Here is a 209,739-nt window from a genome sequence, read left to right as displayed (position 1 = left end):
TAGGTCTATCGGATCTAAACTGGATACACCCCTGTTCAGCGGGACTCTCGACCGAGGGCAACGACATGAACCGCAGTGATGTACTGATCATTGGCGCCGGTCCCACAGGACTGGTCCTCGCGCTTTGGCTCAGCAAGCTTGGCATCCGGGTACGCATCCTCGACAAGACCAGCGCACCCGGCACCACGTCTCGCGCCCTGGCGGTTCAGGCTCGTACGCTGGAGTTGTACCGCCAGCTCGACCTCAGCCAAGCCGTGGTGCAGAACGGCCACAAAGTACCGGCAGTCAATCTGTGGGTCAAAGGCGAACCCGTGGCGCGGTTACCGTTCGAGGACATCGGCAAGGACCTGACCCCCTACTCGTTCCTGGAAATGTTCCCGCAGGACCAGCATGAGCGATTGTTGATCGAACGGCTGGAGCAGTTAGGCGTGGTGGTCGAGCGCGACACCGAGCTGATCGGTTTCAGCGAGCATGGCGGTAGCATCACCGCACAGCTGCTCCTGCCCGACGGGCAGGAACATACCTGTCAGACCTGCTACCTGGCGGGTTGTGACGGCGCTCGTTCTACCGTGCGCAAGGCACTCGACATCGGCTTTCCCGGCGGGACCTACCAGCAAGTGTTTTATGTCGCCGACGTCGAAGCCTCAGGTCCGGCGCTCAATGGTGAACTGCATGTGGATCTGGATGAAGCCGACTTTCTGGCGGTTTTTCCGCTGGCCGGCGAAGGCCGTGCACGATTGATCGGAACGGTGCGCGATGAACGCGCGGAACAGGCTGAAACCCTCAAATTTGAAGACATCAGTAGCCGAGCCATCGATCACTTGAAAGTTCAGGTACGCAAGGTCAACTGGTTTTCGACCTACCGGGTCCATCACCGGGTAGCAGACACCTTCCGCTTCGGGCGTGCCTTTTTGCTCGGTGACGCCGCCCATGTGCACAGCCCCGCCGGCGGCCAGGGCATGAACACCGGTATTGGCGATGCGATCAACCTCGCCTGGAAACTCGCCGCCGTTCTTAATGGAGCAGCCAACGACAAATTGCTCGACAGTTATGAAGTCGAACGCATGGCCTTTGCCCGGCGACTGGTGGCAACCACCGACCGGGTGTTCAATTTCGTCTCCGCCGAAGGCGCAATGGCCGACGTGATACGCACCCGCATTGCACCGTTCCTGCTGCCAAAAATGGTCTCCTTTGAATTGGCGCGCGAGTATCTGTTTCGTACGGTGTCGCAAATCACCCTGAATTATCGCGGGATGCCTCTGAGCGAAGGCCACGCGGGCCATGTTTTCGGCGGTGACCGCTTGCCTTGGGCACATGACCGCGAGACCGATAATTTCGACAGTCTGACAAGCCTCAACTGGCAGGTTCACGTGTACGGCGACACCAGCGAAGAAATGCTTGCCTGGTGCGCCGAGCATCACCTGGCGCTGCACGTTTTCGACTGGCATCCGACCCACGAAGCCGTCGGGCTGGCGCGCAATGGCTTCTATCTATTAAGGCCCGACAGTTATGTGGCCGTCGCCGACCTGTCCGCCGACCCGAAAGTCATCGAGCGTTACTTCCGGGACCACGGGATCAAACCGTTCCTCTGGTAACAACGGCACGCTCGGCGGCTTAGATTCCGCTCAACGCCAGGTCCATCGCAAAGTAGGTGAAGATCAGGTCCGCGCCCGCCCGCTTGATCGCCCCCAGGCTCTCGCGCACTACGCGGTCCTCATCGATCGCACCGGCGGCGGCACCGAACTTGATCATCGCGTATTCGCCACTCACCTGATAAGCCGCCAACGGCAAACGCGACGCTTCGCGGATATCACGAATGATGTCCAGATACGCACCGGCCGGCTTGACCATCAGCGCATCGGCGCCTTCCTGCTCATCGAGCAACGATTCGCGCACCGCCTCACGGCGGTTCATCGGGTTCATCTGGTAACTTTTACGATCGCCTTTGAGCGCACTGCCGCCGGCTTCACGGAACGGACCGTAGAGTGCCGAGGCAAACTTGGTCGAATAGGCCATGATCGACGTCTGGCTGAAGCCGGCTTCGTCGAGCGCCCGGCGAATAGCCTGGACCTGCCCGTCCATTGCCGCTGAAGGCGCAATCACGTCCGCCCCGGCCCGTGCAGCGGCGACGGCTTGCTTGCCGAGGTTGATCAGGGTCTTGTCGTTATCGACTTCCCCCGCATGCATCACCCCACAATGACCATGATCGGTGTACTCGCAAAAACAGGTGTCGGACATCACGATCATCTCCGGCACCGCGTCCTTGCAGATTCGCGCCATGCGCGACACCAGACCGTTTTCATTCCAGGTGTCGCTGCCGCTGCCATCCAAGTGATGGGAGACCCCGAACGTCATCACCGACTTGATACCCGCCCGCGCATAGCGCTCGATTTCGCCTGCCAGCTTCGACTCTGGAATCCGCCGCACGCCAGGCATGCTGGTAATCGGCACGAAATCGTCGATTTCTTCTTCGACAAAGATCGGCAGCACCAGGTCATTAAGGGTGAACTCGGTTTCCTGAAACAGGCTGCGCAACTGCGGATTACGGCGCAAACGGCGTGGACGGGCTTCGGGGAATTGGCTGGACATGGGGTTTCCTGACAGGAGGCCAACGGCCTGGACAAGACAAAAGTCATAAAGGAAAGAAGCTTATGCCCCTCTCCCCCATCAACACAAACGTAAGTTGCGGAACAATTTGTTTCCGATTCGGTAACAGTTTGGCGGCGAGCAACGGTTAAAAAACTCGCCAGCGTTACAGATTCAAGCTGCCGTCGATACAGGTCACGACCGAGCCGCCGATCCAGATGTCAGGACCGATCCGTTCGACCTGAATTCTCCCGGCGCGGCCCATGGTCAGGCCCTGGCTGACCACGTAAGCATCCGGTGCAAACCCCTCGGCCAACAACCATTGGGCAACGCCGGCATTCAAGCTGCCGGTGGCCGGATCTTCGGGCATGCCGTCCCCGGAAATGAACGCGCGCACCTCAAACTGGGCCTCGTCGCCATCACGTTCAGGGTGCCACGGCGCAATGACGCCGACCGCCAGCCCGAGCATCTGCGAATGGTCGGGCTGCAACGCCAGCACTTGCTCACGCTCAGCGAGCATCACGGCCAACCAGCCAGCACCGTTATCAACCCATTGAGCCCGAATAATCGCGCCGGCTTCCAGGCCGAGCCCAAGGCGCACCCGCTCCACCAGTGCCGCGTCCAGCGGGCCGGACTTGAGCAACGGTGGCGCGAGGAACGCAAGGTCGGTGCCACGGCGGCGGATGCGCACCAGGCCAACGCCACACTCCTGAATGATTTCCTCCCCCTTTGGAATGCCGCCCGCCTCCAGCCAGGCATGACAACTGCCCAGGGTCGGATGACCAGCAAATGGCAGTTCCTGCAAGGTGGTGAAGATTCGGACCCGATAATCAGCCCGCGAATCGCCTGGTTCCAGCAAGAAAGTGGTTTCGCTGAGGTTGGTCCAGGTCGCAAACGCCGCCATGCGTTCGTCACTCAGCTCGTCGGCACCCAAGACCACGGCCAACGGGTTGCCCTTCAATGCAATACGGCTGAAGACGTCTACTTGTTTAAAGTCAAATCGAGGCATTGCTCTTCCTTAAGCGTAATTACATCTAGGGATGTGGCATTGTTTGCCGTTATTTGGGAATTTCCAGCCCGCGAATCACTGCCGGCCGCGCCAGGAAGCGATCCAGCACGCGCAATACATTCGGGAAATTGTTGATCCCGACCAGGTCCCCTGCTTCATAGAAACCGATCAGATTGCGTACCCACGGGAACGTCGCGATATCGGCAATGGTGTAACGCTCGCCCATGATCCAGTCGCGGCCTTCCAGGCGGCCGTCGAGCACTTTCAGCAAACGCTTGCTCTCGTCGACGTAACGATCACGCGGGCGCTTGTCCTCGTACTCCTTGCCGGCAAATCTATGAAAAAAGCCCAGTTGGCCAAACATCGGTCCGATGCCGCCCATCTGGAACATCAACCACTGAATTGTCTCGTAACGTGCGGCCGACTCCTGCGCCAGCAGTTGCCCGCTTTTGTCGGCGAGGTAGATCAGAATCGCCCCGGACTCGAACAACGCCAGTGGCTGATCACCTGGCCCGTGGGGGTCCAGGATCGCCGGAATCTTGTTGTTCGGGTTCAGCGACAAAAATGCTGGGGACAGCTGATCATTGGTGTCGAAACCCACCCGGTGCGGCTCGTAAGGCAAACCGGTTTCTTCGAGCATGATCGAGACTTTGACGCCGTTGGGTGTCGGCAACGAATAGAGCTGTATCCACTCGGGAAACTGCGCAGGCCATTTTTCGGTGATCGGGAATGCAGACAACTCGGTCATGGTGAACATCCAGTGACAATTGAATGGCAGACGGTGGGCCTTGGTCACAGCACAAGTCAGGCCTTTACGGCGGCTAGATTATAGGAACGGTGCTGGCCGGCGCAGGCTAAATCAGAAACATTCTGTCAATAACCTTCGTGCCAGCCAGCCCGGTCCTGCAGATAGAGTAACGCACGCCGATTCGAATCGAACCAAAGGGCGCCAGTGGACTCCAACGCTGCCCTTGCGTTAGACGAATCGACCCCACGACATGAAAAGCACTTGAAGCCGCGCGCTCCCAATGTGATGTTTTGTCAGCCTTAAACGAATGCGCTGAAGAATAATAACTTAATGAAAAAGCACCTTAACCTTGTTAAAAACCTGAAACCACGCACCTTGGTGTTCTGTGCGGCCTTGCTCATGGCCTGCGCCCTGTTCCTGGCGCTGGAAGCCCGTGAGAACCGCGCCCAACAGGCTGACGGCACCCAGACCCTGGTGTTTTTACGTCACGCAGAAAAACCCGCCGCAGGTCTAGGCCAGCTGAACTGCCAGGGTCTGAACCGTGCGATCAAACTGGCAGAGCTACTGCCAGAGAAGTTCGGCAAGGCCAATTATGTGTTTGCTGCCAATCCGACGCGCAACGTCGTGGAAGGCGAGTTCGACAACTCCTACAGCTACCTCCGACCGCTGCTGACAATCAGCCCCACCGCGATCAAACTCGGGCTGCCGGTAAACATCGAGTTTTCGGCCAACGACATCAGCGAACTGGCAGGCGAGTTGGTTCACGACAAGTACCACAACTCGATCATCTACACGGCCTGGTCCCACGGCTATCTGCCGGAGTTGATCAACAAGGTGGCTAAAGAGGCCACCGGTGAAAAACGCCGCCTTCTCGACGATTGGCCATCCAACGATTTCGACTCGCTGTACGTACTGACTCTGACCTGGCACAACGGCAAGGTCACCTTGCTCAGCCATAGCTACAAACAAGGGCTGAGCAATGGCCCGCAGACGTGTCCGACATAACGCATCGGCTTGTACCCACCGTTATCCGAGCCTCTGGACTAGACTGCACTGGAGTATGATGCCCCACTGTCCTTATTGTCCGGAGCCTCTGTATGTCCAACTCCTTAGCGGTCCCCAACCGGGGCCTGGCGCTCTGGTGGAAACCCGCCCTGTTCCTGCTGGTTGCCTGTATCGGCCTCTACTACGTCAAGTGGTCGCCCTACTACCTCAAGGCATTCGTGGCTGCCGACAGCCACAGCATCGGCGCCTCCATCCTCAACGATGAACAAACCTCACCGCTCGCCGCTGCACTGGTGTACGCCAAGGTGTACTTCCTGGCGATCTGGAAAGCGGCCGTACTGGCGGTGATCCTGGGTTCGCTGCTGCAGGTATTGATTCCGCGAGACTGGCTGCTGCGCTTGTTCGGCCGTGCCGGTTTTGCTTCGACCTTGCGCGGCGGTTTGTTCGCCTTGCCAGGCATGATGTGCACCTGCTGCGCCGCGCCCGTGGTGTCCGGCATGCGCCGTCAGAACGTCTCGGTGGGGGCGGCGTTGGCGTTCTGGATTGCCAACCCGGTACTCAACCCGGCAACGCTGGTGTTCATGGGTTTCGTACTCGGCTGGGGCTTTACCGCACTGCGGCTGGTGGCGGGAATTGTGCTGGTGCTGGGTGTTTCGTTGGTCGCCCAACGCATCTCGCGACCCGATTACATGCCGGAGGCGGCGCTGGAAGCGGTGGCCGAAGCGACCCGCACAACCGATGCACAACCCTTTCTGAGCCGCTGGGCGCGGACCTTGTGGCAACTGTTCTGGACCACTATTCCGATCTACGTGCTGGCAGTACTGATTCTGGGCGCCGCCCGGGTCTGGCTGTTCCCGCACGTTGACGGCGCGATGGCCAACAGCTTGCTATGGCTGATACCGCTGGCCATCGTCGGCACACTGTTCATGATCCCCACCGCCGCGGAAATCCCCATCGTGCAAACCATGATGACCCTGGGTTTGGGCACCGCACCGGCCGTGGCGCTACTCATGACCTTGCCGAGCATCAGCCTGCCTTCGCTGCTGATGCTGCGCAAGGATTTCGATACCCGGGTGCTGGTGACCGTGGCTGTGCTGACCATGCTGGTTGGCGTGATCTGCGGGCTGATCGGCGCATTGGTGCTCTAAAGGGGATTGCAGGCGCTGGTTAACCAGCGCCCGCGTCTCGATCTTAACGGTTACCGCGCTCACGCAAGTACTCAAGCACCGCAGCCTCCTCGCCCACAAACTCGATTCGGGCACCTTTCTTCTCGCGCTGGAAGGCATACATCGGGTCGTAATACTCGTTCAACAAGCCTTCGATCCAGCCACGGTGCAAGTCCACTGCACCGCTGCGTGCCTGCTCGGCCAACGCGGCCTCCATCAGATCGAACATCCGCTGATGACGCTCGCCACCCAGGCGCTTGCTGATGTTGTTGAGGCTTGCCAGCAAACGCTCGGAAAACTGTGCGACCCCCTCGTCGCCATGTACAGCGATGAATTCCGCGCAGAGGTTCACCACGTAATCGCGCAGAATCCGCTCGACCCGGTCCTGCAGGCTGTCTTCGAGCCAGACCATCGGAAACCGTTGCATGCCCTGATACAGCGGCAGCGGCAAGGCACAACTGCCAACCATACGGCTTTCATCTTCGAGCACGAATTGTTCAATGCCACGGGCACGCTTTTTCAGCACGTCCACCGCCAGGCGGTTCTCGAAGTCGATGTTAGCGGGCTGACCGGTCGCACGCTTGCCAAAGCTGGAACCACGATGATTGGCATAACCTTCAAGGTCCAGACCATTGCTCAAACGGGTGAGAACATCGGTTTTGCCGGTGCCGGTCATGCCGCCGAGCAAGACGAAGTCGCACTGCTCGACCGCCTGGTCGACCGTTTCCAGCAGGAAAGTCCGCATCGCCTTGTAGCCGCCACCGACACGAGGGTAGTCGATGCCTGCCTCGTCCTTGAGCCATTGCTGGACGATCTGCGAACGTAAACCGCCGCGAAAGCAATACAGGTAACCGTCGGGATTGGCCCGGGCAAAATCAGCCCAGGCCTGGATGCGCGCCGCCTTGATCTCGCCCGAGACCAACTGATGCCCGAGCACAATGGCGGCCTGCTGACCGTGCTGTTTGTAGCAAGTGCCGACCCGCTGGCGCTCATTGTCCGTCATCAGCGGCAGGTTGATCACCCCCGGGAACGAACCCTTGGTGAACTCGACTGGCGCGCGGACATCCATCATCGGCCGGTCGTTGAGGAAGATGTCGCGGTAATCAGTGAAATCGATAAGCATCAAATCACCTCTACCGCGTTGCTCTGTCGCTCAACCAGTTCACCGATCGGCGTCAGGTTCAGGCCCAGTTCAGCGGCAACAGCGAGAAACTGCCCGTTGCCCTCGGGTGTCACGGCAACCAGCAAACCACCGCTGGTCTGTGGATCGCACAGCACGCGCTTGTGCAGTTCCTGTATGCGTCCAACCTTATTGGCGTAGCTGTCGAAATTACGCAGAGTACCGCCCGGCACACAGCCTTGATCGAGGTAGTACTCGACGCCCGGCAGACGTGGCACGCGGTCGTAATCAATACGCGCGGTCACACCGCTGCCATCGGCCATTTCCACCAGATGCCCCAGCAATCCGAAACCGGTGACGTCGGTCATTGCCGTCACGCCGTCGAGCTTGCCGAAACGGCTACCGGGTTTGTTCAGTGTGCACATCCAGTCACGGGCCAGGCCGACGTCGCTGGCGCGCAGTTTGCCCTTCTTTTCGGCGGTGGTGAGGATGCCGATGCCCAAGGGTTTGGTGAGGTACAGCAAGCAACCGGCGGTAGCAGTGTCGTTGCGCTTCATGTGGCGCTTTTGCACCAGCCCGGTGACCGCCAGGCCGAAGATCGGCTCCGGCGCATCGATCGAATGCCCGCCGGCCAATGGGATACCCGCCTCATCGCAGATCGAACGGCCGCCGCGAATCACTTCCCGGGCAATCTCTGGCGCCAGCACGTTGACCGGCCAGCCAAGGATCGCGATCGCCATCAACGGATCGCCGCCCATCGCGTAGATATCGCTGATGGCATTGGTGGCGGCGATGCGACCGAAATCGAACGGATCATCGACAATCGGCATAAAGAAGTCGGTGGTCGACACCACGCCACGCTCATCGTCGATGGCATACACCGCCGCATCGTCGCGCGATGCATTACCCACCCAGAGTTTTGGGTCGAGATTCTGCGCGCCGCTACCGGCCAGAATCACCTCCAGCACCTGAGGTGAAATCTTGCAGCCACAACCTGCGCCGTGGCTGTACTGGGTCAGGCGAATCGGCTCGCTCATGGGGGCACCTCTGGAATTCAAGTTCAACAATTCTAACAGAGCACGACGCAAGCGCTGACAAAGCCTGCCCCGCTTTCGAGCAAACACGCTTTACAGTGGCCTGGGCACCGACATCGACACCCATTCGCGGATCAACCTGTCGGCCAACTTCTACAGGCGTTATCCGTGGGAGAACTACGGCGCCAGCAATGATTACTCGTAGGACGGTTATCGTGCCCAGCTGAAGTACATCGTGCCCATCGACCGCTTCAGCAATGGCGCGTTACTGACTTACATCGGCTTCACCAACTTCGACTTTGGGGCGGTAGAAGCCCCGATCGCGCCGAAGTCTGGACCCGTTTGTTAACGGCCAACCAAGGCGTTTACTGCACGACTCAGCAGGAAGACAGCTCGACGTATGAAGCGCTGCTGCGCGCCAGCCGTGAAGGCCTGGCGGATATCCAGCGCCTGGCGGTGGTGCGCGCCGGTTCCCACTTCGACCGTCCTTATCCGGGTTACAGCGAAGTCGACAACCTGCTCAAGTACACCGATCAGGGCGGTTTTGTGCCGGCCCTGGAAAACCTCTTCCGCGCCGGCAACCCGCTGGTGCAGGAGATTCTGAAAAACTGGTCGGCGTGGGAGAACGGTGTGCCTGAGGTGTAAATCTGCGTTGTCTTGGATGACATCGATCGCGGGCAAGCCACGCTCCCACAGGTATTGCGTAGATCTTGTGGGCGCGTGGCTTGCCCGCGATCGGCTGCGCAGCAGTCGCAAAAGCCACCAACACCGTTTTACTGGTTGATCAAGGCAACAAAATCACCTTGTCGCCGCTGCCCTGATTCACCTCGGCATAACGCTCAAGCCCCTCGGCCAGTGGCGACTCCACCAGCCCTTCCGGCAGTGGCAACAACCCGTCATCGAAGAACCGACCAAACTGCTCAAGCATCGCCGCGCAGGCTTCGACGCCGTACAACAACGAGTTGATCCCGACCACCGAACCGCCACGGCGATACAGCGCCAGCGCCGGCAGCTGTACCAGGCCGTCGACCGGTGCGGCGATGATTGCGATGCGGCCAAAGGTCGCCAACGCCGCTACCGCCGCTGGCAGCCAAAAACCGGTGGTGTCGAAAATCACGTCGGCACCGCCCGTGAAAATCGCATTGACCTGAGCGCTGAGCGCTTCCGGAGTTTCCAGTAGGATCGTGTTAAAGCCCTGGGCCTGCAAGGCCTTGACCTGCTCGGGACGTCGCGCCGCCGCTAACACCTGGGCACTGCGAATTTTTCCCAGCGCCAGCGCCGCGCTACCCACCGCGCCACCACCGATCACCAGTAATCGGGTTTGCGCGGTCACCAGGCTGCGTTCCAGCGCATCCCATGCCGTGGTGTATGGCACGCCAAGGCTGGCCGCCTGGGCAAAGCTCAAATGCGTCGGTTTGAGGGCGACGCCCTTGGCGGGCAGCTTCACGTATTGCGCATGGGAGCCATCGGCGAAAAAACCCAACTCGCGGCCCGTGCCCCAGACTTCCTGACCGATCAGCGCCTGCGGCCCTTCAATCACCACGCCGGCGAAGTCGCGGCCAGGAATCCGTGGCAGCGTGGTGTAGGGAAAACGTCCGAGCACGTTCTTCACGTCGCTGGGATTCAGGCCCGCAGCCTTGATCTGCACCAACACCTCGTTGGCGCCCGGAACCGGGGTCGGAACCTCAACGTAACGCAGGGCCGACAGATCACCGGTTTTATCGAATTGCAGTGCTTTCATGGGAATTTCCATCTGACAAATGAAGGGATTTCAGGAGATCCAGCCAGCGACCATCTGCCGCCCCATCGGCCACAGTTGTTCGCCGGCCAACATGCCCAGCAACCCCACCAACGCAATGGCCGGTGGCGCGGGCGAACGAAAATCCAGCGCGCCGTAGAGCAGGCCGACGCCAAGACCAATAGCCAGTGAAATGAGGTAGTTCATGCTGAACTCCGTGTAATTGGGGATACACAGAGTCTAGAGAATGGTCGCCAAAGCGATCGGCCAAGTACTTCAGGATTTCGGCCAAATGCCCTGCTACGGAGCTGAACTGAAATCGCCTTCGCGGGCGAATTGCGAGGGTGGAACACCCAGTTCGCGGCGAAACATGTCGCTGAAGCTGCTCGGCGAATAGCCCAGTTCACGGGCGATGGTGCTGACCGGCACGCCCTGGATCAGCTCGGCGACTGCGATCGCCAATTGCACCTGACGCCGCCACTCGGCAAAGCCCATGCCCAACCCATCCTTGAACAACCGCGCCAGGGTGCGCACGCTGGCGCCGGCATTTTCCGCATGCTGCTCAAAGGGGATGTCCAGCGACGGTGCGGCCATGACCGCCTGACAGAGATTGACCAGCCGCCGCTCGGCGTTGTCCGGCATGGGAATCTTCAACAGCGAACGTTTCGCCCGTTTCAGCTCCAGCAAGGCCAACCTCACCAGCGCCTCGTAGTAATCCGCCGGCCCACTGTCACCCTGCGCCACCAACCCGAGAATCAACTCGCGCAGTAAACCGCCGACCTCGATCACCTGAACGCTGCTGTCCAGCGTCGCGGCCAACGCGGGGCGCAGGTAGATATTGCGCATCTGCAGGTCCGAGACCACACGAATCCCGTGCACCACCCCCGGTGGCAACCAGACCGCGCGTTGCGGCGGCACGACCAATGCTTCAGCGGGTGTCTCGACCCACATCACCCCGCTCATCGCATACAGCAACTGACCCCAGACATGCTCGTGCGGCTCTATATACAAACCACGCGGATAGGTGCGCGCCAACGGCTGCACCGGCACATCGGTGTCGCTGAGATCAGGCGGAGCGGCAAGGGCCATGGGCGGGATCGTGAAAAAGGGAGAAGGCCTCATGGTAACGAGGCACCGCGATTGCCGCCAGTTGACACACCCGCTCAACGTGGAGCACAAACGGCTCCACGTTCAGGCAGAAGTTTTCAGCCGTGAGCCCCCTTGGCGCATTGGCAACCCGCCGAGGTGCAGGCTTCGCCGTGTTCATGATGCTTGGCGCAACCCTCGCAGCAATAATGTTTACCGTGGCGGACGATAGAGTGCTCACCCAGTTTACAGTTGCAGTTGGGGCAGGCGCAGGTCGTTGCTTTCATCTAACTGACTCCATGCGTGTGGTCGTCCAGAGGCGGCACCAGTGCCGCGCCTGAAGCAATGACCGCACATTGAAAACCGGTTCCGATGACGTGACAGGCGGCCCTCGCTCACCCTTTAGGGTAGACGATGCACTCGCGACCATGACCGGCGATTGCGATCTGCGTGCCCAAGCCTGAAATGGCGTAACAAAACACGGGGCTAACGCCTGAAGTGACGATCGGGGCAACCAACCCGCAGCCACGCTAGCCGGCGAACGCCCAACTGATCGTGCCGGACGAGGATCTTCGCCCCCATGCTCGCGGCTCACATGACCTCACGTCGCCTCTCGTGCCCTGATTCGAGATCGCGCTGGAGTGACCAAGGTTGGCCGTGGGATGATCGCCGCCACTGCGCGATCACCCCGGAGAGTTTGCATGTCGTTGAGTAAGAAAGCCGTTGTCCTGATCCTGGCAGCGGTCACCAGTTTCGCTGCCGTGAGCGTTTATGCTGCCAAGCAACCGGCCGCGAAAACCGCACCCGCGCAAAAAATCTCGGCGCTGGGCGGGAAGTTCGCTTTCACCTTGCCCCAGGGCTTTATCGCCAACCCACTGCCTGGTGGTGATGCCGCCAAGGGCACCGCTGGCGCAACGGGCACCATGTACACCAATCAGGCGAGCAAAACCGTACTGATCATTGCTGAAAATACCTTGCCCAATGGCCTGAACGTCAAAGACAACGACGCTGCGTTTCTGGACGAGTCAGTGTCCGGTTTCGCCACTCAGCAACGCGAAGCCTTGCCAGACTTCAACAAGCAAAGCGAGAAAAGTCTGACCGTCAAAGGCCTGGGCCTGCGCCAGATCGACAGCACCGCCACCCAGGGCGGCGGTCTGACGCTCGACACCAGCCTGCTGGCCGGCTCTGGCACGCGCATGATGCTGATCCAGATCATCTCCCGCGCCGACGACAAGGCCGGGCATGCGGCACTGGTCAAACAGATCCTTGGCGATAAATAAGCCTTCAGGCTACTGATTGACCCGCAGCAACCAGGCGTTCAAATCACGCATTTCGGTCGCACTGATGGTGTGGCCGATGCCCGGATAGGCATGAAATTCAGGCGTGAGCGCAATGCTCTGCAACAGGCTGTTAGCCTCGCTGCCGTCGCTGTAGGGCAGTTTCAGATCGGCCGTCCCGTGACCGATGAAAATCGCCAACGGCTCAAGCGCCTTGTCAGCCTTGAGCTGCGACCTCAACACTGGCAAAACCTTGCCGCTCAACGCCGCAATCCCGCGCACCGTCTCGGGATGACGCAAGGCAACTTCATACGACATGATCGCGCCCTGGCTGAACCCCACCAGAAACACCTTGTCGGTCTCGGTGTGATACTTCTTCGCCGCCTGTGCCACGAAATCGACAATCAGCGCGCTGCTGCTATTCAGGTCATCGGTATCACCGTCATAAGCGCCTTCGCCCTTCTTGCGAAACCACTGATAACTGTCCGCCTCCACCGCCTGCGGCGCCCGCACCGACAGGTACGTGTACTGCGTCGGCAGCTCATCCTTGATGTCGAACAGGTCCTCTTCGTTACTGCCAGAACCATGGAGAAAGATCACCAACGGCTGATGGCGCGAGTCAGGGTTGGAATGCTCAAGGTACGGCAACGGCAAGTCATCGTTGAGCGCCGCATGGGCAACGGAAGACACCATCAACATCAACACAGCAAAAAAACGGAACATGGACCTTCCCTCGAATACGGCAAATTCGCGCCAGAGCCTAACACCTCAGATTTGGGCGCCATCATAGCGCCCGATTGAAGTGTCCAAAATCATTAGGCCAGTTCAGGCTCGCTCCCACAGTGGATTGGTGTACATCTGCGGGAGATGGGCCGGCTGTCAGGCTGACATCGTGAGCAAGCTCGGCTCCCACAGGAGATGAGGCGGCCAGACCAGACTCAATCGTTGACCAGTTTCCCAACCCGAATCGCTTCCCGCCCCGCCACCTTCGCCTGCCAGATTCCCGGCTGCGTATACCGCCCGCGATCCAGCGCAAACAACACCCCGCTGGTCCCGGCACACACCACCGTCACCCGATCACTCAACGGATCGACCACCTCAAACAACGCATCGCCCTTCTCGACCCACTCCCCCGCCTCACGCAGAAAACTCACCACCCCGTGATGCGGGGCAAACAGATACTCCGTCCCCTCGAGCGGCATCCCCTCACAGCACTCGCCCGGCGCTTGCGGCCACTGCCCGGCAATAAAACCCTGCTCTGCCAGAAACCCGAGAATCGCCTCGCAATTGGCTTGAGCCTGATCAACCCGTGTGTCGCCCATGCTCCCCAGCTCCAGCGTCGTCGCCAGGTTGGCTGGCGGAATCGCCGCCTCTGGAAATGCCTTGGCCAACCGCAACCACGGCGACGAACAGGACTCATCGAACGAACTGCCACCGGAGTCTTCGCACAACAACGCCACACCGGCCTTCAACCGCGCCGCCAGAGACTGCCACCGCGGCCAGTGTTGCGGCAGCGCATAAAGATGGATAGCCGCCTCGAAATCGCAATGCAGATCCAGGGTGATCTCAGCCTCACAGGCATGCCGCAGCAGCAACCGGTGCAGGGCTTCCAGCTGTGAAACCGGGGCCGGCAACCGGTCGAGGACCTGACCCATTGTCTGACGGATCAATGCGATGTTGGTCTCGGCGTCGTTGCCCAACTGCGAACCGATCAACTCCCCCACCGGGCCGCTGAGTTCGTAGAACGCCCGGTTGAAATTCTTCCCGCTGCCCAGCTCGAAACGGCCCATGTGGGCACTTTGCAGATGCTGGTCCAGGCCGATCGGGTTGGCCACCGGCACCAGTTCGATAACGCCGTTGAGCTGGCCCTGGGCTTCGAGTGCGGTGAGACGCTTCTTCAGCTCCCAGGCCGTGCGCATGCCCGGCAGTTCATCGGCGTGCAGGCTGGCCTGAATGTAGACCTTGCGCGAACCCGCGCCAAAACGAAACACACTGAGGCTACGCTCGGTACCGAGGTGGCTCCAGGGCAGTTGATGGTCGATACGTTGCATGGCAGGCTCCTGTGTTGAGCTTCGTAAGAGCTGCCGACGGCTGCGATGTATTGATCTGAAAAGATCGCAGCCTGTGGCAACACCTACAGAAATGTGTCAGTCAGAGTAAATCGAAAATTGAATAAAAAAGGTGGCCACCGCGTCAACGATAGCCACCTTTTTGAACGGTGAAATTACTTGCCGTAAACGTCGAACTTGAAGTACTTGTCCTGCACTTGCTTGTACTTGCCGTTGGCGCGGATTTCGTTGATGGCGGTGTTGAATTTGTCCGCCAGCTCTTTATCGCCTTTGCGCACGGCAATACCGGCACCACCGCCGAAGTACTTGGCGTCTTCGTATTCCGGGCCAACGAACGCGAAGCCTTTGCCGGCGTCGGTTTTCAGGAAGCCGTCGTCGAGGTTGACCGAGTCAGCCAGCATCGCGTCGAGGCGGCCGGAGGTCATGTCCAGGTTGGCTTCCTGCTGGGAGCCGTAGCGCACCAGGTTAATCCCGGCCGGCACCAGCACTTCAGTGGCGAAGCGGTCGTGGGTACTGGCGCGCAGCACACCGACTTTCTTGCCCTTGAGTTCGGTCAGCGGGTCCTTGATGGCGCTACCTTCCTTCATCACGAAACGTGCCGGGGTGTGGTAGTACTTGATCGTGAAGTCGACGTTCTTCATGCGGTCGTCGGTGATGGTCATGGACGACAGGATCGCGTCGATTTTCTTGACCTTGAGTGCCGGGATCAGGCCGTCGAATTCTTGCTCGACCCAGGTACATTTGACCTTCATCTGCTCACACAGCGCATCGCCGATGTCCACGTCAAAGCCGCTGAGTTTGCCTTCAGGTGTCTTGAACGAGAACGGTGGGTAGCCGGCTTCGATCCCCAGACGGATCGGTTTGGCATCTTCGGCTACGGCCGACAGGGACAATACGGACAGTGCCAGAGCACCGAACATCACTAGCTTCTTCATTTATAACTCCTGTGTGCGGAGACTCTTATTGGCAGCATTCGATTAGTAGCTTGTGGCTGGTAAAAATCGAAGTGGCCGGCAGTCTAGAGTTGCACTCAGGATGCAAATTGTGTTGATGCGACAAATAGTTATAAAAAATAAGCCAAGGTGTTTCCCGCAGTAATAGCCTGCGCCAACGCGGTGCAACAGCCTTCAGAAACGCCTGGCTTTCAGTCAAGATGCCGCACGTTCCGACGGAAAAAACCGACCATCCCCCCTCCGCCACCAGAGAGCCACGCCATGCCCGAGCAATCGACCTCGTTGAACCTGATCCAGCATCACCCCGCCGAAGGGCCGGGCGCTATCGATGACTGGGCCGAGTCCCGCGGGCTGACGCTGAAGGTGTTTCGCGCGGACCTTGGCCAGCTCCCGCCCGCAGGCGCTGCGCCGGTGATCATTCTGGGCGGGCCTTACGAGGCCAGCGCAGGTCCGCAGTGGCTGGCAGAAGAGCGTAAGTGGCTGGCGGCAAGCATCGCACAGGGTGCACCGGTGTTCGCCATTTGCCTGGGCGCGCAATTGCTGGCCCTGAGCCTGGGCGGAAATGTGCGGCGGATGGCCCGGACCGAAACCGGCTGGACCACGGTTACGTTCGCCGATGGGCGCGCACTGAACGTATTGGAATGGCATGAGGATGCAATTGATCTGCCGCCAGACGCCCGCTTGCTGGCCAGCAGCGTCCAGTGTGAGCAGCAGATGTACGCCGTCAGCTCGACCCGCGTGGGATTGCAGTTTCATCCGGAATGGAACGCCGAGTCGGTCGCACTGCTCAACGCCCACTTCGGCGAAGAATCCCCGCTGCCCCGCGATCAGAACGACAACGCCGCTTACCGCCTGGTGTTCGACTGGTTGCAGGCGACGCTGGATGAGTGGCACGCAGCCACGCCCAGGGCCTAGCAATCCCCCCTGTGGCGAGGGAGCTTGCTCCCGCTCGGCTGCGAAGCAGTCGTAAACCTGTCAGTGCGTTCTCTCGGGATAAACGCATCAACTTTATTGCGACCGCTTCGCGATCGAGCGGGAGCAAGCTCCCTCGCCACAAGAGCTGACTCGACCACGTGTCGTGATCAGCACTCGCAACCGATTGCCGCACTGGCCGGCCGTTCAACCGCGCGGCTCAGTTCAAAGCCTTCATCCAGCCATCCGGTTACTCCGCCGATCATTTCCTTGACCGGGTATTCCAGCGCCGCGAGCTTCACCGCAGCCTTGTTCGCGCCGTTGCAGTGCGGACCGGCGCAATACACCACGAACAGCGTGTTTTTCGGGTAAGCCGCCAGTACCTCGGCGCTGATCAAGCGCCCAGGAATGTTGATCGCACCCGGCACATGACCGCGCTCGAAAGCCAGTGACCCCCGCACATCCACCAAAACGAAGTCCACATCACCGGCCTGTTGGCTGCCAAAGACGTCGGAACAGTCGGTTTCAAAGGTCAGGCGATTGCTGAAATGCATCAGGGCAACGGCGGATGGGGCGGCAGGAATGTCGCGAACCAGACTGGTCATGGGGTGCTCTCCAAAGCGTGTGTAGGCGTGAGAGGACTGTATCCAACTCGCCGATACCACTACAGTGGCGCACAAGACACTCACTGGGAATTTTCCGCCAAATGCACACCGAACCCGGATTAGTTGCGATTCTGGCCTACGACGGTCTCTGCACCTTCGAGTTCGGGATTGCCGTGGAGATCTTCGGGCTGGCGCGGCCGGAGTTCAACTTTGCCTGGTACCAACACCGGATCGTCGGCGTCGATCAGGGACCGATGCACGCCATGGGCGGCATTCAGGTTTTGGCCGACGGAGGCATGGAGCTGCTGGACACCGCACGAACCATCATCATTCCCGGCTGGCGCAGCCGCAGTGAGCCGGTGCCGCAAGCGCTACTTTGCGCTTTGCGCCAAGCCCACGCCCGAGGTGCGCGGCTGCTGTCGATCTGTTCCGGGGTGTTTGTACTCGCGGCCACGGGGTTGCTCGACGGGCTGAGCGCGACGACTCACTGGCGTTATACCGAGGAACTGGCCGAGCGCTTCCCTAACATTCTGGTCGACCCCGACGTGCTGTACGTCGACGCGGGCCAGGTGATTACCTCCGCCGGCAGCGCCGCCGGCATTGACGCGTGCCTGCACCTGGTGGCGCGGGACTTCGGCACCCAGGTCGCCAACTCGGTGGCACGCCGCTTGGTCATGTCGCCGCAACGTACCGGCGGCCAGGCGCAGTTCATTCCCGCCCCCGTCAGCCGCACACCCCGCAGCGATTTGTCACTCGTCATGCAATGGGCCCGCGAACGCCTGCATGAACCGCTGGGCGTACGCGAACTGGCGAGCCAGGCGGCCATGAGCGAGCGAACGTTTTTACGGCGATTCAGCGAAGCCACCGGTGCCTCACCCAAATCCTGGCTGCAACAACAACGACTGGCACGCGCCCGGGAACTGCTGGAAAGCAGCGCCCACAACACCGAGTCCATCGCGCTGCAATGTGGTTACCGTTCGGTGGAGAGTTTCCGCGTGGCGTTCCGCAGCGTGGTCGGGCTGCCGCCGTCGGTGTATCGGGAGCGGTTTGGCCGCGAGGTGAAAGCGCTGTCGATGTGAGGGATGATTGCCAATGCACTCACCCGTAAACGCAGCAGCACTGTGTTTACGGGTGAGGTACAGCGCCGGGACTTAGTGCCCGCTGTGCAGCATTTCATTCGGCACGTATTTGCCGATTTCAAACTTGCCGATCGCTGCGCGATGCACTTCGTCGGGGCCGTCGGCCAGACGCAACGTACGTTGCATGGCGTACATGTAGGCCAGCGGGAAATCGTTGGAGACACCCGCGCCACCGTGGATCTGAATCGCCCGGTCGATGACCTTCAAGGCCACGTTCGGCGCCACCACCTTGATCTGGGCGATTTCGCTTTTCGCCACTTTGTTGCCCACGGTGTCCATCATGTAGGCGGCTTTGAGAGTCAGCAGCCGCGCCATGTCGATTTCCATCCGCGAGTCAGCGATCTTGTCGATATTGCCGCCCAAGCGTGCCAGCGGTTTGCCGAAGGCGGTGCGGTTGATCGAGCGCTTGCACATCAATTCCAGTGCCCGCTCCGCCATGCCGATCGAGCGCATGCAGTGGTGAATCCGGCCTGGGCCAAGGCGCCCCTGGGCGATTTCAAATCCACGACCCTCACCCAGCAGCACGTTCTCATAAGGTACGCGGACGTTCTCGAACAGCACTTCAGCGTGACCGTGAGGCGCGTCGTCGTAACCGAACACGGGCAGCGGACGAACAATCTTCACGCCAGGAGCATCCACCGGCACCAGGATCATCGAGTGCTGCTGGTGACGCGGTGCGTCTGGATTGCTCAGGCCCATGAAAATCAGGATTTTGCAGCGTGGATCGCATGCGCCGGAGGTCCACCACTTCTTGCCGTTGATCACCCACTCGTCACCATCACGCACCGCACGGGCAGCCATGTTGGTGGCGTCGGAGGACGCCACGTCCGGCTCGGTCATGGCGAACGCCGAACGGATCTCGCCGCGCAGCAGCGGCTCCAGCCAGCGTTGCTTTTGCTCTTCATTGGCGTAGCGCACCAACACTTCCATGTTGCCGGTGTCCGGCGCCGAACAGTTGAACGGCTCAGGCCCGAGCAAGGAGCGGCCCATGATTTCCGCCAATGGCGCGTATTCCAGGTTGGTCAGACCGGCGCCCAGTTCGGACTCCGGCAAAAACAGGTTCCACAAGCCTTCAGCCTTGGCCTTGTTTTTCAGCTCCTCCATGATCGCCGTCGGCTGCCAGCGATCGCCTTCGGCGACCTGGCGTTCGAACACCGCTTCGGCTGGATAAACGTAAGCATCCATGAACGCAGTCACGCGTTCACGCAGTTCCTGGACCTTGGGGGAATAGGCGAAATCCATGGGCAGCTACCTTTTTTGACGAGGTGTTGAAGACGTTGTTGAGGTCATGAATCGATGCTAGATCAGCGCTGATAATTTACCTAGCCTATTCTCGGCGTGTATTAACATTCATCACCGATATATGATCGACTGATCGAGCCCTCCTGCCCCTATAACAAGAGCCAGAGCAAAACGCCATGAATCTAAGCAAGGTCGACCTCAACCTTTTCATTGTCTTTGACGCGATCTACACTGAAGCCAACCTGACCCGCGCCGGGCAGATTGTCGGCATTACCCAGCCTGCGGTGTCGAACGCTCTGGCCCGTCTGCGCGAGACCTTCAACGACCCGTTATTCGTGCGTACCGCGCAGGGCATGGTGCCTACGCCCATGGCGCAGAACATCATCGGCCCGGTACGCAACGCGCTGTCGCTGCTGCGCGTATCGGTGCAGGAAAGCCGGATTTTCAACCCGTTGCAGGCGGTCAAGACCTACCGCATCAGCATGACCGACCTCACCGAGGCAGTGATCCTGCCGCCGCTGTTCCAGCGCCTGCGGCGTCTGGCGCCGACGGTGATCATCGAGAGTTTTCTGTCCAAACGCCGCGAGACCACCAAGGAACTCGCCGCTGGCCGCCTGGACTTTGCCGTCGATGCACCGCTCAACACCGACCCGCAAGTGCGCCACGTCAAGTTGATGGAAGACCGTTATGTGTGCGCCATGCGCAAGGGTCATCCGATGGCGAGCAAGGAAAAATTCAGCCTCGACGACTACTTGTCACTGACCCATATACACATTTCCAGCCGCCGCAGCGGCCTGGGTCATGTCGACCTGGCCTTGGGCAAAATGGGCATCCAGCGCAAGATCGCCCTGCGCTCGCAGCATTACCTGATGGCCTCCCAGGTGTTGCAGCAAACCGACATGGTGATGACCGTGCCCGAGCGTTTTGCCCGGCGTCATGACCTGCACGCCTTCTATCTGCCGGTCAATGATGTGCCGCCGGTGGAGACCCACCTCTACTGGCATGAAAGCACCGACCAGGACCCGGCCAACCGCTGGATGCGCGAGCAGATGATCGAGTTGTGCCAGCAAGTGACGGCGCATGAGAAGAAGCTCGACAAGCAATTGGCTTGAGGAAGGTTAAAAGATCGCAGGCTGCTTGACGTTCACGTCAACCTGACATTAGCTTAGCGCCATGACCTTCTTGCGAGTGCGCCCATGAGCAGCCAGACCTACAGCATTTCCGACCTCGCACGCGAGCTCGACATCACCACCCGCGCCATCCGCTTTTACGAAGAGCAAGGCCTGCTCAGCCCCGAGCGTCGCGGCCAGGAACGTATCTACTCGCCACGGGACAAGGTCAGCCTGAAGCTGATCCTGCGTGGCAAGCGCATCGGTTTTTCCCTGGCCGAATGCCGCGAACTGATCGAACTCTACGACCCCACCAGCGGCAATCAGAAACAGCTGCACAGCATGCTGGCGAAAATCACCGAACGCCGTGAACAGCTTGAGCAGCAACTGCTGGACATCGAGCAGATGAAACTGGAACTCGACACCGCCGAAGAACGCTGTGTCCAGGCGCTGGAACAGACGATCAAGAACCAGCAGACGGTTTAGCAAGTCTACGCAATCCACTGTGGGAGCGAGCTCCCACAAGGTTCTCTGAACATTCAAACAATCACAACAGGTCCATTGCCATGTCCCTCCCCACCCACGTACGCCTGATCGAAGTCGGTCCACGCGATGGCTTGCAGAACGAAGCACAACCTATCAGCGTTGCGGACAAGGTGCAGTTGGTCGATGCACTCAGCGCCGCCGGCCTTGGCTATATAGAAGTCGGCAGTTTCGTATCGCCCAAATGGGTACCGCAAATGGCCGGCTCGGCCGAGGTGTTCGCGCAGATCCAACGCAAGCCCGGGGTAACCTACGGCGCACTGGCGCCGAACCTGCGCGGGTTCGAAGACGCGATTGCCGCCGGAGTCAAGGAAGTCGCGGTATTCGCTGCCGCGTCCGAAGCCTTCTCGCAACGCAACATCAATTGCTCGATCAGCGAAAGCCTGGCGCGCTTCGTGCCGATCATGGACGCCGCCCGGCAACACGGGGTCAGCGTGCGCGGTTACGTGTCCTGTGTACTCGGCTGCCCTTACGAGGGGGACGTGGCGCCTGAGCAAGTCGCCATGGTTGCACGCGAGCTGTACGCCATGGGCTGTTACGAAGTCTCCCTCGGCGACACCATCGGCACCGGCACAGCTGGCGCGACACGCAAGATGTTCGACGTGGTTTCAGCCGACGTGCCGCGGGACAAACTGGCCGGGCATTTCCACGACACCTACGGTCAGGCCATGGCCAACATCTACGCCAGCCTGCTGGAAGGGATCGCGGTGTTCGACAGTTCCATCGCCGGCCTGGGCGGCTGCCCATACGCCAAGGGCGCCAGCGGTAACGTTGCCACCGAAGATGTGCTGTACCTGCTCAATGGGCTCGGCATCGAGACCGGCGTCGACCTGGAAAAACTGATTCTGGCCGGCCAGCAGATCTGCAACGTCCTCGGCCGCCCCACCGGTTCACGCGTGGCCAAAGCCCGTAGCGCGAAGTGATGTGTCGGGGGTGTTACCGCCTCCTCAACAAAACGAGTAACACGGAAACAACCTGACTGAATTTTTATGAACGATTTGTCCTGCAAAAATTCTAAGTTATTGTTTTTAAATGATTTTAAAAAGTTGGCATGGCTTCTGCTATCTCTATGGCATAACAAGAATAAAAAGCAGCAAACCTAATAAAAATAAGACGTAACGACTCTGACATAACAAAAACAACACGGCAGAGACGCAGCTAACAGATTTTTTTGGAGAAGGTGTGCTTTTCAGGGTGCTGCTTGCAGTAACCCGCAACCGGGCAGAGAACAATAAAACTACCTTCAGGTAGCTCCCGAACTGGTTGGATCGCTTGGCGAAAAAGCAGATCAGCGCTCAAAAAAATACGTTTGCTCTTGACCCCGGATGGGGGTCGCCCAAAACAGCGGTAAAGGGTCACGGTTGCCAAAAACAACAACAGACCGCCCCTTAATAATAAAAAAAGAGCAGGCAACGACAAATTAAAGGGGAGCTTCGGCTCCCCTTTGTGCTGTCTGGCGTTCAGGTTTTGGCCGCGCCTCCTGTGGGAGCGAGCTTGCTCCCACAGGATTGTCGTTAGCGTTTATTGGCTTTCAGCTCTTCGATACTGATCTCGCGCATCCGGAATTTCTGGATCTTGCCGGTCACGGTCATCGGAAATTCCTCGACGAACTTGAAGTAACGCGGTGTCTTGAAGTGCGCGATGCGCTCCTTGCACCAGGTTTGCAGCGCCTGCTCGCTCACGCTATGGCCCGGATGGAACTTGATCCAGGCAACGATCTCCTCACCGTACTTCTCGCATGGAATGCCGATGATCTGCACATCAGCTACCGCCGGATGGGTGAAGAAAAACTCTTCCAGCTCTCGCGGGTAAATATTCTCGCCACCGCGAATGATCATGTCCTTGTTGCGCCCAGCGATGCGGACGTAACCCTCTTCGTTCATGGTCGCCAGATCGCCGGTGTGCATCCAGCCGGCCTGATCGATCGCCTCAGCCGTGCCTTGCGGGTTGTTCCAGTAACCGAGCATCACGCTGTAACCGCGGGTGCACAGCTCACCAATGGTCCCACGGGGCACTAGATTGCCCGCCTCATCGATGATTTTGCTTTCCAGCTGCGGCTGGGTGCGGCCGACCGTGGTGACGCGCAGTTCCAGGTCGTCTGACGGACCGGTCTGTAACGATACCGGACTGGTTTCCGTCATACCGTAGGCAATCTGCACTTCGCTCATGTGCATCTCGCTGATGACCCGGCGCATGACTTCAATCGGGCACGTTGCCCCGGCCATGATCCCGGTACGCAGCGTCGACAGGTCGAACTCTGCACGGCGCGGTTGATCGAGCAGGGCGATGAACATGGTCGGCACACCGTACAACGCAGTGGCTTTCTCTTGCGCAACAGTGGTCAACGTCAGCAACGGGTCGAAAGCGTCGTTGGGGTAAATCATGGTGCTGCCATGAGTAACGCAACCCAAATTGCCCATGACCATACCGAAGCAGTGATACAGCGGCACCGGGATCACCAGGCGATCATTGGCGGTCAACCCGAGGCTTTCGCCAACCATGTAACCGTTGTTGAGGATGTTGTAGTGACTGAGGGTCGCGCCCTTGGGGAAACCCGTGGTGCCCGAGGTGTATTGAATGTTCACTGCCTGGTCGAAATGCAGGCTGTTTTGCCGTGCCTTGAGCTGTTCAACCGGCACCCCGGCGCCAAGATCCGCCAGTTGCGACCACGGCAAAAAGCCTGATGGCGGTTGCGCGTCGAGGCTGATCACGCCGCGTAAATCCGGCAGGCGCTCAGAGTGCAAACGACCAATGGATTGCTCGGCCAGTTCCGGTGCCAGGCCTTGCAGCATGGCGTGGTAATCGGACGTCTTGAATGAACCGGCACACACCAGCCATTGGCAGCCGGACTGCTTCAGCACGTACTCAAGTTCGGAACTGCGATAGGCCGGATTGATGTTGACCAGAATCACTCCAATCTTCGCGCTGGCAAACTGGCTGATGCACCACTGCGCACAGTTTGGCGCCCAGATGCCGAGACGGTCCCCCGTCTGTAAACCCAGCGCCAGTAATGCTCTGGCGTGTAAATCGACCGCCTCGGCCAATTGCGCCCAGCTGTAGCGAAGTTGCTGATGACGTACCACCAATGCGTCACCCTGGGGGTATTTCGCGACGGTGTTATCAAACGCTTGGCCAATGGTCATCGCCAGCAAGGCTTTGTCCTGTGAACCACGGCTGTAGCTGTGCTGTGGGGGAGCACTGTGTTGATCCATGACGACCCCTATTGTCTTTTTTAGTGGGTGAGACGGTTGAACCTTTACCAGTGACAGGCTTAGCTGTTCCTACGCAAACGGTTCGTTTTTCAACCTCGAAACTGCCTCTACTCTCGCTCAAGTTGACGTTAACGTAAAGTGTGATTGACAGCCATTCGTCACAGGCTTACGTTAACGTAAAGGTGACAGTCGATTCGGCGCGCTGTGCAGGCCGATTCTCCATTTATAAAAACAAGCTTGAAGGTGCCCCATGAGCTATCCGACCCTGAACTTCGCCCTCGGCGAAACCATCGACATGCTGCGTGACCAGGTCCGCTCCTTTGTCAGCAAAGAGATCGCCCCGCGCGCAGCACAGATCGATATCGATAACCTGTTCCCGGCTGACTTGTGGCGTAAATTCGGCGACATGGGGTTGCTGGGGATTACCGTTCCAGAAGAATACGGCGGCGCCGGCCTGGGCTATCTGGCGCACGTGGTGGCCATGGAAGAAATCAGCCGTGGCTCGGCCTCCGTCGCCCTTTCCTACGGCGCGCATTCCAATCTCTGCGTCAACCAGATCAACCGCAACGGCACCCACGAACAGAAAGCCAACTATCTGCCAAAGCTGATCAGCGGCGAGCACATCGGCGCCCTCGCCATGAGCGAACCGAACGCCGGCTCCGACGTGGTTTCGATGAAACTGCGCGCCGACAAACGTGGCGACCACTATGTGCTCAACGGCAGCAAAACCTGGATCACCAACGGCCCGGACGCCAACACTTACGTGATCTACGCCAAGACCGACCTGGATAAAGGCCCGCATGGGATCACCGCATTTATCGTCGAACGCGACTGGAAAGGTTTCAGCCGCAGCAACAAATTCGACAAGCTCGGCATGCGCGGTTCGAACACCTGCGAGCTGTTCTTCGATGACGTTGAAGTCCCGGAAGAAAACATCCTGGGCGTGCTCAACGGTGGCGTGAAAGTGCTGATGAGCGGCCTCGACTATGAGCGCGTGGTGCTCTCCGGCGGGCCAACCGGGATCATGCAGGCCTGCATGGACCTTATCGTCCCGTACATCCACGACCGTAAACAGTTCGGCCAAAGCATCGGCGAATTCCAGCTGATCCAGGGCAAGGTCGCCGACATGTACACCCAACTCAATGCCAGCCGCGCCTACCTGTATACGGTGGCCCAAGCTTGCGAGCGCGGCGAAACCACCCGCAAGGACGCTGCCGGCGTGATCCTCTACAGCGCCGAACGCGCCACGCAAATGGCCCTCGACGCGATCCAGATTCTGGGCGGCAACGGCTACATCAACGAATTCCCGGCAGGCCGCTTGCTGCGTGACGCCAAGCTGTATGAAATCGGCGCGGGCACCAGCGAGATCCGTCGCATGCTGATCGGCCGCGAACTCTTCAACGAAACCCGCTAACGGAGCTGTCCATGGCAATCCTGCACACCCAGCTCAACCCCCGTTCGGCGGAGTTCGCGGCCAACAGCGCGGCGATGCTTGCACAAGTCGACGCGCTGCACACCCTGCTCGCCCAGGTCCAGCAAGGCGGCGGTGCCAAAGCCCAGGAACGGCATACCTCACGCGGTAAACTGCTGCCCCGTGAGCGGATCAATCGCCTGCTCGACCCTGGTTCGCCCTTTCTGGAAATCAGCCAACTGGCCGCTTACGAGGTCTATGGCGAAGATGTCCCCGCCGCCGGAGTGATCGCCGGCATCGGCCGGGTCGAAGGCGTAGAGTGCATGATCGTCGCCAACGACGCGACCGTGAAAGGCGGCTCGTACTACCCGCTGACGGTGAAAAAACACCTGCGCGCCCAGACCATCGCCCAACAGAATCGCCTGCCGTGCATCTACCTGGTGGACTCCGGCGGCGCCAACCTGCCGCGTCAGGATGAAGTGTTCCCTGACCGTGAGCACTTCGGACGGATCTTCTTCAACCAGGCCAACATGAGCGCCATGGGCATCCCGCAGATCGCTGTGGTCATGGGCTCCTGCACTGCCGGTGGCGCCTATGTGCCGGCCATGGCCGATGAAGCGATCATGGTCCGTCAGCAGGCGACGATTTTCCTTGCCGGCCCACCGCTGGTGAAAGCTGCGACCGGTGAAGTGGTCAGTGCCGAAGACCTGGGCGGTGCCGATGTGCACTGCAAGATTTCCGGTGTCGCCGACCACTATGCCGACAGCGACGAACACGCGTTGGCGCTAGCTCGGCGCAGCGTTGCCAATCTCAACTGGCGCAAGCTTGGGGAGTTGCAGCAACGCACGCCGATCGCCCCGCTGTTTGCCGCCGATGAGTTGTACGGCGTAGTGCCGGCCGACGCCAAGCAGCCGTTCGATGTGCGTGAAGTCATCGCACGCCTGGTCGACGGCTCAGTGTTTGATGAGTTCAAAGCGCTGTTTGGTACGACGCTGGTCTGTGGTTTCGCGCACCTGCACGGCTACCCGATCGCAATTCTCGCCAACAACGGCATCCTTTTCGCCGAAGCCGCGCAGAAAGGCGCGCACTTCATCGAACTGGCCTGCCAGCGCGGGATTCCCTTGCTGTTCCTGCAGAACATCACCGGGTTCATGGTCGGTCAGAAATACGAAGCCGGCGGCATTGCCAAGCACGGCGCAAAACTGGTAACCGCCGTGGCCTGCGCCAAGGTGCCGAAATTCACCGTGATCATCGGCGGCAGCTTTGGGGCCGGCAACTATGGCATGTGTGGACGGGCCTACGATCCACGGTTCCTGTGGATGTGGCCAAACGCGCGAATCGGCGTGATGGGCGCCGAGCAAGCTGCGGGCGTGCTGGTGCAGGTCAAGCGCGAACAGGCGGAACGCAGCGGTCATCCTTTCTCCGACGCTCAAGAAGCCGAGATCAAACAACCGATTCTCGATCAGTACGAAGAACAGGGCCACCCCTACTACTCCAGCGCCCGGTTGTGGGACGACGGCGTCATTGACCCGGCGCAAACCCGCGACGTACTGGCCCTGGCCTTGTCCGCATCGCTGAATGCACCTATCGAACCGAGCCGCTTCGGCGTGTTCCGGATGTGATCTGGAGAAAACCATGAGCGACTTCAATACCCTGGAACTGCTGACCGACCCGCGTGGTTTCGCCACGCTGTGGCTGAGTCGCGAGGCGAAAAACAACGCCTTCAACGCCGAAATGATCCGCGAACTGATCCTCGCGCTGGACAAGGTCCAGAGCAACCCGAGCCTGCGTTTTCTGCTGGTGCGCGGGCGTGGCAAGCATTTCAGCGCTGGCGCCGACCTGGCCTGGATGCAGCAATCGGCCGAACTCGATTACCACACCAACCTTGACGATGCCCGCGAGCTGGCTGAGTTGATGTACAACCTGGCCAAGCTGAAAATCCCGACGCTGGCGGTAGTCCAGGGTGCGGCCTATGGCGGCGCATTGGGCTTGATCAGTTGCTGTGACATGGCGATTGGTGCCGATGACGCGCAATTCTGCCTGTCGGAAGTGCGCATCGGCCTGGCGCCGGCGGTGATCAGCCCTTTCGTTGTGCAAGCCATCGGCGAACGGGCCGCACGCCGTTATGCACTGACTGCTGAACGTTTCAGTGGTCAACGTGCTCAAGAAATCGGCCTGCTCAGCGAAAGCTATCCGGCCAGCGAACTGGAGTCGCAGGTCGAACAGTGGATCAACAATCTGTTGCTCAACAGCCCACACGCCATGCGCTCAAGCAAAGAGCTGCTGCGTGAAGTCGGCAACGGTGCCCTGAACCCGGCGTTGCGCCGCTACTGTGAAAACGCGATCGCCCGCATTCGCGTCAGCCCCGAAGGTCAGGAAGGCTTGCGAGCGTTCCTGCAGAAACGTCCGCCAAGTTGGCAGCCCGAATCCACTACCAAGGAGCTGCGTTGATGAGCGCCCCTGTTCTCACCACCTTGCTGGTGGCCAACCGTGGCGAAATTGCCTGCCGAGTGATGCGCACCGCCAAGGCGCTGGGCCTGACCACCGTGGCCGTGCACAGCGCCACCGATCGTGATGCGCGGCACAGTCGCGAAGCCGATATCCGCGTCGATCTGGGTGGCAGCAAAGCGGCTGACAGCTACCTGCAAATCGACAAACTGCTCGCTGCCGCCAAGGCCAGCGGCGCTCAGGCGATTCACCCGGGTTATGGCTTTCTCTCGGAGAACGCCGGATTCGCGCGTGCAATTGAAGCCGCCGGTTTGATTTTCCTCGGCCCACCCGCTTCGGCCATTGACGCCATGGGCAGCAAATCCGCTGCCAAAGCCTTGATGGAAACCGCAGGCGTACCGTTGGTGCCGGGTTATCACGGTGAGGCCCAGAACCTGGAAACCTTCCGCGATGCCGCCGAGCGCATCGGCTATCCGGTGCTGCTCAAGGCGACTGCCGGCGGTGGCGGTAAAGGCATGAAAGTGGTCGAGGACGTCAGCCAACTGGCCGAAGCCCTGGCCTCGGCGCAGCGTGAAGCCCAATCTTCGTTTGGCGATTCGCGGATGCTGGTGGAAAAATACCTGCTCAAACCACGGCATGTGGAAATCCAGGTCTTTGCTGATCAGCATGGTAACTGCCTGTACCTCAACGAACGTGATTGCTCGATTCAACGTCGTCACCAGAAGGTCGTCGAAGAGGCGCCGGCGCCCGGCCTGAGCGCGGAACTGCGCAAAGCCATGGGTGAAGCGGCAGTCCGCGCGGCGCAAGCGATCGGTTACGTCGGCGCAGGCACCGTGGAGTTTCTGCTGGATTCACGCGGTGAGTTCTTCTTCATGGAGATGAACACACGCCTGCAGGTCGAGCACCCGGTCACGGAAGCCATCACCGGTCTCGACCTGGTGGCGTGGCAGATTCGCGTCGCCCAAGGCGAGCCGCTGCCCATGACTCAGGCACAGGTGCCGTTGCTCGGCCATGCAATTGAAGTGCGTTTGTATGCCGAAGACCCAAGCAATGACTTCTTGCCGGCCACCGGACACCTGACGCTGTACCGCGAGCCAGCCGCGGGGCCGGGTCGGCGCGTCGACAGCGGTGTCGAGGAAGGCGACAGCATTTCGCCGTTCTATGATCCGATGCTCGGCAAGCTCATCGCCTGGGGCGAGGACCGCGAACAGGCACGTCTGAGGCTGCTGAGCATGCTTGACGAGTTCGCCATTGGCGGGCTGAAGACCAATATCAGTTTTCTGCGCCGAATCATCGGACACCCGGCCTTCGCAGCGGCTGAGCTCGACACCGGATTCATCCCACGTTATCAGGAACAATTGCTGCCAGCGCCAAACGAACTCAGCGACGAATTCTGGCAAGTCGCTGCTCAAGCCTTTGCGCAAAACCAGGCACACCACGTACGCGCTGATGACCCGGGTTCGCCATGGGCCGTTGGCAGCGGTTTCCGTGCCGGGTTGCCGGCAGAAACCACGCTGCACTTGAGCTGCGAAGACCAGGACCGGGCAATCACCCTGGCACCGGCCGGCACCCGTAACGCCGAGCTCAACGGTGAGCAATTGCTGGTCGAGCATCACGGCGTGCGCCGCCAGCATCGCGCCATCCGTCATGGTGAAACCCTGTACCTGCAATGGGAAGGTGAGCTGCGCGGCATCAAGTCTTACGACCCTATCGCCGCGGTGGAAGCCAGCCATAGTCATCAGGGCGGCCTGACCGCGCCAATGAATGGCAGCATCGTTCGTGTATTGGTAGCGCCAGGGCAGGCGGTCGAAGCCGGTGCGCAACTGGTGGTGCTGGAAGCCATGAAAATGGAACACAGCATTCGTGCGCCCCATGCAGGCGTGGTCAAAGCCTTGTATTGCCAGGAAGGCGAGATGGTCAACGAAGGCAGCGCGCTGGTAGAGCTGGAATAATCGCGGTCTGATGACAGGTCCTACGCCGTAGGACCTGTCTGACTAGAACTTGGCAGTTGCCTGCACCACTACACCAATAATTTGGCACTCATCGGTAAACAGGGCTTTCGGGTAAGTCGGGTTCAGCGGCACGAGATACCGTTGACCGCCCTCTTCGATCAACTTGCGGAACGTCGCTTCGGCGCTGTCCGACCATTGCGCGATCACCAGTTTGCCGGGCACGGCTTCAACCGCCGGGTCGACCAGAATCAGCATGTCTTGCGCAATACTGATACCGCTCGGTGCGGTCATCGCATCGCCGACCACGACCAGCCAGAACGCCGGGCCTTGGGCGTGATAATCCGATAACTCGTGACGTCCCTTGGCATAAGCAGCCGGCGCAGCCTCTCGCACCTCACTGAGACCATGCCAGTCACTGACCGGGTAGCGGAAGTACGGGTTGTACTTTTGCGCCAGCGACACTTCGTAATCGCCCTCTTGCGGCTCGTCATTCGCAAGCTCGGGTTCCCTGATCACCAGGGCGACTTCGAGAAACCCCAGTCCCAATTCCCGAAGCACCCGGTTCATATCCTCGAGGCTGGGCTGGCGACGCTTGTTCAGCCAATGGCCGACGCCGCCCTGAGACATTGCGAGACGCTCTGCGAGCTTTTCCTGAGTGATTTTGAGTTCACTCATCTTGGCCTTGACCAACTCAATCCATTTATCCATGGGCGGAACAATACTTCGTGTAGTCGGACCCTCAACACACACATTGTAGTATTTAATTTCTGGTCATAAATACATATTGTACTAGTATTCGGATTATTCAATCGCCCCACCCACGGAGCATTACCCACCATGGACATCACCCGCAAAGACACGGCCGAACAAGAAATCGACACGAACTTCACCTCGCTCAAAGGCTGTGCAGCAGCCCAACGCGCCCTGGATTATTACTTGAAACCAACTGTTTCAGAATTCGAAGTCGCAGAACGATTCTTCGATGTAAACCGTAACATCAGCAGCGAAGAAGCTCTGGTCCACGCATCGGACTTGCTGCGCTGTGCGGCCGCGACCGCTTACGAGTCAGCAGACAACCTGCATGGCGCAAGCCGCGATCTGGCATTTTCAGTGGTACACATGATCGACATGGCCAAGGCCATGGTGGACAGGTCTTTGGACGGTGACCAGAAAGATTGAACAGGAAAAAACGATTAGATAACGCTGCGATTTGAGTCAACCCGCAGACGTTTGGGGACGCCACAGGAAAATTTTCCAATGAGGCGGGTGAAAACATTTGACTTGCAAATGATAATGATTATTATTGCATGCAGCTGGTCGCGAGATCAGTCGATAGACCAAGAGACCTTAGGTCGGACTCCTGGAATATCTCCTCATCAGGCTAATCACGGTTTTTGACCCGGCTTTTTGCCGGGTCTTTTTTTGCCAGTTATTCTGGCTATGGCTTCAGGCTAATGAAGTCGGGTGCTGCTGAATTCGATGGCGCGGATGATATCAAAAGAACATCTTTTTGCAATAAACCGCTCAAGCACGGGCTTGAGGCCGCCAAAAGCAGCACTTGAGAATAAATCTCATAAACACTAAGCTGCGGCTGCGTCAAGGACGACGCCCCCTGTTTATCCCCTCCGCAAATTGCCCTCGGTTTTCACCCCCTAGCGTGTAAAGTAACAGCCATAAAAATCATACTCAGGAATAGATTATGACCGTGGCTCACCGCTCCTTTGAGATCACCGCCAACTTCGACAGCGGCAACATCGAGGTGCTGGACCTCAGCAATCCGTTACAGGCCTTGCTGGCCATCAAACCCGATACCCGCAGTCAGCATTTCCAGTGGTTTCACTTCAAGGCCAGTGGTCTGCACGTCGGCCAGGAACATTGGTTTCGACTGAACAACGCCAGTAAATCCTCCTATCACAAGGCATGGGACGGTTACCAGGCGGTGGCCTCGTATGACCACGTCAACTGGTTCCGTGTGCCGACGATATTTGAAGGCGACTGCCTGCGCTTCAGCCTCGAAGCCACCGAGACTCACGCCTGGTTCGCCTACTTTGAACCGTACAGCCGCGGACGCCACGATTGGCTGATCGACCAAGCGTTGAGCAAGGCTGGCACCGAACTGCTGGCCACCGGCAAAAGCGTCGAAGGTCGTGATATTCAATTGTTGCGCAAAGGCAGCGGCGCCGAGGGCCAGCGCAAGGTCTGGATCATCGCCCAGCAGCATCCCGGCGAACACATGGCCGAGTGGTTCATGGAGGGTGTCATCGAACGTCTGCAACAGCACAATGATCCTGAGTTGAACAAACTGCTGGCCAGTGCCGATTTGTACCTGGTGCCGAACATGAACCCGGACGGCGCCTTCCATGGTCACTTGCGGACCAACGCGATGGGCAAAGACCTCAACCGCGCCTGGCAGAGCGCAAGCCAGGACACCAGCCCGGAAGTACTTTTCGCTCAACAGCAAATGGAAAAGTACGGCGTCGACCTGTTCCTCGATATCCATGGCGATGAAGAAATCCCCTACGTCTTCACTGCTGGCTGCGAAGGCAACCCGGGCTACACGCCGCGAATCGCAGAGCTCGAAGAGCACTTTCGCAGTCATTTGAAACGCTTGACCCGCGACTTCCAGACCACCCACGGCTACACCCGCGACCTCCCCGGCAAGGCCAACATGACCCTGGCCTGCAACAGCGTTGGCGAGAAATTCGATTGCCTGTCGTTGACGCTGGAAATGCCATTCAAGGACAACAACGACGCACCGAATGCACTCACCGGCTGGTCGGGCAAGCGTTCGATGCAGTTGGGCAAGGATGTGTTGTCGACGATTGCAGAGATGGTCGGCACCCTGCGTTGATGCCTCAAAATGGCTGCATGCCGGTACGACGTGCAGCCATTTTTCACTCGACGGCGCTGTTCCATGGCTGGGTGCAGGGGGCAATGCCGTGGCGTTGGTGTATAGGCTGCTGACGCTGAAAAGCGGCGCACCTGAGCGATGCGCCGTGTCAGCCGATCAGCGATCCTTGCCGTGCAACATGCTTTGCAACACCCCATCACGACGCACCCAGCCATGGAACAACGCCGCTGCCAGGTGCGACAGAACGGTCAGAAACAGCACGTACGCCAGATACCCGTGGGCCGTACGCAGGAAGGCGAACAGCAGCGCATTCGCCGGCACAATCGAGGGTAACTGCCACGAACTGCCGAGCATCACCGGATCCCCGGCTGCCGACATCATCGCCCAGCCCAGCAACGGCAAGATCAGCATCAACGCGTAAAGCAGCCCATGCGATGCCTTGGCCGCCAATGCCTGCCAGCCCGGCAAGTCTGCCGGCAGCGGCGGCTGGCGAGTCGAGAAGCGTACAAACAGACGCACGATCACCAACAGCAAAATCGCAATACCCAAAGGTTTGTGCAGATGGATCAGCCATTCATGGCGTTCGGAGACTGACGCGACCATGCCGGCACCGATAAACAACATGGCGATGATCATCACGGCCATCAGCCAATGCAGCAGCCGCGCCAGCGGAGTGAAATGATGAGGGTACGCGCTCATTGTGGCGACTCCTGTTTGGCAGTGGGTAACTGGTCGACCTGAGCGGTACGACGCAGGTAAGAACGGGCATAAGCCGCCGAACGTGCGGCCAGCAACGGGTCCTCGGAACCCTCGATACCGCTCGGCAAGACCAACGGGTCGTAATTGATGTCGCGGCATTCGCCATCGTTTTGCGCCTGGGCGCTTTCCAGCACCAACGTTCCGGCGTTCAGGACCTTGCGCTCACCCAGCCAGGCCTTGCTGGCGTCGTTGGTCGGGTCAGCAGCCGTGGCCAGCGTGATATTCAGCTGCCAACGCAGCGGCCCGCTCTTCAAGCGCTGGAGCAGATCCTTTTCAAGAAAGTCCGCACCTTCAGGGGCACTGGCGCCGACCGCATCTCGCGCCACGGGGACCACGCTCCAGCGCACCGCCTGACGCTGACCCGCGGCGTTGACCAGATAAAAAGCGTTGATGCCGTTGTAGGTCTCGGTCACGTAACTGGCCGACGGCTTGGCTGTCTTGACCCATTGCAGGAAAGGCGCGGTTTCCGGGTGTGTGGCAAAAAATGCCGGGGCCCTCGCAGGATTGGGTTTGCCGGTAGCCGGATCAGGTGTCTGGGCCTGTTGTAACTGATAGAAGGCTTCAGGTGTGCCCACCGGGAACACCGGCATGCTGTTCATTCCCGTGCGCCATTGCTGACCGTTGGCCTGCTTAAAGCGCAACGCCAGGCTGCGGATCGGCACGCTGCTGTCCGGCGCGTAAGGATTGCCACTAGGCAACGCGAACCGCCCGACAACCGGCGTTCGCGCCGCGCTGAAGACCTGGGCGGTTGAATACGGGAGCGCCTCGCTGGTGCTTTCAAAATACCCGGCCACGCACACACCCTTGGCGTGATTGCGCCGAAAGCCCGGGTGTACGCCATTGTTTTTCTCCAACACGTCGACCAACGCTCTTGGTGTCAGACGCTGCGGGTCAAACGTGCCATTGACGTAGGCAAAGGCCCCGGCCAGTGCGGCGACTACCGCGCCGATACCGGCCAGGCGCAAGGCTATGCTCGCGCGGCTCAGGGGGATTTTGTCAGGCCGTGGCGGCGGTGAACGATCAACCATGTGAACATCTCCAGGGCCGTGGGCCACCGGTGGAAAGGATCAATCAGACGAAGCCCGCTGAGGTTTATTCCATGACCCGATATTTATTTTTCCAATGCTGGAATAACCTCCACTGCCGGGCGTCTTCCTGATCCAAAGCGTAATGACTAGCCAGCATTCCATGAACGATCTTGACGAACCGTTACGTGAACTCATCCCCAGACTACGGCGCTTTGCCGTGTCGCTGACGCGCAATCCCAGCAACGCTGACGATCTGGTGCAGTCGTGCCTGGAGCGGGCGCTGTCGGGTTGGGGTGACAAACGCCCGGACGGCGACGTGCGCGCCTGGCTGTTTTCGATTCTGTATCGACAGTTTCTCGACGCCCATCGACGCTCAAGGCGCTATGCGCGAATGCTTGAGTTCTTCACCGGTCGCGACGACGCCCAGCCCTCGGTCGAGCGCACGGTGTTGGCGCAATCGACGCTGCAAGCCTTCGATAAACTGACCACCGAGCAACGCGCGCTGTTGCTCTGGGTCTCGGTGGAAGGCTTGAGTTACAAGGAGGTCGCCGAGATTCTCGACGTTCCTACCGGCACCGTGATGTCTCGCCTGTCCCGCGCTCGCCAGGCCTTGCGCCAGCTCAGCGACGGCGAAATTACCAGCCCCTCTTTGCGGATACTCAAATGATCAGCATGCCCCCAAGCGTCAGTGACCTGCACGCCTACGTCGACCATCAACTCGACGACGCGGACCGGCGACTGGTGGAAACCTACCTGGCGGCCACTCCGCACGTTGCCGAGCAGGTTCAGGCCTGGCAACAGGACGCCCAACAACTGCGCGCTGCCTTGAGCGGCGCCTTGCAGCAACCGCCCAACCCGAACCTCGACCCCAGCGTGATTCGCCAGCGTCTGAAACGACAGTCCCGCCGCCACTTGGCCAGCGCCGCCGTGTTGCTGATCGCGGTCAGCGTCGGTGGCCTGGGCGGCTGGCAAGCACGGGAAATGACCATGGTTGGCGCAGCACTGCCGATGACCGATGCGATGCAGGCGTACCGGATGTTCGCCCAGCAAGGCATCCTGCAGGCTGATTACACGGTCACCGATGACGGCGATATGCAGGGCTGGCTCGACCGTTATTTTTCCCGGGTCGATCGCTTGCCAAACCTCGCCAACTCGGGGTTCAAACCGGTCAGCGGACGGTTGCTGAGCACCGAACAGGGCCCCGCAGCGATGGTGATGTATGAAGACCAGAGCGGCCGCAAGATCAGTTTTTACGTCCGCCCGCCTGGCCCGAAGAATTACCTGCTGCCGCGCGGCAGTCGTAGCGACGGTGAGTTGCAGGCCGAGTACTGGTCGGGGCCCGGTTACAACTACGCGATGGTCAGCGAAGCCCGGGATCCGGCGACGCAGATGCTCAAGCAGGAGCTGAGATTCTAATGCTCACATCGAATCAGGCCGACTGCACAGTGATTTTCAAAGGCAAAAAGCTCTACCAACCGCCTGTTTTTGTCGAACCACTCTGACTTTCATCGACACAGATGGAAGGAAAACTCACCGTCTGGTTAAAATTGCACCGCCATCGCTCGGGGGGAGCAGGCATAAAGACCATCGGGGGACAACACTTGGCTATCCCGCCAGATCGCTCACGACTCAAACCACGTTGGCCGGTCCTGCACAGGCTCCTTGGCAAGTCCCTGGTCACTCCTGAAAACAATGGCGAAAGCGCTCAAATGATCCACGACTACTTTCGCCACAAGGCTCATGCTCAGGGCTATACCCTCAGCCACAGCCAGCAACGGGTGATCGAGTGCATGGCCCAGTTGGCGAACGCCCTGCTGGCCAGTCGTGCCCCTGCACAGGCACCTCAAAGCCTCTACCTGCACGGCGCCGTCGGCCGTGGCAAGAGCTGGCTGCTCGATGGCTTTTTCCAGGCCTTGCCCGTGGCCGAAAAACAACGCCTGCACTTCCATGACTTTTTTGCGCAACTGCATCAGGGCATGTTCCTCCATCAAGCCCACACCGATGCGCTGGCAAGCACCCTGGATGAACGGCTCAAAGACTGTCGGGTGCTGTGTTTCGACGAGTTTCACGTGCATGACATCGGTGACGCGATGCTCATCGCACGCTTGTTCAAAGCGCTATTCCAGCGCGGCATCCTGCTATTGCTCACGTCCAACTACCCGCCTCAGGGCTTGTTGCCAAACCCGCTCTACCATGCACGCTTCAAACCGGTCATCGACCTGATCCATGCGCATATGCGGGTCATGGAAGTCGGCGGCCCTCACGATTATCGCAGTCAGGTGCGAACCCATACGCAGCAGGTATTTACCCAGGGTGAATACCGATGGCCGACCACGACCTCGCAACGCCAGGCCTTGAAGCTGCCAAAACCGGACACTTCGGCCCTCGTCTTGCCGGTCGGCACTCGCCAGCTACAGGCGCTGCATTGCGAGGATCGAACCATCGCCTTCACCTTCAACGACCTGTGCGAACAACCTACGGCTGTGATGGACTACCTGGAACTGTGCCGACGTTTCGACACCTGGATCATCGACGCACTGCCAGATCTGGCGGACTGCTCGATTGCGACCCAACAGCGCTTCATCAACCTGATCGACGTGCTTTACGACCAGGACAAGCGCCTGATCCTGCTCGGCGAACGGCCGTTGCGTGAACACCTGGGCGGTGACGCCATCGACCTGGCGCGTACCCGCAGTCGCCTGGGGCAACTGGTGGACGTCGGACCAGCGCTATAAAGCGTCCAGCACAGCGGATTTTGCCGTTATCATGGCGGCGTTTTTTGTGGGCGACTTGCCGTTCTCTTCTCATTGGTTGGATGTGTTCATGCATACCCTTGCACAACTGCGGGCCGGCGCGCTTGCAGGGCTCAAACGTCTGGATCTGTCGTGTGGCCTGACCGAGTTCCCCCGGGAAATCTTCGACCTGGCCGATACGCTGGAGGTGCTCAACCTCAGCGGCAATGCCTTGAGCAGCTTGCCGGATGACCTGCATCGCCTGACGCATCTGCGCGTGCTGTTTTGCTCGGACAATCAGTTCCGCGAGCTGCCGACCTGCCTCGGTCAATGCGCGCAACTGACGATGATCGGCTTCAAGGCCAACCGCCTTGAGCGAGTCCCGGCCGCCTCACTGCCGCCACTGCTGCGCTGGCTGATCCTGACCGACAACTGCATCAGCGAATTGCCGAGCGAATTGGGCGAACGGCCACACCTGCAAAAACTGATGCTGGCCGGCAACCACCTGCAAAGCCTGCCCGCAAGCCTGAGCCAGTGTCATCAGCTGGAGCTGCTCCGCATCGCCGCCAACCGCATGACCGAGTTACCGCAATGGCTGCTGACATTGCCCGGGCTGGCCTGGCTGGCGTACGCCGGCAACCCGCTGGAAACCGAGGCCGATGCCGCCGCGCTCGAAGCCACGGCGAACATTCCCTGGTCGCAGCTGCACCTGCAGCAACAACTGGGCGAAGGCGCTTCCGGGGTAATTCACCAGGCCGTGTGGGAGCAACCATCGCAGCCTGAGCGCAAGGTTGCGGTGAAACTCTACAAGGGGCACATGACCAGCGACGGCTCACCGTTGCATGAGATGAATGCCTGCATCACAGCCGGTATTCATCCCAACCTGATCAAAGTCGAGGGCCGGATCGTCGGGCATCCGCAGGCGCAGGCCGGGCTGGTCATGCACTTGATCGAGCCGAGCTATCGCAATCTGGCGGCGCTGCCGAGCCTGGCGTCTTGCAGCCGTGATGTGTACGCAGAGGACACGCGCTTCAGTGCAACGGTGGCGCTACGGATCGCCAGCGGCATTGCCTCGGCGGCTGCGCACCTGCATCAGCAGGGCATCACCCACGGCGACCTGTACGGCCACAATACGCTGTGGAATGAGCACGGCGATTGCCTGTTGGGCGACTTTGGCGCAGCGTCCTTCCACGCCACCTCTGACACGCTGGAGACGCGCGCGCTGCAACGCATCGAAGTGCGGGCCTTCGGGATTCTGTTGGGTGAGCTGCTGGAGCGGATCGATTCAGGCTTGAGCGTTGAACGCCGTGAGCGCTTGCTGGACTTGCAGAGCCGCTGCTGTCAGCCGGAAGTGCTGGCGCGCCCGGGATTCAGCAAGATCGTGCAAGAGTTGGCCGCCTGTAACTCAAATCACTAACGGCACATACAAAACCGGTGGCGAGGGAGCTTGCTCCCGTTCGGATGCGCAGCAGCAGCCGCTGTTGTTGGGACGGCTTCGCCGTCCAGCGGGAGCAAGCTCCCTCGCCACAGGTCAGGTCACAAATTAACCCGCTAACCCGACAAACATGTCCTGCACGTCGTCATGGTTATCGAGGCCTTCGAGGAAGGCTTCGACTTCTTCCATTTGTGCGTCGGTCAGGCCGCTGACCGGGTTCTTCGGCTTGTAGCCGAGCTTCGCCGACAACACGGTAAAACCCTGCTCAGGCAGGGCTTTCTGCACGGAGTCCAGATCGGTGGCTTCGGTGATAAACAGGGTCGCGCCGTCTTCGCCCGGCTCGAAATCCTGTGCACCGGCTTCGATAGCAGCCATTTCCGGATCGGCATCCGGACTGTCCGGGGATGCCTCGATCATGCCCACGTGGTCGAAATCCCAGGCCACAGAGCCGGAAGCCCCCAACTGACCTTTACGGAACGCTACGCGGATTTCTGCCACGGTACGGTTGATGTTGTCAGTCACGCATTCAACGATCAGCGGCACCTGATGCGGGGCGAAACCTTCGTAGGTCACGCGGTGGTACTGCACGGTTTCGCCGAGCTGGCCTGAGCCTTTCTTGATTGCACGCTCCAGAGTTTCACGCGGCATCGAGGCTTTTTTCGCCTGTTCGACCACCAGACGCAGGTGCGCGTTGGTGCTGATATCAGCGCCGTTACGTGCAGCAATAGTGATTTCCTTCACCAGTTTGCCGAAGATCTTGCCCTTGGCGTTGGCAGCCGCTTCTTTGTGTTTAACTTTCCACTGTGCGCCCATTACTCACTCTCTTGATCTGTGGCGCCGAGACATCTATTGGCCGACGCTTTGCGCAAGTTTATACGGCAAAAAGTTGGCAATCGACCAAAAAGTGTTGTGAGCGATCGACATATTCACAACATGTTGTAGGGCTTTTCTGAAAAGCAGGTTTACGGTGACTATTGAGCGCCGGTGTTTCGTAACCTCTGTGTCCCGTACCTCATGGCAGAAGAGTGTTTGATGTACATCGACATGGAAAGTCCCTTCATCCTGACGCTCACCGAGCTCGCCTTGAGCTTTCAGGTCCAACAGTTCAGCGGACGTGAAGCCCTCAATCAGGTCTATCGATTCGACATCGATATGCGCGGCCCGCAGCCGGCGTTGAGTCTGGATCTGCTGTTGCATCAACCGGCATTCCTCAGCCTGAGCCCTACTACCGGCATCCACGGCATCATCCACAGCGCCGGTTTGCAATACTGCGGTGCGCAGCAGATCGGCTACAGCCTGAACCTGGCCCCCCGCCTGCTTGCGCTGGAGCAGCAGCGCGGTCGAAGGGTGTTCCAGCAGTTGAGTGTGCCCGATCTCTTGCGCCAGTTGCTGGCCGAGCATCGACTGCCGCCCGACAGCTACCGCTTCGAGTTACCGAACGGTGAATATCCGCCGCGCCCGTTTTGCCTCCAGTACGATGAAACCGATCTGAACCTGCTGCAACGGCTGTGCGAAGAGGAAGGCATCCACTATCACTTCGAACATCAACACGACCGGCACGTGCTGGTGTTCGCCGATGACAGCGACAGCTTTGCCCAGCGGCCGGTCGAGAGCACTTTTCACCCCACTGCACTGGATGCCGAACAGCCGCGGATCAGCCAGCTCTTTCAATGCCATAGCCGGCCGACTACAGGGCCGCAAACCACCTTTGCGCAGCACGCCAGCACTGACCGCGCGCCCCTCGCACCAGACGCCTGTGCCAACCAGCCCTGCCTCGACAGCCTGCACCCAACGGGTCGAATCGACCCGGCGCAAGTCCGTCGTAACCAGCTCGGTCGCCGCGAACTCGAACGTCTGCGCAGCCTGCATCGTCTGGTTCAGGGCCACAGTACACTGCCCGACCTGCTCAGCGGCCGGCTGCTGCAAGTCACCGGGCATCCCGTCCCGGCGTTCAACGATCAATGGTTGCTAAGCGAAGTGCTGCACCAGGGCAAACCGCCTGGCACCGACACTGTGTTGCCGAAGGCGGCGGTTTATCGCAATCAATTCAAGGCCATCCCCTGGTCAACCGAGTTCCGCCCGCCCCTCAAACATTCCAGGCCGTGTATCAGCGGTTACCAGATGGCTCGGGTCCTCGGCCCGGCAGGAATGCCGCCGCACCTCGACGAACACGGGCGAATCAACATCTGTCTGTGGCCTGATGCGCCATCCGACAGGCAAGGCTCCTCAGGCATCTGGTTGCCGATCGCCCATATGGGGACAGGACGCCCGACCTTGCCACTGGCTGGCAGCGAGGTGCACGTGAGTTTCCTCGACGGCGATCCTGATCGACCGCTGCTTTGCGCAGGTTTCATTGGCCTACAACCGAGCGAACCGCAACCGAGGGTAGCCGCTGAACAAAAGGCATCGCCGACGGGCTGGGGCGGCGAGATCTACTTGTTCGAGCGACCTTGCGCCACCACCGAACGCCTGGCCGACACCACGTGGTACATCGTGCGCATGCCGCGTCCCGGGCTCAAGGAACTGGGGAGCCTCAACCGTGACGATGTGCTGATGACCGGAAAAAGCCAGGCACTGGGCAACCTGTCGCTGACGATAGAACAGAAACAGCGCCTGGCCAGCGAGTTCGCCCGTACTCCCGAACAACTCTGCCTGCTGTATCCAGGGCAATGCGTGGCGCTGGCCGATTATTTCCAGCAACACTGGAACAACGAACAGCGCCTGAGCTTCATCGACCACGCTACCCCCCCCAGCACTCAGCGCCAACCGCGTGAAGCGCGTCTGCTGTTCGACTGGCTGGTAAACGGCCCGGACGCCACTCGCTAGGGTGCACGAGAGCCTCCCCCGAGATGTTCGCCCCCCGTAGCGGCTGCCGAAGGCTGCGTTCGGCAGCTGCTTGTATGTTGCACCGACATCAACAAGCGCCTGGCCAACGGCGAGATGCCACACAGCAGCTGATTACTGCGCCAAATGCAAAAAGAAAAGCGCCAGCCCCTGCACCGGGGCTGGCGCTTTTTTTACCCAATAGTCTGTCGCAGAGCGCTCGATGAGGCACGCAGCCTGATCTGACTCAGGCAAAACCTCGCAAACAGGATTACAGTTAACCCACTCCGTCATACAAGAGCGGGGGGCTCCAGACCTGATAAGCGAGGAAAAACCGTATGCCCTGGAAGAATTCCGAATCACGCTACAGCACCGTATCAATCATGCTGCACTGGTTGATGCTGGTACTGTTGGCGCTGGTTTACGCGAGTATCGAACTGCGGGGGATGTTTCCCAGGGGCAGTGGCGGCCGAGCCCTGATTACGGAAACGCACTACATGCTCGGCCTGACCGTGTTCGCACTGGTCTGGTTACGGCTGTTCGCCCGCAGCCTGGGACGCGCTCCGCAAATCTTCCCGGCATCACCCCCATGGCAAACGGTACTCGCCCGGCTGATGCACTGGGCGCTGTATATTTTCATGATTGCAACGCCGATTCTCGGTTGGCTGGTCACCAGCGCCAACGACCATCAGGTGATGTTCTACGGCATCGACCTGCCGTTGCTGATCGGGGAAGACAAACCACTGGCCAAGCAGATCAAGGGCTGGCATGAACTGGCGGGCACCCTCGGCTATTGGCTGATCGGCCTGCATGCCGTGGCTGGGCTGTATCACCATTACGTGGTGCGCGATAACACCCTGCTGCGGATGATGCCCAAGCGCGTCAGCCCTGACTGAGTGACATAAACCCCCGACGGCCCTGCAAGCCGCCGGTGTGCACGAAAATCAAGCGTGTGCCGCAGGCAAAATATCCGACATCGACCTGTTGCTTGAGTGCCCATAGCGCTTTACCGGTGTACAGCGGCTCCAGCGGGATACCGCTGGCCTGCTCACAGCGTTCGATAAATTCCAGCAACGGCGAGTCGACTTTGGCGAAGCCGCCGCCACTGCCGTCGAACAGCTCATATCCCCCGCCCGGCAAGCCGCATTCGTCGAGAATTGCCTCGATCTGCTGCGCCACGCCATGATCATCGGGCACCGCCAGCACGCCATACACCGGATGCCTCCCCGCCTCGGCCAGCACCAGCCCGGCCAGCGTGGTGCCGGTTCCGCAGGCCAGCCACCAGCCATCATGGTCATTCCAGCCCAACTCGTTCAGCTGTACGCTGACCTGCGTCAGCAACTGTCCACAGCCACGCGCACCCAGTACACCGCCGCCGCCTTCGGGGACCGGATGCAGATGCGGGTATTGCACTTGCCATGGCTGCCAGAAACCCGGCTCGTGGCGCGCACGATAACCACCGTAACCCAACCAGTGCAGTTGCATGCCAAAAGCCTGTAAATCCTGAACGGTCGGGGTATCTTGCGGATGCCCGCGCAGCAGGCCGACGGTAGGAAAGCCAAAGCGTTTACCCGCTGCCGCCAGCGCATGCAGATGATTGGACCAGGCACCGCCCAGACTCATCACACCTTCGGCACCGGCCTCGCGGGCCACCCTTAGATGATCAATGAGCTTGAACCACTTGTTACCGGAGATCAGCGGGTCGATCCGGTCCAGACGCAGGATTGCCACCTCGATACCGGCGATGGCGAGCCAGTCGAGATGAAGACGTTCAAGCGGGGCATTGGGCAGCCAGTCGCTGAGAGGAGAAAGCATTGATGCCCGCTCTTTGGGAAAGAGCCGGCATCTTAGCAGCAGACAGAACGCGCGCCCGTGACCGATCGTTGTCATGCTCCGCGTCACAAGTGGCCGGTAACCACCGGAGGGGGAGCTTGCCCCCCTTTTTATGGCCTGTTGTTCAAGCCAGCGCCTTGAGGACGGCATCGATCTGCTGCAACACCTCGGCCTCGCCCCGCTCCCCCCAATACAACGTGATCATTTGCTTGTCGGCCTCAACCTTGTAGACGTTGGCTGGCAACTTTCGGAAATGAATCAGCACCGACTCATCCTGACAAATCTCTCGCCATTGATTGACCCACACGCCTGGCGAACTTTGCCAATAAATCCAGCACGCCGGTTTATTACCCCGTCGCGGACGATGGTATTGCGCACACGGGCTGGGCGGCGCTGGCTCCAGCCAATGCGGCCACTCCTGCGGTGCCAGCTGCATGGCCAGGCCAATACGCCGCGCCTCCATGCGCAAGGCCATCTGCCCCCCCTGTTTACGCGAAGGCCGCAACCATGCCAACGGGCTCAGCACCACCGCGAGGATTGACACCACTATCCAGACCGTCATATCTGTACTCCCGATTCTTGATGGGCAGATTGATCCCTGTCAGAACCAATCCGCGTGAAACCAGCCATACTTACCGTTATCGCAATCCTCAGGAGGAGCACCTCATGCCCTACCACCATATTCTGGTCGCTGTAGATCTAACCGAAGAGTGCGATCCTGTGATTCACCGTGCTCGCGAGTTATCGGTCAGCAACGGTGCCAAATTGTCCCTGGTTCATATTGTCGAACCGATGGCCATGGCCTTTGGTGGTGACGTGCCGATGGACCTGTCGCAATTGCAGCAACAGCAATTCGACCAGGCCAAGGAGCGCCTTGAGCGCCTGATCAACAAATATCCTGAACTTTCCAAAGAATACAGCCACCTGACCTATGGCCAACCGCGCCAGGAAATCCATCATATGGCCAAGGAACAGGAGTGCGACCTGATCGTCGTGGGCAGTCATGGCCGCCACGGCCTCGCACTGCTGCTGGGCTCCACCGCCAATGACGTGCTGCATGGTGCCCCTTGCGATGTCCTGGCAGTGCGCCTGATCAAAAGCTAAAGCCCGTACCCCTGTGGGAGCGAGCCTGCTCGCGATGGCGGCTTGTCAGTCAACATTGATTTCGACCGACAGGGCCTCATCGCGAGCAGGCTCGCTCCCACAATGAATCTATTTCGGTCTGTAGATCGCATTGCATATGAAAAGCCCGAGGTTCAGCGATGAACGTCGGGCTTTTTTACATCAGCAACGGATCATTCAGGCATCCAGCTCGGCCCAGCGCTCGACCAATACGTCGAGTTCCGCTTGCAGTTGCTCAAGCTGCGCAATGACCTTGGCGGTTTCGGCAGCAGGACGCTGATAGAAACCGGCATCGGCCATTTCGGTTTGCACCGCGGCGATCTGCTGCTCCTTGGCATCGATATCGCCCGGCAGCGCTTCCAGCTCACGCTGCAGCTTGTAGCTGAGCTTTTTCTTGGCCACTGGCGCTTCTTGAGCCGCCACTGGCGCAGGCGCTGCGGTGACGACCGCAGAGTTCAGGTCTGCCTTGCCGGACTTGCTCTCGGTCACGCCCAACAGCCGCGGCGAGCCGCCCTGACGCAGCCAGTCCTGATAACCACCGACGTATTCGCGAACCTTGCCTTCACCTTCGAAGACCAGGGTGCTGGTGACCACGTTATCGAGGAATGCCCGGTCGTGGCTGACCATCAGCACAGTGCCGTTGAAGGTCAGCAAGACCTCTTCGAGCAGCTCGAGGGTTTCCACGTCGAGGTCGTTGGTCGGTTCGTCGAGTACCAGCAGGTTAGCCGGCTTGCTGAACAACTTGGCCAGCAACAGACGTGCACGCTCACCACCCGACAATGCCTTGACCGGCGTGCGGGCACGCTGCGGGCTGAACAGGAAGTCGCCGAGATAGCTCAATACGTGACGGCTCTGACCGTCGATATCGATAAAGTCGCGACCTTCGGCGACGTTGTCGATCACGGTCTTTTCCAGATCCAGCTGATGGCGCAGCTGGTCGAAATAGGCCACATCAATGCGAGTGCCCTCTTCAACCGTACCGCTGGTCGGCTGCAAACCGCTGAGCATCAACTTCAGCAAAGTGGTTTTGCCGGTACCGTTGGCGCCCAGCAGACCGATACGGTCGCCGCGCTGCAGGACCATGGAGAAATCCTTGATCAGGAACGGGCCATCCGGGTGGGCAAAGCTGACGTTCTCGAGGACCATCACCTGCTTGCCGGACTTGTCAGCCGTATCCAGCTGAATGTTGGCCTTGCCGGTGCGCTCACGACGCTCGCTACGCTCGACGCGCAGAGCCTTGAGGGCGCGAACACGGCCTTCGTTACGGGTGCGGCGAGCCTTGATGCCCTGGCGGATCCAGACTTCTTCCTGGGCCAGCTTCTTGTCGAACAACGCGTTGGCGGTTTCTTCAGCGGCCAGCGTGGCTTCCTTGTGAACGAGGAAGCTGGCGTAGTCGCCGTTCCAGTCGATCAGGCCGCCGCGATCCAGTTCCAGGATGCGGGTGGCCAGGTTTTGCAGGAAAGAACGGTCGTGCGTGATGAACAGCACGGCGCCCTGGAAATCCTTCAAGGCCTCTTCGAGCCAGGCGATGGCACCGATGTCCAGGTGGTTGGTCGGTTCGTCGAGCAGCAGCAGATCCGGTTCGGAAACCAGGGCCTGCGCCAGCAGGACACGACGACGCCAGCCACCGGACAATTCGGCAAGCGTTTTGTCAGCCGGCAATTGCAGGCGGCTCAGGGTGCTGTCGACCAATTGCTGCAAACGCCAGCCATCGCGAGCTTCGAGGTCGTGCTGGACGTGCATCAGCTTGTCCAGATCAGCGTCGGTCACGATGTTCTGGCTCAGGTGGTGGTACTGCGCGAGCAATTCGCCCACACCGTCCAGACCTTCGGCAACCACGTCGAACACTGTCCGCTCGTCGGCCACCGGCAATTCTTGCGGCAATTCGCCAATCTTGAGGCCGGGTGCGCGCCAGACGGAGCCGTCATCAGGCTTCTGATCGCCCTTGACCAGCTTCATCATGCTGGATTTGCCAGTGCCGTTGCGGCCGATGATGCACACCCGCTCACCACGGGCGATCTGCCAGGACACCTTGTCCAACAACGGCATAGCGCCGAAAGCAAGGGACACATCGCTGAATTTGAGCAGGGTCATGAGCTTCTCCAAAAACCGGGCGCGCATTCTACCTGACTTGCGACGTCAGAAGGCCGGCATTTTCAAGTCGAACAGCCTCCGGCACAACAATTGTTACGAACTCGTGCCGACGAGCCGGCAAAGCTTTCACCGGTTGTTGGCAAAAGGCTAAGCTATAAATAATCAGTGCTGGCATTTGCAGGCACTTGTCGTGTTTTTTCTGCCCGGATGTCTCATGCGCAGTCGCCTTTTCAGTTTTTTATCGTGTTTGCTTCTTTCTGCCGCTGCCGTTCAATCCGCCCAGGCGGTGGACCTGTCCACCCAACGCCAATATTACGACGAAGCCAAGCGCGCCTTGGCCAAAGGTGATACCGGCCCGTATTTTCGCTACAGCCAGGAGCTGAGCGATTACCCGCTGGAGCCGTATCTGGCCTATGACGAGCTGACGGCGCGCCTGAAAACCGCAAGCAACGATGAAATCGAAAGATTCCTTGCCGAGCACGGCGACCTGCCGCAAGCCAACTGGATGAAATTGCGCTGGTTGCGCTGGCTGGCTGAGCGGGGTGACTGGTCAACCTTCGTCAAATACTACGATCCCAAGCTCAATTTCACCGAACTGGACTGCCTCAATGCGCAATACCAGATCGGTCATAACCTCAAGTCCGAAGGTTACGCCAACGCTGACAAACTCTGGCTGACCGGCAAATCCCAGCCTGAAGCCTGCGACTCGTTGTTTGCGCAATGGGCCGCCGAGGGCCAACTGACCGAACAGAAACGCTGGGAACGCCTCAAACTCGCCGCTCATGCACGCAACTATGCGCTGGCCAACAGTTTGATCAACAACATGACCACTCTGGCATCGCGTGGGCGCTTATTGGTTGACGTCGCGCAAAGACCTGAAATGCTCGACCAGCCTTCGCGCTTTACCCCGGCCGATGAAGCCATGTCCGACATTGTCAGCCTTGGTCTGCGCCGCTTCGCGCGCCAGGATCCAGACCGGGCGATGGCCCTGCTCGACAGTTATGCCGCCAGCATGCACTTTTCCAGCGAAGAAAAAGTCGCTATCGCCCGTGAAATCGGCCTGACCCTGGCCCGTCGCTTCGACAGCCGCGCCCTCAACGTGATGACCAAATACGACCCGGATCTGCGCGACAACACCGTATCCGAATGGCGCTTGCGCTTGCTGTTGCGCCTGGCACGTTGGGACGATGCCTATCAGTTGACCCGCCGCCTGCCACAGGATCTGGCCCTTACCAATCGCTGGCGCTACTGGAAGGCCCGCAGCCTGGAGCTGGCCCAGCCGCAAAACCCGGAAGCGCAAACCCTGTACAAGAGCCTGGCCCGTGAGCGTGACTTCTATGGATTCCTTGCCGCCGACCGCTCGCAATCACCTTATTCGCTGACCAACAAACCGCTGATGTTGAGCCCGGCGCTGATCAACAAGGTTCGCAATACGCCGGGCATACGTCGGGCGCTGGAATTCCTTGCCCGCGGGCAGATCGTTGACGGGCGCCGCGAGTGGTATAACGTCAGCCGTCACTTCAGCCGTGACGAAATGGTTGCCCAGGCAAAACTGGCGTACGACCTGAAATGGTATTTCCCGGCGATCCGCACCATCAGTCAGGCGCAGTACTGGGATGACCTGGACATTCGTTTCCCGATGGCCCACCGCGATACCCTGGTACGTGAAGCCAAGGTCCGCGGCCTGCATTCGAGCTGGGTATTCGCCATTACCCGCCAGGAAAGCGCCTTCATGGACGACGCCCGCTCCGGCGTCGGCGCCAGCGGCCTGATGCAGTTGATGCCCGGCACCGCCAGGGAAACCGCGCGCAAGTTCAGTATTCCGCTGGCCTCGCCGCAGCAAGTGCTGGAACCGGACAAAAACATCCAGCTCGGCGCGGCCTACCTGAGTCAGGTCCACAGCCAGTTCAACGGCAACCGTGTCCTCGCCACCGCAGCCTACAACGCCGGCCCCGGCCGTGTTCGCCAGTGGCTAAGCGGTGCCAACCACCTGAGCTTCGATGTCTGGGTGGAAAGCATTCCGTTCGACGAAACCCGCCAGTACGTACAGAACGTGCTGTCTTACTCGGTGATCTACGGCCAGAAACTCAACTCGCCGCAGCCGCTGGTGGATTGGCAGGAGCGGTATTTCGACGATCAATAACCGGGTTACGTAGGGGCTGGCGAAGCCTGCGATCTTTTAATCTTGCTTTGAGACCCCAACAAAAAATGCCCGCATCGATTGATGTGGGCATTTTTATTGCCGCCAAAAAACGTCCAAACACGACCCGAACCTTTGGCAGCGCCTATCGGCCGAACTGTCTGGCAACCTGCTGACCGTGTGTGGTCAGTCGGTACCGCTGAGCAGGGCTATTGGGTGAGTCGGGATCAGTCATTTCAATCCACCCGGCAGCAAGCGAGGGTTTGAGATAGTTGGCCCGGAAGGTCGCTTTGTGGGACAGCCCCACCTCTGCCATCAGCTCATTGACCTTGAGTGGAGAGCTGCCATCAAGCACACGCAACAATCGCGCTACTTGGTCGGTTACTTGGTCGGTTACTTGGTCGGTCAGAGGCGAACTTCGGACCGCTTCTTCGAGCGCTACGCTCAACGCCTGCAACATGAACTCGACAAATGGTGTCGCTTCAGCCAGTTGATCAGCCGCCGACAACGCCGCGTAATAGTCATCCTGTTGCGCCCGAATCACCGCTTCAACCGGCAGATAAGCCAGTACCGGTCGCCAACGACTGAGTATCGCGGTTTGCCAGAGACGGCCCATGCGTCCATTGCCATCGGCAAACGGGTGAATGAATTCGAACTCATAATGAAATACACAACTGATAATCAGCGGATGCCAATCAGAGCCTGCGAGCCACGCCAGTAAGTCATCAATCAAATGTGCAACGCGGCTCGGCGGTGGGGCCATGTGAACCAATTGGTCACCGCGATAAATGCCAACCCCGGCCCGGCGAAACTGTCCGGCATCATCAATCAAGCCATGCATCAATAGCGAATGAGCTTGCAGCAAATCAGCCCGCGTACTCGGCTGCCATTGCGGCATGGCTTCATAAGCTGCGAAAGCATTGCGAACTTCCTGGATTTCCCTGGGCAAACCCAGTACTCGCTCACCCGCCAGAACGGCGGTGACCTGCTCCACACTCAGGGTATTGTTCTCGATCGCCAACGAGGCCTGAATCGTACGAATCCGGTTGCCACGACGCAGCTGTGGCGTTTGCCGGGAGTCGTCCACAGCTGAAAGCCGACCAATTTGCTCGCTGATCTCGGCGATCAACGTCAGCATTTTGGCCGTCAGTGTCAACGGTGGCTGGTAACGACTCATTTTCTGTCCTGGCCTGTAACAAAGGTCGACATAGTGCCCGAATGCAAGGCCATACAGCACCTCCAATTTGCCTGGTCATTCTGCCCCGAAAAGATCGCCGTCTTCGGCGACGCCTACAAACTGCAACGCTGCCAGCCGCGCATACAGCGCATTGCTGGCGATCAGTTCATGGTGTGTACCCACCGCTACCAGTTTTCCCTGGTCCATCACTGCGATCCGGTCGGCGTTCTTTACCGTGGCCAGGCGATGGGCGATGACCAGCGTGGTGCGGTTTTTCATCAGGCTGGGCAGCGCTTGCTGGATCAGGTGTTCACTTTGCGCATCAAGGGCACTGGTGGCTTCGTCCAGCAGCAGGATCGGTGCATCCACCAATAACGCCCGGGCGATGGCCAGGCGCTGACGCTGACCGCCGGAGAGTCCGAGGCCGCCGTCGCCCAGATGCGTCTGGTAGCCATTGGGCATTTTTTCGATGAAATCGTGAGCGTAGGCAATCTTCGCCGCTTCCTGGACCTGGGCCAGGGTCGCCGAGGGTTTTCCATAGCGGATGTTCTCTTCGATGCTGCCGAAGAACAGCGCCGGGTTTTGCGACACCAGCGCGAAACACCGGCGCAAATCCATAGGATCAAGTTGGGTCAACGGCACGCCGTCGAGCAGGATGCGGCCCGCTATCGGATCGTAAAAGCGCAACAGCAGGTCATAAACCGTCGACTTGCCGGCCCCCGAAGGTCCGACCAGCGCGAGGGTTTCGCCGGCCTTGATGGTGAGGCTCAAACCATCGATAGCGTAGCTTTCGGGCCGCGACGGGTAGGAAAAGCGCAGATCTTCGAGCAGCAAATCGCCACGTACTCGATCAGGCAATGTCACTTGCCCCGAGACCGGTGGCTGGATGATGTTTTCCGAGCGCAGCAACTCGGCAATTCGCTCAGCCGCGCCGGCCGCCCGCTGCAGCTCGCCAATCACTTCGCTCAAAGTGCCAAAGGCACTGCCGACGATCAGGCTGTAGAACACGAAGGCCGCCAGCTCACCCGCGGAAATGCGACCGGCGATCACATCCATGCCGCCGACCCACAGCATCACCGCAACCGCCCCCAGCACCAGCATGATCACCAGGGTAATCAGCCAGGCGCGCTGGACGATACGTTTGCGTGCGGTGTCGAACGCCTCTTCCACGGTGACGGCGAAGCGTTGTTCGTCCTGCACCTGATGGTTATAGGCCTGCACGGTTTTGATCTGGCCGAGGGACTCCGACACATAGCTGCCGATGTCGGCAATGCGATCCTGGCTCAAGCGTGACAGGCGGCGAACCCGGCGGCCGAAGATCAGAATCGGGGCGATCACCAACGGCAGCGTCACCACCACAATACTGGTGAGTTTCGGGTTGGTGATAAACAGCAGCACGACTCCGCCAATGACCATCAGCAAATTGCGCAGAAACAGCGACAGCGACGAGCCGATCACCGATTGCAGCAGCGTGGTATCGGCCGTCAGGCGCGACTGGATCTCGGAACTGCGGTTGTTCTCGTAAAACCCCGGGTGCAGGTAAATCAAATGATTGAACACCTGTTGACGGATATCGGCCACGCAACGCTCACCGATCCACGACACCAGGTAAAAACGCATGAAAGTGCCGATCGCAAGGCCCAACACCAGCAACATGAACACGCCGATGGACTGGTTGAGCAACTGCGGTGACTGGGTCATGAAGCCCTGGTCCACCAGCAGGCGAATGCCCTGCCCCATGGACAAGGTAATACCGGCAGTGACGATCAGCGCCAGCAAGGCACCGAGCGCCTGCCAACGGTAAGGTGCAACAAAACGACTGGCCAGGCGAATCGCGCGGCGGTGACGGGCAGACAGCATCAGGATCATCCGAAAGCGCAAACTGAAAGAATCAACCCGGCCAAGCCTACACCGGTCAATCCGCCGCAACGCTGTAAATCTCAATGAGTCAGGTTAAATATGACCACTGACAATAGAGCCTAGATGTTATCGGTCTAAAGTCCGGCTAGAAGTCCGGGGTTATTTCTGATGGACTGGTAGTGCCGCCTTGTCCCCTGTAGGGAGTTGTCACAGCTTGGTCATTTGGTGGCTCTACAGTAAACGCACAACCTGATGAGGAGACAGGCCATGTCCTTGCAAAACAGCAGCGATGACAAGATTCAAGTGATCCGCACCCGGCCAGACCAGTCTCTGGGGTGCTCCATCATTGACGCTCAAGGGCGCGAAGTACCGATCACTGAAGATATGATCCAGAGTGCGTGCCGCGAACTGGAACAACGGTTGGTCAAGCCTGCCAAGCAAGATTGATACATAGCCTTACGTCTTCCTACCCGGCCCCTTGGCCGGGTTTTTTATTACCCGTTCGAGAGTAATGCCGTCTGTCAGGGCCTCATCGCGAGCAAGCTCCCACAGTGGATTTTCGGTGTTTACAAAACCCTGTGGGAGCGAGCCTGCTCGCGATGAGGTCGACTCGGTCCCTAGATAGCCACCGCCCCCAGCGCCGCCACCATTTGCCGCAATGCCGGCGACTCACCCTCAATGCGCACCTTCAGCCCGTCAATCTCACGCCGTTCAGGGTAATGCTTGCGCAGCAAGTCAAACGCCGTGCGCTGCTCGGCACCGCTGACCACCAGGCTGCGGCGGAAATCCGCGTCATCGCGGCGCGGGTCGTACACGCCACGGCAGACCATCGCCAAGGCCCAGGCCGGATCACAGCTGGCGTTCAAATGGACTTGCGCCAGCCACGGTGCCGGCAACAGCTCATCAAGGGAGACCTGGGCCGGTTGCCCGAGGAACTGGCAAAACGCCTGATAGATCTGCGCAGTGCCGCGCTGCTTGCCGTCAAGGCTGTAACCGGCGATATGCGGGGTGGCGATCACACACAGCTCGGCCAAGCCAATATCGACGCTCGGCTCGCCTTCCCACACGTCCAGCACCGCTTGCAGATCTTCGCGCGCCAGCAGCACTTCACGCAGCGCGGTATTGTCCACCACCGGACCACGGCTGGCGTTGATCAACCAGGCGCCGGGCTTGAGCTGGTTCAAACGGTTTTCGTCAAACAGGTGCCAGGTCGAATGCTCGGCGTTGTTGCTCAACGGGGTGTGCAAACTGATAACGTCGCATTGCCCGATGATCTGCTCCAGGCTGACGAAATCGCCGCCTTCGACCGCCTGACGCGGTGGATCGCAGACCAGCACCTTCCAGCCCAGACCTTGCAGAACCTTGACCAGCCGACCACCGACTTCACCGGCACCGACTACCCCGTAAGTGCGCTCGGCCAGATCGACGCCTTCGATTTCGGCCAGGGTCAGCAGGCTGCCCAACACGTAGTCGACCACGCCACGGGCATTGCAACCCGGCGCGCTGGACCAGGTGATGCCGGCCTGCTGAAAGTAGTCCAGATCCAGGTGATCCGTACCAATGGTGCAGGTGCCGACAAACCGCACGTTGCTGCCTTCGAGCAAGTCGCGGTCGACGTTGGTCACCGAACGCACCAGCAGCACATCGGCTGCCTTGACAGTGGCACGGTCGATGGAGCGTCCCGGTACGCGGCGTATTTCACCGAAACCTTCAAAGAACGAATCGAGCAGCGGGATATTTTCGTCGGCAACAATCAGCATGGCAGGCTCCTTTGGCGGATCGGCAGTGTAGGCGTAGATGAAGGTGATGAGCCAGCAGACAATGCACTACTTGTGGCGAGGGAGCTTGCTCCCGCTGGACTGCGTAGCAGTCCCATTTTTAGGGCCGCTTCGCGCCCCAGCGGGAGCAAGCTCCCTCGCCACAGGGATGTCGAAACGTCCGGCAACCGATTACAAATCCCTAACACAGGAATTTTCCTGACTGTGGCGTCAATGCGTAGAATGCGCCGCCTTGCGCATCAAACCTCTTTGGACGCTCCGCCTGTGAATTCCGTAACTGACAGCCTCGTCGCTACTTCCCTCAACCGCCCGGCCCGGGTTCGCCTGGAGCTTAAAAGCCTGCTTGGCCTGGCGCTGCCGATCATGATCGCGCAACTGGCAACCACTGCCATGGGCTTTGTCGATGCGGTGATGGCCGGCCGGGTCAGCCCACGGGATTTGGCGGCGGTCGCACTGGGTAATTCGATCTGGATTCCGATCTACCTGCTGATGACCGGGGTTCTGCTGGCCACCACCCCCAAGATCGCCCAACGCTTTGGCGCAAAGCAGCACGAAGAGATTGCGCCTCTGGCACGCCAGGCCTTGTGGCTGGCACTCTGTGTCGGACTGATGGGCAGTGGCCTGCTGCTTGGCGCCGAGCCGATCCTTCACTGGATGAAAGTCGACCCGCAGTTGATTGAGCCGAGCATGGGCTACTTGCACGGTATCGCCTTCGGCTTTCCCGGCATTGCCTTCTACTACGTACTGCGCTGCTACAGCGATGCCATGGGTCGCACCCGACCAAGCATGGTCATTGGCTTGAGCGGTCTATTGCTGAACATTCCGGTGAACTACGCGCTGATCTATGGCCATTTCGGCCTGCCGGCCCTCGGCGGCGTCGGTTGCGGCTGGGCCAGCGGCATCGTCATGTGGTTCATGGCGCTGAGCATGGCCGGCTGGACCCGCTGGGCGCCCTTCTATGCCCCTACGCGTGTGCTGGTGCGTTTCGATCGTCCACAGTGGGCGGTGATCAAACGTCTGGTCGGCATCGGCCTGCCAATCGGTATCGCGGTATTTGCCGAGTCCAGCATCTTTGCGGTCATCGCCCTGCTGATCGGCAGCCTCGGATCGACTGTCGTGGCCGGACACCAGATCGCCCTGAACATCAGCTCGCTGCTGTTCATGATTCCTTACTCCCTGGGGATGGCGGTCACCGTGCGGGTGGGTCAGGCGCTGGGGACCGGCAACCCGTATCAGGCAAGCTTCGCGGCGAAAGTCGGCCTGGGCGCGGCACTGGTGTTTGCCGCATTCTCGGCGAGCCTGATTCTGTTCATGCGCGAACCCATTGCCTCGATTTACACCGCCGACAAGACCGTTATCCAGATTGCCTCGATGCTGATCGTCTATGCCGCGCTGTACCAGTTTTCCGATGCCATCCAAGTGATCTGTGCCGGCGCCCTGCGCGGTTATCAGGACACCCGGGTGACGATGATCCTGACGTTGTTCGCCTATTGGGGGATCGGCCTGCCGGTGGGGTACGTACTGGGGTTGACCGACTGGTTCGGCCCGGCCAGCGGCCCGAGCGGGCTGTGGGAAGGTCTGATTGCGGGCCTGAGCTGTGCGGCGCTGATGCTGTCGATCCGCCTGACGCGCAGTGCACGCAAGCGGATCCGCATCAGTCGGGCAGTGAGTTAAGCGACGGTAAAAAGAAGGCCTGCAAACGCAGGCCTTTTTTTCGGGTCCGTTAATCGGACTTCTTGCGAATCCAGTACAGATAAGTCCCGGCATCTTCATGCTGTCCAACCAGTTCATGGTCCAGAAACACGCAGAACTTGGGAATGTCGCGACGGGTCGACGGGTCGGTGGCAATCACCTTGAGCAGACCGCCAGGCACCAGGTCACGAATATGCTGGTGCAGCATCATTACCGGCTCCGGGCAATTGAGGCCGGTGGCGTCGAGGGTGCCGTCTACCGGCGCATTAATCATTTCACTCATGATCCACTCCTGAAACTGGCCAGCATTGTCGCGCAATGTCGGCTCACTTAACAGATCGTACAACGCGTAACTGTGGTGAGGGAGCTTGCTCCCGCTCGGCGGCGAAGCCGTCGTAAAACCTGTGCACCCGGTGTTCGTGCTGCTACTGGGGCGCTGGTTTCAGGGCTGCTTCGCAGCCCAGCGGGAGCAAGCTCCCTCGCCACACAACCCCCCGCGGATAGAAATCAGCGGGTTTTCGGTTTCTTTACGTCGTGCCGGCGCAAATGGCAGGTCACTTCTTCGCGGTCGTGGTACAGCTGTTTGCAGCCGATATCGACCCGAATGCCACGCGCCTCGAAGCCTTCTGCAATGCGCTCAAGCAAGCGCTTAACTTCGGCATAACGTTGCTTCATCGGCAGCTTCAGGTTGACCACCGCCTCGCGGCAATGCCCCTCGCCAATCCACTCTTCCAGCATCGCCGCGTTGCGCGCCGGCTTCTCGACGATGTCGCAGACCATCCAGTCCACCGGTTGCCTGGGCTTGAAGGTAAAACCGTCCGCCATCAAGTGCTGAACCAGCCCGGTGTCCATCAGGCTTTCAGCCATCGGGCCGTTATCGATAGCCGTCACCAGCATGCCGCGATTGACCAGTTGCCAGGTCCAGCCGCCCGGTGCGGCGCCGAGGTCGACGCCGGTCATGTCGCTGTGCAGACGTTCATCCCACTGATCACGCGGGATGAAGTGGTGCCATGCCTCTTCCAGCTTCAGGGTCGAACGGCTGGGCGCTTCACGCGGGAACTTCAGGCGCGGAATGCCCATCGGCCACATCGCCGAGTTGTTGGCCTCGGCCAGGCCGACGAACACTTCACGGCCGCTTTTGAAGGTCAGCAGCAAACGCGGCTTGCTGGCGTCGTCCACCAGCTTGCCGGCCCCGGTCAGCGCCTTGCGCAGCGGGCCTTCGAATTTCTTGCAGAAGTTCGACAGCTCTTTGCCGTCGTTGGTATCGACCACTTCCAGCCACAGGCTGCCGCACGTCGGGAAGCTCGCCAGATGGGCGAGGATCACGCTGATGCGGTCGGTTTCCGGCAGATCGATGAAAATACCGCGCGCCCATTGGCGCGGAAAAATCAGCTCGGCGAAACGCTGCCCGCGCATCAGGCGCTCGGCGCCGTCTTCTTCGGTGCAGACAAACTCGGCGCAGGCGCTGGCGGCTTTGGCCTTGGCATAACCGGCCACGTTCAGCCGCGCGGCGTGTTCGGAAATCTCGGAACAGACTTCGCCTTCGAAGCCCGGTCGGCAATGCATAAAGAGGGTGTTCATTATTACTCCTGGGCAGATGGCGAGACATTCAACCACTGCGCGATGCCCAGACTTGCGTTGAAGCAAAGCCTGTCACGAAAACCGGCGCATGATAGCCGAGTTCGCAACGCCGGACTTGTCCATAGCGTCCGGTTATTAGCCTTAATGTCCAAACAGGGCTAGGTTAAGAACTCTGTCTGTCCCGCCAGTCCGTAGCCGTGCGGACCAAAAGGAGTCATTTCAATGCCGTCCCTCGATAGTCTGAAGACCCTTAAAACGCTGAAAGTAGACGACAAGACCTACCATTACTTTAGCCTGCCGGAAGCCGCAAAATCCTTGGGCGATCTCGACAAGCTGCCGATGTCACTCAAAGTCCTGCTGGAAAACCTGCTGCGCTGGGAAGACGAAAAAACCGTCACCGGCGCCGACCTCAAGGCCCTCGCCGCCTGGCTCAAAGAACGGCGCAGCGACCGGGAAATCCAGTACCGCCCCGCGCGCGTGTTGATGCAGGATTTCACCGGCGTACCAGCGGTGGTCGACCTCGCGGCCATGCGCGCCGCCATGGCCAAGGCCGGTGGCGATCCGCAGCGAATCAATCCGCTGTCGCCGGTGGACCTGGTGATCGACCACTCGGTGATGGTCGACAAATTCGCCAGCAGCACGGCCTTCACCCAGAACGTCGACATCGAGATGCAGCGTAATGGCGAGCGTTACGCCTTTCTGCGCTGGGGCCAGAGCGCCTTCGACAACTTCAGCGTCGTACCGCCGGGCACCGGCATCTGTCACCAGGTCAACCTGGAATACCTTGGCCGCACGGTGTGGACCAAGGATGAGGACGGCCGCACCTATGCCTTCCCGGATACGCTGGTCGGCACCGATTCCCACACCACCATGATCAACGGCCTCGGTGTACTCGGCTGGGGGGTTGGCGGCATCGAAGCGGAAGCAGCGATGCTCGGCCAACCGGTGTCGATGCTGATCCCGGAAGTGATCGGTTTCAAACTCACCGGCAAACTCAAGGAAGGCATCACCGCCACCGACCTGGTGCTGACCGTCACCCAGATGCTGCGCAAGAAAGGCGTGGTCGGAAAATTCGTCGAATTTTATGGCGACGGCCTCGCCGAGTTGCCGTTGGCGGATCGCGCGACCATCGCCAACATGGCCCCGGAATACGGCGCCACCTGCGGTTTTTTCCCAGTGGATGAGGTGACACTGGAGTACCTGCGCCTGTCCGGTCGGCCCACCGCCGTGGTGAAACTGGTCGAGGCCTACTGCAAAACCCAGGGCCTGTGGCGTCTGCCCGGTCAAGAACCGGTGTTCACTGACAGCCTGGCGCTGGACATGAGCAGCGTCGAAGCCAGCCTCGCCGGCCCCAAACGCCCGCAGGACCGGGTGTCGCTACCGAATGTCGCCCAGGCTTTCACTGACTTCCTCGGTTTGCAAGTCAAGCCCGCCCGCCCCACCAGCAAGGACGAAGGCCGCCTCGAAAGCGAAGGTGGTGGTGGCGTTGCCGTCGGCAATGCCGATCTCGTGAGCGAAGCGGATTACGAGTACGAGGGCCAGACGTATCGACTGAAAAACGGAGCCGTGGTGATTGCCGCCATCACCTCGTGCACCAACACCTCCAACCCGAGCGTGATGATGGCTGCCGGGCTGGTGGCCAAAAAAGCCGTGGAGAAAGGACTCAAGCGCAAACCGTGGGTGAAAAGTTCTCTGGCGCCGGGTTCCAAAGTGGTCACCGACTACTACAAGGCCGCCGGCCTGACCCAATACCTCGATCAACTGGGCTTTTCTCTGGTCGGCTACGGCTGCACCACCTGCATCGGCAACTCCGGGCCGTTGCTGGAACCGATTGAAAAAGCCATCCAGAGCTCCGACCTGGCTGTCGCCTCGGTGCTGTCCGGCAACCGTAACTTCGAAGGTCGCGTGCACCCACTGGTGAAAACCAACTGGCTGGCCTCACCGCCGCTGGTCGTCGCGTATGCCTTGGCCGGCAGCGTGCGCATGGACATCAGCAGCGAATCGCTGGGTGAAGGCAAGGATGGCAAGCCGGTGTACCTGCGGGACATTTGGCCAAGCAGCAAGGAAATCGCCGACGCCGTGGCGCAGGTCGACACCGCGATGTTCCATAAGGAATACGCCGAGGTGTTTGCCGGGGACGCGCAGTGGCAAGCCATCGAAGTCCCGAAAGCGGCGACCTACGTCTGGCAGAAGGATTCCACCTACATCCAGCATCCGCCATTCTTCGATGACATTTCCGGCCCCCTGCCGGTGATTCAGGACATCAGCGGTGCACGCGTACTGGCGCTGCTCGGCGATTCGGTGACCACCGACCATATCTCCCCCGCCGGCAACATCAAGGCCGATAGCCCGGCCGGACGTTACCTGCGTGAACAAGGTGTGGAACCGCGAGACTTCAACTCTTACGGCTCACGTCGCGGCAACCATGAAGTAATGATGCGCGGCACGTTTGCCAACATCCGCATTCGCAACGAAATGCTCGGTGGCGAAGAAGGCGGCAACACGCTCTACATTCCGACCGGGGAGAAACTGGCGATCTACGACGCCGCCATGCGCTATCAAGCGGCGGGAACCCCGCTGGTGGTGATTGCGGGTCAGGAATACGGCACCGGTTCAAGCCGTGACTGGGCGGCCAAGGGCACCAACCTGCTGGGCGTCAAAGCAGTGATTGCCGAGAGCTTCGAACGGATTCACCGTTCCAACCTGGTGGGCATGGGCGTGCTGCCGCTGCAATTCAAGCTCGACCAGAACCGCAAGAGCCTGAACCTGACCGGCAAGGAGACCCTCGACATTCAAGGGCTGACGGGCGTCGAGCTGACGCCGCGAATGAACCTGACGCTGGTAATCACCCGCGAGGACGGCAGCAACGAGAAGGTGGACGTGTTGTGCCGGATCGACACGCTGAACGAAGTGGAATACTTCAAGGCAGGAGGGATCCTGCATTATGTGTTGCGGCAGTTGATTGCTTCATAATGTCGCACTGACAAAAACACCGCCTTTGGGCGGTGTTTTTGTTTGCTTTGAGAACGTCCCTTTAATCGCACCGCTCCCACAGTGGATCACGTCACACTGCAAAATCCCGGAAACAAGGACTTCACATGATTGCTCTGCCATGGCTCTACCTGGCACTCCTCTCCATCGGCTACGCACTGGCCCTGATCTTCAGCCAACTCGGCTGGCTGGCGGCCATTTCCGTCGGGTTGTTAGTGTTTGCCGGTTTTGCCGTTCGCCAACCACAGATCGAGGTCGGCCGCGTCCTGGGTCACGGCCTGTTCGTTTTCCTGGCGGTAGCGCTGGCAATGCACTGGCTTCCCGGTTTCTACAACGGTCGCGGTATCGGCCCGGAACGCTTCAGCGCTGATGCCATGCCGTTTTCCATGTACCTGAATCTGGACAAACCACTGATTGGCTTCTGGCTGTTGCTGATGTGCCCGTGGATTGTCAGACGCCGCTCCCTGCGCCTCTCACTTTGCGCCACCGCCGCGGCACTGACCTTTAGCGTGCTGACCGCTCTTGGTGGCGCGCTGCTGCTGGGCATGATCAGTTGGGCGCCGAAGTGGCCCGATCAAGGCTGGCTCTGGGTACTGAACAACCTGCTGCTGGTGACGCTGGTCGAGGAGGCGCTGTTTCGCGGTTACATTCAGGGCGGCTTGAGTCGCTGTCTGCAACACCTGCGCTACGGCGAACACCTCGCCCTGCTTGGCGCCACGTTGTTGTTCGGTCTGGCACACCTCGGCGCTGGCTGGCAATGGGTGCTGCTGGCGAGCCTTGCCGGAGTCGGTTACGGGCTGGCGTACCGTTTCGGTGGGCTGGGGGCCGCCATCGCCACGCACTTTGGTTTGAATCTGCTGCACTTTGGTCTTTTTACTTACCCGATGCTGGCGGGTTGAAGATCAACGAATGTGCGCCAGCGCTGAATATTGAAAAATAATTTCAATTTATTCCTGGCACTGCCGATACCCTCTCAAAGCCTTGCGGATTGATAATAACCATGCGTAATAACCAGCCCATTACACAACGCGAACGGACCTTCCCGGCTCAGCAACGGTTGATCTCAACGACCGATGCCAAAGGCGTGATCACCTACTGCAACGACGCCTTCGTCGAAATCAGCGGGTTTTCTCGTGAGGAACTGATCCGTGCACCGCACAACCTGGTCCGTCACCCCGACGTTCCGTCTGCGGTCTTCGCGCACATGTGGAGCACATTGAAACAAGGCTTGCCATGGATGGGCATTGTCAAGAATCGCTGCAAGACCGGTGACCACTACTGGGTTAACGCCTATGTCACACCAGTGTTCGACGGCAATCAGGTGGTCGGCTACGAGTCGGTGCGGGTCAAGCCCACCGCCGAACAGATCCGCCGCGCCGAAGCGCTCTACCAACGTATCAATCAGGGCAAGTCGGCTATTCCCCAGACAGACAAGTGGCTGCCGGTGCTACAGGACTGGTTACCGTTCATTCTGATCAGCCAGATGAGCTTCATGATCGGCGCCACGCTTAACTCGCAGTGGGGTTTTGCGCTGGCCGCCGGATTGTCCGTGCCGCTCGGCCTGCTGGGTTTAAGCTGGCAACAGCGTGGCCTCAAGCGCTTGCTGCGCCTGGCCGAGCAGACCACGTCCGACCCGCTGATTGCGCAGATGTACACCGACAGCCGCGGCGCTCAAGCGCGCCTGGAAATGTCGATCCTCAGCCAGGAAGCCCGTCTGAAAACCTGCCTGACTCGCCTGCAAGACACCGCCGAGCACCTGACCGAGCAAGCTCGACAGTCCGACACCCTGGCGCACAAAAGCTCGACGGGCCTGGAACGCCAGCGCGTCGAGACTGAACAAGTGGCGACCGCCGTCAACCAGATGGCCGCCACCACCCAGGAAGTCGCCAGCCACGTGCAACGCACCGCTGACGCTACCCAGGAAGCCAATCGCCTGACCGGTCGTGGTCGTGACATCGCCGGTGAAACCCGTGATGCGATCCAGCGCCTGTCGGTGGTGGTCGGCGAAACCGGTCTGACCGTGACCCAACTGGCCAAGGACAGCGACGAAATCGGCGGCGTGGTCGACGTGATCAAAGGCATCGCCGACCAGACCAACCTGCTGGCCTTGAACGCGGCCATCGAAGCGGCTCGTGCCGGCGAGATGGGTCGTGGCTTTGCGGTGGTTGCCGACGAAGTAAGGCAACTGGCGCAACGCACCAGTGAATCGACCGGGCAGATCCACGCCCTGATCGCCAAGCTCCAGCAGACCGCCGGCACCGCGGTGCAAACCATGGAAGCGGGTCACCGTCAGGCTGAAGAAGGCGTGGCGCGGGTTCTGGAAGCCGACCAGGCACTGGTGGGTATCAGCGAAGCAGTGGCCAACATCACCGACATGACCACGCAAATCGCTGCTGCGACCGAAGAGCAAAGTGCGGTAGCCGAAGAGATCAGCCGCAACATCAGCACCATTGCGCAACTGGCTGACCAGACCTCGGAACAGGCACAGAACTCGGCGCTGCTGAGTGAAGAGCTGACGCGTACAGCGAGTACCCAGTACTCGTTGGTGGAGCGGTTTAACCGCTGATCGTTGCTGGCAAATACAAAAACCCGGGAGGTGATGCTTCCGGGTTTTTTATTGCCAGTTTGAAACTGATGTCGTCTCTCAGGCCCTCATCGCGAGCAGGCTCGCTCCCACAGGGATTTGTGCATCACCACAATCCATTGTGGGAGCGAGCCTGCTCGCGATGAGGCCGCAACTGCCACCATCATTATCAGAGAAGTAACTCAGCAACCTTCTGCGCCGCAGCCGCCAAATGCTGCTCATGAGTAAACCCGGACGCCTTCAACGGCTTCAAATCATGATCGCCAGCCGCTAGCCAAAACACCTCGATACTCGGCGACAGCACGTAACCCTCGACCGCCTCACGATCCCCCAACGCATCCCGCTCACCCTGCACAATCAACGTCGGTGTCTTGAGCCCGGCCAGATGCTCGACTCGCGGCTTCTCGGGTTTGCCTACCGCGTAAAACGGATACCCCAGACACACCAGCGCATCCGCGCCCAACTCATCGGCCAGCAAACTGGCCATGCGCCCGCCCATGGACTTGCCGCCGATGGCCAGACGCCCAGTGACATGGCGTCGCACCACCGCATAGACCTCACGCCAGCACTCCAACAGTTTCGGTGCCGGATTCGGTGGCCGCTTACCGCCATCGACACGTCGTTGCGCCATGTAGGGAAACTCGAAGCGCAGTACGTTGACGCCTTGATCGGCAAGGCGTGCAGCCATGTCGTTCATCCAGTCGCTGTCCATGGGCGCACCTGCGCCATGAGCCAGGATCAATGTCGCCGATGCCGGCGCGACAGCGGCATCCCACAGCCATCCGCGATCCTGCACGCACTGCGCCCATTGATCCCCGTCAATACTGGCCTTGTGCTGTTTGTCCATGCTTGCCTCGCTTTTAATCTGCCTATAACTCCAGGCGAAGGGAGCGTCATCGCCTAGCGCGGATGCTTTCACTTCGGCTGAACCGTGGATGGGGAACCATGAACACTTCTTTAAGTACCGCCTATAACTACAAGGTGGTCCGCCAATTCGCCATTATGACGGTGGTGTGGGGCATCGTCGGCATGGGGCTCGGGGTTTTTCTCGCGGCTCAATTGGTCTGGCCCGAACTCAACTTCAATTTGCCCTGGACCAGCTTCGGCCGTTTGCGCCCGCTGCACACCAACGCGGTGATCTTCGCGTTCGGCGGCTGCGCCCTGTTCGCCAGCTCCTTCTATTCGGTGCAACGTACCTGCCAGACGCAGCTGTTCGCGCCGAAAATCGCCGCATTCTGCTTCTGGGGCTGGCAGTTGGTCATTGTCCTGACCGCCATCAGCCTGCCGCTGGGCTACACCACTTCCAAGGAATACGCCGAGCTGGAATGGCCGATCGCCATTTTGATCGCCATCGTCTGGGTCGCCTACGGCGTCGTTTTCTTCGGCACGGTGATGAAGCGCAAGACCAAGCACATCTACGTCGGTAACTGGTTCTTCGGTGCGTTCATCATCACCGTGGCCATCCTGCATATCGTCAACCACGCCTCCCTGCCGGTGAGCTGGGCCAAGTCCTACTCGGCCTACGGCGGTGCGACGGATGCCATGGTGCAGTGGTGGTACGGGCACAACGCGGTAGGTTTTTTCCTCACCGCAGGCTTCCTCGGGATGATGTATTACTTCGTGCCGAAACAGGCTGAACGCCCGGTGTATTCGTATCGCCTGTCGATCGTGCACTTCTGGGCACTGATCACCCTGTACATCTGGGCCGGCCCGCACCACCTGCACTACACCGCCCTGCCGGACTGGGCGCAGTCGCTGGGCATGGTGATGTCGCTGATCCTGCTGGCACCGAGCTGGGGCGGGATGATCAACGGCATGATGACGCTCTCGGGCGCCTGGCATAAGTTACGCAGCGACCCGATCCTGCGCTTTCTGGTCGTGTCGCTGGCGTTCTACGGCATGTCGACCTTCGAAGGGCCGATGATGGCGATCAAAACGGTCAACGCCCTCTCCCACTACACCGACTGGACCATCGGCCACGTACACGCCGGCGCACTCGGCTGGGTGGCGATGATCTCGATCGGCGCGCTGTACCACATGATCCCGAAAATCTTCGGCCGCACGCAGATGTACAGCCTCGGCCTGATCAACGCGCATTTCTGGCTCGCCACCATCGGCACCGTGCTCTACATCGCCTCGATGTGGGTCAACGGCATCGCCCAGGGCCTGATGTGGCGCGCGGTCAATGAAGACGGCACGCTGACCTACTCCTTCGTCGAAACCCTGGTGGCCAGCCACCCAGGCTACATCGTGCGGCTGGTGGGCGGCGCGATCTTCTTCAGCGGCATGCTGCTGATGGCTTACAACACCTGGCGCACCGTGCGTGCCGCACAGCCAGCCGAAGTCGCCGCCGCGGCGCAGATGGCCTGAGGAGTCCGCCATGAAACACGAAACGATTGAGAAAAACGTCGGCCTGCTGTTGCTGCTGATGGTCTTCGCGGTGAGCATCGGCGGTCTGACCCAGATCGTCCCGCTGTTCTTCCAGGACGTCACCAACAAGCCGGTCGAAGGCATGAAGCCATACACCGCACTGCAGCTCGAAGGTCGCGACATCTACATCCGCGAAGGCTGCGTCGGTTGCCACTCACAGATGATTCGTCCGTTCCGCGCCGAGACCGAGCGCTACGGCCACTACTCGGTGGCCGGTGAAAGCGTCTGGGATCACCCGTTCCTGTGGGGCTCCAAGCGCACCGGCCCGGACCTGGCCCGGGTCGGCGGTCGCTACTCGGAAGACTGGCACCGCGCGCACTTGTACAACCCGCGCAACGTGGTGCCGGAGTCGAAGATGCCCGCCTACCCATGGTTGGTGGCCAACGCGCTGGACAGCAGCCACACCGAAACCAAGTTGCGGACCATGCGCACCCTCGGCGTTCCGTACACCGACGAAGACATTGCAGGCAGCGTCGAAACGCTCAAGGGCAAGACCGAAATGGATGCGCTGGTCGCCTATCTGCAAGTGCTCGGCACTGCAATCAAGAGCAAGAGGTGAGCCATGCCCATGTCTTTTATAGAGAGCGAAATGAGTACCGGAATGATCCGCGGCCTGGGCACCGTCGTCGTCTTCATAGCCTTTGTCGGCCTGACACTGTGGGTGTTCAACAGCAAACGCGGCCCGGAATTCGCCGAGGCGCGCTTGCTGCCCTTTGCCGATGAACCGCAACCCGACGACACCCATAGCCAAGCGACGGCAACAACAAGGAGTACCCAGCCATGACGACCTTTTGGAGTACGTGGATCTGCGTACTGACCATTGGCAGCCTGATCGGCCTGACGTGGCTACTGATCGGCACCCGCAAGGGCGAAACCAAGGGCAGCGTCGACCAGACCATGGGCCACAGCTTCGACGGCATCGAGGAGTACGACAATCCGTTGCCGCAGTGGTGGTTCATGCTGTTCGCTGGGACCCTGGTGTTTGCCGTCGGTTACCTGATCCTCTATCCGGGCCTGGGCAACTGGAAAGGCATTCTGCCGGGTTACGAGGAAGGCTGGACCGGCGCCCACGAATGGGAAAAGGAAATGGCCAAGGCCGACGCCAAATTCGGGCCAATCTTCGCCAAATTCGCGGCCATGCCCGGGGAAGAAGTCGCCAAAGACCCACAAGCGCTGAAAATGGGCGGACGCCTGTTTGCCTCCAACTGCGCGGTCTGCCACGGCTCGGATGCCAAGGGCGCGTTTGGTTTCCCCAACCTCACCGACGACATCTGGCGTTGGGGCGGCAGTGCCGAAACCATCAAGACCACGATCATGGGCGGACGCATGGCGGCCATGCCGGCCTGGGGTGAAGTACTGGGCGAGACCGGGGTGAAAAACGTCGCAGCGTATGTACGTCACGAGCTCGCCGGCCTGCCGCTGCCAGCCGACAGCGGCGTCGACCTGCAAGCCGGACAGCAAACGTTCAGCACCACTTGCGTAGCGTGTCACGGTGCAAAAGGTCAGGGCACGGAACTGATGGGGGCACCCAATCTGACGCAACCGACAGGCTTCATCTACGGCACCAGCCTGACGCAGCTGCAACAGACCATCCGCCATGGTCGCCAGGGTCAGATGCCGGCGCAGCACGAACTGCTCGGCAACGACAAGGTGCAACTGCTGGCCGCGTATGTGTACAGCTTGTCTCACAGCCCCGGCGCCGATCATTTGCAGGCTGAAAGCAAAACCGAATAAATCGTCACCACCCGACTGCTGCATTCACCCGAATGCGGCAGTTCCCTGTTCCTTTGCGACGCATTGTCGCACCCTCCATGGGTCTGCCTTTCGGTTCGGTGGATTCGCGTCTACGCTTGCTTCGAAGCGGACTGGCAACAGCCGGTCAAAGGTCAACCGTACACGATGCGTTCAACGAATCTGTTCGATGACAGGCCGCAAAGGCTGGTAGATACCGGCTGTCGTGCAAATTGCCGTCTGTCACCTGCTCGCCTCGCTTGAACACGCCCCGTTACAACTGACCCGACCTCCTCGCCTTTTTCGTCCGCCGAGACATTTTGCCCATGGGCAATTTTGTCCCTACGCGGAGCATGGAAAGGCCGCAGAATCAGCTTTTGAAAGCATTGACACGGGTCATGGCGCGTTGCAATGACCCCCCGCTTTCTCCATACTTGCGACCGATTTTTATCCCTAATAAAACACCTAAACCGTGGAACCTTAGAATGAGCACAGCAATCAGTCCGACTGCTTATAACTATAAGGTAGTCCGCCAGTTCGCCATCATGACGGTGGTCTGGGGGATCCTTGGCATGGGGCTCGGGGTCTTCATCGCCTCACAGCTCGTATGGCCAGAACTTAACTTTGGCCTGCCGTGGACGACGTTTGGACGCCTACGCCCGTTGCACACCAACCTGGTGATTTTCGCCTTCGGTGGTTGTGCACTGTTTGCCACTTCCTATTACGTCGTGCAGCGAACCTGCCAAACGCGACTGATTTCCGACAGCATGGCCGCCTTCCACTTCTGGGGATGGCAGGCTGTCATCGTTGGCGCGATCGTTACCTTGCCGCTGGGTTACACCACCACCAAGGAATACGCGGAACTGGAATGGCCTCTGGCTATCCTGCTGGCTATCGTCTGGGTCACCTATGGCCTGGTGTTCTTCGGCACCATCGTCAAGCGCAAGACCAAGCACATCTACGTCGGTAACTGGTTCTACGGCGCCTTCATCATCGTTACGGCGATGCTGCACATCGTCAACCACGCGTCCTTGCCGGTCAGCTTTTTCAAGTCCTACTCGGCGTACGCCGGTGCGACTGACGCCATGATCCAGTGGTGGTACGGCCACAACGCGGTCGGTTTCTTCCTGACTACCGGCTTTCTGGGGATGATGTACTACTTCGTGCCGAAACAGGCCGAGCGTCCGATCTACTCGTATCGCCTGTCGATCGTGCACTTCTGGGCACTGATCACCCTGTACATCTGGGCTGGCCCGCACCACCTGCACTACACCGCACTGCCGGACTGGGCTCAGTCGCTGGGCATGGCGATGTCGATCATCCTGCTGGCGCCAAGCTGGGGCGGCATGATCAACGGCATGATGACCCTCTCGGGCGCCTGGCATAAGCTGCGGACCGACCCGATCCTGCGTTTCCTGGTCGTGTCCCTGGCGTTCTATGGCATGTCGACCTTCGAAGGCCCGATGATGGCCATCAAGACCGTCAACTCGCTGTCTCACTACACCGACTGGACCATCGGCCACGTACACGCCGGCGCCTTGGGCTGGGTGGCAATGATTTCGATCGGTGCGCTGTACCACATGATCCCGAAAGTCTTCGGTCGTCCGCAGATGCACAGCATTGGCCTGATCAACACGCACTTCTGGCTCGCGACCATCGGTACCGTGCTCTACATCGCTTCGATGTGGGTCAACGGCATCACCCAGGGTCTGATGTGGCGTGCAATCAACGACGACGGCACCCTCACCTACTCCTTCGTCGAAGCGTTGCAAGCCAGCCACCCTGGCTTCATCGTTCGCGCCCTTGGCGGTGCGTTCTTTGCCAGCGGCATGCTGTTCATGGCTTACAACGTGTTCCGTACCGTTCGCGCCTCGAACCCGGCTGAAGCTGAAGCCGCCGCTCAGATCGCTGTAGTTGGAGCTCACTGATGAAGCATGAAGTAGTCGAGAAGAATATCGGCCTGCTGGCCTTCTTCATGGTCATCGCCGTCAGCATCGGCGGCCTGACCCAGATCGTCCCCCTGTTTTTTCAGGACGTGACCAACAAGCCGGTTGAAGGCATGAAGCCACGCCCGGCGCTGGAACTTGAAGGCCGTGACATTTTCATCGCCAACGGTTGTGTCGGCTGCCACTCGCAGATGATCCGTCCGTTCCGCGCTGAAACCGAACGTTATGGCCACTACTCGGTAGCCGGTGAAAGCGTTTGGGACCACCCGTTCCTGTGGGGCTCCAAGCGTACCGGTCCGGACCTGGCCCGCGTAGGCGGTCGTTATTCCGATGACTGGCAGCGTGCGCACTTGTACAACCCGCGCAACGTGGTGCCTGAGTCGAAAATGCCGGCTTACCCGTTCCTCGTGGAAAACAAGCTCGACGGCAAGGACACCGCGAAGAAAATGGAAGTCTTGCGCACCCTCGGCGTTCCTTACACTGACGAAGACATCGCCGGTGCAAAAGATGCCGTGAAGGGCAAAACCGAAATGGACGCGCTGGTGGCCTATCTGCAAGGCCTGGGCACTATCATCAAAAGCAAACGGTGATCTGGATGGATATCGGGATGATTCGTGGCCTGGGCACCGTTGTCGTGATGGTTGCCTTTATCGGTCTGGCGCTGTGGGTGTTCAGCCCCAAGCGCAAGTCGGAGTTTGAAGACGCGACCTTGCTGCCTTTCGCGGATGATCCCGAAGCCATCAAGCACGTCGAGCAAGCTTCTAGGAGTAACAAAGAATGACTACGTTCTGGAGTCTGTATGTCACAGTCCTCAGTCTGGGTACCATCTTCGCCCTGACCTGGCTGCTGCTGTCGACCCGCAAGGGCCAGCGCGCCGAGCAGACGGATGAGACGGTTGGCCACGCCTTCGACGGGATCGAGGAATACGACAACCCGTTGCCGAAATGGTGGTTCATGCTGTTTGTCGGCACCATCATCTTCGCCTTGGGCTACCTGGTGCTGTACCCGGGCCTGGGCAACTGGAAAGGCCTGCTGCCGGGTTACGGCTACCTCGACAACGAGAAGCAGACCGCGTTCGCCAACGGCCAGTCCGGCTGGACCGGCGTTCACGAGTGGGAAAAGGAAATGGCCAAATCGGACGCCAAGTTCGGTCCGATTTTCGCCAAATTCGCGGCCATGCCAATTGAAGAAGTTGCCAAGGACCCACAAGCCCTGAAGATGGGCGGCCGTCTGTTTGCCTCCAACTGCTCGGTTTGCCACGGCTCCGACGCCAAAGGCGCTTACGGCTTCCCGAACCTGACCGACGAAGACTGGCGTTGGGGTGGCGAGCCACAAACCATCAAGACCACCATCATGGGCGGCCGTCACGCGATGATGCCAGCCTGGGGTGAAGTGATCGGCGAGCAAGGCGTCAGCGACGTAGCCTCGTTCGTGCTGACCAACCTCGATGGCCGCAAGCTGCCGGAAGGCGCCAAGGCCGACCCGGTTGCCGGCCAGAAGATTTTCGCCGCCAACTGCGTGGCTTGCCACGGTCCGGAAGGTAAAGGCACCCCAGCCATGGGAGCACCTAACCTGACCCACCCGGCAGCGTTCATCTACGGTTCGAGCTTCGCTCAACTGCAGCAGACCATCCGTTACGGCCGTCAGGGCCAGATGCCTGCGCAAGAACAGCTGCAAGGCAACGACAAGGTTCACCTGCTGGCCGCTTACGTCTACAGCCTGTCTCACGGTGAGAAGGCTGCGAACGCCGAGTAAGGCAAACGCGTGATCGCACTAAAAAACGGCCCCGCCAGTGATCTGGCGGGGCCGTTTTCATTTCCGTCCCTGATTTGCTTACTTCAAGACCGGGATGACCTTATCGACCTTTCGGCTTGGCCAGTTACTGTTGCGGACAACGCTGACTGCCAGAGACTGCCAGTCAGCGGTAAAACTGGCAATCAGATAAGTTTGTTGGGAGGCAGAGCCGCTTAGAAAGACCGGCACATCACCAAAGTACTGTGGCTTGCCCCAATCAAAGTAAGTCCCCGCGCCCCAGTGATCATGCCCACCAAAGACCGCCGTTACCTTGTATTTCTCGACCATCTGTTTAAATCTCGAAATCTGCTCGTCGCTGCCGTCCCACTGATAAACCTTGTGCATATTCAGAATAATGATTTTGCCCTCCTCTCTCGCCCTCTTTAAATCCCGCTCCAGCCAGTCAAGCGCAGGCGTAAATTCAAAGGCTGTTGGAGAAAGCGGAATACCGGAAGAGAAACTCACGGTATAGGTCGGCTCATTATTCAATTGAACCATATGCACATCACCGACATTTTTCGAGTAAGCGAGGCTGCCATAATAGACAATCCCCAAGCCTGAACTTCTTGCCGCCAGATCCATGGAATCGATTTTTCCCCAGTAGCGATCCTTGAGCTCGTTGACACTGCCAGCCGCACAGCTATTCAGGAAACAGTCGTCCACGTTATTGGCATAGTCATGATTACCCAGCCCGTAATCATATAGCCCCTCCAGTTTATTCTCGAAAACCGATTTCATGTATGAACGTTCGCCACCATGACCAAAGGCTGTGATATCACCGTTAATCATCACCGGTATGCGGGATGCCCCGCCATTCAGTTTCCTGAAACTTGAAATATCGGAGTACTGCAACTCTATCAGCTCTTTTGAGCGAGCCTCTTTGTTGGGGTCCGAAAGATTATCATCCGTGAGATCAGTCCAGGGGTATTGCGAATCCGATACAAACACCATATGACGCGGCGTCTCTGCCGATGAGGCGCCATAGACCACAGGAACAACCAACGCCAGTGCAAGACACACCAGCCACACACACTCTTTATATAAAGTCATAGAAATCCATTTCCATCGATATTTAACAGCCACTCCATAGCGGCAAGTGCAAAATATATCGCCCACTGACAATTAACAAACGACCAGCCTCTGCAGATCAATAGTAGATATGTCCAATACTTCCTGACACTCGCGCATTTCAAAACACTCACTAAAAAATGTTCTATATAGTCCAGCGCAAGTGAACGTCAGACAGTGGAAGGCGAGGGATGAGGGACTCGGACTGGGCGCGCCCCTTGCGGGCGCGCGGTTGTATCCCTGGCCGGACGGACAGCTATACTCAACAAGTCAATTGATCTGCATCACGATTTGTTACATTTGCTACACCATCTACGAATTTTCACCAACGCGACCAAAGGTCGCACCCTTGAACTAGAGCGACAGGCGTATCATTGCGCCACTGCAACAACCCTTTTTGACCGCGGTCGGCACGTACTGACCGGGGCATTTTTCCACTGCCGTGGGATGCAATCATGAGCAACCAGATTCCGGTACACGACGTCACCCCACCCTCCAAGAACGCAAATAATAGCGTCGACCTCTACGCCTCTCGGGAAAAAATCTACACCCGCGCCTTCACCGGACTGTTCCGCAGCCTGCGAATGGTCGGCGGTGCCGTGTTGTTTCTGCTGTATTTCGGCACGGTCTGGCTCAATTGGGGCGGTCACCAGGCGGTCTGGTGGAACCTGCCCGAGCGTAAATTCTTTATCTTCGGTGCGACCTTCTGGCCACAGGACTTCATCCTGCTGTCCGGTCTGCTGATCATCAGCGCCTTCGGCCTGTTCTTCATTACCGTGTACGCCGGACGCGTCTGGTGCGGCTATACCTGCCCGCAGAGTGTCTGGACCTGGATTTTCATGTGGTGCGAGAAGGTCACCGAGGGCGACCGCAATCAGCGCATCAAGCTCGACAAGGCACCGATGAGTGCCAACAAGTTCTTGCGCAAGTTCAGCAAACACAGCCTGTGGCTGTTGATCGGCTTCGTCACCGGCATGACCTTCGTCGGCTACTTCTCGCCGATTCGAGAACTGACGATCGATTTCTTCATGGGCCAGGCCGATGGCTGGTCGTATTTCTGGGTCGGTTTCTTCACCCTCGCCACTTACGGCAATGCCGGCTGGTTGCGCGAACAGGTGTGCATCTACATGTGCCCTTACGCACGCTTCCAGAGCGTGATGTTTGACAAGGACACGCTGATCGTCTCCTACGACCCGCGCCGTGGCGAAGCCCGCGGTCCGCGCAAAAAAGGTATCGACTACAAGGCTCAGGGCCTGGGCGACTGCATCGACTGCACCATGTGCGTTCAGGTGTGCCCGACCGGTATCGACATCCGTGACGGCTTGCAGATCGAATGCATCGGTTGCGCTGCCTGCATCGACGCCTGCGACAGCATCATGGACAAAATGGACTACCCGCGCGGCCTGATCAGCTACACCACCGAGCACAACCTGTCCGGGCAAAAAACCCATAAACTGCGTCCGCGCCTGATCGGTTACGCGCTGGTGTTGCTGGCCATGATCAGCTTGCTGATCACCGCGTTCTTCATGCGTTCGCTGGTCGGCTTCGATGTCAGCAAGGACCGTGTGTTGTACCGCGAAAACGCCGAAGGCCGGATCGAGAACGTCTATAGCCTCAAAGTCATGAACAAGGACCAGCGCGACCACACCTACGTGCTGGAAGCCTCCGGGCTGCCGGATCTCAAGCTGCAAGGCAAGCGCGAGATCAAGGTAGCTGCTGGCGAAATCTTCAGCATGCCGGTCGAGCTGTCGAGTGCGCCGGAACAACTGCCGTCCAGCACCAACGAGGTGAAGTTCACCCTCAAGGATGCCGACGACAACAACGTCCACGTTGAAGCCAAGAGCCGATTCATCGGCCCACAAATTCGTTGAGAGAAGTCATCATGCCTGCAGCAACCGCCACCAGCCCTTGGTACAAGCACCTCTGGCCATGGATCATCATCGGGATTCTGACCTGTTCGGTGACCCTGACCCTGTCCATGGTGACCATTGCCGTCAAAAACCCGGACAACCTGGTCAACGACAACTACTACGAGGCGGGCAAAGGCATCAACCGTTCGCTGGACCGCGAGTTGCTGGCCCAGACCCTGCTGTTGCGCGCCAACGTGCATCTGGATGAGGTGACCGGTGAAGTCGACGTGCGCCTGACCGGCAACAGCACGCCTGCGACCCTGGAACTGAACCTGATCTCGCCGACCCAGCCGGAAAAAGACCGCAAGATCACCCTGACCCGCAGCGCAACCGAGCCAGGTCGTTATATCGGTCAGCTGACCGACAAGATCGAAGGCCGGCGCTTCGTCGAGCTACTGGGCAGCCAGGACAATCATGTGTGGCGAATGTTCGAAGAAGAACAAATCGGCCACGACAAGCATTTGCTGCTCGGTGACGAACCGCTGCAAGGCGCGGAAGACCTGAAGCAGTAAAGAGCCAGCGCTTCGCGAGCAGGCTCGCTCCCACAGTGACCTCTGGCGTACACAACTCTTGTGCATGACATTGATCAAATGTGGGAGTGAGCCTGCTCGCGATGAGGCCCTCCCGGACGATATAGACCTTATCGCATGACCACTCCACTCCCCTGCTACCACTGCGCCCTGCCCGTTCCCTCCGGCAGCCGGTTTACCGCCGTCATCCTCGGCGAAACCCGCGAGCTCTGCTGTCCGGGTTGCCAGGCCGTGGCCGAGGCGATTGTCGCGGGCGGGCTGGAGCACTATTACAGCCATCGCAGTGAGGTTTCGGCCAACCCTGAAGCCCTGCCGGTGCAACTGGTGGACGAACTGGCGCTGTATGACCGCGCCGACGTGCAACAACCGTTTGTCCGCCACGAAGGCGGCCTCGCCGAAACCACCTTGCTGATGGAAGGTATCAGCTGCGCGGCCTGCGGCTGGTTGATCGAGAAACACCTGCGCAGCCTGCCGGCCGTGGCCGAGGCGCGACTGAACCTGTCCAACCATCGCCTGCACGTGAGCTGGTCCGACAGCCAGTTGCCATTGAGCCAGGTGCTCAGCGAACTGCGCCACATCGGTTACGCCGCCCACCCCTACCAGGCCGACCAAGCCTGCGAACAACTGGCCAGCGAAAACCGCCTGGCCCTGCGCCAACTGGGCGTCGCCGGCTTGCTGTGGTTCCAGGCAATGATGGCGACCATGGCCACCTGGCCGGAATTCAACATCGACCTCAGCCCCGAGCTGCACACCATCTTGCGCTGGGTCGCTCTGTTCCTGACTACACCGATTGTGTTCTACAGCTGCGCACCATTCTTCAAAGGTGCGATGCGTGACCTGCGCACCCGCCACCTGACCATGGACGTTTCCGTTTCGCTGGCCATCGGCGGCGCCTACCTTGCCGGGATCTGGACCTCGATCACCGGAGTCGGCGAGCTGTATTTCGACGCAGTCGGGATGTTTGCGCTGTTTCTGTTGGCGGGCCGCTATCTGGAACGCCGCGCCCGTGAACGCACCGCCGCCGCCACCGCGCAATTGGTGAACCTGCTGCCCGCGTCGTGCCTGCGTCTGAGCGCGGACGGCCAGAGCGAGCGCATCCTGCTCAGCGAGTTGCGTCTCGGCGACCATGTTTTGGTACATCCCGGCGCCATCCTCCCGGCCGACGGCAAGATCCTCGATGGCCAGTCGAGCATCGATGAATCGCTGCTGACTGGCGAGTACCTGCCGCAACCTCGGACACTCGGCGATGCGGTGACAGCCGGCACCCTGAATGTCGAGGGCGCGCTGACCGTCGAAGTGCTCGCGCTGGGTCAGGACACTCGCCTCTCGGCCATCGTCCGCCTGCTGGATCGCGCTCAGGCCGAGAAGCCGCGCCTGGCACAAATCGCCGACCGCGCTGCGCAGTGGTTCCTGCTGTTATCACTGATTGCCGCCGCGGCCATTGGTTTGCTCTGGTGGGAGCTGGACGCGTCCCGTGCGTTCTGGATCGTACTGGCGATGCTGGTCGCGACCTGCCCTTGCGCCCTGTCGCTGGCCACGCCGACCGCGCTCACCGCCGCCACCGGCACCTTGCACACACTCGGCCTGCTGCTGACCCGCGGCCACGTGCTGGAAGGTCTGAATCAAATCGACACGGTGATTTTCGACAAAACCGGCACGCTCACCGAAGGTCGCCTGGCCTTACGTTCGATTCGAGCACTGGGCGCACTCGACAGCGATCAGTGCCTGGGCCTCGCCGCCGCCCTGGAAAACCGTTCTGAACACCCGATTGCCCGCGCCTTTGGCCGAGCGCCGCTGGCCGCCGAAGAAGTCTTCAGCACCCCGGGATTGGGCCTTGAGGGCCTGGTTGGCGAACAGCGCCTGCGCATCGGTCAACCGGCGTTTGTCTGCGAACTCAGCGGCTGCGCTGTGCCGGCAATCCCGGATGAAGCCGGCCAATGGCTGTTGCTTGGCGACAGCCATGGCGCACTGGCCTGGTTCGTGCTCGATGACCGTCTGCGCAACGATGCACCTGCGCTACTCGCGGCGTGCAAAGCACGCGGTTGGCGCACGTTGCTGCTGTCCGGCGACAGCTCGCCGATGGTCGCCAGTGTCGCCGCCGATTTGGGTATCGACGAGTTCCAGGGCGGCTTGCGCCCGGATGACAAGCTGCAGGTGCTCAAGCAGTTGCACCAGCAAGGTCGCAAGGTGTTGATGCTCGGTGACGGGGTCAACGACGTGCCGGTGCTGGCCGCCGCCGACATCAGCGTGGCCATGGGCTCGGCCACCGATCTGGCGAAAACCAGTGCCGACGCGGTGCTCCTGTCCAATCGTCTCGACGCCTTGGTGCAAGCCTTCAGCCTGGCCCGGCGTACACGTCGGGTAATCATCGAGAACCTGTTGTGGGCCGGGCTGTACAATGGCCTCATGTTGCCGTTCGCCGCCCTCGGCTGGATCACTCCGGTTTGGGCTGCGGTCGGCATGTCGATCAGTTCGTTGACCGTGGTGCTGAATGCACTTCGCCTGACTCGCATGCCGAGCCAGCCAAGCGCCAGTGCCACGCCAGTCACCCGCCCGCTACCGGCTTGATCCGGTCAGGCATGGAGTCCAGATGCCAGCTCTTTATGTGATGATCCCGGCAGCGCTGCTGATCGTCGCCATCGCCATTTACATTTTCTTCTGGGCGGTCGACAGCGGTCAGTACGACGACCTCGACGGTCCGGCCCACAGTATCCTGTTCGACGACCAGGACCCGAGCCATCAGGCAGCAGTCGACGAAGCCAGCGGTCACGCACCGACCGATCCGGCCAAGCCGAGCGACAAGGCCCCGCCTCATGCTTGAGTTGGCGCCACTGCTGGTTTCTGCGGTGATCCTTGGCCTGCTCGGCGGCGGGCATTGTCTGGGCATGTGTGGCGGGTTGATGGGCGCGTTGACCCTGGCGATTCCCAAGGAACAACGCAGCCGGCGCTTTCGCCTGTTGCTGGCGTACAACCTCGGACGGATTCTTAGCTACGCCACCGCCGGTCTGCTGATCGGCCTGGCGGGATGGGCGGTGGCCAACAGCCCGGCAGCGATGTTCATGCGGATCCTCGCCGGCTTGCTGCTGATCGCCATGGGCTTGTATCTGGCGGGCTGGTGGAGCGGCCTGACCCGCATCGAAAGCCTGGGACGCGGCCTGTGGCGCTACATACAGCCAGTTGCCAACCGTTTGCTGCCGGTATCGAGCCTGCCGCGCGCGTTGCTGCTTGGCGCACTCTGGGGCTGGCTGCCGTGCGGTTTGGTCTACAGCACGCTGTTGTGGTCTGCCAGCCAGGGCAATGCCATCGACAGCGCGTTGTTGATGCTCGCGTTTGGCCTAGGCACCTGGCCGGTGCTGCTCGCGACTGGTCTTGCCGCCGAGCGGGTCACCGCGCTCTTGCGCAAACGCAGCGTGCGCATGACCGGCGGTTTGCTGGTAATCCTGTTTGGCCTCTGGACCTTGCCGGGGCCGCATCAGCATTGGTTGATGGGGCACTAAAACTGTGGCGAGGGGGCTTGTCGGAACGCCGCACCGCCCCGTTTGGCTGCGCAGCAGTCGCAAGATCATAGGCAGGATACGGTTGCAGATTTTGGGGGCGCTTCGCAGCCCAGAGAGGGCAAGCCCTCTCGCCACAAGCCAGCTACCCTTGATGCAAATCAAGATGCCCCAACGCCGCCCCCCCTAGACTCGCCAACACTGCCAGCCTATCCGGGGGAATGCCCGCATGCTCGACGCCATTCGTTGGGACACAGATCTGATCCGCCGTTACGACCTGGCGGGACCACGCTACACCTCGTACCCGACCGCGGTGCAATTCAACAGCCAGGTCGGCACTTTCGACCTGTTTCATGCCCTGCGCGAAAGCCGCAGGGCCCTGCGCCCGCTGTCGCTGTATGTGCACGTGCCGTTTTGCGCAAACATCTGCTACTACTGCGCCTGCAACAAAGTCATCACCAAGGACCGCGGCCGCGCCCTGCCTTACCTGCAGCGCCTGGAACAGGAAATCCAGCTGATCGCCTGTCACCTGGACCCGAACCAGAAAGTCGAGCAACTGCATTTCGGCGGCGGCACCCCGACCTTTCTCAGCCATGACGAACTGCGCCAGTTGATGGCGCAACTGCGCAAGCATTTCAACCTGCTGGACGATGACTCCGGTGATTACGGCATCGAGATCGACCCACGGGAAGCCGACTGGTCAACCATGGGCCTGCTGCGCGAACTGGGTTTCAACCGGGTCAGCATCGGCCTGCAAGACCTTGACCCTGCCGTACAGCGTGCGGTCAATCGCCTGCAAAGCCTGGAAGAAACCCGTGCGGTGATCGAGGCGGCGCGTACCTTGCAGTTTCGCTCGATCAACATCGACCTGATCTACGGCCTGCCCAAGCAAACCGCCGAGAGCTTCGCCCGCACCGTGGACGAAGTCATCAACCTGCAACCGGATCGGCTCTCAGTGTTCAACTACGCGCACCTGCCCGAACGTTTCATGCCACAACGGCGAATCAACAGCAGCGACCTGCCGGCCCCCGCCGAAAAGCTCAACATGCTTCAGCGCACCATCGAGCAACTGACCGCCGCCGGTTATCGCTACATCGGCATGGACCATTTCGCCCTGCCGGATGATGAACTGGCCATCGCTCAGGAAGAGTCGACGCTGCAACGCAACTTCCAGGGTTACACCACCCACGGTCATTGCGACCTGATCGGCCTTGGCGTGTCGGCCATCAGCCAGATCGGTGATTTGTACTGCCAGAACAGCAGCGATCTGAATGAGTACCAAAACACCCTGGCCAGCGCACAACCGGGCACCAGTCGTGGATTGCTGTGCAACCAGGACGACCGCCTGCGGCGAGCCGTGATTCAGCAATTGATCTGCACGTTCAGCCTGGCATTCGCCCAGATCGAGCAGGCGTTCAACATTGATTTTCGCGGCTACTTCAGCGAGCTCTGGCCGCAATTGCAGGCCATGGCCGAGGATGGCCTGATCGAACTCGACAGCGAAAAAATCGTGGTCCTGCCGGCCGGGCGGTTGTTGGTCCGTTCGGTGTGCATGGTCTTCGATGCGTATCTGGAACAACAGAATCGCCAGCGTTTCTCTCGGGTGATTTAAGACACCGCAGACTGGCCTCCAGGTCATTGTGTGAGTTACCCTTACATCTTATGTGTGCTTTCCCACAAGGATCTAAGAAATGTCCGAGCCAGTTAAACTGCGCGCTCACAGCCAGGCACATTGCAAGGATTGCAGCCTGGCCCCCCTCTGCCTGCCACTTTCTCTGAATCTGGAAGACATGGAAGCGCTGGACGATATCGTCAAACGTGGTCGCCCGCTGAAAAAAGGCGAGTTTCTGTTTCGTCAGAGCGACCAGTTCGATTCCGTTTTTGCAGTACGCTCCGGCGCGTTGAAAACCTTCAGCCTAAGCGATGGCGGCGAAGAACAGATCACCGGCTTCCACCTGCCGAGCGAACTGGTCGGCTTGTCGGGCATGGACACCGAGAGCCACCCGGTTTCGGCCCAGGCGCTGGAAACCACCTCGGTCTGCGAAATCCCCTTCGAACGCCTCGATGAACTGGCCCTGCAACTGCCGCAATTGCGCCGCCAATTGATGCGCGTGATGAGCCGCGAGATTCGTGACGATCAGCAGATGATGCTGCTGCTCTCGAAGAAAACCGCTGACGAGCGCATCGCCACGTTCCTGGTCAACCTGTCGGCCCGTTTCCGCGCACGCGGATTCTCTGCCAACCAGTTCCGCCTGAGCATGTCGCGCAACGAAATCGGCAACTACCTGGGCCTCGCAGTGGAAACTGTGTCCCGGGTATTCACGCGCTTCCAGCAAAACGAGCTGATTGCCGCCGAAGGCAAGGAAGTGCACATCATCGACCCGATCCAGCTATGTGCGCTGGCCGGTGGCTCGGTCGAAGGCTGACATTGTGATTGCGGCTGAGCGAACCTGCCCAGCCGCAGTTATACTTCGCCGTTTGTAGCCTGCCAGGACACCTCGACGATGGTCATCGACTCCTTCGACATCAAATCCCTGATCCGCCCCGTGATCGATTTTCCAAAGCCGGGCGTGATCTTTCGCGACATCACCCCACTGTTCCAGTCCCCGAAGGCCCTGCGCCTGGTGATGGACAGTTTCGCGCACCGCTACGTCGAGACTGACTTCACGCACATCGGCGCCATGGATGCGCGCGGCTTCCTGATCGGCTCGATCCTCGCCTATCAGTTGAACAAGCCACTGGTGCTGTTCCGCAAGCAAGGCAAACTGCCGGCTGACGTGCTGTCCGAGGGGTATCAGACCGAGTACGGCGAAGCTTTTCTTGAAGTTCACGCCGACAGCCTCTGCGAAGGCGACTCGGTGCTGATCTTCGATGACCTGATTGCCACTGGCGGCACGCTGATCGCTGCGGCCAACCTGGTTCGGCGCATGGGCGCGCGGGTGTTCGAAGCTGCGGCAATTATCGACCTGCCGGAACTGGGCGGCTCCCAGCGGCTGGAAGACATGGGCATCCCGACGTTCTGCCTGACGCAGTTTTCGCTGAGCGAAAGATAAGTCGGCGTCGTCACCGCCTCATTCAAAGCCCCATCTGCTTGCTGATGATTTCATTCATCACTTCCCGCGTGCCGCCGCCAATAGACAGGATCCGGCTGTCGCGGTACAGCCGCTCCACCAGGCTTTCACGCATGTAACCCAGCCCACCAAGAATCTGCACCGCGTCACTGGTGATGCGATCGGCAGTGTCGGTGGCAACATTCTTGGCCATGGAAATTTCCTTGATCACGCTCTGCCCCGCTGCCATTTTCGCGGCCTGGCGATAGGTGAATTCCCGCGAGACTTCCAGCGCCGTGGCCATCTCCGCCAAGCGATGCCTGAGCACCTGAAACTTGCCAATCGGCTTGCCGAACGCTTCGCGCTGCCGAGCCCATTTCAGGCTTTCTTCCAGCGCCAGTTGCGCAGTCATGTTGGCCATCAACGCCAGCGCCAGGCGCTCGTTTTGAAAGTTGCCCATGATGCAGGCAAAGCCCATGTTCTCGACGCCGATCAGGTTGCCCACCGGCACACGGCAATCATCGAAAAACAGCTCGGCGGTATCCGACGCCCACCAGCCCATTTTTTTCAGCTGACGACCGACAGTGAATCCTGGCGTGCCCTTCTCGATCAGCAGCAGGCTGATGCCGCCAAAACCCGGCTCACCGGTACGCACCGCGACGGTATGGAAATCCGCACGAACACCGCTGGTGATAAAGGTTTTACTGCCACTGACCCGGTAGTAGTCCCCATCGCGCACGGCGCGGGTTTGCAGGTTGGCCACATCGGAGCCGCCGCTGGGCTCGGTAACCGCCAGCGCGCTGATTTTTTCGCCGCAAAGGACTTGCGGCACCACTCGGTCACGTACCTCGGGCCTGGCCCATTTGAGGATTGGCGGCAGACCGATGTCCAGCGAGCCCAGCCCCGCCACCAGCCCGCCAGAACCACAGCGCATCAGTTCTTCAGTGGCGGCGATCTTGGCGAACAGGTCGCCTTCGTGGCTGCCACCCAGCGCTTCGGGATAGCCAATCCCGAGAATCCCCGCAGCGCCGGCCTTGAGGTAGAGTTCACGAGGAAAGCTCTCGGCCTCCTCCCACTGATCGATGTCCGGAAGAATCTCGCGCTCGACGAAACGTCGCACGCTGTCGCGGACCAACTGATGGCCGGGGTCGAAGTATTCCTGAAAGGCAGGCATCGGCGAGCTCCACTGAAGGTTCAGCGAACTTACCGAGCGCTTGCTTGGTTTTCAAGATGTCCGAAACTTTCATGTGGCGAGGGAGCTTGCTCCCGCTGGGTTGCGAAGCGACCCTAAATTCAGCCACCGCAAGTATTCGGATGTAACGCGATTGCCGGATTACGACCGCTTCGCGGCCGAACGGGAGCAAGCTCCCTCGCCACAGTTACAACACGATTGGCTTACGCCCCGCGAAGGAGTGGGCCAATGTCCCGCCATCCACCAGCTCCAGCTCGCCACCCAACGGCACACCATGAGCAATGCGCGAGGCGATCAGGCCTTTATTGCTGAGCAACTGGGCGATGTAGTGCGCTGTCGCTTCACCTTCAACCGTCGGGTTGGTCGCCAGGATGACTTCAGTGAGCGCACCCGACTCTTCGATCCGCGCCAGCAATTGCGGAATACCGATGGCTTCCGGCCCCAGGCCGTCGAGTGGCGACAAATGTCCCTTGAGCACGAAGTAGCGACCGCGAAACCCGGTCTGCTCCACGGCATAGACATCCATCGGGCCTTCGACCACGCACAGCAAGGTGTCATCGCGGCGAGGGTCCGCGCACTGCGGGCACAGATCGTCTTCGGTCAGTGTGCGGCACAGTCGGCAATGGCCGACCCCTTCCATGGCCTGACTCAAGGCCAGCGCCAGCCGCGAGCCACCGCTGCGATCACGCTCGAGCAGTTGCAACGCCATGCGCTGGGCGGTTTTCTGACCAACACCTGGCAAGATGCGCAAGGCGTCGATCAGTTGGCGAATCAAAGGGCTGAAGCTCATGGGGGAAACGTCCGACAAAACAACGAGACGCGGTTTATACCCGCGCCTCTGGCCAGCGTCAAATACTCATCTGTGGCGATGTTTTTGCTTTCACTGTGGCGAGGGGGCAAGCCCCCTCGCCACAAAAACGAACGGTGTGTCGTATTAACAAAAATGCCAGGCTGAGTGCCTGGCATTTTTGTAGACCATCCGACGCGTCAGCGAATCAGAATGGCAGTTTCATGCCCGGCGGCAGTTGCATGCCTGCGGTCATGCCGGACATTTTGTCCTGGCTGTTGGCTTCGATCTTGCGAACGGCGTCATTGACGGCGGCGGCGAACACGGCCTCCAGCATCTCCTTGTCGTCTTCGCTCAGGCCTTCTACCAGGCTTGGATCGATGGTCACGCGCTTGACGTCGTGACGACCGGTCATCACCACGGTGACCATATCGCCACCGGCTTTACCGGTGACTTCGGCGTTGGCCAGCTCTTCCTGCATCTTGGCCATCTTTTCCTGCATCTGCTGCGCCTGCTTCATCAGGCCGGCCATGCCACCTTTCATCATGGGAATCACCTCAAAAGTACTTGGATCAAAACAGCGCCCGGCCCAATGGGCCGAACACCTTCAGTTATTAGCCCTGGCTGACCAGAGCCTCGACAGGTTCAATAGTATCGTTACGGATCACCGCGCCGAACTGTTGCATCATTTGCTGGATGAACGGATCGCCGTGAATCGAATCCTCTGCCTCGCGCTGGCGGTCGGCACGTCGACGCGAAGCCGCCTGGGCCGGGGTTTCCTGCTCCGGCTTGATCAGCTCGATGCTCACCGTCAGGGTGCGCTGGTGATACTGGTTCAGCGCATCGTTCAGCCGGCGTTGTTGAGTCGCATTGAACAGCGCGCTGTGGGCCGGGTCCAGGTGCAGCAGCCAGTGGTCGCCATCGACGGCGATCAGCGTGCAGTTGGCGGCGATGCTGCCGGTCATGCCGGAAATCGGCAATTTCGGGAACAGCTCCAGCCATTGCAACGCCAGACCGGTGGCCGGCATCGCGGCAGGTTCAGGTTCGGGGGCCGGCGCAGGTTCTGCGGCGTGCTCACTGGCCAGCTCATCGAGATAACTATAGGCCGAATCCATGTCCGGCTCGATGTAGTCCTCGTCCAGCGGCGGCTCGTCATCCAGGTCCATGCCCGGCGTGGCGGCGTCGACTTCAGCTACCGACGGCTCGGGAATCGGCGCTGCCGCCCACTCAGGCGCATCGGGTACAACGCTGTCCGGAGTCGGTGTCGGCATTGGCGTCAGGTCAGGCTGCTCGGCAGTCGTCTCCAGCACCGGCTCGATGGCCGGTTGCTGCACGATCTCAGGCTCTACCGGATCGTTCCAGGGCAAGTCGACAACCTCTTCGACGATGACCACAGGTTCAGCGACCACCTCGACCACCGGCGCGGGTGCAACCACCTCGGCAACCGGTTGAACCGGCACCGCAGCGACAGGTGAAGCGGCAACGGGAGCAGGCGCGACTACCGGCGCAACACGCGGTGCGCCAGCCACGGAGTGTGCGGAATCAACTGTGGCCTGGCTGATCCCCACTGGCTTTAGCGGCTGCCTCGGCGCGTCTGCAGTGTCTGCCGGCCGGAACGCGAGCATTCGCAGCAAGACCATTTCGAACCCACCGCGCGGGTCCGGCGCCAGAGGCAAATCGCGGCGGCCAATCAAGCCCATCTGGTAATAGAACTGCACGTCTTCGGCCGGCAAGGCCTGAGCCAGTGCCAACACCCGGTCACGGTCGCCATGACCGTTATCGACGCCTTCAGGCAAGGCCTGGGCAATCGCGACGCGGTGCAGCACGTTAAGAATTTCCGACAGCACGCCATTCCAGTCCGGGCCCTGCTCGGCCAGATGCCGCACCGCTTCGAGCAACCCCTTGGCGTCGCCATCGAGCAGTGCGTGCAGGACATCGTAGACCTGACCGTGATCGAGGGTGCCGAGCATCGCCCGTACATCGGCCGCCATGACCTTGCCTTCGCCGAAGGCAATGGCCTGGTCGGTGAGGCTCATGGCATCGCGCATCGAACCATCGGCAGCACGGCCCAACAACCACAGTGCATCGTCTTCGAACGGCACATTCTCGACGCTCAGCACGTGGGTCAAATGCTCGACCACACGCTCCGGCGTCATGTTTTTCAGCGAGAACTGCAGGCACCGCGACAGAATCGTTGCAGGAAGTTTCTGCGGATCGGTGGTCGCCAGGATGAACTTGACGTAGGGCGGCGGCTCTTCGAGGGTTTTCAACAGCGCATTGAAGGAATGGCTGGAGAGCATGTGCACTTCGTCGATCAGGTAGACCTTGAAGCGCCCACGGCTCGGCGCGTACTGCACGTTGTCGAGCAGCTCACGCGTGTCCTCGACCTTGGTCCGGCTCGCGGCGTCGATCTCGATCAGGTCGACAAAGCGCCCTTCATCGATTTCACGGCACACCGAGCACTCGCCACACGGCGTCGACGTGATACCTGTCTCACAGTTCAGACATTTGGCAATGATCCGCGCGATGGTGGTCTTGCCCACACCCCGGGTGCCGGTAAAAAGATAGGCGTGGTGCAGCCGCTGACTGTCCAAGGCATTGATCAGAGCCTTGAGCACATGGGTCTGGCCGACCATTTCGCGGAACGAGCGCGGACGCCATTTACGTGCAAGAACCTGATAACTCATCGAAAACCGTCGCAACTGGGAAGCGGAAGCGGGTAATGCTAGCGGAGCAAGGGCAAAATTGCATCCGGTGTGCTCGGCTAATCTGGCTAAGCTGGTCTTTGGGGGCGTTTTAATCGGCTCCTGCCGGTATTTTTGCTGGAGAGTTTATGCGTTCAGCCTTGGGGGCTTTGCTGTTGATCAGCGTCAGCGCTACTGGCGCGCCTGCACCCTTGCGCTTTGCGATCACCGACAGCTGGGCGATGCCCATGGTGCAAATCGAGCACGGCCGACCGACCCAGGGCATTCTGTACGACGTGATGCTTAGCCTGGCCACACAACTGGGTCTGCCGGCCGAGTTTCATGTGCTGGCCCGCGCGCGCGTGCAAAGTGCCATGGAGCACGGGGAAATCGACATCCGCTGCTACGCGGCGCAATCCTGGTTGCCGAATCAGTCCGGGGACTATCTCTGGAGCGTTCCGTTGTGGTTTCAGCGCGACGTGTTGGTCGCTGCGCAAAGCGCTCCTGCCTCGGTCATCCCCGCCAGCCTTTCTGCGCAGCCAATCGGCACCGTACTCGGCTACAGCTACCCAACCCTGCAACCACTGTTCGACAGCGGCCAACTCAAACGCGACGATGCACGCAACCAGGAACACGTGCTGAAAAAACTGGCGGCCGGCCGTAACCACTACGCCGTCAGCAATCAATGGGCCCTGGACTGGTTCAACCTGCAACTGTTGCCCGACCGGCCATTGCGGACAGTCACGGTGTTGCAGGAACAAAACGTCGGTTGTTATGTGCGTAACGACCCAAAACTGCCGGTCCAGTTGATTCTGCGAACGCTGCTCAAGATGAAAATGTCCGGGGAAATCGACGACATCATCAGGCTCTACACCGGAACCAACGAACCGACCCAGACCGCTCAGTAAGCCTCAGACCGCCCGCTCCAGTGCCTGCCACCGGGTCGGAGCGACGAAGGCCTCGACCCAACCCGGCACTTCACTGGCCGGCATCGGCCGTGCAATGAAGTAGCCCTGCGCAACCTCGCAGCCCAGGCGCAACAGCATCTCGCCATGCTCGACGCTTTCCAGGCCCTCGGCAATCACCTCTCGCCCGAACGCCCGGGCAAGATCGATCACCGCGGTGGTCAGCGCCAGATCATCGCGATCATGCAACATGTCGCGCACAAATGACTTATCGATCTTGATGGTTTGCGTGTGCAGGCGCTTGAGGTAACTCAGCGACGAATAACCCGTGCCAAAATTTCCCAGAGAGAACCTCACGCCCAGCGTCTGACAGGCTTGCAGGCAGGTGCTGACGTGCTGAATATTCTCGATCGCCACCGACTCGACAATCTCCAGGTCTAGCAACTGGGGCGCAACCCAGGCGTGCCGTTCAAGCACGCTCTTGAGCCGATCAAAAAAATCCGCCCGCTGAAAATGCCGGGCAGCAATGTTGACGCTGACCGGCCAGCGTTGTCCGTCCTTTTGCCACCGCGACAACTGCGCCAGAACCTGCTCCATTACCCACTCGCCAATATCGACGATCAGGTCCGTCTCCTCTACAAACGGCAGAAACTCCCTGGGCGGCACCAGGCCGTTTTGCGGATGCTCCCAGCGCAGCAATGCCTCAAAACCAACCACCGCACCGCAGCGCATATTGACCTTGGGCTGAAAATGCAGGCACAGCTCATCGTTGAGCAAGGCCTGACGCACCCGCGCAACCGTCTGGTGAGTCGCCTTGACCTCATGGTCGCGCACCACATCAAACAGGTGAAAACGGTTACGCCCGCTCTGCTTGGCCACGTACATTGCCTGATCGGCGTGGCGCAACAGGGTTTGCGCATCTTCGCTGTCGACCGGGAACAGCGTGACGCCGATACTCGCAAAGACATTGATGTCCTTGCCCAGAATCGAATACGGCGCAGAGATCGCCTCCAGCACTCGATGCAGCGCCGCGCGCAATTTCGTCATATCGCGCACAAACCGCAAGATCAGCACGAACTCGTCCCCGGCCAGCCGCGCCACCACATCCTCGCCACGAACGATGGTGCGCAGACGCTTGGCCACTTCAATCAGCAACAAATCGCCGCTGGCGTGACCATAGCCGTCATTGACCGCCTTGAAGCCGTCGAGGTCGAGCATGCACACCGCCAACGGCACGTTCTCGACGCGGGAATAATCCAGGGCCTGCTCAAGCAAGTCGGAGAGATACGCCCGATTGGGCAGACCGGTCAAGACGTCATGGCCAACCCGCCATTGCAGTGAGTGCAGCAACTGACGCTTTTCGCTGATATCGAAGCAAATCGACAGATACCGCTGGACCCGTCCGGTCGATTCGTCCAGCACTGGCACCATGGTGCTGTCGACCCAGTACAGGCTGCCGTCCTTGGCCCGGTTGCAGATTTCGCCCTTCCAGACTTTGCCCAAGGCAACGGTACGCCACATCGTTGTGAAGAAATCGTCAGGATGCAGACCTGAATTGAGGATGCCGTGGTTGGCCCCTAGCAACTCCTCGCGACTGTGGCCAGACACCGAGCATAACAAATCGTTGACATAGGTAATGCGCCCCGCCAGGTCCGTCTCGGAGAAAATGGCGGCTGCATCTACAGCCCTGCGGTACTTCTCATCCATGAGTCCGGCTCACTGTGGCTAGCGGTTGTACCGCTCGACCAGCGCACAACGCCCGGAAGAGATGTTTTGAAAGATGCGGCACTGCGCAAAGGATCGCAGCGCGAGATGCTGCCTGGGCAACATCCTTGCAATAGAGCGGGTTGGCAAATTCAGATGCACGTTAAAACTCCATGAACAGCTTTTGATGGCCCCCGAACAGACGACTATCAACTACCTTGTACAAACACGTCAGAAACGCTGACTCCGGTACATCAGCGTCGCCTCTGCACACCCTGCGAGGTAACACAATGCCGGCTGTCTCACATTGCCTGGACTTATGAAGCCAGGTCACCAAATGCCTGTACGAAAGACGGATTCTACGAAATACATCACATTTTGCAAATTTAGGCGACGGATCATGCGGTTGTCCAGTGCAAAAATCTATTGTTAATTTCTTGATTCTAAATCGGAATTGAGCGATGCAAATTTCAAGTTTGGGTCCAGCCATAAGGCGCTATCGCAAGGTGGCAGGGCTTACTCAGGCTGAACTCGGTGAAAAAACCGGTTTTGACCCCAAAACCATCAGCCGCTTCGAAACTGGCACCTATACCCCCAGCACAGCCCGACCGTCCAGGCTTGAGCCATCAATGCCAACGACATCGGAGTCGCCATGAACGCCCAACATTACCTGCTGCTGTACGTCGACAGCCCCGCCACCAGCGCCAACTTCTACAGCCGCCTGCTGGACAAGCCACCGGTTGAACTGCAACCGACCTTTGCACTGTTCATTCTCGATTCGGGGCTAAAGCTTGGGCTGTGGTCCAGACACACCGTTGAACCTGCAGCTGAAGCGGCGGGTGGTGGTGGTGAACTGGGATTCTCGGTGGCCGACAAAGAGACGGTCGACACGCTGTACGCCGTATGGACCGAACAAGGGCTGCGCATCGCCCAAGAGCCGATTGAACTGGATTTCGGCTACACCTTCGTGGCGCTCGATCCTGACGGGCATCGGTTGCGGGTATTTGCGCTTTCGGAATGACAGCGAGGTTATTTTGGACGAAACAAGGCATCGATCAGGAAAGATCAATGAGATAGAAATTCTGGTTTTTTTTGAGGATCACAAGCCTTGCGAATGAAGGCCTGGCGTTAAGGTGGCGACCCCACCAGCCACACCCCGGCACACAATGTTCCCGCTGTGGCTGCTTCCTTCCGGATCTGACCAGGTTCACGGGTAATCGTTGCGGGGGGACCGATGGGGTCACCATAACGACGCTCACCTGACGGCGAGCCGCGCCATTGTACCTATCTGAGACGAAGTTACAACCGTTCGTACAGATTAAAAAATATGAGCCGGGTCAAGGACATGCGCTGGCCTTGAAAAGATCGCAGCCTTCGGCAGCTCCTACAGGGGATGACATTTACATGTAGGAGCTGCCGAAGGCTGCGACCTTGCCGACTTCAGGCAGTAATGCCGTGCCCGGCCAAAAACGCCACGAACGCCTCTTCGTCCAGCACCTTCAACCCCAGCTCATTGGCCTTGACCAATTTGGAGCCGGCGCCAGGCCCCGCCACCACGCAGTAGGTCTTGGCCGACACCGAACCCGCCACCTTGGCGCCGAGGCTTTCGAGCTTGTCCTTGGCGACGTCACGACTCATCAGCTCCAGAGCACCGGTGAGCACCCAGGTCTGACCTGCCAACGGCAGGCCTTCGACGACTTTCTTCTCGCTATGCCAGTGCATGCCGAAGTCGCGCAACTGCTGTTCGGCATCCAGCGCCAGTTGACGGTTCTGTTCGATGGCGAAGAATTCACGAACGGCGTTGGCCTGCTTCTCCGGCAGCGCTTGACGCATGTCCAGCCAGTCGGCGCTGATGATCGCTTCCAGCGAACCGAACTTGTCAGCCAGCTTCTGCGCCCCGCCCGGCCCGACCGAGGGAATGTTCAGCTTGTCGATCATCCCGCCCAGCGTGGTACTGGCGGCAAACTCGGCGCCCAATTCGCCCTGATCCTGAATCTCCAGGCCATGCTTGAGCAGCTCTTCGATCACCTTCCGGTTGTGCGCGTCCTCGAAGAAGCTATGAATCTCGTAGGCGACCTCCAGCCCGACATCCGGCAAGTACGTCAGCACTTGCGGCAATGCCTGCTGAATCCGCGCAAGCGATGCCAGCGAGCGCGCCAGGACCTTGGCCGTCTCTTCGCCGACATCCGGAATTCCGAGGGCGTAGATGAAGCGCGCCAACCCCGGTTTCTTGCTGTCGGCAATCGCGCTGAGCAAGTTCTTGCTCGACAGCTCGGCGAAACCTTCCAGGTCGACGATCTGCTCGAAACTCAAGGCGTACAAATCCGCCGGCGAGCTCACCAGCCCTTCATCCACCAACTGCTCGACACTCTTCTCGCCCAGGCCTTCGATGTCCATGGCCCGGCGCGAAACGAAATGGATGATCGCCTGTTTGAGCTGGGCCCCACAGGCCAGACGCCCGACGCAGCGATACACCGCCCCTTCGCTGACCGTTTCACGACCCTTGCTGCGCTTGACCAACTGCGTGCGCTCGACATGCGAACCACAGACCGGGCAGCACTCGGGAATCTGCACGGGACGGGCGTTTTCCGGGCGACGCTCGGTAACCACTTGCACCACTTGCGGGATCACGTCGCCGGCGCGGCGAATGATCACCGTATCGCCGATCATCAAGCCCAAACGCGCGACTTCATCCATGTTGTGCAATGTCGCGTTGGACACGGTCACACCCGCTACTTTCACTGGTTTCAACCGTGCGACCGGAGTGACCGCACCGGTTCGGCCAACCTGGAATTCCACGTCGAGCAACTCGGTGAGTTCTTCCATCGCCGGAAATTTGTGGGCAATCGCCCAGCGCGGCTCGCGAGCACGGAAGCCCAGTTCACGCTGCGAGGCGAGGCTGTTGACCTTGAACACCACACCATCGATTTCATAAGGCAGCGCATTACGGCGCTCGCCGATATCGCGGTAGTAATCCAGGCATTCGTCGATACCCTTGGCCAGTTTCAACTCGTGACTGACCGGCATGCCCCATTGCTTGAGTTGTTGCAGATTGCCGATGTGCGTGTCGGCAATCTCGGCCGAGACCTGGCCGAGACCGTAGCAGCAAAACTCCAGTGGGCGACTGGCGGTAATCTTCGAATCCAGCTGACGCAAGCTGCCTGCCGCGGCGTTGCGCGGGTTGGCGAAGGTTTTGCCGCCGACTTCCAGTTGCGTGGCGTTAAGGCGATCGAAACCGGCCTTGGACATATACACTTCGCCGCGCACTTCCAGGGTCGCCGGCCAGCCGCTGCCCTGCAGCTTGAGCGGAATGTTGCGCACGGTGCGCACGTTGACGCTGATGTCTTCACCGGTGGTGCCGTCGCCTCGAGTAGCGCCGCGCACCAGCATGCCGTCCTGATACAGCAAGCTGACTGCCAGGCCATCGAGCTTCGGTTCGCAGCTGTACTCCACCTCGGCGCCACCGCCAAACAAATCGCCTGCCGGCAAATCCAGACCTTCGGTGACCCGGCGATCGAACTCGCGCATGTCGTTTTCTTCGAAGGCGTTGCCGAGACTGAGCATCGGCACTTCGTGCTGCACTTGAGTAAACGCGGCAAGCGCTGCACCGCCAACCCGCTGGGTCGGTGAGTCGACAGTGACCAGCTCGGGGTTTGCCGTTTCCAGCGCCTTGAGCTCATGGAACAGCCGATCGTATTCGGCGTCCGGAATACTCGGCTCGTCGAGGACGTAGTAACGATAGTTGTGCTGATCCAGCTCAGCGCGCAGCTCTAGAATGCGTTTTTCAACGGCGGTCATGGGTGCTCTCTCATAAAGCAAAAGAGCAGCCGAGGCTGCTCAATCTTCAAAATACGATAGCGTAAAGGTGCGGACTCTGTGGCGAGGGAGCTTGCTCCCGCTCGGCGGCGAAGCCGTCGCAAAACAGGTAAATGCGGTGCATCTGAATAAACGAGGTTGCCTGAACAGGGCCGCTTCGCAGCCCAACGGGGCAAGCCCCCTCACCACAATTGGCTCTCTAGTCATAGAGAGCTTGGCCATTCGACATCAGCGCTTCTGGGTCAGGGCGCGACGCTCGAACTCGACGATGCGTTGACGGTAGTGCTCGATGGTCTGAGCGGTCAGCACGCTGCGCTGATCGTCCTTCAGTTCGCCATTGAGCTCCTGAGACAGTTTGCGGGCAGCCGCGACCATCACGTCGAAGGCCTGCTTAGGGTGACGCGGGCCTGGCAAGCCAAGGAAGAAGCTGACGGCCGGGGTGCTGAACAGATCGATATCGTCCAGATCGAACACGCCAGGCTTGACCGCGTTGGCCATGGAGAACAGCACTTCGCCGTTGCCGGCCATGCTTTCGTGACGATGGAAGATATCCATCTCGCCAAAACGCAAACCGCTTTCCAGAATGTTCTGCAGCAGGGCCGGGCCTTTGAAACCACCCGGGTCACGGCAGATCACGCTGATGACCAGTACTTCTTCTGCCTGCGGTTGTTCTTTATTGACTGCAGTGCTCGACGATTTGGTTTCATCCGGAAAATCATCACGGCTGCTGAAACTCGGGCCGCCATCCAGGTCCAGATTCAAATTCAGGTCACCCTGGGATGGCTCGCCACCACGCTTGCCGCGCTTGGAGCCCGATTCACGCGGCTCACGGGCAGGCATGCTGACTGACGGCAAGTCATGCTCGTCGAGTTGCGGTTCTTTATGGGTATCCAGTACGCGTGGCGGGCCCAGCAGTTCGGCACCACTGTCCTCGTCCGGCAGATTGGACAGGCTTCGGTCCAGGCGAAATTTCAGCTTGCCCTTGCCGCCGCGCATGCGCCGCCAGCCATCAAAAAGAATACCGGCAATGACAATAATGCCGATGACGATCAGCCACTCGCGCAGACCGATTTCCATGTAATCCCGTGCCTCTATAAAAAATGCTGAAAAATAAGGGGTTTACAAGCTGCAAACCGCTTTAAAACGTGGCGCCAACTCTATGTTCTGAATGGCGTTTTGCCCACGCATACGAAAAATTGACATTAAACTAGCACGACCAAAGATAACTTTACACCGTCAGTCACAATGGCTTCAGCCATTATGTCGATTGGCCAGCAATCTCTGCGGGTAAAAATCCCTGCTTCCCGCAAATATCCGGCCTATGCGCCATGACTCAGGCGTCCACCATTGCCATCGCCTCCTCGACATCCACGGCTACCAGACGCGAACAACCAGGCTCGTGCATCGTGACCCCCATCAATTGGTCGGCCATTTCCATGGCGATCTTGTTGTGGGTGATATAGATGAACTGCACTGTTTGCGACATCTCTTTGACCAATCGGGCATAGCGTCCAACGTTAGCGTCATCCAGCGGTGCGTCAACTTCGTCGAGCATGCAAAACGGTGCCGGGTTCAGCTTGAAGATCGCAAATACCAATGCCAATGCCGTCAGGGCTTTCTCACCGCCGGACAGCAAATGGATGGTGCTGTTCTTCTTCCCGGGCGGACGCGCCATGATCGTTACCCCTGTATCGAGTAGATCTTCGCCCGTCAGTTCCAAATAAGCGCTGCCTCCACCGAAAACTTTTGGGAAAAGAGCCTGCAATCCACCGTTAATCTGATCAAAGGTATCTTTGAAGCGATTGCGGGTTTCCTTGTCGATCTTGCGAATGACGTTTTCCAGGGTGTCGAGCGCTTCCACCAGGTCAGCGTCCTGAGCATCCAGATAACGCTTGCGCTCGGACTGCTGCTGGTACTCGTCGATGGCCGCGAGGTTGATCGCCCCCAGTCGCGCAATTCGCGCAGCAATGCGCTCGAGTTCTTCTTCAGCTTCTTTTTCGTTCGCTTCAGCCACCAGAGTGGCGAGCACCCCGTGCAAGTCATAGCCGTCTTCGAGCAATTGATCCTGCAAGGTTTTGCGGCGCACGGTCAGGGCCTGCCATTCCATGCGTTGCTGTTCAAGTTGACCACGGATCAGCTGCGATTGCTGCTCGGCCTGGCTGCGGCGTTTCTCGGCGTCGCGCAATTCACGGTCGGCATCTTCCAGGGCGATCTGCGCGGTTCTGAGTTCTTCGTCGACGCTCATGCGTTTGTCGAGCAGCTCCTCAAGCTTGAGCCGCAACTCTTCCAGCGGCGCTTCGCCCTCCTCCAGATTAAGGCTGAGCTGCTCGCGCTTTTCCGTCAGGCGCTCGGACTGCAATTCCAGCCGTTCCAGCGCCTGACGGGTTGAGTCGTGTTGCGCCTTGAGCGAGCCAAGACGCACCGCCAATTGGTGCGCATGGTCTTTATGTTGACGGGCCTCCTGCCGCACTCGATCCAGGCGTTCGCGCAAGCTGTCGCGCTGCGCCAGCAGCAATTCGCGCTGCTCGGTGTCGAGCGCCATGCTGTCGAGGGCTTCCTGCAATTGCAGGCGCGACTCGCCAACCTGTTCATGTTCCAGCGCACGCTGCTCCGCCAGTTCACCGAGCTCTTCGTCGAGCCGCGTGCGACGCAATGTCAGTTGTTCGGCCTTGGCCTTACCGGCCGACAGTTGAGCTTTCAATTCACCTTGCTGGCGCGCTTCGTCTTGCAGCAAACGGCGCAGGTGTTCGCGGCCATTCTCTTGCTGGCGCTGCTGGGCGCGCAGGTTTTGCAAGGTGGTTTCCAGCGTCTCGACGGTGGCTTCACGCTCTTCGCGCTCAAGCCCCAGACGCTGGATTTCCTGCCCGCGCGCCAACATGCCGCTCTCGGCCTCACTGGCGCGGCGCACCCGCAAAAAGTGCCGCCCGACCCAGTAGCCATCAAGGCTGATCAGGCTTTCGCCGACCGACAACTGGCCACGCAGCGACAGCGCTTGCTCAAGACTCTCCACCGGCTTGACCTGTCCCAGCCACGGCGACAGATCGATCTGCGCCTCAACCTTGTCGAGCAGGCTGCCGGGGATCCGCACACCGTCGATGGCCGGGCTGAGCAAGCGCAGATCGCCTTGGGCAAAGCCGGACAGATCGAAGCCCGCGAAGTCATCGACCAGCACTGCTTGCAGGTCGGCACCGAGCACGGTTTCCACCGCCAGCTCCCAACCCGCTTCAACTTTCAAGCCTTCAGCCAGACGCGGACGCTCGGCCAGATGTTGTTCGCGCAACCACTCGGCGGCGCCGGTGCCCGGATTGAGCGCCGCTTGCTGCAACGCCTCCAGCGAGGCCAGGCGTCCGTTGAGCCGTTGCAAGTCGCCCTGCGCCTGCTGCTGGTTTTGCAGCGCCAGTTGCAGCTCCTGACGCAACTGCTCAAGCCGCTCGACCTGCGCTTCTTCGCTGGCCTGCAAATCGTCGAGGGTTGCCTCGCTGGCGGCGAGTTGTTCGTTGAGATCAAGGATCGCCGCGTCTTCCGGGTCTGCCGACAACAGGTCGCGCTCTTCGGCCAAGCGACGTTGACGCTCGGCCAGGCGTTCCATGCTGGTTTCCAGCTGCTGGATGCGCGACTGCTGGACTTCGGCCTGACGCCGTGGCTCGGCCGATCGCAGGTTGAAACTGTCCCACTGCTCCTGCCAGCCGTGCATGGTGGTTTCGGATTCTTCCAGCGCGGCGGCAGCCTCTTCAGCGGCGGCGCTGGTGACTTCCTGCTCGGGCGTGAGCATGTCCAGTTCTTCGCCGAGGGTTGCCAGCAAGGTGCGGTCGTGGCCCAGGTGCGACTCGGTTTCCAGGCGCGAACGCTCGGCCTCCTTGAGGTCGTCCTGCAACTGACGCAACCGCTGCTGACCGTGTTGAATGCTTTGCTCGACCCGGGCGATGTCGCCGCCGACCGAATAGAAGCGTCCCTGCACCAGATTGAAGCGCTCAGACAGGTCGTGATGACCATCGCGCAGCCGTTCGATGCTCGCATCGGCATTGCGCTGTTCAGCGACCAGGGCTTCAAAACTGATTTCCTGGTTGCCGATGATTGCTTCGCGCTGGCCGACCTGTTCGTTCAATGCCTGCCAGCGTAGCGCCGACAGTTGAGCCTTGAGCTGACGCTCTTGGGCCTTGTATTCCTGATACTTCTCGGCGGCCTGGGCCTGACGATGCAGGCGTTCGAGCTGACGTTCCAGCTCATCACGCAGGTCGGTCAGGCGCGCGAGGTTTTCATGGGTGCGACGGATGCGGTTTTCGGTCTCGCGCCGGCGCTCCTTGTACTTGGAGATCCCCGCTGCTTCTTCGATGAAGTTGCGCAGGTCTTCGGGCTTGGACTCGATCAGCTTGGAGATCATCCCCTGTTCGATGATCGAGTAGCTGCGCGGGCCCAGGCCGGTACCGAGAAAAATGTCGGTGATATCGCGGCGACGGCATTTGGTGCCGTTGAGGTAATAAGTGGTCTGGCTGTCGCGGGTGACTTTGCGGCGAATGGAGATTTCCGCGTAAGCCGCGTATTCGCCGATCAGTGTGCCGTCGGAGTTATCGAACACCAGTTCGATGCTCGCCTGACTTACCGGTTTGCGACTGGTAGAGCCGTTGAAGATGACGTCGGTCATCGACTCGCCGCGCAAGTTCTTGGCCGAGCTCTCGCCCATCACCCAGCGTACGGCGTCGATGATGTTCGACTTGCCGCAACCATTGGGCCCGACCACCGCCGCCATGTTACTGGGGAAGTTTACCGTGGTCGGGTCGACGAAGGATTTGAACCCCGCCAGTTTGATGCACTTGAGCCGCACGCTCAGACAACCGGCAAGGCAGACAGCACCAGATCGCAACTGCGCCGGGCATAAGCCGAGAGCACGACGCGAATCTCTGGCAGATCACGAGCCAGCACGGCCGCGAGCAAGCGTTCGAACAGTTCGAGGAACTCGCTCATCTCGGCCTTGCGCTGTTCCAGGGCGAGAAAATACGCACGGCTCATGGCCGGTTGCAGGTTCTCGACGGTTTCCTGCAAATACGGGTTATTGGCGAACGGGTACGCCGCGCGCATCACGTTGAAGCTGTCTTCGACAAAAGCGCGGATGTCCTGACGCTCGTAACTGGCGCTCAGACGCTGCTGGATGTGCAGGAACGGCGCCATGTCGGCCTGGACCTGCCAGCCACTGGCCACCGAATTACCGAGCAGGATGTACAGCTCGCTCATCAGCGTGCACAGGCTCTGCACCTTGTGTGCGGTGAGTTCGGTCACATGAGCACCACGACGCGGCAGGATGGCGATCAGGTGCCGGCGCTCGAGAATCCGCAAGGCTTCGCGAACCGAGCCGCGGCTGACATTGAGGGCCAGCGTGACCTTTTGTTCCTGGATGCGCTCTCCCGGCTTGAGGTCGCCGTGAATGATGCGTTCGGCGAGGTGGTGAGCGATTTGCTCGGCGAGGCTGTCCGGCGCCTTGAACGTCATGGTTGTCCTTCAAACTCTTCGATCTGCACAAGCGGCGCAGTGTAGCGCACTTGCTGGGTGATGGCGCAGGGCCCCGCCAGCGGAATTTGGCACGATTCAAGCAAAAGCGAGGTATCCCGAGAGGGTCAATAATGAAAGAAGTCGCTGTTGATCGGCAAAAACGAATTTCCTGACCTTTAAGTCAGAAAATCATTGACCGAAAAGTCAGACCTGCTAAATTCAGGTTCGTCGGTTAACAACAATAATGAGTCTGCGAGGCCTTCCGTGATCCAGTTTTTACTTAACCAGGAACTCCGTAGCGAGCACGCCCTGGACCCGAATCTGACCGTGCTGAACTATCTGCGCGAACATTTGGGCAAACCCGGCACCAAAGAAGGTTGCGCCAGCGGTGACTGTGGCGCGTGTACGGTGGTAGTCGGTGAATTGCAGACCGACGACTCTGGCCGCGAACACATTCGCTATCGCAGCCTCAACTCGTGCCTGACGTTTGTGTCGTCGCTGCACGGCAAACAACTGATCAGCGTCGAAGACCTCAAGCATCAGGGCCAATTGCACAGCGTGCAAAAAGCCATGGTCGAGTGCCACGGTTCACAGTGCGGCTTCTGCACACCGGGCTTCGTCATGTCGCTGTTCGCCCTGCAGAAAAACAGCGATCACGCCGATTCCCATAAGGCCCACGAAGCCCTCGCCGGCAACCTCTGCCGCTGCACCGGCTACCGGCCGATCCTCGCCGCCGCCGAACAAGTGTGCTGCGCCAAACAGCCTGACCAGTTCGATGCTCGCGAAGCCGAAACCATCGCTCGCCTGAAAGCCATTGCGCCGACCGACACCGGCGAGCTGAACAGCGGTGACAAACGCTGCCTGGTGCCGCTGATCGTCGCCGATCTGGCCGACCTCTACGACGCTTATCCGCAAGCCAAACTGTTGGCCGGCGGTACCGACCTGGCGCTGGAAGTGACCCAGTTCCACCGCACGCTGCCGGTGATGATCTACGTCGGTAACGTCGCAGAAATGAAGCGCATCGAGCGCTTTGACGATCGCCTGGAAATCGGCGCCGCCAGCGCCCTCTCCGACTGCTACGACGCCCTCCAGGCCGAGTACCCGGACTTCGGCGAATTGCTGCAACGTTTCGCCTCCTTGCAAATCCGCAATCAGGGCACCCTCGGCGGCAACATCGGTAACGCCTCGCCGATTGGTGACTCGCCTCCGCTGCTAATCGCTTTGGGCGCGCAGATCGTGCTGTGCAAAGGCGAAACCCGTCGCACCCTGGCACTGGAAGACTATTTCATCGATTACCGGGTCACTGCGCGCCAGGAAAGCGAGTTCATCGAGAAGATCATCGTGCCGCGTGCCAGCGCTGAACAATTGTTCCGTGCCTACAAGGTTTCCAAGCGTCTGGACGATGACATTTCCGCGGTCTGCGCAGCATTCAACCTGCGCATCGAAAACGGCGTGGTTGCCGACGCCCGCGTCGCGTTCGGCGGCATGGCCGCGACACCGAAACGCGCGAAAAGCTGCGAAGCCGCGCTGCGCGGAGCGCCCTGGAACAACACAACAGTGGAGCGTGCCTGCGCCGCCCTTGCGCAAGACTTCACGCCGCTCTCGGACTTCCGTGCGAGCAAGGAATACCGCCTGCTCAGCGCGCAGAACCTGCTGCGTAAATACTTCATCGAACTGCAAACACCGCACATCGAGACTCGGGTGACCGCTTATGTCTAACCATCACAAAGTCGAGAAGACCCAAGCCGAACTGGCCGAACTGTTTGCCAAGGACCTGACCACCGGTGTCGGTCGCAGCGTCAAGCACGACAGCGCCGACAAACACGTGTCCGGTGAAGCACAGTACATCGACGACCGGCTGGAATTCCCGAATCAACTGCACGTTTACGCGCGGCTCTCGGACCGCGCCCACGCGAAAATCATCAGCATCGACACCAAACCTTGCTATGCCTTTGAAGGCGTGCGCATCGCCATTACCCACAAAGACGTGCCGGGCCTGAAAGACATCGGTCCATTGTTGCCGGGCGACCCATTGCTGGCCATCGACGACGTGCAATTCGTCGGTCAAGTGGTGCTGGCGGTGGCCGCGAAGGACCTGGAAACCGCACGCAAAGCGGCCATGGCCGCGATCATCGAATACGAAGATCTGGAGCCGGTGCTCGACGTGGTCGAAGCCCTGCGCAAGCGCCATTTCGTGCTGGATAGCCACACCCACAAGCGCGGCGATTCGGCCACTGCGCTGGCGACCGCCGAGCACCGGATTCAAGGCACGCTGCACATCGGCGGCCAGGAACACTTCTATCTGGAAACCCAGATCTCTTCGGTGATGCCGACTGAAGATGGCGGCATGATCGTCTACTGCTCGACCCAGAACCCCACCGAAGTGCAGAAACTGGTGGCGGAAGTGCTCGACGTCTCGATGAACAAAATCGTTGTCGACATGCGCCGCATGGGTGGCGGTTTTGGCGGCAAGGAAACCCAGGCCGCCAGCCCGGCCTGCCTCTGCGCGGTGATCGCGCACTTGACCGGGCAGCCGACCAAAATGCGTCTGCCACGGGTCGAAGACATGCTGATGACCGGCAAACGTCACCCGTTCTACATTGAATACGATGTGGGCTTCGACGACGCCGGGCGCCTGCACGGCATCCAGCTGGAGCTGGCCGGCAACTGCGGTTGTTCACCGGACCTGTCGGCGTCGATCGTCGACCGGGCGATGTTCCACTCGGACAACTCGTACTACCTGGGCGACGCGACCATCAACGGTCACCGCTGCAAGACCAACACCGCATCGAACACCGCCTATCGCGGCTTTGGCGGCCCGCAAGGAATGGTCGCCATCGAAGAAGTGATGGACGCCATTGCCCGTCATCTGGCTCTCGATCCGCTGGCGGTGCGCAAGGCCAACTACTACGGCAAGACCGAGCGCAACGTCACCCACTACTATCAGACCGTCGAGCACAACATGCTCGAGGAAATCACCGCCGAGCTGGAAGAAAGCAGCCAGTACACCGAACGCCGCGAAGCGATCCGGCGCTATAACGCCAACAGCCCGATCCTGAAAAAAGGCCTGGCGCTGACCCCGGTTAAATTCGGTATTTCCTTCACCGCCAGCTTCCTCAACCAGGCCGGTGCGCTGATTCACGTCTACACCGACGGCAGCATTCATCTGAACCACGGCGGCACCGAAATGGGCCAGGGCTTGAACGTCAAAGTTGCGCAAGTCGTGGCCGAAGTGTTCCAGGTTGAAATCGACCGTGTGCAGATCACCGCGACCAATACCGACAAGGTGCCGAACACCTCGCCGACCGCCGCGTCCAGCGGTGCCGACCTGAACGGTAAAGCTGCGCAAAACGCCGCCGAAATCATCAAGCAACGCCTGGTGGAATTTGCCGCGCGCAAGTATGCGGTCAGCGAAGAAGACGTGGAATTTCACAACGGCCACGTGCGGGTTCGCGATCAGATCCTGACCTTCGAAGAACTGATCCAGCAGGCGTATTTCGCCCAGGTGTCGCTGTCCAGCACCGGCTTCTACAAGACCCCGAAAATCTACTACGACCGTAGCCAGGCACGCGGTCGGCCGTTCTACTACTACGCGTTTGGCGCAGCCTGCGCCGAGGTGATCGTCGACACCCTGACCGGCGAATACAAAATGCTCCGTACCGACATTCTGCATGACGTCGGCGCCTCGCTGAACCCGGCCATCGACATGGGCCAGGTCGAAGGTGGCTTCATCCAGGGCATGGGCTGGCTGACCATGGAAGAGCTGGTCTGGAATGCCAAGGGCAAACTGATGACCAACGGCCCGGCCAGCTACAAGATCCCGGCGGTCGCCGACATGCCGCTGGATTTGCGGGTCAAGCTGGTGGAAAACCGCAAGAACCCGGAAGACACGGTGTTCCATTCCAAGGCCGTGGGCGAACCACCGTTCATGCTCGGCATCGCCGCCTGGTGCGCGATCAAGGATGCAGTGGCGAGCCTGGGCGATTACCGGCATCAGCCAAAAATCGACGCACCGGCCACACCGGAGCGGGTGTTGTGGGGCTGTGAGCAGATGCGCCAGTTGAAGACGGTGAAAGCCGCGGAAGCCGAGACCGAGCTGGCTTCGCTGTAAAGACCGCGGAGCGGCCAATCGCGAGCAGGCTCGCTCCCACAAGGATTGCGCTGTACCTGTGGGAGCGAGCCTGCTCGCGATGAGGCCCGAACAGACAACAGAAATGTTGAGGTGAACATGTACAACTGGATCGACGCCCTCGCCGACTTGCAAACCCGGGGTGAACCCTGCGTGTTGGTGACCATCATCGAAGAGCTCGGCTCGACGCCGCGCAATGCCGGTTCGAAGATGGTCGTCAGCGCCGCACAGGCGTTCGACACCATCGGTGGCGGGCATCTGGAATACAAGGCGATGCAGGTCGCCCGGGAAATGCTTGCCAGTGGCAAACAGGATACTCATCTGGAGCGTTTCACCCTCGGCGCCAGCCTCGGCCAGTGCTGCGGTGGCGTCACCGTGTTGCTGTTCGAACCCATGGGCCAGGTGCAAGCACAGATCGCCGTGTTCGGTGCCGGCCACGTCGGTCGGGCGCTGGTGCCGTTGCTGGCCAGCCTGCCCTGCCGGGTGCGCTGGATCGATTCGCGGGAGGCCGAGTTCCCCGAACAGATCCCCCACGGCGTGCGTAAAATCGTCGCCGAAGAACCGGTGGACGAAATCGATGACTTGCCCGCTGGTAGTTACTGCATCGTCATGACCCACAATCACCAGCTCGACCTGGAGCTCACCGCGGCGATCCTCAAGCGCAATGACTTCGCCTACTTCGGCCTGATCGGCTCGAAGACCAAACGGGTGAAGTTCGAACACCGCCTGCGCGAGCGCGGTTTCGACAACGCCGTGCTGCAACGCATGCGCTGCCCGATGGGCCTGGGCGAGGTCAAAGGCAAATTGCCGGTGGAAATCGCCATCTCCATCGCCGGCGAAATCATCGCCACCTATAACGCGAATTTCGGCCAGCACAGCGCGAAAGCCGAACCTATTGCCAAACTGCTGCCCACCTCGCGCCGCAGTCATGCTTCGAACTAAAAAGCCATGAACCGAGAACGAAAATGCCTTTGACTCGCAAAGCCTACCGTGCCGCCATTCTGCACAGCATCGCCGACCCAGCCGTGGTGGGTATCGAAGCCTCCTACGAGTATTTCGAAGACGGCTTGCTGGTGACTGAAAACGGCCAGATCAGCGCCATCGGCCCTGCCTGCGAACTGCTCGCCAGCCTGCCTGCCGACATTCAAGTCACCCATTACCAGGATGCGCTGATCACGCCGGGCTTCATCGATACGCACATCCACCTGCCGCAAACCGGCATGGTCGGCGCTTACGGCGAACAACTGCTGGACTGGCTCAACACCTACACTTTCCCGTGCGAAAGCCAATTCGCCGACAAGGCCCACGCCGAAGAAGTCGCCGGCATCTTCATCAAGGAACTGCTGCGCAACGGCACCACCACCGCACTGGTGTTCGGCAGCGTGCATCCGCAATCGGTGGATTCGTTCTTCGAAGCCGCACGGACGCTCGACCTGCGGATGATCGCCGGCAAGGTGATGATGGACCGCAACGCCCCGGACTACCTGACCGACACCGCCGAATCCAGCTATATCGAAAGCAAGGCACTGATCGAACGCTGGCACGGCAAGGGTCGTCTGCACTACGCGGTGACGCCGCGCTTTGCACCGACCAGCACCCCGGAACAACTGACCCTCGCCGGCCAGTTGCTCAGCGAATACCCCGACCTGTACATGCAGACCCACATCAGTGAAAACCTGCAGGAAGTTCAATGGGTCAAGGAACTGTTCCCGGAGCGCAAGGGCTACCTGGACGTCTACGACCACTACAAATTGCTCGGCGAACGCTCGGTATTCGCGCACGGCGTACACCTGTGCGATGACGAATGCGCGCGCCTTGCCGAAACCGGTTCGGCGATCGCCTTCTGCCCGACCTCGAACTTCTTCCTAGGCAGTGGTCTGTTCAACCTGCCGATGGCCGAAAAGCACAACCTGAACGTCGGCCTGGGTACTGACGTGGGTGGCGGCACGAGTTTCTCGCTGCTGCAAACCCTGAACGAAGCCTACAAAGTCATGCAACTGCAAGGCGCCCGTCTGAGCCCATTCAAATCGCTGTACCTGGCAACCCTTGGCGGTGCCCGCGCACTGCGCCTGGAAGACAAGATCGGCACCCTGCAACCGGGCACCGACGCCGACTTCCTGGTGCTGGACTACAACGCCACGCCGCTGCTCGGCTATCGCTTGAAACAGGCCAAAAGCATCGCCGAGACGTTGTTTGTGCTGATGACATTGGGGGATGACCGGACTGTTCTGCAGACGTATGCGGCGGGGAATCTGGTTCACCAGCGTTAAGCCTTTCAGAAACAAAAAATCCCCCGCAATCGTTGGTTGCGGGGGATTTTTTTATCGCCTGTCAGACCGCGGTCTATCAATGCTTGGCGGTTGGCCGCCCCGGCTTTTTGGTCTGCAACAAGTGCGAGAACACCGCGTGCAAATCGTCCGAAGCGCTTTCTTCGTCGAGGTTGAGCTTGCTGTCGATGTGGTCCATGTGATGCATCATCAGGTTCACCGCCAGCTCGGCATCGCGGGCCTCGATGGCATCGATCAACTGAGTGTGTTCATCATAGGAACAGTGCGAGCGGTTACCGCTTTCATACTGGGCGATGATCAACGAAGTCTGCGACACCAGGCTGCGCTGGAAGCTGATCAACGGGGTGTTCTTCGCCGCCTCGGCCAGCTTCAGGTGGAACTCGCCAGACAGACGAATACCGGCACCACGGTCGCCACGGGAGAAGCTGTCGCGCTCGTCGTTGACCATTTGCCGCAGCTCGGCAATCTGTTCAGCGGTCGCGTGTACGACTGCAAGTTCAGTGATCGCCTTCTCAACCAGACGCCGCGCCATGAATACCTGACGGGCCTCTTCGACACTCGGGCTGGCAACCACGGCGCCACGGTTGGGACGCAACAGCACCACACCTTCGTGGGCCAGACGCGACAACGCACGGCGAATGATGGTGCGACTGACCCCGAAAATCTCTCCCAGCGCCTCTTCGCTCAATTTTGTACCGGGCGCCAGGCGCTGTTCGAGGATGGCCTCGAAGATATGCGCATAAACGATATCGTCCTGGGTTCCGCTGCGGCCGGCTTTACCTGCTCGCGGTTGTTTCTTGAGGGGCTGCAACTGTTCGTTCATGGGCACTCGAGTCGGGAGAACTGCGGCGAATTGACTGTGACTGTAATACGGCACAGTAGGTCGCTGGCAAGTATTGCGTAAAAAACACAGCACATTGTACACAACCGGCGGTGGCAACACGACTGTACGGCCATATACGCCCCCGGCTGTATTGCAACACCCCGTCACGTTTGAGTTTAGGCTTGAACACCTGGCCCGTGGCGAGGGAGCTTGCTCCCGCTGGACTGCGCAGCAGTCCTGAAACCTGCCGATTCGTTTATTCAGTAACCTTACTCGCACATTACGACCGCTGCGCGGCCGAGCGGGAGCAAGCTCCCTCGCCACACTGGTCGCTGCGAACTTTATTCGTATACCAAGAACAAGGAACACCGCGCCATGACCGACGCCACTCACGTGCAACTTCGCCCACTGGCCGACACTTCACCTTCGGCTATCGTCGCCGGGTTCATCGCCATGATGACCGGCTACACCAGCTCACTGGTGCTGATGTTCCAGGCCGGCCAGGCGGCGGGCCTGACCAGCGGGCAAATTTCGTCGTGGATCTGGGCGATTTCGATTGGCATGGCGGTGTGCTCGATCGGTTTGTCCTTGCGTTATCGCACACCGATCACTATTGCCTGGTCGACGCCCGGTGCGGCGCTGCTGATCACCAGCCTGTCGGGCGTGACCTACGGCGAGGCGATTGGCGCCTACATCACTTGCGCCGTGCTCGTCACCCTTTGCGGCATGACCGGCAGCTTCGAACGCCTGGTCAAACGCATTCCTGCGTCACTGGCGGCGGCGTTGCTGGCGGGGATTCTGTTCAAGATCGGCAGCGAAATTTTCGTCGCCGCCCAGCACCGCACGGGCCTGGTACTGGGGATGTTTTTCACCTATCTGGTGGTCAAGCGCCTGTCGCCGCGTTATGCGGTGCTGGCGGCCCTCCTGATCGGCACGGCACTGTCCGGCGTCATGGGCCTGCTGGATTTCAGCAGTTTTCATCTTGAAGTGGCCACCCCGGTCTGGACCACCCCGCACTTCTCCCTTGCGGCGACCATCAGCATCGGTATTCCATTGTTCGTGGTGGCCATGACCTCGCAGAACATGCCTGGCATCGCCGTATTACGCGCCGACGGCTACAACGTGCCGGCCTCGCCGCTGATTACCACCACCGGCATCGCTTCACTGTTGCTGGCGCCATTCGGCTCCCACGGGATCAACCTTGCAGCGATCAGTGCAGCGATCTGCACCGGGCCGCACGCCCATGAAGACCGTAACAAGCGTTACACCGCAGCCGTCTGGTGCGGGATTTTCTACGGGATAGCCGGGGTCTTTGGCGCAACCCTCGCGGCGCTGTTCGCCGCCTTGCCGAAGGAGCTGGTGCTGTCGATTGCCGCGTTGGCGCTATTCGGCTCGATCATCAACGGCCTGAGCATCGCCATGAGCGAAGTAAAGGAACGTGAAGCGGCATTGATCACCTTTATGGTCACTGCGTCGGGGTTGACACTGTTTTCCATCGGTTCGGCGTTTTGGGGGATTGTGGCGGGCGTGGTGACGCTGATGATTCTGAACTGGCGCAAGGCCTGAAACGCGGGATTTTGTTACACAAACAAATCGGCGGCCCTCAGGCCGCCGATTCAGAACATCAGGCTACCGGATTGATCGGCTTTTCCGGGTACCAAACGTCCAGCAACGGGCTGACTTCTACGCTGGTCAGCTCGGTGCGGGCTTTCAGCCAGGCTTCAACGGCGGTGCGTTGTTCTGCGCTGACCGAGCCACGTTTTTGCAGGCAAACCAGACCGTAGTCGTCGCCGCCAACGTAGCCGAGGCCGTTAGCTTCCATGGCTTCTTTCAGAAACGCGTCGAGGAAAGCGTCAACAGCCTCGTCAGCCAGATCTTCTTTGAAATCCAGGTTCAGTTCGAAACCCAGCTCTTGAAATTCATCGACGCAGAGTTTTTTGCGCAGACGCTGGGAACGGTTAGTCGCCATTGGAACAATCCTCAAAAGTAATAACGGGCGGCACTTTAGCAGTTTAAGCCGTTGTTTGCCCGATTCTCTGGCGGCTTGCGCCTACCGTCGGTAAAAAAATAGCGGATTCGTTCCTCTGCGTACGGCACAAGCCGCTACTCCTTGGGGCATAATGCCGACACTTTCGCGACCACCGAGGGAATTTATTCTCATGCCCTCATCTTTTCCCCCTCGGCTGTAGGGTTTTATTTCAGATGATCAAATCTTTGCGTCCATTGCTTCTCGCCAGCCTGCTTGTGCCACTGGCCTTCCCTGTTTCCGCTGCCCCGACCAACACCACCCTGCCACCCAGCGTTGAAAAAGCGCTCAAAGCCAGCAAGCTGCAGGACAATGCCCTGTCACTGGTGATGATTCCGCTCAACGGCCCGGGCACACCGACAGTCTTCAACGCTGACGTTTCGGTCAATCCGGCCTCGACCATGAAACTGGTCACCACCTACGCCGCGCTGGAAATGCTTGGCCCGAACCACCAGTGGAAAACCGAGTTCTACACCGACGGCACCCTCAATGGCGGCATCCTGCACGGCAACCTGTACCTCAAGGGCGGCGGCGACCCAAAGCTGAACATGGAAAAACTCTGGTTGCTGATGCGTGACCTGCGGGCCAATGGCGTGCAGCAAGTCACCGGTGACCTGGTGCTGGACCGCAGTTTCTTCGTCCAGCCGCAATTGCCGGAGTTCAATGACGACGGCAAAAACGAAAACAAGCCGTTCCTGGTCAAGCCCGACGCGCTGATGGTCAACCTCAAGGCCCTGCGCTTTGTGGCTCGCAACGATTCGGGCAAGGTTCTGGTGTCGGTCGAACCACCGATCGCCAGCATTCGCATCGACAACCAGGTCAAAGCGCTCAGCGGCAAACAGTGTTCCGGGGGCGTGCGCTACAACCCGGTGACCCAGGCCGACGGCAGCGTGAGCGTGACCGTTGCAGGCCAGTTGGCCGACGGTTGCAGCTCGCAGACTTACCTTTCGCTGCTCGATCATGCGACCTACACCGCTGGCGCCGTGCGGGCGATCTGGCAGGAACTGGGTGGCAGCATCCAGGGCAAGGATCGTCTGGCCGCCGTACCGAAGGATGCCAAGGTACTGGCCCGGGCGTTCTCGCCGGACCTGGCGGAAATTATCCGCGACATCAACAAATACAGTAACAACACCATGGCTCAGCAGCTGTTCCTCAGCCTGGGCGCGAAATACCGCACCGACGCCGATGCCGACGATGCAAAAGCCGCACAACGCGTGGTCCGTCAGTGGCTGGCGAAGAAAGGCATCACCGCACCGCACCTGGTGATGGAGAACGGTTCCGGTCTGTCTCGCGCCGAACGGGTCAGCGCCCGTGAGATGGCGAGCATGCTGCAAGCCGCCTGGAGAAGCCCGTACTCGGCCGAGTTCGTCAGTTCGCTGCCGATCAGCGGCATGGACGGCACCATGCGCAAACGCCTCAAGACCACCGCAATGCGCGGTGAAGCACACGTCAAGACCGGCACCCTGAACACCGTGCGCGCTATCGCCGGTTTCAGCCGCGACAGCAACGGCAACACCTGGGCAGTGGTCGCGATCCTCAACGACCCGGCGCCTTTTGGTGCACATACAGTGCTCGATCAGGTGCTGCTGGACCTGTACCGCCAGCCGAAACTGGCAACAGCCGAGTCGGCGCTTTAAGCCTCACTTAAACACTGCGCAACTGTGGCGAGGGAGCTTGCTCCCGCCCGGTCGGTCCGCGCTCGGGCGCAGCAGCCGCAAAATCAACAAATCGGATACATCTGACCCAACACAATCATCGCCTTCAGGGTCGCTTCGCGCCCCAGCGGGAGCAAGCTCCCTCGCCACACAAACCTAAACCGGCTTACGCCAGCTCCACCTCAACCCGATCCCGCCCGGCCTGCTTCGCCGCATAAACCCCCGAGTCAGCGCGCAGCAGCAAGGCATCAGCCCCCTCCCCGGAACGCCAACTGGCGATACCAAAGCTGGCAGTCACCGTGCCCAGGCCGTCGATCGGCGTATTGCGCAAGCTCTGCCATAACTCGACGGCCAATGTATGGGCATGCTGCCCATTGGTGTCCGGACACAGCACCATGAACTCCTCGCCTCCCAGGCGACAGAACACATCGGTGCGCCGCAAACGATGGCGGATGCGCTGACAGATCGCCTGCAACACCCGATCGCCGGCCGCGTGGCCGTACACATCATTGATACGCTTGAAGTGATCGATATCCAGCATGATCACCGCCAATTCGCCGATACCTCGCTCGACCCGGGCCATTTCCATGGTCAGCCGCTCCTGGAAATAGCGTCGATTGTGAATGCCGGTCAGCGAGTCAGTCACTGACAAGGCGCGCAGCTCTTCCTCGACCCGTTTGAGGTCGGAAATATCCGAAATGTAGCCGTGCCACAACACCCCGCCGCCGGGCAACTCTTCCGGTGTTGCCTCACCGCGCACCCAACGCAGGCCACGGACGGGCAACTGCACGCGGTACTCTTCGCGCCATGGGCTGAGCTTTAACGAAGAGACCCGGATCGAGGCACGCACCCGAGCGACGTCCTGCGGATGAATCCGCTCGAAAATCGCCTCGGCGTTCTGTAGAAGCGTGTCCGGATCGATCTCGTAAATATCGCGAATGCCATCACTGGCATAGATCACACTGAAGCGCCCGTCTGCCGCCATCTTGAACTGATAAATGCCGCCCGGCACATGAGCGCTGAGTTTCTTGAGCAGCAAATCGCGCGCCGCCAACGCTTCATGCACGCGCTTGCGCTCGGTAATGTCGATGCAGATCGCCAGATTCCCGACCCACAGCCCCTGCTCATCAAGCACGGCAGTGGCGAGCATGTTCACCGTCAGATGGCTGCCGTCCTGGCGCACCAAGGTCCATTCACGCGCTTGATGCCCACCCGTTTCGCCACCTTCCATCAGCATCGCCTGACAGCTCGGCACCGGTTTGCAGTAACGCTGACTGAGTTCCACGGCCCGCGCTTCCAGCTCAGCGGGCAGATGCAGGCTTTCCAGGGTCGCCTGTCCCAACACATCGTCACTGCGATAGCCGAGCATGTGCTCGGCACCGGCATTGAAGGTGGTGATCACACCGCGCAGGTTGGTGGCGATCACCGCCACTTGGGTCGCTGCGTCCAGCACCCCGCGCAACTGCCCATGAGCGCCGCTCAACTCCTGTTCTCGCAGGCGCAACTCGCGGGTGCGCTGCTCGACCAGCGCCAGCGCTCGTTGCCGTTGACTGACCAGAATGTAGAGCAAGGCACTGAGCAGTACGCTCAACAGCGCCCCCATCACGATCAGGCTGGCAACCGCCGAATGAGTGGCATGTTCAAACACCGCACTGGTGCGAATATCGAGGTCGTAGACATGATCTCCCAGTCGCAGCATCGAGCTGTAATGCAACGGCTGGTTCGCTACCGGGTTGGTAGATTCGTAGAGCGCTTGCGCCTGACCGTCCTTCGCCCGACCGCGAATCTGCACCACAAGGTTGTCCTGACTGGGCAACGGAAAACCATCGGCTACCAATTGACGCATGCTGATCACTGCCAGCACGTAACCAAGGGGCGCAGCGTTTTGAGCAGACGCTGCGGTATCGCGCAAAACCGGCTCGACCAGCAGTACGCCACGGGCATATTCAGGATCGACACCGAGCAGCAGCGTGGGCTCGGACACCGCCATTGCGTTGAGGGTGCGGGCCCTTTGCAGGGTTGCCCGACGTATCGGTTCCGAGAGCAAATCAAAACCCAGCGGCGTGGTTTTTGTGCCAAGTACCTGGCTGTACGACACCGGCGCGTATTCATCACGCTCGGCGGCAGGTTGCAATGTGGCAGAAGGTGTCAGATCGCGGATGGAAAACCCTGCGCTACCTTGCTCGCGCACCCGTTGCTCGAACGCGGAACGCTCACTGCGGGCAACCAGCGGTGCCCAAGCGTAGGCCTGAGTCCTGTGCAACAGTGCTTTGGTAAAGCCGTCGAACTCTTCACGGGAAACCGACTCGGAGTTGACGAAGAAACGCCGCAGGCTATCAAGGCGCTGTTCCTGATCGTCGAAACGCTCGGCGATCCGGCTCTTGCGTTCGTTGACCAGCATTTGGAAACGCTGCGCCATCTGCTGATGGTGCGCATTGAAGCTGGCCCAGGCGAGCAGCCCCGTCAGTACGCCACCAGCCAGCAACACCAGCAGCGCAATGAGCCAGGCCGAAACATCTTCACTGATCAAGCCCAGGATCTTGGGTCGTACGGCGTGCAACGGCATAAACAAAACTCAAAACGCCGGCGTGCTTTGGCGTCACCTTGGCTTTGTGTGAAGTTATAGCTATCAGCCATTAGATTAGCCAGCGCAAAAACACCACAGAACCTCGAAAAATCAAGGCTCTGTGGATCCAATCAGGCCTCAGCGCGCCATGATTTTCCAGGCGCGATGGATCTTGCCGTTACGGGCAAAGTCCGGGTCGATGGTTTGTGCGGTGATCTCCTCGACGGCATAACGCGCCGTGAGGTTTTCTTCAAGCTGGAACTTGCGGAAGTTGTTGGAGAAATACAACACGCCACCCGGCGCCAGACGGGCCATGGCCAGGTCCAGCAGCTGCACATGGTCCCGCTGCACGTCGAAGATCCCTTCCATGCGCTTGGAGTTGGAGAAGGTCGGCGGATCGATAAAGATCATGTCGAACTCGTCACGGCTGGCTTCCAGCCAGGCCATCACGTCGCCTTGCTCCAGACGGTTCTTGTCGGAGAAACCGTTCAGCGACAGGTTGCGACGCGCCCAATCCAGGTAGGTTTTCGACAGGTCGACGCTGGTGGTGCTGCGTGCGCCGCCCTTGGCTGCATGAACGCTGGCCGTCGCGGTGTAGCAATACAGGTTGAGGAAGCGCTTGCCGGCGGCCTCTTTCTGAATCCGCAGACGCATTGGACGGTGATCCAGGAACAGGCCGGTGTCGAGGTAATCGGTCAGGTTGACCAGCAACTTCACGCCGCCTTCGTTCACCTCGGTGAACTTGCCCTGCGCGCTCTGGCGCTCGTACTGCTTGGTGCCGCTCTGACGCTCGCGACGCTTGACGACCACCCGGCTCTTGTCAATGTTCAAGGCCTGCGGAATGGCCGCCAGCGCATCGAACATACGCGCCGAAGCTTTTTCCGGATCGATCGACTTCGGTGCGGCGTATTCCTGAACGTGAACCCAGTCGTGGTACAGGTCGATGGCCATGGAGTATTCCGGCATGTCGGCATCGTACACACGGTAGCAATCGACACCTTCACGCTTGACCCATTTGCCCAAGGCCTTGAGGTTTTTTTGCAGGCGGTTGGCAAACATCTGCCCGCCTTCGCTCAGACGTGGCTGCTCGACAACGGGAGCCGGCGCCGGTACAGGTTTGATCGGGTTGCCGTTCTTGTTGTACTGACGCTCTTGCGGCTCGGCCGGCGACTGATCGTAAGCCGCCTGCTCACGTTCGGCCTGACGCTGCTCCGGGGTACGACGCTCCCCAGTGACGAACTGGTCGGGCAATACTTTGATCAGCAGCAACTTGCACGGCAAGGCGCCGTTCCAGAACGAATACTGTTTGTGGCTGCGAATCCCCATGCGCTTGCCCAGGTCCGGTGCGCCGGTGAACACCGCCGCTTCCCAGTTCAGGCAGGCCTGACGCAGACGCTCGCCGAGGTTCTGGTAGAGATAGAGCAAGCTCGCCTCGTCGCCCAGACGCTCGCCGTACGGAGGGTTGCAGATCACCAGGCCTTTCTGGTTCTGGTCTGGACGCGGCTCGAAGGTTGCGACTTCACCCTGGTAGATCTTGATCCACTCACTCAGGCCTGCGCGCTCGACGTTATTGCGGCCCGGTTGAATCAGCCGTGGGTCGGCTTCGTATCCGCGAATCCACAGCGGTGGCTTGGCCAGACCGGCAGCGGCGCGGGCGACGGCTTCTTCGTGAAGTTTTTTCCACAGCGCCGGCACGTGACCGAGCCAGGCGGTGAAGCCCCACTGCTCGCGACGCAGGTTCGGCGCCATGTCGGCGGCGATCATCGCGGCTTCGACGAGGAACGTACCGACACCGCACATCGGGTCAGCCAGAGCGCCGCCTTCAGCGGCAATGCGCGGCCAGCCAGAACGAATCAGAATCGCCGCCGCGAGGTTTTCCTTCAGCGGCGCTGCACCTTGCTGCAAACGGTAACCGCGCTGGTGCAGGCTGTGGCCGGACAGGTCGAGGGACAGGATTGCTTCGCCACGGTCCAGACGCAGGTGAATGCGCAGGTCCGGGTTGAGTTTGTCGATGGACGGACGTTCACCCGACGGGGTGCGCAGTTTGTCGACGATGGCGTCTTTCACTTTCAGGGCGCCGAAGTGCGTGTTGTCGATGCCCGAGCCGTGACCGCTGAATTCGACGGCCAGGGTGCCGTCATTGAGCATGTGGTCTTGCCACTCGATATCCAGCACGCCGTGGTACAGGTCTTCGGCATCCTTCATCGGGAAACGCTTGAGCACCAGCAGCACCCGGTTAGCCAGACGCGACCACAGGCACAGGCGATAAGCCGTTTCCATGTCGGCCATGCCGCGCACAGCCGACGTGTGCTCACGCGCTTCCTCAAGGCCAAGCCCGACGGCTTCCTCGATCAGCAGGCCTTCGAGGCCCTTGGGGCAAGTGAGGAAGAGTTCGTAACGATCCGACATGGGAGTTCCAGGGCCTTTAGCAATAAGTGAACGGACAACGCATTGACCGCTCGGTTTTCAATCAAGCGCTTTTCTTGAAGAGCGCTCGCGTGGCACGAAAGTGTGCCGCCCCACCCAAGGGTCTGTTGACGTTTGGTGACGACCGCGAGGGATGCCCACGTGGTGCAGGGCAAGGCGCGAGGAACGTAGTCTGGTTGTTCCAAACAAGTTCCGAGCAACGCAGCCCTGCGCCACGTGGGCATCCGTCCCTTCGGGTTGCGCGCCAACGTGCGCGAGGCTGCGTTGCGGGATTTACCAAGGGAACAACCATTGGCGGCATCCCGCGCCTTGCCTCGCACACGTTGGCATCGCAACGCGGCTCGTCACCAAACGTCAACAGACCCTAGCCACTCAGCCAACCAACCGGTTGAATGAGCTTAGATGCCCGGGCAGATAAAAAATTCTGCGCAACAAAATGTCATAACTCGACCCTTCGTCGAATAGTACCCGAATGCAACGGGCGGACATTTTCACTCAATCATCAGCCTCATCATCCAGTGAAAGGCCGATCATAGCGAGCTTTGGTCAATGAACACGGGGATTACATCGTGTTACTTATGGCCTTAACATCATTATCGTTACGTCCTTATGACAAAACGATCATTCCCTCGATGTGACGCATTGGTTAGAACTCAATACAGGTTGACGCCGCAACGACGTCAACACCTTGGCTCGTGACGCCGGCAGCGAGCCACCAACGGCAGAAATTTTTCTGCCTGACCTCGATCGAGGTCGACGCGACAAATACAGTCAACAAGTGAGGGAAACACCCTATGAGAAGACTTAAGCGTGATCCGTTGGAAAGAGCATTTTTGCGCGGATATCAATATGGCGTTGGTGGAAAATCCCGTGAGCTTTGCCCCTTTACTCTACCGTCGGTACGCCAAGCCTGGATCAACGGCTGGCGAGAAGGACGTGGCGACAACTGGGACGGTATGACCGGCACTGCGGGAATCCATAGACTCAACGAACTTCACGCCGTCGGCTAAAACAGGGCACACACTCCGACACGAAAATCTGAACAGGTAACGACTTAACCACGCACGTCCTCTCCGGACGGCGGGCTTCGGCCCAAGGGCTCCTTCGAGGAGCCCTTTTTTATGCCTTCAAACAACCCAAAACCGACCATGAAATACTGTGTGGCGAGGGAGCTTGCTCCCGCTGGGCTGCGAAGCGGCCCCTATCCACACACCGCGTTATTCCTGATGCACCGCATTTGCTGATTTTAGGGCCGCTTCGCGCCCCAGCGGGAGCAAGCTCCCTCGCCACAAATGCCCTCACCACACGGGTTGGGGTTATCTCAAGGCGGCGATGGCATCCACCGATTCGCGAATCAGCGCCGGGCCTTTGTAAATGAAGCCCGAATACAGCTGCACCAGACTGGCGCCCGCAGCGATTTTCTCAGCCGCGTGCTTGCCTTCGGTAATACCGCCCACCGCGATGATCGGCAAACGCCCGGCCAGCTCGGCCGCCAGCACCTTGACCGTGTGAGTGCTTTTGTCGCGCACCGGAGCGCCGGACAATCCGCCCGCCTCGTCACCGTATTCCATGCCTTCGACGCCTACGCGGCTCAGGGTGGTGTTGGTCGCAATCACTGCGTCCATCCCGGTGTCGATCAACGCTTGCGCCACTTGAACGGTTTCTTCGTCAGTCATGTCCGGTGCAATCTTGATCGCCAGCGGTACACGCTTGCCGTGGCGTTGAGCCAGGTCTTCCTGACGCTGACGCAAGGCTTCGAGCAGTTGCTTGAGCGAATCACCAAACTGCAGGCTGCGCAGGCCCGGAGTGTTCGGCGAGCTGACGTTGACCGTCACGTAACTGGCGCGGGCGTAGACCTTGTCCAGGCAGATCAGGTAGTCGTCGACCGCACGCTCAACCGGCGTGTCGAAGTTCTTGCCGATGTTGATCCCCAGCACGCCCTTGTATTTGGCAGCCGCCACGCGCGCCAGCAGATGATCGACGCCGAGGTTGTTGAACCCCATGCGGTTGATGATCGCCTCGGCTTGCGGCAAGCGGAAAATCCGCGGCTTTGGATTGCCCGGTTGCGGACGCGGGGTGACGGTGCCGATTTCAACGAAACCGAATCCCAACTGCGCAAACCCGTCGATGGCCGCCCCGTTCTTGTCCAGACCGGCCGCCAGACCCACCGGGTTCGGAAAATCCAGGCCCATGACATTCACGGGCAACTGCGCCGGCGCCTTGCACAGCAAGCCATTGAGACCCAAACGCCCGCCTGCGCCGATCAGGTCCAGGGACAAATCGTGGGAGGTTTCCGGGGAAAGTTTGAACAACAGCTGACGGGCCAGGGTATACATGGGCGGGTTTGACTCTGGGCTACGAAAAGTGGCGGCGATTATAGCCGGGGTTGACCGAGACAGGCGACCTCTTTGCCTTGGCTCAAGGAACCGCAGTCTCCTGCAGCTCGTAGAGGTTATCGGTGCGCTTGGCACTGCCAAAGATGAGCGGAAAGTAAATAATCATCGCCATCAGGGCCAGGCAACCGCTCATGACATGGCCCTGATAACCTTCCTCGATCTCGGAATGACTCAGCAAAGACGCTACCGCGCCCGTCACCAAAGCGATGGCGTACCCCACCGAAAGACGCATTGCGCCGATATCGAATAGCGCATCCAGCAGTTGTTTTGGGGTCGGTCGCTGAACACTGGCGCGCACCTCCAAAACCATTTGCTGCAACGCTTGCGGGTCAGAAAATACCGAGTCCATCCCCGGGGAGGGAGATAGCATGTGCGAACTCTTGCAAAAAATGCCGACGAGGTCGTCCACGACAACGCCTAAGCCAGTCAATAGCCCCTGGATGGCGTCAGCGCCCAGACTGTAACCGAGTTCTGCAGCTGCTCGGGCCGCGCCGCTCAACGGCGTCAGTTGCCCCAGCTCCGCCAGTAAAAACTGAGCCACACCATAGACAGCGGTCGCTACTCCGGTGGTCGCGGCGGTGGCAGGATTCGCGTTGTCATGCAATGGAATGAAGACGTTGGCCAAGCCTCTGGCCAGCGTATAAATCGACCCGCCGACCACCGCCGGCAGTAACCGTTGAGACGCGCCAGTGAGATGCGCCGCGATCAGAGCCCCCATCGTAATACTGGCCATGCAAACACGCCCCAGACGCGACGCTGGATTAGCGGTCCCGTCACACTCATTTCGAATGGCCCCTACCAAGGTTAGCGCCGGGCCGATCATTGATATCGCGACCACTGCCCATGCGCGGGAGGCCTCAGGTGAATCGCCTTCGCGCAGAGCGTGCTCGACGTTGTAAGCGACGACCTGGCGCAGCACCACCGTCAATGCAACGATCAACCCCGTGCGTCCAGCGATATTCAGCAGATTGAGCCCAGGCTCTTTGGCACCCTCAAGCCAATCCATGCCCGCCTGGAGCAGGATGTGCATTCGGCTTTCACGGGTTTGCTCGGTATCTGCTGCATTCAACTCGGTGACCCGATTAAAAAAATCCTCGTTGATAGATTCCTCGGGTAACTGCCCATGCTCAACAAAATCGCTGGCACGCCCCACCACAACTCGGTCAGTTTCGCCGAGTTGCGTATAACGCTCCTCCACCTGAATGGTGACCTCGCGTTCCATTCGCGCCATCGCCGTTCTGATTTGCCTGTCGGTTCCAAGTGTTCCTACTCGGAAACCCGTTGAACAAAGCGCTGAGGGATCAGCCGTCAAGGAAGAGCTGCGTTCAGTCGCACTACCAGCGGGCGACGTTGAAGTGGGGTTGCCCGCAAGCGTAATAACTCTTCCAGCCGTTCCAGCAATGGGTAAAACCATCCGTGTTTCTCCTTATTGTTATTAAACGTCCGACAGTCTTTTTCAAGTTCGCCTTACCACTCACTCTTTTCCCACGCATCGTCATCCATCGTCGCGAATACCTTCTGCATAAAGCCCATGACGAAGATGCTCATGTTGAACGCCAAGCCATAGGCGCCCCTGATTTCCTTGAAGAGCAGCGAGCCCTCCAGCTTCTCTTCCTTCAAACGCACCAACACCTGAAGTGTCACGGCCATTAACGCCTTGGTAGTCGGATACGCCGAGGTCACGCCATCGGCACTGCGTAACGAACGGATAAATTCGTAGATAACATTTTCGCCCCCCCCTCCATGGCCAACAGTTGTTGATAGAGCCAGTCGAACTCAGGGTCCGGACGCTGGTTGCCGGGCAACTCCTGACGGGCCCCTAGCAGACGCGACTCCAGTGACTGGATCGTTGACGTGGTTTCGGGTTGGTGCGCGCCGACCATGGTTTCAATTTTCATGGCGCATCTCGCCAAAGCTCTGACACAGATCTCGGAGCCGTTGCATCGAGACCTGATCGAGCGTTCGAACCGACTCGGGCAACCGAGCCAGACAGGACAATAATTTGGGCTCCAGTTGCTGACCGCTTGCCTCGATATCGAACTCGAGCAACTGGTCAGCCAGGCGAAACACGTAACGCTCCTGCGGTTGAAAATCGAGGGACAACGTGCCGGGCCAGAACGCCTGCAAGCGTTGGCGCAGTTCATTGCCCCGTGGCTTGCAACGCATCGGCAGCAGCACCTGCAACACTGCGTCGGCGTGGCCCGATTGCTCCGCCAGCCAACGCTCGAGCATTTCATCCAGCCATTCGCCGCGATTCAACAAGTCGCCCAGCAACTGTCGAGCAGCCTGCGCGAGGTCTTTGCGCAATTGCAGCCCCAGCGCCTGCGATTCCAGCAAACCGCTCGCCAGACTTTCCGCCGCGCGCACCACGCCCTCGGCATAACCTTCTTGAAAAGCCTGGGCGCGGACATCTTTGGCGTCACGTTGAGCCTGGTCGACACACTCACGGGCCCAACGCTGGGCCTGATGCTGTAGTGAGTGACGCTGACGCGCCGCGACGATGTCTTCGCGGCAGATGCGCGCATCACTCGACGCGGGCATATCAGTCAGGGTTCGGATGGAGTCGAGCATGCTGCACCGCCAAAAAGAGAAGAGCCGTATCGGGTTCTGCCACCGGCCACTGCCTGTGCAGGTCGACGACCTGTGGAGAAAATTGCAATGACAGCCGCTCGAGCAACAGCGTTGGAATGTGTTCGGACCAGCCACACAGCGCATGGAAACCGGCCGCTTCGACCTGTTGCATCGGCGCCGATGCCAGGTCGACCGGCAGGCCAGCGCGAGAGCCCACGCTGCAACTGGCGAACTTGCGTAACGAGGCGGGCAATTGCTGCAATGCCCCGCCTCGCGCCAGCTGGGGGAAAAGCCGCCACGCGCCCAACAGCGCGGCGATGTAGGGCAATTGACGCCACTGCCGAACCCACAGATCGGCCACGGCAGTCTGCGGCGCCATTGGCCATGGACCTTGCAGCTCCAGGCCCTCGAGCAGGATTCGATTGAGCGCGCGTCGTGCGTCAGGTCCCTCGAAACCCACGGGTATGTGCAGACGCTCAGCGTGCACATAGTCCAGCGGCTCGGCGAGAATCCACCGCAAGCGCTCAGCGCACGACGTCACGTTGGCCCTCGCCCCATTGTCGATACCCGAACGCTGCGCCACCCGCCAACAGCAATGCCGTCAACGAGGCTAACCCCCATAGCCAGTTCGACTGACCGTGCACCGCGACCGCCGACGGCGCGACATGTTGTGTGGGCGAGCGTCGTGACAGGACCACTGAAATATTTTCGTACTCGACCGCCGCAAAACTGTTCTTCAAAAAACGCTTGATGTCGGTGATCAGCAACTGCGGTTCGATGTCCCGTTCGTGAACCGCCACGGCCGACAGGTGAATCGGCGCCGCCTTGCGCCCACCCTCCCCGGCATCCAGGTCATAACTGACATGCACCCGCGCCGACACCACCCCTTCCAGCACGCCCAACGATTGTTCGATCCGCTGTTCCAGCGCCGAGTACAGCCGGGCCTTTTCGGCTCTGGGCGATGCCACCAGCGTATCGCTGGGGAACATCTCGGCCACTTGCAACCGTGGCCGTGAGGGCAATGAATAGAGATTGAGCAAATCGACGGCGGCCGAAAAATCGATCTGATTGATTTTCACCGAATACCCGGTTTTGCCGGCGTCGACTTTTGTCGCCGTAATATTGTTTCGCAATAGAACCGAGAGCACCTCGTTTGCCTGCTGCTGATCCAGTCCTTCGAGCAGGCTTGGTTGACGACAACCCAACAGCACCACGCACAGCAGCATCAGCAGCGCGCTGGCTTTCATGAAGCGCGCAGCAGGGTTTCGGCCGTGCCCACGGCTTTACGCACCAGGACGTTCAGCAGGTTTATATCCACGTTGTATTGCCCGACCCGCTCCTGCAATTGGGTCAAGACTTCGGGGCTTGTGATATCGGGGCTCTGCAACAGTTGATTGATCGCCGACACTTCCTGTCCGCTGTTGACTGCCGAACCGGCGAAGGCTTCGATCAATCGGCTCTCGAGGGAAACGATCGGGCTTTCCTGGGAACTGCGTAATTCAGCGAACGCTGTTTGCTGGACGTTCGAATGGAGAATGCTTTGAGGAGACATGCGGTGCACTCATGGAAATGGCCATCGTCAGGCAACGACGGCCGGTTGAAAGTGAAGGAATCAGCGAGCGGCCTGGATGATCGCCATGTCGATATCCTTGAAACCCTTGATCGTGTTGGTCTGGGCGTTGCGGAATACCGTGTAGGACGAGAATGCGGTCTGGTAAGCGGCTAACTTTCCCGGATCCGATGCATCGCCCTTGAGATCCTCAAGGGCCTTATCCAAGGCTATCTTGAGGTTTACAGCCCCGAGCTCAAACGCTGCAGCTTGCTGACCGAGGAAGTCGTCGGGGAAAGTAATCGGGATACCAATACCAGACATGAGTCACCTTTATAGTTGTGTTGGAAAATGCCAAGACGACGAGGTCATCTTGATGTAGCCCAGCGGGCCGGTTTGAAATGACTTGCCCTTGAGCGAGTCGTCCTTGAGGTCGATAGCGAAGTGCACGTAACGATCACCCCATTGCCGGTAAAACCCGTCGATGTAGTGACGCGCCGCGGCCAATTCGGAATCGCGCAAGTTGCCTTCAACGGCAAACGTGACACTGTGGTCGTGGTCGACCCGGCTGAATCCCAGCGCAAGACGTTGCAAGCCCTCCTGCGCCAGAGTGGCCAGAAGCGTGTCGTTCTGCACCTGCACCGTCACATCCCGGGCATAGGGCGTCGCCTCGAGCAAGGCATTGACCAGCCTCGTTTGCATCGACGGCGTAAGCACATTGCGCTGAGCGCTGATCAGCAGCCGTGGCACCGAAGGGTCCTTGAGATCCAGTGAATGCCAGGCCAGTTGCGGGTCATGGTCGACCAATAATTGCTCGAGCCGACGACGTTCCTGATCCTTCACCAGGACCTTGCCGGTCAACAGGTTGTTGCGCATCAGCACCTGTCGGCTCCAGCCGGCATCCCGTTCGGAAGACACCAACACGTAAATGCTCTGGTCTCGACCATTCACCACCTCGACCTCGGCGCTGACGCCGGTGATCAAGGCACGCACATCGGTTTCGGGAGTCGGCTCGGGCAGCGACCAGACGCCGACCGAGGCCACCAACACACTCAACGCCAATCCACCGCCGAACCATTTGGCGGGGGTGTTTCGTGTCCATGGACGACGGGTTGCCACCAGTGAGGGTGGGCGCTGCATACCCAGGCTTTCCGGTGCCCAATCCTGGTCATGCGAACGCAAGACAATCTGCAAATCGCCAATGTGTTCGCGACGTTGAAACAGGCAATGGCGAGTCTCTGTCGGCTCGTCGAGCAGTCGCACGGTCACGCCACCCGGCACCGCCTCTTCCAGCAGCACTTCGAAATTGCATCCGCCGTGGTCCAGCGGAACGAAGATCGCATCCGGTGGCACACTGACCGGGCAAGTCGATTTCCCCAGCACATCTACGGGCGCCACAATGAACAACGTTCGGGGCTCATTGAGAGGGAACTCGCAACCTTGCAGCGGGCCATTGAGGATCCGCAGGACGCAGGGTTGTAGAGGTGGGGCCGACAGGTCTGTCACCGATCACGCTCCAGGCAGTGAATGAGCGCCCATGGTAGAAACTTCACCCTGGAGGTTCCTGATTGAATTCTGCAGATCTGGAGCGAAGACGATCAGAATCAGCTCTTCGGCCTTGCAAGGACGCCGGCGCGACGCCACTGCCAGTCAATGCCTGGTAACGCTTCCAGACCTTGTGTGCATAGCGAAGACGGGCCGTTTGCCGATCAGGCGCATTCCCGGCGTTGTAGGCACCTACCGCTGTCCAGTTGTAGCCATACAGCGAAACAAAACCGGCCAGCACTGAAGCGCCGACTTCAACCGACAGACAAGGCTCATCCAATAGCCGCTGCTCGGTAATGCCCTGGGCACGCAAACGAGGCAGATGAAAGCTGTTGATCTGCATCAACCCGATATCGCGAGAGCCATCGGTGTTGTAGTTCATCGCGTCCGCCCGCAGCGCCGACTCCACCTCGGCGATGGCCTGAAGCAGTTCGGGTTCCAGCGCGTGCAGCTGCCCGGCCCGCACCCAACAAAAGGCTTGCGCCTGACCTGCTCCAAGACACGCAAACAGCAATAGCCACGAAACCTTGGTCATGCCAAACGCCGCCCCTTGTCGAACGGCGGCACGCTGAGCCCCCGCACATCCCGCATCGGTGTATGACGCTGCAACGATCGCCACAGAGGAGAAACCATGGGGCCGTCCGGCCCCCCAAACCAACGCGGCGACGGTACATCAGCCATGGATGGAGGACGCGCTGAACGTAGCCAATTTGTATACTGATTGCGGGCGATCAGCGGATTGACACCGAACAGCACATTCCAGGCCGCCAGACCTTGTTCACCGATCGCGCTTTCACTCACGCCGGCTTGCTCGAGTTCATGCCAGGCTGCCGCGTGCTGGCCGAAGTAGGCCAGCACCACGGCATGCAAAATCAGCAGCAACGGATGCCCCGACGCACCTTGCTGCAACGTTTGACGCGCCATCAGCGCGGCGTCCTGGGGGTTACCGGTCAGAGCGATGCGTACCCGCAGGATTTGCGCCCGCACACAACCCGGCTCATGACGTAAACACTTCTCGATGCTTTGAGCCGCTTGCTCGTTACGTCGCCAATACCAGTGATGCCAGGCATGAAAGTAATGCACATCGGCCTGATCGGACGCTAACAGGCAGCGTCGAAAAATCACCTGAGCCGCTTCCTCGCAACCACGCAGACCGGTGAGCAAGGCCAGGCGCGTCAACGCCGGAATACTGCAAGGGTCCAGCAATAGTGCTTTGGAGATGGCGGCATCCGCCTCATCAATAGCGCGCCCCTGCTCACAGAGCCCGAGCATCGCCTGCCCCAGCCAGGCATCAGCCAAACCGCACCAGGGAGGTGAATAGCCGCTTGCCAATTGCAGGCACTGTCCAAATTGCACCAGCGCGTCACGCAGACTTTGCGGGGTATGCCATTGCACGCTGCACACGCCATTCAGGTAGGCCACCGCAGCCGGGTAGGACGAACAGGAATTTCCAGTGGAACGAACCCCTGGAAGACGCTGCGCGATCAGGCACGCCAGCTCGGCGAGCGACTGCTCCAAATCACTGCCATCCAGCATTTGCCCATGAATCAGCGTGTGATCGCTGCCACGAATCAGCTCGATCGACCATTGCAACTGCTCGCCTTGATGAAGAAAGCGCCCGCTCACGTAGTAATCCGGCGCCAACTTTTCCACCAGACGCCGGGCATCAACGGGAAGGTCGAAGGCCGCCATTAACCCGCTGGGAACAAAACGCACAGCCGCACCGAACGCCGTCGTCAACCGGCGGATCATCGAGTCCTGTAGGTCCAGAGCCTCGGATTCACTCGTCCCGCGAAAAGGCAGAACGGCCAGCGACGGCACTGCGACGGGCTCCTCGCAAGGAGCATCGAGCGCAACCGCCGGACAGGTAAATCGATAACCCTGACCGTACACCGTGGCAATGAAGCCCTTGTTGTCCTTGAGCAGCTTGCGCAGTGCGTAAATACAACGAGTCAACGATTCCTCGGCGGCGTCGGTATCGGGCCAAACCGTGTCCAGCAGCTGGTCTTTGCTGATCACTGAGCCCGCCGAAGCGAGCAGCAGCCGCAGCACGTGCAACTCTTTGGGTGGAACGTGTATTCCTTTACCGTCTCGCATCAGCGTTCCATCGCTTTGCAGTAGCCATTGGTCAAAAACGAACGACCCGATTGGCGATTGATCAGTTGCACTGTCCATACTCGAAAACATCTCTATAGAAAGGTACTGAAACGCGATCAAGCCGTTTTTGAGACGGCTTGAAGATGACAAGCGTCGGGACTATAGAAAGTTGAGCGGGACTATTCCGTAGGGCATCAACATCCATATAACAATGATATTTCGCCACATCGCGTAGGATTTTTTACCTATCATCCCCCTACACCCTAAAAAAGGCCTCACGCTAACTAGGTTCTGTACGAAATCCCTTGAAATGCTTAGATGTGTAAAATCGTCGCCATCAACGGCAGGAGCCCCTGATGGCAAAGCGACACGAACTCAGCGACTCATCCTGGGAAATGATCAAGGACCGAATCGCCCAGGATCAGAAAACTGGATGTCCACGAAACGACGACCGACTGATGCTCAACGGCATCCTATGGGTGCTGTGTTCAGGCGCCGCCTGGCGCGATATGCCTGAACGATTCGGCCCCTGGTCAACTGTTTATCAGCGCTTTCGCGACCGGCGAAATCGAGGCACGTTTGACCAGATGCTCAAACGCTTGCATGTCAGGCTTAACAAGCAAGGGTTGATTGATCTGGACACCTGGATGATTGACTCCACAGCGGTACGCGCAACCCGAGCATCTTCTGGCGCCGGGAAAAAAGGGGGCCTGAAGAACCGCTAGATCATGCTCTGGGTCGCAGTCGCGGAGGGCAAGCCAGCGATATTTCGCATGCCAAAACCTTGCTTGATCAGGTCAAAACACCCGGCCAGCGGGGTCGCCCTCGCAATCGCTGCCGTTGGTTGCTGGCAGATAAGGGCTACGACGCCGAACACCTTCGGCACTATTGCAACCGCTATCGGATGCAACCGGTGATTCCTTTACCAACCATGAAGCGTAAGCCAAAACCTGGATTGCCCAGGTTGTTTGATCAGCCCAAGTACTAACAGCGCAACATCATCGAGCGAATGTTCGGTTGGCTGAAAGAGAATCGACGGATCGGTATACGCTACGACAAACTGGCGAAAAGCTTTGGCGCAATGGTCTCGCTGGCCTGCACCGCACGGTGTTCGCGACATTACTTCTCGTACAGAACCGTACAGGATGTAAACTAAGCCGGGCCCAAGTTTGGTTCACAAACCATGAGTAAGCTGTACCGGCTCCGATAGCGGTGGAGTTAAAGGATCAGCCACGCCAATCCACTATCTGCTGCGCGGATGCGTGGAACTCGACATCAGACGCGAGCGATTCCAGATCGGGGTGCTGCTGCCGTAACGTCTCCAGAACCTGCCCATGGCTCTGACGGAACTGCGCAAACTGCTCAGAACCCTGCGGACTGTAACGCTCAGCAGTCTTTTCCATCCGTTGATACAGGTCAAACTGATTCACCACAGCGAGATTGGTGGGGACATAGGGGCGGTTGTTAGCAGCAGCCTCAGCGATAGGGAAAGTTTCCGCAAAAGTGTGGTAGCCACCAAAGTTCATGAAGGCAGCAATACCCAAGCCAGCAGGCAGCGCCAGTTCCGCATTGCCGTAAATTCGCTCTTGGTTCAATGTATTGAGCGCCAACAGGATGTCGCAGGTGCCGCCTGATTGTGCACCCGCAGATGGTAGGCCTTGCAGATTACTCTCCATCGCAAACGTGCCAAAGGGCTGCCAGCGATTGATGCCGGTGCCATGTAGCATCGCATACTGGTTCAGCATTTCGGCTATACCTAGATTGCTATAGGCCTCAGGCACATTTTGCATATCCATCTCCGACATTGTGAATGGTCGGGTCAAGTCGGCAATCGGCGCCCCCTCTCGGGCAATTGCATTAATATTCTGATTGCAGTCACCTAGCGCTGCACGCAAGGCAGTCTGTTCGGCGCTATCAAGATCAGCAGTATTTTGCACTACCTGGCCAAAACCTAATCCAAATTTGGCCGCGTCCTCATATACCCCTTTAATCGGTCGTAGCGCTCCGTCTACTTCCAGCATCGGCATCCGTTCGCTGCGGGCACGACTGAGTGGGTTGTCAAATGCGGGTGTACGGGTCTTGCTTGAAAACTCTTTAAACCGATCAGCGAAGTCGTCCGCCTGAGCATCAAAACCTGCCTCGCGCAGCAAGGCCACACAGGCCGCAGTATTGGCTCCCTTATGCTGTGCATAGAGCTCAGGCTGCTTGTGATCTTCTACTGGGTTCATCAACTGCCAGACCGTAGTGCCGAAAGCACTCAGAGTACGGACTTTAGTCAAAAGCTCGGCATGGCTCTGCTTGCCGGAGCCATCGAGCCGGCCCTGTAGTGGCGTGTTCAAGGTATCTAGCAGCCATGGCTGAAGCGCTTGATCGGGGCTCATCTGCCGACCAATCTGATCGGACTGTGCCGACAAGGGCTTAATAGATGACTGCAATACATCGCGCAAATGCTGCTCCCGCCCCTGGAAATAGACGGGGGCTCCTCCAGCCTGGCTCTGCTCACTCAAGCCATACCGCAACAGGGTGGCTAGTCCCAGGGCATGCTGGTCAAACACATCGCCTACCTTACCCGGCTGATTCAGCAAGGACATGCTGGCACCAGCCTCAAAAAACTTGCTGTTACTAATCGCCTGCTTTTGCGCATCGGATAAGGCCACACCTTGCGGACTGCTCTTGGCCACATTTTCCGGTTTGCCCTGCGAATCCATGCCATAGATGGCATTCAAAGATGCGCCTGATCTGGAAATGAACATAAAATTTCTTCTCGTAGGAGGCATTTCACATATTGCTTCGGAGGATACAAACCGCGCATTCAAAAAAAGCTCATCGTTTTCGTGAAACACCGCTCTGCCACTACGCCACCTGCCAGTTTGCCATTGGGGGCAACTTGGCTGTGATGACGGCGCTTTACCCATTTCGGTGTTTCAAGGGTTTTCGTACAGAGCCTAATGGCAACCACTCAAACCAAATTTGTTGATGGCCAAGTTTCTTATACAAAGAGAAGCCAACTAGAATTTACGCCACGCCAAAAACAATTAAAAACCCCTGGGATAATTCACACAAGAGAAACATGCCAGAACCATACAGCTCTGACATGCAACCATCACTATTCCATTAGCCGCTCACTCCTTCATTAGCATAGGCAAACGCGGCACGCCCAATACGGGTCGTCTTCAAATCGTCGTAAGAATCTTTACTCCGATACTCCAACATCTCCTCTCCATTATAAATACCCACTGAAGCAAGCATTACCTCGTGATAAGAGTGATGATCTTTTGGCGCCATCAGATTAGCCAGCATCACCAACCTCGCCTCTTCCAACGACGGGAGATCCTCACCTTTATAATTGGACAATTGAAGCATCTCACTGCACATTGCGTAATGATTCAGGTATCTCAAAGTATGCCCACTAGGCCCGGAGGTGACAGGCTTACCATTTACAACGGCTTCAAAAACCCACTTATTAACATTTGGATCTTCTTTATCTGAAACCCTGACAACGTTGGATCTGGCACCTACAGTATGCTGACGAAACTCACCACCCAACGGATTGCTTTCTCTGGAGTTATTCTCGTCAGCGATAAACCTCGAAGTACTCCAATTAATTTTCATGGCTTCCTTCAATAGCTTTTTTCTGTCTGACTCACTGGCAATCTGAATAATATCAATAACTCCATTATTCAAATTAACCGGAGAAACACCCAACTTATCGTACAAATAATCTTCTATATCGGATTCTTTCTCCAGTAATTCGCTCCATCGCTCAACGATCAAACCACGCATTTGCTCGGTAAACTGAATGGGGTTGCCAACCTCAAAAATCTCCATATCGAAAGAATGATTATTCCAGGGATAGATAACGTTATCAGGAGAGCGCACATAATTAAACATACACTTCCTTCGCTCCATTTCGCTCATCTCATACTCTTTACCTTCCGCTTTTATCAGAGTGGCGAGAACATGAGCATCCAGGCAGTCTACGTCAGCAATCAGTTCTTTTGCGCCGCCAATGTATGCACTTTCACTCAATATTTTTTCCTGTTGTTCCTGGGAGAAATCAGCAAATCGCATAGGACTGCCGGTTGCCTCCCTTATCGATTTCGCGATCAACTCCAACTCTTTACTACAACTCAAACCTTCCCCCAGCTTCAGCTCAAATTGTTTATTTTTGCATGCAATCTCTTTATAGGGACTCTGATCAAATACGTTCAGCTTCTTTTCTTGCTCCGAAGCCTTAATTTCGGCAAAGCCTTTTGAAGGCAACAATGTAGAGTTCGAACGCGCCCTTAGCATGACAGCATCATTCAATGCTAAAAACTCTTGATGACCTTTCAAAAACTGAACAATTTTACTCGCTTTTGTGTAATCGGATACGTTCGCTGCAGCACCCCCACAAAAATATTTACTTCGACGCTCGAAGCCAGAGAATTCAAGCTACTTACCCGAGAAACTGTACCATTTGGAAATTCCAGCAAACCACGCCCCTTATATTAATTCATCACTAGCTCTATCAACTCATTGAGCTTATTGTAACCACTTAAGAACTCAACTACTGACGCATCCAAAAACTCAGCATCAACAACATCTCCCGCTTTCACGTTAAAAAAAACCAGGCCGTGATCTTCCGAAACCACAACACGACCTTTCGAATTAACCTCTACAAATCCCAGTGATTCATTTAGCTCAAAAAGCTCATGACTGGTTAGCAAGCAGGGTTTAGCCGAGCAAAAAAACATTATTATTTTTTGCGCGCAGGGTTCAATCTGAAAATAAAAAAATCATCATTTAACAACCGAAACCCAACATTACTAAAACCATCAAAAAAACCATTCTCTATATCATTATCTCTAATGAACTTTTCAACGAAACGACTTACCTGAAACTCCACAGCCAACCTCATAAAACGTTACCACCTGCAAGCATTCTTAGCACAGCAACGCAAAATCATTCAACGCAAGTTAGTTTTACTGCAAACCACCAAACTGCAAATATCATTTACGACCCTCCACTTTGCAACCTCCGCCTGAGGCAACTCCACATCGAACACATCATTAAGAATCATGACAACCTCCACAATATTTATGGAATCGACGTACAAATCCTCCACCAGTCGTGAACTGGCTTCGATTGCCCGACGCCCCACCGGAAAATAGTCCGACAGCACTTTGATCACCTGACGCTCAATTTCAAGCTCATCACCTTGCATACTCAGCCCTCTTTATCCAACGCACAGAAAAACAGGCGCAACTCCAAAACAAACTCAAGTTGCGCCTCGTTTTAAGCAGTAAAGAAACCGTCTTTTACCCTGTTAGTCCACAGCATTCGCCATTGCATAGGTGGCGCTAAGCTGCTGCTCTTCAGTTTCAAAGTTCACATAGTTTTGCGGAAAGTTAAAATGCGACTCCACGGCACTCCAGAAATCTTTATGCTGCGGTTCGTTCTGACCCCAGATGGTCTCTGCCAACGAAAAAGCATCGACGCGCCTCAACTCCGGTTGCCCCTGCGCCATACGTATCGAATTATTGACATGACCGCGTAACGCATTGGGGCCGGTGAGGTCAATGATACTTCTATTAGGTCGACTAAAATAACGACCGCCGCTAAATTTTCGAGATCAAATACAGAAAACCTCACTCATGCCGCATCAAAAATTCAACATAGCCTTAAGCATGTCCGCATACTGATTAAGATGAGAAGATAACGTCTTGTTAAAGTTATCGTGATACGAGTTGGCGTTCGAGTATTTCTGCGTGAAGGATTGCAACATGTTCTTCAAACGTTCTTCCTGCGCATTGAAACCGGTTTGCCAGGCCTGAAACTTCGAGGTGTCCCAGGTAATCCAGTAAACGTTTGATGGTAAGCTGTCCATCATGATTTTCAGCGGCCCGAGGTCCATGACCACGCTAAAAGTGCCATTACCGTTGTCTTTCAAGCAACTTTCAGGCAGGCCTAATGCCACGCGCCACTTTTCCGCCGCTTCCTTGCTTGCGCCCTCCATTCCAGGGGCGGGAAACAATACCCCTGCAGGCGCTTTTGAGTATTTTTCGATCAGAGCCTGTAACGCGAGTCTGATCATGCCGGCATTCAACTTGACCTCTTTCCCGTCATTCGCACCTTCAATCCATTCCTTCATCTTTGCCGTGATTTCTTTATTGAAATCGGCGAAGAAGTCCGAATAGGCCGCGATGATGTGTTCGTAGCCCGCCAGGTAACCGTTCTTGATCAGGTCAATCAGTTCGAGCAGTTTGTCGAAGAAGTCATTGGAGGATTTGACGATAACGTAGAACTCATCGGCAATTTCTGCTGGAGAGGCTTGATTGCTTTTCAGATCCCCCAGGATAAAGTCCTGCTTAGCCTCGAGTTTCTGAAGATCCCCCGGCAACAGCGTTTTTTGGCAATGCCTCATCACCGCTACACACTGCCGCGCTTGGTGAGCCCACATCTCAGATCGGATACGCTTGGCTACCATCTGTTCGACAAATTCCGCAACAAGGGACTCTACCGAGTTACCGGCTAACGGTTCACCAACTACTTTCGTGTTATTTGGCTGGCACCTGAGCATATTCTCCACATTACGACTCAGCGCTTTCGTCGAACGTTCGAGCAATTGCACCAGAGCGAAATCTGCCGGAACCTCGGGAAGCGTTTCTACAGGCAATGGTGCGTCCATCATCACTTTGAGATCTGCGCCCGGCATGGCAACAGGCCGCGTAAAACTCAATATTTCCATTTCACTCTCCTATCAGCCGCGCGTCAGCGCGCCAATGACTTCAATACGCGATTGAAAAAGCTGCATCACGATGTCCATGAGCTTCTGCAGCAACGCCGCGTCCGCCGAATCCTTCTGTCCGACTTCATCGCTCAAGCTCTTTTGGGTGTTCTGCGCACTTTGTTGCAGCACCTCTTTCTCCCGCGCAGCGTGCTCGGCGATTCTGACCATGCTGGACACGACCTGACTGAGGTTCATCGACATGGCGCTCAACGCCCGACCGATTTCGAGTTTCTTTTCAAAACCCTTGCTGCTCATCTCGCTCAGCCAACCCGACGTCTGGCCAACGTTCTGCGCCTTGAGGATTTGCGCATCGAACCATGCCTGTTCCTTGGGCGTCAGCGTAGCGCCCTGGGGTTTGAAATCCACGGACGTTGATCGGAGGGAACCTTCGACTTCGAACACCTTGATTTTGTAGGTTGTGTCCGGGTTCCAGTCGTCCCTCGCCCGATCACGTTTCAAGTCCCGTTCGATGTTGCTGGCGTCAAGTGCGTTGCGCTTATTCAGGTTGATATCGGCATGTTTCAACCCTTGCCCTTGAAGGGTCTTGACCATGGCAAAGCCCGCTATCGCCCCGGAAACCACCGCGGCGGTGATGGCGCTGTACATGGCGGCCTTGCCTGACTCCATGATGGCAGCGCCCTGGGACTTGGCAGCGTCGGCGGCCATGACGCTGAAATGCCCGCGCAGGATGGCGTTGGAAACCCGTGCGACATTCAACGCAATGATGGCGGCCACCAAGACGTTGGCATGTTTTTCCCAGGCGCCCGGATCGAACACCAGATCGTTACGCACTTCATCGCTGAGCATTGTCATGGCGGCCACGAAGTCCAGCCAGTCGGACTCGGTAGGCTGATACGCGTCGATCTCGCTTTCGAGTTCCGTAGCCGAAGGGGCTGTGATTTGAGTTTTTTCGAGAGTCTGCTGCTTGCCGATCATGTCGCCCAATGCAGAAGCATTGGGTGAATGGAACAGCTTTTCGGGCACGGCAGTCGCTTGCGCAGGGATCAACGGCCGAACAGCCAATACATTAATTGTGGCCATGAGAAATACCTTTCAGGAGTGAATTCAAACGTGCCGGACCATTTGCAGGCTGACCGAGTGGCTGCGTTGCATGTCGGCAAAGACCTGTTCGATCTGCCGGGTTCTGTCTTGCATCGCTTTGCCGTAATCCTCGACCAGTCGGGTGAGGTAGCCGGTGATTTCTTCGCTGATTGCCATGCGTACGCGCACGTCCGCCAGGTGTTCGGCAGCCTTTGCCTGATGAGCGCCGCTGGCGATCTGCAACCCGCCCTGCGTCGCGACATTGCCGAATTCGGTGACGGCCTGAGCGATTTCGAGATTGGCTGCGTAGCGAGCCAGCGATACCGGATCGGCACCATGGGTGATGAAACTGCGTAACTGCGCCAGCATTTGGGTGAGCGTGTGACTCACCGATGACGCCACTTGCTTGATTGCCTGCATGGCGGCGGGTGCGGCTTGAGCAACCATCGAAGCCAGCTTCGAAGCGACTGCGCTGACCATCGGCCCGATCACTTGAGCACCGACGATGACCGTCAGTGCAATCGCTGCCAGGGTGGCGGCGATCCCCTGGATCATGCCGGCGATCTGCGCGATGTCCTTCGCCGTTTCCGGATCGACGCCAAACGCGATCAGCAGCTTGGTGTAGAGTTCGGTAAACAACTTGATGGCTTCCTGCATCACCATCATCAGCGGTTTCATGGCCTCCGACATGAACGACACCCCCGTGACCTCCTTGACCACTTCGTCCGCGATCATCACCGCCGCGCCAATAACGCCCACCGCAATAAGCACCGGGTTAGCGGTCAGAACGCCTGCGGCAATGGTGGCGATACTCAACAGGGCGCCAACGATCTTGCCGATGCAACCCATGGTATTTTGCAACGCCTCGGCTTTTCGCACCTCTTCCAGATACTTGTCCGATTCAAGCTGCATCTTTTCCTGAAGCTTGGCCTGCAGCTCCAGAAACAGCTCCTGATTGAGCTCTTCCTTGTTTTGCGCCGACTCTCCCAGCAACTCGATGATCTTCAACCGGTGCAGCAGAGCCTGCGCGCTGCTGCTCAAGGCCTTTTCGTTCGACTCTTTGACCTGAGGCCCGCCGAGCCCTGCCGCCTGCACGTTCGCGGCGACGACGGCCAGGGTTTTAGCGGCGGCGTTAGCGACCTCGATCAATTTCAGATGAGCATCGGTGGCTTTTTCAAAGGCCTGGGTCTGGCCCGCCAGCTCGCCTTTGAGCCGATCTCGGATCGCCAGCTCGCTCGCATACTCCGGCGACTCAGGATCAAGTCCGGCCAGACGGGCTTCGCTTTCATCCAGCAGCCCCTGAAAATGCTGGACTCGCTCGCGCAATTTCTCGAGCTGTTCCTGACTGCCACCAACAGCGCCCTCGGCAGCCTCCAGTGCTTCAACGGCTGCGGTGTATTCAGCGGCCAGTTTTTCAAGACCTTGCTGCTTGGCGCCGGCCATGTTTTGCAGCATGGTCAACCGGTTTTTCAGTTTGTTAGCGTCGACCTCGCCAATCAGTTCGCAAATCATCGCCATCAATAGCGTGAACAGATCACCGTCCGACTCTTTTTTGCCGTCGGCACGTGCCAGTGGCGCATGCAGTAGCGGCCTTCCCGTGCCTGCCGTTGACTGATTGTGTTCACCCGACTCATAACTCACCGACATCAGACCGGCCAATGCTTCCTGGCCAGCCTTCTGATAATCCGCCGTTCTTGCCGCCTGGCTCGCGGCTTTACCATAGATTTCAAAGGCTTCGGTACGACTCAGTGCTCGCTGAAAAACCGCATTTGAAACGTTTCTGATTTCACTCATTTTCCATCCTCTGAACAGTGCTTTTCCATGTGATCCAAGGTGTCGAGATAGACCTGGGCTTGCTTGCGCAACTCGTCTTGCGAAGCGCGTTCGAGCACGTATTCGAAACACAGCCTGGCCTTGCCGACTTTGCCCAGGGCGAGCTGACACTGGCCGGTGTACAACATCGGGCGGTAGTCGTTGTTGCCTTGGGCGAAGGCGATGGCGTACAGATCAATCGCCTTTTGGTGGTTCTGTTTGAGCTGGTGCACTGCCGCCAGTCCCATCCAGTAATCGCTGTTGTGAAAGTCGTAGATGCACAGGAAGTGAAAAAACTTCTCGGCGTCGTCCAGCCGCCCCTGCTCGTAGAACTGGTAAGCGAACGCGTACAGACTGTTCATCTGCTCGTCGCTAATGCCCTGAATATCCTTTAACGCCGCCCCCGCGAGCACCGCGTCCACGACGTCCAAAGCGACCTGTTCTTCTTGTTTGTTGTTGCGACTCATCAGCCACACTCCTGAAAAAACGTCAGCGCCGCTGACGAACGCATTGAGCCAAAGCGCCGGCGACCACGCTGCCAAATTGCGCTCATGCCAACGTATTGGATGGATAAGGAAAGGGGGAGATCAGGCCTGTTCGACCTGCTCGAGCCAGATCAACAGCCGCAGGACTTCTTCGATTTCCTGCACCTGGAGGAAGCTGTAGCGCTGATGGGTCTTGAAGATCCGCCGCGCCAGGGCGATATCGTTGATCACCGGCACCCCGACCTCGGCGGCATACGCCCGGACGGCAAGGGCGCGCTGGTTGGTTTCCATCAGCGAGATAAATGGCAACAGGGTGATTTCCGGGCGGAAATACACACCGATCGCGATGTGGGTCGGGTTGGCAATAATCATGCGCGAGCTGCGCACATCGGACTTGACCTGCTCCGACAGCAGTTCCATATGCAAATCGCGCCGACGGCCCTTGATCTCCGGATTGCCGTCCTGCTCCTTGTGTTCACGCTTGACCGAATGCTTGTCCATCATCTGGTCTTTGATGAACAGCCAGTATTCGCAGAGCGCGTCGAGCACCACGATCAACAGCACGCACACCAGAAATGCCAACACCAGCACCAGCAGCAAATGACCCCAGATCGCGAACAGGTCCGGTGCCTGGGCAAACAGCTGCGCAAACAGCAAATGCCGTTGCGTCAGCCAGACAATCCACAACGCCATGGCAAAACTGCCCAGATAAAGCAACGCTTTGACCGTGTCCTTGACCGTGCGCAGGCTGAACAGTTTTTTGAAACCATTGATCGGGTTCAAGGCGCCCAGGTTCAGCTTCAAGGCTTCACTGGCCAACGCAAAACCGCTTTGCAGCAACGCGGGCAACGCGCTGGTCAATACACAGACCAACAACAGCGGCAGCAGCGCCTTGAGCCCGATCACCACCAACATCGCCGAGTACTTTTGCAGGTCGGCGTCAAAGTCGCTGGCGATGATGCGCCGGTAGACTTCCATGACGTCCAGCAGCGAACTGTTGAACACCATGTAGGTGATGCCGCACAGGGTCAGGCAGGTGATCACCAGATCCTTGGCCTTGAACGTCTGCCCTTTGCGAGACGCGTCCCGCAGACGCTTGGCGGTAGGCTTCTCAGTCTTCGATGAGCTGGAAGACATGGTCGACCTCCCTGTCCAGGTAACGCTCCAGCGTCTGGGATTGGGTCCCCATGCGCAGGATTTCGTCCGGCAGATGAGCGCCGAAATACACCATCAACACCACCAGCGCCACCAGGCTCTTGACCGTCAGCGACACCGAGAAGGCATTCATTTGCGGCGCATACCGCGAAAGCAAACCGAGCAGCGCCTCGCTGATCAACAGCGTGGCCACCACCGGTGCGCTGATCACCAGGGTCTTGCTGACCAGTGCATCCAGCAGGCTCAGGATTGGTTGCAGCTGCATCTCGCAGCTGCCCGGCGCGCAGATGCGGTAACTGTGACCGACGGTTTCCAGCATCAACAACATGCCACCACCTTCGAGGTAAACCGCCGCGGCAAACAACTGCAGAAAGTTCGCCAGCTCCGAGGTATCAACGCCGTTGGCCGGGTCCACGGTGCTGCTGAGCATCGCCCCGCGCTGGTTGTCGATGAGATTGCCCATGGCGTGCAGCACCCAGAATGGCCAGCACAGCAGTAACCCGAGCAATGCGCCGATACCCGCCTCACGCATCAACAGACCGAAAAACGCCAACCCGTCGAGGCGCGGCAACGGCTCACCCAACGAGGCCCAAAAACCCAGCGCCACCACTATGATCACGGCCTGACGTGGTGCCCCTGTCAGCACCCCGCTGTTCAAAAAAGGCAACATGAAAAATATCGGTGCCAGCCGCGCAAACCCCAGGGCGGCGCCAGCGAGCAAGGCATGCAGATCGAAGAACAACGAAACCGTCATCGGCCTAACTCAAGGCCAGGCGCATGACTTCACGACTGAAATCAAGCAGGGTTTCGCCGTACCAGCCCGAGAGCAAAAACAGGCACGCCGCCACCGACATCAATTTGAAACCGAACGGCAGCGTCTGCTCCTGCAATTGGGTCACGGTCTGAACCAGACCGACCACCAGACCGACCACGGTCGCGACAATAATTGGCCAGGCCACCATCAACAGAATCAGGTACAGGGTTTTGTTGCCGGCATACACCAGATCGTTCATCGAGCGCCTCTACACCAGTAAGGTCAGGTATTGCTTGACCAGACCGGTGGACAGCAGCGCCCACCCATCCAGCGCAACAAACAACACCAGTTTGATCGGCACCGAAATGATCACCGGGCTCATCATCATCATGCCCAGCGCCAGCAGGATGCTGGAGATCACCAGGTCGACGATCACGAAGGGCAGATACAGATAAAAGCCGATCTTGAATGCACTCTTGATTTCACTCAGCGCATAGGCCGGCAACAACGAAAACAGCGAGGGTTCGAGCGTTTCATCGTCGGGCAGGCCGGGCTCGGTTTCACTCTGCGCCGCTTGTGCCCGCTCAAAGAACTGCGCCAGTTCCGGATCGGTGTACTGGCGCAGGTAGTTCTTGTAGCTGCCCAAACCGTTCTCGGCAAAATTCACCACCGATTCAACGTCGGTAAACGCCACCTGTTCCTCCTTGTAGTAGCCGTATCCCTGCTTCATCACTGGCGTCATCACGAAAATCGCCAGCATCAACGCAATCGCGTTGAGGGCCATATTCGAGGGCACCTGCTGCAACCCCAACGCGTTACGCACGATGACAAACACGATGGAGAACTTGATGTAGCAGGTGCCGGCTGCCACCAGGAACGGCAGCAGTGAGGCGAACGCCAGCAACGCAATCAGTGAAACGTCATTCATCGCCGGCATTCCGATAAACCTCAAGCAACTCGACGCCCAATCCCTCGTCCAGTTGCACCAACTCCCCGCGTGCAACGCGTTTGCCATTGGCGCGGACTTCAATGCCTTGTGCAGCCTCTGCGGCCAGCGGGATGACTTGCCCCGCGATGATGGCCGCCAGCTCGCCCAGTGCAATCTCGTGAGTCGCCAGCACGAATTCCACACGCACCGGCAAACGGCTCAAATCGGTGCTGGCGGGCGGTTCGGTTGGCGCCTGTGTGGTTGAATCGGCATCGACCTTTTCCATACATATCCCTTCTTCGGTGAAAGTAAAAAAACCGATGCCGCGACCCGCCAGCACACACTGGCGGGTCGAGTCATTGATCAACAGAACGTCGCCTCGCCCAAGCCGCGCGTGGCTTGAGCGACTCAAGTAGCTGACGCCCAGAATCAGTTCCAGGCGCTGTGGTAAATCGGCCAGCCAAGGCACCGAATGCAAGGCCTCGGTCGCCGGGCGCGCCGATGGCAAAGCCGTCAGCCACACCCTTCCCTGAGGCGTTGCGAGCCAGGGCAGTTGTTGTGCAGGAACCTGTGCAGGATCGAGCAGTTCGACGTCCGTCAGGTTTCGGTAGTGCAACGCGTCCACCGTCAGCTCAAAAGGACACGGCACCGCCCGCAATAGCTCGGCGATACGGGGTGCCGGACATTCCACCGTCAGCAAGGCTTGCAACTGGGGTAACGCGTGATGCAACCAGTCCCGAGCGTTGATCAGCCCGTGCCAGTCGCCCCGTTCGCTGCAAGCGCAAAAACTCAAATATTCGTGCTGCGGATCAGGCCTGCCCATCCCTGTGTAATGCCCGGCCAGTTGCCAGCGCTGAACCGCCTGCGAGCGGGCATGCGTCAGGCTGTTGACCCGGCGCAACGCCAGCGCGCTCATGCCGGGCGCTCCTGATGTTCTGCCTGTTCATCGTCCGGTGATTGATGCCTGCCGTCAGGCTGTTGGTGTGGCTCATCCCCGTGATCGGTGAGTCGCCAGTAAGGATCTCGAACCTGTTCAAACGGCTCCTTGAGGTGGTCGAAGACCTGGGCCGAACTCGGGCTGAGCAACAGGTTCTGTGCCGACTCGCCGGGTATCCGGGTCACTGTCACTTGTCCACTGGCAGCGCCTTTGCTGAACGGAATCTGGAGAAAATCACGGCTCGACACCGCAACCTCTTCAAGCGCTACCTCGGGGGGTGGGAGGGACGGCGATGCCTGGGGTGGCGCGGCAACGGGCAGCACAACCGCCGGGATATTGCGCATGATCGCAGCGACTGGCAGCCCTGCGCGCAGCTCAGGATCGCTCATGGGTTTTGCCGTCTCGTCGGCGGACGATGGTCCATCGCTCACAAGCGGCTGCGCGTCAGGTCCTGTTGCCTGCACCGCCGCCTCGATCACTGCGATCTCAAGCGCCACACGCGGTTGCACCGGTTGTTGCAGCGGTGTACCGGACAACGCGGCCGGGCGTTGCTGCGGTGTATCGGACAACAGAGCCGGGCGTTGCTGCGGTGTACCGGACCACAGAGCCGGGCGTTGCTGCGGTGTATCGAACAACGACGCCGGGCGTTGGTACTGCGCAGTGGATTGATCTTTCGGCTGCGACACCGGGATCTCGGCACCGTCCCCCTTTGCAGAAGCCGTGGATGGAGGCGGCGCGCTACTGCCCGTTCTCGCCATGGGGCGATGGCGCCAGATCAGGGTTGCCAGCAGATCAAGCACACCTTGCGGCAACTCATCCTCTTCAACGGGCACCAGGCTGTCGTTGAGTTCATCCGTTGAAGCATCAAGGTCCGGCTCCACGGGCTGGACCGGTAGCCGTGAAATCGCAGAAACATCATTCATCGCCGCACTCCCGTCATGTCTTCTATCTCTCTTTCTTCTCTGCGCACCCCTTTGAGCCGATGCGCACGCGATAACCGCTCGAAAGACCGCTCGTATTTGCCGTGTTTGCGCTGCAACAAGCGCAACTGTTCGCGTTGCTCGTGCAACGATTGCCGGATCTCCACGCATTGCTGCGCCAGGCGATCACGCTCCAGGCGCACGAGATGAATCTGGCGGCGGATCACTGCCTGACGTCGCAGCAACGCCAGCAGCTGCGCGCGATCCAGCACACTCGATTGCGCACGATGGCTGACCAGCAGGTCTTGCAGCGAAGCCTCGTGTTGATCGAGGCTCGACTGTTGGTCAATCAGCGGTTGCAACTGCTGCTGTGTACGCCGCACGGTTTGCTCATGACGCTGCTGGCGAAACTCACTGAAACCCAGCAGGCGACGCATCTCAGGCAATGAGTTCATTCAGGCTCCGCAATGTTTCGGCGGGGGCGGAACACTCGCCCGGTGTTTGGCGCAGCCATTGGTTCAACCCGTCCTGACGTTGCATCGCGTGGTCATTGGCCGCATTGGAGCCCGGGGTGTATTCCCCCAGGTCGAGAAAAACCTGCAACTGTTCAAGTCGCGCCATTAATTCACGGGTCTGCGAAGCCACCTGTTGCACCTGCGGATCCGTCACTTGCGCCGCCACTCGGCTGGCGCTGCGCAACACATCAATCGCCGGAAAATGACCTTTGCCGGCCAGGGCTCGACTGAGATAAATATGCCCGTCAAGAATCGAGCGAATCTCTTCGGCGATCGGGTCCGGCTCATCGTCGCTTTCCAGCAGCACGGTGTACCAGGCCGTGATGCTGCCGTGCGCCGTTACACCGGGCCGTTCCAGCAAACGTGGCAAGGCATCGAAAACCGATGCCGGATATCCGCGTCGGGCCGGTGCTTCGCCGGCTGCCAGCGCCAGATCGCGACGAGCCCGGGCGTAGCGGGTCAGCGAGTCCAGCAACAGCACCACGCGTTGCCCCTGGTCGCGGAAATACTCGGCGATGGTCGTGGCCTGCAAGGCGGAGTTGCAGCGGTCTACCGACGAAAAATCCGAGGTGGCGAACACCACCACGCAGCGCGCGCGTTTGTCCGATTGCCGCAAGTGCTCGATGAACTCGGTCACTTCACGGCCCCGTTCACCGATCAGACCGATGACGAAGACGTCCGCCTCGGTATGGTTGATCAGCATGTTGATCAACGATGTCTTGCCAGACCCGGCAGCCGCAAAAATCCCGATGCGCTGGCCGATGCCACAGGTCAACAAGCCGTCGATGGCTCGAATACCCGTCGTCAACGGCTGTGCCACCGGTCGGCGCTGATGGTACGGCGGTGGGTTGGCGTCCACCGGATAATCCTGCGCCTCGAACGCCGTGGAAGGCACCAGTCGCTCGACGATCTTGCCATCCGGGTCGACCACGCTGCCGAGCAAGGCGTGACTGCAGGCCAGGCGCAATACCGAACCCGTCGGCACGATCATCGACTCACGGGAAAGCCCGCGGGCATCCCCCAACAGACTGAGCAGCACGACCCCGGGTTTGAACCCGATCACTTGTGCCCTGGCCGTCACCTGCGGTGAACGCCAGTGCTGACGAACGTCGCATACCTCACCGATGACCACATCGACCAGCGCCGCTTCGAGCAGCGGACCACTCAGGCGCAAGGGGTGGGCGGCGCTTCGCTCCAGCCGGCCGGTCATCGGCGCAGAATGCCGAGCAGCTCTTCCATCGCCGCCACAAAGGCGTCCAGGGCTTGCGCGAAATTCTGCGCATCACTCAAGGCTTGCTCGTTGCTCATCAGGCGCAGTTCGAGGTGCCCCTCAACCTGGCACAAATGCAGTTGCCCACTGCGCGACCACGGGCTGCCCTGCAGCAAAAACTGCAGCAGATCGACGGCACAATGATTCAAATGCAAGGGCCCCAGTTCCATGACGGCGGCCCAGACCCACACCTCCCCGTCCACGCTGCCGACGTTGATGTCGGGCAGGTCCTTCATCTGCATTTCAATGGTGCTGTGACTATCGAAGTGCCCTAGCTGCTTGTCGGTGCAGCCGCTGTACAACAGCGCTTCGCGCAGCAGTCCGGCAATGTCCAGGTGTCCCATTTACAGCCTCTCCTTACAGCGTCTTGATGACATTGACCGAGATGGTTTCGGAGATTTCGCCAAAGGACATCACGTCCAATTCGCGGAATCGCCCCTCGATCAGTTTCTTGATGTAGCGCCGCACATCGATCGAACACAGCACCACCATGTCCTTGTGCGGGATGTGCAGGCTGTCCAGGCCGACACTGAGCCGGTCGATCAGGTCTTCCGATTCGGCCGGTTCCAGGTTAAGAAAACTGCCGCCCGAGGTTTGCCGGATGCCCTTGCGCACAACGTCTTCGAACTCCGGCGACAAGAGCAGGACCCGCAAGTCATTACCGTGTGCGAACTTGTTGCTGATGTACCGGGCCATCGCACCGCGCACATGCTCGACCAGGGCCATCACGTCCTTTTCACGGGAGGCCCAATGGGCGAGCGACTCCAGGATCAGCTTCATGTTGCGCACCGAAATTCGCTCGCCGATCAACCGTTGCAGCACCTCGGCGATCTTCTGCACGGTGACGTGGCGGTACACCTCCTTGAGCAAATCGGGGTAGCGACTTTCCATTTCGTCGAGCAGCTGCTTGGTTTCCTGAACCCCGAAGAACTCCTGGATATTGCGCGCCAACAAGGTCACCAGGCAGCGATAGCACTCGTCATAGGCCGGACGCAGCTGGTAGCCCAATTGCTGCACCCGATCCTTGTCGGCGGCATTGACCCAGACACCCCCCAGCCGATTGCTGTCGGTGCCGCGCACCAGCGAAAAGCCCAACGGTTCGAGCTCTGGCGAATAATCGAGCAGCCGCCAGTGGTCGAAATGGATATCGAACTGATCGGCCCGCACCTCGTTGATCAGCACGGCCACTTGATGGGCCGGCAAGGTGTCACCGGCACACAACTGCGGCTCGGGAATCCGCAGCCCGTAATCAACGAAGAACTGGCTGCGAAAACGCGCCGCCAAACGCGCCGTGATCAGCTCGTCCAGACGCGCGGTTGGCACCAGCAACATCAGCGGGACGGTTTGCGTGGCGACGCTATCGACGTCCTCCAGCAGGCCCAATTCCGATTGCGCCTGACCTGACGCTGCCGGACGCGGCTCAGCAGGCTGGTCTGCAGCCCTGGAGGCCTTGCGATGCCGGGAAAAAACCACCAGGCCCAAGGCGCCGGCAATCACCAGGAACGTCATCAGCGGAAAGCCCGGCAACAGACCGACCCCAACTGCCAGCAGGGCGGTAACGCCCAATACGAAGGGGTTACCGAGCATCTGGGCGAGCATATTGCGGCCCAGGTTACTGTCGTCGCCATTGACCCGGGTGACGATAAAACCCGCACCGATGGCAATCAGCAATGCCGGAATCTGTGCCACCAGGCCATCGCCGATGGTCAGCAGCGTGTACGTCGACAACGCCGTGGACAGGTCCATGCCCAGTTGCCCGACACCGATGGCCATGCCGCCGATGAAGTTGACGAAGATGATGATGATGCCGGCAATCGCGTCACCCTTGATGAACTTCATCGCGCCGTCGAAAGAACCGTACAACTGGCTCTCGCGTTCCAGCACGCTGCGTTTTTCCTTGGCCTCTTCGGCGGTGATGGCACCGGCCTTGAGATCGCCGTCGATACTCATTTGCTTGCCGGGCATCCCGTCCAGGGAGAAACGCGCCGCGACTTCGGCAACCCGCTCCGAGCCCTTGGTGATCACGATGAACTGGACAATCGTGACGATGGAAAAAATCACGAAACCCACCACCAGACTTTCGCCGATCACGAATTCGCCGAAGGACGCAATGATGTCCCCGGCGTCGGCCTGGCTCAGGATCAGACGGCTGGTACTGATTGACAGGGCGAGCCGAAACAGCGTGGTCAACAGCAGCAGGGCCGGGAATGTCGAATAGCTGAGGATGCGTTCGATATAAAACGAGCCCATGAACACCAACAACGAAATCACGATGTTCAAGCCGATCAGAAAGTCGACCAGTGCCGTCGGCAACGGAATGATCAGCATCGCGATGATCATCACCATCAGCGACAGGATCAACAGCTCCGGGCGCGCGCCGACATTACGCAAAAATTGATTGAGCATGGAAAATCAGGGTCCTCGGATACTCAGGCGCCAGCGGCGACACGTCGCCGCTCGATGCATTCCTGAGCGAAGGCGATGTCCGCCAGGTGGGTGAACTGCTGCGCCAGGCGCAAGGGGGCGTCGTCATCGGGAAACAGCTCGAACGGCAACTTCACGCTGAACTGGCGCACCACCTGCAGCAACGAAGAACGCTCACGGTGCAGGCTCAGCAGCAGGCTTTCACCCAACACGCCAAGCAGTAACTGATCGAGGTCATCGGGGTAGCGCAACAGGCCGAACAGGAACACCAGCCAATCGATCTCATGAGGGTTGTGTCGGCAAATCAATTCATCGCCCAGCAGGCCGGCGATAAACAGCCCCTCCGCGGAGCGCAGCCGCTTCAGGTCGGTCAACTTGACCAGCAACCGGCCAAACTCGGCGCGTGAGCAACTGGGGTCCTGGGCGTCGATATCGGTCAACAACGCGGCTTCGATAAAGGCCAGCACCGTCATACGCTGGGCCGGACCGAACAACGCGACCCAGTCTTCGTAGCAACTGACGGGGCCTTCGTCGCTCTCCAGAAAATCGCGATAGGTTTCACGCAGTGCTCGCGCCTTAACGGCCATGGTCGCGCCGAACATCCTGGCTTTGAGCGCCCCGTTGATCCCCGCTTTCATGCGCTTGGGCGTGCCTTGTGCAATGACCGTCTGCAACAAGGTTTCAAGCCGTTGGCGGGTGGCCTGGTCGAGCTTTTTACGGCGCAACAATTCACGCAGCACCAGGACCAGGTCACTGTCATCGGGAAACAGGCTGCGCACCATCTGCAACAACCAGGCAAGCGGTTTGTCCGCCAGCCGCGCCAGAGCGAGCACCTGCATCGCCTTGGGTACCGTGTCGTCCTCCAGGACTCTTTCGAAGTTGTCAGCCAGGGATTCGGACTTGAGCTCGAACTGTCGCCGACCACGAAACTGCGTCATCGCCGCCGACATTTCGTCGCTGCTTTGCACCATTCGCTGCACCAGGGCCGCCGTCCCGGTCTCGTCGAGATCCACGGCTGCCTCAGCTTGCGGCTGCGGTTGCGCGGCGGCCTTTTCTGCATTCAGGCGTGCCTGGGCGGCCCGTCCGCCCATGGAACCAATCGGCAGCATCAGCGTTCAGCCGCGCGAAAGTAGGCACGCCGCACCCGCTCATGCTGCTCCGGGGTCATCAGGCGAGTGCCAGGATCCGGGGCTTCAGGCTCCAGGGCGCTGATAATTTCCTTGGGCTGGATCAAAAACACCCGCACGGTATTGGCCGAACGGCTCTGGCGATAGGTGAACAACCGACCAATCCAGGGGATCGAGCCCAACACCGGAATCCGCCCGATCTGTTCACTGTGGTCATCGCGGGTAAAACCGCCGACCAGCAGGCTCTTGCCCTGTGGCACCCGCGCCACGGTGCTGATCCGTGTGCGGCCGACGGTTGGCAGTGTGCTTGCGTGCCCGCCCTCGCCGGTTTTTTCGACTTCGTTACCGTCCTCGATAGTCAGCGACATTTCGATCTCGTCCGCCTTGGCGAAACGCGGCAGTACGCTCACCAACGTGCCGTAGGTCACGTGTTGCAAATCGACACTGCGCTCTCCCACCAACGGCGCGTAGAACGTACGGTTGTTGTCAAAAATCGCCTGAACATTTTCCTGCGTCAGGATCACTGGCCGGGCGACTACATTCGCCCGGTTCGTGCGTTCCAGCGCCATCACCTGGGTCACGAACGACACGCCATCCAGCGTGGTCGCGGAGCCCGCATTGAGCGAAGCCGCGAATTGTCCGCCGACCTTGATCGAGCCTTGCCAATTGATGCCCAGCTGATTGAGTTCGTCCTTGTGCAGATCGATGATCCACAGCGACAACTCGACGTGCCGCTTGGGTTGGTCGAGGACCGCCACCAGGTTTTCGATAAAACGTACCTGCTCCGGTAGGCCTTTGACCAATAACGTGTTGGTGTCCGGATAAGCCACGACCCGAATATTGCCGGCCGCCATCTCCCGCGCAAGGATTCGCGGCGCCGTCGGATCCTGATCCGACGGCAACGTGGCCAAGCCTTCCAGTGGAAACTCCGGCATCGCGCCAGGGCGGTTCGGTGCAAACGCTTTCGCCACCGTCGGCTCGAGCCCGCCCTGCTCGCCCCGCAGCAACCTCTCGATCACCGTAGCCAGGCCCGGAAGCGTGACCTTGTCATCGCGAATTTCGTATTTGCGGTCACCGACAAACGTGTTGACCACCTGGATAACGCCAATCTGCTGCTTGCCCAGCAAGAGCTCCGAACGCTGGTTATCCATCAGTCGTGCGGCTTGCAGAACCAGGTCGACATACAGGGGCGGCCCGGAAACATGGAACGTGCGCAGGCCATCACTGCGCAGTGGATAACGCACGTCCTGCAAACCGGAGCGTTGCAGGAAGGTCTGGAGCTTGTCCACCGTCAGGGTCTGCAGCGACACCACCGAGCTTTTCACTTCAGACGCGTCGTACAGGTATATCGCCTGTCCATCGCTGTACCAGATCAGGCCCATTTGTCCGGCAATTCGCTCGAACGTCTGTTGGGCCGAGCTCAAATCGAACTCGCCAGAAATCCGCTTGGCGGCGGCCGCCTTGCTGACAATCACTGCTTTTCCCAAGGGCCCGGACAACTCGGCGAAAAAAGTCCGCAGGCTCTGTTCTCGGGCCACAAAACCTTCGGCCTGAGCCAACATCGGGAGCGGAGCAAACACCAGGACACCGCACAGCACCGCTCGTGCAATGCGCGCCGGGAGAAAACGAAAAGTCATCGGCTCACTTGCCTGAGAGGTGCGTGATATCCGCCAGGCTGCTGGGCGCGAAACCCACCAGCTCGCGAATGTCTTTGGAGAAATGCGAAGAAGAGGCGTAGCCCAATTGCAGCGCCACATCGGTTAACGAACGATCTTCCAGGCTCATGCTCAGCAGCGCCTGAGCCGTACGCCAGGCGCGCAAGGCCGGTTTGGTCGCACCTCCCAGCGCTTGTCGGCACAATCGACGAAAGTGTGAAACCGACACCCCGTAGCGTTGCGCCAGCCAGACCAGCTTTTCGCTGCTGCCGCCCTGCTCAAGCAGAAACTGCACGAGCCAATAGTTTTCGTGATGACGCAACACGCTGGCAAAGGCCCGGTAGGACAAACCGCCGTGCAAGGCCTGCTCGATGTACCAACGCTCCCGGAGCGTGTCGGACTCAATGGTCTCGAACGTCACCGGCAGCGCGGCCCACGGTGCCAGTCGTGGGCCTTGGTCGATCATCCCGGCGCCCCGATCGATAAAGACCTGGAGTTTCACCAGGCACGCTTCGGGCATCGGCTGTATCTGCACGCCATCGGTCATGTCGAGTTCGCCGTGAACCGCCAACAACCCCTGCCAGCCCGCTGGCAGACAACAGCAAAGTGCACAGCCTGCCAACGTCAGACACACCGCCTGCTCGCCGACGCGCACGAACATCACTTGTTCGTCCGAACGAATGTCAGCCAATGGTGGAGTGGAAAGTCGATTGATCTGCACGCTTGCCTCCTGTGGCGACGAGTGTTGGAAGGTCCTCAGGATGAGCGGTGCAGGCCTTTCAATCTTGATGGAAAGCTGATGAAACCCGGGGCTGGCATATGCCTTGCACTAACAGAGTCATCAGCACTCATGTCACCGGCGGCGTGGGTGGAAGGACAATGGCGTCGTCACCCGGCTTTGCTCGCGCAGGGACCGGGACGACGTTTTTTTTTGCAAGGTGAAGACGCGATGAATGAGCACTCGATCGGCCCGCTGGCCTGGGTCAATGGCAGCGATGCCCCGGAGAAGACCGAAATCAATCTCGGCTTCATGGCGCTCAGCGACTGCGCCTCGATGGTGGTCGCAGCCACTCAAGGCTTCGCCCAGCCCTACGGCCTGACGCTGAACCTCAAGCGCCAATCGTCGTGGGCCAACCTGCGGGACAAACTGGTCAGTGGCGAACTGGATGCCGCCCACAGCCTCTATGGTTTGATCTATGCCGTGCATCTGGGCATCGGCGGCGTCGCCGCGACGGACATGGCCGTGCTGATGGGACTGAACCAGAACGGCCAGAGCATCAACCTTTCGCATGGACTGCAAGGGCTGGGCGTGACCGGTCCTGAAGCGCTGGAACGTCACGTGCACCAAAGTCGCCCAAAACTCACCTTCGCCCAGACCTTCCCCACCGGCACCCATGCCATGTGGTTGTATTACTGGCTGGCGAGCCAGGGCATCCATCCGTTGCAGGATGTCGACAGCGTCGTGGTGCCACCGCCACAAATGGTTGCGCACTTGCAGGCCGGACGGATCGACGGTTTCTGCGTCGGCGAACCCTGGAGCGCCAGTGCGGTAAAGCAGAACCTCGGCTTCACCCTGGCGACAAGCCAGACCATCTGGCCCGACCACCCGGAAAAAGTCCTCGGCTGCACCCGCGCCTTCGTCGAGCAATACCCTAACACCGCACGGGCGCTGGTCATGGCGATCCTGGAGGCCAGTCGCTTCATTGAACAAAGCCCGGAGAACCGCCGCAGCACCGCACAACTGTTGAGCGCCGCCGAATATCTGGACGCCCCTCTCGACTGCATCGAACCACGCTTGCTGGGTGATTATGCCGATGGCCTGGGCAATCGCTGGCAGGACCCTCACGCATTGCGCTTTCACGGTGGCGGCGACGTCAACGTGCCGTACCTTTCCGACGGCATGTGGTTCATGACCCAGTTCCGGCGCTGGGGCTTGCTGCGCGAAGACCCGGACTATCTGCATGTGGCGCGTCAGGTCCAGCAACTCGGTGTCTATAGCGATGCCGCCAGCGCGCTGGGCATCGCGGCCCGGGATCAGGAAATGCGCAGCAGTCAGTTGATCGACGGTAAAATATGGAATGGTTCGGACCCGGCGGCGTATGCCCGCAGTTTCAAGCTGCATGCCATGGCCGACACCCCCGCTCTTCTCGCCAGCCGCTGACAGGAGGCTTCAAACATGTTGCGTATCCTGCTGATCAACGACACGGCGAAAAAGGTCGGGCGCCTCAAAGCGGCACTGACTGAGGCCGGGTTCGAGGTAATCGATGAATCAGGCCTGACCATCGACCTGCCTGCGCGCGTCGAAACGGTGCGTCCGGACGTGATCCTGATCGATACCGAGTCACCGAGCCGTGATGTAATGGAACAAGTGGTGCTGGTCAGCCGCGACCAGCCTCGGCCGATCGTGATGTTCACCGACGAGCACGACCCGGATGTGATGCGCCAGGCGATCAAGTCCGGCGTCAGCGCCTACATCGTCGAAGGCATTCATGCCGCGCGCCTGCAACCGATCCTCGACGTGGCCATGGCACGCTTTGAAAGCGATCAGGCCTTGCGTGCCCAACTCCAGGCCCGCGACCAGCAACTGGCCGAGCGCAAGCGCATCGAGCTGGCCAAGGGCTTGCTGATGAAGATGAAGGACTGCAATGAAGAGCAGGCCTACACCCTGATGCGCCGCCAGGCCATGAGCCGTCAACAGAAGCTGATCCAGGTCGCCGAGCAGATCATTGCCATGAGTGAGTTGCTGGGCTGAGCCTTCTAGCGCCTGTTGGCACAGATCTCGCTACGTAAACCACACAGGTAACCAACGGCGGTTGCCCCACCTACGACAAAGACGTCGCACACCCCTTTCGCGCAAGTGCAGCGGGTTGCGGCGTTTTTTCGTTTTGGCCCCACAGCCCGGGGCCGGTGGTGCGGCCGTCGCGGCGCGCCACCGCAAAGCTCATGACTCCCTTCGAGACTCTTTACAGCTGAGGTGCGCGATGAATTCAAGCTTCTGGAAATCCGGCCATACCCCGACACTCTTCTCGGCCTTTCTGTATTTCGACCTGAGCTTCATGGTCTGGTACCTGCTCGGCCCGCTGGCGGTGCAGATCGCCGCCGACTTGCACCTGACTACCCAGCAACGCGGGCTCGTGGTGGCCACGCCGATTCTGGCCGGGGCGTTCTTGCGCTTCGTGATGGGACTGCTGGCGGATCGTCTGTCACCAAAAACCGCTGGGCTGATCGGTCAAGTGATCGTGATCTGCGCCCTGTTCGGCGCCTGGAAGCTGGGCATCCACAGCTACGAACAAGCGCTGCTGCTCGGGTTGTTCCTCGGCATGGCCGGCGCCTCGTTCGCGGTCGCCCTGCCCTTGGCCTCGCAGTGGTATCCACCACAGCATCAGGGCAAGGCGATGGGCATCGCCGGCGCGGGCAACTCGGGCACGGTATTCGCCGCGCTGATCGCCCCGATGCTGGCGGCCTCATTTGGCTGGAGCAACGTCTTTGGCTTCGCGCTGATCCCGCTGATCCTGACGCTGATCATCTTCGCCTGGCTGGCGAAAAACGCACCTGAACGGCCGAAAGCCAAATCCATGACCGACTACTTCAAGGCCCTCGGTGACCGCGACAGTTGGTGGTTCATGTTTTTCTACAGCGTGACCTTCGGTGGTTTCATCGGCCTGGCCAGCGCCCTGCCCGGCTACTTCAACGACCAATACGGCCTGAGCCCGGTCACCGCTGGCTACTACACCGCAGCCTGTGTGTTCGGCGGCAGTTTGATGCGGCCACTCGGTGGTGCACTGGCGGATCGATTCGGTGGTATTCGCACCTTGCTGGTGATGTACACGCTGGCCGCGACCTGCATTGCTGCCGTGGGTTTCAACCTGCCCAGCTCTTACGCTGCACTGGCGCTGTTCGTCTGCACCATGCTCGGCCTTGGCGCGGGTAATGGCGCGGTGTTCCAGTTGGTGCCGCAGCGCTTTCGCCGCGAAATCGGCGTGATGACCGGGTTGATCGGCATGGCGGGCGGCATCGGCGGTTTCGCCCTCGCGGCGGGCATGGGTGCGATCAAACAGAGCACCGGTAGTTATCAGATGGCCTTGTGGTTGTTCGCCAGCCTCGGTGTTCTGGCCTGGTTTGGCTTGCACGGAGTCAAACGCCGCTGGAGAACCACGTGGGGTTCGGCCGCTGTGACTGCAGCGCGGGTATGATGCACCGATGAGCCTGCAATTGAGCTTCGCCGAGGCCAGCGCCATCGGCCCACGGGATGAAAACCAGGACGCCCTGCGCCTGGTCACGCCCGCCGCTGAACTGGCGGCGAGCAAGGGGTTTCTGTTCGCCATCGCCGACGGCGTCAGTCAATGCGCCGACGGCGGGCTCGCCTCCAGGACAACCTTGCAGGCCCTGGCCCTCGACTACTACGCCACACCGCAAACCTGGGCTGTGGCGCAAGCGCTGGACCGCCTGCTGCTGGCACAAAATCGCTGGTTGCAGGCCAATGGCGGAGGCCAGCCATTGCTCACCACCGTCAGCGCACTGGTGCTGCGCGGTCGTCGCTTCACACTGGCGCATGTTGGCGATTGTCGGGTGTATCGCTGGCACGCCAACCAGTTGCAGCGCATCACTGAGGACCATGTCTGGGAACAACCGGGCATGCAGCATGTGCTCAAGCGCGCACTGGGGCTGGATCAGCATCTGGTACTGGACTTTCTCGACGGCGAATTGCGCGCGGGCGAGAGTTTCGTCCTGCTGAGCGACGGCGTTTGGGCGACGCTGGGCGACACCGCCATCGCCGCCATTCTGCGCGATCAGCCCGACCTCGACAGCGCGGCGCAAACCCTGGTCAACGCCGCTCACCTGGCCGGCAGTCAGGACAACGCCAGCGCGCTGCTGGTACGAGTCGACGCCCTTGGCGAAACGAGTATCGGTGATACGCTGATCCAACTGCAGCAATGGCCATTGCCGCCGCCGCTCAAACCCGGCCAGGCCTTCGAAGGCTGGCACGTCGAGAGACTGCTCGGGCAGAGCCAGCAGTCGCTGATTTACCGTGTCCGTGATGGGCAGCAACAGCCCTGGTTACTGAAAACACTCCCCTCACCGTTGAGCAACGACACAAAGGCCGCCCAGGCGCTGCTCTCTGAAGAGTGGTTTCTCAAGCGCGTTGCCGGTCGAAGCTTTCCGGAAGTTCACCCGGCGGCGCAACGTCAGCACCTGTATTACGTGATGCGCGAGTATCCAGGGGTGACCCTGGCCGAGCTGTTCGCGCAAAACGGCCCGTTGCCGCTGCCCCAATGGCAGCAACTGGCCGAACGTTTGCTAAGGGCGGTGGGCATGCTGCATCGGCGGCAGATCTTCCATCGCGACATCAAACCGGAAAACCTGCTGCTGGCTGAAGACGGTGAGTTACGGCTGCTGGATTTCGGACTGGCGTACTGCACTGGCTTGTCCGAAGACCAATCGAACGCGCTGCCGGGCACTCCGAGCTATATCGCCCCGGAAGCGTTCAATGGGAATCCACCGACGCCGCAACAGGATCTGTATGCGGTTGGCGTGACGCTTTATTACCTGGCCACCGGGCATTATCCCTACGGGGAAATCGAAGCCTTTCAACGTCCGCGCTTTGGCCTGCCCATCAACGCCAATCGTTATCGGCCGGATTTACCCGACTGGCTGGGACAAAGTCTGGAACGAGCGGTATGCGCCGACCCGGCGCAACGCTATGAAACGGCAGAGGAATGGTTGCTGCTGCTGGAACAAGGCGAACGACGCAGTTTGAGCGTGCGCCCCAGGCCGTTGCTGGAGCGTGAACCGTTGAAAGTGTGGCGGACGTTGGCGCTGGTGTCGTTGCTGATCAATCTGGTGCTGCTGTATCTGCTACTCCATTCCTGAGTCAAACATGACTCCCTGTGGCGAGGGGGCTTGCTCCCGTTGGGTTGCGAAGCGACCCTAAAACTATGATCGCATTTAGCTTGGCTCAATATACGTGGCCAATTGCGACCGCTGCGCGCTCGAGCGGGAGCAAGCTCCCTCGCCACAGGTCTTCTCCGCGCCATGACTGGGCGCCACGCTTTGATTTGGTGCAAAAAGTCCAATCCAGGCACTGAATAACGGACCAAAACCCAACAAAACCGCACCCTCCCCCGATTTGGCACGACCACTGCATTACCTTTTACACCATACATAAAGCCCGGCCTTCAACGACGAAGGGTGTGCTTCCCGAGAGAACGGGACCAGGACAAAGGCGTCCTCGCTAGGCAACTAGCGGGACGCCTTTTTTTGTTTGCGCAAAATTTGTCGAGCCAGCCTGACCGCCCTGATGAGGCAAGTCTGAGCTCCCCGGAGAACCTGATGAAAAAACTAAAACTGGTGATGATCGGCAATGGCATGGCCGGGGTTCGCACCCTGGAAGAATTGCTCAAGCTGAGCAACGAGCTGTATGACATCACGGTCTTCGGTGCCGAGCCCCATACCAACTACAACCGCATTCTTCTCTCGCCGGTGCTGGCGGGTGAGCAGACCTTTGAAGAGATCGTGCTCAACGATCTTGATTGGTATCTGGACAACAACATCAAACTGCTGCTCAACCGCAAGGTAGTGGAGATCGACCGAGTCAAACGCCGGGTCATCGCCGAAGACGGCAGCGAAGCCGAATACGACCGGCTGTTGATCGCCACCGGCTCGACGCCGTTCATCCTGCCGATTCCTGGCAATACCCTGGAAGGCGTCATCGGCTACCGCGACATCGCCGACACCCAGGCCATGATCGACACCGCCAAGACCCACAAGCACGCGGTGGTCATCGGCGGTGGCCTACTCGGCCTTGAAGCCGCCAATGGGCTGATGCTGCGCGGCATGCATGTGACCGTGGTGCACCTCGGCGAGTGGTTGCTGGAGCGGCAGCTGGACAAAACCAGCGGCCAGTTGCTGCAAACCGCCCTGGAAGGACGCGGCTTGCACTTTCGCCTGTGCGAACAGACCCAGGCCCTGCACGACGCCGGCAATGGCCGGGTCGGCTCGGTGCAGTTCAAGAACGGCGACATCATTCCCGCTGACCTGGTGGTGATGGCCGCCGGCATTCGCCCCAATACCGAACTCGCGGAAAAATCCGGGATCCCGTGCAACCGCGGGATTCTGGTCAACGACACCCTGCAAACCTATGACCCGCGCATCTACGCGATCGGCGAATGCGCCAGTCACCGTGGCATCGCCTACGGCCTGGTAGCGCCGCTGTTCGAGCAGGCCAAGGTCTGCGCCAACCACTTGGCGCAACTGGGGTTTGCCCGCTATTCGGGCTCGGTGACCTCGACCAAATTGAAAGTCACCGGCATCGACCTGTTCTCCGCTGGCGACTTCATGGGCGGCGAAGGCACCGAAACCATCACCCTCTCCGACCCGATCGGCGGGGTCTATAAAAAACTGGTGATCAAGGATGACGTGCTGGTCGGTGCCTGTCTGTACGGCGACACCGCGGATGGTGGCTGGTATTTCCGGCAGATTCGTGAGAGCCACGCCATCGGCGAAATCCGCGATCACCTGATGTTCGGCGAAAACGCTCTGGGCGATGTAGGCCATCAAGGCCAGGACAAAGCCATGAGCATGGCTGACAACGCCGAAGTCTGCGGTTGCAATGGCGTCTGCAAGGGCACCATCGTCAAGGCGATTCAGGAACACGGGCTGTTCAGCGTCGACGAAGTCAAGAAACACACCAAAGCGGCCAGCTCCTGCGGCTCCTGCGCAGGTTTGGTGGAGCAGATCCTGATCAACACCGTCGGCGGCGCGGCAGACGTCAAACCGAAAAGCGAAAAAGCCATCTGCGGTTGCAGCGACCTCAACCACGGACAGATTCGCCAGGCGATCCGCGAAGAGCATTTGCTGACTATCGCCGGGACCATGAGCTACCTGAACTGGCGCACCCAGAATGGCTGCGCCACCTGCCGTCCGGCGCTCAACTACTACCTGATTTCCACATGGCCAGGCGAGGCCAAGGACGATCCGCAATCACGGCTGATCAACGAACGGGCCCACGCCAACATTCAGAAAGACGGCACCTATTCGGTCGTCCCACGGATGTGGGGCGGTGTGACCAATCCTTCGGAGCTGCGGCGCATTGCCGATGTCGCCGACAAGTACAACGTGCCCATGGTCAAGGTCACGGGCGGCCAGCGCATCGACTTGCTGGGGATCAAGAAGCAGGATCTGCCCGGCGTCTGGAAGGACCTCGACATGCCGTCCGGCCATGCCTACGGCAAATCGATACGCACGGTCAAAACCTGCGTGGGCAGCGAGTTCTGCCGCTTCGGTACGCAAAACTCCACGCAACTGGGTATCGAACTGGAGCATGACCTGTTCAACATGTGGTCGCCGCACAAGGTCAAGCTGGCGGTCTCTGGTTGCCCGCGCAACTGCTCGGAAGCCGGGATCAAGGACGTCGGAATCATCGGCGTCGACTCTGGCTGGGAGATGTACATCGGCGGCAATGGCGGGATCAAAACCGAGGTCGCGGAATTCTTCGTCAAACTGAAAACCGCCGAAGAAGTTCGCGAGTACAACGGCGCCTTCCTGCAGTTGTATCGCGAAGAAGCCTTCTACCTCGAGCGCACCGTGCACTACCTGCAACGGGTCGGCATGGAACACATCAAGAAAGCCGTGCTGGAAGACCCGGAACGCCGCAAAGCGCTCAACGACCGGCTGCAATTCTCCCTGTCGTTCGAGCAGGACCCCTGGAAAGAACGCCTTGAACAGCCGTTGCTGAAGAAGGAGTTCGATGTCATCCCCGTGAAAAACCTGGAGGTGCCGGCATGAACTGGCTGGATATCTGCGCACTGGAAGAAATCAACGCCTTGGGCTCGCGCATCATCAGCGGCCCCAAAGGTGACATCGCGATTTTTCGCACCAGCGACGACGAGGTTTTCGCGCTCGACGACCGCTGCCCACACAAGGGCGGACCGCTGTCCCAAGGACTGATCTACGGCAAACGCGTCGCTTGCCCGTTGCACAATTGGCAGATCGACCTGGAGTCCGGTCAGGCCCTGGCGCCTGATGTCGGTTGCGCCCATCACCATCCGGCGCGGGTGGAGAACGGTCGGGTCATGCTGGCTCTGCGGGAAGCAGGCTGATGAGCCGCCAGACGACCGCCTCGACCTGCTGTTATTGCGGGGTGGGCTGCGGCGTACTGATCGAGCATGATGGCGAGCAGATCCTCGGCGTCAGCGGCGACCCGACGCACCCGGCCAACTTCGGCAAGCTGTGCAGCAAAGGCTCGACCCTGCACCTCACCGGCGACCTCGCGGCACGGGCGCTGTACCCGGAACTGCGACTTGGCAAAGGTATGGCCCGCAGCCGTACCGATTGGGACACCGCCCTCGATCACGCCGCCAGCGTGTTCGCCGACACCATCGCCGAACACGGCCCGGACAGCGTGGCGTTCTATATCTCCGGGCAACTGCTGACCGAAGATTATTACGCCTTCAACAAGTTGGCCCGGGCGCTGGTCGGCACCAACAACATCGACAGTAATTCGCGACTCTGCATGTCGTCGGCGGTGGTCGGCTACAAGCGCAGCCTCGGCGCTGACGCCCCGCCGTGCAGCTATGAAGACCTTGAGCTGAGCGATTGCGTGATGATTGTCGGCAGCAACATGGCCTACGCTCATCCGGTGCTGTTTCGCCGACTGGAAGAAGCCAAATCCCGCCGACCACAGATGAAAGTCATCGTCATCGACCCCAGGCGTACGGACACCTGTGACCTTGCCGACCTGCACCTGGCCATTCTGCCGGGTACCGATGTCGCGCTGTTCCACGGGATTTTGCACCTGCTGCTGTGGGAAGACTGGGTCGACCGTGAGTTCATCAAGGCACACACCGAAGGCTTGGCCGAGCTGAAAAACCTGGTGCGCGATTACACCCCGCAAATGGTCGCGCAACTCTGTGGGATCAGCGTTGAACAGTTGCAGCAATGCGCCGAGTGGGTCGGCACCTCGACGAGTTTTCTCTCGCTGTGGTGCATGGGGCTGAACCAGTCCACTGCCGGCAGCGCAAAAAACAGTGCGCTGATCAACCTGCACCTGGCCACCGGGCAAATCGGTCGGCCCGGCGCAGGCCCCTTCTCGCTTACCGGTCAGCCAAACGCGATGGGCGGGCGCGAAACCGGCAGTTTGTCGAACTTGCTGCCAGGCCATCGCGAAGCGGCCAATGCTCAACATCGCGCCGAAGTGGCGGCTTACTGGGGCGTCGAGAAACTACCTGACACGACCGGGTTAACCGCCATCGAACTGTTCGAACAGGTGCAGAGCGGCAAGATCAAAGCATTGTGGATCGCCTGCACCAACCCGGCGCAGTCGCTGCCGGATCAGCAAGCCGTGCGTGCGGCGTTGCAGGCTTGCCCGTTTGTGGTGCTGCAAGAAGCCTTTCGTACCACCGAAACCGCACCTTTCGCCGACCTGCTGCTGCCAGCTGCCAGTTGGGGTGAGAAGGAAGGCACGGTGACCAACTCCGAACGGCGGATTTCCCACGTTCGCCGCGCCATCAACGCACCGGGTGAAGCGCGCGCGGACTGGGCGATCACCGTGGATTTCGCACAACGCCTGGAGCGGCGCCTGCGTCCAGGACAGCCCAGCCTGTTTGCTTTCGAACAACCGGCGCAGGTCTTCGATGAATACAAACAACTGACGCGCGGACGCGATCTGGACCTCTGCGGGATCAGCCATGCGCTGCTCGACCGCCTCGGCCCGCAGCAATGGCCGTTCCCGGACGGCGCCTTGAGCGGAACGCCACGGCTTTATGCGGACGGGATTTTCCCTACCGAGAGTGGCCGTGCACAGTTTGTCGCCGACCCTTATCGCGCCGCCAAGGAGCAACGTGACGCCCGTTTTCCGCTGACCCTGATCACCGGGCGCCTGCGCGACCAATGGCACGGCATGAGCCGCACCGGCACGGCTGCGCAATTGTTCGGCCATGTCAGCGAAGCCCTGTTGAGCCTGCACCCTGATGAACTGCGTCGGTATCGGTTGCAGACCGGCGATCTGGTCAACCTCAAAAGCCGTCGAGGCAGCGTGATTGTTGCCGTCGGCAGTGACGACAGTGTGCGCCCGGGCCAAGCCTTTGTGCCGATGCACTGGGGAGACCGTTTCCTCAAGGGTGGCGTCAATACGCTCACACAGCCGGCGTTCGATCCTCTGTCGAAACAACCTGAACTCAAGCACAGCGGCGTGCGTATCGAGCCGGTAAAGCTGCCATGGCAGTTGTTCGCACTGGTTGAGGGCGATGTTCAGCAGCATTTCGAGACCTTACGACCGCTCTGTGAGGACTTTGCCTACGTCAGCCTCAGCCTGGCCGGCCGTGAACGCCCAGCGCTGCTGATACGCGCTGCCAGCGCCCAGGCACCCGACCCGCAGCGGCTGCATGACATCGATCAACAACTGGGACTCAACGATGGTCCAGTCCTGGCTTACGACGATCCACGGCGCGCCATTGGCAAACGCGTGCGCATCGAACAGGGCCGGATTACCGCCATTCGCCTGGCCGGTGAAACCCTTGCCCAACACTGGCTGCAAAACCTCTGGCTGGAAGGCCGTGCCGACGAACAACTGCGACGCTGGCTATTGGCACCGTTGAGCACACCACCCGGCAGCGCTGGCTCATCCGTCAGCGCCAGCAAAACCCTGTGCAACTGCAAGAACGTCAGTGAAAGCGCGGTGTGCGCCGGCATTCGCAGTGGCCTGGATTTGCAGGGTCTGAAACAACAACTCGGTTGCGGCACGCAATGCGGCTCCTGTGTCCCGGAAATCAAGCGTCTGTTGGCGGCCAGCGTGCAGCCCATCGCAATCACCTCGTGAGGAATAGAACATGAGCGCAAAAGTCTGGTTGGTGGGTGCAGGTCCCGGTGACCCTGAATTGCTGACCCTCAAAGCTGTACGGGCGCTGAACGAAGCCGATGTGGTACTGATCGATGACCTGGTCAACGACGCAGTGCTGGTGCATTGCCCACAGGCGCGAATCATTGCCGTCGGCAAACGTGGTGGCTGTCGCTCTACCCCACAGGCGTTCATTCATCGCTTGATGCTGCGTTATGCCCGCCAAGGAAAGTGTGTGGTACGGCTCAAGGGCGGCGATCCGTGCATTTTCGGACGCGGCGGTGAAGAAGCGCAGTGGCTGCGCGAGCGCGAGATTGAAGTGGAGTTGGTCAATGGCATCACCGCAGGCCTGGCCGGCGCAACGCAATGCGATATTTCCTTGACCCTGCGCGGCGTCGCCCGCGGCGTAACCCTGGTCACTGCGCACACGCAGGACGACAGCGAGCTTAACTGGCGAGCCTTGGCCCAAAGCGGTACGACGCTGGTGATTTACATGGGCGTGGCGAAATTGAGCTCAATTGGCGAGCAATTGCTCGCCGGTGGGATGGCGGCTGATACGCCGGTGGCGATGATTGAAAATGCTTCATTGCCACATCAGCGCGAATGCCGGAGCAACCTGACTGCAATGCAGGAAGACGCCCACAGCTTCCAACTGAAAAGCCCGGCGATCCTGGTGATCGGTGCGGTGGCCGCTTATGAAAATGCTAACAAATCGCAGCCTGCACCCGCTCCTGCAGAGAAACTTTGGAACGCCAACCTCGCATAGGCGCCGCCGAAGGCTTGGGCTGCGTTCGGACGGTTCTTCCAAAAAGCCAAATCGCAGGCAAAGAAAAGCCCGGCCTAAGCCGGGCTTTTCCGAACTACCAGGCTAATTACTTAGCGGTAGCTTCAACCTGCGCTTCTACGCGACGGTTTGCAGCGCGGCCAGCGTCAGTGCTGTTGTCAGCAATTGGGCGGGACTTGCCATAACCAACCGAGTGAACGCGGTTAGCCGAAACACCATCCTTGACCAGAACTTGTTTCACAGCGTCAGCACGACGCTGGGACAGCTTCTGGTTGTAAGCGTCAGGACCGACGTTGTCGGTGTGACCTTCAACTACGGTGGTGGTGTTCGGGTACTGCTTCATGAAGTCAGCCAGGTTCTTCACGTCGCCGTAGCTGTTTGGCTTGACAACAGCCTTGTTGAAGTCGAATTTCACGTCCAGTTGAACGCGAACAACTTCAGCAACTGGAGCTTCTGGGGCTGGCTCTGGAGCCGGAGCTGCAACCGGTGCTGGAGCTGGAGCAACTTTGCCGCCAGTGCCGCCGAAGTTAACGCCCAGGCCGATCAGAGCCTGGTAGTCCCAACGACCGTTGTCCAGCTTGTAGTCGGCTTCAACGCCGGCACGAGCGTACAGGTTGTCGGTCATGTACCACTTGGCGCCAGCACCAGTGGTCAGGTAGGTGGACTTGTCACGACCAGTGTGACCGTCAGCAGCGACGTTGGTCATGCTGCCGTGAGATACACCGCCTTCAACGTAAGGACGGATAGCGTCGCCAACGGTACCGAAGTGGTACTGGGATTTCAGGCCGAAGTGATCGCCTTTGATCCGCTGGTTGCCAGTGTCAGTGTCCGAACGGGTGTATTCGTCTTTGCGGTAGGTCGCGTTCACAGAGACGTCGTCGGTCAGGAAGTAGCCGATCGATACGCCAGGAGTGCGGCCGTTCTGGTAGGAATCGACGCTGTGGTTCCAGGTTTTGCCCCAGAAGGCCTCACCTTCGACCGCGCCTTGGCCTTGTGCCAGAGCGCCGAACGAAGTAGCGGCAATAAGAGAACCAATGGCCAAGCCCAAGGTGTTTTTCAGTTTCATCCGTTAAATCCCCATCTGGTGATTGTAAAGCAGTCCCGCAAACCGGGGGACAACTCGGCGGCAAGTCTATCAGAACTTGCCTACACGTAAGAGATATTTGCGCCGAACTAAGTTTCAGCGATGCTTGCAAATTTCTCACGCAATTTGTCAAGAGCGCGTTTGTACCGCATTTTCGTTGCACTCAAACCCATGTGCATGATGTCCGCGATCTCCTGAAACTCCAACTCTGCGACAAATCGTAGCACTAGAATTTCTCGGTCAATCGGGTTCACATACACTAACCAGCGATCAAGTCCACCCTTTTCCTCAGGTTTCGGCGCCTTCTCTTCAGACGCTTCCTCAAGGGGGTCCAGACTCAAAGCGTCCATCAAGCGACGCTTACGCCGTTCCTTTCGATACTGTGTGATGCATTCGTTGTACGTGATGCTGTAGAGCCAGGTTTTGAACTTCGATTTCCCCTCGAAGTTCTTCAAACCGTACAACACCTTCAACATCACTTCCTGACAGACATCATCTGCGTCACGATCGTTCCCAAGATACCGTGCACAAACGTTAAATAATGTTCTCTGATAACGCCGCATCAGCTCTTCGTAGGCGCGCGTCACGTGAAACAGCTCCGTGTGCGAGCGCGCGACCAACTCCTCATCAGAGAGTTCGCGGGGGTCGTAGCGCATGGATAGCGATTGGGCTTTATTCAAAACAAGTCGGGCCGACAGTCAGGTCAATGTCCGCCGCAGCCCATCGTATCGGGCATTTTTGCGGCGGCATACATTAGCAGGGTTTGCCGGGTTAGCGGCTACTAACATGCTGCTCCAGGAGGATCCGATTGGACAGTGAGACTAGCTCACCCTCATCGGTCAGCAATGTAGTTTTAACCGTGCCGATCTCTTCGATCTGACCTTCGACCTCACCAACACGCACTTGTTGCCCAACCTGATACAACTCGCGCACATAGATCCCAGCAAGAATCTGACCGGCGATTTCCCGGCTTCCCAACCCCATGGCCAAGGCAACTGCCAGACCAACGGTAATCAAGACAATCACGATCACATGGTTCAGCAGGTCTGTTTTGACCTCAAGCTGACTGATCGCGACCGAAATACTGATGATGATCACCAGGCCTTGAGCGATACGCCCAAGGCCCGCTGCGTAGTCCAGTCCTACGCCCTCTGCGGCGCCGCGCACCAGCCCATTGGCCAATTGTGCGAGCAACACGCCCACCAGCAACACCAGTGCGGCACCAAATACTTTCGGTAAATACAGTGCCAGCATGTCGAGCGTAGCCGAAACTCGCTCCAAGCCAAGGGATTCCGCAGCAGAAACCAGAAAAATCAGCAAAACGAACCAATAAACGATCTTGCCGATCAGCGTAGAAATCGGCACCTGCAGGCCCGCACGGGACAGCAGCTTGGTCAAGCCGGTACCGCCCATCAAGCGGTCCAGGCCCAGTTTTGCGAGCAATTTCGAGAGCAGGGTGTCGAGCAGCTTGGCTACGACAAAACCCAGCAGAAGCACTACCAGTGCGCCGAACAGGTTCGGAATGAAGTTCGCTACCTTGGTCCACAACGCAGTCATTGCCGTGACGAGGCTCTGAGTCCAGAGATCAAGTTCCATATTCAATCAGCCTTATCAGCAGTGCGGGCAGCAGGTTTATGACGGGAAACCGGCAAGACATGGGCCGATCCGTTATTCAGGGCGATCATCAGCGCGGGCAGCCAGCGGCCCAGCAGGCTGAACAGATCACCGGCGCCAACCTGGCGGTTGGCGGTTTTCAGCACACGCCCCAGACAGGCATCGTCGTCGCGGGTGGACGGTGATGCCTTGAGCATGTCGCGCAAGGACTGTTCAAACGGATCGTGCATACGCACCTCTCGGGATATCTGTGAAAGACGCGATCAAAATTCTTCGGGTCACATGGCTCTCCCTCATACCCAGCGCAAACGCCGGAACAACCACCACTGCCCCACCCCTACGGTCACCATCATCAGGCAGGCAATCACGAAGCCATAAGGGTTTCCGGAAAAAGGAACTCCGCCGACGTTTATACCGAGCAAACCGGTCAGAAAACTCATCGGCAAAAAAATCCCGGTGATGATCCCGAAGCGATACATGATGCGATTCATGTGCACATTCAAACGCCGATCTTCGGTCTCAAGCACCAGCCCTACGCGCTCCCGGGTCAATTCCAGCTCTTCCAGGTAACGCGTCAGGCTGTTGTTCAATTCGTTCCAGTAATCGCCGTCATCATCGACAAACCATGGCAGTTTTATCCGCGTCAGCTGACCGAAGATATCCCGCTGCGGAGCAAGGAAGCGCTTCAGTCCTGCCGCTCGCCGACGGATCTGCACAATGGCGCCATGCTCCGGAGTATACCGTTCGTCGGCATCCAGCTTTTCTTCTTCATCATCGACGATTTCGGAGAGATCGCTGACCAGATCCTGCACTTTATGGGTGAGGTACTGAGCCATATAAAGGACCAGTTCGGAGGTGGTTTTCGGCCCCTTGCCCTCATTCAGTTGCACCAGCAACTCATCGGTAGCGCGCAACGGGCGTAAACGCAGGGAAATGACCCGCTGAGCAGAAGCGAAGATGCGCACCGACACCATGTCTTCAGGCTCGGCACCCGGGTTGAGGTTGATTCCGCGCAAAAACAGCAACAACTCGGAGTCCGGCAGCGCCAACAGGCGCGGCCGGGTGTTCTCTTCGAGTAGCAGGTCACAGCTGAACTCACTCAGACCGCTGGATTTACGCAACCAGGTCTGAGTTTGCGGGTGACTACGGTCCCAGTGCAGCCAAAGGCTTTCATGGGGTTGCAGTTGCAGGTCATCCAGTTCAGTCCGGGCAAGCCAACGCGCACCACCTTTACCATCCAGCACCAGGGCATGCACCAGCCCCCACTGCGCGTTTTCTTCCTCGAACATCCTCACCCCTGGCTTGAATCAGCTGTTTATTCTGGCATTTTCAACGGACTTGGCGAGACGATCACGCCGTTATTGTCCGCGTAGATGTATTCACCCGGACGGAAAGTCACGCCGGCGAAGGTTACCGCAACGTTCAGCTCACCGACGCCACGCCTGTCGGTTTTCATCGGGTGGCTTGCCAGCGCCTGCACGCCCAGGTCGGTTTGCGCAATAACGTCGACATCACGGATGCAGCCGTAGATCACCAACCCTTCCCAACCGTTTTTCGCGGCTTTCTCGGCGATCATGTCGCCCAGCAAGGCGCGGCGCAGCGAACCACCGCCATCGACCACCAGCACCTTGCCATTCCCTTTGAGCTCGGCCTGCTCCTTGACCCGCGAGTTGTCTTCGAAGCACTTGATGGTAACGATTTCGCCGCCGAAGGAATCACGGCCACCAAAATTGCTGAACATCGGCTCCAGCACCTGCACCAGTTCCGGGTAGGCATCACACAGGTCGGGAGTAAGGTAATGGTTCATCGAGAAACTCCTGTAAGAGAAAGTACAGATCGTGGGCTGTCGAAAATCGCAGGGGTTACGGCACAGAAACGAGTATCCGCAAAGAATTTAAACATCTATTCCGATGCGATCACCCTCGTAAGTCACCTTCAGCATACTCAAGCCAGGGCACTGTGCCTGTACCGGCACGCCGCTGGGCAACTGAAACTCGATACCGTGGCGCTGACAACGCAGGATATTTCCCGACAATGTCGCGCTGCCGAGCGGCGAGCCTTGGTGCGGACAGCTGTCTATCAGCAACAACGGCTGATTATCCAGCACCAACAACAGCAGGCTACGCCCTTCAACCTGGAACGTCCGCCGATAACCTTCATTCAGATTGATCAGACGCTCAAGAGGTACGAACATAAGGCCGACTCAACAACCGTTTGTGACCAGAACAGCTCAATGCGTCATATCTTAGCCGTTCGCTGATCGGAGCGAAACGCCCTTGTCAGAGCATTCGTACTCAGACGGCTGTGGCCAAATCCGGTTTGCCAGCCAGCAACGGCGCCTGCGGATCTGCCAGCCAGCGCTGCACCAACGGCCAGACTTCAACCTGAGCAGCTTTGCTGACAAGCATTTCAACATGCCCGAAATTGTCCGAAAAACCCTGCTCGCGCCCCAGGCAAATGAACTGCTTGCGCTCGGAACCGATCTGATCGAACAGCTTGCGACACGCCCAATCCGGGTCCTGATGATCGCTGGTCGCGCTGACGCCCAAGACCGGCACCTGAACCTCCGCCAGCCCGGCCCACCAGTCTTTCTCGGCATCGCCAAAGCGCCCGAACAAGCCGTACCAGCGCATGCCCTCCAGGGCCAGGCCTATCGGCTCGTCCTCCGGACCGCGCTTGAGGCGAGAGCCCGAAATTTGCGCGAAACGCTTCAGGATGAACCGTCCGCTCCACTCCACCGGGGGAATTTTCAGCGGCCAATAGGTGCGACTGACCTGCGTACCAAAAAACGCCGCAGAGGCCACGGCAGGCTCACCCAGGTACTGACCACCCAGCGCTGCCGCCAGGGTGATGCCGCCCAGTGAATGACCAATCCAGTGCGGAACCTGAGCGCTTTGCTCACGAACGAACGCAGCAATCGCCGGTAGATCGTAACGGGCATAGTCGGCAACGCGGTTCTTTCGATAGTTCTGGTTACGCCGGGACAAGCCGTGACCGCGCATTTCCGGTATCCACACATCAAAACCGGCGCGCGCAAGATAGGCGCCCAGGCCAAGGCCTTTGGGAGAAAACCAGAAACGCCGATTGGAAAAACTGCCGTGTAACAAAATCACCGGAATGCCACGCACGGCGGGCTCATCGGCCATGCCCAGGCGGGTGACCGCCAGTTCGACGGTGCCGTCCGGGCTATTGCCGGGTTTCAAGCGGTAGACGTCCTCGCTCAGATCGCCGCGACGCTCGGCGCTGATCAAGGCGACAGGAAACAGGTTGCTGCTGCTTTGCATAATGCTCTTGCACAAAAAGGGGCGGCATCCAGATGGATGCCCCCCCTACTTGAACTTTAAAGGGCCGATCACCGATCGGCCCTTCACTCAACGACTTAGACCGCAGCCTGACCTTCAGCCAGGAAGAACCAGGTTTCCAGTACGGAATCGGGGTTCAACGAAACGCTTTCGATACCCTGTTCCATCAGCCACTTGGCCAGGTCTGGGTGGTCGGAAGGGCCCTGGCCGCAAATACCGATGTATTTGCCAGCCTTGTTGCAGGCCTGAATCGCGTTGGACAGCAGCTTCTTGACCGCTGGATTACGCTCGTCGAACAGATGCGCGATGATCCCGGAGTCACGGTCCAGACCCAGGGTCAGCTGGGTCAGGTCGTTGGAACCAATGGAGAAACCGTCGAAGAACTCGAGGAACTCTTCAGCCAGGATCGCGTTGGACGGCAGCTCGCACATCATGATGATGCGTAGACCGTTTTCGCCACGTGCCAGGCCATTCTCGGCCAACAGTTCCACAACCTGGCTGGCTTCGCCCAGGGTACGGACGAACGGCACCATGATTTCGACGTTGGTCAGGCCCATGTCGTTGCGCACGCGTTTCAGCGCGCGGCATTCGAGTTCGAAGCAGTCACGGAACGACTCGCTGATGTAACGCGAAGCGCCACGGAAGCCCAGCATCGGGTTTTCTTCTTCCGGCTCGTAGAGCTTGCCGCCGATCAGGTTGGCGTACTCGTTGGACTTGAAGTCCGACAGACGCACAATGACCTTTTTCGGCCAGAACGCGGCAGCCAGGGTGCTGATGCCTTCGACCAGTTTCTCGACGTAGAAGCCGACCGGATCGTGGTAACCGGCAATGCGCTTGTCGACGCTGTCCTTGATTTCCGGCGGCAGGCCGTCGTAGTTCAGCAGTGCTTTAGGGTGCACGCCGATCATGCGGTTGATGATGAACTCCAGACGGGCCAGGCCCACACCGGCGTTCGGCAACTGCGCGAAATCGAAAGCGCGATCCGGGTTACCGACGTTCATCATGATTTTGAACGGCAGTTCCGGCATGGCATCGACGGAGTTTTTCTTGATGTCGAAGCCCAACTCGCCTTCGAAGATGAACCCGGTGTCGCCTTCAGCGCAGGAAACCGTCACACCCTGGCCGTCTTTCAACAGCTGAGTGGCGTTACCGCAACCCACGACTGCCGGGATACCCAGTTCACGCGCAATGATCGCCGCGTGGCAGGTACGACCGCCACGGTTGGTAACGATGGCGCTGGCGCGCTTCATGACCGGTTCCCAGTCCGGGTCGGTCATGTCGGAAACCAGAACATCGCCCGGCTGGACTTTATCCATCTCGGAAACGTCTTTGATGATGCGCACTTTACCGGCGCCGATCCGCTGGCCGATGGCGCGACCTTCAACCAGCACAGTGCCGGTTTCTTTCAACAGGTAACGCTCCATGACGTTGGCCTGGGTGCGGCTCTTCACGGTTTCAGGACGAGCCTGAACGATGTACAGCTTGCCGTCGTCGCCGTCTTTGGCCCATTCGATGTCCATCGGGCACTTGTAGTGCTTCTCGATGATCATCGCCTGCTTGGCCAGCTCACTGACTTCAGCATCGGTCAGGCAGAAACGCGCGCGTTCGGCCTTGTCGACATCGACAGTCTTGACCGAACGACCGGCCTTGGCTTCGTCGCCGTAGATCATCTTGATGGCTTTGCTGCCCAGGTTGCGGCGCAGGATTGCCGGGCGACCCGCTGCCAGCGTGCCTTTGTGGACGTAGAACTCATCCGGGTTCACCGCGCCCTGTACGACAGTTTCGCCCAGGCCGTAGGCGCCGGTGATAAACACCACATCACGGAAGCCGGATTCGGTATCGAGGGTGAACATCACGCCGGCAGTGCCGGTTTCCGAACGGACCATGCGCTGCACGCCAGCCGACAGGGCAACCAGTTTATGGTCGAAGCCCTGGTGCACGCGGTAGGAAATGGCACGGTCGTTGAACAGGGAAGCAAAGACTTCCTTGGCAGCACGAATGACGTTTTCGACGCCGCGGATGTTCAGGAAGGTTTCCTGTTGGCCGGCGAAGGAAGCGTCCGGCAAATCTTCGGCCGTTGCCGAGGAGCGCACGGCCACGGCCATGTCCGGGTTACCGGCCGACAGCGTGGCGAACGCGGTGCGGATTTCGGCGTTGAGTTTCTCCGGAAACTCGGCCTCCATGATCCATTGACGAATTTGCGCACCGGTTTTCGCCAGGGCGTTCACGTCGTCGACGTCCAGCGCATCGAGCGCTGCGTGGATCTGGTCGTTCAAACCACTTAATTCGAGAAAATCACGATAAGCCTGAGCCGTCGTGGCAAAGCCACCCGGGACCGAAACACCGGCCCCCGCAAGATTACTGATCATCTCGCCGAGGGATGCGTTCTTGCCCCCCACATGCTCTACATCATGGACGCCGAGCTTATCGAGGGAAACTACGTACTCTACCAAGGTGATCTCTCCACTAACTGTGTTGGAAAAGCTCAGGGCGCTGGCGGCTCATAGGGAGCATTTGCCAGCAATATGGCCTGGACCTGGAAAATAAGTGAGAATGCGGGCCAATCCAGGCCGACAAACCGCGCCTATCATATCCAAGAATCGTCACCAGCTTAAGGCCCAAGGCGCAAATGAAACGATCTGCTTTCTTTATCTCCGATGGCACGGGCATTACAGCCGAAACCCTGGGTCAAAGTTTGTTGGCGCAGTTCGAAAATATTACCTTCAGCAAAGTCATACGACCGTACATCGACAACGTGGACAAAGCGCGGGCCATGGTACAACAAATCAATATGGCCGCCGAAAAGGACGGATTTCGTCCGATCATCTTCGACACGATCGTCAACCAGGATATTCGTGAGATCCTCGCGACCTCCAATGGTTTCATGATCGACATTTTCTCGACCTTCCTCGCGCCGCTCGAGCTGGAGCTGAGCGAACACTCGTCGTATTCGGTCGGCAAGTCCCATTCGATTGGCCACAACTCCAATTACATGGAGCGCATCGAGGCAGTGAACTTCGCCCTCGACAACGACGACGGCGCCCGCACCCACTATTACGACAAGGCTGACCTGATCCTGGTCGGCGTGTCGCGCTGCGGCAAAACCCCGACCTGCCTGTACATGGCCATGCAATTCGGTATTCGCGCGGCCAACTACCCGCTGACCGAAGACGACATGGAGCGCCTGCAACTGCCAACAGCATTGCGTGCCCACAAACACAAGCTGTTTGGCCTGACCATCGACCCGGACCGCCTCACCGCGATCCGCAACGAACGCAAGCCCAATAGCCGCTACTCGAGCTATGCCCAGTGCGAGTTCGAAGTGCGAGAAGTCGAAAACCTGTTCCGCCGCGAGAACATCGCGCACATCAACTCCACGCATTTTTCCGTGGAAGAGATTTCGGCGAAAATCCTGGTGGAAAAAGGTGTCGAGCGGCGGTTCAAGTAGCTCCATTGTTGCCAGGTCTACCGCCATCGCGAGCAGACGGAACGCCGCCCGGCTGCTCGCGATGAACGATTACGCGGTCTGGCTAGATCACCCACAAATCGACAAAACGGTTAACCGGCGTGGCCTCAAGGCTCGCCTGATCCTTGCACAAGGCAAAGATCTGCGCTGTGCGCTGCGCAGTGAATCGAGTGGCCAGATTGGCCTTGAACTTGTCCTCCAGCAAGGGAATGCCCTCCGCGCGGCGACGACGATGACCAACCGGGTATTCGACCACCACTTGTTCGGTGCTTGAGCCGTCCTTGAAGAACACTTGCAAGGCGTTGGCGATAGAGCGCTTGTCAGCCTCCAGGTATTCGCGGGTGTAGCGCGGCTCTTCAACAATGACCATCTTCTCGCGCAACGCGTCGATGATCGGGTGCGCGGCGTGGAACTCGTCTTCGTACTGTTCAGCCACCAGAGTGCCGAAGGCCAGCGGCACGGCGGTCATGTACTGGATGCAGTGGTCGCGGTCCGCGGCATTGGCCAATTGGCCGACCTTGGAAATGATACGAATCGCCGACTCGTGAGTGGTGATAACGATCTTGTCGATGTCATCCAGACGATTGCTCACCTGCGGGTGCAGGGTCACCGCCGCTTCGCAGGCGGTTTGCGCGTGAAACTCGGCCGGGAAACTGATCTTGAACAGCACGTTTTCCATCACGTAAGTGCCGTACTTCTGCGAGAGGCTGAACGTACGTTTATCTGCGGGCTTGAGCGCCAGGTCCTTGTTGGTGTGGCTGAACAGCACGTCGTAGAAACCCCACTGCGGCGCTGTCAATACACCCGGAATGCCCATCTCGCCACGCATAGCGATGTCCGCCAACCGTACGCCACGACTGGAGGCGTCGCCCGCAGCCCAGGACTTGCGCGAACCGGCGTTCGGCGCATGACGGTAAGTGCGCAGTGCCTGGCCGTCGACAAACGCGTGGGACAGCGCCGCCAGCAGTTGCTCGCGATTGGCGCCCATCAGTTTCGCGGTCACTGCCGTCGAGGCGACTTTGACCAGCAGCACATGGTCCAGGCCGACCCGGTTGAAGGAATTCTCCAGGGCAATCACACCCTGGATCTCGTGCGCCATGATCATCGCGTCCAGTACCGCTCGCATGGTCAGCGGCGCATCGCCATTGGCCACGTGTTTTTGCGACAGGTGATCGGCGACCGCGAGTATCCCGCCGAGGTTATCGGACGGATGGCCCCACTCGGCCGCCAGCCAGGTGTCGTTGTAGTCGAGCCAGCGGACGATACAGCCGATGTCCCACGCCGCTTTTACCGGGTCGAGACGAAAACGGGTACCGGGAACACGTGCGCCAAAGGGCACGACCGTGCCTTCAACGATAGGACCCAGGTGTTTGGTGCATTCGGGAAAGCGCAGGGCCAGCAGGCCGCAGCCAAGGGTGTCCATCAGGCAATTGCGGGCGGTGTCCAGCGCCTCTTTGGACTCGATCTTAAAGTTCAGGACGTAATCGGCAATGTCCTGCAGGACCTTGTCGTAGTCGGGGCGAATGTTCAGGTCAACGTTGGCGCTCATGTTCGATTCACTCTGGCAGTGGTTCGTTGATGGGACCTCGGCTCAGGGTTAATCTTAGTCAGCTACAACATTCTTATTATAGAAAAAACGGTCAATTGTGGGAGCGAGCCTGCTCGCGATGGCGGTGTGACAGCCAACAAAGATACTGAATGTTATGGCCTCATCGCGAGCAGGCTCGCTCCCACAGGGTTCGCTTCAGGATTGACCTCAGAACGAATCACCCGGCACGCGCACCCAGCCTTCCATCAGTACCCGCGCACTGCGGCTCATGATGGCTTTGGTCACGGTCCATTCGCCATCGACCCGTTGGGCTTCGGCGCCAACGCGTAAGGTGCCGGACGGATGCCCGAAGCGCACCGCGTTGCGTGGAATACCACCCGCGGCGAGGTTGACCAGCGTGCCGTCAATCGCCGCCGCGGTGCCGATGGCTACGGCAGCGGTGCCCATCATCGCGTGGTGCAACTTGCCCATGGACAGTGCGCGGACCAGCAGGTCGACATCACCTGCGACCACCGGCTTACCACTGGAAGCGAGGTAATCGGCGGGCCGTGCAACGAACGCCACCTTGGGGGTGTGCTGACGCTTGGCGGCGTCGTCAAGATTCTGGATCAGCCCCATGCGCAGTGCGCCATGCGCGCGAATGGTCTCGAACATCGCCAGCGCTTTCGGATCGGCGTTGATATCGCCCTGCAACTCGGTGCCGGTGTAGCCGATGGCTTCGGCGTTAACGAAAATGGTCGGAATGCCGGCGTTGATCATGGTCACCTTGAGCGTGCCGACACCGGGCACTTGCAGGTCATCGACCAGGTTGCCGGTCGGGAACATCGAGCCGCCTGCACCCTCTTCTTCAGCCGCCGGGTTCATGAATTCGAGCTGCACCTCAGCGGCCGGAAAGGTCACGCCATCAAGTTCGAAATCACCGGTTTCCTGCACCGCACCGTCAGTGATCGGCACGTGAGCGATGATGGTCTTGCCGATATTGGCCTGCCAGATGCGCACCACCGCCACGCCGTCATGCGGAATACGACCGGCCTCGACCAGACCGCTGCTGATGGCGAACGAACCGACCGCTGCCGAAAGGTTGCCGCAGTTACCGCTCCAGTCGACAAAAGGCTTGTCGATGGAGACCTGACCGAACAGGTAATCGACATCGTGATCGGCCTTGATGCTCTTGGACACGATCACCGTTTTGCTGGTGCTGGAAGTCGCCCCACCCATGCCGTCGATTTGCTTTTCATACGGATCAGGGCTGCCGATTACCCGCAACAACAACGCGTCGCGGGACGGGCCCGGAACCTGCGCCGACTCAGGCAGGTCTTGCAGGCTGAAGAACACGCCTTTGCTGGTGCCGCCCCGCATGTAGGTGGCGGGAATCTTGATCTGGGATACGTGGGCCATAATGTTCCTTATGCGCCGGAGCAGGACGTTACCGCCCTGCCCCGGCAAGTCGCGTTAGACAGCAACAGCCGATTCAAGGAAGTCCTGGGCGAAACGCTGCAACACGCCGCCGGCTTCATAGATCGAGACTTCTTCAGCAGTGTCGAGACGGCAGGTAACCGGCACCGACACCTGCTCACCGTTCTTGCGGGTGATGACCAGGGTCAGCGTGGCGCGCGGCGTGCGCTCGCCGATCACGTCGAAGGTCTCAGTGCCGTCGATGCCCAGCGTCTTGCGGTCGGTGCCCGGCTTGAACTCCAGCGGCAACACGCCCATGCCCACCAGGTTGGTGCGGTGGATGCGCTCGAAACCTTCGGCAGCGATGGCTTCGACACCGGCCAGACGCACCCCCTTGGCTGCCCAGTCACGGGACGAACCCTGACCGTAATCGGCACCTGCGATGATGATCAGCGGCTGCTTGCGCTCCATGTAGGTTTCGATAGCATCCCACATGCGCATGACCTGGCCTTCCGGCTCGACACGCGCCAGCGAACCCTGCTTGACCTTGCCATTTTCCTGCACCATTTCGTTGAACAGTTTCGGGTTGGCGAAGGTCGCGCGTTGCGCGGTCAAGTGGTCACCGCGGTGAGTCGCGTAGGAGTTGAAGTCCTCTTCCGGCAAGCCCATTTTCGCCAGGTATTCGCCAGCGGCGCTGTCGAGCATGATCGCGTTGGACGGCGACAGGTGATCGGTGGTGATGTTGTCCGGCAGCACCGCCAGCGGGCGCATGCCCTTGAGCGGACGTGCCCCGGCCAGGGCGCCTTCCCAGTACGGCGGACGACGAATGTAGGTGCTCATCTCGCGCCAGTCGTACAGCGGTTTGACTTTCGGGCCGGTGTCTTCGTGGATGGCGAACATCGGGATGTAGACCTGACGGAACTGCTCCGGTTTAACCGATGCCTTGACTACCGCATCAATCTCTTCGTCGCTCGGCCAGATGTCCTTGAGACGGATCTCCTTGCCATCCGCCGTCAGGCCCAACACGTCTTTTTCGATGTCGAAACGAATGGTCCCGGCAATGGCGTACGCCACCACCAGCGGCGGCGAGGCAAGGAACGCCTGCTTGGCGTAGGGGTGAATCCGACCGTCGAAGTTGCGGTTACCCGACAACACGGCGGTGGCATACAGGTCACGGTCGATGATCTCTTGCTGGATCACCGGGTCCAGCGCACCGGACATGCCGTTGCAGGTGGTGCAGGCGAATGCCACCACGCCGAAACCGAGTTGCTCCAGCTCAGAGGTCAGGCCGGCTTCATCCAGATACAGCGCCACGGTTTTCGAACCCGGCGCGAGGGATGATTTGACCCACGGCTTGCGGGTCAGCCCGAACTTGTTGGCATTACGCGCCAACAGGCCGGCAGCGATGACGTTGCGCGGGTTGCTGGTGTTGGTGCAACTGGTGATGGCGGCGATGATCACTGCGCCGTCCGGCATTTGGCCGGGCACATCGTCCCACTGGCCGGAGATGCCTTGAGCCGCAAGGTCGGAAGTAGCGACACGGGCGTGAGGATTGCTCGGCCCTGCCATGTTGCGCACCACCGAAGACAGGTCGAAGGTCAAGCCACGCTCGTATTGCGCACCCTTCAGGCTATCGGCCCACAGGCCCGTGGTCCTGGCGTAATTTTCAACCAACTGCACCTGCTCGTCTTCACGACCGGTAAGTTTCAGGTAGTCGATGGTCTGCTGGTCGATGTAGAACATCGCTGCGGTGGCGCCGTACTCCGGGGCCATGTTGGAAATGGTCGCACGGTCGCCGAGGGTCAGCGCGGAGGCGCCTTCGCCGAAGAATTCAAGCCAGGCTCCGACCACTTTTTGCTTGCGCAGGAACTCGGTCAACGCCAGCACCATGTCGGTGGCGGTAATGCCCGGTTGCAGCTTGCCGGTGAGTTCGACGCCGACGCTTTCCGGCAGACGCATCCAGGAGGCGCGACCAAGCATCACGCTTTCCGCTTCCAGACCGCCGACGCCGATGGCGATCACGCCCAGGGCATCGACGTGCGGGGTGTGACTGTCGGTGCCGACACAGGTATCCGGGAAAGCCACGCCGTCACGCACCTGGATCACTGGTGACATTTTCTCCAGGTTGATCTGGTGCATGATGCCGTTGCCTGGCGGAATCACGTCGACGTTCTTGAAGGCCTTCTTGGTCCAGTTGATGAAGTGGAAACGGTCTTCGTTACGACGGTCTTCGATGGCGCGGTTCTTTTCGAACGCTTCCGGATCGAAGCCACCGCGTTCGACGGCCAGGGAGTGATCGACGATCAATTGCGTCGGTACCACCGGGTTCACTTGCGCAGGATCGCCACCTTGCAGGGCGATGGCATCACGCAGGCCGGCGAGGTCGACCAGGGCGGTCTGGCCAAGAATATCGTGGCACACCACGCGGGCCGGGAACCACGGGAAGTCGAGGTCGCGTTTGCGCTCGATGAACTGCTTCAGGGATTCGGTAAGCGTGGCCGGGTCGCAGCGGCGCACCAGGTTTTCCGCCAGTACGCGCGAGGTGTACGGCAGGGTGTCATAGGCGCCGGGCTGGATGGCCTCGACTGCCGCACGGGTGTCAAAGTAATCCAGATGGCTGCCGGGCAGCGATTTGCGAAAATCTGTGTTCATCGTCAGGACTCGGTCACGGTGATTACAAAAGGTGGTGCCTGGCGCCGGATTTGAAACCCGACCTTTGTAGGAGCCGAGCTTGCTCGCGATAGCGGTGTAACGGTTGACATCAATGTTGAGTGTCAGTCCGTCTTCGCGAGCAAGCCCGCTCCCACAGGGTACTCTGTCGTTCCAAAAATCGGCGGTCAGGCCTCCACCATTCAGCGTTGTTCGATTGGCACGAACTTGCGCTGTTCGACGCCGACGTACTCGGCGCTCGGGCGGATGATGCGGTTGTTCGCGCGCTGTTCGAACACATGCGCCGCCCAACCGGTCAGGCGCGAGCAGACGAAAATCGGCGTGAACAGCTTGGTCGGGATGCCCATGAAGTGGTACGCCGAGGCATGGTAGAAGTCCGCGTTGGGGAACAGTTTCTTCTGTTCCCACATGGTCTTGTCGATGGCTTCGGACACCGGGAACAACACGGTGTCGCCGACTTCGTCAGCAAGTTTTTTCGACCAGCCCTTAATCACTTCATTACGCGGATCGTTGTCTTTGTAGATCGCGTGACCGAAGCCCATGATCTTGTCTTTGCGCGCGAGCATGTCGAGGGTGCCTTTGATCGCCTCTTGCGGCGACGCGAAGCGCTCGATCATTTCCATCGCCGCTTCGTTGGCGCCGCCATGCAGCGGACCGCGCAGGGAACCGATGGCTGCGGTAACGCAGGAGAACAGGTCGGACAAGGTCGATGCGCATACGCGGGCGGTGAAGGTCGACGCGTTGAACTCGTGTTCCGCGTAAAGGATCAGCGAAACGTTCATCACCTTGACGTGCAATTCGCTCGGCTTCTTGTCGTGCAGCAGGTGCAGGAAGTGCCCACCGATCGACTCTTCATCGGTCACGCAATTGATGCGCTTGCCTTCGTGACTGAAGCGATACCAGTAGCACATGATCGCCGGGAACGCGGCCAGCAGCCGGTCGGTTTTATCGTGTTGCTGGGAGAAGTCATGCTCCGGTTCAAGGTTGCCGAGGAACGAGCAGCCGGTGCGCATCACGTCCATTGGATGGGCGTCTGCCGGGATGCGTTCGAGCACCTCCTTCAGCGCTTGCGGCAGGTCACGCAGCTTGCTCAGTTTGCTGATGTAGGCCGCCAGCTGCGCCTTGTTCGGCAGTTCGCCGTAGAGCAGCATGTACGCCACTTCTTCGAAATGCGCTTGCGCCGCCAGTTCGCGAACGTCATAGCCGCGATAGGTCAGGCCGGCGCCTTCTTGTCCCACGGTGGACAATGCGGTTTGCCCGGCCACCTGGCCACGCAGCCCGGCGCCACTCAATACTTTTGCTTCGGCCATTGCTGTCTCCAATCTTGAATTTGTTAGGGAAACTTGTGGGAGCGAGCCTGCTCGCGACGGTGGATGGCTCACCTCGGTGCATCAGGAACACCGCGTTATCGTTAACGTCCATCGCGAGCAGGCTCGCTCCCACAGGGTTTGATTCAGTTCTTCTTCTGCGCAAACAACGCATCGAGCTTCTGCTCGAAGGTGTGGTAATCGATACGATCGTAAAGCTCCATGCGGGTCTGCATGGTGTCGATGACGTTCTGTTGCGTACCGTCGCGACGGATCGCGGTGTAGACGTTTTCCGCCGCTTTGTTCATCGCGCGAAAGGCCGACAGCGGGTACAGCACCAGCGACACATCGGCAGCCTTCAGTTGCTCGGTGGTGTACAGCGGCGTGGCGCCGAATTCGGTGATGTTGGCCAGGATCGGCGCTTTGACGCGGCTGGCGAACAGCTTGTACATGTCCAGTTCGGTGATGGCTTCCGGGAACACCATGTCGGCGCCGGCTTCGATGCACGCCGCGGCGCGATCCAGTGCCGATTCCAGACCTTCGACCGCCAGGGCGTCGGTGCGGGCCATGATCACGAAGCTGTCATCGGTACGCGCGTCGACTGCGGCCTTGATCCGGTCGACCATTTCCTGCTGGGAAACGATCTCTTTATTTGGGCGGTGACCGCAGCGCTTGGCGCCGACCTGGTCTTCGATGTGAATCGCTGCCGCGCCGAACTTGATCATCGACTTCACGGTGCGCGCGACGTTGAACGCCGAGGAGCCAAAACCGGTGTCCACGTCCACCAACAGCGGCAGGTCGCAGACGTCGGTGATCCGGCGTACGTCGGTCAACACGTCATCGAGCCCGGTAATCCCCAGGTCCGGCACACCGAGAGAACCGGCAGCGACCCCGCCACCGGACAGATAAATAGCCTTGAAACCGGCGCGCTTGGCCAGCAGCGCATGGTTGGCGTTGATTGTGCCGACCACTTGCAACGGATGCTCGCTGGCAACCGCATCGCGAAAACGCTGGCCTGGTGTGCTCTTGTTCGAACTCATGACTCACCTCGTGGAGTGGCTGTCTGATGGGCACCGTCCTGATAGTGACGGGCGATATTGCGTTTTGAAGCGCCGATGTGACGACGCATCAACAACTCGGCCAATTCACCGTCACGGTCGGCGATGGCATCGAGAATCCGGTGGTGCTCGGCGAACGCCTGGCGCGGCCGATTGGGCGTGGCGGAAAACTGAATGCGGTACATGCGCACCAGCTGGTACAGCTCGCCGCAGAGCATTTGCGTCAGCGTGCGGTTGCCGCTGCCTTGAATGATTCGGTAATGAAAGTCGAAATCACCTTCCTGCTGGTAATAGCCGACACCGGCCTGAAACGCCGCATCGCGCTCGTGGGTTTCCAGCACCTGACGCAACTCATCGATTTCTTCGGTGGTCATGCGCTCGGCAGCCAGACGACAGGCCATGCCTTCCAGGGACTCGCGAATTTCGTAGAGCTCAAGCAGTTCGGCGTGACTCAGCGACACCACCCTGGCCCCCACGTGCGGGACGCGAACCAGCAGGCGCTGACCTTCCAGACGATGGATCGCCTCGCGCAACGGCCCGCGGCTGATGCCGTAAGTGCGCGCCAATTCAGGCTCGGAGATCTTGCTGCCCGGGGCGATTTCACCTTTGACGATGGCCGCCTGAATACGTCGGAAGACGTTTTCGGAAAGGGTTTCCGAATCGTCTGACGCCATCACAGGGGGATCAAGTTGATCCAGCATATTGTCGACACCTCGTAAGCCAATGCGGCAAAAACTAACCAATATCGCGCAATCAGTCAAAGGAAATAGATCTATTGTCGACAATCGTCTAATAAACGCCTTAGGTAAAACCTAAGTAAAGGACAGACCCGCGGCTGGCGCCATAAAACCACCGTGCTAGAATGCCGCCCGCATTTGTCTGTCATCTTTTTATGGCAGGCACGAGAAGGAGCTTGTGCAGCAATGCCAGTCGCCTTGAACTGAAGAACGGACGGCACCGCGCCAGGATCTATGAGACTCAAGCCCTTCACCCTGTTGATCTGTCTACTCCTCTGCCTGCCAGGTCTCGCTATCGGGGGCGAAAAGACTGTGTACGGTCTCAACGAATACGCGCAGCTGGCAGGGATCGACCTGGAAGTCGCAGCCAAACTCGACACCGGGGCCAAAACCGCCTCCCTCAGCGCCCGTGATATCAAGCGCTTCAAACGCAATGGCGAATCGTGGGTGCGCTTTTATCTGGCCATCGACACCGCCCACTCGCACCCGATCGAGCGCCCTTTGGCACGCGTGAGCAAAATCAAACGCCGCGCTGGCGACTTCGATCCCGAGGAAGGCAAGCAGTACACCGCTCGCCCGGTGATTGAGCTGGACGTCTGCATGGGCACGGCGCTGCGCAGCATAGAAGTGAACCTGACCGACCGAAGTGCATTCCAATACCCGCTCCTGATCGGTTCCGAAGCCTTGAAACGCTTTGATGCGCTGGTCGACCCGAGTCTTAAATACGCTGCTGGCAAACCCGCCTGCGCCGTCGACGCTCATACCGCAGAGTAATGCCCATGCGCTCCCTTACCCTCCACCTGAAAATCCTGATCACCCTATTGGTGGTGCTGGGCCTTTCAGTGACGGCCTATCAGATTTTCGTGTTGGGCATTCCGGTGACCGAAGACGCCACCGACGATTTGTGGAACATCGACGCCAAGGTCGAGTTCGTCGCCAGTGCCAAGGACCCGGTCAAGATCCAGATGTTCGTGCCACCGCTGAGCCGCGACTATGTCAGCCTCAATGAAAGCTTTATCTCCAACAATTATGGCGTTGCGGTCAATCGCGTCGACGGCAACCGCAAGGTCACCTGGTCGGCACGTCGGGCCAAGGGCAACCAGACGCTTTACTACCGCCTGGTGCTGACCAAGCGCTACACCGGTGAAAAATCCAAAGTCAAAGGCCCGACCTTCCGCGACAGCATCGCCGTCGAAGGCCCGGAGAAAGTCGCCGCCGATGCCCTGCTCGCCCCGATTCGCCAGCACTCGGCCGACGTCGAGACCTTCATCGGCGAAGCGATCAAACGCGTCAACAACGCCAATGACGACAACGCAAAACTGCTGCTGGCCGGCGATCCGTCACCGGCGCACAAAGCGAAAATCGTCGAGTTGCTGCTGTCCATTGCCCACGTACCGATGGAAAAGGTCCACACCATCCACCTGGTCGCCGATCAACCGCAAACCCCGGAACTCTGGCTGCGCAGCTTCAATGGCACTGACTGGCTGTACTTCAACCCGGAAACCGGCGAGCAAGGCCTGCCCACCGATCGCCTGCTGTGGTGGACCGGCGATGACAACCTGATCACCGTCGAGGGCGGCAAGAAGGCCAACGTCACCTTCAGCCTGAACAACAGCGAAATGAACGCCATTCGCCTGGCCAAGCTGACCGACGAAAACACCGACGCCAGCTTTCTTGATTACTCGCTGTACGGCTTGCCGCTGCAAACCCAGCAAACCTTCATGATCATGGTGATGATCCCGATCGGCGTGCTGGTTATCCTGATCCTGCGCAACCTGATCGGCTTGCAGACCCTCGGCACCTTTACCCCGGTGCTGGTTGCCCTGGCCTTTCGCGAAACCGGGTTGGGTTTCGGCATTACGCTGTTTACAGTGATCACGGCGCTGGGGCTGTCGCTGCGCTCCTACCTTGAGCACCTGAAGCTGCAAATGCTCCCGAGGCTGTCGGTGGTGCTGACCTTCGTTGTGGTGCTGATTGCCGCCATCAGCCTGTTCAGCCATAAACTGGGGCTGGAACGCGGGCTGTCGGTGGCGCTGTTCCCGATGGTGATTCTGACCATGACCATCGAACGCCTGTCGATCACCTGGGAAGAACGCGGCGCCGGGCATGCGTTGAAAGTCGCGATAGGTACGCTGTTCGCCGCCTCTCTGGGACACCTGATCATGAGCATTCCGGAACTGATTTATTTTGTGTTCACCTTCCCGGCGATCCTGTTGATCCTGGTGGGCTTCATGCTGGCCATGGGGCGCTATCGCGGCTATCGCCTGACTGAGCTCATGCGCTTCAAAGCCTTCGTCAAGGCCGATTCGTAATGTTCGGTTTCTGGAAGACCTGGAAGGCCCTGCACGCCCGGGGCATCATGGGCATCAATCGGCGCAACGCTGACTACGTACTCAAGTACAACAAGCGCAGCCTGTACCCGATTGTCGATGACAAGATCATCACCAAGGAACGCGCGATCAAGGCCGGCATTCACGTGCCGGAGATGTACGGCGTGATCTCCACCGAGAAAGAAATCGAAAAGCTCGGCGAAATCATCGGCAACCACAACGACTTCGTGATCAAACCGGCGCAAGGTGCCGGCGGTGACGGCATCCTGGTGATCGCCGACCGTTTCGAGGGCCAGTACCGCACGGTTTCCGGAAGGATCATCAGCCATGAAGAAATCGAGCACCAGATATCCAGCATACTGACCGGCCTGTATTCCCTGGGCGGTCACCGCGACCGCGCACTGATCGAATACCGGGTGATTCCCGACCAGATCTTCAAAAGCATCAGCTATGAAGGCGTGCCGGACATCCGCATCATCGTGCTGATGGGCTACCCGGTGATGGCCATGCTGCGTTTGCCCACCCGGCAGTCCAGCGGCAAGGCCAACCTGCACCAGGGCGCTATCGGTGTCGGTGTCGACCTGGCCACCGGCCTGACGCTGCGTGGCACCTGGATGAACCGCATCATCGCCAAGCACCCGGATACCACTAACGCGGTGGATGACGTGCAACTGCCCTACTGGGACGGTTTCATGAAACTTGCCGCCAGCTGTTATGAGCTGTGCGGCCTGGGCTACATCGGTGTCGACATGGTGCTGGACCAGGAAAAAGGTCCGCTGATTCTCGAACTCAACGCGAGGCCCGGGCTGAACATTCAGATCGCCAATGATTGCGGGTTGACCACCCGTACTCATGCCGTCGAGGCACGCCTGGAAGAGCTGAAGGCCAGAGGGATTACCGAAACGCCGCAGGAGCGCGTGGAGTTTGTTCAGCACATGTTCGGGAATATCCCCTCGGCTGAAGACTAAGCCTTTGTGGCGAGGGAGCTTGCTCCCGCTGGGGCGCGAAGCGGCCCTAAAACCTGACAACGCAACCTTACAAGCAGAACACATGTGCCGGTTTTACGGCTGCTTCGCCCGAGCGCGGACCGGCCGGCGGGAGCTTGCTCCCTCGCCACAGGGTTTGCGCAGCCGTACATGATGTATCTCTTCCCCACATCCCCTCTAGGAGCAAATCCCGCAGAGGACTACAATCGCCACCCCGCCTCGATGGCTGATCTGCCCCGCCCATGTTGACCTGCTCCGTATACCCGCTTCCCTATCGCGCCAACCCCGCCGAGTATTTCGCGGCGATTCGTCATGCCCCGGGCAGCGTGCTGCTCGACAGCGGCCGGCCGAATGCCGAGCGCGGACGCTATGACGTACTCAGCGCCTGGCCACTGGCAACACTGGCGGTATCGCCTGACGAAACTGGCGGTGCTTTCCTGCAACGCCTGCGCGCCACGCTGGCCCGGCTCGGCGATGCAGCGATTCCTGCCCCCTACGAATTACCGTTCGCAGGTGGCTTGATCGGCTACCTCAGTTACGATTTCGGCCGTCACCTGGAGGCCCTGCCCTCCCAGGCTCACGATGACCTGCAACTGCCCGACGCGCGCTTCGGTCTGTATGACTGGGCACTGATCAGCGATCACCTGATCGGCAGCAGTCAGCTGGTGTTCCATCCCAACCTGATCGACACCGAGCGCCAGCGTCTGATCCAGCTGTTCAGCCAGCCCACGACTGCAGCGACTGCACCGTTCACCCTGAGCGGCGCCATGAGCCCCGACCTCAGCGCCAGCGACTATCAGCAGGCGTTTGTGCGTATCCAGCAGTACATCCAGGCCGGCGACTGCTATCAGGTCAATTTCGCACAGCGCTTTCGCGCACAATGCCAAGGCGATCCGTGGACCGCGTATTGCGCGCTGCGGGCAGCCTGCCCAACGCCGTTCTCTGGTTTCCAGAGTTTGCCCGACGGCGGCGCGGTGCTGAGCCTGTCGCCAGAGCGTTTCGTCAAAGTCAGCAAAGGCCACGTGGAAACCCGCCCGATCAAAGGCACTCGCCCGCGCGGTCAGAACGCCGACGAAGACGCGGCCAACGCCACCGAATTGCTGGCCAGCCCCAAGGATCGTGCGGAAAACCTGATGATCGTCGACCTGTTGCGCAACGATCTGGGCCGCACCTGCCGCATTGGCTCAGTGCGCGTGCCCGAGTTGTTCAGCCTGGAAAGCTACCCGAACGTGCATCACCTGGTGAGCAGCGTCACTGGCGAATTGGCTGACAACAAGGATGCCCTGGACCTGATCGCCGGCAGCTTCCCTGGTGGCTCGATCACTGGCGCGCCGAAAATCCGCGCCATGCAAATCATCGACGAGCTGGAACCCACCCGTCGTGGTTTGTACTGCGGCTCGTTACTGTATCTGGATGTACGCGGGGAAATGGACAGCTCGATCGCCATCCGCAGCTTGCTGGTCAAGGATGGTCAGGTCTGCTGCTGGGGCGGCGGCGGGATCGTCGCCGATTCGGACTGGCAGGCCGAGTATCAGGAGTCCATCACGAAGGTGAAGGTGTTGCTCGAAACCCTGCAAAACCTCTGATGCATGGCTGTTGTGGCGAGGGAGCTTGCTCCCGCTGGGGAGCGGAGCGCCCCCAAAACCTGACGCCGCGAATCTTCAGAAAGTTCGCGTGTACTGGTTTACGACTGCTACGCCCGAGCGCGGACCGGCCGGCGGGAGCAAGCTCCCTCGCCACAGTGTTCACTTACAAACTCAAATCACGGTTTGAAGCTTTGAGAAACTCCTGCTTCAGCTCGGCAAAGCTGTGCACCGCCGGAAACTGCGGGAACTCGCGAATCACGTTGTCTGGCGCGTGGAACAGGATCCCGGCGTCCGCCTCGCCCAGCATGCTGGTGTCGTTGTACGAATCACCGGCGGCAATCACCCGATAGTAGAGGCTCTTGAAGGACAATACCGACTGACGCTTGGGATCTTTCTGACGCAGTTGATAGCCCGTCACCCGCCCCGTGTCATCCGTAATCAGACGATGGCAAAGCAAGGTCGGGAAGCCCAGTTGACGCATCAGCGGCTGGGAAAACTCGTAGAACGTGTCAGAAAGAATCACCACCTGGAACCGCTCGCGCAGCCAGTTGACGAACTCGATGGCACCGTCGAGTGGCTTCAGGGTGGCGATCACTTCCTGAATGTCGGACAGCTTCAGGCCGTGTTCGTCGAGGATGCGCAAGCGCTGCTGCATCAGCACGTCGTAATCGGGAATATCCCGGGTAGTTGCCTTGAGGGATTCAATCCCGGTTTTTTCGGCAAAGGCGATCCAGATTTCCGGGACCAATACACCTTCCAGATCGAGACAGGCAATTTCCACAAGACACTCCCATTTGTACTGATTATTGAGTTGAGCGAGCAAAAGGACTGCCAAACTCTAGCGAGTCGTACCGACCGACGCAACGCAGACGAGCGCCCCTGTCGCCTCGGGTTTTTGCTACCATCGCCACTATATAGAGCGCTTAGCGCCACCGACCTGTAGGAAACCGCCCTGATGAGCCCATCGTTCGACGTCACTGAACTCGCCGCGACCTATGCCAACAAATCCGCCCAGGACATTCTCAAACTCGCCTTTGCCGAGTTCGGGGACGACCTGTGGATCTCCTTCAGCGGCGCCGAAGACGTGGTGCTGGTGGACATGGCCTGGAAGATCAACAAGAACGTCAAAGTCTTCAGCCTGGACACCGGACGCCTGCATCCGGAAACCTATCGCTTCATCGATCAGGTGCGCGAGCACTACAAGATCGAGATTGAACTGGTCTCCCCGGACCATACAAAGCTCGAACCGTTCGTCAAGGAAAAAGGCCTGTTCAGCTTCTACAAGGATGGTCATGGCGAATGCTGCGGCATCCGCAAGATCGAACCGCTGCGCCGCAAGCTGTCTACCGTCAGCGCCTGGGCCACCGGCCAGCGCCGCGACCAGAGCCCGGGCACCCGCAGTCAGGTTGCCGTACTGGAAATCGACAGCGCGTTCTCGACGCCAGAGCGCACCCTGTACAAATTCAACCCGCTGGCACAAATGACCAGCGAAGAGATCTGGGGCTATATCCGCATGCTGGAGCTGCCGTACAACAGCCTGCATGAGCGCGGCTTCATCAGCATTGGCTGTGAACCGTGCACCCGCCCGGTGCTGCCAAACCAGCACGAGCGCGAAGGTCGCTGGTGGTGGGAAGAAGCCACGCAGAAAGAATGCGGCTTGCACGCGGGCAACATCATCCAGAAAGCCTGATCCCCGCCCTGCAAAATCCCCCCTGTGGGAGCCACGCTCCCACATCAGCTCCGTGTCGTATGCAAAATGTGCAATCAATGGAGATCCCATGGGGGAGCGTGGCTTGCCCGCGATGGCAGCACCTCGGTCCTGCGCCAAGCTCAAACGGCGCTGAACCGCTGCGCCAATTGCTGCTCGGCAAACTGCTCGATGATGAAATCCACGAACGCCCGCGTCTTGCCGGGCAGCAGTTTGTGTTCGGCGTAGTAGATCGAGATATTGCGCTTCATGGTATCGGCGTAACGTTTGCACCGCCTGTTCCATCAACGGCTCGCCTGCCTCCATCTTTTCGCCCAAGCGCTGATCGCACCTGAAATCTCTATCCTTGGCCATCGTGTCTGCCGCTGCGTAATTGCATGGGTTTGACCACCCATTTGCATTGGACCTGACCAGTCAATTGCATCCGTGCTGACCAACCGTTTGCATTCGACTTGACCAGCACACGCCGTAGTGACGACCGGCAGAGAACGGCCGATTCTGTTGAAAAAGTCGCCCTAGCCTGACGACCAGTGCATTGAGCGTTGAAAACGCATTTTTGCACGCCGCTACGTGAAATCTGAGCCCTGAACCTTCTGCGCAGAACACAGATTTCAATCTCAGACGCGTACTTTTCTGCCGTGGAAACCGAAGCTGACTTTTTCAACAGAATCGGCCAGAAGCGGTCACTCCCATCCCTTTCAAAAGTCATAATGCACCTTCGGCTCACGCGTAGGTTGATATTCGAGTCGCCCCAATAATCCAGTAGGTACTCCGCCAAATTCGAGACAGCGGTTGCAAGCGAACTCTCCCGGACTACCCAATCTGATAAGTCCTCAACATCGCCCCTTCGCCTCTCCCCCCCTTTTTTGAATGCTTCAATGCAGGAGCCGTCCCAAACGCCCTCTCCACTCGTGCAACGGAATAGCTTCGGACTGCACGCACAAAAACAAAGACAATATATTGACATTAATAAATATCAAAGCGTATCGTCGAGCCCAACAACAAAGCACAAAAATAATGTCCGGCGTCTGTTCTGCCAAGAATCGAACCCTCGACATCAATGACAATATGATTACCTATACCCTTCCTTGTCTGCCTTCTGCGGCGCCGGATTGCACCCCACTTACCTGTACGCCAACCGATCAGGGTTGACCCAGGCACGCGCGGGGCTGTTCAGCCAGGCAAACCATCATCAGGCAGGAAGGAAAGCGATGAGCAATGTCATTCTCGAAACCCGGGGCTTGACCAAGAAGTTCAATGGCTTCACTGCTGTGGATTCGGTCAATCTTCAAGTGCGGGAGAGGCATATCCATGCCCTGATCGGCCCCAACGGTGCCGGCAAATCCACGGCCTTCAATCTGCTGACCCTCTTCCTGCCAGCCATCCGCGACGCGGATCTGTATCAAGGGCAAGCCATCGGCAAGCTGGCGCCCAGCAGGATCGCCCGCCTGGGGCTGGTGCGCTCCTTCCAGATATCGGCCGTGTTCGGCCAGATGAGCGTACTGGAAAACGTCCGCGTAGCCCAAGGCCGGGCACTCGGACGTGCTTGCTCAGTGCATGCTCGGAATGGGCTTGCTCGGCAGCCTGCTGCCCGGTTCGCGCCTGCGTCGCTTTGGCGTGCGCTTCCTGTCGCCCATTGCCCTGGGCGACCGTCCAACGCTTTACCAGAGCGACACCACTACCCGCCAACTGATACTCGCCAACGAGCACCATCGTATTCGAATCAGGGGCTACGCCGAACTCGACTGAACCGCGCAAAATCCGGAGACCCTTCATGCACGTAGATAACGCCATACGCTCACGCAAGTCGGTCCGCCGCTTCCTGCCCCTGGACATCTCGAAGCCGGTGATTGAACATATCCTCAAGGTAGCCTCCAGAGCGCCCAGCGGCAACAACGTGCAGCCGTGGCATGTCCATGTGCTATCCGGCGATGCCAAGCAGGCGCTGTGTGCCGATATCCTGACCCCCACCACCCAAGCCGGTCAGCATGATCCTGAATATCAGTACTACCCGAACAACTGGTTCGAACCCTATCAGGGCCGCCGTCGCGCGTCCGGTTATGGCCTGTATGAAGCGCTCGGCATCGACCGCAACGACCGGGAGGCGCGCGAGCATCAGCACCTGCGCAACTTTCACTTCTTCGAGGCCCCGGTCGGCCTGTTGATCAGCCTCGACCGCAGACTCAATACCGGCAGTTATATCGACCTGGGCATGTTCATCCAGAACATCATGCTCGCCGCTCGCGGCCAGGGCCTGCACACCTGCCCCCAGGCCGCGTTCGCCTGGTATCACCAGATCGTCCGCCGTCATGTGTCCCTGGCGGATGAGGACATCCTGGTGTGCGGCATCGCACTCGGGCATGAGGACCGCGACGCACCGGAAAACAGCCTGCACACTCAGCGCGAACCGGTCGCCGCTTTCACGTCCTTCCATGGTTTCCCTGAGCGCGTGCCAGGGTAGCCAGCTAGCCGAAATGAAAAAGGCGATGGTGTTATGACCATCGCCTTCTTTTTTTTTGGCTCGTCGTCACGTTCGGCCCGTCCGGCAAACAGACCGAAGCGGCTCCATTCAGGCAAACATCAGAAAAACGCCTGGATACCGGTTTGCGCACGCCCAAGGATCAACGCATGCACGTCGTGGGTGCCTTCGTACGTGTTGACCACTTCCAGATTGACCAGATGACGGGCCACACCGAACTCGTCGCTGATGCCATTGCCGCCCAACATGTCCCGCGCCAGGCGTGCGATATCAAGCGACTTGCCGCAGCTGTTGCGCTTCATGATCGAGGTGATTTCGACCGCGGCAGTACCTTCGTCCTTCATCCGCCCCAGGCGCAGGCAACCTTGCAGGGCCAGGGTGATTTCGGTTTGCATGTCCGCCAGCTTTTTCTGGATCAACTGGTTGGCAGCCAGCGGGCGACCGAACTGCTGGCGATCCAGCACGTATTGGCGCGCGGTGTGCCAGCAATCTTCGGCCGCACCCAGCGCACCCCAGGCGATGCCGTAACGCGCCGAATTCAGGCAGGTGAACGGGCCGCGCAGGCCACGCACTTCAGGGAAGGCGTTCTCCTCGGGGCAGAACACGTTGTCCATGACGATTTCGCCGGTAATCGACGCACGCAGGCCGACCTTGCCGTGGATAGCCGGCGCACTCAGGCCCTGCCAGCCCTTCTCCAGGACGAAGCCGCGAATCCGACCTTCATCGTCCTTGGCCCAGACCACGAAGACATCGGCGATCGGGCTGTTGGTGATCCACATCTTGCTTCCGGTCAGACGATAGCCGCCGTCGACTTTTCTTGCCCGGGTAATCATCGAGCCCGGATCGGAGCCATGGTTCGGTTCGGTCAGGCCGAAGCAACCTATGTAATGACCGCTGGCCAGCTTTGGCAGGTATTTCTGCCTGGTGGCTTCGTTGCCGAACTCATTGATCGGCACCATGACCAGGGATGACTGCACACTCATCATCGAGCGATAACCTGAGTCCACGCGCTCGACTTCCCGAGCGATCAGGCCGTAGCACACATAGTTCAGGCCACTACCGCCGTAGGCTTCGGGGATGGTTGCGCCGAGCAGGCCGGTCTCGCCCATCTCGCGGAAGATCGCCGGGTCGGTCTGCTCGTGACGAAAAGCCTCCAGAACCCGAGGCGCCAGTTTGTCGGCGGCGAACTGCTGGGCACTGTCTCGCACCATGCGCTCTTCTTCAGTGAGTTGCTGATCCAGCAGCAGCGGGTCGATCCAGTTGAAGCTTGCCTTGTTGGCCATGGGTATTTCTCCGGGTTCATTCTTGTGATGTTTTGTTAGTCGAGGCGTTCGATCACGCAGGCAATGCCCTGGCCCAGGCCAATGCACAGGCTGACCAGGGCGTAGCGCCCGTTGCTGCGCTCCAGTTGACGCACCGCGCTGTAGGCCAGACGGGCGCCGGAAGCGCCGAGCGGGTGACCGATGGCAATGGCGCCACCGTTGGGATTCAGGCGCGGATCATCGAAGGCCAGGCCCAGTTGCCTGGCACAGCCGAGTACTTGTGCGGCAAACGCCTCGTTGATTTCGATCAGGTCCATGTCGGCCAGGCTCAAACCTGCGCGCTGCAACGCCTTGGTGCAGGCAGGTACCGGACCGAGGCCCATCAGGCGCGGTTCGACACCGGCCACGGCGCCGGCCAGAATGCGCGCACGAGGCCTGAGACCCGCTTTCTCTCCAATGGCGCGCGAGCCAATCAGCAGCGCAGCCGCGCCATCGTTGATGCCCGAGGCATTACCCGCGGTGACAACGCCGCCTTCAAACAGTGGCCGCAGGCCCGACAGCACCTCGAAGTTACTTTGCGGACGCGGATGTTCGTCACGGTCGACGATCTTCGGTGGCTGCTTGCGCCCTTGCGGCACCTCGATCGGCAGGATTTCACCGGCCTGGAAGCCATCGCGCACGGACGCGTCGAACCGCGCCTGACTGCGAGCGGCATAGATGTCGGCTTCCTCGCGCGTGATGCCCAGTTCAAGGGCGACGTTGTCCGCTGTCTGCGGCATCGAATCGGCACCAAACCCGGACTCCACCTTCGGGTTGGGAAAGCGTGCACCGATTGTGCTGTCGTACACCTGAAAGTCACGGGACCAGGCGCTTTGCGCCTTGGCCACCACAAACGGCGCACGACTCATGCTTTCGACGCCGCCTGCAATGAACAATTCGCCCTCACCGGCGCGCACCGCGCGGGCAGTATCCAGCACGGCGGCCAGGCCAGAGCCGCACAGGCGATTGACGGTCAATCCGCCAACGGCCGTCGGCAGGCTGGACAACAGAGCGACATGACGCGCCAGGTTGCGCCCGTCCTCACCCGCCTGGCTGCTGCAGCCGGCAACCAAGTCTTCATAGTCGCGCACCTCGAACGGGTTACGCGCCACCAGGGCACACACCACACTGGCCAGCAGGTCATCGGGGCGCACATCGGCCAAAGCCCCGGCGTGGCGACCGAAAGGCGAACGCAGGCCATCGTAGATATAGGCACTCATGCTTGCTCCTCGGCGGTGGTCAGGGGTAGGCCGAGCTGGACCCGGCGTCGCAGCCAGGGGCTGACCCGATAGCGCGGCTCCTGATACAGCTCATGCAGTTGGTGCAGGATCTGCTGGATCTGCGACGCACCGTAATGGTCGCCAAAACCCAGCGGACCATAGGGGTAACCGAGGGCCAACTGCACCGCACGATCCAGGGTGGCGGGCTCGGCGATACGGCGCTGGGCGATCTCGCAGCCCAGGTTGACGATCCCGGCGAGCACGCGCTGGGCGATGAAGCCCGGCGAGTCATTGATGACCTCCACCGGCACGCCATCGGCGCCCAGGGCCTGGCGTGCCTGCGCCAGCACCTGCGCGTCGAGCGCCGGTTGGCGCATCAGTACGCGGCGCGTGTCGAAGCCGACAAAGGTCTCCAGCGCCAGGCTGCGTCGCGGCGGCAGTCGCTTGCGGGCGATCACGCTGCTGGCATCCTCGCCCAGCGGCGTCACCAGGCAGATGGCGTTCGCACTGGGCTGATCACCCTGTTCCAGCACCACGCCGGCGACAGACAGCACCGCCGCTATCCGCTCGCGCATTGCCGAGTCACCGCAGTCCAGCCAGAATGGCTGGGTGATGGCCACCTGCGGCGGCGCCTGCTGCGCTTTCTCGACCACACTGCCGTCCTGGTAGCGATAGAAGCCCTGCCCTGTTTTGCGCCCCAACAAGCCACTGGCCAGACGGGGTGGTACCAGCGCCGATGGGGTGTAGCGCGGATCCTGGTAAAACTGGGTGTGAATCGACTCCATCACCGCATGGGAGATGTCGAGGCCGACCAGGTCGAACAGCTCGAACGGCCCCATGCGAAAGCCGAGGCAGTCCTTGAGGATGCGATCGATTTGCGCCGGGGTGGCAATCCCCTCGCCCAGGATACGCAATGCCTCCGGACCGAAGGCCCGCCCGGCATGATTGACCAGGAAACCCGGAGAGTCAGGCGTCGTCGCGGCAAAATGTCCAGCGTGCCCGGCCAGCGTCGCCAGACGCTCGATCACCTGCGGGTCGGTCAGCTCACCGCGTACCACTTCGACGATCTTCATCAGTGGCACCGGGTTGAAAAAGTGAAACCCGGCCACCCGCTCGGGATGCCGGCAGGCACTGGCAATCAGGCTCACCGACAAGGATGAGGTATTGGTCGCCAGCACCGCATCGGCTCTGACCACTTGCTCCAGCGCGCGGAACAGCCCCTGCTTGGCGTCGAGGTTTTCAACGATCGCCTCGATCAACAAATCACAATCGGCCAGGGCCTCAAGGCTTACGGCCGGTCGCATGCAAGCCAGTGCGGTCGCCAGTGCTTCACTGCTCAACTTGCCCTTGGCTGCGGAGCGCTCAAGCAAAGCCCGGTTGGCTTGCAGCGCCTCTTCCGTCGCTTCGCTGCGGCTGTCATACAGCAGCACCGGAACGCCTGCGGTGGCGAACAACTGAGCGATCCCCCGGCCCATGGCGCCGCTTCCGATCACCCCGATTTGTTTGAAAGTATTCACAAGCACCTCCTCAGATCGCCCGTTCCAGTTCCGGCACGGCGTCGAATAGATCCGCCACCAGGCCGTAGTCGGCCACCTGGAAGATCGGCGCCTCTTCGTCCTTGTTGATCGCCACGATGACCTTGGAATCCTTCATGCCAGCCAGGTGCTGGATCGCGCCGGAGATGCCCACGGCGATGTACAACTGCGGCGCCACGATCTTGCCGGTCTGGCCGACCTGCATGTCGTTCGGCACAAAACCGGCATCGACGGCCGCGCGCGACGCCCCAACGCCCGCGCCGAGCTTGTCCGCCAGCGCATAGAGGTGTTTGAAGTTGTCGCCGTTCTGCATGCCACGGCCACCCGACACGACGATCTTCGCGGCGGTCAGCTCCGGGCGATCGGACTTGGCCAGCTCTTCACTGACGAAAGCCGACTGACCGCTATCGATGACCATGGCGAGCGTTTCGATGACGGCTTTGCCACCTTCGGCAGCAGCGGCATCGAAACCAGTACCGCGCACGGTGATCACCTTCACGACGGCAGATGATTGCACTGTCGCGATGGCGTTACCGGCGTAGATCGGGCGCTTGAAGGTATCGGCGCTTTCGACCGCGATGATCTCGGAGATCTGGTCGACATCCAGTTGCGCGGCAACCCGCGGCAGAATGTTCTTTCCGTTACTAGTGGCGGCGGCGAGGATGTGGCTGTAGCCCTTTCCAAGTTCGGCAACAAGAGGCGCGACGTTTTCCGGCAATTGGTGCGCATAAGCGGCGTTGTCGGCCAGCAGCACTTTCGTCACGCCAGCGACCTTGGCCGCCGCTTCAGCCACGACGCCCGCGCCGTGACCTGCGACCAGCACATGAATGTCACCACCGATCTGCTTTGCTGCGGTCACGGTATTGAGGGTGGCAGCCGCCAGCGCCGCGTTGGTGTGTTCAGCGATAACCAGGATAGCCATTAGATTACCTTCGCCTCGTTCTTGAGTTTCTCGACCAGTTCGGCCACCGACTTGACCTTGATCCCGGCGCTACGCGCGGCCGGTGCTTCGACTTTCAAGGTGTGCACGGTGCAAGCGCAGCTGACGCCCAGAGCGCTGGGCGTGAGCACCTCCAGCGGCTTCTTCTTGGCTTTCATGATGTTGGGCAGCGACGCGTAGCGCGGTACGTTCAAACGCAGGTCGGTGGTGACGATGGCCGGCAGTTTCAGGGCAACCGTCTGTGCGCCGCCGTCGATTTCGCGGGTCACCACAACGCTGTCGCCGCTGATGGCGACTTTCGAAGCAAAAGTGCCCTGACCGTAGCCGCTCAATGCAGCGAGCATCTGGCCGGTCTGGTTGTTATCACTGTCGATGGACTGCTTGCCGAGGATCACCAGTTGAGGCTGTTCCTTGTCGACAACAGCTTTCAATAGCTTGGCCACGGCCAGGGAAGTCAGATCTTCGGCAGATTCGACGAGGATGGCGCGGTCGGCACCCAGGGCCAGCGCCGTGCGCAGTTGCTCCTGTGCCGCGCTGCTGCCGATGCTCACAACCACAACCTCAGTGGCAATACCTTGTTCTTTCAGGCACACCGCTTCTTCCACGGCAATTTCACAGAAGGGATTCATCGCCATCTTGACGTTGGCCAGGTCGACGCCGGAGTTGTCCGCCTTGACGCGAACCTTGACGTTGAAATCCACCACACGCTTTACCGCTACCAGTACTTTCATAGTGTGTTCCCGTCTTGGCGCGGCGACCTGTGCCCGAGGCGGTCACCGCTTTTGCAGTGATTGATCAGGCGCTGCGCAGCAAGTCTGCGTAGGCCTGCAAATGGTGGTCGTCATCGCCCAATTGATGGCCCGACATCACCAGGCGCTTGGCGTGATGGGCCAGGCTGTATTCCCAGGTCATGCCAATACCGCCGTGCAACTGGATCGCTTGCTCGGCGATCAGGCGTGCGGCGCGGACCACCACGAATTTGGCGGCGGCCAGTTGCCGGCTGCGTTCGTCGCTGTCGGCCTGATCGGCCACGCAGGCGGCGAGGATGGCCATCGAGGTGGCCAGCTCCAGTTCGCCGCGCATGTCGGCCATGCGGTGTTGCAGCACCTGGAACTTGCCAATGGGTGCGCCGAATTGCTTGCGTGTCTTGAGGTAGTCGAGGGTCAGGCGAAAGGCTTCCTGCATGCCGCCAATGGCTTCGGCGCATTGCCCGGCGATGGCGCGACCCTGCTGATAACGCAAGGCCGGCAAGGCCTCGCCGACGTTGCCGAGCAAAGCCCCACGAGCCACGAAGACATCGTCGAGGATCAGGTCGCTGGCACGCGGGCCATCGATGCAGGGGTAATCGCGACGCTGCAAACCGTCCGCTTGCGCTTCGACCAGGAACAGGCTGATGCCGTGTTCGCTGCGCGCATCACCGCCAGTACGCGCCGACACCAGGATCAACCCCGCACTGGCAGCGCCGACCACGGCGATCTTGCGTCCGGACAGACGCCAGCCACCCTCGACCGGGTGCGCCTGGGTCTGCACATCGTGCAACTGGTAGTGGCTTTGCAGCTCTTCCAGCGCCACGGCCAGTTGCAGCGAGCCCTCGGCCACTTGCGGCAGCAGGTCTGCCTGCTGGCCCGTATCGCCCAGTTGTTGCAGCAGGCCCGCCGCATGAATCTGCGACTGCAAGAACGGCTCGAGGCACAGGTTGCGACCGAGCTCGGTCATGATCAGCAGGTTGTCCACGCCGCTGCCACCAAAGCCGCCATGTTCTTGGGCAATCGGCACCGAACACAAGCCCAGTTCGGCCATCTGATTCCAGAACGCCGGGCTCATGCCGGCTTCGCTGCGGTAGTAGCCTTCGCGGGCTTCGAAGCTGTAGTGATCGCGGGCCAGTCGGGCCACGGTGTCTTGCAGCATCTGCTGCTCGGAGCTAAGTGTGAAGTCCATTGCGTACCTCCTTAAAGCTCAAGAATCATCTTGGCGATGATGTTCTTTTGAATTTCATTCGAGCCGCCGTAGATGGACAGCTTGCGCAGGTTGAAATATTGACTGGCGGGGGCGGCGCTGTAGTCGCTGTGCAGCGGACTGCCAGTGAAGTCGTCATGCAGTTCCGCTTCGACGAAAGGCAATGCCTTGACGCCCAACGCCTTGCGCAGCAAGTGGCTGATGGCCTGGCGAATTTCCGAACCCTTGATCTTCAGGATCGAGCTTTCGGCACCGGGCACACCGCCAGCCTGGGCGGCAGCGAGGATGCGCAAGGTGCTCATCTCGATGGCCAGCAGCTGAATCTCCACCTCGGCGACCTGCAATCGAAACTGCAGGTCGTCCAGCAGTGGCCGACCGTTGCGCAACTCCTGCCCGGCCACCTGTTTGAGGTGCGCCAGTGCGGCCTTGGACTGGCCGATGCCGGCCTGCCCGGTGCGCTCATGGGTCAGCAGGTACTTGGCGCAGGTCCAGCCCTGGTTCTCTTCACCCACCAGGTTCTCCACCGGCACGCGCACGTTGTCGAAGAACACTTCGTTGACTTCATGCTCGCCTTCGAGCGTGATGATCGGGCGTACGCTGATGCCGGGGGTGGTCATGTCGATCAGGAGGAAAGAAATGCCCCTCTGCTGCTGCGCCTCGCTGTCAGTACGCACCAGGCAGAAAATCATGTTGGCGTGCTGGCCCAAGGTGGTCCAGGTCTTCTGGCCGTTGACCACATAGTGGTCTCCTTCGCGCACGGCGCGGGTCTTGAGGCTGGCCAGGTCCGAGCCTGCGCCCGGCTCGGAATACCCTTGGCACCACCAGTCTTCGCCCGACAGAATCCGCGGCAGGTAATGCGCCTGCTGCGCCGGGCTGCCGAACTTCATGATCACTGGCGCAACCATGTTGACGCCGAAGGATATCAGGCGCGGTGCACCGAAGGCGGCGCACTCCTCCTCGAAAATATGTTTTTGCACCACGCCCCAACCGGTGCCACCGAAGGTCACCGGCCAATTGGCCGCGTACCAGCCGCGCCGGGCCAGGATGCGCTGCCAGCGTTGGTGGTCGTCCTTACTCAGACGCTTGCCCAGGCGAACTTTGCTGGCGATGTCTGCCGGCAGCGCGTCATGAAGAAAGGCACGCACCTCGGTACGGAACTCAAGCTCGGCAGGTGTGTAGTGGATGTCCATGCAAAGTCCTCGATCGATAGTCAGGCCAACACCAGGCTGGCCATTGATTCAGCTTTAGCGGTTCTTGGCCGCCTGGCGCCGGGCAAAGAAGTCTTCGATCAGCGTCGCGCGCTGGGGTGATGCCATGCATTCGAGAAACAGCGCGCGCTCGCGCTGCAGGCCTTCGATCAATGGCATTTGGGTCGCCGCTTCGATCGCGGCAAGGCAACGCGGCGCCGAGAATGAATCAGGTTGGGTTCGGCAGATCTCACTGCGCCGCGCGGTAAACAAAGCCGTTGCTTGGGCACAGTCAGTGGGTACCTGAACCTGACCAACGCGGCGCACGGGGGCGTGCTCGGCCAACAACTGTCGTGCCTGCCGCAGGCCTGCGACCAGAGGCTCATCATCGAACAGGGCGTCTACAAGACCCAGACCCAACGCTTGGGCCGCCTCGATCGGTTCACCCGTGATGATCATGTCCAGCGCGTTCTCCACACCCACCAGGCGTGGCAGGCGTTGAGTACCACCACCACCGGGCAACAGGCCCAGGCGGGTTTCGGGCAAGCCGAGCCGCGTGGCCAAGTGGGCAATGCGGTAGTGACAGCCCAGTGCTATCTCCAGCCCGCCGCCCAGCACTGAACCGTGCATCACCGCCAGCGAGGGCTTGTTGCCGTTCTCGATGGCCAGGGTCAGCTCCTGCAGGATCGGTGCCTGTGCAGGCTGGCCGAACTCGCGAATATCGGCTCCAGCGATAAAGGTCTTGCCCGCGCAATAGAGCATGATCAATTCGACCTGCTTGTCCTGCTCGGCCGCGACAAAGGCTTCCAGCAGTCCGGCGCGCACGGCGTGACCAAGGGCATTGACCGGGGGATGGTCGACGCGGATCAAGGCCACTCCTCCCTCGCGGGTCATTTGTACGGTTGCGGTCATCGGACAGTTCCTCTTATTGTTTTTATGCGACTTGCCAATCAATTGCGCATATCAGCGGTGGGTCCATACCGGCTTGCGCTTCTGGGCAAAGGCCTGCATGCCTTCCTTCTGGTCCTGACTGGCAAAACTGGCGTGCATCAGTCGCCGCTCGAACTGCACACCCTCGGCCAGGGTGGTTTCGAAGGCCCGGTTGACCGCTTCTTTATTGAGTTTCACCGCGAGGGCCGGGTGACCGGCGATTAGTTCGGCCACGGCCAGGGCTTCATCCAGCAGGTCGGCCAGGGGCACCACGCGGCTGATCAACCCGAGTCGCTCGGCCTCATCGACCTCCATGAAGCGCCCGGTCAGGCACAAGTCCATGGCCTTGGCCTTGCCGATGGCGCGGGCCAGCCGTTGGGTGCCACCGGCACCGGGCAACGTGCCGACCTTGACTTCGGGCTGGCCAAAACGGGCGTTGTCGGCGGCGATGATCATGTCGCACATCATCGCCAGCTCGCAGCCACCGCCCAGTGCCAGGCCGGCAACCGCTGCAATCACCGGTTTGCGGCAGCGAGTGACGGTTTCCCAGTTGGCCGTGACGAAATTCTCCAGGTACACATCAGCAAAGCCCTTGAACTGCAATTCGCTGAGGTCGGCGCCGGCCGCGAAGGCTTTGTCGTTGCCGGTAATGACGATGGTCCGAATCTGCTCATCGGCCTCGAAGGCCAGCAGTGCCTGGCCCAACTCGGTCATCAAGGCGTCATTGAGCGCGTTATAGACAGTCGGGCGATTAAGGCGGATCAGGCCAACGGCCGCACGCTGCTCGACAAGGATGTTCAGGAAAGCCATGTCACCTACCTCTTGTTATTCGGGACTGGCTTCGAATATATCCACAGAAAAATACAAAGACAATATGTTGACATATTAATTTTGAAAGCCTTATCTTCAAGTCATCGAAAGGGCAATACCAGATCGTAAGATAACAACAACGCCAACCCTTAAGAGTCGATATAAATAAATGAACACCTGGACAGGCACACCACCAGATCGTCGTTCAAATGCGCCCAGCACTGATTCATTAAATGACAATATCATTACAGACTACTGGGACTCACAGCTTGCCAAAGGCGCAGACTGCCGCGCCCTGACCGGTTACCGCGCAGGAGAGGACACTCCCACCTCCTATACCTTCGGCGAACTGGATGCAGTGGTCACCCGCATGGCTGCCGGCCTGGCTTCCCTGGGCGTGGAAAAAGGCAGCGTGGTTTCCTGTCAGTTGCCTAACTGCTGGCAAATGAGCGCGCTGTTCCTGGCCTGTGCCCGCATCGGCGCCGTGTTCAACCCGTTGATGCCGATCTTTCGTGAACGCGAGCTGCGCTTCATGCTCGGCCACGCCCGTAGTCATCTACTGGTCGTGCCACAACATTTCCGCGGCTTTGACTACGCCAGCATGACCGAAGGCTTACGCACCGACCTGCCGGAACTGCGCCATGTGCTGGTGATAGGTGGCGACGGCGACAACAGCTTTGAACAGCAGCTGCTCAACCGGGAATGGGAAAAGAATTGCGATACCCAGGCTCTGTTCGCCCAGCGCCGCCCGCATGCCGACGACATCGTCCAACTGCTGTTCACCTCCGGCACCACCGGTGAACCCAAGGGCGTGCTGCACACGTCCAGAACACTGTTGAGCAACATCATTCCTTATGCCGAACGCCTAGCGCTTGTCCACGAAGACATTATCTTCATGGCCTCGCCCATGGCTCACCAGACCGGTTTTCTCTACGGATTGCTGATGCCCGTCTACCTGGGTGCGGCAGCGGTGCTGCAGGACGTCTGGGATGTGCGCACCGCGATCAGGATCGCCGCCGCCGAGCGCCCCACCTTTACGATGGCCTCGACGCCGTTTCTCGCCGATTTGATTGAGCTTGCGCCGGACAACGGTGATGCGCTGTCGAGCCTGCGTATTTTTGTCTCGGCCGGCGCACCCATTCCGGAAAGCCTGGTGGAAAAGGCTGGGAAAAGCATCAACGCGAAAATCATCTCGGCCTGGGGCATGACCGAAACCGGCGCTTCCACCATGACGCGCCCACAGGACGAGCCCGAGCGAGCCATTTACACCGACGGCGTCGCCTTGCCCCTGATGGAGGTGCAGGTGGTCGACGATACCGGGTTTGCGCTCCCCGCCGGCAGCGAAGGCCACCTTCAGGTTCGCGGCGCCAGTCTGTTCGTGGGCTACCTCAAGCGTCCCGATCTCTACTGCGTTGATGCCCTGGGCTGGTTCGACACCGGCGATCTGGCCCGCATGGATGCCCAGGGCTATATCCGCATCACCGGACGAACCAAGGATGTGGTCATCCGCGGCGGCGAAAACATCCCGGTGGTGGAGGTGGAAAACCTGCTCTACAAGCATCCGGCCATTTTAGCGGTGGCCCTGGTTGGCTGCCCCGACGAGCGTCTTGGCGAACGTGTCTGCGCCTACGTCACCTTGCATGACGATTATACAGAGCTGGGCCTCGATGACGCGGTGACCTTCCTGCTCGAACACAACCTGTCGCGAAACTACTTGCCCGAATACCTGGAAGTGCTGCCCGCCCTGCCCCGCACGCCCTCCGGAAAGATCCAGAAATTCAAGCTGCATGAGCGGGCCGCGAGCATTCGCATCGACCCGGCCAAGCGTCGCTGATCCACACACTCGATACACGCAACTCAACTGACCTGGAGAATGCCCCTATGAAAGGCCTAAGTGGAAAAACCGTGATCATCACCGGTGGCGGCGGCGGCATCGGTCGCGCCGTGTGCCAGCGCTTCGCTGCCGAAGGTAGCCTGGTGGCCGTGCTCGATCGCGATAGCGCCGCGGCGCAAACCACCGTCGACCTGATCCGCGAAGCCGGTGGCAAAGCAGTCGCTTACGCCGCCGACATCACCGACTACGCCGTGATCACCGACACCGTCGCCACCATCGAAAAAGATCTGGGCGTGCCGACGGTACTGGTCAACAACGCCGGTTTCGACCGTTTCATGCCCTTCCTCAAAACGGAACCCAAGCAGTGGGAACAGTTGATTTCGATCAACCTGACCGGTGCCCTGAACATGCACCACGTCGTGCTGCCGAAAATGCTCGAGGCCGGTGGCGGCAAAGTCATCAACATCGCCTCCGATGCCGCCCGCGTCGGCTCCTCGGGCGAGGCCGTGTACGCGGCCTGCAAGGCGGGCCTGGTGGGCTTGAGTAAAACCCTGGCGCGGGAACTGGCGACCAAGAACATCAACGTCAATGTGGTCTGCCCCGGCCCGACCGACACTGCGCTGCTCAAGAGCGTGGCCGAAACCTCCAGCAACCCGGAAAAGCTCCTGGAAGCGTTCAAGAATGCCGTGCCGATGCGTCGCCTCGGCCAGCCCGAAGACTACCCGGGCATCATCGCCCTACTCGCCAGCGACGACGCCAACTTCATCACCGGACAAGTGATCAGCGTGTCCGGTGGACTGACGATGGCCGGCTAAGCCCGACGACCAACTACCAGGAGATATTGCAATGAACTACGAAGACATCCTCTACCAGGAACTCAACGGCGTCGCCACCATCACCATCAACCGCCCGGAGCGCTACAACGCGTTCCGCGGCCAGACCTGCATGGAGTTGCTCGACGCCTTCAACCGCGCCGGCTGGAACAAGGAAATCGGCGTCATCGTCTTCACTGGCGCAGGCGACAAGGCCTTCTGCACCGGCGGCGACCAGGGCGCCCATGAAGGCCAGTACGACGGTCGCGGCTTGATCGGCCTGCCGGTCGAAGAGTTGCAGAACCTGATCCGCGAAGTGCCCAAGCCGGTGATCGCCCGGGTCAACGGCTTTGCCATCGGCGGCGGGCACGTGCTGCACGTGGTCTGCGACCTGAGCATCGCCTCCGACAAAGCCGTGTTCGGCCAGGTCGGCCCCAAGGTCGGCTCGGTCGATCCGGGTTACGGCACGGCGTACCTGTCGCGCCTGATTGGCGAAAAACGTGCCCGCGAGATCTGGTACCTGTGCCGCAAATACAGCGCTCAGCAGGCGCTGGACTGGGGGCTGGTCAACGCCGTGGTACCCCACGAACAGCTCGATGAAGAAGTACAGAAGTGGTGCGAGGAAATTCTCGAGAAGAGCCCGACCGCGCTGTCCATCGCCAAGCGCTCGTTCAATGCCGACAGCGCCAACATCGGCGGTATCGGTGGCCTCGGCATGCAGGCCCTGAGCCTGTACTACGACACCGAGGAGTCCAAGGAAGGCGTCGCCGCCTTCAAGGAAAAGCGCAAGCCCGAGTTCCGTAAATTCTACAAATGATCCCTGCGTCGGCAGCCATCGCGCTGCCGGCACAGCACTCGAATGGCCTGGAGAGCATCATGAATTTCGCCTTCACAGAACAACAAAATGCCATCCGCGAAAGCGTTGCCCGATTCAGTGCCGACGTCCTCGCCCCCGGTTACCGCCAACGGGATCGCGATGGCCGCATCGAGCGCGAAGTCATTGCCCAGATGGGCGAAATGGGTCTGCTCGGCGGTGAACTGCCGGAAGAGTTCGGCGGCAGCGGCCTGGACTGCGTCACCGCCGGCCTGATCATCGAAGAACTGGCCCGTGGTGACTTCAACGTGGCGTACATCCCGCTGCTGACGTCGCTCAACGGCCAGATCATCGCCCAATACGCCGAATCCTCATTGGCCCGGGAATGGCTGAGCGAAATGACTGCGGGGCGCAAAGTCGCCTGCATCGCCCTGACCGAACCCAGCGGCGGATCGGATGCCGCCAGCCTGCGCCTGAAGGCCGAACTCAAGGGCGACGTCTATGTACTCAACGGCGAGAAAACTTCTATTTCCATGGCCGACCAGGCCGACGTCGCCGTGGTCTTCGCCCGCACCGGCACCGTGGAGCAACGCGCCAGCGGTATCAGCGCGTTCCTGGTGCCGATGAACCTGCCTGGCATCAGCACTACCCGCTTCGAGGATGCCGGCGAACGCGCCATCGGTCGCGGCTCGATTTTTTTCGACAATGTCCAGGTGCCGGTCAACCATCGCCTCGGTGATGAGAACAAGGGTTTCAAGCAAGTCATGCAAGGCTTCGACTACAGCCGCGCCCTGATCGGCCTGCAGTGCCTGGCCCTGGCCCAGCAATCGCTGGATGAAACCTGGCAGTGGCTGACCGAGCGCAAGGCCTTCGGCCAGGCATTATCATCCTTCCAGGGTTTGACCCACCCACTGGCAGAATTGCAGACCTACGTGCATGCTGCCCGCCTGCAGTGCTATTACGCCTTGTGGCTCAAGGATAATAAGCTGCCACACAATGCCGAAGCGGCCATGAACAAGTGGTGGGGGCCGAAACTGGCGTTCGATGTGGTCAAGCAGTGTTTGCTGGCCCATGGGCACACCGGTTACGGCGAGGACCTGCCGTTCGCCCAGCGCTTGCGCGATGTACTTGGCCTGCAAATCGGTGACGGCACCGCGCAGATCATGAAAAATATCATCGCGCGCGAGTTTGTCCCTAACTGATGCCCTGTCGGCTCCGCCAGGCCGGATGCTCATACAATCGCGCTCGCCCTGACGGAGCCAACAAGGAACATTAATGAACAATAGCGATACCCGATCCGTACCCAATACGCTGTTTTTCCGGTTGTTCCAGACCGGCAACGTGTTGCAAAGGCAAGTCCAGAAAGAGATGGGCATCAGCACGGTGCAATGGGCCGTGCTTGGCGCACTGTCACGTGAACGTTATGAAGGCGGTATCTCGTTCTTTGAACTGACCGAGTACCTGTTCGTCAGCCGCCAGAGCCTGGACGGCGTGCTCAAGCGCATGGAACGCGACAACCATGTGCTACGCGTGCCGCACCCGGATGACGGACGTGCACGCCTGGTGCAATTGACCGATACCGGCAGGGCATTCTGGGACTCACTGCAGGAGCGGATCCAGACGTTTTACCAGCAGGCGTTGAAAGGCTTCAGTTTCGACGACAGCGTCAGCCTGCTGCATTACCTCAACAAGCTACAAGGCGACATGGCAGCTATATCGCTCGGCGACGAGCAACAAGACGACGAGGCACAATAGGCAATCCCGACCTGCCTGCCCTCGCCGAAGAGTCATTGTTCATAGAACCCTAAAACAGCCCCCACCCGGGGCTGGCTGAACAACAAAAACAACTTACAGCAGGCAGGAACATCTCATCATGCGTACAGCCAATCCCGTCACCGGGCATATGGCCGGGTCGACTCGTGCCCGGTATTCCCTGAAAGTCCCATGTATCTGTGCATTATTACTCACGACACCGGCCCACGCAGACCTGGTCGCCGATAGTCACTTGAGCCTGGAAACGCGAAATTTCTACATGAATCGTGACTACCGGGACGCCGGCTTGATTGACGGCCCGCGCCATGACGGCAAGCCCCAGAGCAAGGCGGAAGACTGGGCACAAGGTTTCATTTTGCGCGGTAACTCGGGATTTACCGAGGGTACGATAGGCGTTGGCCTGGATGTGCTGGGGTTGGTCGGCATCAAGCTCGACTCGGGTGGAGGCAGCAGCGGCACCGGCGTCTTGCAGCGCAGTCAGCGGACCGGCGAGCCCGTCGATGAATACAGCTTCCTGGCACCGACCGCCAAGCTCAAAGTCGCCAAGACTCAGGTCACGCTCGGTAACCACGAACCGGTGATGCCGGTGCTGTTTCGCAATGACACGCGCCTGCTGCCACAAACCTATCAGGGTGGTCAGATCGTATCCACCGACATCCAGAACCTGAGCCTCACTGCCGGACAGTTTCGCCAGGCCCACCAGCGCGACTCGTCCGACTACGAAGACATGCGCATGGCGGCCGACGGCTCCAACGGCGGCGTGCCCACCGACCGCTTCAACTATGCCGGCGTGACCTTCGCTTTCCAGCCTGATCTCAGTGCCACGTTCTACCGCGCTGAACTGAAGGATAACTACAGCCAGAATGCCGCCAGCCTTCTGTATAAATCGGCCCTGACCGAAAGCATCAACTTGAAGACTGATGTCCGCTACTTCGGCAGCGATGACGAGGGCCAGACCAACGTCGACAACCGCTATCTGGGTGGCATGCTGACGTTGAGCAGCGGTGGTCATTCACTAGGCCTCGGTTATCAGAATCAGAGTGGCGACACCGGGCTTCCCTATCTGTTGGTCGCCGACCCCTGGGCCTTGAACAACGGCACCTACCAACCCTTCGTACGGGCCAGGGAAGACTCCTGGCAATTGCGCTACGACTATGACTTTGCACCCATGGGCATACCCGGACTGACACTGATGACGCGCTACATTCGAGGCGATGACTTCGATATTCGAGGCGTTGCCGCCAAAGAGTGGGAGCGCAATACCGACATTGCCTACGTGGTCCAGAGCGGGCCTTTACGAAACCTGAGCCTGCGCTGGCGCAACGTCACTTATCGCGGCAGCGAAACGACGGATGTCGATGAAAATCGCCTGATCGTCGCCTACACGTTCAGGTTCTGGTAACCCGAAGTCTCTACCAATTGTCCCTGAAGTGGATTCAGACGCGTGGCATCACCACAACCCAGGTCGGGATATAGCCGCGAGCACCTCCCGGTAACCATTCCCCACATTACAGGCGCACCTCTCCTGCACTCGTCAGTCAATGTCTACGCGCCATCCACAAGTTCGACAGCGCAAACAGTGTCACCAGTTGCGCCGTGTTCTTCGTCAGGCCGCGCAAGCGCGTCTTCACATAACCGAACTGGCGCTTGATCACCCGGAACAATGGGATGGACTCCTCCTCACCTCGGCATCTTGAGTGCCAGACTGAAGGTGCGAACCACAGTCAAATGCGAGAAGGAGTCCACACATGAAGCTTATGCGCATTGGGGTCGACCTGGCCAAGAACGTATTTCAGATCCACGGCGTGGATTGCCATGACCAGCCAATCTGGCGGCAGCGTCTGCCTCGTGATCGCTGGCTTCAAACGGTGCTGGAGAAGATCGAGCCCGGCTGTGAGATTGGCATGGAAAGTTGCGGCGGTGCGCACCATTGGGCACGACAGCTCCAGGCATGCGGATTTCGCGTGAAGCTGATCGCGCCGCAGTTCGTCAAACCGTACGTCAAGAGCAACAAGAACGACGCCAACGATGCCGAGGCCATCTGTGAAGCGATGAGCCGCCCCAGCATGCGCTTCGTCGCCATCAAGACCGTCGAGCAACAGGATATCCAGGCGACGCATCGCATCCGGGCCGGCTTAATTGAACAGCGGACGGCCAAAGCCAATCAGATTCGTGGGCTGGTCGCCGAGTACGGCCTCATCGCCCCGAAAGAATTACTCATGCTACGTCGTGCGATACCGTGCTGGCTGGAAGATCCGGATAACGGTTTGACGGTACGCTTTCGCCGTTTGCTGGATGGCTTGTGGGGCGATCTTCGCGGGCTGGATGAGCGCGTGAACGAACTCGACAGCGAGATTACTGCCATTGCGACAAGCGAACCGGCCGCCCTCCGTCTACAACAGCTACGCGGCGTCGGCCCGATGATCGCCACCGCACTCGTCGTCGCCCTCGGTGATCCTCGACAGTTTGCCAACGGCCGACAGTTCGCCGCCTCACTGGGATTGACGCCGAGGCAACACAGCTCCGGCGGCAAGGATCGACTGCTTGGCATCAGCAAGCGCGGCGATGCGTATCTGCGAACACTGATAGTCCATGGTGCCCGCTCGGCGTTGCGTACGGCGAAACCCAAAGACGACCGACTCAGCCAGTGGGTCGTCCGTTTAGCCGAGCGCTCACATCCCAATGTGGCCGCTGTCGCGCTGGCCAATAAAACGGCACGCATGGCCTGGGCAATGCTGCGTCATGATTCTGATTACCAACCGGATCGGGCGGCAACCTGATCTATTCACCCGAGGTACCCTACGAGAGAACCATCCCTTAACCACGATTGCGACGCAACCCGAACGATGGCAAACCGGTCGAACCAGCGTTGGTAAAACCCTCAAGCATCCAGGTGCGAAAAGCACGGCGGAACGATTGGGAACCAACGCGCGAATAGCCCATCATGGCCCAGCATCGATCTGATGCCACAGTCAGAGGCCGAATATACGTGTGCAGTCGGCACGGGCGCCAGAGCGAAGGGGGGCTTGCAAAGAGGAGGAGTCCATATACGGGTGCTCGACCTTGGCGCGCACCTGCGCCTTGGCCTTTTCGATCTTGCGCTTGGCTTTGTACAGGGCGCTACGCTTACCCAGCTTCTTGTAAGTGCTGCGGCGTGCCGCGATCTGCCAGATCACCTCGCGCCCATCATGCTCAGTACGTTTCTCGATGCCGGTATAACCGGCATCGGCGCAGACCACGTTCTCCGCGCCGTGCAGCAGTTTGTCGACCTGAGTGACATCTGCCACGTTGGCCGCCGTGCCCACCACGCTGTGCACCAAACCCGACTCGTCATCCACGCCGATGTGGGCCTTCATGCCGAAGTGGTGAGTCGACCGCAGGAACTGCCCCCACAGCCGCTCGCAGAACCGTACGTGACACTCTCGCGTCATACGGCTCCCGTTATCCAACCTTGTTGCCCAGCCACTCGCCAGTGATGGAATAGCCGGGGTGCCACCATCCGCATCTTTTCCACCCATCGGCTACCACGCCGCTTCCGCCTGTGGAGGGCCTTGTACTTTCGTCGGGCCCAGCGTTCAAGTGCGCGGTCAATGTGTTGGAAGATGCCAAGCATGGACGTCCGATAAAACGAGCCATAGTAGTGCCACCACCCCTGTATCACCGGATTGTATAGCCGAGCCACATTGGCCAGCGTCACGTGGGTTTGACTATTGAGTCGCCACCTGCGCACCGTTTGCCGCATCCGCTTCAAGGCACCCTCGCTCGCTCCCGGAAGGAAGCTCGTGAAAAGTCTGCCGTCTTTGCTGAGTGCCTTCCTCGGCCTGAACATAAATCCCAGGAAGGTGAAGCTCACATGCAGATGCTGTTCGGTACGGTTGCTGTCCTTGCAATACACGATCTTCGATTTCTCAGGATGCATCGTCAGCCCGCAGTCCGCCAGCCGTGACGCGATGGTTCGCATCATATATTCCGCCTGCTTCCGACTACGGCAGTGAACCACCGCATCGTCTGCATACCGGGCGAACGGACAGTTCGCGCTGGTGCGTTGCATCCACATGTCGAAGGCGTAGTGCATGAACAGATTCATCAGGATTGGACTGACTACTCCTCCCTGCGGAGTGCCGCGGTCGCGTGGAACGCGAACGCCGTCCTTCGTTTCGAACGGTGCGACCAGCCACCGCTCAATGTACAGAAGAACCCAGTCTTCCTTGATGTGGGCGCGTACCGCTTTCATCAGCAGCCCATGATCAATCTGATCGAAAGCCGCCTTGATATCAAACTCCACGACCCAGTCATATCGCCAGCAGCGTTCACGAGTGATTGCCACGGCCTGCTTCGCCGACCGTCCAGGCCGATACCCATAAGAGTCCGGATGGAAGATCAAGTCCAGCTCTGGCTCAATGAGAAGTTTGACTACGGTTTGCGCAACACGGTCAGAGACCGTGGGCACCCCCAGCTTGCGCATGCCTCCCGACGCTTTGGGAATCTCCACCTGCTTCACCGGCGGCGGGAAGTATGATCCCGACGACATCCGGTTCCACAGCTTGTAAAGATTCTTCGACAGGCCCTGCTCGAAGTCGGCAATGGTTTCATCGTCGACGCCAGCAGCACCACGGTTAGCTTTAACCTGCTGGTATGCCTCCCATACCGTGCGCTTCGCTATGCCATAAGGTTTCGCCGATATCATGCTGCTCATCCCCGGAGGTTGACAGCATTCGTCGGCAGGATAACGCCGCCCCTTCGCTCCACCGCCATTACAGAGGCTTCATCACTACTACGGGAGGCTCCGCCCCTCGCTCCAGCATCGGTATTCTTCCTCATGGTGTTGGCCATTTGTCATTTTCCTTCGCATCTGGAACAAGGTTCTCACGTTCCATACCAAAGCCTATATGGAGATCATGCCGCCTATACACCGGCTGCCATCGGGTCCGTAAGCAGGTAACGCCCCGACTCGTCCTGAAGCCAATACTCAACCTCAGTTTCGACAGCACCTTGGGCATAACGATGCGTCATCGGACGGTTTGCTTTCGCTCATCTTCTCCATACTCACCTGCCACCCTCAGGGGTGACTTTTCCTCGGTCGCTCACCACCACGCCTTTTGGGCGCAGCAGCACCAGGTGGTTTGAAGTCCGCTCCTGCAAGCCGACTTCGGAAGGCCTACTTCCATCTTCGGTACAGCATCACAGGTCAACTGACCTGTGTTCGTGACACACAATACTGGTTGCCCTTCTTGGTTTGATGCATGTCCGGGTCGCGCTTACCGTCTTTGTTCTTGGTCGAGCTTGGCGCATTGATCAGCGTGGCATCCACGATGGTGCCTTGGCGCAGCGACAGACCTCGGTCGCCCAGATAGCCATTGATCACGGCCAGAATTCCGGCGGCTAGTTCGTGCTTCTCCAGCAAACGACGGAAGTTGAGGATGGTGGTTTCATCAGGGATGCGCTCCAGGCTCAGCCCAGCAAACTGTCGCAGAATAGTGGTCTCGTACAGCGCCTCCTCCATCGCTGGATCGCTGTAGCCGAACCAGTTTTGCATCAGATGGATACGCAGCATCGCCATCAGCGGATAGGCCGGACGACCACCATTCCCCTTCGGGTAATGCGGCTCGATCAGGGCAATCAAACCCTTCCACGGCACCACCTGATCCATCTCGATCAGGAACAACTCTTTGCGGGTCTGCTTGCGCTTACCGGCGTACTCGGCATCGGCGAAGGTCATTTGCTTCATCGGAAAACTCGGCGGGTGGAGTCCCGGCATTTTGCCAAAATCAGGAAGTCTTCTTCAGGATTTCCCTAGATATTCTGGTCAACAACGCAGGGGGGCTGGCTGTCGCTCCACTGGAAGACTTCAAACTCGAAGACTTCGACAAAACCCTGGCGATCAATGTACGCAGCGTGTTCATCGCGACTCAAGAAGCTCATCAACATCGGCAGCACCAACGCCGACCGCATGCCCTTCGCCGGTGGCGGCCCTTACGCCATGAGCAAGGCAGCGCTGGTCGGCCTGACCAAAGGCCTGTCCCGCGACCTGGGCCCCCGCGGTATCACCATCAATAACGTGCAGCCTGGCCCGGTCGATGCCGACATGAACCCGGCCCATGGCGACTTCGCCGAAAGCCTGATCCCGCTGATGGCCGTTGGTCGTTATGGCACCGCCTCCGAGATTGCCAGTTTCGTCGCCTACCTGGTCGGCCCGGCAGCCGGCTACATCACTGGGGCCAGCCTGAGCATCGACGGTGGCTTTGGCGCCTGATTCAGCGTTTTTGCGGCGTAATAACAAAACGCCGGGCAACCCTTGATCAGGTTGCCCGGCGTTTTGTCGTTCAGCGCTTGCGTTATGCGTGCTCGAGTGCCGGCAAGCCATACGCGTGCGGCTGGAAGGCTTTTAACGTACGAAGAATGCTGTCGGCATGCGCATACTTTTCGTCAGCCATGGCCGCATCCGGCACAGCAATCGCGGTCATCCCCGCAGCTTTTGCTGCTGTGACGCCAAACGGCGAGTCTTCAAACACCAGGCAATCCTGTGGCGCTACACCCAAACGTCGCGCAGCAGTGAGGAAGATATCCGGGGCTGGTTTCGCCGCACCTACCTCAGGGTCATCAGCAGTCACGATGGTGTCGAACAACGCAAACCAATCGCCATGCAATGTGGTTTTCTGCCCGAAGGACTGACTCGAAGAACTCGTGCCCACGGCAATCGGAATGTTGTTCGCTTTCAGATGCTGAACCAGCTCCTGCGCGCCCGGCATCGCGAGCGCACGCGGAAATCGTTCGCGCATCAACGGCTCGCGGATCAGCAGAAACTCTTCGGCGCTGATCGGCAGGTCCAGCGCCTCGACGACATAACGCGCCAAATCGCCAGCACCGCGGCCGATGATGTTCTGCTTGATGTGCCAGTCGAAGGTTCGGCCGTAGCGTTCGGCAATGATTTGCGTGACCTCGGTGTAGATACCCTCGGTATCGAGCAGCAAACCATCCATATCGAAAATCACGGCCTTGATCGGGCCGAAGTCGAGCGGTGCATTCATCGCATCTGATCCGTTATCAACACAACATTCCGGGAGGCGGCTCAGGTACGGCCAGTGCCTTGATCGATCGAAAAAGGATCGATCAAAGGGCTCAGCAGCATAACGAGCGCGGTTCACATGCGGCAACTGTTTGCCGCCCCTCCCCCTCAGATCACAGCCTAGGGTGTGTAGTGAGCGCAAGGAAAGCGCCGCACGGTTACTTATAGAAATATAAGAAAATAATTGCATAACTTATGGAAGACTTATTAAGATCTCATGAACGAAATCTACTGGACCCGCAAAGCCGTAAAGCAACTGCTCAGGGTACACACGGAGCACCGGGCGCAAATCCGCGATGCCGTAACGCAGCTGGAGCGCATGCCCGACGCAATCAATGTCAAGGCGCTAGCCCTGCACAATTGCGGGTATCGCCTGAGAGTCGGTAGCTACCGGGTTCTGTTTGACTGGGACGGCTCGGTCCAGGTAGTCAGCATTCAAGAGGTCAAAAAACGTGACGAACGCACCTACTGACATACAAATCATCAACGGCCCGGACGGTGAACCGGCCTTTGTGGTCATCCCCTACCAGCAATATGTCGCTCAACACGGCGGCACCGAGCTGATTCCTCATCAGGTGGTCAGCCGTATTGTCGACGGCGCCACCCCAATCCGCGCCTGGCGCGAACACTTGAACCTGACACAGGAAGAAGTGGCAAAGCGGATGGGGATTTCACAACCTGCGTTCGCCCAGCAGGAGGCGGTGAACAAGCCGCGCCGCGCCACTCGGGAAAAGATCGCCATGGCGTTCGGGATCAGGGCTGATCAGCTGGAGTTGTGAAGTCCGGGTCATTGCCGGTTCTGGATTCAGGTAACGCACTAGCATGGGGTGTCAGGGGTCAAGTAACCCAAATCGAAAAAGCCCGGCAATTAGCCGGGCTTTTTCAAATCGTATCGCTGGGATCAGTGCGCTTACTTGCCCATGAGCGCGCCGCCGGCTGCGCCACCAAGGCCAGCACCAATGGCGGAACCGGTCTTGCCGCCCAGCGAGTTGCCGATGACCGAACCACCCGCCGCGCCTACACCACCGCCGATTGCAGCTTTGGCTCGGTGACCTTTGCGCGCGCCGGCAGCACTGCCTGCCGCGCCTGCAACGCCTGCACCGATCGCCGCGCCGGTGCTGCCACCGAGCTTCTGACCGACCACATTACCCAGCGCACCACCCAGGCCGCCGCCGAGCGCTGCGCTGCCATCACCGGCCATTGCGCCTTGAGCGACCAGAAGACCCAGAACCAGAGCAGGCAAAGTTAAACGCATGACATAAACCTCAAAAAGGGTACTGATTAGTAAAAAACCGGATGCTTAAAAAGGCCGTCGATTCAGTCAAAGAACCGGCCCAACCCTCATGAGCTCGAGGGTTGGACAGTTTATACGCAAAGAGTTTTATTGCAGGCAAAAAAAAGCCCGCTGGGGAGACGGGCTAATGGAATTGCTTTTTAACGGATGAGTTGAGCCTACGGATATTCTTGTGAAAGAAGCGTGAAGGAAACGCCCGAAAAACGATTATGTTGATACCGCGCATGACACGTCGCAAGCCTCCACTCCCCCTGCGCCACGCTGCATGCTCATACACCACTCACAAAAATCTATGGTCAATGGCGGGGTCTGCCTACTTTTCGATTACTTGCGTACAGGCACGGAGACCTTGGGCATGAACGGCTTTGCGGTGGTTTTTGTCACCGCTGGCAGCCTGGCCTGGCCCGGTTTGGTCGGTGTTTCACCAAACCCCGCCACATAATCCGTCTGGCCACATTGCACACAATTGTTGACCGGGTACTCAGCACCATCATCTTCAATGTAAGGAATGCTCATCTATCAGTCCCTCCAGACAGATCGATACCGGCAAGCAACTGATTGCCTAAAAAAATACCGACCTTCAAGGCGTTTGAGACTAGCCGGTCATTCACTGACCCATGATTCAAATGCGCAACGCCCGACGAACGGCCAAGAAAAGCCCCTGACCTCATCGACCCGCTTCTGACAGATAAAACATCAATCGGCTTTACTTGCCAGGGAGGGTTGCGACCCAGGTTCATCCGATGGTTTTGGTGTTAAGCGCACAGGAGGTTGTATGACGGTATTTTTACTGCTGTACCTATGCACTGACGCCTCCCGCACTGACTGCCAAGTGATACCCGTCGAACACTGGGTACACGCTGACGCTTACAAACAATGCCTCGCAGCAGCCAAAAAGCTGACAGTAGATCTCACGGCCAAGAATCGTAAGAGCAATTACTTTGTCTGCGAAACTCAAGTCAGTCAGTGACCGTCAATGGAGACGCCTGTTAGCACTCACGCATCAGGAATAAGTCGCCAAGCCGTCTCGACGGATGCACCCCATGCCTACCAACGCCGCTTCGACGGCCTCATCCAGTGGCGTATGCGGTTCGCGCCCCAGCACCTCGATCAATCGCGCATTGTCCATCTGCACCGGAGTGC

At 59.4% G+C, this 209,739-nt stretch carries 183 protein-coding genes, 1 other RNA gene and 10 pseudogenes (1 of these 194 running past the window's edge); 84 read left to right on the top strand and 110 right to left on the bottom strand.

The annotated features are described in order from the left end of the window. Positions 1-65 precede the first annotated feature (65 nt). Positions 66-1,595, top strand: a complete 1,530-nt coding sequence (locus HK44_RS04715; RefSeq protein ID WP_019689617.1) for an FAD-dependent oxidoreductase — start codon at positions 66-68, stop codon at positions 1,593-1,595. A 19-nt stretch (positions 1,596-1,614) separates the two neighbouring features. On the opposite strand, the gene hemB is transcribed toward HK44_RS04715, so the two are convergent. From hemB to HK44_RS04700, 3 genes are all read right to left on the bottom strand, one after another. Further along, positions 1,615-2,589: a porphobilinogen synthase gene (gene hemB / locus HK44_RS04710; RefSeq protein ID WP_019689616.1), complete on the bottom strand. Its 975-nt coding sequence runs from the start codon at positions 2,587-2,589 to the stop codon at positions 1,615-1,617. A gap of 163 nt (positions 2,590-2,752) precedes the next feature. Next, complete coding sequence (locus HK44_RS04705) at positions 2,753-3,595, bottom strand: PhzF family phenazine biosynthesis protein (RefSeq protein ID WP_019689615.1); 843 nt, start codon at positions 3,593-3,595, stop codon at positions 2,753-2,755. Between the two features lie 49 nt (positions 3,596-3,644). Beyond that, positions 3,645-4,343 (bottom strand): glutathione binding-like protein, encoded by a 699-nt coding sequence (locus HK44_RS04700; RefSeq protein WP_019689614.1) that lies wholly within the window; start codon positions 4,341-4,343, stop codon positions 3,645-3,647. Positions 4,344-4,673: 330 nt separating this feature from the next. Here HK44_RS04700 and HK44_RS04695 point away from each other — a divergent pair, with 330 nt between their 5' ends. Together HK44_RS04695 and HK44_RS04690 are read left to right on the top strand one after the other, a co-directional pair. After that, positions 4,674-5,348, top strand: a complete 675-nt coding sequence (locus tag HK44_RS04695) for a hypothetical protein (RefSeq protein ID WP_019689613.1) — start codon at positions 4,674-4,676, stop codon at positions 5,346-5,348. 92 nt (positions 5,349-5,440) lie between these two features. Continuing rightward, positions 5,441-6,496 carry a permease gene (locus HK44_RS04690; RefSeq protein WP_019689612.1) on the top strand — a complete coding sequence of 352 codons (1,056 nt, stop codon included), beginning with the start codon at positions 5,441-5,443 and terminating at the stop codon, positions 6,494-6,496. Between the two features lie 43 nt (positions 6,497-6,539). Here the strand turns inward: HK44_RS04690 and mnmH are convergent, their stop codons facing one another. Next, the gene (gene mnmH / locus HK44_RS04685; protein WP_019689611.1) at positions 6,540-7,637 is read right to left on the bottom strand and encodes a tRNA 2-selenouridine(34) synthase MnmH; all 1,098 of its coding nucleotides are present in this window, start codon (positions 7,635-7,637) and stop codon (positions 6,540-6,542) included. Then, positions 7,637-8,671, bottom strand: a complete 1,035-nt coding sequence (selD, locus tag HK44_RS04680; protein WP_019689610.1) for a selenide, water dikinase SelD — start codon at positions 8,669-8,671, stop codon at positions 7,637-7,639. Before selD ends, mnmH begins: the two co-directional genes overlap by 1 nt. Before the next feature lie 76 nt (positions 8,672-8,747). Here selD and HK44_RS04675 point away from each other — a divergent pair. After that, a pseudogene (locus tag HK44_RS04675) lies at positions 8,748-8,975 on the top strand (outer membrane protein OmpK); the annotation flags it as partial. Then, positions 8,972-9,313, top strand: a pseudogene (locus HK44_RS04670) (purine nucleoside permease); the annotation flags it as partial. The pseudogenes HK44_RS04675 and HK44_RS04670, both read left to right, overlap by 4 nt. A gap of 139 nt (positions 9,314-9,452) precedes the next feature. Here the strand turns inward: HK44_RS04670 and HK44_RS04665 are convergent. The 4 genes from HK44_RS04665 to HK44_RS04650 form a co-directional block, all read right to left on the bottom strand. Further along, entirely contained in the window at positions 9,453-10,409 is a 957-nt protein-coding gene (locus HK44_RS04665) for a quinone oxidoreductase family protein (protein WP_019689608.1), read from the bottom strand. A 30-nt stretch (positions 10,410-10,439) separates the two neighbouring features. Further along, a complete protein-coding gene (locus HK44_RS04660; RefSeq protein ID WP_019689607.1) occupies positions 10,440-10,613 on the bottom strand; it encodes a DUF1427 family protein in 174 nt (57 codons plus the stop codon). A gap of 93 nt (positions 10,614-10,706) precedes the next feature. Next, positions 10,707-11,495: an AraC family transcriptional regulator gene (locus tag HK44_RS04655; protein WP_019689606.1), complete on the bottom strand. Its 789-nt coding sequence runs from the start codon at positions 11,493-11,495 to the stop codon at positions 10,707-10,709. Positions 11,496-11,611: 116 nt separating this feature from the next. Then, the gene (locus HK44_RS04650) at positions 11,612-11,779 is read right to left on the bottom strand and encodes a metallothionein (protein ID WP_019689605.1); all 168 of its coding nucleotides are present in this window, start codon (positions 11,777-11,779) and stop codon (positions 11,612-11,614) included. Between the two features lie 414 nt (positions 11,780-12,193). On the opposite strand from HK44_RS04650, the gene HK44_RS04645 reads away from it, so the two are divergent. Further along, entirely contained in the window at positions 12,194-12,772 is a 579-nt protein-coding gene (locus HK44_RS04645; protein WP_019689604.1) for a hypothetical protein, read from the top strand. 9 nt (positions 12,773-12,781) lie between these two features. On the opposite strand, the gene HK44_RS04640 is transcribed toward HK44_RS04645, so the two are convergent. The 3 genes from HK44_RS04640 to HK44_RS04630 all read right to left on the bottom strand — a co-directional run bounded on the left by HK44_RS04640 (position 12,782) and on the right by HK44_RS04630 (position 15,773). Next, positions 12,782-13,492: an alpha/beta hydrolase gene (locus HK44_RS04640; RefSeq protein WP_019689603.1), complete on the bottom strand. Its 711-nt coding sequence runs from the start codon at positions 13,490-13,492 to the stop codon at positions 12,782-12,784. A 215-nt stretch (positions 13,493-13,707) separates the two neighbouring features. Next, positions 13,708-14,820 (bottom strand): succinylglutamate desuccinylase/aspartoacylase family protein, encoded by a 1,113-nt coding sequence (locus tag HK44_RS04635; RefSeq protein WP_019689602.1) that lies wholly within the window; start codon positions 14,818-14,820, stop codon positions 13,708-13,710. A gap of 173 nt (positions 14,821-14,993) precedes the next feature. After that, positions 14,994-15,773, bottom strand: coding sequence for an ABC transporter substrate-binding protein (locus tag HK44_RS04630; RefSeq protein WP_019689601.1), 780 nt, complete (start codon positions 15,771-15,773; stop codon positions 14,994-14,996). A gap of 279 nt (positions 15,774-16,052) precedes the next feature. Between HK44_RS04630 and HK44_RS04625 the strand changes: the two genes are divergently transcribed. Then, positions 16,053-16,706: a type 1 glutamine amidotransferase gene (locus HK44_RS04625; protein ID WP_019689600.1), complete on the top strand. Its 654-nt coding sequence runs from the start codon at positions 16,053-16,055 to the stop codon at positions 16,704-16,706. Between the two features lie 167 nt (positions 16,707-16,873). On the opposite strand, the gene HK44_RS04620 is transcribed toward HK44_RS04625, so the two are convergent. After that, on the bottom strand, positions 16,874-17,308 hold the full coding sequence (locus HK44_RS04620; RefSeq protein WP_019689599.1) for a rhodanese-like domain-containing protein: 435 nt from the start codon (positions 17,306-17,308) through the stop codon (positions 16,874-16,876). Between the two features lie 101 nt (positions 17,309-17,409). Between HK44_RS04620 and ftrA the strand changes: the two genes are divergently transcribed. Beyond that, complete coding sequence (gene ftrA, locus HK44_RS04615; protein ID WP_019689598.1) at positions 17,410-18,387, top strand: transcriptional regulator FtrA; 978 nt, start codon at positions 17,410-17,412, stop codon at positions 18,385-18,387. A gap of 72 nt (positions 18,388-18,459) precedes the next feature. Here ftrA and HK44_RS04610 read toward each other — a convergent pair whose 3' ends face one another. Then, positions 18,460-19,689 (bottom strand): acyl-CoA dehydrogenase, encoded by a 1,230-nt coding sequence (locus HK44_RS04610; protein WP_019689597.1) that lies wholly within the window; start codon positions 19,687-19,689, stop codon positions 18,460-18,462. A gap of 176 nt (positions 19,690-19,865) precedes the next feature. Here HK44_RS04610 and HK44_RS04605 point away from each other — a divergent pair, with 176 nt between their 5' ends. From HK44_RS04605 to HK44_RS04595, 3 genes are all read left to right on the top strand, one after another. Further along, positions 19,866-20,801, top strand: coding sequence for a LysR family transcriptional regulator (locus HK44_RS04605; RefSeq protein ID WP_019689596.1), 936 nt, complete (start codon positions 19,866-19,868; stop codon positions 20,799-20,801). Between the two features lie 84 nt (positions 20,802-20,885). Then, positions 20,886-21,284, top strand: coding sequence for a MerR family transcriptional regulator (locus HK44_RS04600; RefSeq protein WP_019689595.1), 399 nt, complete (start codon positions 20,886-20,888; stop codon positions 21,282-21,284). A gap of 80 nt (positions 21,285-21,364) precedes the next feature. Next, on the top strand, positions 21,365-22,264 hold the full coding sequence (locus HK44_RS04595; protein ID WP_019689594.1) for a hydroxymethylglutaryl-CoA lyase: 900 nt from the start codon (positions 21,365-21,367) through the stop codon (positions 22,262-22,264). Between the two features lie 591 nt (positions 22,265-22,855). Here the strand turns inward: HK44_RS04595 and HK44_RS04590 are convergent. Then, on the bottom strand, positions 22,856-24,553 hold the full coding sequence (locus HK44_RS04590; RefSeq protein WP_019689593.1) for an AMP-binding protein: 1,698 nt from the start codon (positions 24,551-24,553) through the stop codon (positions 22,856-22,858). Positions 24,554-24,803: 250 nt separating this feature from the next. Here HK44_RS04590 and HK44_RS04585 point away from each other — a divergent pair, with 250 nt between their 5' ends. The 4 genes from HK44_RS04585 to HK44_RS04570 are packed head-to-tail and all read left to right on the top strand — an operon-like array spanning position 24,804 to position 30,364. Then, a complete protein-coding gene (locus HK44_RS04585) occupies positions 24,804-25,967 on the top strand; it encodes an isovaleryl-CoA dehydrogenase (protein ID WP_019689592.1) in 1,164 nt (387 codons plus the stop codon). 11 nt (positions 25,968-25,978) lie between these two features. After that, positions 25,979-27,586: a carboxyl transferase domain-containing protein gene (locus HK44_RS04580; RefSeq protein WP_019689591.1), complete on the top strand. Its 1,608-nt coding sequence runs from the start codon at positions 25,979-25,981 to the stop codon at positions 27,584-27,586. 13 nt (positions 27,587-27,599) lie between these two features. Next, entirely contained in the window at positions 27,600-28,415 is an 816-nt protein-coding gene (locus tag HK44_RS04575; protein ID WP_019689590.1) for a gamma-carboxygeranoyl-CoA hydratase, read from the top strand. Beyond that, a complete protein-coding gene (locus tag HK44_RS04570; protein WP_019689589.1) occupies positions 28,415-30,364 on the top strand; it encodes an acetyl/propionyl/methylcrotonyl-CoA carboxylase subunit alpha in 1,950 nt (649 codons plus the stop codon). The genes HK44_RS04575 and HK44_RS04570 overlap by 1 nt, the downstream gene beginning before the upstream one ends. Positions 30,365-30,406: 42 nt before the next feature. Here the strand turns inward: HK44_RS04570 and HK44_RS04565 are convergent, their stop codons facing one another. Next, positions 30,407-31,072, bottom strand: a complete 666-nt coding sequence (locus HK44_RS04565) for a LexA family protein (protein ID WP_019689588.1) — start codon at positions 31,070-31,072, stop codon at positions 30,407-30,409. Between the two features lie 129 nt (positions 31,073-31,201). Between HK44_RS04565 and HK44_RS04560 the strand changes: the two genes are divergently transcribed. Both HK44_RS04560 and HK44_RS04555 read left to right on the top strand, forming a co-directional pair. Next, positions 31,202-31,543, top strand: coding sequence for a DUF6124 family protein (locus HK44_RS04560; RefSeq protein ID WP_019689587.1), 342 nt, complete (start codon positions 31,202-31,204; stop codon positions 31,541-31,543). Between the two features lie 520 nt (positions 31,544-32,063). Next, positions 32,064-33,215 (top strand): M14 family metallopeptidase, encoded by a 1,152-nt coding sequence (locus HK44_RS04555; protein WP_019689586.1) that lies wholly within the window; start codon positions 32,064-32,066, stop codon positions 33,213-33,215. A gap of 156 nt (positions 33,216-33,371) precedes the next feature. Here the strand turns inward: HK44_RS04555 and HK44_RS04550 are convergent, their stop codons facing one another. Both HK44_RS04550 and HK44_RS04545 read right to left on the bottom strand, forming a co-directional pair. Continuing rightward, positions 33,372-33,914 carry a cytochrome b gene (locus HK44_RS04550; RefSeq protein WP_019689585.1) on the bottom strand — a complete coding sequence of 181 codons (543 nt, stop codon included), beginning with the start codon at positions 33,912-33,914 and terminating at the stop codon, positions 33,372-33,374. Beyond that, entirely contained in the window at positions 33,911-35,002 is a 1,092-nt protein-coding gene (locus HK44_RS04545; protein ID WP_019689584.1) for a catalase family peroxidase, read from the bottom strand. The genes HK44_RS04550 and HK44_RS04545 overlap by 4 nt, the downstream gene beginning before the upstream one ends. A 160-nt stretch (positions 35,003-35,162) precedes the next feature. Here HK44_RS04545 and HK44_RS04540 point away from each other — a divergent pair, with 160 nt between their 5' ends. From HK44_RS04540 to HK44_RS04525, 4 genes are all read left to right on the top strand, one after another. Further along, the gene (locus tag HK44_RS04540) at positions 35,163-35,669 is read left to right on the top strand and encodes an RNA polymerase sigma factor (RefSeq protein WP_019689583.1); all 507 of its coding nucleotides are present in this window, start codon (positions 35,163-35,165) and stop codon (positions 35,667-35,669) included. Next, positions 35,666-36,418 carry an anti-sigma factor family protein gene (locus HK44_RS04535; protein ID WP_019689582.1) on the top strand — a complete coding sequence of 251 codons (753 nt, stop codon included), beginning with the start codon at positions 35,666-35,668 and terminating at the stop codon, positions 36,416-36,418. The genes HK44_RS04540 and HK44_RS04535 overlap by 4 nt, the downstream gene beginning before the upstream one ends. Before the next feature lie 293 nt (positions 36,419-36,711). Continuing rightward, the gene (gene zapE / locus HK44_RS04530; RefSeq protein WP_019689581.1) at positions 36,712-37,737 is read left to right on the top strand and encodes a cell division protein ZapE; all 1,026 of its coding nucleotides are present in this window, start codon (positions 36,712-36,714) and stop codon (positions 37,735-37,737) included. A gap of 88 nt (positions 37,738-37,825) precedes the next feature. Then, a complete protein-coding gene (locus HK44_RS04525) occupies positions 37,826-39,151 on the top strand; it encodes a leucine-rich repeat-containing protein kinase family protein (protein ID WP_024264743.1) in 1,326 nt (441 codons plus the stop codon). Positions 39,152-39,277: 126 nt separating this feature from the next. On the opposite strand, the gene HK44_RS04520 is transcribed toward HK44_RS04525, so the two are convergent. After that, positions 39,278-39,982 (bottom strand): YebC/PmpR family DNA-binding transcriptional regulator, encoded by a 705-nt coding sequence (locus tag HK44_RS04520; RefSeq protein WP_019689579.1) that lies wholly within the window; start codon positions 39,980-39,982, stop codon positions 39,278-39,280. 219 nt (positions 39,983-40,201) lie between these two features. Here HK44_RS04520 and HK44_RS04515 point away from each other — a divergent pair, with 219 nt between their 5' ends. Then, the gene (locus HK44_RS04515; protein WP_019689578.1) at positions 40,202-41,995 is read left to right on the top strand and encodes a type VI secretion system Vgr family protein; all 1,794 of its coding nucleotides are present in this window, start codon (positions 40,202-40,204) and stop codon (positions 41,993-41,995) included. A gap of 335 nt (positions 41,996-42,330) precedes the next feature. Continuing rightward, a complete protein-coding gene (locus tag HK44_RS04510) occupies positions 42,331-42,888 on the top strand; it encodes a cytochrome b (RefSeq protein ID WP_019689576.1) in 558 nt (185 codons plus the stop codon). Here HK44_RS04510 and HK44_RS04505 read toward each other — a convergent pair. Both HK44_RS04505 and HK44_RS04500 read right to left on the bottom strand, forming a co-directional pair. Then, positions 42,875-43,807 (bottom strand): 1-aminocyclopropane-1-carboxylate deaminase/D-cysteine desulfhydrase, encoded by a 933-nt coding sequence (locus HK44_RS04505; protein WP_019689575.1) that lies wholly within the window; start codon positions 43,805-43,807, stop codon positions 42,875-42,877. The genes HK44_RS04510 and HK44_RS04505 overlap by 14 nt on opposite strands. A gap of 142 nt (positions 43,808-43,949) precedes the next feature. Next, a complete protein-coding gene (locus HK44_RS04500; RefSeq protein ID WP_019689574.1) occupies positions 43,950-44,387 on the bottom strand; it encodes a hypothetical protein in 438 nt (145 codons plus the stop codon). Positions 44,388-44,491: 104 nt separating this feature from the next. Between HK44_RS04500 and HK44_RS04495 the strand changes: the two genes are divergently transcribed. Further along, positions 44,492-44,929: a universal stress protein gene (locus tag HK44_RS04495; RefSeq protein ID WP_019689573.1), complete on the top strand. Its 438-nt coding sequence runs from the start codon at positions 44,492-44,494 to the stop codon at positions 44,927-44,929. A gap of 195 nt (positions 44,930-45,124) precedes the next feature. Here the strand turns inward: HK44_RS04495 and HK44_RS04490 are convergent, their stop codons facing one another. Next, positions 45,125-47,041 (bottom strand): ATP-binding cassette domain-containing protein, encoded by a 1,917-nt coding sequence (locus HK44_RS04490; RefSeq protein WP_019689572.1) that lies wholly within the window; start codon positions 47,039-47,041, stop codon positions 45,125-45,127. A gap of 214 nt (positions 47,042-47,255) precedes the next feature. Here HK44_RS04490 and HK44_RS04485 point away from each other — a divergent pair, with 214 nt between their 5' ends. Next, a complete protein-coding gene (locus HK44_RS04485) occupies positions 47,256-49,184 on the top strand; it encodes a transglycosylase SLT domain-containing protein (protein ID WP_019689570.1) in 1,929 nt (642 codons plus the stop codon). A 142-nt stretch (positions 49,185-49,326) separates the two neighbouring features. On the opposite strand, the gene HK44_RS04480 is transcribed toward HK44_RS04485, so the two are convergent. After that, a complete protein-coding gene (locus tag HK44_RS04480; RefSeq protein ID WP_019689569.1) occupies positions 49,327-50,358 on the bottom strand; it encodes a Fic family protein in 1,032 nt (343 codons plus the stop codon). Between the two features lie 75 nt (positions 50,359-50,433). Beyond that, positions 50,434-52,227: an ABC transporter transmembrane domain-containing protein gene (locus HK44_RS04475; protein WP_019689568.1), complete on the bottom strand. Its 1,794-nt coding sequence runs from the start codon at positions 52,225-52,227 to the stop codon at positions 50,434-50,436. A 258-nt stretch (positions 52,228-52,485) separates the two neighbouring features. On the opposite strand from HK44_RS04475, the gene HK44_RS04470 reads away from it, so the two are divergent. Continuing rightward, positions 52,486-52,665 carry a PA1571 family protein gene (locus tag HK44_RS04470; RefSeq protein ID WP_019689567.1) on the top strand — a complete coding sequence of 60 codons (180 nt, stop codon included), beginning with the start codon at positions 52,486-52,488 and terminating at the stop codon, positions 52,663-52,665. A gap of 170 nt (positions 52,666-52,835) precedes the next feature. Here the strand turns inward: HK44_RS04470 and pdxB are convergent, their stop codons facing one another. Beyond that, a complete protein-coding gene (gene pdxB / locus HK44_RS04465) occupies positions 52,836-53,978 on the bottom strand; it encodes a 4-phosphoerythronate dehydrogenase PdxB (RefSeq protein ID WP_019689566.1) in 1,143 nt (380 codons plus the stop codon). Between the two features lie 282 nt (positions 53,979-54,260). Here pdxB and HK44_RS04460 point away from each other — a divergent pair, with 282 nt between their 5' ends. Continuing rightward, a complete protein-coding gene (locus tag HK44_RS04460) occupies positions 54,261-55,670 on the top strand; it encodes an MATE family efflux transporter (protein ID WP_024264741.1) in 1,410 nt (469 codons plus the stop codon). Positions 55,671-55,719: 49 nt separating this feature from the next. Here HK44_RS04460 and tusA read toward each other — a convergent pair whose 3' ends face one another. Continuing rightward, positions 55,720-55,971: a sulfurtransferase TusA gene (gene tusA / locus HK44_RS04455; RefSeq protein WP_019689564.1), complete on the bottom strand. Its 252-nt coding sequence runs from the start codon at positions 55,969-55,971 to the stop codon at positions 55,720-55,722. Positions 55,972-56,195: 224 nt separating this feature from the next. Beyond that, positions 56,196-57,269 (bottom strand): 23S rRNA (cytidine(2498)-2'-O)-methyltransferase RlmM, encoded by a 1,074-nt coding sequence (gene rlmM / locus HK44_RS04450; RefSeq protein WP_019689563.1) that lies wholly within the window; start codon positions 57,267-57,269, stop codon positions 56,196-56,198. Positions 57,270-57,491: 222 nt separating this feature from the next. Here rlmM and acnA point away from each other — a divergent pair, with 222 nt between their 5' ends. From acnA to HK44_RS04435, 3 genes are all read left to right on the top strand, one after another. Then, positions 57,492-60,242, top strand: a complete 2,751-nt coding sequence (gene acnA, locus HK44_RS04445; protein ID WP_019689562.1) for an aconitate hydratase AcnA — start codon at positions 57,492-57,494, stop codon at positions 60,240-60,242. Positions 60,243-60,367: 125 nt separating this feature from the next. Continuing rightward, positions 60,368-61,159: a CPBP family intramembrane glutamic endopeptidase gene (locus tag HK44_RS04440; protein ID WP_019689561.1), complete on the top strand. Its 792-nt coding sequence runs from the start codon at positions 60,368-60,370 to the stop codon at positions 61,157-61,159. Between the two features lie 101 nt (positions 61,160-61,260). Next, on the top strand, positions 61,261-62,826 hold the full coding sequence (locus HK44_RS04435) for a methyl-accepting chemotaxis protein (RefSeq protein WP_019689560.1): 1,566 nt from the start codon (positions 61,261-61,263) through the stop codon (positions 62,824-62,826). Positions 62,827-63,013: 187 nt separating this feature from the next. Here the strand turns inward: HK44_RS04435 and HK44_RS04430 are convergent, their stop codons facing one another. Continuing rightward, on the bottom strand, positions 63,014-63,691 hold the full coding sequence (locus HK44_RS04430) for an alpha/beta family hydrolase (protein WP_019689559.1): 678 nt from the start codon (positions 63,689-63,691) through the stop codon (positions 63,014-63,016). 98 nt (positions 63,692-63,789) lie between these two features. Here HK44_RS04430 and ccoN (HK44_RS04425) point away from each other — a divergent pair, with 98 nt between their 5' ends. The 8 genes from ccoN (HK44_RS04425) to ccoP (HK44_RS04390) all read left to right on the top strand — a co-directional run bounded on the left by ccoN (HK44_RS04425) (position 63,790) and on the right by ccoP (HK44_RS04390) (position 70,706). Next, positions 63,790-65,214: a cytochrome-c oxidase, cbb3-type subunit I gene (ccoN, locus tag HK44_RS04425; RefSeq protein ID WP_019689558.1), complete on the top strand. Its 1,425-nt coding sequence runs from the start codon at positions 63,790-63,792 to the stop codon at positions 65,212-65,214. A gap of 10 nt (positions 65,215-65,224) precedes the next feature. Next, positions 65,225-65,833 (top strand): cytochrome-c oxidase, cbb3-type subunit II, encoded by a 609-nt coding sequence (gene ccoO / locus HK44_RS04420; RefSeq protein WP_019689557.1) that lies wholly within the window; start codon positions 65,225-65,227, stop codon positions 65,831-65,833. Positions 65,834-65,836: 3 nt separating this feature from the next. Next, positions 65,837-66,058 (top strand): cbb3-type cytochrome oxidase subunit 3, encoded by a 222-nt coding sequence (locus HK44_RS04415; RefSeq protein ID WP_019689556.1) that lies wholly within the window; start codon positions 65,837-65,839, stop codon positions 66,056-66,058. Continuing rightward, positions 66,055-67,008, top strand: a complete 954-nt coding sequence (gene ccoP, locus HK44_RS04410; RefSeq protein ID WP_019689555.1) for a cytochrome-c oxidase, cbb3-type subunit III — start codon at positions 66,055-66,057, stop codon at positions 67,006-67,008. The genes HK44_RS04415 and ccoP (HK44_RS04410) overlap by 4 nt, the downstream gene beginning before the upstream one ends. A 482-nt stretch (positions 67,009-67,490) precedes the next feature. Continuing rightward, positions 67,491-68,933, top strand: coding sequence for a cytochrome-c oxidase, cbb3-type subunit I (ccoN, locus tag HK44_RS04405; protein ID WP_019689554.1), 1,443 nt, complete (start codon positions 67,491-67,493; stop codon positions 68,931-68,933). Then, positions 68,933-69,541, top strand: coding sequence for a cytochrome-c oxidase, cbb3-type subunit II (gene ccoO / locus HK44_RS04400; RefSeq protein WP_019689553.1), 609 nt, complete (start codon positions 68,933-68,935; stop codon positions 69,539-69,541). The genes ccoN (HK44_RS04405) and ccoO (HK44_RS04400) overlap by 1 nt, the downstream gene beginning before the upstream one ends. Positions 69,542-69,546: 5 nt before the next feature. Continuing rightward, on the top strand, positions 69,547-69,732 hold the full coding sequence (locus HK44_RS04395; RefSeq protein ID WP_003175465.1) for a CcoQ/FixQ family Cbb3-type cytochrome c oxidase assembly chaperone: 186 nt from the start codon (positions 69,547-69,549) through the stop codon (positions 69,730-69,732). After that, positions 69,729-70,706: a cytochrome-c oxidase, cbb3-type subunit III gene (gene ccoP / locus HK44_RS04390; protein ID WP_019689552.1), complete on the top strand. Its 978-nt coding sequence runs from the start codon at positions 69,729-69,731 to the stop codon at positions 70,704-70,706. Before HK44_RS04395 ends, ccoP (HK44_RS04390) begins: the two co-directional genes overlap by 4 nt. 78 nt (positions 70,707-70,784) lie before the next feature. Here ccoP (HK44_RS04390) and HK44_RS04385 read toward each other — a convergent pair whose 3' ends face one another. Continuing rightward, positions 70,785-71,795 (bottom strand): metallophosphoesterase family protein, encoded by a 1,011-nt coding sequence (locus HK44_RS04385; RefSeq protein WP_019689551.1) that lies wholly within the window; start codon positions 71,793-71,795, stop codon positions 70,785-70,787. A 473-nt stretch (positions 71,796-72,268) separates the two neighbouring features. On the opposite strand from HK44_RS04385, the gene ccoG reads away from it, so the two are divergent. The 8 genes from ccoG (at position 72,269) to HK44_RS04345 (ending at position 80,800) form a co-directional block, all read left to right on the top strand. Beyond that, positions 72,269-73,684, top strand: coding sequence for a cytochrome c oxidase accessory protein CcoG (gene ccoG, locus HK44_RS04380; protein WP_019689550.1), 1,416 nt, complete (start codon positions 72,269-72,271; stop codon positions 73,682-73,684). 11 nt (positions 73,685-73,695) lie between these two features. Beyond that, positions 73,696-74,235 (top strand): FixH family protein, encoded by a 540-nt coding sequence (locus tag HK44_RS04375; protein ID WP_019689549.1) that lies wholly within the window; start codon positions 73,696-73,698, stop codon positions 74,233-74,235. Between the two features lie 135 nt (positions 74,236-74,370). Beyond that, positions 74,371-76,821, top strand: a complete 2,451-nt coding sequence (locus HK44_RS04370) for a heavy metal translocating P-type ATPase (protein ID WP_019689548.1) — start codon at positions 74,371-74,373, stop codon at positions 76,819-76,821. A 22-nt stretch (positions 76,822-76,843) separates the two neighbouring features. Continuing rightward, a complete protein-coding gene (gene ccoS, locus HK44_RS04365; RefSeq protein WP_019689547.1) occupies positions 76,844-77,074 on the top strand; it encodes a cbb3-type cytochrome oxidase assembly protein CcoS in 231 nt (76 codons plus the stop codon). Then, entirely contained in the window at positions 77,067-77,750 is a 684-nt protein-coding gene (locus HK44_RS04360) for a sulfite exporter TauE/SafE family protein (RefSeq protein ID WP_019689546.1), read from the top strand. Before ccoS ends, HK44_RS04360 begins: the two co-directional genes overlap by 8 nt. Before the next feature lie 226 nt (positions 77,751-77,976). Continuing rightward, entirely contained in the window at positions 77,977-79,359 is a 1,383-nt protein-coding gene (hemN, locus tag HK44_RS04355; RefSeq protein ID WP_019689545.1) for an oxygen-independent coproporphyrinogen III oxidase, read from the top strand. A gap of 79 nt (positions 79,360-79,438) precedes the next feature. After that, on the top strand, positions 79,439-80,173 hold the full coding sequence (fnr, locus tag HK44_RS04350) for a fumarate/nitrate reduction transcriptional regulator Fnr (RefSeq protein ID WP_019689544.1): 735 nt from the start codon (positions 79,439-79,441) through the stop codon (positions 80,171-80,173). A 78-nt stretch (positions 80,174-80,251) separates the two neighbouring features. Next, positions 80,252-80,800, top strand: coding sequence for an adenine phosphoribosyltransferase (locus HK44_RS04345; RefSeq protein ID WP_019689543.1), 549 nt, complete (start codon positions 80,252-80,254; stop codon positions 80,798-80,800). Positions 80,801-80,822: 22 nt separating this feature from the next. Here HK44_RS04345 and HK44_RS04340 read toward each other — a convergent pair whose 3' ends face one another. From HK44_RS04340 to dnaX, 4 genes are all read right to left on the bottom strand, one after another. Beyond that, a complete protein-coding gene (locus tag HK44_RS04340; protein WP_019689542.1) occupies positions 80,823-81,971 on the bottom strand; it encodes an acyl-CoA dehydrogenase family protein in 1,149 nt (382 codons plus the stop codon). Positions 81,972-82,176: 205 nt separating this feature from the next. Further along, positions 82,177-82,779, bottom strand: a complete 603-nt coding sequence (gene recR, locus HK44_RS04335) for a recombination mediator RecR (RefSeq protein WP_019689541.1) — start codon at positions 82,777-82,779, stop codon at positions 82,177-82,179. Between the two features lie 205 nt (positions 82,780-82,984). After that, a complete protein-coding gene (locus tag HK44_RS04330; protein ID WP_008028561.1) occupies positions 82,985-83,323 on the bottom strand; it encodes a YbaB/EbfC family nucleoid-associated protein in 339 nt (112 codons plus the stop codon). 67 nt (positions 83,324-83,390) lie between these two features. Next, positions 83,391-85,463: a DNA polymerase III subunit gamma/tau gene (gene dnaX / locus HK44_RS04325; protein WP_019689540.1), complete on the bottom strand. Its 2,073-nt coding sequence runs from the start codon at positions 85,461-85,463 to the stop codon at positions 83,391-83,393. 146 nt (positions 85,464-85,609) lie between these two features. Here dnaX and HK44_RS04320 point away from each other — a divergent pair, with 146 nt between their 5' ends. Continuing rightward, a complete protein-coding gene (locus HK44_RS04320; RefSeq protein ID WP_019689539.1) occupies positions 85,610-86,368 on the top strand; it encodes a substrate-binding periplasmic protein in 759 nt (252 codons plus the stop codon). Positions 86,369-86,371: 3 nt separating this feature from the next. On the opposite strand, the gene HK44_RS04315 is transcribed toward HK44_RS04320, so the two are convergent. Further along, positions 86,372-88,072: a putative bifunctional diguanylate cyclase/phosphodiesterase gene (locus HK44_RS04315; RefSeq protein WP_019689538.1), complete on the bottom strand. Its 1,701-nt coding sequence runs from the start codon at positions 88,070-88,072 to the stop codon at positions 86,372-86,374. Positions 88,073-88,530: 458 nt separating this feature from the next. On the opposite strand from HK44_RS04315, the pseudogene HK44_RS04310 reads away from it, so the two are divergent. Together HK44_RS04310 and HK44_RS04305 are read left to right on the top strand one after the other, a co-directional pair. Beyond that, positions 88,531-88,668 (top strand): annotated as a pseudogene (locus tag HK44_RS04310) (helix-turn-helix transcriptional regulator); the annotation flags it as partial. Positions 88,669-88,721: 53 nt separating this feature from the next. Then, complete coding sequence (locus tag HK44_RS04305) at positions 88,722-89,090, top strand: VOC family protein (protein WP_019689537.1); 369 nt, start codon at positions 88,722-88,724, stop codon at positions 89,088-89,090. A gap of 119 nt (positions 89,091-89,209) precedes the next feature. On the opposite strand, the gene ffs is transcribed toward HK44_RS04305, so the two are convergent. From ffs to HK44_RS04280, 5 genes are all read right to left on the bottom strand, one after another. Further along, positions 89,210-89,306, bottom strand: an RNA gene (gene ffs, locus HK44_RS04300) — signal recognition particle sRNA small type. Between the two features lie 203 nt (positions 89,307-89,509). After that, positions 89,510-91,867, bottom strand: coding sequence for an NAD-dependent DNA ligase LigA (gene ligA / locus HK44_RS04295; RefSeq protein WP_019689536.1), 2,358 nt, complete (start codon positions 91,865-91,867; stop codon positions 89,510-89,512). Positions 91,868-92,113: 246 nt separating this feature from the next. After that, the gene (zipA, locus tag HK44_RS04290; RefSeq protein WP_019689535.1) at positions 92,114-92,962 is read right to left on the bottom strand and encodes a cell division protein ZipA; all 849 of its coding nucleotides are present in this window, start codon (positions 92,960-92,962) and stop codon (positions 92,114-92,116) included. 256 nt (positions 92,963-93,218) lie between these two features. Next, complete coding sequence (gene smc / locus HK44_RS04285) at positions 93,219-96,707, bottom strand: chromosome segregation protein SMC (RefSeq protein ID WP_019689534.1); 3,489 nt, start codon at positions 96,705-96,707, stop codon at positions 93,219-93,221. A gap of 2 nt (positions 96,708-96,709) precedes the next feature. Next, complete coding sequence (locus HK44_RS04280; RefSeq protein WP_019689533.1) at positions 96,710-97,369, bottom strand: GntR family transcriptional regulator; 660 nt, start codon at positions 97,367-97,369, stop codon at positions 96,710-96,712. A gap of 264 nt (positions 97,370-97,633) precedes the next feature. Here HK44_RS04280 and xdhA point away from each other — a divergent pair, with 264 nt between their 5' ends. The 4 genes from xdhA (at position 97,634) to guaD (ending at position 103,768) form a co-directional block, all read left to right on the top strand. Then, complete coding sequence (xdhA, locus tag HK44_RS04275; RefSeq protein WP_019689532.1) at positions 97,634-99,088, top strand: xanthine dehydrogenase small subunit; 1,455 nt, start codon at positions 97,634-97,636, stop codon at positions 99,086-99,088. Continuing rightward, a complete protein-coding gene (xdhB, locus tag HK44_RS04270) occupies positions 99,081-101,480 on the top strand; it encodes a xanthine dehydrogenase molybdopterin binding subunit (protein ID WP_019689531.1) in 2,400 nt (799 codons plus the stop codon). Before xdhA ends, xdhB begins: the two co-directional genes overlap by 8 nt. Positions 101,481-101,597: 117 nt before the next feature. Continuing rightward, entirely contained in the window at positions 101,598-102,440 is an 843-nt protein-coding gene (gene xdhC, locus HK44_RS04265) for a xanthine dehydrogenase accessory protein XdhC (RefSeq protein ID WP_019689530.1), read from the top strand. A gap of 23 nt (positions 102,441-102,463) precedes the next feature. Beyond that, positions 102,464-103,768, top strand: a complete 1,305-nt coding sequence (gene guaD, locus HK44_RS04260; protein WP_019689529.1) for a guanine deaminase — start codon at positions 102,464-102,466, stop codon at positions 103,766-103,768. 76 nt (positions 103,769-103,844) lie between these two features. On the opposite strand, the gene HK44_RS04255 is transcribed toward guaD, so the two are convergent. Next, positions 103,845-104,609, bottom strand: coding sequence for a GntR family transcriptional regulator (locus tag HK44_RS04255; protein ID WP_019689528.1), 765 nt, complete (start codon positions 104,607-104,609; stop codon positions 103,845-103,847). Between the two features lie 375 nt (positions 104,610-104,984). On the opposite strand from HK44_RS04255, the gene HK44_RS04250 reads away from it, so the two are divergent. Beyond that, entirely contained in the window at positions 104,985-106,175 is a 1,191-nt protein-coding gene (locus HK44_RS04250; protein ID WP_019689527.1) for a benzoate/H(+) symporter BenE family transporter, read from the top strand. Positions 106,176-106,233: 58 nt separating this feature from the next. Here the strand turns inward: HK44_RS04250 and HK44_RS04245 are convergent, their stop codons facing one another. Next, positions 106,234-106,578: a YggL family protein gene (locus HK44_RS04245; protein WP_019689526.1), complete on the bottom strand. Its 345-nt coding sequence runs from the start codon at positions 106,576-106,578 to the stop codon at positions 106,234-106,236. Between the two features lie 233 nt (positions 106,579-106,811). On the opposite strand from HK44_RS04245, the gene dacB reads away from it, so the two are divergent. Then, positions 106,812-108,272 carry a D-alanyl-D-alanine carboxypeptidase/D-alanyl-D-alanine endopeptidase gene (dacB, locus tag HK44_RS04240; RefSeq protein ID WP_019689525.1) on the top strand — a complete coding sequence of 487 codons (1,461 nt, stop codon included), beginning with the start codon at positions 106,812-106,814 and terminating at the stop codon, positions 108,270-108,272. Between the two features lie 184 nt (positions 108,273-108,456). On the opposite strand, the gene HK44_RS04235 is transcribed toward dacB, so the two are convergent. Together HK44_RS04235 and rlmKL are read right to left on the bottom strand one after the other, a co-directional pair. Further along, complete coding sequence (locus HK44_RS04235) at positions 108,457-110,856, bottom strand: sensor domain-containing diguanylate cyclase (RefSeq protein ID WP_019689524.1); 2,400 nt, start codon at positions 110,854-110,856, stop codon at positions 108,457-108,459. A gap of 138 nt (positions 110,857-110,994) precedes the next feature. Further along, positions 110,995-113,265, bottom strand: a complete 2,271-nt coding sequence (rlmKL, locus tag HK44_RS04230; RefSeq protein WP_019689523.1) for a bifunctional 23S rRNA (guanine(2069)-N(7))-methyltransferase RlmK/23S rRNA (guanine(2445)-N(2))-methyltransferase RlmL — start codon at positions 113,263-113,265, stop codon at positions 110,995-110,997. Positions 113,266-114,077: 812 nt separating this feature from the next. Between rlmKL and rmf the strand changes: the two genes are divergently transcribed. After that, positions 114,078-114,293, top strand: a complete 216-nt coding sequence (gene rmf, locus HK44_RS04225; protein ID WP_003223300.1) for a ribosome modulation factor — start codon at positions 114,078-114,080, stop codon at positions 114,291-114,293. 306 nt (positions 114,294-114,599) lie between these two features. Here the strand turns inward: rmf and HK44_RS04220 are convergent, their stop codons facing one another. From HK44_RS04220 to HK44_RS04170, 12 genes are all read right to left on the bottom strand, one after another. After that, positions 114,600-115,619: a quinone-dependent dihydroorotate dehydrogenase gene (locus HK44_RS04220; protein ID WP_019689522.1), complete on the bottom strand. Its 1,020-nt coding sequence runs from the start codon at positions 115,617-115,619 to the stop codon at positions 114,600-114,602. Positions 115,620-115,701: 82 nt separating this feature from the next. Continuing rightward, on the bottom strand, positions 115,702-116,901 hold the full coding sequence (locus HK44_RS04215; protein WP_242031539.1) for a hypothetical protein: 1,200 nt from the start codon (positions 116,899-116,901) through the stop codon (positions 115,702-115,704). A gap of 245 nt (positions 116,902-117,146) precedes the next feature. Beyond that, positions 117,147-117,329 (bottom strand): hypothetical protein, encoded by a 183-nt coding sequence (locus tag HK44_RS29600; RefSeq protein WP_019689520.1) that lies wholly within the window; start codon positions 117,327-117,329, stop codon positions 117,147-117,149. Between the two features lie 29 nt (positions 117,330-117,358). Continuing rightward, entirely contained in the window at positions 117,359-117,577 is a 219-nt protein-coding gene (locus tag HK44_RS29595; protein WP_242031538.1) for a hypothetical protein, read from the bottom strand. Continuing rightward, positions 117,567-118,250, bottom strand: coding sequence for an oxygen-regulated invasion protein OrgB (locus HK44_RS04205; protein ID WP_024264740.1), 684 nt, complete (start codon positions 118,248-118,250; stop codon positions 117,567-117,569). The genes HK44_RS29595 and HK44_RS04205 overlap by 11 nt, the downstream gene beginning before the upstream one ends. After that, on the bottom strand, positions 118,222-118,791 hold the full coding sequence (locus HK44_RS04200) for a secretion system protein (RefSeq protein ID WP_031319317.1): 570 nt from the start codon (positions 118,789-118,791) through the stop codon (positions 118,222-118,224). Before HK44_RS04200 ends, HK44_RS04205 begins: the two co-directional genes overlap by 29 nt. Next, a complete protein-coding gene (locus tag HK44_RS04195) occupies positions 118,775-119,497 on the bottom strand; it encodes an EscJ/YscJ/HrcJ family type III secretion inner membrane ring protein (protein ID WP_019689516.1) in 723 nt (240 codons plus the stop codon). The genes HK44_RS04200 and HK44_RS04195 overlap by 17 nt, the downstream gene beginning before the upstream one ends. Continuing rightward, the gene (gene sctI / locus HK44_RS04190; protein WP_019689515.1) at positions 119,494-119,802 is read right to left on the bottom strand and encodes a type III secretion system inner rod subunit SctI; all 309 of its coding nucleotides are present in this window, start codon (positions 119,800-119,802) and stop codon (positions 119,494-119,496) included. Before sctI ends, HK44_RS04195 begins: the two co-directional genes overlap by 4 nt. Before the next feature lie 60 nt (positions 119,803-119,862). Further along, complete coding sequence (gene sctF, locus HK44_RS04185) at positions 119,863-120,123, bottom strand: type III secretion system needle filament subunit SctF (RefSeq protein ID WP_019689514.1); 261 nt, start codon at positions 120,121-120,123, stop codon at positions 119,863-119,865. 9 nt (positions 120,124-120,132) lie between these two features. Continuing rightward, a complete protein-coding gene (locus tag HK44_RS04180) occupies positions 120,133-121,305 on the bottom strand; it encodes a PrgH/EprH family type III secretion apparatus protein (RefSeq protein ID WP_024264739.1) in 1,173 nt (390 codons plus the stop codon). Positions 121,306-121,348: 43 nt separating this feature from the next. Continuing rightward, complete coding sequence (locus HK44_RS04175; RefSeq protein ID WP_019689512.1) at positions 121,349-121,879, bottom strand: transglycosylase SLT domain-containing protein; 531 nt, start codon at positions 121,877-121,879, stop codon at positions 121,349-121,351. Beyond that, positions 121,876-123,441, bottom strand: a complete 1,566-nt coding sequence (locus tag HK44_RS04170) for a winged helix-turn-helix domain-containing protein (RefSeq protein WP_242031537.1) — start codon at positions 123,439-123,441, stop codon at positions 121,876-121,878. Before HK44_RS04170 ends, HK44_RS04175 begins: the two co-directional genes overlap by 4 nt. A 356-nt stretch (positions 123,442-123,797) precedes the next feature. Between HK44_RS04170 and HK44_RS04165 the strand changes: the two are divergent. Beyond that, positions 123,798-124,597, top strand: a pseudogene (locus HK44_RS04165) (IS5 family transposase). 70 nt (positions 124,598-124,667) lie between these two features. On the opposite strand, the gene HK44_RS04160 reads toward HK44_RS04165, so the two are convergent. The 21 genes from HK44_RS04160 to HK44_RS04060 form a co-directional block, all read right to left on the bottom strand. Beyond that, a complete protein-coding gene (locus tag HK44_RS04160; RefSeq protein ID WP_019689508.1) occupies positions 124,668-126,194 on the bottom strand; it encodes a hypothetical protein in 1,527 nt (508 codons plus the stop codon). 361 nt (positions 126,195-126,555) lie between these two features. After that, positions 126,556-127,776 (bottom strand): hypothetical protein, encoded by a 1,221-nt coding sequence (locus tag HK44_RS04155; protein WP_242031536.1) that lies wholly within the window; start codon positions 127,774-127,776, stop codon positions 126,556-126,558. A 613-nt stretch (positions 127,777-128,389) separates the two neighbouring features. After that, on the bottom strand, positions 128,390-128,647 hold the full coding sequence (locus tag HK44_RS04150; protein WP_019689504.1) for an acyl carrier protein: 258 nt from the start codon (positions 128,645-128,647) through the stop codon (positions 128,390-128,392). A 102-nt stretch (positions 128,648-128,749) separates the two neighbouring features. Further along, positions 128,750-128,950, bottom strand: a complete 201-nt coding sequence (locus HK44_RS04145; RefSeq protein WP_019689503.1) for a hypothetical protein — start codon at positions 128,948-128,950, stop codon at positions 128,750-128,752. A 135-nt stretch (positions 128,951-129,085) separates the two neighbouring features. After that, entirely contained in the window at positions 129,086-130,171 is a 1,086-nt protein-coding gene (locus HK44_RS04140) for an IpaD/SipD/SspD family type III secretion system needle tip protein (protein WP_019689502.1), read from the bottom strand. 12 nt (positions 130,172-130,183) lie between these two features. Beyond that, positions 130,184-131,254 carry a hypothetical protein gene (locus HK44_RS04135; RefSeq protein WP_019689501.1) on the bottom strand — a complete coding sequence of 357 codons (1,071 nt, stop codon included), beginning with the start codon at positions 131,252-131,254 and terminating at the stop codon, positions 130,184-130,186. Between the two features lie 24 nt (positions 131,255-131,278). Further along, on the bottom strand, positions 131,279-133,048 hold the full coding sequence (gene sctE / locus HK44_RS04130; RefSeq protein WP_019689500.1) for a type III secretion system translocon subunit SctE: 1,770 nt from the start codon (positions 133,046-133,048) through the stop codon (positions 131,279-131,281). After that, the gene (sicA, locus tag HK44_RS04125) at positions 133,045-133,533 is read right to left on the bottom strand and encodes a type III secretion system translocator chaperone SicA (protein WP_019689499.1); all 489 of its coding nucleotides are present in this window, start codon (positions 133,531-133,533) and stop codon (positions 133,045-133,047) included. The genes sctE and sicA overlap by 4 nt, the downstream gene beginning before the upstream one ends. A 120-nt stretch (positions 133,534-133,653) precedes the next feature. Continuing rightward, entirely contained in the window at positions 133,654-134,688 is a 1,035-nt protein-coding gene (locus HK44_RS04120) for an EscU/YscU/HrcU family type III secretion system export apparatus switch protein (protein WP_019689498.1), read from the bottom strand. After that, entirely contained in the window at positions 134,663-135,460 is a 798-nt protein-coding gene (sctT, locus tag HK44_RS04115; protein WP_019689497.1) for a type III secretion system export apparatus subunit SctT, read from the bottom strand. Before sctT ends, HK44_RS04120 begins: the two co-directional genes overlap by 26 nt. A gap of 4 nt (positions 135,461-135,464) precedes the next feature. Continuing rightward, a complete protein-coding gene (locus HK44_RS04110) occupies positions 135,465-135,719 on the bottom strand; it encodes an EscS/YscS/HrcS family type III secretion system export apparatus protein (protein ID WP_019689496.1) in 255 nt (84 codons plus the stop codon). A gap of 9 nt (positions 135,720-135,728) precedes the next feature. After that, positions 135,729-136,388: an EscR/YscR/HrcR family type III secretion system export apparatus protein gene (locus tag HK44_RS04105; protein ID WP_024264737.1), complete on the bottom strand. Its 660-nt coding sequence runs from the start codon at positions 136,386-136,388 to the stop codon at positions 135,729-135,731. Then, a complete protein-coding gene (locus HK44_RS04100; RefSeq protein ID WP_019689494.1) occupies positions 136,381-137,304 on the bottom strand; it encodes a FliM/FliN family flagellar motor switch protein in 924 nt (307 codons plus the stop codon). The genes HK44_RS04105 and HK44_RS04100 overlap by 8 nt, the downstream gene beginning before the upstream one ends. After that, a complete protein-coding gene (locus HK44_RS04095) occupies positions 137,301-138,248 on the bottom strand; it encodes a hypothetical protein (RefSeq protein ID WP_019689493.1) in 948 nt (315 codons plus the stop codon). The genes HK44_RS04100 and HK44_RS04095 overlap by 4 nt, the downstream gene beginning before the upstream one ends. Further along, positions 138,245-138,700, bottom strand: a complete 456-nt coding sequence (locus HK44_RS04090) for a hypothetical protein (protein ID WP_020723506.1) — start codon at positions 138,698-138,700, stop codon at positions 138,245-138,247. Before HK44_RS04090 ends, HK44_RS04095 begins: the two co-directional genes overlap by 4 nt. Beyond that, the gene (sctN, locus tag HK44_RS04085; protein ID WP_019689491.1) at positions 138,684-139,970 is read right to left on the bottom strand and encodes a type III secretion system ATPase SctN; all 1,287 of its coding nucleotides are present in this window, start codon (positions 139,968-139,970) and stop codon (positions 138,684-138,686) included. The genes HK44_RS04090 and sctN overlap by 17 nt, the downstream gene beginning before the upstream one ends. Continuing rightward, positions 139,967-140,374 (bottom strand): hypothetical protein, encoded by a 408-nt coding sequence (locus HK44_RS04080; protein WP_019689490.1) that lies wholly within the window; start codon positions 140,372-140,374, stop codon positions 139,967-139,969. Before HK44_RS04080 ends, sctN begins: the two co-directional genes overlap by 4 nt. A 13-nt stretch (positions 140,375-140,387) precedes the next feature. Continuing rightward, the gene (locus tag HK44_RS04075; RefSeq protein WP_019689489.1) at positions 140,388-142,436 is read right to left on the bottom strand and encodes an EscV/YscV/HrcV family type III secretion system export apparatus protein; all 2,049 of its coding nucleotides are present in this window, start codon (positions 142,434-142,436) and stop codon (positions 140,388-140,390) included. A gap of 23 nt (positions 142,437-142,459) precedes the next feature. After that, positions 142,460-143,566: a type III secretion system gatekeeper subunit SctW gene (gene sctW, locus HK44_RS04070; protein ID WP_024264736.1), complete on the bottom strand. Its 1,107-nt coding sequence runs from the start codon at positions 143,564-143,566 to the stop codon at positions 142,460-142,462. Then, complete coding sequence (gene sctC, locus HK44_RS04065; RefSeq protein ID WP_019689487.1) at positions 143,563-145,218, bottom strand: type III secretion system outer membrane ring subunit SctC; 1,656 nt, start codon at positions 145,216-145,218, stop codon at positions 143,563-143,565. The genes sctW and sctC overlap by 4 nt, the downstream gene beginning before the upstream one ends. A gap of 4 nt (positions 145,219-145,222) precedes the next feature. After that, the gene (locus tag HK44_RS04060) at positions 145,223-145,957 is read right to left on the bottom strand and encodes a helix-turn-helix domain-containing protein (protein ID WP_019689486.1); all 735 of its coding nucleotides are present in this window, start codon (positions 145,955-145,957) and stop codon (positions 145,223-145,225) included. A gap of 228 nt (positions 145,958-146,185) precedes the next feature. Between HK44_RS04060 and HK44_RS04055 the strand changes: the two genes are divergently transcribed. The 8 genes from HK44_RS04055 (at position 146,186) to cobA (ending at position 157,835) form a co-directional block, all read left to right on the top strand. Next, positions 146,186-147,397, top strand: coding sequence for a CmpA/NrtA family ABC transporter substrate-binding protein (locus HK44_RS04055; RefSeq protein WP_019689485.1), 1,212 nt, complete (start codon positions 146,186-146,188; stop codon positions 147,395-147,397). Between the two features lie 15 nt (positions 147,398-147,412). Then, positions 147,413-147,988 carry an ANTAR domain-containing response regulator gene (locus HK44_RS04050; protein ID WP_019689484.1) on the top strand — a complete coding sequence of 192 codons (576 nt, stop codon included), beginning with the start codon at positions 147,413-147,415 and terminating at the stop codon, positions 147,986-147,988. Between the two features lie 229 nt (positions 147,989-148,217). After that, complete coding sequence (locus HK44_RS04045) at positions 148,218-149,429, top strand: nitrate/nitrite transporter (protein WP_019689483.1); 1,212 nt, start codon at positions 148,218-148,220, stop codon at positions 149,427-149,429. A gap of 7 nt (positions 149,430-149,436) precedes the next feature. Beyond that, a complete protein-coding gene (locus HK44_RS04040; protein ID WP_019689482.1) occupies positions 149,437-151,107 on the top strand; it encodes a bifunctional protein-serine/threonine kinase/phosphatase in 1,671 nt (556 codons plus the stop codon). A gap of 459 nt (positions 151,108-151,566) precedes the next feature. Continuing rightward, positions 151,567-154,020: a nitrite reductase large subunit NirB gene (nirB, locus tag HK44_RS04035; protein WP_019689481.1), complete on the top strand. Its 2,454-nt coding sequence runs from the start codon at positions 151,567-151,569 to the stop codon at positions 154,018-154,020. Beyond that, positions 154,017-154,334: a nitrite reductase small subunit NirD gene (gene nirD, locus HK44_RS04030; protein WP_019689480.1), complete on the top strand. Its 318-nt coding sequence runs from the start codon at positions 154,017-154,019 to the stop codon at positions 154,332-154,334. Before nirB ends, nirD begins: the two co-directional genes overlap by 4 nt. Further along, the gene (locus HK44_RS04025; protein WP_019689479.1) at positions 154,334-157,051 is read left to right on the top strand and encodes a nitrate reductase; all 2,718 of its coding nucleotides are present in this window, start codon (positions 154,334-154,336) and stop codon (positions 157,049-157,051) included. The genes nirD and HK44_RS04025 overlap by 1 nt, the downstream gene beginning before the upstream one ends. A gap of 10 nt (positions 157,052-157,061) precedes the next feature. Next, positions 157,062-157,835 carry a uroporphyrinogen-III C-methyltransferase gene (gene cobA / locus HK44_RS04020; protein ID WP_019689478.1) on the top strand — a complete coding sequence of 258 codons (774 nt, stop codon included), beginning with the start codon at positions 157,062-157,064 and terminating at the stop codon, positions 157,833-157,835. Positions 157,836-157,941: 106 nt separating this feature from the next. Here the strand turns inward: cobA and HK44_RS04015 are convergent, their stop codons facing one another. The 9 genes from HK44_RS04015 to ppsA all read right to left on the bottom strand — a co-directional run bounded on the left by HK44_RS04015 (position 157,942) and on the right by ppsA (position 166,306). Further along, a complete protein-coding gene (locus HK44_RS04015; protein WP_019689477.1) occupies positions 157,942-158,919 on the bottom strand; it encodes an OmpA family protein in 978 nt (325 codons plus the stop codon). A 107-nt stretch (positions 158,920-159,026) separates the two neighbouring features. Beyond that, entirely contained in the window at positions 159,027-159,617 is a 591-nt protein-coding gene (sigX, locus tag HK44_RS04010; protein ID WP_019689476.1) for an RNA polymerase sigma factor SigX, read from the bottom strand. A gap of 91 nt (positions 159,618-159,708) precedes the next feature. Next, on the bottom strand, positions 159,709-160,533 hold the full coding sequence (locus tag HK44_RS04005; protein ID WP_008027407.1) for a mechanosensitive ion channel family protein: 825 nt from the start codon (positions 160,531-160,533) through the stop codon (positions 159,709-159,711). A 2-nt stretch (positions 160,534-160,535) separates the two neighbouring features. Further along, a complete protein-coding gene (locus HK44_RS04000) occupies positions 160,536-160,781 on the bottom strand; it encodes a hypothetical protein (protein ID WP_019689475.1) in 246 nt (81 codons plus the stop codon). A 63-nt stretch (positions 160,782-160,844) separates the two neighbouring features. Then, positions 160,845-161,840 carry a zinc transporter ZntB gene (locus HK44_RS03995; RefSeq protein ID WP_019689474.1) on the bottom strand — a complete coding sequence of 332 codons (996 nt, stop codon included), beginning with the start codon at positions 161,838-161,840 and terminating at the stop codon, positions 160,845-160,847. Positions 161,841-161,866: 26 nt separating this feature from the next. Next, on the bottom strand, positions 161,867-162,358 hold the full coding sequence (rraA, locus tag HK44_RS03990) for a ribonuclease E activity regulator RraA (RefSeq protein ID WP_019689473.1): 492 nt from the start codon (positions 162,356-162,358) through the stop codon (positions 161,867-161,869). Positions 162,359-162,445: 87 nt separating this feature from the next. Then, positions 162,446-162,745, bottom strand: a complete 300-nt coding sequence (locus tag HK44_RS03985; RefSeq protein WP_019689472.1) for a Rieske (2Fe-2S) protein — start codon at positions 162,743-162,745, stop codon at positions 162,446-162,448. 100 nt (positions 162,746-162,845) lie between these two features. Continuing rightward, positions 162,846-163,835, bottom strand: coding sequence for an alpha/beta fold hydrolase (locus tag HK44_RS03980; protein WP_019689471.1), 990 nt, complete (start codon positions 163,833-163,835; stop codon positions 162,846-162,848). Positions 163,836-163,930: 95 nt separating this feature from the next. Further along, the gene (ppsA, locus tag HK44_RS03975; protein ID WP_019689470.1) at positions 163,931-166,306 is read right to left on the bottom strand and encodes a phosphoenolpyruvate synthase; all 2,376 of its coding nucleotides are present in this window, start codon (positions 166,304-166,306) and stop codon (positions 163,931-163,933) included. A 176-nt stretch (positions 166,307-166,482) separates the two neighbouring features. Here ppsA and ppsR point away from each other — a divergent pair, with 176 nt between their 5' ends. Then, on the top strand, positions 166,483-167,301 hold the full coding sequence (ppsR, locus tag HK44_RS03970) for a posphoenolpyruvate synthetase regulatory kinase/phosphorylase PpsR (RefSeq protein WP_019689469.1): 819 nt from the start codon (positions 166,483-166,485) through the stop codon (positions 167,299-167,301). A gap of 82 nt (positions 167,302-167,383) precedes the next feature. On the opposite strand, the gene prpD is transcribed toward ppsR, so the two are convergent. From prpD to HK44_RS03940, 6 genes are all read right to left on the bottom strand, one after another. Then, complete coding sequence (prpD, locus tag HK44_RS03965; protein WP_019689468.1) at positions 167,384-168,868, bottom strand: 2-methylcitrate dehydratase; 1,485 nt, start codon at positions 168,866-168,868, stop codon at positions 167,384-167,386. A gap of 207 nt (positions 168,869-169,075) precedes the next feature. Next, a complete protein-coding gene (gene prpF, locus HK44_RS03960) occupies positions 169,076-170,266 on the bottom strand; it encodes a 2-methylaconitate cis-trans isomerase PrpF (RefSeq protein ID WP_019689467.1) in 1,191 nt (396 codons plus the stop codon). Positions 170,267-170,320: 54 nt separating this feature from the next. Next, the gene (acnD, locus tag HK44_RS03955) at positions 170,321-172,915 is read right to left on the bottom strand and encodes a Fe/S-dependent 2-methylisocitrate dehydratase AcnD (RefSeq protein WP_019689466.1); all 2,595 of its coding nucleotides are present in this window, start codon (positions 172,913-172,915) and stop codon (positions 170,321-170,323) included. A 200-nt stretch (positions 172,916-173,115) separates the two neighbouring features. Then, positions 173,116-174,243, bottom strand: a complete 1,128-nt coding sequence (gene prpC / locus HK44_RS03950) for a bifunctional 2-methylcitrate synthase/citrate synthase (RefSeq protein ID WP_019689465.1) — start codon at positions 174,241-174,243, stop codon at positions 173,116-173,118. 143 nt (positions 174,244-174,386) lie between these two features. Beyond that, positions 174,387-175,280, bottom strand: a complete 894-nt coding sequence (gene prpB / locus HK44_RS03945; RefSeq protein ID WP_019689464.1) for a methylisocitrate lyase — start codon at positions 175,278-175,280, stop codon at positions 174,387-174,389. Beyond that, positions 175,277-175,999 carry a GntR family transcriptional regulator gene (locus HK44_RS03940; protein WP_019689463.1) on the bottom strand — a complete coding sequence of 241 codons (723 nt, stop codon included), beginning with the start codon at positions 175,997-175,999 and terminating at the stop codon, positions 175,277-175,279. Before HK44_RS03940 ends, prpB begins: the two co-directional genes overlap by 4 nt. Before the next feature lie 270 nt (positions 176,000-176,269). Here HK44_RS03940 and HK44_RS03935 point away from each other — a divergent pair, with 270 nt between their 5' ends. The 4 genes from HK44_RS03935 (at position 176,270) to pabB (ending at position 180,937) form a co-directional block, all read left to right on the top strand. Next, entirely contained in the window at positions 176,270-176,809 is a 540-nt protein-coding gene (locus HK44_RS03935; RefSeq protein WP_019689462.1) for an ATP-dependent zinc protease family protein, read from the top strand. A gap of 5 nt (positions 176,810-176,814) precedes the next feature. Then, positions 176,815-178,347: an inactive transglutaminase family protein gene (locus HK44_RS03930; RefSeq protein WP_019689461.1), complete on the top strand. Its 1,533-nt coding sequence runs from the start codon at positions 176,815-176,817 to the stop codon at positions 178,345-178,347. Next, positions 178,347-179,333 (top strand): alpha-L-glutamate ligase-like protein, encoded by a 987-nt coding sequence (locus tag HK44_RS03925; protein ID WP_019689460.1) that lies wholly within the window; start codon positions 178,347-178,349, stop codon positions 179,331-179,333. Before HK44_RS03930 ends, HK44_RS03925 begins: the two co-directional genes overlap by 1 nt. 260 nt (positions 179,334-179,593) lie before the next feature. Beyond that, positions 179,594-180,937 (top strand): aminodeoxychorismate synthase component I, encoded by a 1,344-nt coding sequence (gene pabB, locus HK44_RS03920; protein WP_019689459.1) that lies wholly within the window; start codon positions 179,594-179,596, stop codon positions 180,935-180,937. 163 nt (positions 180,938-181,100) lie between these two features. On the opposite strand, the gene thrH is transcribed toward pabB, so the two are convergent. Further along, a complete protein-coding gene (thrH, locus tag HK44_RS03915) occupies positions 181,101-181,718 on the bottom strand; it encodes a bifunctional phosphoserine phosphatase/homoserine phosphotransferase ThrH (protein ID WP_019689458.1) in 618 nt (205 codons plus the stop codon). A 174-nt stretch (positions 181,719-181,892) separates the two neighbouring features. Here thrH and HK44_RS03910 point away from each other — a divergent pair, with 174 nt between their 5' ends. Continuing rightward, positions 181,893-182,627, top strand: coding sequence for a phosphoadenylyl-sulfate reductase (locus HK44_RS03910; RefSeq protein ID WP_019689457.1), 735 nt, complete (start codon positions 181,893-181,895; stop codon positions 182,625-182,627). A gap of 140 nt (positions 182,628-182,767) precedes the next feature. Here HK44_RS03910 and HK44_RS03905 read toward each other — a convergent pair. After that, positions 182,768-182,887: pseudogene (locus HK44_RS03905) on the bottom strand (LysR family transcriptional regulator); the annotation flags it as partial. Positions 182,888-183,856: 969 nt separating this feature from the next. Here HK44_RS03905 and HK44_RS03900 point away from each other — a divergent pair. The 3 genes and pseudogenes from HK44_RS03900 to HK44_RS03890 form a co-directional block, all read left to right on the top strand. After that, positions 183,857-184,186, top strand: a pseudogene (locus HK44_RS03900) (ATP-binding cassette domain-containing protein); the annotation flags it as partial. 1 nt (position 184,187) lies between these two features. Beyond that, positions 184,188-184,394 carry a hypothetical protein gene (locus HK44_RS03895; RefSeq protein ID WP_162174761.1) on the top strand — a complete coding sequence of 69 codons (207 nt, stop codon included), beginning with the start codon at positions 184,188-184,190 and terminating at the stop codon, positions 184,392-184,394. A gap of 25 nt (positions 184,395-184,419) precedes the next feature. After that, on the top strand, positions 184,420-185,106 hold the full coding sequence (locus HK44_RS03890; RefSeq protein WP_019689453.1) for a nitroreductase: 687 nt from the start codon (positions 184,420-184,422) through the stop codon (positions 185,104-185,106). Between the two features lie 119 nt (positions 185,107-185,225). On the opposite strand, the gene HK44_RS03885 is transcribed toward HK44_RS03890, so the two are convergent. From HK44_RS03885 to HK44_RS03845, 9 genes are all read right to left on the bottom strand, one after another. Continuing rightward, positions 185,226-186,407 carry an acyl-CoA dehydrogenase gene (locus HK44_RS03885; protein WP_019689452.1) on the bottom strand — a complete coding sequence of 394 codons (1,182 nt, stop codon included), beginning with the start codon at positions 186,405-186,407 and terminating at the stop codon, positions 185,226-185,228. A 35-nt stretch (positions 186,408-186,442) separates the two neighbouring features. Beyond that, complete coding sequence (locus HK44_RS03880) at positions 186,443-187,645, bottom strand: 3-oxoadipyl-CoA thiolase (protein WP_019689451.1); 1,203 nt, start codon at positions 187,643-187,645, stop codon at positions 186,443-186,445. Then, on the bottom strand, positions 187,642-189,162 hold the full coding sequence (locus tag HK44_RS03875; protein WP_019689450.1) for a 3-hydroxyacyl-CoA dehydrogenase: 1,521 nt from the start codon (positions 189,160-189,162) through the stop codon (positions 187,642-187,644). The genes HK44_RS03880 and HK44_RS03875 overlap by 4 nt, the downstream gene beginning before the upstream one ends. A gap of 10 nt (positions 189,163-189,172) precedes the next feature. Then, a complete protein-coding gene (locus HK44_RS03870) occupies positions 189,173-190,102 on the bottom strand; it encodes an electron transfer flavoprotein subunit alpha/FixB family protein (protein ID WP_019689449.1) in 930 nt (309 codons plus the stop codon). Then, entirely contained in the window at positions 190,102-190,851 is a 750-nt protein-coding gene (locus HK44_RS03865; protein WP_019689448.1) for an electron transfer flavoprotein subunit beta/FixA family protein, read from the bottom strand. Before HK44_RS03865 ends, HK44_RS03870 begins: the two co-directional genes overlap by 1 nt. 64 nt (positions 190,852-190,915) lie before the next feature. After that, positions 190,916-192,058, bottom strand: a complete 1,143-nt coding sequence (locus HK44_RS03860) for an acyl-CoA dehydrogenase family protein (protein WP_019689447.1) — start codon at positions 192,056-192,058, stop codon at positions 190,916-190,918. 11 nt (positions 192,059-192,069) lie between these two features. Continuing rightward, positions 192,070-193,266 carry an acyl-CoA dehydrogenase family protein gene (locus HK44_RS03855; protein WP_019689446.1) on the bottom strand — a complete coding sequence of 399 codons (1,197 nt, stop codon included), beginning with the start codon at positions 193,264-193,266 and terminating at the stop codon, positions 192,070-192,072. 54 nt (positions 193,267-193,320) lie between these two features. Next, positions 193,321-194,175: an enoyl-CoA hydratase/isomerase family protein gene (locus HK44_RS03850; RefSeq protein WP_019689445.1), complete on the bottom strand. Its 855-nt coding sequence runs from the start codon at positions 194,173-194,175 to the stop codon at positions 193,321-193,323. Between the two features lie 51 nt (positions 194,176-194,226). Next, positions 194,227-195,003, bottom strand: coding sequence for an enoyl-CoA hydratase (locus tag HK44_RS03845; RefSeq protein WP_019689444.1), 777 nt, complete (start codon positions 195,001-195,003; stop codon positions 194,227-194,229). A gap of 169 nt (positions 195,004-195,172) precedes the next feature. On the opposite strand from HK44_RS03845, the gene HK44_RS03840 reads away from it, so the two are divergent. The 6 genes from HK44_RS03840 to HK44_RS03815 all read left to right on the top strand — a co-directional run bounded on the left by HK44_RS03840 (position 195,173) and on the right by HK44_RS03815 (position 201,638). Continuing rightward, positions 195,173-196,837 (top strand): AMP-binding protein, encoded by a 1,665-nt coding sequence (locus HK44_RS03840; protein ID WP_019689443.1) that lies wholly within the window; start codon positions 195,173-195,175, stop codon positions 196,835-196,837. Positions 196,838-196,884: 47 nt separating this feature from the next. Then, positions 196,885-197,652, top strand: coding sequence for an SDR family NAD(P)-dependent oxidoreductase (locus tag HK44_RS03835; RefSeq protein ID WP_019689442.1), 768 nt, complete (start codon positions 196,885-196,887; stop codon positions 197,650-197,652). Between the two features lie 31 nt (positions 197,653-197,683). After that, positions 197,684-198,466 carry an enoyl-CoA hydratase-related protein gene (locus HK44_RS03830; RefSeq protein WP_019689441.1) on the top strand — a complete coding sequence of 261 codons (783 nt, stop codon included), beginning with the start codon at positions 197,684-197,686 and terminating at the stop codon, positions 198,464-198,466. A gap of 59 nt (positions 198,467-198,525) precedes the next feature. Then, positions 198,526-199,665, top strand: a complete 1,140-nt coding sequence (aliB, locus tag HK44_RS03825) for a cyclohexanecarboxyl-CoA dehydrogenase (protein WP_024264735.1) — start codon at positions 198,526-198,528, stop codon at positions 199,663-199,665. 73 nt (positions 199,666-199,738) lie between these two features. Continuing rightward, a complete protein-coding gene (locus HK44_RS03820; RefSeq protein WP_019689439.1) occupies positions 199,739-200,218 on the top strand; it encodes a MarR family winged helix-turn-helix transcriptional regulator in 480 nt (159 codons plus the stop codon). A gap of 118 nt (positions 200,219-200,336) precedes the next feature. Further along, positions 200,337-201,638 (top strand): OprD family porin, encoded by a 1,302-nt coding sequence (locus HK44_RS03815; RefSeq protein ID WP_052014716.1) that lies wholly within the window; start codon positions 200,337-200,339, stop codon positions 201,636-201,638. 136 nt (positions 201,639-201,774) lie between these two features. Here HK44_RS03815 and HK44_RS03810 read toward each other — a convergent pair. Next, positions 201,775-201,897: pseudogene (locus HK44_RS03810) on the bottom strand (IS5/IS1182 family transposase); the annotation flags it as partial. 87 nt (positions 201,898-201,984) lie between these two features. Here HK44_RS03810 and HK44_RS03805 point away from each other — a divergent pair. Continuing rightward, positions 201,985-203,016, top strand: coding sequence for an IS110 family transposase (locus tag HK44_RS03805; protein ID WP_024264711.1), 1,032 nt, complete (start codon positions 201,985-201,987; stop codon positions 203,014-203,016). Positions 203,017-203,283: 267 nt separating this feature from the next. Here the strand turns inward: HK44_RS03805 and HK44_RS03800 are convergent. The 3 genes and pseudogenes from HK44_RS03800 to HK44_RS03790 all read right to left on the bottom strand — a co-directional run. Beyond that, positions 203,284-203,604, bottom strand: a pseudogene (locus HK44_RS03800) (transposase); the annotation flags it as partial. A gap of 59 nt (positions 203,605-203,663) precedes the next feature. Next, positions 203,664-204,932: a group II intron reverse transcriptase/maturase gene (ltrA, locus tag HK44_RS03795; protein WP_031319308.1), complete on the bottom strand. Its 1,269-nt coding sequence runs from the start codon at positions 204,930-204,932 to the stop codon at positions 203,664-203,666. 519 nt (positions 204,933-205,451) lie between these two features. Then, positions 205,452-205,964 (bottom strand): annotated as a pseudogene (locus tag HK44_RS03790) (IS5 family transposase); the annotation flags it as partial. Positions 205,965-206,029: 65 nt separating this feature from the next. Between HK44_RS03790 and HK44_RS03785 the strand changes: the two are divergent. Then, a pseudogene (locus tag HK44_RS03785) lies at positions 206,030-206,489 on the top strand (SDR family oxidoreductase); the annotation flags it as partial. Positions 206,490-206,571: 82 nt separating this feature from the next. Here HK44_RS03785 and HK44_RS03780 read toward each other — a convergent pair. Then, positions 206,572-207,264 carry an HAD-IA family hydrolase gene (locus HK44_RS03780; RefSeq protein WP_019689431.1) on the bottom strand — a complete coding sequence of 231 codons (693 nt, stop codon included), beginning with the start codon at positions 207,262-207,264 and terminating at the stop codon, positions 206,572-206,574. Between the two features lie 255 nt (positions 207,265-207,519). Between HK44_RS03780 and HK44_RS03775 the strand changes: the two genes are divergently transcribed. Continuing rightward, positions 207,520-207,774 (top strand): type II toxin-antitoxin system RelE family toxin, encoded by a 255-nt coding sequence (locus tag HK44_RS03775; protein WP_019689430.1) that lies wholly within the window; start codon positions 207,520-207,522, stop codon positions 207,772-207,774. Then, a complete protein-coding gene (locus tag HK44_RS03770) occupies positions 207,755-208,081 on the top strand; it encodes a helix-turn-helix domain-containing protein (RefSeq protein WP_019689429.1) in 327 nt (108 codons plus the stop codon). The genes HK44_RS03775 and HK44_RS03770 overlap by 20 nt, the downstream gene beginning before the upstream one ends. Positions 208,082-208,212: 131 nt before the next feature. On the opposite strand, the gene HK44_RS03765 is transcribed toward HK44_RS03770, so the two are convergent. The 3 genes from HK44_RS03765 to HK44_RS03755 form a co-directional block, all read right to left on the bottom strand. Beyond that, on the bottom strand, positions 208,213-208,557 hold the full coding sequence (locus tag HK44_RS03765) for a hypothetical protein (protein WP_019689428.1): 345 nt from the start codon (positions 208,555-208,557) through the stop codon (positions 208,213-208,215). A 363-nt stretch (positions 208,558-208,920) separates the two neighbouring features. Beyond that, positions 208,921-209,112, bottom strand: a complete 192-nt coding sequence (locus HK44_RS03760; protein WP_019689427.1) for a hypothetical protein — start codon at positions 209,110-209,112, stop codon at positions 208,921-208,923. Between the two features lie 487 nt (positions 209,113-209,599). Next, positions 209,600-209,739, bottom strand: the 3' end of a protein-coding gene (locus HK44_RS03755) for an NAD-dependent epimerase/dehydratase family protein (RefSeq protein ID WP_019689425.1). It continues 850 nt past the right edge of the window; 140 of the gene's 990 nt are visible here — the last part of the coding sequence; the start codon falls outside the window, past its right edge — the gene reads right to left on this strand; it ends in the stop codon at positions 209,600-209,602.

Origin of the sequence: Pseudomonas fluorescens HK44 (assembly GCF_000217955.3) — a bacterium.
GTDB lineage: Bacteria > Pseudomonadota > Gammaproteobacteria > Pseudomonadales > Pseudomonadaceae > Aquipseudomonas > Aquipseudomonas fluorescens_AQ.
Note: the sequence above shows the minus strand (reverse complement) of the source record. Positions and strands in the feature narration are given on the sequence as shown.

What these genes read in the sequence shown, in the direction of transcription:
- HK44_RS03870 (WP_019689449.1), bottom strand. Translation starts at nt 190,102, where the DNA reads ATGGCTATCCTGGTTATCGCTGAACACACCAACGCGGCGCTGGCGGCT.
- acnA (WP_019689562.1), top strand. Translation starts at nt 57,492, where the DNA reads ATGCCGTCCCTCGATAGTCTGAAGACCCTTAAAACGCTGAAAGTAGAC.
- HK44_RS03890 (WP_019689453.1), top strand. Translation starts at nt 184,420, where the DNA reads ATGCACGTAGATAACGCCATACGCTCACGCAAGTCGGTCCGCCGCTTC.
- HK44_RS04475 (WP_019689568.1), bottom strand. Translation starts at nt 52,227, where the DNA reads ATGATCCTGATGCTGTCTGCCCGTCACCGCCGCGCGATTCGCCTGGCC.
- HK44_RS04320 (WP_019689539.1), top strand. Translation starts at nt 85,610, where the DNA reads ATGCGTTCAGCCTTGGGGGCTTTGCTGTTGATCAGCGTCAGCGCTACT.
- HK44_RS04235 (WP_019689524.1), bottom strand. Translation starts at nt 110,856, where the DNA reads ATGCCGTTGCACGCCGTACGACCCAAGATCCTGGGCTTGATCAGTGAA.
- HK44_RS04045 (WP_019689483.1), top strand. Translation starts at nt 148,218, where the DNA reads ATGAATTCAAGCTTCTGGAAATCCGGCCATACCCCGACACTCTTCTCG.
- HK44_RS04175 (WP_019689512.1), bottom strand. Translation starts at nt 121,879, where the DNA reads ATGACCAAGGTTTCGTGGCTATTGCTGTTTGCGTGTCTTGGAGCAGGT.
- recR (WP_019689541.1), bottom strand. Translation starts at nt 82,779, where the DNA reads ATGAGCTTCAGCCCTTTGATTCGCCAACTGATCGACGCCTTGCGCATC.
- HK44_RS03815 (WP_052014716.1), top strand. Translation starts at nt 200,337, where the DNA reads ATGCGTACAGCCAATCCCGTCACCGGGCATATGGCCGGGTCGACTCGT.
- sctF (WP_019689514.1), bottom strand. Translation starts at nt 120,123, where the DNA reads ATGTCTGGTATTGGTATCCCGATTACTTTCCCCGACGACTTCCTCGGT.
- HK44_RS04655 (WP_019689606.1), bottom strand. Translation starts at nt 11,495, where the DNA reads ATGGCCCTTGCCGCTCCGCCTGATCTCAGCGACACCGATGTGCCGGTG.
- HK44_RS03980 (WP_019689471.1), bottom strand. Translation starts at nt 163,835, where the DNA reads ATGCAAAGCAGCAGCAACCTGTTTCCTGTCGCCTTGATCAGCGCCGAG.
- HK44_RS03880 (WP_019689451.1), bottom strand. Translation starts at nt 187,645, where the DNA reads ATGAGTGCCTATATCTACGATGGCCTGCGTTCGCCTTTCGGTCGCCAC.
- HK44_RS04105 (WP_024264737.1), bottom strand. Translation starts at nt 136,388, where the DNA reads ATGAATGACGTTTCACTGATTGCGTTGCTGGCGTTCGCCTCACTGCTG.
- HK44_RS03765 (WP_019689428.1), bottom strand. Translation starts at nt 208,557, where the DNA reads ATGCGTTTAACTTTGCCTGCTCTGGTTCTGGGTCTTCTGGTCGCTCAA.
- HK44_RS04080 (WP_019689490.1), bottom strand. Translation starts at nt 140,374, where the DNA reads ATGGGACACCTGGACATTGCCGGACTGCTGCGCGAAGCGCTGTTGTAC.
- HK44_RS04610 (WP_019689597.1), bottom strand. Translation starts at nt 19,689, where the DNA reads ATGGATTTCGCCTATTCCCCCAAGGTCCAGGAACTGCGTGAACGCGTG.
- HK44_RS04645 (WP_019689604.1), top strand. Translation starts at nt 12,194, where the DNA reads ATGTCGTTGAGTAAGAAAGCCGTTGTCCTGATCCTGGCAGCGGTCACC.
- HK44_RS04440 (WP_019689561.1), top strand. Translation starts at nt 60,368, where the DNA reads ATGATTGCTCTGCCATGGCTCTACCTGGCACTCCTCTCCATCGGCTAC.
- HK44_RS04640 (WP_019689603.1), bottom strand. Translation starts at nt 13,492, where the DNA reads ATGTTCCGTTTTTTTGCTGTGTTGATGTTGATGGTGTCTTCCGTTGCC.
- tusA (WP_019689564.1), bottom strand. Translation starts at nt 55,971, where the DNA reads ATGAGTGAAATGATTAATGCGCCGGTAGACGGCACCCTCGACGCCACC.
- HK44_RS04600 (WP_019689595.1), top strand. Translation starts at nt 20,886, where the DNA reads ATGAGCAGCCAGACCTACAGCATTTCCGACCTCGCACGCGAGCTCGAC.
- HK44_RS03935 (WP_019689462.1), top strand. Translation starts at nt 176,270, where the DNA reads ATGAGACTCAAGCCCTTCACCCTGTTGATCTGTCTACTCCTCTGCCTG.
- HK44_RS04005 (WP_008027407.1), bottom strand. Translation starts at nt 160,533, where the DNA reads ATGGAACTTGATCTCTGGACTCAGAGCCTCGTCACGGCAATGACTGCG.
- HK44_RS04075 (WP_019689489.1), bottom strand. Translation starts at nt 142,436, where the DNA reads ATGCTCAATCAATTTTTGCGTAATGTCGGCGCGCGCCCGGAGCTGTTG.
- HK44_RS04490 (WP_019689572.1), bottom strand. Translation starts at nt 47,041, where the DNA reads ATGACCCTGCTCAAATTCAGCGATGTGTCCCTTGCTTTCGGCGCTATG.
- HK44_RS04195 (WP_019689516.1), bottom strand. Translation starts at nt 119,497, where the DNA reads ATGAAAGCCAGCGCGCTGCTGATGCTGCTGTGCGTGGTGCTGTTGGGT.
- xdhC (WP_019689530.1), top strand. Translation starts at nt 101,598, where the DNA reads ATGTACAACTGGATCGACGCCCTCGCCGACTTGCAAACCCGGGGTGAA.
- sctT (WP_019689497.1), bottom strand. Translation starts at nt 135,460, where the DNA reads ATGACGGTTTCGTTGTTCTTCGATCTGCATGCCTTGCTCGCTGGCGCC.
- HK44_RS04205 (WP_024264740.1), bottom strand. Translation starts at nt 118,250, where the DNA reads ATGCTCGACTCCATCCGAACCCTGACTGATATGCCCGCGTCGAGTGAT.
- HK44_RS04110 (WP_019689496.1), bottom strand. Translation starts at nt 135,719, where the DNA reads ATGAACGATCTGGTGTATGCCGGCAACAAAACCCTGTACCTGATTCTG.
- HK44_RS03775 (WP_019689430.1), top strand. Translation starts at nt 207,520, where the DNA reads ATGAACGAAATCTACTGGACCCGCAAAGCCGTAAAGCAACTGCTCAGG.
- HK44_RS03780 (WP_019689431.1), bottom strand. Translation starts at nt 207,264, where the DNA reads ATGAATGCACCGCTCGACTTCGGCCCGATCAAGGCCGTGATTTTCGAT.
- guaD (WP_019689529.1), top strand. Translation starts at nt 102,464, where the DNA reads ATGCCTTTGACTCGCAAAGCCTACCGTGCCGCCATTCTGCACAGCATC.
- HK44_RS04635 (WP_019689602.1), bottom strand. Translation starts at nt 14,820, where the DNA reads ATGCAACGTATCGACCATCAACTGCCCTGGAGCCACCTCGGTACCGAG.
- prpF (WP_019689467.1), bottom strand. Translation starts at nt 170,266, where the DNA reads ATGGCCCACGTATCCCAGATCAAGATTCCCGCCACCTACATGCGGGGC.
- sctE (WP_019689500.1), bottom strand. Translation starts at nt 133,048, where the DNA reads ATGAGTGAAATCAGAAACGTTTCAAATGCGGTTTTTCAGCGAGCACTG.
- rraA (WP_019689473.1), bottom strand. Translation starts at nt 162,358, where the DNA reads ATGAACCATTACCTTACTCCCGACCTGTGTGATGCCTACCCGGAACTG.
- nirD (WP_019689480.1), top strand. Translation starts at nt 154,017, where the DNA reads ATGAACTGGCTGGATATCTGCGCACTGGAAGAAATCAACGCCTTGGGC.
- HK44_RS04545 (WP_019689584.1), bottom strand. Translation starts at nt 35,002, where the DNA reads ATGGTTGATCGTTCACCGCCGCCACGGCCTGACAAAATCCCCCTGAGC.
- pabB (WP_019689459.1), top strand. Translation starts at nt 179,594, where the DNA reads ATGTTGACCTGCTCCGTATACCCGCTTCCCTATCGCGCCAACCCCGCC.
- HK44_RS03830 (WP_019689441.1), top strand. Translation starts at nt 197,684, where the DNA reads ATGAACTACGAAGACATCCTCTACCAGGAACTCAACGGCGTCGCCACC.
- hemN (WP_019689545.1), top strand. Translation starts at nt 77,977, where the DNA reads ATGCTCGACGCCATTCGTTGGGACACAGATCTGATCCGCCGTTACGAC.
- nirB (WP_019689481.1), top strand. Translation starts at nt 151,567, where the DNA reads ATGAAAAAACTAAAACTGGTGATGATCGGCAATGGCATGGCCGGGGTT.
- prpB (WP_019689464.1), bottom strand. Translation starts at nt 175,280, where the DNA reads ATGAGTTCGAACAAGAGCACACCAGGCCAGCGTTTTCGCGATGCGGTT.
- selD (WP_019689610.1), bottom strand. Translation starts at nt 8,671, where the DNA reads ATGAGCGAGCCGATTCGCCTGACCCAGTACAGCCACGGCGCAGGTTGT.
- HK44_RS03845 (WP_019689444.1), bottom strand. Translation starts at nt 195,003, where the DNA reads ATGGCTTTCCTGAACATCCTTGTCGAGCAGCGTGCGGCCGTTGGCCTG.
- HK44_RS03835 (WP_019689442.1), top strand. Translation starts at nt 196,885, where the DNA reads ATGAAAGGCCTAAGTGGAAAAACCGTGATCATCACCGGTGGCGGCGGC.
- HK44_RS04570 (WP_019689589.1), top strand. Translation starts at nt 28,415, where the DNA reads ATGAGCGCCCCTGTTCTCACCACCTTGCTGGTGGCCAACCGTGGCGAA.
- HK44_RS04315 (WP_019689538.1), bottom strand. Translation starts at nt 88,072, where the DNA reads ATGGATGAGAAGTACCGCAGGGCTGTAGATGCAGCCGCCATTTTCTCC.
- HK44_RS04140 (WP_019689502.1), bottom strand. Translation starts at nt 130,171, where the DNA reads ATGGAAATATTGAGTTTTACGCGGCCTGTTGCCATGCCGGGCGCAGAT.
- HK44_RS03855 (WP_019689446.1), bottom strand. Translation starts at nt 193,266, where the DNA reads ATGGACATCCACTACACACCTGCCGAGCTTGAGTTCCGTACCGAGGTG.
- HK44_RS04145 (WP_019689503.1), bottom strand. Translation starts at nt 128,950, where the DNA reads ATGGCGCAGGGGCAACCGGAGTTGAGGCGCGTCGATGCTTTTTCGTTG.
- HK44_RS04620 (WP_019689599.1), bottom strand. Translation starts at nt 17,308, where the DNA reads ATGACCAGTCTGGTTCGCGACATTCCTGCCGCCCCATCCGCCGTTGCC.
- HK44_RS03925 (WP_019689460.1), top strand. Translation starts at nt 178,347, where the DNA reads ATGTTCGGTTTCTGGAAGACCTGGAAGGCCCTGCACGCCCGGGGCATC.
- HK44_RS04170 (WP_242031537.1), bottom strand. Translation starts at nt 123,441, where the DNA reads ATGCGAGACGGTAAAGGAATACACGTTCCACCCAAAGAGTTGCACGTG.
- HK44_RS29600 (WP_019689520.1), bottom strand. Translation starts at nt 117,329, where the DNA reads ATGGCCGTGACACTTCAGGTGTTGGTGCGTTTGAAGGAAGAGAAGCTG.
- ccoO (WP_019689557.1), top strand. Translation starts at nt 65,225, where the DNA reads ATGAAACACGAAACGATTGAGAAAAACGTCGGCCTGCTGTTGCTGCTG.
- HK44_RS04575 (WP_019689590.1), top strand. Translation starts at nt 27,600, where the DNA reads ATGAGCGACTTCAATACCCTGGAACTGCTGACCGACCCGCGTGGTTTC.
- HK44_RS04595 (WP_019689594.1), top strand. Translation starts at nt 21,365, where the DNA reads ATGTCCCTCCCCACCCACGTACGCCTGATCGAAGTCGGTCCACGCGAT.
- ccoN (WP_019689558.1), top strand. Translation starts at nt 63,790, where the DNA reads ATGAACACTTCTTTAAGTACCGCCTATAACTACAAGGTGGTCCGCCAA.
- sicA (WP_019689499.1), bottom strand. Translation starts at nt 133,533, where the DNA reads ATGAGTCGCAACAACAAACAAGAAGAACAGGTCGCTTTGGACGTCGTG.
- HK44_RS04120 (WP_019689498.1), bottom strand. Translation starts at nt 134,688, where the DNA reads ATGTCTTCCAGCTCATCGAAGACTGAGAAGCCTACCGCCAAGCGTCTG.
- HK44_RS04705 (WP_019689615.1), bottom strand. Translation starts at nt 3,595, where the DNA reads ATGCCTCGATTTGACTTTAAACAAGTAGACGTCTTCAGCCGTATTGCA.
- HK44_RS04215 (WP_242031539.1), bottom strand. Translation starts at nt 116,901, where the DNA reads ATGGAACGCGAGGTCACCATTCAGGTGGAGGAGCGTTATACGCAACTC.
- HK44_RS03865 (WP_019689448.1), bottom strand. Translation starts at nt 190,851, where the DNA reads ATGAAAGTACTGGTAGCGGTAAAGCGTGTGGTGGATTTCAACGTCAAG.
- HK44_RS04625 (WP_019689600.1), top strand. Translation starts at nt 16,053, where the DNA reads ATGCCCGAGCAATCGACCTCGTTGAACCTGATCCAGCATCACCCCGCC.
- ccoO (WP_019689553.1), top strand. Translation starts at nt 68,933, where the DNA reads ATGAAGCATGAAGTAGTCGAGAAGAATATCGGCCTGCTGGCCTTCTTC.
- ccoN (WP_019689554.1), top strand. Translation starts at nt 67,491, where the DNA reads ATGAGCACAGCAATCAGTCCGACTGCTTATAACTATAAGGTAGTCCGC.
- HK44_RS04500 (WP_019689574.1), bottom strand. Translation starts at nt 44,387, where the DNA reads ATGACGGTCTGGATAGTGGTGTCAATCCTCGCGGTGGTGCTGAGCCCG.
- HK44_RS04250 (WP_019689527.1), top strand. Translation starts at nt 104,985, where the DNA reads ATGACCGACGCCACTCACGTGCAACTTCGCCCACTGGCCGACACTTCA.
- HK44_RS04590 (WP_019689593.1), bottom strand. Translation starts at nt 24,553, where the DNA reads ATGGATCAACACAGTGCTCCCCCACAGCACAGCTACAGCCGTGGTTCA.
- HK44_RS04025 (WP_019689479.1), top strand. Translation starts at nt 154,334, where the DNA reads ATGAGCCGCCAGACGACCGCCTCGACCTGCTGTTATTGCGGGGTGGGC.
- HK44_RS04480 (WP_019689569.1), bottom strand. Translation starts at nt 50,358, where the DNA reads ATGAGTCGTTACCAGCCACCGTTGACACTGACGGCCAAAATGCTGACG.
- HK44_RS04520 (WP_019689579.1), bottom strand. Translation starts at nt 39,982, where the DNA reads ATGGGCGCACAGTGGAAAGTTAAACACAAAGAAGCGGCTGCCAACGCC.
- HK44_RS04050 (WP_019689484.1), top strand. Translation starts at nt 147,413, where the DNA reads ATGTTGCGTATCCTGCTGATCAACGACACGGCGAAAAAGGTCGGGCGC.
- HK44_RS04715 (WP_019689617.1), top strand. Translation starts at nt 66, where the DNA reads ATGAACCGCAGTGATGTACTGATCATTGGCGCCGGTCCCACAGGACTG.
- HK44_RS04000 (WP_019689475.1), bottom strand. Translation starts at nt 160,781, where the DNA reads ATGCACGATCCGTTTGAACAGTCCTTGCGCGACATGCTCAAGGCATCA.
- HK44_RS03885 (WP_019689452.1), bottom strand. Translation starts at nt 186,407, where the DNA reads ATGGCCAACAAGGCAAGCTTCAACTGGATCGACCCGCTGCTGCTGGAT.
- HK44_RS04395 (WP_003175465.1), top strand. Translation starts at nt 69,547, where the DNA reads ATGGATATCGGGATGATTCGTGGCCTGGGCACCGTTGTCGTGATGGTT.
- pdxB (WP_019689566.1), bottom strand. Translation starts at nt 53,978, where the DNA reads ATGCTGATTGTTGCCGACGAAAATATCCCGCTGCTCGATTCGTTCTTT.
- HK44_RS04340 (WP_019689542.1), bottom strand. Translation starts at nt 81,971, where the DNA reads ATGCCTGCCTTTCAGGAATACTTCGACCCCGGCCATCAGTTGGTCCGC.
- sctI (WP_019689515.1), bottom strand. Translation starts at nt 119,802, where the DNA reads ATGTCTCCTCAAAGCATTCTCCATTCGAACGTCCAGCAAACAGCGTTC.
- HK44_RS04695 (WP_019689613.1), top strand. Translation starts at nt 4,674, where the DNA reads ATGAAAAAGCACCTTAACCTTGTTAAAAACCTGAAACCACGCACCTTG.
- HK44_RS03860 (WP_019689447.1), bottom strand. Translation starts at nt 192,058, where the DNA reads ATGGACTTCACACTTAGCTCCGAGCAGCAGATGCTGCAAGACACCGTG.
- HK44_RS04430 (WP_019689559.1), bottom strand. Translation starts at nt 63,691, where the DNA reads ATGGACAAACAGCACAAGGCCAGTATTGACGGGGATCAATGGGCGCAG.
- HK44_RS04360 (WP_019689546.1), top strand. Translation starts at nt 77,067, where the DNA reads ATGCTTGAGTTGGCGCCACTGCTGGTTTCTGCGGTGATCCTTGGCCTG.
- HK44_RS04540 (WP_019689583.1), top strand. Translation starts at nt 35,163, where the DNA reads ATGAACGATCTTGACGAACCGTTACGTGAACTCATCCCCAGACTACGG.
- HK44_RS04495 (WP_019689573.1), top strand. Translation starts at nt 44,492, where the DNA reads ATGCCCTACCACCATATTCTGGTCGCTGTAGATCTAACCGAAGAGTGC.
- ccoS (WP_019689547.1), top strand. Translation starts at nt 76,844, where the DNA reads ATGCCAGCTCTTTATGTGATGATCCCGGCAGCGCTGCTGATCGTCGCC.
- HK44_RS04550 (WP_019689585.1), bottom strand. Translation starts at nt 33,914, where the DNA reads ATGAGCGCGTACCCTCATCATTTCACTCCGCTGGCGCGGCTGCTGCAT.
- HK44_RS04040 (WP_019689482.1), top strand. Translation starts at nt 149,437, where the DNA reads ATGAGCCTGCAATTGAGCTTCGCCGAGGCCAGCGCCATCGGCCCACGG.
- dacB (WP_019689525.1), top strand. Translation starts at nt 106,812, where the DNA reads ATGATCAAATCTTTGCGTCCATTGCTTCTCGCCAGCCTGCTTGTGCCA.
- HK44_RS04700 (WP_019689614.1), bottom strand. Translation starts at nt 4,343, where the DNA reads ATGACCGAGTTGTCTGCATTCCCGATCACCGAAAAATGGCCTGCGCAG.
- rlmM (WP_019689563.1), bottom strand. Translation starts at nt 57,269, where the DNA reads ATGAACACCCTCTTTATGCATTGCCGACCGGGCTTCGAAGGCGAAGTC.
- HK44_RS03910 (WP_019689457.1), top strand. Translation starts at nt 181,893, where the DNA reads ATGAGCCCATCGTTCGACGTCACTGAACTCGCCGCGACCTATGCCAAC.
- HK44_RS03805 (WP_024264711.1), top strand. Translation starts at nt 201,985, where the DNA reads ATGAAGCTTATGCGCATTGGGGTCGACCTGGCCAAGAACGTATTTCAG.
- HK44_RS29595 (WP_242031538.1), bottom strand. Translation starts at nt 117,577, where the DNA reads ATGAAAATTGAAACCATGGTCGGCGCGCACCAACCCGAAACCACGTCA.
- aliB (WP_024264735.1), top strand. Translation starts at nt 198,526, where the DNA reads ATGAATTTCGCCTTCACAGAACAACAAAATGCCATCCGCGAAAGCGTT.
- HK44_RS04585 (WP_019689592.1), top strand. Translation starts at nt 24,804, where the DNA reads ATGAGCTATCCGACCCTGAACTTCGCCCTCGGCGAAACCATCGACATG.
- mnmH (WP_019689611.1), bottom strand. Translation starts at nt 7,637, where the DNA reads ATGCTTATCGATTTCACTGATTACCGCGACATCTTCCTCAACGACCGG.
- zipA (WP_019689535.1), bottom strand. Translation starts at nt 92,962, where the DNA reads ATGGAAATCGGTCTGCGCGAGTGGCTGATCGTCATCGGCATTATTGTC.
- HK44_RS04510 (WP_019689576.1), top strand. Translation starts at nt 42,331, where the DNA reads ATGCCCTGGAAGAATTCCGAATCACGCTACAGCACCGTATCAATCATG.
- HK44_RS04100 (WP_019689494.1), bottom strand. Translation starts at nt 137,304, where the DNA reads ATGAGCGCGCTGGCGTTGCGCCGGGTCAACAGCCTGACGCATGCCCGC.
- HK44_RS04090 (WP_020723506.1), bottom strand. Translation starts at nt 138,700, where the DNA reads ATGAACTCATTGCCTGAGATGCGTCGCCTGCTGGGTTTCAGTGAGTTT.
- HK44_RS04435 (WP_019689560.1), top strand. Translation starts at nt 61,261, where the DNA reads ATGCGTAATAACCAGCCCATTACACAACGCGAACGGACCTTCCCGGCT.
- xdhB (WP_019689531.1), top strand. Translation starts at nt 99,081, where the DNA reads ATGTCTAACCATCACAAAGTCGAGAAGACCCAAGCCGAACTGGCCGAA.
- HK44_RS03930 (WP_019689461.1), top strand. Translation starts at nt 176,815, where the DNA reads ATGCGCTCCCTTACCCTCCACCTGAAAATCCTGATCACCCTATTGGTG.
- dnaX (WP_019689540.1), bottom strand. Translation starts at nt 85,463, where the DNA reads ATGAGTTATCAGGTTCTTGCACGTAAATGGCGTCCGCGCTCGTTCCGC.
- prpC (WP_019689465.1), bottom strand. Translation starts at nt 174,243, where the DNA reads ATGGCCGAAGCAAAAGTATTGAGTGGCGCCGGGCTGCGTGGCCAGGTG.
- ppsR (WP_019689469.1), top strand. Translation starts at nt 166,483, where the DNA reads ATGAAACGATCTGCTTTCTTTATCTCCGATGGCACGGGCATTACAGCC.
- HK44_RS04135 (WP_019689501.1), bottom strand. Translation starts at nt 131,254, where the DNA reads ATGGCCACAATTAATGTATTGGCTGTTCGGCCGTTGATCCCTGCGCAA.
- HK44_RS04470 (WP_019689567.1), top strand. Translation starts at nt 52,486, where the DNA reads ATGTCCTTGCAAAACAGCAGCGATGACAAGATTCAAGTGATCCGCACC.
- HK44_RS04560 (WP_019689587.1), top strand. Translation starts at nt 31,202, where the DNA reads ATGGACATCACCCGCAAAGACACGGCCGAACAAGAAATCGACACGAAC.
- HK44_RS04150 (WP_019689504.1), bottom strand. Translation starts at nt 128,647, where the DNA reads ATGCAAGGTGATGAGCTTGAAATTGAGCGTCAGGTGATCAAAGTGCTG.
- HK44_RS04555 (WP_019689586.1), top strand. Translation starts at nt 32,064, where the DNA reads ATGACCGTGGCTCACCGCTCCTTTGAGATCACCGCCAACTTCGACAGC.
- prpD (WP_019689468.1), bottom strand. Translation starts at nt 168,868, where the DNA reads ATGAGCGCCAACGTTGACCTGAACATTCGCCCCGACTACGACAAGGTC.
- HK44_RS04665 (WP_019689608.1), bottom strand. Translation starts at nt 10,409, where the DNA reads ATGAAAGCACTGCAATTCGATAAAACCGGTGATCTGTCGGCCCTGCGT.
- HK44_RS04415 (WP_019689556.1), top strand. Translation starts at nt 65,837, where the DNA reads ATGCCCATGTCTTTTATAGAGAGCGAAATGAGTACCGGAATGATCCGC.
- fnr (WP_019689544.1), top strand. Translation starts at nt 79,439, where the DNA reads ATGTCCGAGCCAGTTAAACTGCGCGCTCACAGCCAGGCACATTGCAAG.
- HK44_RS04650 (WP_019689605.1), bottom strand. Translation starts at nt 11,779, where the DNA reads ATGAAAGCAACGACCTGCGCCTGCCCCAACTGCAACTGTAAACTGGGT.
- HK44_RS04690 (WP_019689612.1), top strand. Translation starts at nt 5,441, where the DNA reads ATGTCCAACTCCTTAGCGGTCCCCAACCGGGGCCTGGCGCTCTGGTGG.
- HK44_RS04330 (WP_008028561.1), bottom strand. Translation starts at nt 83,323, where the DNA reads ATGATGAAAGGTGGCATGGCCGGCCTGATGAAGCAGGCGCAGCAGATG.
- ligA (WP_019689536.1), bottom strand. Translation starts at nt 91,867, where the DNA reads ATGACCGCCGTTGAAAAACGCATTCTAGAGCTGCGCGCTGAGCTGGAT.
- HK44_RS04580 (WP_019689591.1), top strand. Translation starts at nt 25,979, where the DNA reads ATGGCAATCCTGCACACCCAGCTCAACCCCCGTTCGGCGGAGTTCGCG.
- HK44_RS04525 (WP_024264743.1), top strand. Translation starts at nt 37,826, where the DNA reads ATGCATACCCTTGCACAACTGCGGGCCGGCGCGCTTGCAGGGCTCAAA.
- ltrA (WP_031319308.1), bottom strand. Translation starts at nt 204,932, where the DNA reads ATGAGCAGCATGATATCGGCGAAACCTTATGGCATAGCGAAGCGCACG.
- acnD (WP_019689466.1), bottom strand. Translation starts at nt 172,915, where the DNA reads ATGAACACAGATTTTCGCAAATCGCTGCCCGGCAGCCATCTGGATTAC.
- HK44_RS03940 (WP_019689463.1), bottom strand. Translation starts at nt 175,999, where the DNA reads ATGCTGGATCAACTTGATCCCCCTGTGATGGCGTCAGACGATTCGGAA.
- HK44_RS04055 (WP_019689485.1), top strand. Translation starts at nt 146,186, where the DNA reads ATGAATGAGCACTCGATCGGCCCGCTGGCCTGGGTCAATGGCAGCGAT.
- HK44_RS04370 (WP_019689548.1), top strand. Translation starts at nt 74,371, where the DNA reads ATGACCACTCCACTCCCCTGCTACCACTGCGCCCTGCCCGTTCCCTCC.
- HK44_RS04220 (WP_019689522.1), bottom strand. Translation starts at nt 115,619, where the DNA reads ATGTATACCCTGGCCCGTCAGCTGTTGTTCAAACTTTCCCCGGAAACC.
- HK44_RS04375 (WP_019689549.1), top strand. Translation starts at nt 73,696, where the DNA reads ATGCCTGCAGCAACCGCCACCAGCCCTTGGTACAAGCACCTCTGGCCA.
- HK44_RS04385 (WP_019689551.1), bottom strand. Translation starts at nt 71,795, where the DNA reads ATGACTTTATATAAAGAGTGTGTGTGGCTGGTGTGTCTTGCACTGGCG.
- rmf (WP_003223300.1), top strand. Translation starts at nt 114,078, where the DNA reads ATGAGAAGACTTAAGCGTGATCCGTTGGAAAGAGCATTTTTGCGCGGA.
- sctN (WP_019689491.1), bottom strand. Translation starts at nt 139,970, where the DNA reads ATGACCGGCCGGCTGGAGCGAAGCGCCGCCCACCCCTTGCGCCTGAGT.
- HK44_RS03760 (WP_019689427.1), bottom strand. Translation starts at nt 209,112, where the DNA reads ATGAGCATTCCTTACATTGAAGATGATGGTGCTGAGTACCCGGTCAAC.
- HK44_RS04345 (WP_019689543.1), top strand. Translation starts at nt 80,252, where the DNA reads ATGGTCATCGACTCCTTCGACATCAAATCCCTGATCCGCCCCGTGATC.
- rlmKL (WP_019689523.1), bottom strand. Translation starts at nt 113,265, where the DNA reads ATGTCGGATCGTTACGAACTCTTCCTCACTTGCCCCAAGGGCCTCGAA.
- HK44_RS04015 (WP_019689477.1), bottom strand. Translation starts at nt 158,919, where the DNA reads ATGAAACTGAAAAACACCTTGGGCTTGGCCATTGGTTCTCTTATTGCC.
- HK44_RS03995 (WP_019689474.1), bottom strand. Translation starts at nt 161,840, where the DNA reads ATGTTCGAGGAAGAAAACGCGCAGTGGGGGCTGGTGCATGCCCTGGTG.
- HK44_RS04485 (WP_019689570.1), top strand. Translation starts at nt 47,256, where the DNA reads ATGCGCAGTCGCCTTTTCAGTTTTTTATCGTGTTTGCTTCTTTCTGCC.
- HK44_RS04305 (WP_019689537.1), top strand. Translation starts at nt 88,722, where the DNA reads ATGAACGCCCAACATTACCTGCTGCTGTACGTCGACAGCCCCGCCACC.
- sctC (WP_019689487.1), bottom strand. Translation starts at nt 145,218, where the DNA reads ATGACTTTTCGTTTTCTCCCGGCGCGCATTGCACGAGCGGTGCTGTGC.
- HK44_RS03850 (WP_019689445.1), bottom strand. Translation starts at nt 194,175, where the DNA reads ATGACCGCAACCGTACAAATGACCCGCGAGGGAGGAGTGGCCTTGATC.
- ftrA (WP_019689598.1), top strand. Translation starts at nt 17,410, where the DNA reads ATGCACACCGAACCCGGATTAGTTGCGATTCTGGCCTACGACGGTCTC.
- ccoG (WP_019689550.1), top strand. Translation starts at nt 72,269, where the DNA reads ATGAGCAACCAGATTCCGGTACACGACGTCACCCCACCCTCCAAGAAC.
- HK44_RS03820 (WP_019689439.1), top strand. Translation starts at nt 199,739, where the DNA reads ATGAACAATAGCGATACCCGATCCGTACCCAATACGCTGTTTTTCCGG.
- HK44_RS04605 (WP_019689596.1), top strand. Translation starts at nt 19,866, where the DNA reads ATGAATCTAAGCAAGGTCGACCTCAACCTTTTCATTGTCTTTGACGCG.
- HK44_RS04095 (WP_019689493.1), bottom strand. Translation starts at nt 138,248, where the DNA reads ATGAATGATGTTTCTGCGATTTCACGGCTACCGGTCCAGCCCGTGGAG.
- HK44_RS03985 (WP_019689472.1), bottom strand. Translation starts at nt 162,745, where the DNA reads ATGTTCGTACCTCTTGAGCGTCTGATCAATCTGAATGAAGGTTATCGG.
- HK44_RS04515 (WP_019689578.1), top strand. Translation starts at nt 40,202, where the DNA reads ATGTACATCGACATGGAAAGTCCCTTCATCCTGACGCTCACCGAGCTC.
- HK44_RS03840 (WP_019689443.1), top strand. Translation starts at nt 195,173, where the DNA reads ATGAACACCTGGACAGGCACACCACCAGATCGTCGTTCAAATGCGCCC.
- HK44_RS04255 (WP_019689528.1), bottom strand. Translation starts at nt 104,609, where the DNA reads ATGAACGAACAGTTGCAGCCCCTCAAGAAACAACCGCGAGCAGGTAAA.
- HK44_RS04660 (WP_019689607.1), bottom strand. Translation starts at nt 10,613, where the DNA reads ATGAACTACCTCATTTCACTGGCTATTGGTCTTGGCGTCGGCCTGCTC.
- HK44_RS04160 (WP_019689508.1), bottom strand. Translation starts at nt 126,194, where the DNA reads ATGTTCATTTCCAGATCAGGCGCATCTTTGAATGCCATCTATGGCATG.
- HK44_RS04245 (WP_019689526.1), bottom strand. Translation starts at nt 106,578, where the DNA reads ATGGCGACTAACCGTTCCCAGCGTCTGCGCAAAAAACTCTGCGTCGAT.
- HK44_RS04535 (WP_019689582.1), top strand. Translation starts at nt 35,666, where the DNA reads ATGATCAGCATGCCCCCAAGCGTCAGTGACCTGCACGCCTACGTCGAC.
- HK44_RS04505 (WP_019689575.1), bottom strand. Translation starts at nt 43,807, where the DNA reads ATGCTTTCTCCTCTCAGCGACTGGCTGCCCAATGCCCCGCTTGAACGT.
- ccoP (WP_019689555.1), top strand. Translation starts at nt 66,055, where the DNA reads ATGACGACCTTTTGGAGTACGTGGATCTGCGTACTGACCATTGGCAGC.
- ccoP (WP_019689552.1), top strand. Translation starts at nt 69,729, where the DNA reads ATGACTACGTTCTGGAGTCTGTATGTCACAGTCCTCAGTCTGGGTACC.
- HK44_RS04280 (WP_019689533.1), bottom strand. Translation starts at nt 97,369, where the DNA reads ATGACGTTCAAGGCGCCGGACAGCCTCGCCGAGCAAATCGCTCACCAC.
- hemB (WP_019689616.1), bottom strand. Translation starts at nt 2,589, where the DNA reads ATGTCCAGCCAATTCCCCGAAGCCCGTCCACGCCGTTTGCGCCGTAAT.
- HK44_RS04630 (WP_019689601.1), bottom strand. Translation starts at nt 15,773, where the DNA reads ATGAAGAAGCTAGTGATGTTCGGTGCTCTGGCACTGTCCGTATTGTCC.
- cobA (WP_019689478.1), top strand. Translation starts at nt 157,062, where the DNA reads ATGAGCGCAAAAGTCTGGTTGGTGGGTGCAGGTCCCGGTGACCCTGAA.
- zapE (WP_019689581.1), top strand. Translation starts at nt 36,712, where the DNA reads ATGATCCACGACTACTTTCGCCACAAGGCTCATGCTCAGGGCTATACC.
- HK44_RS04565 (WP_019689588.1), bottom strand. Translation starts at nt 31,072, where the DNA reads ATGGATAAATGGATTGAGTTGGTCAAGGCCAAGATGAGTGAACTCAAA.